Here is a 230,686-nt window from a genome sequence, read left to right as displayed (position 1 = left end):
GTGGTTTTTACCGATACTGGTCGCGGTGTGGGTGGCAATCCATCCGGCCGCAGAGCAGGGCAGTTTTACCTTGTTCGCGCCACTGACGTTGCAAAACTTCATCAACGCCTGGCACGCAGCCCCGTTTGGGCGCTACTTTGTTAATACCACGTTGTTGGTGCTGATGATTGTGGTGTGCCAGCTAGTGTTGGCGACAATGGCAGCTTATGCGCTGGTACGCTTCCGCATGAAGTATTCCGGCCTGTTGTTTGCTCTGATTTTGTTGCAGCTGATGATTAGCCCTGACGTGCTAATCCTCAATAATTACAAAACGATTGGTGCGCTGGGCTTACGCGATAGCCTGACCGGCATTGCGCTGCCATATTTTGCCTCGGCATTTGCGATTTTCCTGTTGCGTCAGGCATTCAAAAGTATTCCGCTGGTGCTGGAAGAGGCGGCGATTATTGAAGGTGCCAGCCGTTTTTATATTCTGCGCAAAATCTATATTCCGCTGGCAAAGCCCATTTATGTCGCCTTTGCTCTGGTGTCGATCAGTTTTCACTGGAATGATTTTCTCTGGCCGCTGGTCATTACCGATTCAGTGCAGGTGCGGCCATTAACAGTGGGGCTGCAACTGTTTTCCGCCCCGGAGCAGGGGGTGCAGTGGGCATTAATCGGTGCCGCCACCCTGATGACTACGCTGCCGCTGTTGCTGCTCTTCTTCCTGTTCCAGCGTCAGTTTATTCAGTCTTTTATGCGCGCGGGTATACGTTAAGGAGCACGATCCATGTCATTTGTTCATCCGCTTACTGAACAACAGCGTCATTTATTAGGTGATGTCAGCCAGTTTTTTCAGCTGCCTGCTTTACGCCCTGAGTTACTGAATACGACCTTACGCTTTGGCTTGATGGCGGACCCGCAGTATGCCGATGTCGAGGCGGATCAGGAGAAAAATCGTTACTATCGCCATGCGCTGCGCAAGCTGCCGCCGATTATTGCGCAGTTGAATCAGCAGCCGCTGGATTTTGTCGTCACGCTCGGGGATATGGTCGATCGTCACTGGGAAGATTACCGCGCGCTGTTGCCGTTGTATCAGCAGCTGCAACACCCGCACGCGGTGGTGCAAGGCAACCACGATGCACTGAGCCTGAACGATCGGCTGGCGGATGTCGCACTGCCGAAAAGTTATTACAGCTTCCGGCTGCCAGGCTGGCGTTTTGTGGTCTATGACGGTAACGATCTGAGCCTGTATTGCAGCGGGGAAGAGCGTCAGCAGGCTGAAGCGCTGCTGGCCGATTTAGTCGCGAACCAACAGCCACAGGCGCAACCGTGGAACGGTGCGGTAGGCGAACAACAGTGGCAATGGATCGAACGCCAGTTACAACAGGCGCAGATGAACGATGAGCAAGTGATCGTGTTTGGTCACTATCCACTGGCACCCCACACCACGCATGTTTTGTGGAATGGCACCGAACTGGCGGCACTGCTTTGTCGTTACCGGGTGCGGGCTTGTTTTGCGGGACATGATCATCGTGGCGGTTATGCGCGAATTGACGATACTGATTTTTTTACCCTAAAAGGGTTACTGGATGGTGCTGAAGCCGCCCCCTTTGCCGTGGTGGAAATTAGCGAGGATAGCCTGAAAGTTACGGGCTACGGGGGTGAAGTCAGCCGTTAAAGCCGTACCGGCATCACCGCCAGAACGCCAAGCAGGGTGAGATGCCCGGCGTAAGCATGATAGAAAAAGCGCCTTGGCCAGAGCCGTGTCGCGGAGATATGCGGCAGCGCAGCGACTGCCGTGATGATCAGCAGCGGCAGCACCAGTCCCGGCAGCAGATCATAAACCAGGGTATCGTCATAACCGTTACCGGGCAGGCTCAGCCACGCCATCGCGACAAACACCAGCATCAGAAACAACCGACTTTCCGCCACGGCACTGATGCAGCGGGCGGCCATGCACAGCAGGCAAAACACAATACCGGGAATGCCGTAGCTGGCGGGCGTTAACGGCCATGCCAGCAACAAAAGTACCGCCAGCCCTGCCATCGCGCCATTGACGCCCCAGCGTGCAGACCAACTCAGCAATTGCGTGCAACCGGCATAGGCGAACAGAATGTTCAGCGCCAGCCAGGATTGTCCTTTCATCATAAAAGCCAGCCAGAATAGCGGCTGGGTGGCAAGTGCCCAGAGCCAGAGCCGTTTGGCGCGCTGACGTAACCGTGCGCTATCTTCAGGCAGGTTGATGGCCCAGATAAGGGTAAATAAAGGAAACGCAGAATGACCAACGGCGGAAAGCAAGGCATTGTGGCCATTTAATAGAATGGTGTTAATGTGATCCGCTAACATCGCCAGCAGGGCAATGGTTTTAATGATATCGGCCTGAAAAGGGCTTAATGATTTAATCTGATGAAAAGGTGAAGACAAACGTAGCGAAGTTAGCAGCGCGTGCATAGGAAGTCACCGACCTGAAGATGCCTGTGTTTTTCTCTAACCGAAACATTACATTGAGCGTGACGGGCAGTAAAGCCGGAAATAATCCTAATTCGGTACATTAAACGACCAGGCATAAAAATGTGGGCATGCCAGCCCACATATAATCATTAGCAAAATAATCGAATTGCGGTTGCCGCCAATTAGATCAAGAAATCGTTCAGCGATTTACTGCTGGCGATCGCCGCTTTAATCACCGCCGGGGTGCGACCCTGACCGGTCCAGTTTTTTTCCTGACCATCTTCATCGGCATATTTATACTTCGCCGGCCGCAGAGCACGTTTTACACGTTGTTTCGCGGCTGCCTGTAAGGCACCCAGTAATTCCGTGGGATCGATACCATCGCCCAGCAACAATTCGCGGTATTTAGCCAGTTTTTCTGCCTTCTCACGCTCGGCAACCACCATGCTGAACTTCTCCAGCATTTCTTCCAGTTCTGCCAGCGGAAGGTCACGTGCTTGTGCGTGCAGGGTGCGAATGTTATTTAACGCCTTAAGTGAGTCACTCATGGACTTCTCCCAAAAATTCTGTGTCATTGAACGAATAAAATTAAAAACTGTTATTTTTTTACTGCGCAATTATAGATAGAACGTCTGACCTGACATTTCTGTGCTGAGAAGTACAACACAACTCAGGCTTATAATAAAGCAGATTGCGCGCGACTTTTAACATTATCTGCGCGTTAAATGGTAAGAGAGGAAGCGATTTTAATGCTAACCGCACCGGAATGACAACATTTACCCGAGATACAGCAAAACGATTTATTTATCTTTTGTGACAGACATAAAATATGTGCGCAATCACGAATGGCTGTTGTACTGCCCGATCAAATGTCTAATCAACCTATTTACCGTAGATGCAACGGTATCCGGCTCAATGCTCAAGATCTTGCTGTTAACACCGGTGCTAAGGTTAAATTATGGCGTGGCAGATGCATCGCATATTTATAATGGGTTATTGCATCGTCGTGCTGCACCGGCCCGGCGTGCACCGGTGCACTTTCCACCACCGTGTAACCTGTTACGCCCGCCGCCAGTTGCGCGTCAGTGGGCCAGCACGCCCGGCAACCGGATCGCTTTCCGGGAAGGGGAGCTGGCTGATGCGTTGCAACATTTCGGCAGTCGGCGCAGCGCGGCAGATATCCCACTGCTGTTGGGGCGGGTAGGCTCCCACCACCTGAAAGTCATCGCTGTTGCCCTGATTACAATGCCCGGTACCCGCGGGGAGTAACGCGACATCGCCTGCCGTCATCGTCACCAGCTCCCCACCTGGACCGCCCAGCATCACCTGCGCCGTCCCGCTGATGCAGCCCAGCACCTCATGGGCGGTGCTGTGATAATGATGAAAGCTGAAAATGGACGCCACCCACTGCGGCGGCCAGTCGTTTTGCTCGAACAAACTTTCGGTGGGGTGGGTCATCTCCGAGGCGTGCGGCAACACGTCCGAATAAAGTATTACCGGTAGGTGCGGATTATTCGGCACCCAACTGTTAGGTTCTAAACGCAGCAGTTTAACAGGGTCCGACGCAGGACTGGCGCTGGCATAACGGCTGAACAGTAGCGGTGCACTGAACGCCAGACCGGATAACACCCCCATAAAGTGGCGTCGTGATACATCATTCATCTCTTCCTCCCGAGCTTAAATGAGATATTGATCACATTTCAAGCCTAATGCAAAAGCGGTGTTATCGCGCGGTGTTTTGATCAGAGGGGAATATTCAACCGGTAAAATAACACCGGAGAAAGTCACTAATGGTGAAAGTTTCGTCTATGGATTGATATGCGGAGTCGATATCAGCTCAGACAATAAGATGAGAAATCAAAGGGAATCGATAGGAAAGTCAACACTGAAACAGCCGTCACGCATTTTTTCAATACGACGAAACCACAGAGTAAATATAAGGCAACGCAACTCATACATGACATAAAAGCCAGCCCTACGACGCTGCACAGTAACAATTGGGTAAAGCGAAATGACTATAGGGAATGTGCGGGTGAAATGGCCAATAACGCCCAGCAGACACTTACAGAGATTTTTCCCGCGCGTTGGGATAAAGCGCAGCGTGCAATGACACAGGAAAAATCTGAGCCGGACAAAATTAGCCCGTATTACCCCGGTCGCAGATGGCCGGTTACGTAGTGAAGACTTCTCCCGTTAGCTCTAATCAGGCATGGAGGAATAGGGTGTCCCCCCGGTTAGGGCAACGGGGAGACGGCCAAAACTCAGCTAAAGCGCTCCGGTCGGAATGTGGCCAGCATCGGGTGTTTGTCGCCGCTCATGATCTCATCCGCCAGCAGCTCACCAACGATTAACGCCAGCGTGGCCCCGGAATGGGTAAAGGCGACAAAACAGCCCGGCACCTGTTGCAGTTCGCCCAATACCGGCTCCCCGTCACCGGGAATCGGTTTGTAACCGATCTTCCAACTTTGCGCCTGCAACGCAACGTCTCCGGGCAGCAGTTTTTCCGCTTCGTGTACCAGTTGACGCACCACCTGTTCATCGATGGTAAATTCACCGCGGGCAAGGGGCTGTATGGCGTTTTCATACCAGTCATGATCCAGTGCCAGGCGACCGCCAGGGTTGGGACGTACCGCCACCCGTGGTGTGTTGAGCACCGTTTTGATGCCGGGCGCGACGGGTTGGGTGATCACCAGCATCGACAGCGGAGAACCGTTGGGGATGCGCACGCCAAGTGGTGCCACGACAGCGGGGGTGGCGGGACCGCAGGCCACCAGCACCGCGTCGGCCAATAACTCACCCGTTTCCCAGCGCACACCGCAGGCGCGCCCGTCGCGAGTGACGACCTGAGCCGGTCCGACATCCTCGATAATTTCGCCACCCAGTGCACGTAACTGCTGTGCCAGATAAGCGATCAGATCGGGCAGGCTGACCCAACCTTCGCCCGGATTAAAAACCGCCTCCCCGTTTAACGCGCCGGCATCGATTTGCGGCAGTTCATCGCGGGTGACAAGATGTGAGTCATAACCGTGGGCTTTCTCATATCGATGCCGTGCCCGAACAGCGCTGCCATCACCGGTGGTCCAGAACACCCCGCCGTCAAAACGCAGCCAGTCGCGTGTCGGATCTTCCGAAAAAAGCGTGCGATAACGATCGATGCCCGCCATGCGTAGCAGGTGGTAGGGCGTTGAACGTTCACCTGCCGAATTCAACCACGATAGCGAACGCCCCGATGCGCCAGAGCACAATGCGGCCTCTGTCACCAGGGTGACCGCAGCGCCACGCTTTGCCAGCTGTAATGCACTGGAGACGCCCAGCACGCCGCCACCGATGATCACCACTTGTTTTGTCGCCATGTCAGATTCCTTGTTCACAGCACTTCAGAAAGAAAACGTTGCAGACGAGGCGATTGCGGGTTATCAAACAGCGCTGTCGGGCTGCCAACCTCGATAATCTCGCCTTCGTCCATAAATACCACTTGGTCGGCGACCTTGCGCGCAAACCCCATCTCGTGCGTCACCACCACCATGGTCATCCCGCGGCGACACAAATCGGCCATCAGGGTCAGTACGCCTTTCACCAGCTCGGGATCCAGCGCCGAGGTGGCTTCATCAAACAGCATCACCTCCGGATCCATCGCCAGTGCTCTGGCGATCGCCACCCGCTGCTGCTGACCACCAGACAGATCGCGCGGATGATGATCGGCACGCTGGCCCAGTCCCACTTCCTCCAGCCGCTGACGGGCAATCGCCATCGCCTGGGATTTGGCTAAGCCCTTCACTTTCCACGGTGCCAGCGCCACGTTCTCCAGCGCACTGTGATCGGGAAACAGGTTGAAATGCTGAAACACCATGCCGATGCGCAGACGCAGGGCATCGGGTTTGTCACGCAGCACCGAACGCCCGGCCAGCAACACATCGCCGGATTGCGGCTCGTGCAGGCGGTTGATGCCGCGCAGCAGGGTGGATTTACCGGAACCGGATGGCCCGATGATGCAGGTCGTGGCACCCGGTGCGACATGGAGCGATGCCCGGCGCAGCACCTCGATCGGTCCGTAGGACAGTGACAGGTTACGCAGTTCGAGACTGGCACCTTTCCAGCTTGCCTCAGTCATGTGGACCTCCGAGGCTGCCGAACAGCGCGGTATTTGACGGTTTCTGCACTTCTTCCACCTCTTTCAGGCCGCTCTGTGGTGCCGTGCGGCGACGGCGGCCGGTGCGGTAGCGCACGTCAACGTAGTTGACCATATGCGTCAGTGGCACGGTGATGATCAGATAGAACAATCCGGCCAGCATCAGTGGTGACAGGTTGCCAGTCAGCACCGCAGCATCCTGACCGACGCGGAACAGTTCGCGCTGATTGGTCATCAGCCCCAGCAGATACACCAGCGAGGAATCTTTGATGATGGCGATAAACTGGTTAACGATGGCGGGTAACACGCGGCGGATCCCCTGCGGGATCACCACCAGTCGCATGGCCCGGCTGTAGCTCATACCCAGTGCCCGACAAGCCTCCATCTGACCACGCTCAACGCTTTGGATCCCCGCGCGAAAGATCTCACCCATGTAGGCGCTGGCGATCAGGCTGAGGGCAAAAATGCCGAGTGGGTAGGGCGAGGGGCCAAACAGCTGATAACTGAAACGCGCTAATCCCTGACCGATCAACAAAATGGTGAGAATCGACGGCAGACCGCGAAACAGGTCGGTATACATGCGGGCGGGCAGGCGCACCCAGCGTGACGGGGAGATCCCCAGCAGTGCCAGCAGCAGCCCCAGTAGCGTCCCGAGGACAGTGGCCGCCAGTGAGATGATCAGCGTGTTGACCAGACCGGTGGCCAGCAGCTGCGGCAGCACTTCCATCATCGATGGAAGATCAAAGAAGGTACGAGAAAGAATTGTGAGTACGTCCATCGGCGTCTCCCTTCAGTACGGGTGATGAGCAGGCTCATCACCGGTGAAAAACCCCTGATTACTGGCCGTCAGGCAGATACTGTTTTGGCATCGGGGAGCCGGGAAACCACTTCTGATACAGTTGTTTCCAGGTGCCATCCTGCATCGCGGCTTTGATCGCTTTATCCAGCGCGGCTTTGAATGCCGGTTTGTCTTTGGCGATGGCGACCCCGGCGGGGGCGTTGAAGGAAGGGATATCGGCGGCAGACACCAGTTTGAAACGGCCGGCATAGCTTTTCGCCGCTTCATAATCGAGGAAAACCGCATCCAGCGTGCTATTATTCAGTGCCGAGACGGCGGTGTTGTTATCCGGAAAACGCACGATGTCTGTCTGGGTAAAGTGTTGTACCGCATAGCTTTCTTGCAACGTGCCTTGAATCACGCCAAGGCGATGCTTTGCCAGCGTCTCTACGTTTGTCACTCCGCTGTCGCTACGTGTCAGCACGGTCAGATATCCGGCGAGATAGCCGGTGGAGAAATCGACGGTTTTTTCACGCGCCGGAGTAATGCCAATCGCGGCAACACCGGCATCAAACTGACCATTCGCCACGGCGGGCAGGATGGCAGAGAAATCCTGCCCGACAAAGTCCACCTGATCGATGCCCATGCGGTGAGCCACATTTTTGAAAAACTCCACATCAAAACCGGTGAACTGGCCGCTGGCGTCGGTGAAGGTATAGGGCTTGGAGTCTCCAACGCTGGCGACCCGCAGGTGGCCGGGAGAGAGCAGGCCCCAGGGATTATCTTGACTTGCAGCAAGCGTGGTAAAGGAAAGCGAACACAATGCGATGGCTGCGCCGAACAGCGCGTGCAGGGGTTTATGCGATTTCATAGCTCGTCCGTTTTTGCAGGTTAAACATCAGAGTCAGTTGAGCCGGTAAGCTGTAATGTTTTTGAGACCGGTCTCAACACGGGTGACTCCACAAGACGCAGTGATTGTGAGACCGGTCTCAAGGAGGTAGAATGAGTTTAAGCACACCCGTTTTTCAGCGTCAATGTTCCTGACCTCAACCTGTGATTCGAATTAATTATGACCAAGCAAAAAGCGCGTACCAAAGCGCCGACGGTGGCCGATGTGGCACGAGCGGCAAACGTTTCGAAAGCGCAGGCGGCACGCGCGCTGGGGGGATATGGCGCGGTCAGTGAAGAGGTACAGACCCGCGTGAGTAACGCGGCGACGGCACTGGGGTATCGTCCTAACGAACTGGCGCGCAGCATGAACACCGGGCGATCCAACACCATCGGGGTGATTGTTGGTGATATTGAAAACCCGCACTTTGGCCTGGCATTACGTGGTATGGCGGATGTCACCCGGCAGGCGGGTTATCAGTTGCTACTGAGCAACAGCGACGAAAAGTGGCAGGCAGAGCAGGACGCGGTGCGGGTGATGTTGGAAAAACAGGTGGATGGCATCATCGTTACCCCCTGCTGTTCGGAACGGGAGAAAAACCACCATCTGCGGCAGGTACAGGCGGAAGGGCGGGCATTGAAGTTATTTGATCGTGCGGTCATTGCTCTGGATGTGGAAGCAATTTGCTGCGATTTTACCGCAGTTGCGCAACAGGCTACTCACCAGTTGATAGTCGCGGGACACCGTGATGTGGTGTATATCACCAGCATGACGCTGGACAGTGAATTCCGCCAGCTGAGTGACTTCGGCTTGACGCCTGTTGCGCAGCGTGTCGATGGCATGATGCGTGCTTTTGCTGCTGCCGGACATCCTTTCGATCCCGGCATGGTGCAGGTGAATGCTGCCAGTGACGAACAAATCCAGCAGATCGTGACGCGATTATGGCAGCGTCCCCAGCCACCGACAGCCCTGATTGCCTCCGACAGCGTGGTGGCGATGTCGCTATTGCGCGTGCTCATGCAGCGCGGTCTGCGCATTCCGGAGCATCTCTCGTTTGTGATGTATGACAATTTTCCATGGAGCGAAATTGTTCACCCGCCGCTGACGGTGGTGGCACAACCGGTCTACGAAATGGGCCGCGAAGCAGCGCGCCGCTTGATCGCCGAAATTCGTGGTGAAGCGCTGGGAGCTTTACCGGTATTTAGCGCAGAATTGATTGAACGCCAGTCCATTGGGGTCCCACGTACACTGACATACCAGAGCTCATCGGCAGGGGGGTGTTAAATCAGTCGCAGTTGTAATGATAACCATTCGCAGATAGTATCATTACACTTTTCACCCTTTGACATACTTTGACATCATGCTGCCTGCTGCTGAATCGCCCGCTGCACCTTCTCTCGCCCTGTTTTACGCCAATAACCACCGCTGGTTGAAGCATTGGCTGACGGGTAAGCTGCGTTCGGCGTTTGATGCGGATGATGTCGCGCAGGATACGTTTTTACGCGTGATGTCTGGCCATCATTTGCATGATATCCGTGATGCCAAATCGTTTCTCTGCACCCTCGCCAAACGTGTGATGGTGGATCGTTTCCGCCGCAACGCGCTGGAAAATGCGTATCTGGAATTGCTCAGCCAATTGCCCACCGCCGTTGCCCCTTCACCCGAGGTGCAGCAAAGCCAGCTGGAAACCCTGCAACTTATTGACCGGATGTTGGATGGGTTAGGGCATAAGGCGCGTCAGGCTTTTTTGCTGTCACAGCTGGATAATCTCACCTATGCGGATATCGCTACGCAGCTCTCAGTTTCCGTCAGTTCGGTAAAAAAATACATGGCAAAAGCCACCGAGCACTGCCTGTTGTTTCGTCTTGAACAGGGGTTGTGACGTGACTGCGCCACTTTCCAGCTCACAACGCGAAGCATTGCGCAGCGCTTCCCACTGGTACGCGGTACTGAGCGGCGAACGGGTTAGTCCGCAGCAGGAAATAAAATGGCAGCGTTGGGTGGACGCCAACCAGGAAAACCAGTGGGCATGGCAGCAGGTGGAGAATTTGCGCCAGCAAATGCAGGGCATGCCGGGAGAGGTTGCCAGCAAAGCATTACGTGATACGCCGATGACCCGCCGCCATGTGTTGAAAGGCCTGTTGCTGGCGGTCGGCGTGGGTACCGGATGGCAGCTGTGGCAGACAGATTATGCCAGCGGGCTGCGCGCGGATTATCGCACTGCGAAAGGTGAAATCCGCCACTACCCGCTGGATGATGGTAGCCTGCTGACGCTCGACACTGCCTCGGCGGTGAATGTCACCTTCAGCGCCAGCGAGCGGCGTATCGATCTGATTGCCGGCATGCTGGCGATTACCACGGGCAAAGATGCGGCGCAGCGTCCGTTGCGGGTGTATACGCGCCAGGGACAAATGACGGCGCTCGGTACTGCCTTTAGCGTGCAACAAAAGCGCGACAGCACGCTGCTGCGGGTGTCACAGCATGCAGTGGCGGTGCGCCTTGCTCAGGATGCAACACAAACCCTTACCGTGCAGCAGGGGCAGAGCCTGCATTTCACCGCCGATCGTTTTGGCGCGCTGAGCCGCGATGCCGATAGCACGCCCGCGTGGCTCAACGGCTGGCTCAGCGTAAGCGATCGTCCGCTGGGCGAGGTGATCGACCACCTGGCGCGCTACCGTCAGGGGATGCTGCTGTGCGATGCCGATGCTGCCAGCCTGCGCGTCAGCGGCACTTTCCCGCTGTTGCACAGCGACCAGGTGTTGCACGCCCTTGAACAAACCCTGCCGATTACACTCCAGCGCATCACCCGCTATTGGGTGCGGGTGCAGCGGCGCTAATTTTTTGTGTCGCCATTGTCCCTTTTGCCTGCGTCATACGACTTATCTCTGAATACCACAAAAAATCATAAATTTTGGAGACGTTATGACTGCTTCACGTCCACATGTATTGCGGGTGTTACCGCTGGTGACAGCGATCCGCTTCTGCCTGCTTCCTTCATTACTTTTCACCTCGGGAATGGCGATGGCGGCTACGCCAGCGACCAGCCAGTACAACATCGCAGCCGGTCCACTGGACAACGCGTTAAACCAGTTTGCTTCCGCTGCGGGCATTACTCTGTCGCTGGATGCCAGCCTGACGCGGGGTAAACACAGCGACGGTTTACGCGGCGATTACTCAGTTGAGGATGGCCTGACCAACCTGTTAGCCGGTTCACAACTGGAAGCCAGCCAACTGGGCGGCACGCTGTGGACGGTAAAACCGCGCAGCAATGAACCAAGCCTGACGGTAGTGGGTGACTGGTTGGGGGAAGCACGTGAGAGCGATGTGTTTGAGCACCCGGGGGCGCGTGACGTCATTCGCCGGGCAGATTTCGCTAAAAACGGCGCTACCACCATGCGCGAGGTCCTGAACCGGATCCCCGGCGTCAACGCCCCGGAAAACAACGGCACCGGCAGCCACGATCTGGCGATGAATTTTGGCATTCGCGGTCTGAACCCGCGCCTTGCCAGCCGCTCAACGGTGCTGATGGATGGCATCCCGGTGCCGTTTGCGCCTTATGGTCAGCCGCAGTTGTCGCTGGCACCGGTTTCGCTTGGCAATATGGACGCGGTGGATGTGGTGCGCGGTGGCGGTGCGGTACGCTACGGGCCACAAAGCGTAGGCGGCGTGGTCAACTTTGTCACGCGCGCCATCCCCAAGGATTTTGGTATCGAAGCCGGGATTGAGGGACAGCTCAGTTCGACGTCTTCGCAAAACAACCCGAAAGAGACGCATAACCTGCTGGTCGGCGGCACTGCGGATAACGGCTTTGGTAGCGCGATTCTGTACTCCGGGACGCGCGGCAGCGACTGGCGCGAACACAGCGCGACCCGTATCGATGACGTGATGCTTAAAAGCCAGTACAAGCCGAACGATGTGCATACCTTCACCAGCCTGCTGCAATACTATGATGGAGAGGCGGATATGCCGGGCGGCCTGAGCCGTGCCGACTATGACGCTGACCGCTGGCAATCAACCCGCCCGGTCGATCGTTTCTGGGGCCGTCGTCAGCTCGCCAGTCTGGGCTACCAGTTCCAGCCGGATGCGCAGCATAAATTCAATATCCTCGGTTTTTATACGCATACGTTGCGCAGCGGTTATCTGGAGCAGGGCACTCGCGTGACGTTGTCACCGCGTGAGTATTGGGTGCGCGGTATCGAACCGCGCTACAGCCAGAGTTTTAACCTTGGTCCGACGGCGCATGAAGTGGGCGTGGGTTATCGTTATGTCAGCGAATCGGGCCATGAGATGCGTTACTACGTACCGACCGCCAGCGGCGATCTGCCTTCCACCTTCAGCCCTTACGATCGCGATACCCGTTCCGGCACCGAGGCACATGCGTGGTATCTGGATGACCGCATTGATGTTGGTAACTGGACCATCACACCGGGCATGCGTTTTGAACATATTGAATCTTTCCAGCGCAACGCGATTCGCGGCACACGCCAGGACGTTAGCTATAATGCGCCGCTGCCAGCCCTCAACGTGCTTTATCACCTCACCGACAGCTGGAATCTGTATGCCAACACCGAAGGCTCCTTTGGCACCGTGCAGTACAGCCAGATTGGCAAAGCAGTGGAAAGTGGCAATGTCGAGCCGGAAAAAGCCCGTACCTGGGAAGTGGGCACCCGTTACGACGATGGCGCGCTGACGGCAGAACTCGGCCTGTTCCTGATTAACTTCAACAACCAGTACGACTCCAACCAGACCAATGACACGGTCACCGCGCGCGGTAAGACGCGGCATACCGGGTTGGAGAGCCAGGTGCGTTACAACCTTGGTGAGCTGACCCCGGCGCTGGAAGAGGTCTCGGTCTACGCCAGCTATGCCTGGGTCAATGCGGAGATCCGCGAAAAAGGCGACACCTATGGTAATCAGGTACCGTTCTCGCCGCGTCAGAAAGGCACCTTTGGCGTGGATTACCAGCCGGGCAACTGGACCTTTAACCTCAACAGCGAGTTCCAGTCGAGCCAGTTTGCCGATAACGCCAACACCGTGCAGGAAAGCGCCGATGGCAGCACCGGACGTATCCCCGGCTTTATGTTGTGGGGCGCGCGCGCCAATTATGCTTTCGGTCCCAGCCTCGCCAATCTCAACCTCGCGCTGGGGGTGAAGAACCTGTTTGATCAGGACTATTTCACCCGTTCTTATGACGACAACAACAAAGGCATTTATGCCGGGCAGCCGCGAACTTTCTATCTGCAAGGTTCACTCAAATTCTGACGGAGAGTTCACCATGCGCGTTTTTTTGTTGTTGCTGGCGTTGATGGGACCGGCCAGTGCGGTGACGGTGCAGGATCAGCACGGCACCTTTATCCTAGATCAGGTGCCACAACGGATTGTGGTGCTGGAATTGTCATTTGCGGATGCGCTGGCGGCGGTGGATATCAGCCCGGTGGGGATTGCGGACGATAACGATCCACAACGCTTGCTGCCGGAAGTGCGTGAGCACCTCCGGCCCTGGCAATCCGTCGGGCTGCGTGGGCAGCCCAGTCTGGAAGCCATCAGCGCCTTGCATCCGGATCTGATCATCGCCGACAGCAGTCGTCACAGCGGTGTCTACAGTGCATTGCAGCGTATCGCCCCGGTGTTGTTGTTGCCGTCACGCAATGAAACCTATGCAGAAAATCTCCAGTCGGCGGCCATCATCGGTGAAGTGGTAGGGAAAAAGGCTGAGATGGATCAGCGCCTGGCGTTGCATCGACAACGCATCGCGGCAGCGGCCAAACAGCTGCCGCAGGGTGCGCGGGTGCTGTTTGGCACTTCGCGAGAAAATCAGTTCACGCTGCATTCGCGCGACAGCTACACCGGCGGAGTGTTGACCGCGCTGGGGCTACAGGTGCCAGAACCGATTCAGGGGGCGGCGATGACACCGATCGGCCTCGAAAGCCTGCTGGCGCAGAACCCGGACTGGTTGCTGGTCGCGCACTATCGCCAGGAAAGCATCGTCAAGCGCTGGGAAACCGATCCGCTGTGGGGGATGTTGCATGCGGCGCAGCAACACCATGTCCGCGCTGTCGACAGCAACAGCTGGGCGCGCATGCGTGGCTTGTTTGCGGCAGAAAAAATTTCACGTGACGCCGTCATGTTATTTACACCATGACCCGCTGGATCATCAGTCTGGCGCTGTTGCTCATCGCCTTCTGGTTTAGCCTGATCAGCTTCTCACCGGTGCCGATTGCGCCGCAGTCGGCACTGCATGCGTTGTGCCCGGGACAACCGAGCAACATCGGTGAGGCGTTGATGTTTAATCTGCGGTTGCCGCGCGCCCTGGTGGCGGTGTTGCTCGGAGCGGCACTGGCGCTGGCGGGAGGATTGTTGCAGGCGCTGACCCATAATCCGCTGGCGTCGCCTGGGGTACTGGGGATTAACAGTGGCGCGGCGTTGGCGATTGCGTTGGTGTCAGCTTTTGCTCCACTAAAGCTGGCAGGCTACCCGCTGGCGCTGATTGCTGCCGGCGGTGGGGCGCTCAGTTGGTTGTGCGTCACGTTGGCCGCCGGGACGCGCGAGCGGCAGCGGTTGATCCTCGCCGGTATCGCGCTTTCTGCTTTCTGCATGGCGATGACACGGATTGTGCTGTTGCTGGCGGAAGACCACGCTTACGGCATCCTCACCTGGCTGGCCGGGGGCATCGCCCATGCGCGCTGGCAGGAGGTATGGCAGCTGTTACCGGTGGTGCTGGTGATTGCCCCGCTGGTCTTAACACAAACTCGTGCGCTCAATTTGCTGAGCATGGGCGATGATGCGGCGCACAGCCTCGGCGTCAATATTTTCGCCGTGCGCATCGGGCTGAGTAGCGCGTTGCTGTTATTGGTGGGAGCTTGCGTCAGCGTAGCGGGGCCGTTGGGGTTTATTGGCCTGTTGGTGCCGCATCTGGCGCGAGCCTGGATCGGACACGATCTGCGTTTCATGCTGCCGATGGCGATGCTGATGGGGGCGACGTTATTACTGACGGCAGATATTGCGGCACGCGGGCTGGCATGGCCCGGTGAGTTGCCCGCTGGCGTAGTGTTGGCGCTGGTCGGTGCGCCCGGTTTTCTCTGGCTGGCAAGGAGGCAACCATGATGGCGATGCGTTATCTGCTGCCGCTGGTGCTGTTAATGCTGGCGTTGTGTGCGCTGATCAGCCTGAAACTCGGGGTACAGGAATTGACTTGGTCAACCCTGTGGACGGCCTGGCAACCCAGCAGCGAGGCGCATTTTGTGGTGATGGAATACCGTCTGCCCCGCGTGGTGCTGGCATTATTAGTGGGTGCCGCGCTGGCAGTGTCTGGCGTGTTGGTGCAGGGCATCATCCGTAATCCACTGGCCTCACCCGATATCCTTGGAGTGAACCATGCCGCCAGCCTCGCCTCTTTGCTGGCACTGCTATTGTTGCCTTCCTTCCCGCTGGGATGGTTGCCACTGGTCGCCTTTGGCGGCGGCTGCTTTGCACTGCTGCTGTTGCGCGGGTTGGCAGGGACGTCATCACCGCTGCGGCTGGCGGTGATGGGTGTGGCACTGGCAGCCTGCTTTGCCAGCGTCACCGATTATCTGCTGTTATCACGCCCGCAAGATGTTAACACCGCGCTGCTGTGGCTGACCGGCAGCCTGTGGGGACGTGACTGGCAGATGGTGCTGCTGGCGTTACCGTTACCCGTGTTGCTGCTGATCAGCCTGGCTTGCTGTCGCGATCTTGATCTGCTGGCGTTGGGCGACGATCGTGCGGCCACCCTTGGCGTGTCGCTGCGTCATTTCCAGCGCGGCGTGTTGCTGCTGGGCGTGGCGCTGGCGGCGTTGGCGGTCGCGGTATGTGGGCCGATCAGTTTTATCAGCCTGGTGGTGCCGCATCTGGTGCGACGTCTGGTGGGCGGACGTCATGCCCGCCTGTTGCCGTTTTCCGCATTACTGGGGGCGCTGGTGTTGTTGCTGGCCGATGTGCTGGCGCGGACGCTGTCTCCACCGATGGAGTTGCCTGCCGGTGTGATCACCGCGTTGATCGGCGCTCCCTGGTTTTTCTGGCTACTCATCAGGACACGATAGATGCAACTGAAGGTTGAGAATCTGACGGCGGGTTATGCGGGGAAACGCGTGCTGCAGGATGTCAGTATCCATTTTGCGCCAGGAGAGATCACCGCGCTGCTCGGACCGAATGGCTGTGGTAAGTCGACATTACTTAAAGCGCTGGCACGTTTGCTGGTACCCAGCCAGGGAGAGGTGTGGCTGGCGCAACAACCGCTGGCGCGTTTCTCTTCACGGCAGCTGGCGCAGCACCTGGCGCTGTTGCCGCAGCAACATCTGACGCCGGAAGGGGTCAGCGTGGCGGAGTTGGTGGCTTATGGTCGCCATCCGTGGTTACCGCTGTGGGGGCGCTTATCGGCACAGGATCGGGAACAGGTGCAGTCCGCGATGGTCCGTATGGGCGTGGCGCATCTGGCGCAGCAACGCGTCAGTGATCTCTCCGGTGGCCAGCGGCAGCGCGTGTTTCTGGCGATGCTTGTGGCGCAGGATACGCCGCTTATTCTGCTGGATGAACCCACCACCTGGCTGGATATCAATCACCAGATTGAACTGATGAAACTGATGGGCGAGTTTAAGGCGCAGGGGAAAACGGTGGTAACGGTGCTGCACGACCTTAATCAGGCCAGTCGCTACTGCGACCAACTGGTGCTGCTGGCACAAGGCGCAGTGATCACCCAGGGAACCCCGGCCCAGGTGCTGCAACCGGACGTCCTAAAGCGGGTATTTCAGGTTGATGTGGCGGTGGTGCGCGAGCCGCTGAGTGGCGCATTGATGTGCGTGCATCATGATGGTTAGCATGATCACGATAACTTCACTAATCATCAATCATGAAATGATAACTATGGTTATTATTACTTCCATCGGAGGCACACAGCCTTTCACTCAAACACATGAAGGAATAAGACCATGAAAACCATCAAAGCAATGTCAATCGCCGCTGTCGCCGCTTTTTCACTGATGTCATTTGCCAGCTTTGCGCAGAGCATTTCTGTCACCGCTGATACCCTTGACGGTGCTGAAGCACAAATCGCCGCTCAGGCTGCACAGCATGGTGATCAGTACAAAATCACTGAAGCCAACACCAATAACCGCGTGCATATGACCGCCGAACTGTATAAATAATAAAACGTAGTGTGAATAAAGCCGCCGATTAAGGCGGCTTTTTTTATGGCGCTATCCGCACATCAGAACTGATAAACCAGGCCGACTGCAACGACATCGTCGGTGCTGATACCGGCTGATTCGGTGAACTCGCTGCTGTCGATCAGGTTGATTTTGTAATCAACATAGGCGTTCATATTTTTGTTGAAATTATAGGTCGCACCGATATCGATAAACTTAACCAGATCCTGGCTACCATAGGTGTTGCCATCGCCGGATGCACCAAGGTCTTTAGCACGGGTTTGGTTGTAGCCAACAAACGGCACCAGACCGAAGTCAAAGGTGTATCCCGCATAGGCTTCGAACAGGTCTGATTGGTTGGCATAACCGTAAGCGCCGCCTGAGCTGGAGCCGAAGCGTGAGGCGTTGTAGGCTTTGGTATACATAAACGCCAGATAAATGTTGTTCACATCATATTTCAGCGCTGTGGTGTAGGCTTCCGCACGGGTGCCGTGGCCCATAATGCCGCTGGTCAGGCTGTTTTGTTCATTGGTACGGTCGGCGCTCATGAAGGCACCCGCCAGGCTAAAGCCTGCACCAATATCATAGGATGCTGACATGCCGTAACCGTCGCCATTCTGACGCAGCACATCACGCACGCCCGGCTCACCGCCGCCGCCGTCGTTTTTACCCTGATATTGCAGCGCGAATTTCAGGCCATCCACCAGACCGAAGAAATTGGTGTTGCGATAGGTCGCCATACCATTACCGCGGTTGAACAGGAAGGTGTCTGAGTTGTAGGTCATGCCGTCAAACTCAGGCTGCATATCGGTATAACTCAGGGCATCGTACATGACGCCAGAGTTACGACCGTAATCGAAGGAACCGTAGTCACCATATTTAACCCCGGCGAAACCTTTACGGGTAAACATGGAGTCGGTTTCATTTTCAGACTGGTTAAGATTCCACTGCGCCTGCCAGAATCCGTAACCGGACAGCTAGTCGGTAATTTGCGTTTCACCACGGAAACCAAAACGCATATAAGATTGGTCACCATTCTGGCTGTCATCATTGCTGATATAATTTTCACCAACAACCATGCCATTAATATCTAATTTGTTACCATCTTTGTTATAAACTTCCGCTGCATGTGATGCGTTGGCCATGATGAGACCTGCTATCGCTAAGGATAGCTTTTTAATATGTTTGCTCATTTTATCCCTCGAAAAACACTGCTTATAATATTTAATAATGCGGGAACTTATTTCCGCAGCTGTGGTATGTAACATTCATTTCAAGTTCAGTAAATCTATGTAATTAAAATCCGCACAATAAGGTAAATTAGTTCTATTGGTGTGCAGTCGATCACGGTTTAGCACAGTTTGGTAAATTAAAAGCCGTTACACCTGTGTTATTAGTCTACTCAACTCACATGAATGAGACAGGTTGTGATGGCACTCTGACAGATGAATAAGATGAAATGGATCGTAGCAGGCGCGGAGTCCGGGATGGGTAAGGAAATTGTTGTGCACTTGTTGCAGAGTGGATGCTATATCGCTGCTATTGTTGAAGATTATATTAAGATTGCCGACCTGACCTCCCGCTTTCCGCACCAGTTTGTTGGTGTGGAAATAGCACGTAACGAGAGCCGGGGAATAGCCTCCCATCTTCAAGCCATTATTGACGATTTCGCCAGTGTCGATGGGGTAATATTGTGCGACAGCACCTTGTCAACAAAACCCGTGGAAGAGATGATGGCTGATGAAATCATTTCATCTGTCACGTTCGGGCTCACGAATCCATTACTGCTGATACGTGAGATTATTCCATATTTCAGATATAAAAACCGCGGGAGGCTGATCCTGGTATCCTCGGGTCATGATAAGCAATCATCGCCGGACATTTCGGTGAATTATGCTATCAGCAGGGGAGTGGAGAGTCTTTTTTCATCATTGACGGATGATCTTTCCGCGTTTGGCATCGAAACATCGGTTATTAATTTTAATGCCGAAGATTATGTTGCTTCATTGGCAGATAAAAATAACGGGGCGACGTCTTCGATGGCCGAATGTATTTCGAGTGAAATCACGCCTGCCCGTTTGTTGATTTGTTAATTAATCTGCGTGCGTTATTATTCTGTCATGCGGATGAGACATACTAAATTGCCAGTCGCTGTGCCAGCGATTTCTTAACCAATAACTTTGCGGGATTTCGGCCTCCAGAATAAATCCGGCTTTTTCCAGCAAGCGACGGGAAGGGAGGTTGCCAGCGGTGACGGTCGCAATCAGGCGGTTAATCCCGCCCGTGGTAAACGCATAGTCGCACAACGCCAGCAGTGATTCTGCGGCGTAGCCTTTGCCCTGAGCTTCAGGGGCGAACAGAAAACCCACCTCAGCACAATGGTGATCATGATGGATATAGCCCGTTACGCCAAAGGGTTCGCCGCTCAACCTGTCGCGCACCATCAGACATAACCAGTGCTGACTCTGCGGCGACCAGAGTGGTAGGCGCGTCTCAAACGAGGCGCGAATTTCCTCCTCGGTTTTGGCATCAGAGACGTAGTACAGCACGTGCGGAGAGGTCAGCAGGCGGTGATAAAAATCCCAGTCTGCGGCTGTTATTTGTGCGCAGGTGAGGCGGGGAGTGGTAAACATTAACCCAGTGCTCTGATGTTGGCGTTGATCTTATCCGCTGTCGCTTGAATCACGTTGGCGGGGATGGCACCGCCCAACGCCTGTGCCGTTGGCACAAACATCGCGGCGACGTCGCTGACTTCTTCAATAATGCGTTGCAGGGTCTTGTCCGCAATATCGGCGGATGCTGCGGCTTTTAATAAGGCTTTCCGGCTGATATCCCGACCATAACCCGCCACCGAGGTCTGATGTTGACCACCTGGCCCCATTTGCAGGGTCAGATCGTAGGCGGGGGAGACCTGCCATTCTTCCTGCTGGTTCAGGACAAAGGCAAAGTTTTTGGCGTGATCATCCTGGTTATTCATGATGACATTGAACACCATACGGCGCGCCTGAATTTCACGCTCCACCATCGAGCGGGTGATCATGCCGGTCGCCTGCAATATATCGCTGTAGTCGAGACAGGGCAGGCGGAAATCCGCCTGCAGCGCACCTGCCATGCTCAGTACCGGCACACGTAGACCGGCGTGACGATCAAAGCGTTTCACGCCGAAAGCAGATAAACCGTTGCCCAAATCAAACCAGCGGCTGTCAGGGAAATCGATGCCCGCTTGCCGCGCCAGCCGGGCATACACTTCTTCCAAGGCACACACCCATACCCCCTCCTGGGCCGCAGGGAATTTGATCAACCAGGGATGGCTACCCGCGAAGGCTTGGGCGGCAATATGACCCGTAACCGGGTCGAACTCCACCAGCACTTTGGGGCGTGCACCGTGTGGCGAACCGCCCAGCCTGACCAGCTCCGGTAGCACCTCAGAATCCTGGCCAGCAACTTCAATCTTGATTTGTTCGGCGAGGACAATCAGATCATCAATATGCTGGTGCTGCTGCTCCGGCATGTCGAGCAACGGGCGATAGGTGAGTGCGCCCATGGTGTTATCACCTAACATTGCCAGTCGATCCAGCACCGACAAGGCGGCAGGTTCGATATTATTGCGTCGTAACAGGCGATCCATCAGCAACCGGCCCCAGCCATCGGGCAACGAGTCGGCTATAAAACCGGGGATGCCTTCCTGATGACGTTCAAAGTCGGCATAGGTGGTGCTGACCGGCGGATGCAGCAGCGGCGACAATTCAATGCCACGGTCAATGCTTTCGGCTGAATATTCAAACAGCCATTGCCCGCGATCTCTGCCAGCCGCCAGGATACCCAGCGGAAAGTGATCGCCCCAGCCCTGATAGATAATTTCCAGCCGCTGCAGAGGTTGATAGCTTTTTGTCATGGTTCTTTCCTCTTGCGTTGAGTCGCACGTTGCCGGGTCGGCTGCTTCAGCGCTTCAACCTGCGCGATACTCAACGCCGGTGCGACAAACAGCCCGCTCATCTCTTTTTCGAGTCGCAAGGCAAAAACCACTTTCATAAAATTTTCCAGCGTGGCTTTACCGTCATTCTCCAGCTTCTTCAGGGCGGAAACCGAGATCCCGGCTTTTGCTGCCAGATCCTTTTGCAGCATATTGCGGCGTAGGCGGTGATCTTTCAGCCGTTGACCCAACTCAGAGAGCAGTCTGGCTTCAGAATAAAGATTAAGGGCCATAAATAAAGCTCCTGATGCTAATTTTTATGCATAAAGGATGATTTTGAATCTCTTATCCTATCACGTAAATGAGCAACGGAGGGAAATATGGTAGAACCAGACGGATAAGGATAAGGGCTTCATATGAAGTCCATGGTTGTTTTTTTACCTTGTAAGGGACTCAATTGAACTCTTAAATACCATTGGTTCCGCTACCACACAACACCACGGCGACTTTCTCGTCTGCGTTGAGGGTAAACAGCTGACGCGTCACCGCCGCCACGGCCGTTGCCGCGCCCAGTTCAATCGCCAGCCCGGTGGCTGCCCAGACTTCACGGGCCGATGCTTCGACCTGATCTTCCGGCACCAGTACGGTCTCATCAACGTACTGTTCCACCAACGCAAAGTTAATCGCTTCAGTAGAACGGGCCGCCAGGATCGGCACAATGGTTTTCACCTGCTCCAGTTTGACGATCTGTTGCTGTTGCCGGCTGGTCCACATCATCGGGCAACCTGCTGCCTCCACACCGATAATACGAATGCCCGGTTTCAGCAATTTTGCCGCCTGTGCCACCCCGGCAATCAGGCCGCCGCCGCCGATCGACACCACCAGCGTTTCCACCTCTGGCCACTGTTCGAGGATCTCCAGCGCCATCGTGCCCTGGCCGATAATCACATCGCGATCCGCGTAGGGATGCAGCAGAGTACCACCGGTTTCCTTAATACGTGCACCCGCCGCATCCCAGCTCTGATCCCAGAAATCGCCTTCCACCGTCAGTGTTGCCCCATAGCTTTCGATACGCTGGCGTGTCAGCTCGGTACTGGTGTTCATGACAAACACGTCAGCGGGCAGAGCCAGTTGCTGGCCGACATAAGCGACCGCAGCACCAAAATTTCCGCCTGACGCGGTGGCCAGCCCTTGCTGGCGAACGTTTTGTGGCAGGTTAAGCACCCGGTTAAAAGCACCGCGCGACTTAAACGAGCCGGTCACCTGTGAACATTCCGCTTTCAGACGCAGTTCAATGCCGGGCACCGGTTGCCATGGGGCGGCTTCCACCAGCGGCGTTTTACGCACCCACGGACGCACACGCTCCAGCGCGGCAAGATAATCATTGACGTTAATATCCTCGATCATCACTTTACATCCTGTACCAGCACCGCGAGGCTGTTGCCCTGCGCGGTGGCACCAAAAGTGCGTTGTGAATAAATCTGTCCGCCGGTGGTGAAATGTACCGCCTGCGGCTGTGCAGTGGGTTCGGTAAGACGGTGCAGCCAGCCCGCCAGTTCACCGGCGCTGACCTGATCACCAATGTTATGCAAGGGCTCAAACCAACCATCTCCCGGCGACAGCAGATTGCCACCCGCCGGGATAAACACCTGCTGCGATGCTTCAGCGGGTGGCGTCTCCGATGTGATCAGACCGAGATGATTGAGGACGCGAGCCACGGCGGCGCGGGTGCGTGTCACCCCGCGGGGTGACACGCTGCCGTTCCAGCCCATCTCTGCCGCAATCGCCGGTAAGCCGAGGTTAGCCGCTGCACCACAGCTGGTACGCGGATCGCCCATATTGTTGGTGACCACCGTCAATGTGGCAGCAAAGGCGCGTGCCATCGCTTCGCTTTGTTCACGCACCTGCGGGCTGAGTTCATCAGTCACCACCACCTGCGCGCTCTCTTCAATAAACAGTGAGCTGCCGCCGCTGTGCAGATCGAGGTAGAAATCACACAGCGGGAAGATGGCATCGTGAATCCAGGCGGCGATCTGTTCGGTGGGTGTGCCCCAGGGGTTACCGGGGAACACGCGTGCCAGATTTTTATTATCAAGTGGGCTGACGCGCATTGAGGCCCGTACCGCAGGCGTGTTGGCGCAGGGCAGCAGGATCAGACGCCCCTGAAGCTGATCCGCCGTCAGATCGCGGATCAATTCATTGATAATAATCGGCCCTTCATACTCATCGCCGTGGATCCCTCCGGTGATCAACATCGTTGGCCCACTGCCATTCGCGATCACCGCCAACGGCATGGCAATGGTACCCCAGGCGTCGTTATGCGCTGACAGTGGCAGATGTGCAAATCCCACCTGTTTACCCTGCCGGTTAAAATCGATCTCACTGAACACTATCGACATGATTACTGCTCCGTTTTCAGATCGTTTTGCGCATCGTTAAACCATTTCTGGCGCAGCGCAGGCAGCTCGCCGTCCTGGGTGCTTTTGTCGATAAACTGGTTAATGGCGGCCATCAGCTCGGGCTGGCCGGGACGGATGGCAATATAAGCCGGGCTTTTACGCAGCAGATATTTCAGTTCGATATGTTTCGCTGGGTTTTCCTGCGCGACTTTCTGCGCAATCAGATTGTTTTCGGCGAACATCGGTGCCTGACCGGATAAAAAGGCGCTGACTGCCGAGGCGGTATCTTCGAGGCGCAGATAGTTGCCCTGGGGGTTCTGGTCGCTGAGCGTCAGATCCGGAGTGGAGCCTTTTGGCACAGCGATGGTGGCATTGCTCAGATCGCTCAGTTTGGTGACTTTTTTCACGTCACTGCCGCCATACACGCCGAGATACACCGCCGCGTAAGGTTCAGAGAAGTTCACCAGTTTGGCGCGTTCCGGGCTGGAGCCGAGTGCGGCGATCAGTACGTCTACTTTGCGTGACATCAGATAAGGGATGCGGTTGGCCCCGGTGACCTGCTGCAATTGCAGTTTGACCCCCATGTTATCGGCCAGTTTCTGCGCCAAATCCACATCCAGCCCGGTGGGTTTACCGGCGGCATCAGTGAAGCCCCAGGGAGCGGCATCAACGGTGGTGGCTACTCGCAGTACGCCACGAGATTTAATGTCATCGAGTGAGTTGGCCTGCGCCAAAAACGGCAGGGCACACAGCGCCACCAGCGCCAGGGTTTTACCAATTGTTTTCATGCCTATTCTCCGGTGTCGTTAAACGGGGGTTTGTACAAAGCGTTGTAATTCCGGGGTGCGTGGCGCACCAAAAATCTCGGCAGGCGGGCCGCTTTCCCAGACCTCGCCCTGATGCATAAAAATCACCTTGCTGGATACCTTGCGGGCAAACGCCATCTCATGCGTCACCGCAATCATTGTCATGCCTTCCTTTGCCAGGTCTTCCATTACCCGTAGCACTTCACCCACCAGTTCCGGGTCGAGTGCCGACGTGGCTTCATCGAATAACATCACTTCCGGCGACATTGCCAGTGCGCGGGCAATAGCCACACGCTGCTGCTGGCCGCCAGACAGAGAGGAGGGAAACGCATCGCGCTTTTGTCCCAACCCGACCTGTTCCAGCAGGCGTTTTGCCAGCGCGGGCGCTTCGGCTTTGGTGATACGACGCGTCAACAACGGTGCCAGGGTAACGTTTTCGGCCGCCGTTAAATGAGGAAACAGGTTAAAGCTCTGAAACACCATGCCGACGTTCTGGCGCAGCTTCTGCAACTCCGCTGGCGAACCACCGACGGGCAGACCGCCGACGTGAATGGTGCCGCTGTCCGGTTTTTCCAGACCATTAATGCAGCGCAGCAATGTGCTTTTGCCCGAGCCACTTTTGCCGATAATGGTGACGATATCGCCGCGATCGACATGGGTGGTGATGCCGCGCAGCACCTCGTTGGGTCCAAAACTTTTTCTGATTGCATCAATGACGACCAGCGACATGGAAACGTGCCTCCAGGTGAAGGGAGAGACGCGCTAGCGGAAAGCACAGCGCGAAATAACAGAGCGCAACCAACAGATAAATCAGCAGCGGTTGCAGCGTGGATCCGCTGACAATCTGCCCGGATCGGGTCAGCTCTACGAAGCCCACCAGCGCCGCCAGTGAGGTGTTTTTAATCAACTGTACGGAAAACCCGACGGTCGGTGGCAGCGACAGGCGCAACGCCTGCGGCAGGATCACGGTACGCAGCATTTGCAGCCGTGAGATTCCCAGTGACAACGAGGCTTCCCATTGTCCTTTGGGCACGGCCATGATGCTGCCACGCCAAATCTCACCGAGAAATGCCCCGGCGGAGAGCGAAAAAGCGACCAGCGCTGCGGTAAAGGAGCTGACGTCAATGCCGAGGAACACCGGCATACCGAAGAACAGCAGGAACAACATGCCAAGCAGGGGGATGCCCTGAACCAATTCGACGTAAAACCACGCCACGGCCTGCAACCCACGCTGATGAGAAGTCCGTGCGACTGCCACCAGTAACCCGATTACCGCACCGCAGGCAAAGGTGCAGAGCGCCAGCAACAGGGTCCAGCGCAACGCACTGATGATCATCCAGATGTCGTGTATAGAGATGCCGCGCATGGTTACCTCCGCGCCTGAAAGCGATACCACACCATGCGCAACAGCACCTTCATCAGGCTGACGGCGAAGAAATACAGGCCGCAAATCAGCAGATAAATTTCAAAGCTGCGAAAGGTGCGCGAGTCAACAAAGCTGCCGCTGTGGAAGATCTCTTCTACGCCGATTTGTGAAATCAGACTGGTGCCAATCAGCGTCAGTACCATCTGGCTGGCGAGCGCCGGGAAGACGTTCTGCATGGCCGGGAGAGTCAGCACATAACGGATAATCTGGCGCTTGGACAGACCAAGCGCTTCACCGGCCTCGCTTAAACCGCGTGGTAGCGAGACCAATCCAGCGCGCAGGATCTCCGTCATATAAGCACCGCAATACAACGACAGCGCGATGATCCCGGCCACCGGTGGTGAGAGATGCAATCCGAGGCTGGGTAACCCGAAATAGATCAGAAACAATTGCACCAGCGACGGCGTGTTGCGAAAAAACTCCACATAGCAGCGCACCAGTCGCCGCCAGCCCGGGCGGGCATAAACCAGCGTCAATGCGCCGATCGCACCGATACTCAACCCAAACAGAATCGACAACAGGGCATAGAGAGCGGTTTCCATCAGTCCCTTTGCCAACACAGCGCTGTAAGGCAGCAGAGAAGCAAAATCAAAGACGTAATCCATCGGCGACCGCCTCCTGAAGTTCGAGAATGGCTTCGATCTCTACCGTCTGGTTTTGCGGCAGCGATCCGGCACCGATCGCGGAACGTGCTCCACGTCCAATCTGTTCGCCAAAAACCTGCACAAACAGATCGGAACAACCGTTGATCACCTGAGGATGCTGCCGGAAGGTATCCTGTGCGTTGACCCAGCCCAGCAACTTGACCACGCTTTTGACGGCACCGAGATCGCCGGTGGCCTGGCGGGCGACGGCGAGCAAGTTAAGACCGGTCAACCGTGCGTGGTGATAGGCATCCTCCACGCTGACCTCATCGCCGACTTTGCCGGTGTGCAGATAACCATTGGCCTCCAGCGGTCCCTGGCCGGAGAGATAAAGAAAGTTGCCGAACACTCGCCAGGTGACAAAATTAGCCACGGGCATTGGCACGGGGGGCAGCTCAATCCCCAACGCGTGCAAATGGTCGCTTAGGCGGCAATCAGTGGGGGATAATGGCGTTGCAACGAAGGTGTTCATTTTTTGCCCTACAGGGAGTTTTTCGGCATTATGACCACGCTGGTTTTTATTGGTCAACCATAATGGTCGACCAATAAGCAAGTTGTATGACCGGGTTGTGAGAGGGCTCACGTTAAAACGCAAAATCAGCGGAAGAAGGGGATAAGCAAAGGATCTGACAAGGAAATTAGCGTGTTAAACGGATTAATCGCCACTCGCCGTGACCGCGAACTCAGGCTATAATCGCCGCCAGTTGACCAAATTGGTTAGCCATTTGCAGATATTTTCCAGGAGTCGCGGATGAACAGCACTGATGACATCTCCCAACGTATTGTCGGGCATGATAAAACCGCCGCAGTGAGCGTCTATCGCTCGATTATGGAGGCCATCCGTGAGGGTGACTTAAAAGCGGGAGATAAATTGCCTAACGAGCGTGAACTGGCACGTCGCTTTGCAACGTCGCGTAGCACCATCCGTAATGTGCTGGCGATGATGTCGACGCAGGGATTAGTCACGCGCAAGGTGGGAAGCGGTTCGTATCTGTCGGAGAATCTGAATCAGCAGTTGAGTGACACCGACCGACCCGTGGCGGCGTGGCACAAAGAGGTGCCGACCTACAGCGAAATCCTTGAAGGTCGCCTGTTGTTCGAACCGATGATGATGACGCTGGTGACGGTACGAGCCACCGAAGACGACTTCGCCAAAATGCGCCACCATTTGCAGGGTATTCGTGAAGCACAGGAATGGTTGCAGTACAAAGAGCATATCTATGCGGTGCATCAGGCGATGTTTGCCGCCACCCGCAATCGCTTCCTGATTCAGATCTTCGATAACGTCATCGCTGACCGCCGCGCGGTACAGTATGACGGGCAGCATTCGTTGCACTCTGCGGTGAGTGACATCGTGCGCGAACAGACATTGCGTGAATTGACCCCCCTGGTCGAGGCTCTGGAAGCACGGGATGGCAAGCTGGCCCAGAAGCGGGCGGATGATTACTTTACCCGTATCCTCGCATCATTAAGTGTTTATGGGTAAATGCTGTCAGGTCAGTTGCATACCATAGCTAGGCGATGAATTGAGCAGCCGTGTGTGCGAAATGCGACATTAAGAGAAGGAGGTCTGAGTGCCTGACTGACCACAGGGAAACGGGGGGTAAATCCCGTCGAGGTGACATCGGGTTTCAAAGCGCTAAACACCATTCAACAAGCGACCTCCACTACTCCGGTTCGAAATCGAACCTTATAGAGATTTTTCGGCATGACCAGAATGACCCGGGCCACAATGATGAAGACTTTCTTCGTCATTTTTTCCCTGAACCTCCTTGCCTTGCGGCATGCGGGAAGCTACCTTTTATCTTGTCTAGACATAAGTGCAGCCTCAGGTCGATGGATGATCTCCTGAGGCTCTTTCGTTTCCGCCGTCAGCAACAGCATACTTAAGACAGAAAGTCTTAAGCGCCCACCGCGAGAACATGTTTTTTGTCTCCTGAACATTATTTCTGCGAAAAAGTAATGGGTAAGCGTAGAAACACAAAATAAAGTCAATTTTTTATTTTAAAATCAGTTCGTTGATTTTTTTATAAAACTGACTTTTTAGATTTCTTCTGAGATTTTTGATTTATCCCCTATCTACACTGCAATACAAAAATTCCCCCCACGTATGACGGAATTACGGCGCTATCACTAGCATTGCTATCGAATCCATTTGTTCTGACTGAAAACTGTGCAATGCTCTTCGCTGGTGCGCAACTTTCGTGCAACATCTCGCAATGGTCCTGCTGTAGCGGGCTGTAATCCTGGCACTTAATTTGCTTGCAGTTGTATATACATGCTCTGACAACAATCACTCTTAACTTTTACCAGAAGGAAATCAGCATGCTATCTCTGCGTACGTTGAAAACGACCCTTGCGGCGGCCTGTTGTTTTGGTTTGATCGCGTCTGCCAGCAGCCTGGCAGCACCAGCACCAGCACCAGCGCCGGAAGCGGGCACGTTAAAGATGGGGGTTGAACCTTGGTTGGGATACGGTCAGTGGCATGTTGCCACAGCACACAACCTGTATAAGCAGCAGGGACTCGACAACGTTGAAGTTATCAACTTCGCGGAAGATAAGGATATTAATGCCGCGCTGGCGAGTGGTCAGATTGATGCCGCCAACATTGCTACCCACACCGCCATGGGCATGATCTCCGCCGGACTGCCGGTCAAAGTGGTCCTGTTGCTGGATCGCAGCCAGACCGCCGATGCCATGCTGGTTTCCAAAGATGTGACCTCGTTAAAAGACCTGAAAGGCAAGCAGGTAGCCTATGAAGAAGGAACCACCAGCGACATTCTGTTGCGTAGCGCACTGGCTAAGGCGGGCCTGAAATACAGCGATATCAAACCGGTGCCGATGCCCGCTTCATCTGCCGGTAGCGCGTTGATCGCCAAACGTGTACCGGTGGCAGTGACCTATGAACCTTATCTTTCGGTGGCGATGAAGGGTGATCCCAGCCTGAAGATGCTCTACAGCGGTGCATCCGATCCGGGCTTGATCAGTGACGTACTGGTGGTACGTGACGATGTGATCAAAAACAAACCGGGTCAGATTGCTGCCCTGATTAAAACCTGGGATGCTGCAGTTGCGCATTATCAGGCCAACACGCCTGCCGATCGCGCCATCATCGCCAAAGCGGTGGGGGCCAGCGTTGAAGATCTCAACACCGCGTTTGATGGCGTGAAATATTACACCCTGGCGGAGAATAAAGCGGCACTGGGCGGCGAATACAGCACCACCACCTTCCCGCATGTCCTGAAAGCCGCCACCGAAGCCGGGATTATTACCCAACCGGTAACACCTGCGCAGGTGATTGACGCCAGCTTCGTTAACGCACAGTAATCCTCCCCGGAGGCGTAATGAGTTCTTTAAAACTGGATGCCGTCAACCGGCCATCTCGTCCGCGTCGACGTCGCTGGTCGCTACTCACCATTGGCCGTGCCCCCTCGCGGGGGCAGTTTCTCAGCATTGCCATCATGGTGTTTGCGGTGTTGCTGCTCAGCTGGTGGCTTGCGACCCGGAACGGATCGATCCCGGCGATTTTCCTACCAGGTCTCGATCAGGTCTGGCTACGTATGGTGCGCCTGGCCGCTGACGGCACGCTGTGGAGCGATGTGCAAAGCAGCCTGTACCGTATCGCGATTGCTTTTGTTATCTCCTCGCTGATGTCGATTGTGATCGGGGTGATGGCCGGGTGTTATGGCCTGTTCAAAGCGATTTTTGAACCTCTTGTCGATTTTATCCGCTATATGCCGGTGGTGGCGTTTGTGCCGCTGACCATTCTGTGGACCGGCACCGACGATGTGCAGAAATTTTTAGTGATCTGGATCGGCACCTTTTTCCAGCAGGTGTTGATGATGATGGATGCCGTGAAACGCGTGCCGGTGGATTTTATCGGTCTGGGACGCACCCTCGGCATGCCCGATCGCAAAATCCTGCTGCGTATCGTGTTACCCGCCGCGCTGCCTGCCATATGGGATGCATTACGTATCAGCCTCGGCTGGGCGTGGACCTGGCTGGTGCTGGCCGAGCTGGTGGCCTCCACCTCCGGCCTCGGCTATCGCATCGTGGTGTCCCAGCGCTATTTCCAGACTGACACCATTATCGGCTACATCCTGTTGCTGGGATTGTTAGGGCTAATTACCGACCAACTGATGCGCGCGGCTGAACGCGTGTTGTTCCGCTATAACCGGAGGCGCTCCTGATGGCCACGCTGACTTTGTCAAAACTGGAAAAAAGCTTCCCACTGGGCAAAACCCAACGCCGGGTGCTGCACGGTATTGATTTAACCCTGCATGAAAACGAGTTTGTGTCGATTGTCGGGGCATCCGGCTGCGGCAAAAGCACCTTGCTGTCAATTGCCGCCGGGTTAGAGGAATTTGAAGGCGGTGACGTGCTGGTGGATGGGCGATCCATCACCGGACCGGGGCTGGATCGCGGCGTGGTGTTTCAATCCTACACTTTGCTGCCGTGGTTAACCGCGCGGCAAAACATTGAATTCGCGCTGAAAGCGGCGGGCACCCCCGCGAAGCAGTGCCGCGACATCGCGCAACAACATCTCGAACTGGTCAGGCTGGACAATGCCGGGGACCGTTGGCCGGGTGAACTTTCCGGTGGTATGAAGCAGCGCGTAGCGATTGCGCGTGCACTGTCGTATCGGCCGAAAATTCTGCTGATGGACGAACCCTTTGGGGCGCTGGATGCCATGACCCGACATCAGATGCAGCAGTTGCTGATTGAAATCTGGGAAAAACATCGTCTGACGGTGATGTTTGTCACCCACGACATTGAAGAAGCGGTGTGGCTTTCTGACCGCATCGTGGTGATGGGACAGGGCGTCATTGACAGCACCTTCCCGGTGAATCTTCCCCGACCACGACACGAAGAAATGAGCCGCGATTCCGAGTTCATTGACCTGCAGCACCGGGTGTTGTCACGCATTCGCCAGCCCCTCGCGACCCACTGATTAAAGGAAACCACGATGTCCGTAACCTTTCATGATTTAACCCAGGCCGACACGCTGCCGGAAGCCCTGTTTCAACGTACCGAGTCCGATCTCTCTTTCTTTGCTGCGCGCGTCACGCCGATTATTGAGGCGGTTAAAAGCGGAGGGGACGCGGCACTGATCCGCTTCGCCCGCGAATTCGATGGTGTGCAACCGGAACATTTTTCGATTCGCGCTGAACCCGAGGAGTTTGATGCCGCCTTTGCCCGCATGGACCCGGAAGTCATCGAGTCGATTCGTTTTTCGGTGGAGAACGTGCGTAAGTTTCACGAAGCGCAAAAACCGGAAGAGATGTGGCTGAAGGAGATGCAGCCTGGCGTGTTCGCTGGCGATCGTCACGTTCCCATCGATGCGGTCGCGTGCTACGTGCCACGGGGGAAAGGTTCATTCCCCAGCGTGCTGATCATGACCACCATTCCGGCGGTGGTGGCGGGCGTCCCCCGTCCGATCGTCATCACGCCGCCGGGACCGGATGGCAAGGTGGATGATGCCACGCTGGTCGCCGCTAAGTTAGTCGGTATCACCGAGATCTATAAATGTGGCGGCGCACAGGGTGTGGCGGCGGTGGCATACGGCACCGCCAGCGTCCCGAAATGCCTGAAAATTGTCGGTCCCGGCAGCCCGTGGGTGGTGGCAGCAAAACGTCAGTTGACACACCTGATTGATCCGGGTGTGCCTGCGGGTCCGAGTGAAAGCATCATTCTGGCGGATGACAGCGTTGACGGCGCACTGGCAGCATTGGATCTATTGATTGAATCCGAACATGGCCCGGATTCTTCGGCATATCTGGTGACCTCCAGCCGTCGCGTAGCGGAGCAGGCGATTGCCGCGCTGCCGGGCTACTGGGTGCAGCAGACTGAGAAGCGCGCGGAATTTTCCCAGGCGGTGCTATGCGGCACCCACGGCGGGGTGGTGCTGACCAAAGACTTTGCCACGGCGGTTGAGTTTGTGAATCAGTACGCGCCAGAGCATCTGGAAATTCTGGCACGTGAACCGATGGCGGTGATGACGCAGATTCGTAACGCCGGGGAAATCCTGCTCGGGCAGCATACCCCGATTACCCTCGGTAACTTTGTGCTCGGCCCGAACGCGGTGTTACCTACCAACGGCGCGGCTAAAACCGCCGGACCGCTGTCGGTGTTTGACTATATGAAACGCGTCTCGGTAGGATATGTTACCTCGGCGGGCTACGATGCGCTGGCAACCAAAGCCCATCGCTTCGCGCTGTATGAAGGTTTCCCCGGCCACGCGCTGGCGGTGTCCGATCTGCGTAAAACGCTGATGGGAGAAAAGGATGACGGCTGAATCACGGCAACCGCTGGCGGCGCAGGCGCGTACTCTGGCGCGCGCGGGTGACTGGCAGGGCGCGCAAGGCAAACTCACCCAGTTGATCAGTGAAGTGACCGGTGCAGTCGCCAGTGATGTGGCGATCAATCGTGATCAATACAGCCTGAACTCGCTGAACGGTCTGGTCACGCTCGACGGCAGCCGCCGTCTGTTTTTCAAATATCACCACGAAGAGAGCGAAGAACACACCATTGAAGAGTACTACCGTGCCGAGCTGTTGCGCGAGCATGGTTTCGCGGTAGATGTGCCTTGCTATGCCTGTGGCGAGCCGGGACGGCAGATTTTGCTTTACACCCGGCGCGACGATCGGCGACTGGCGGATGTTTGCCGCACGATTGAAGCGGGGGAAGAACCCGCGTTGCAAGCTGCGGTGATTGATGCCCAGCAGCGTGCTGACCGCGATATTCTGCTCAAAACCTTGCCCACGCTGCAACGTGGCAGCGTTGATGAGGTGGTAGCGGAACCGATCCACCAATTGTTCTGGCACCGTCTGATTTCACCGGATGCCCCGGCCGGGCTGGGCGGGCGCGTTCAGCGATTTTATGTCGATAAAGAATTTACCCTGGCGGGTGAAACTCTGTCATGGCAAACCCTAAGTCAGTTGCAGTGGGAGGTCAACGGTGTGCGCTACGGTCACAGCCTGCGCCAGCTGTTTCTCGAAGCCGGGCAATTGCTGGCTCCGGCAGCCCTGGCGCAGCATGGCGTGGTAGTGGCGCATGGCGATGCGCACAACGCCAACGTGTGGTACGACACGCAGGGGACGCAACCGGAACTGGTCAGCTTCGACCCTGCTTTTGCGGGCAGCAGCATACCGGCGCTGTTGGCTGAAGTGAAAGCCACCTTCCATAACATCTTCGCCCATCCGCTGTGGTTATATGAACCGGCGCAGGCTGACAGTCGTTACCACGCAACGGTGGAGCGACGTGGCGATACCTTTCATGTCACCCACGACTGGCAACTGACACCGTTGCGGGCCGCGTTTCTCGCCAGCAAAGGGGAGAATTACTGGCGACCGCTGCTGGCGGCATTACGCGAAAAAGGCTGGCTACCGGGCAACTGGCAGCGGGTAGTGCGCCTGGCGATGTTCTGTTGCCCAACGCTGGTGCTGGATCTGCGCGCGGGCGGCGGTAGCGGTCATACACCGTTAACCTCCTCGCTGGGACTGGCGCTGGCGGTGATGCTGGGGAGTGAAGGGGATGATGATTTCAACCGCTGGATCAACCAACTGGTGTAAGGAGGCGGCATGAAAGCAGTGCGGTTATCAGGTATTGAGCAGTTGAGCGTGGCAGACCTTCCCGTGCCGGTGCTGGTACCGGGGCAGGTGCATCTTCGGGTGCTGGCGGCGGGGATTTGTGGCTCCGACCTGCATAACTATCGTACCGGCAAATGGTTTGCCCATCTGCCGGTCACGCCGGGGCACGAGCTGATGGGCGAGGTGATCGCCTGCGCCCCGGACGTCAGCGACTTTCGTCCCGGTGACCGGGTGGTGGCCGATTCGCGCGTCTGGTGTGGCACGTGTCCGGCCTGTGCCCGGCAACATTACAACCTGTGCGAGAAACTGGGTTTTGTCGGCGAGGTGTGTGACGGCGGCTTCGCCGAGCAGACTCTGCTCCCTGCGCGGGGTTTAATGCGGGTGGCGGATGATTTGCCACCACAGATTGCGGTACTCAGCGAACCGCTCGGCGTCGCGTTGCGGGTGGTTAATCAATTGCAGCTTCCGCCAGGGGCGCGGGTGCGAGTGGCCGGTGGTGGCACCATCGGCGGGCTGGTGGCGTTGCTGCTCCACGAGGTGGCGCAATGCGAGGTACAACTGGTTGAGCCGAATGTGGAACGTTACCAGCGGCTGGCGAACCTGATGCCATTGCAGCACGCTGGTCCGTTTGATTTTGCCGTGGAGGCGACCGGTATCAATGCGGTACTGAGTCAGCTGGTGGAAGACATCAGCAGCGGAGGACGGATTGCTCTAGTGGGACTATTCCATCATTCCGCTGATTTTGATATGAACCGCCTGGTGGAGAGAGAAATCATCCTGGTGGGGTGCAGCGTGTTCCGTGATGAACAACGCCAGGCGCTGGCCCTGCTGCCACAGTTGGCGGATAAACTGGCGACGCTGGTCGCGCCTGCCATCTGTCTTGATGACGTGCCGGACATCTATCCACATTTGATTGCCGGACGCAGCCCGTGGTTAAAAACGGTGATCGTACCATGAAAGGATTAGAACGATTTTCGCTGAAGGGGAAACGCGCGCTGGTGACCGGCAGCTCGCGCGGCATTGGCTTTGCGTTGGCGTCAGGTCTGGCAGCGGCGGGGGCGCAGGTTACGCTCTGCGGACGTGATGCCAGCACGCTGGATACGGCGCTGGCGGCACTGCGTCATGTGGATGCGCAAGCCGAAGCCTGGCCGCTGGATGTGTCGCAACCGCAGGCGATCCGGGATTTCTTTGCCCGCTTGCCGCCGTTTGATGTGGTGATCAACAACGCGGGCACTGAGCAGCTATGCCCGTCGCTGGATGTCGATGAGGCATTGTGGCAACGCATCGTCGATACCAACCTGAAAGGGGCATTCTTCGTCGCTCAGGCTGCCGCACGCGGCATGAGCGGACGCGGTGGGGCGATCCTTAATCTGTGTTCGTTGACCAGCGAGGTGGGTGTGCCCGGTGCCGCCGCCTATGGCGCATCGAAATCAGGGCTGGCGGGGTTAACCCGCACGCTGGCAACTGAATGGGCGTCCCAGGGTATTCGGGTGAACGGTTTAGGGCCGGGCTACTTCAGCACCGACTTGACCGCTGAATTCTATCAGGACCGCGACTGGTGCGAAGCCATGTTGCAAAAAATACCTCTTGGTCGCTTTGGAGAGCTGGATGACCTGATCGGCACGGCGGTGTTTCTCTGCTCCGATGCCTCAAGGTATCTCACCGGACAGGTGATCTATGTCGATGGCGGTTATCTCGCGGCGATTTGATTATATCTAACAGAGGATAACCTGGTCCCGAAGTTACGCCGACTGTGGCTATGTTATCCTGGATCGTGGAGGAGTTGGAACACACTCCAGGCATACCTCCTCTTCCAGAGCATCCAGTCAGGAGGTGACTCGGCCGTCAACTGTGCGGCGCCGTTCTATTCCTGTCTTGTGACGTAATCTTACCAGTCCACGCAGGTGAAGAGTTGCACGAAGTGTTTATGGCGTATGTGTGGCGCAACCGGAACAGAATCTGCATCTGCCTGATAATGGCACGCATTGGTTAGTTGAGCGGTACGAGTGACATCAGCATTTTCTGCCACCCGGCTGAAAGAGAGTAAATTGGAAACAGAAGGGGCGGAGGCCGCCCACGGAGATGAACATACAGAAAACTCGGTAGCACCTGAAAATGCCAATGGCAGCACCACGGTATCAGCTGGCATGACTTCCACCTGAGTTAGAGCATAACAAAAAACATGAACGATTACGAAGGCAAGATTAAAGAACAGACTGCTAATCGGCGGTTTGAAACTCAAAATCTAGGAACGCAAAAAGCCTCAGCGCATATCAATTGAACACCATACGGCTGGGCTGATTAATCTGAGCAGCGGTACTCCTGACGCGGGCCAAAGCATCGCTACCGGTGCATCTGGCTGAGAAATAGGCCGTCAGGATGGCACTTAGGCGAGAAGCTGATACCTCGCTGGTAAAGGAGCAATGAAAGATGAAGCCTATGCTGACCGTGCTGCTGGTAAACACCTCATTTATAGAAACGCTGCTGACCAAAGAGTAGGGCGCATTGTATTACCTTAATAAATGAGGCCAATTGCTACTTAAGGCAGCCAGAACTGTTTGTTAGAGTACGTAAAGTAATCAGGGCACAGCCTGCGATACCCAGATGAAAGTATTGCGGGCGCAGATACCTAAAAACGGGGCAGGTAAAATTTGCAGTGACACGGGCACCCCTCACCGTCTGAAACCACACTGACAGAAACCGATACATTACGCATCAAATGATTAATTCTCCGGCCCGTAGCACAGGCATGATGGCCCCCTTTATCTGTCGGAGCATATTATGGCAGGGCGAATTTTTTATGCAAAAATACGGGGGATGATCATTGCTTTTGCCGGATGCATGCTCGTCACAGGTGCACTTTTCACAGACATATTTGTCCTGGCTGATGAGGTGAAGGAAAGTTCGGTGACTGAAATCATGCAGGAGCTGATATTACTAACCATCGCATCATTGTTGATGCGCCGGGCTGTGGAAGATAAAGCCCACCGCCCGGCCCTTATCCTTATGGCTGGTTTTTTTATCGTGCTTCTCATCCGGGAACTGGATTTTGCTTTTGATCTGCTGGCACATGGCAGTTGGCTCTGGTTTGCCCTTGCCGTATCGTTTTACTCATTATACCAGGCATTTCGGCACGGTCAGCAGACGCTGGCCGGCCTGATCGATTTCATGTGTCGTCCGCCATGGGGAATGATGTGCGCGGGTATGCTAACGGTACTGATCTTCTCTCGTTTTTTTGGTATGGATGAACTTTGGAGGCAGATTGCCGGAGAGAGCTACCCCAGGGTGGTAAAAAATCTCGCCGAAGAGGGGACCGAGCTGTTTGGATATATGCTCTGCCTACTGTCCACTCATGATTATCTGCGGGAACTGAAGACAGATGACCTGCCTCAACCCCGCGGTCATCTGTACGGAGGCACGGACCGGTGAGGCCTTTCCGTGGTTCCCGTAACCGGTCGGGAAATGCTGAAATGGTGGTGACGTCAGGTCAGTGATCGTATTCCACTGCCACTACCGCCCTGTGTCGTACTCCCGATTATAGTGCGAGATCTTGAGGGGCCCCGTGAGGTAAAAATCTATGGTCCCTACCATTTTGCAACACTGATTGTTGATTGATGTTGGCTGTTTAAATCTATCTGGCGTCATTTTAGGCATGGATGCCCGCGCCTCGAGGTGTTCCGTACCTGAATAGCTTGAAAAGCTGCACGGTTTCAGAGAGCCATTTTTTATGGTAGGTGTTCAGCAGGTCGATACGCCGTTCATATCACCAATATTCAGTCTTCGCAAAACCAGATTGGGAACTACTTTTATTAACAATTGCCCCGTCAGTTAAACGACTTAACCGTTTCCTTTCGAACACGGTTTGCTGGGTCGTTATTGCCCAGACTATCCGGGCAATTTTATTAGCCAGTGCACAGGCGACAACATTCGAGTGCTTTCGCTCATACTGAGTTTTTACCCAATCAGCCAAACTTCCTGGCTGATGCACGATTTTCAGGATAAACACCCTGGCGCACTGAACCAGTAAACGTCGCAAATCTTTATCTCCGTGTTTACTTATTACCAGAGGCGTATTCCTGCCATTCGTGTACTACTGGTGCATTGCTTACCATCGAGCAGCAGTGATGATAAAACGCTGGCGGTTATTGGCCCCAGCCCTGTATTTTCTTAAGACGCTGCCCCGTGGCATCATGCTCAGTTTCTGTTCCAGCTCTGTTTCCAGTCAGCGATCTGTTCTGTCAGGTAGAGATAGTGCGCGTGTAAACACATCAGCAACTACGCAAGATAGGCCGGAAGTTCCATTCTCAGCCAGCACTATTGAAAGCTTTCTTATGACAGCAATGCCGACTGCCATGCTGATGCCAAATTCCAGTAAAAAAGCATGCATCTGGTTCGTTGTTTAACCCTGTCCCGGACCAGTGATCTTTTGACCCGATGCAGCGGGGGAATAGCCAGTTGCGCCTCGGTTCTGGGGTATCCAAATCGCATGTAGAGACGGGATGCGGGTATCACAGATAGCTTTAGCATCAACACAATCATTCTTGTTGCTTTTTAAAAAAGGGCGAGTCAACTTCGGAGAAATCAACTTAACCTCATGCCCGAAAGCAGCAAATTAGCGAGCCATGAAGAGAACACCGGCGCAGGCTCCCACCACGCAAGTTGCTGATGGTAATTCCGCCAACAACTCCAACAGTTTGGTGTGGAAGAACTTTTTACGCAGCAGGGTTTTACCTGATTTAATTTGGCAGAGGACATGGAAGGAATGCTAGCCAAGATCGATGCCAATAACCGAAACGTTTTGCATAATGGTTTTCTCCATAGCAGATACCCCCACTCAGTGTAGCGCTTACAGGGTGGTAAGGACCATCTCATTAACCATTCTAAGCAGAGTCATCAATTTTAATACGATTCAGCCTCAAGTGACCAAACCCTACATATGGAACCGCCTTTATGGCTCAAATATTGATCCTTATAAGACTAAATATTTCATACAGTTAACTGACTAACGTAGTTTTTCACATGTTTGGCCCTCGTCATTGCGTGTGACGCATTGGGGTTTCCTGATTGGTGATCCCTCCCCAAGCATAAGAAATCGCCAGCTTGTGACACTGATATCCAAGTTTAATAACCACCTTACCTACTAAGCTCCACTGGGATGTCATCCTATCGTGTGGGCCATGCCGTGGAGAGCATCGGCTGTGTCATCTACCATCCTTTATAAACCTTTTCAGATACAAGCCAGTCGGTGGAGTGCATTCGTGGGGAGATTACGGTTTCTGTGGGTGCGATGGCATTGAGTGACTCCGCCGGGAATCTTGATGTGATGCTTCGCCGGGAGGATTATGCTCTCTATGGGCCAAAAGGGCAGTGCATATTTGGTGATTGTCACTGAATATTGGGTATCAGGCGATTCGAACCGTCCGCCTGACAACGTGCATCATCGTATGATTAGCACTGCCTCCGCAGCTTCCAGGATAGCCACATGTCAAGTTCCTCCTCCGGCAGCGGCCGGGAGTAGAAAAAGCCTTGTGCCTGGTCGCAGCCGTATTCCGTAAGCGCCGTGACGGTCTCGGCATTTTCCACACCTTCGGCAAGGACTGTGTAGTCCAGCTCTTTAAGCATGGTAATAATACTCCGCGCGATGATACGTGAGGCAGTATCGGATGATATTTCACTAATGAGCGTCCTGTCGAGCTTGATGACATCCAGAGGCATGCGACGCAGGTAGCTGATGTTGCTGTAGCCGGTACCAAAATCGTCCAGTGAGATGCCAAAGCCGCGTAGCCTGAGCATTTCGAGTCCTTCCATGGCAGCGGGACTCTCAAGAATGCGCTCGGTCTCTAGGCATTCAATGCCAAGTAATGAGGTGGGCAGTTTTGCCTTTATCATCTTGGCTTCCAGCGCGTCGGCAAAACCCTCGCGGGAAAAATCGCGGCAGCTGATATTGATGGTCACTGGCAGCTGGAGGCAGCTACTGCGCAGGCGGGCAAGCCTGCTTATAGCGCGGTCCGTCACCCAGGTCGTCAGCGCGCTGAGTAGTTCGGTCTGTTCAGCCAGCGGTACAAATAGTGTCGGGGAGAGTTCACCTCGCTGCGGATGACGCCAGCGTATAAGTGCCTCCAGGCCGACGGGGCTTCCGCTGTGCAGACAGATTTTGGGCTGGAAAGCGAGCCAAAGGCCCTTATTCTCCCGCAGGGCAGTTGCCAGGTCATTCATCAGGGTGAAATCCCGAGTGTGGCGCGCATCGGCGGCCTGGCTGAAATGCATGGAAGGTATCCCGCGCCCGATGGCCTCGTGCAGGGCGCTCACTGCACGGCGCAACGTCTCCTGCGCCGGAATGTCTCCGGTCATAATGGCCACTTCCCCTGTGTGCGTGGTGAGCGCGACGGCGATACCATCACCCAGATCTGCGCTGATACCTTCCAGCCGGCCTGCGACCCAGTCCGCGTTGAGCCGGCTGTTGTCATGTGTCAGTAACGCAAAGCGGCCGGTGGCGACGGTGTAAAGCATGTCACCGGTCGCCGGGCGCAGGCGCAGCGGAAGCAGAGTGGCCACGTCTTTAAGCAGACTCTCCACAGGACCCATACCCATCGAGCGGGCGAGTTCGTAGGCACGTGGCATGTCGATGCAGTCAATCAGGACCAGCCTGCGCGGCGTGTTGTCTCCCGATGCGGTCAGAAACTGCAGGTCGCGGATGAGACGCTGCCGATTGGGCAAACCTGTTACCGGATCGGTAAAGCCGGCCGAGTGCCATGCCTCCAGAAACGACACCACCAGCGCGGACAGTAGCTTCAGTGTGGTCACTTGGTCGGCGCTAAACGGGTGCGGTTCAGTGTCTGTCACACACAGCGTGCCGAGAACGATACCCTCGCGGTTTTTTAGAGGCACTCCGGCGTAAAAACGAATGTAGGGCGCGCCCGTGATAAGTGGGTGCGTGACAAAACGGGCGTCCTGCCAGGTATCGGGTACCACCACCGAGCAGTCGCTGTCCACAGCAAGTCGGCAGAGAGAGTCTTCGCGCGAGGACTGCGTAAGGGCGAAGTTGTAAGCCGCCTGCACGTGCTGGTGCTCGTCGTCCAGTACGGAGATAAAGCTGCCAGGGATGCCTAGCGCCTGGCTGGCCAGCCGGACAAACTTGCGTAGTACGTCGTCGCGGCTCTCATCTGGGCTGCGCAGCGCCTTCAGCGCCCTCGTGCGGCGTTCATTGTCGCCGGAGAGATTCATTAACATAGGTTCCTCCGCGCCGGCCTGGTTCCGATGCGAAATTAAAAAGAAAAATGTACGGTATTAAACCGTAACGACCCACAATGGCTGCGAAAGGAAAAAGCGATTAAAGCGTTTTTATGCCGCTCATAATAGGCGGAGTCTGGGCTAATGTCATTTTTATTTTCTTCAGTGAATTAATTCATGCACGACGATTATTTTATTTTATCGAAAAAATATTTTATTTTTTACGTTTTGTAGAACTAATTACCCTAAACTTCGCACATAAGTTAATAACGCGCGTCATTAATATAAATGATAATGTGTATTGTTAATAAAGAATAACAATACCGGGGAAAAACTTATGCAGTTACTGAAGCAGTTTACTTTACGCCGCGTCATGCTCTGGATGATGATTGTCTGGGGGCTATAGCGATCTGACGCTGCGATACTTGTACCGCCATCCTGACCGCGATACCGCACTGACGCAGCAGCTGATCTTCCTATCCCGCTCGGTGCGCATGACGCAGGACGGCATCTAGTCGGATAAAAATGTGTCAATCATGGCTGACCGACACTGGCATGAGATCATCCTCATTACAGCATTGCTGGCCTCTTGCGCGCTACTGGCATTCTGCAACTGCTACCTGCTGATGCACTTTGTCCGTCCAGTCGCGAAAATCCGTGCACACCTGAAGAAAATTGCGGACGGCGACCTCGCGCGCGAACTGGAAGAACCGGGACGTAACTGAGTCGGGCAGACGGTGCCGCTGCTCAGGGAGATGCAGCAGATCTGGCATGGCTCAATGCAGACGCTCCGAAATAACGCGGTCATCCTTACTACCGCGAGGCCTTTGAAATTGCAACAGGTAACACAGATCTGTCGGGCTGTACGTCGACACAGGCGGTGCAGGAGCATAGCACGGCCAATATGGAGGAATGTAGTGTTCCGGTTATTTAGGACTACATAAGCGGTTTTTTGCATTTGTCCTACTTTTTCAATGCGCGATAGCTTACTGTTATACTAATACGGTCTCATTCGGTTGTAATGTCCACTCAGAGAACAAGCCATGTCTTTTACAGCATCGCCCAAGGTGGCATAGCCATAAAGGGGCAGCCATTTCGTTTCAGATTACGGACAGGCGTTCCGCTACTGCGTCATTTCAACAGTTCTCCTGCCGGATCATGCGGCATGTTATCCCGTAACGGCTGGCTGTCGATCATCAGGAAAGGCTGTTGTACTGCACACCCTGATTTGAGTGAAACAGGAGTCCAGACGGACGTCCACGTCTGTCCCATGCTAATGTCAGTATGTCCCTGGCGAGCCAGCTCCCGCTATCCGAGAGAAGGCCCGCCAAAGGCTTTATGTACATTAAGATCCCGTGCAACTACAAGTTAGAGTCATCCTTTTGCCGTTCTGATAAAGGTTATGTCTACATCCCACAAGCTGCCGCATGCGGCAAGACATTGTAACGGCTGGAGTGTCTTTGTCCGGTTAAGACGCTGGTGGTGCCGGCAGAGAAAAGAGGCCGAGTGATCCTCAGGCATCAGGAGAGTGAGGCCCGCGGTGGCGGATTATTCTTTAGCCACGCGCGCACGCGCTCAACATCCGGACCCGCCTCTCGCACGGCTCGGGTGAGGCGCTCCTGTGTGGTGTGCAATTCCAGGGTCCAAAACGTTATCTGCCACTGCTCGCGGATATCGACTCGGCTGAGGTCTTCAGGCACGCGGCGTTGAATATAATCACGGTGTTTCATCAGGTTATCCTTTTATTCGGTACAGGGTAAGGCGGATTATTTGCGTTACCGCCTACAGTCCCTTTACATCCTGAAGAATAACTAGGCCAAAAATAGCGGAATAATCTCTCTGTCAGGGTTTTGAAAAAAAAAGAGAGAATTCCTGGATGGAAAGATATCTGGGCCTCCGTTGGGGGACGTTCTGCCATTAGGGGAAATTCGGTTTGAAATTTTTTAATTCCTGCAGTCACGACCGTGCCAGGCACGGGCAGTACTTCAGTGTGGAGTTAAAATAAATGCGCGAATGTCATCTTAACGGAGGCTAGGTGCACGATCGTTTATTCTGTGGATTCCGAGGTCTCATCTGTTCAGGTAGTATCTTCTTGGAAAACAACTATTACAGCGGGCCGTCGTGGTGCTATTCGTGTTTTCCTTTTCCCACGGATTTTGCCTGTTGCATGCGGTAGGGGGGGTTACCTCCAAAAAATCCAGTATTTATGAATAACAGCGATCTCAAGAGAGCTAAGGCAGGGGCTTTCAACGCTAACTGCTGCGGGCAATTTTATTTATCCACTGCTTCTGCCGGAAACTACACTATAATAACAGTGAGCAACGTAGCGGCAGGGAAGCCTCAGCACAGGATTTTCTGCCTGCCCGGGTTCGCCCGGGCCTTTTTTGCTTACTCATCCCCGATTCCGCCTTATCCGGGTGTCAGAAGACTCTTTCCGCCAGAGACGATATTTGGCTTCCTCGCAACCATTGTTCTTTCCTTGCTGACGCAGTTGAACGCTCCGGCCGTGACTGTGGCGAGTGTTTCCGACAGTCGTAAAAGGCGGGTAATTATTTCCGGTCAGTTATTGTGCGGAACAGAGACGGCGTTCTATGCTGTCAGTAACAATAATGAAAAACTCTGGGGTCTTTATGGACGGGCGCACTTCTCCCGGACAATTTCTGGCTTATCTAATGGCAGAGCAGGATATTTCCGTAGAGTTATTCTGCCGGCTTGCCGGGCTTGATAATGCCGCAGTGTGGAGCTTATTGAGCGACCAGTTGCCGGTCACGCAGGAGGTAGCAGACAGGCTGGGGAAAGTGTTCCATTCACCTGGATTCTGGCTTATCCGGCAGGCAATGTGGGAACTGAAGCAGCCTGCCGCAGATGATTTGCGGGACTGAATGGTGTGGTCATTTCTCCCGGGAGTGATAATTCCGGACAATATAGAACTGGCTTTTAACCATCCAGCACTGGGAATTAAATAAACTGTGCGCTCCCGAAGGCTCTCTGCTCTAGCAGCTTTTCGTCACATGCTTGCATTGCCTCGCCATCGAATTATTATTCTCCTGCTATTCACTATGGCATGAACGTCTTAATGCACATACCTTGCCCCTTTAGACACTTCGAAAGCCCCTGGGGGCTTTTTTATAACCGGCGAGAGCAGACTTATATGTTAGACTCCATTGTTTGGTCCCCTCTCAATCGCAATCCAGCCGTGGAACAGATGTAGCGGACTGCTTCCATCCTGCGTCAGGGTTTAATTTGATTTAAATCGATATTATTATTCGCGCAATGCGGTGAATCCCACTGTGCGTAGGGACCAAGTCACGACAAGTAATTGAGCTTGGTCATAGGCGGATAGGGTTGTGACTTCTCCCTTTTCACCGGGGGTACCCGGCACCGTTCATCACTTGTTCTAAAATTGTACTATGCTGGAACGAATCCCACTTAGCGTAGGGGCATAACAACCATGAAAGCACACGTGCGGGTCACTGTTGGTTGTGCAAAGGCTCACCGGGAGGCACCCGGCGTTCCAGCGCCATTAAGGCATCAGGGGCTTTAATTAAGTGTTACTAAAGTATAATCTGGCGCTAATGCGGTGAATCCTGCTTAGTGGCAGGGCAGCAGCAAACGTTCCGGAAGAACTGTCTGAGCATGCGGGTAAATGGGCTGCGCTTTACTCATCGGTTAACGCCCGGCACTGCAGACATAACCATAATTTTCAGCAAACCTAAAGGCTCGCTTCGGTGGGCCTTTCTTCTATTCTAAAAAACCTGCGAACTTGCGGGTTTGCTGCATTCACGGGCAGCCAAGTCCAAGCTTATTTCATTATATTTAAATTGGGGCTGGACGGAGGCGTGCAAAATGTGTTTTGCGCGCCTGCCGTCAGCAGACAAGCCTGGTGTGAAATCGTCTTAGGCGCGTCAGCGAACGATTTTCATCCAGGGAAACATCTCTCCTGCGGTCATTGCTCCAGAATCGCCAAAATGAACATGGATATGGTCATGAGATATGCCATCACATGTAGCAGTGAACGGAGCTTTTACTGTATACAGCTCAATATTCTTACCATGTCGAATTTCCTGTGGTGCGAAATAGCTATCTACTTCGCAATGCAGCGGAAAATCGCCTTGTTTGGCATGGCAGTGCTGACAGTGATTCATCCAGTAGCGACTGTCTGTGGTTTTACTGTAATCCCTGGACAGATAGTGTCTGACTTGTCCAAGCTGAGATAAAACTTCCCGGGGTATGTCGTCAATATAAAAAATGAATGCCGGTTTTTTCTGTACCAGCCAATATGCCTGCAGAGCGTCCGAATTTGGTTTATCTTCATCAGATTCATCCTCATCCGCTTCTAATGTCTCATGCCCCTCAGGCAGAAGTATTGAGGTGAATAACGTATCCTCTTTGCATTTCCAGCATATACCGATTGTTTGTGCAATGAACCAGTATGATGCACGAAAATTTCTGAATGGTATCCACTTTTTAAAGGGAGCCGATGCTATTCCTTCGGGAATAAACCATGTTTTCTTTTCGGGATCCCAGCGACCACTCAGCCGTTTAACATCCTCTCTTTCATCAAATGGAACATTCAGGTCGGTTCTTGACATTTGTACTCCTTGTTCAACCTTCGTAGATTTAAACCGCAGGTGCTTATTTTTATAGTAGATATTGATATCAAAAGGATCTGTTACGACGGCAGAGCACACTAATCATTTCAGATTTCACATGAGTGATTAAAAACTGCCGTTTTCCTGATCGTACTTGATCCTTGCGGAGTCAAGTTCAGGGAAATTAATCTCGGCCCAGCGGTCAAGAGCTTTGAGTGTGCTGACAAGTGACTCAGCCACACCAGTCAGGCTGTATTCCACGCAGGCGGGTTTTTCACCGTAGTCGACTCTTGACACCAGTCCATGTCGTTCGAGTTGTCGCAGCGTCTGGGTAAGAACTTTTTGTGAGATGCCCTCTATTTTTCTCATCAATTCTCCGTTGCGTATCGGGCCTTCTTCCAGGGCAGGGAGTATGAGCATTACCCATTTGCCCGAGATAAGCGCCAGCGCATCCCGGGCTGCACACTTGGCTGAATAAACGTTTCCTGGATATGCCATGGGTGGTTACCTCAAGGTGCGTAATTGAAGGAAAAAATAAAAGAAAACATTATAACGATGAACAGTCGTTACGGAGGATCATTATGAATGTACTGATTATCATTGCTCATCCTGAAGCAGACTCATTTAACTCATATCTTGCATCTAAAGCCGGCAGAAGATTTGAAAAACAGGGCTCACTCGTTCATTCAGTCAATTTATACAGTGAAAACTTCGAACCGCGAGAGGGGCAAATTTTTTACCCTGACAGGCAGGATGTTGAAAGGTTTGATGCCCTGCGGGAGCACAGGTACCACTGGAACGCGCATAGGCTGCCTGAAGATGTTACGAGACATATTGAATTACTGAAAAACTCGGACCTGTTACTGCTGCATTTTCCCTTCTGGTGGTTTGCGATGCCGGCAATCCTGAAAGGCTGGATGGACCGGGTATTTGTTTATGGCGGGATTTATGACAGCAGCCACCGCCATCAAAATGGTGTGATGAAGGGTAAGCGGGCTTTACTGACGGTATCCGCCGGTGCTTCTGCAAATGCCTGCGCGTATAACGGACGTGATGGTGACATGCGTTTAATGTTATGGCCACCTATACATGCCCCCACTATATAGGTTTCACCATGCTCGAACCCTACCTGATCCATGGAGTTCTCGGTGGACTTGATGGATTAGCAAAAGAAAAACAACAGCAGTTTCTCAATGAAAAAGTAAAAGACTTCGAAAGCAGGCTCATGAATATCAATGAAGGGCCCATTATCCCCTTCAACAGAGAAGAGGATTTCAATGATGATAAAACATTAAAACCTCAGGCACCTGAATTCAGCCCGTTTGTACGACACAACCCGTATAAATGGGACGCTGATTCATTTTGAAAGGTTGCCTGCCAGCTCCACATTACCGCCTCACCTTAAGAGAAGGGAGGTGCTCATTTCATTATATTCAACCTTTCGCACGTTCTGTTGAACACTTCCAAAGGTTCCTGCGAAAGCATATTAAAAGGCCCAGGTTATCAGTTTAGCTATAACGTTGGTGTTATTAGAAAAAGAGACGGTAACTGGCCTAGAAATCTCAAAATAATTAAGTAACTGAAATATTTAATCTACAGAGTTTAAGTCATTTCTACAGTGACTTATGAAAAAAACATATAGAGTTGTGAATTGTCATTATTTTGTTGAATTTTTAGGTGATTGAAATGAAGAAATTAACAAGCTTACATTGATTGCATCGGCGAACTGGCCGTGATAGATATTTTTGACTCAGTTGAGCATGTGCCGATTGAGACAATCGATACACCCGAACAACTGACTCAGTAACTTAAATTGTTAATTTAGCAAAGTTGTTTCAGTGATAAAGTGTTGAGCATGGCTTTTGAAATTATGGCAGAAAAATCGGTATCGGGACTGGTTGCTGATATGGCTGTCAATTTTTATGAGGTTTTATCGCTAGGGTGCAGTTATGAGTGCGCATAGAATATCAGGTTAACCGGTAGAGTGTAATAAGAAAATACTCTGGTAATTATATACTAATTATAATATTTTCGCGCTTAAGTCACACTTCTGATAAAAGATGCATTCTTCATTTAGTACCACAACTACACTAATGATTCCCCAGTTACGGTTTTGGAGGTAGATATGACTGATCGTAATGACAAGCATGTTAAAGATGGTAAGGACTCAGAGCATGGGAAGCTACCGGCAGGAAATAAAGGAGCTGGCAGAAACAAAGACACAAGTAAACAGAAAGGGAATAAATAATTTTTACCGCCCGGTCCACCTCGGGCGGTTTTTTATTTATTGAAAACAGGAGTGAAATTTATTTCAAATCGCTTAGACGATCTAATTTGAAAAGAAACATGTCACCAATATATTTTTCATTTTTTGCGCTTAGGTCACGATGTAACAATTTACTTAAAAAAGATATAGTTTCACGCCCAAACTATCTAACACCAACTAAGTCAATTGGAGGTTAACATGTCGCAGCATCCGGATCCAGACGAAGTATTACCTACCCCTGATGACGATTTACCTGGGCGTGATGATGAAGTTCCCGGCGGAGATAAGGACATTCCACCAGATAGGGATCCTGGTCCTATCTGATTTGAGAAACTACTACTTGGTTTCACTCCGACAAGGATAACGGTTAGCCACGCTGTGAAGCGTTGCGAAACCGTTTAAATCTGCAAGAGTGGTCACAGTAGAAGTGATCTATTAGCAAAATACAAATTAGTCGGCTAATCTTACTACTAAGCTATCCACAAATAACATGAGCTGACTTTGAAAACTATCGATATAAACTTTTTTGCAATTGAAATTAAAAAACTAGCTGCCGAACATCAATCTGGGAGACCGCTGAGAGAAGTAAAAACTGATGTGGATGGAGTAATCCAATCGTTCAGAGTAATTGTTGGTCCTGACAAGGTAGTACAGATTGAGTATTGGTCATTCCTTCTTGAGGCATTAGATGGTTATCGCAATAGTAGAGCGGACCCAAAATGGAGCATGGTGGTTGCTCATGCTATTAAGAGAATAAAAAGCCGTAGGAGTAGTGCAAAGTTTAGTAGAAGGCGCTTTGCGGATAAAAATCCATCTGCTTATAAATAAAATTCACTACTTAGAACTTTTATCCATAAATACCACATTTCTTGAAATGTTCACTGGATGCCTACGAGAGGTCTTTTATTGGGGTATATATGGACGATGATGAAATTGAACAGACAATAGCGCAAGCTAAACTTCAATAAGAGTTCCCTCCTCACATCAGCTGATCCCTGCGGCAGAAGTGCTTGAGTGGATAGAGCAACAAATCATTTCCACTGTAAGCCAACTCTATAACCCCGAGCGCGCCCATCTCATTGATGCCGATAGTCGCGTTATATGGCCGCCATCATCGTTTTCTCAAAAGGATCGCATGGTAATTGGTCAGGCTGAAGAGGTGACGTATCATGCCCGCAGTTGGTAAAATTTCCGGATGGAGCAGTTGATGTATGAACAGTTTGGCAAGGTGGCGGAATACATCATCACGCTGGCCACCGATTACTATGCCGGATGCATTGATGTGGGATTTTACGCACTGGTTGAGCATGAGCTCTACCACATCGCGCAGAAGGTGGATGAGTTCGGCGCGCCGGAGTGCATGCATGAATGTCAGCCGAAGCTGACACGATGTTGAATAGTTTATGGGAGTAATTTGCCGCTAGAGTGCCCGGGGAGAAGTACAGCAACTTATTGATGCTGCAATCCAACTGGCTGAAGTGGCAAAAATCGACATAACCAGGGCATGCGGCGACTGGCTTAATTTTTTACTGATTATGATGGGCAGGTGGCCAATGGTGACATTGAGAGGTGAGGTTAAGGCCTTCATCGTCCACTTCCTAGTCTGCTTTGGCATCCCCTTAGCGGTGATTGATTCCGGCAAGAAAGAATTCGGGGTCATCGTGAGCCGCCAGCAGTTCAAATAACACGACCTGAAAAAGATTTACGAGTGAGGGCAGGCGCAAAAATGGGTGGATATGTTCAACGCCATTCGCGAAAGATTCCAGACTGGATTATCTGACATCCCGATGGCCAAAAAAGCGTACCGTCTGCGCGTACTCGACCGCATGTTGCTGCGTACAGATGGCATGAAAAAGTTTGAGCTTACCGGCAGGCTGATTGAACAGGCGGTCAAAGAATGTGGTAAGGCTACCAAGACTATTACCATGTGTAAAATGGATTACAAATCCGCACTGCAGGAGATGATGGAGGATTACGACTGCTGAGCAAAGATGCATTCACGCGCCGGATAGAGTACGAATAGGAGGACATGTATTTTTCGCGCAACTTCTTCAAACAACACATCGGCGGTAAGATGATTGTGTTGATGGCTTACACCGGTCCGGCTTGGAACGGCATCGCCACCACGCTGTGTACGAAGATGGACAAAAGCGGCGGGAGTATCGGGTATTAACTTTACTGGTAGTAGAGTCAATGCCGGTTCACTGATGAGAGTTGGTGACTATAGTAACGCACAAAAATACATGCAAATTGGTAACGGCTCATTGGAAAATTTCAATGCTTCCCCCCTCTTATTGATTTTCAGTATGGAAACAAATTTTTAGACTACGCAGCACAAACCATCAATGATGGAGCTCTGATGCTTAAGGCAAATTTTCACACTACCTCGCCCACAGGGGACGGGTTGTTCAGAGTTTAGAATAGTGGTTATTGCTGCATGGCTGGCACTACCGGGGTATTCTCATCTTATGACTATAACTTGGACTGGATGAATCCGAGTACTTGTTCTCAAATGGTTCTGTATGCCGGTACTATCACACAGGCTATATTTACATTAACTCAACGTCTGACTGACCGCTTAAGAAAGGCATCGCTTACGTTGAATCATCAGAAGTAGACGGTCCCTTGCTGAAATCATCAAGTGGAAAGTCGCCAGCCTCCGCTATAAAGCACCAAGTATCATTGAGGAATCTGTTGAGAAACTTGGATTCATAGTAAATGACCTGGTGGAGGTTCCCCTCAGACGGGATGAGGTAATGGTCTGTCGGATGATATTGAGATTGACCCTAACAGGATTGGGAATTCGTCTTCCTTGGGTCAGGTAGCCTTGATAGCTAAACTCTCGATAACTGTACATGCGTAACAACAGTAGATAAGCATCCGTAACGAAGGCACGTATGCCACGCAAAATTGCATCGCTGCGTGGAAGGGGCCTGATCTCAAAAAAGCCCGCGCTCCGGGTAGGATGGCGCGGGAAAGTTCTACCATGGATATTGTGTAAGGCATGTTGGGGGAACATGCTGCAGAAAGTTTAGCACCCGAAATCAGACGAGTAAAAATTCTGCGGGCCCAAGTCTGCCTAGACTGTGTCTCTTAATCATCTGAGCTATAGTAACTACTTATTCCCACAGCACTTTGAGATATGGCCCGATATGATCTTCCCGATGAAGCATGGAGCATCATCCAACCCTTACTGTCTGCTGAGCCCACATCCCCACGGGCCGGACGCCCGTGGGCTGAGCATATTAAAGTCATCAACGGTATGTTCTGGGTGTTGTGTTCTGGCGCACCATGCCGCGATTTACCTGAACGATATGGTTGTTGGAAAACGGTTTATAATCGTTTTAATCGGTGATCTAAATCTGGTGTCATTAACGTTATTTTCAACATGTTACTTCCATTGCTTGATGCGAATGGTCTTGTTGACTGGTCTGCTACTGCGCTGGATGGGAGTAATATTCGAGCGCTGAAATGTACTGCCGGTGCTCAAAAAAACATCCTGATATCACCGGAGATAATGGGCTTGGCCGCTCTCGCGGTGGTTTTGGCACCAAAATACATCTGGCGACAGATGATGCGCAGGCGGTCTCCCGCTAAACATTGTGCTGAGTCCCGGACAGGCTCACTAAAGCCTACTTAGGGCATGCGCTTCGTGAAGAACTGAAACGAAAAGGGATAAAAGGGGTTATCCCCCGAAAATCTAATGAAAAATGTCTTCTGACTGATACTCACGATTCTCCAGTGATGTTTACCGCGGCCGCAACGTCGTGGAGAGATGTTTTGGCCGGCTAAAAGAGTACCGGCGTATTGCCACACGCTACGACAAAACGGCGAGAAATTATCTATCGATGGTGAAACTGGGCTGTAGCCGGCTCTTTTACAAGAAGTTATGCAATCAAGGGGCCCTGCCTAGGGACCTTGCAAAATAACGCAGATCGCAGAAAACAGAGTGATAATATCATGTTATCTTAACAAATTGGAACTTTGGTTATAGATGCTACAGAATAACTAACTAATACTTATTTTTACAAAGCGCTTTTAATCTTACAGCTTATGAGCTTCTGTTCTTGGATGAGACAGGGCAGCAATTGGGTGCGCAGGATATCGTTGGGGCCGTATCAGTGATGCCGGGTAACAATATCTTTGGTATCCCAGTAAACCACCTACTTCCACAGCGGATAGCTTGCCTGCGTCGCTGTTCTTTTAGAAAACATATCAGTTTCAACTTCAATCGTCGGCCCTTCCTCACACTTACCAAAAAATCTTTTACTCTAGGTGGACTGAGGATTTTTGGGTAAGGGATTTTGAAGCACTCGTCGGCAGGGCGGTGCCAGTGTTTGGTTGGGTAACTCTGGCTTGGGATGTTTTCATAATCTCTTTCCAAACGATGAACTATTATAATTCGATTGTGAACATTGAGGATAAGATACGGTGAGTCAGGTGATTGATGATGAAGTCAGAGAGTTTGTTAAGCAGGAATTACCACTGGTAACAACATTATTTTTGAAAGTCGTAGAAATCAGTGACAATAGTTCATTGCAGGGGGTGTATGAGCCCGAAGATATTGCGGAAATGATGGAAAAATATTTCCAGTGGTTTGATGTGACTCCTGACAGTTTCTCTCTCCATAATTATTTTCCATGGGAAAAAAAATCGATATTCTCCGGTAACCCAGTTAACGCGGGAAAGAAACCATTAACCATCAGTATGTTGATAGAGTCTGCGAAAGCGGGGTGCTGGATTTATTAACAGTTACCAGCCATACACAACATCATCCTTGCGCTGAAATTAGTTTTCTCGAAAAAATCCCGCGCTCCGGGGTGGGATGGTGCGCGGGCAATGAGAATCACGAATACTTAGTCCACGGTATGTCAGTTTGGCATGCCGTAACATCATTATAGCAGAGGATATCACGTTTGCTGATTCCCACGTCTCCTGTAGAACCTATGAAAACCATCTCTTTGTCGCCTTCCTTAGCCTTCGCTCTCAACACTGGCAGGCCGTCATTACTGGTGGTCCTACACCACAACGTATCGATCGGGAAAGTTCCGACTAAGTCACGTTGTCAGTTCCTACGCAACGGTTCCATTTGCCCCTTCGACATACCCATAGAATTCTTTTTGCGATAGTAACTTTCCCCTCACCCAACTCCCCGGCAATAATCAAGACGGGTCTAGACGTAAGTGAGATTACATATGGAAATCAATAAAGAGAGAATGCGCATGATGGTCTCTGCGATAGGTTGTGCAGCCGTTACTCTGAAATTCATGGGACGGCAGGTATCCGAACAAAATATTGCAGAATAGCTTGGCCAGTTCAGGCGTGCAGAGCCGGGATTCGTTGGCAAGAAAGAATATGTAGATGCTACCGACATTATGAGATACTATAATTATAGTGAGAACCCGTGGTCCTGAATAAATGTTTGGATTATCAAGACATAAAAAATCCCGAGATCTAGGCGCGGGGAAGATCTATCATGGATTTCAGGATACGACATGTTGTCGCCATGTTGCCTTTTCAGTTTAACACCTATCGCACACATAACAAAAAAGCCCGCTAGCGGGCAGGCTGTGATAAGGAAATTCACCAATACTATGACTGTATATTGCTGCGATTCAAGGTATGCTGCGAAATAGAGTTAAAGCGGAGGGGCATTTTTTAATCAAGATAATTCTAAAAATTGAATGGGTTTGGTTAACCGGTTTTGGCTAAAACCAAATACGGCAGCCTGACTTCATCATGAATGAAGAGTGGCGTCACAAAATAAGCATTCTGATAGCACTGATTCCGTTTTTTCTGATTGTGTAATAACATCATAAAAAAACCATAGGGCGGCCTAGAAATATTTCAGGAATAAAAATTTCTTCGCAACGAATTGCTGTAGGCAGTGCATCTCTATAATAGCGACAGCAGGGCTTTTGTAAATGAGCGAATCGACGAGTTAATTTTTTCAAACAGATGAGCACATTTTCTGCATTTCGCGCTGGAATGGAGGTGCATGGTATAAGGTGATGCAAACAAAAACCCCGTCACTAAGGCCGGAGGGTATAGTCTGCACCATCAATACGGAACCAGCAAGTTCCAGTACACCGAGAATAGTTTAGGTCCGTTATAATATAAAAGTCATTCATGGCGATATAAATCCGCGCTCTATGAGGGTAATCCTTCTTGCATCACAACGATTCTCATTTGTACACATAGCCTGTAGTAGAGCCACTGGTGATTGCAAGCAGGCTCATCACAACATACAAAAAAACCGCACTGGGCGGGCTGTGATAAACAAGTTCATCAAAGTACGGATACTTTAGCTCATGGCATGTCGGTGTGGCATACCGCGCGTTGAGTGTAGCAACAAGCATCGTTAGTGCAAAAAATCCGGAGCGGTGATTGCCGGTTCGTGGGGAGAGTGATAACGTAGAGTTATTGTTATTTTATTTACCTGGTAAGCCCGGCGTTGTGATCAGGGTTTTCCTATAATTATTTAAATCCTTCTGGGCAACATGAAGTCCAGCTCGTCTTCGCCGCTCAGAAACTTCTGCCCGCTGTCGTTATCCACCGGGCGGGCAATAATCCCGGCCGCCGCAGTGGCGGTCAGCAGGGCGCCAGCCCGCCGGCGAACTGGTCAGGTTTCTTCTATCGTGGAAAATCTCTCTTGGCACCTTACAGATATAACAACGTTGATTTAAAAAAACCTGAGAATTCAGTGACAGACGCCGTCAGATGACCGGTGCTGGCATTTAAACTGCATGGTTGAATCAAAACAGTGATCCCTTTTCTAATCATAAATCGCAGACGAAAATATCAGCCCGTCTTTTTTACCGGAACATCCATGCTTTCAAAGAAACGGAACCCGTTTTTACCTATCATCTTCTGCTGATACATGGCCATATCTGCACATTTCATCAGCTCATCCGGCGTCGCGCCGTGCACCGGGTAAACTGCCGCACCAATGGTCAGACCAAAGTCAGCCTGAGCATTACTAAACCGGACCGTCTTTCTTGCACGGTTCAGAACATGGTTTGCCCAGTCAGACAGATTATCAGCATCAGTTCCAACCATCACCACAGCAAATTCATCGCCTCCGAGCCGGGAAATGAATGCCCGGGGCGGGCTAAGTTTTTTCAGGTCCGCGGTAAACTGCATCAGGGCTCTGTCTCCGGCCGCATGACCCAGCGTATCGTTGATGTTTTTGAAATTATCCAGGTCAATGAACAGAACGCCGACCTTACCGGCCCGCCGGCGGGCTCCGGACAGGGCCATTCTGAGGTGCTTCCTGAGCATTCTGCGGTTGGGCAGCCCGGTAAGCGGGTCGGTTTCGCTGATGGCCTTCAGCTTTTCTTCAGCCTGCACCTGGAGCGTGATATTCCTGGAAACGCACAGGATGCTGGTCGTTTTCCCTGCGCTGTCGAGAACCGGGGTCAGCATATTGTCCCAGTGAGTAACGGCACCATCAGACAGGACGCTCATCCCCCGGAATCCTGAACATTCACCGTTTACGGCCTTTTTCAGCGCCGCCTTTCCCTTCCGGTGGACGGATTCGGGCAGCAGGGCTATCCACTCCATGCCAAACTCTTTTTCATCCACACTGACGCCGAGAGCTTCGCATCCTGAGCGGTTCATGAAAATCAGATTCCCGTCAGTATCGATGACCTTGATGCAGTCGACGCTGACGTTAAGCATGTCCGTCAGCAGGGCTATTTTTTCAGCGCTGCAGACCGGTCGCGTGGTGGGTACGCAGGGTGGTGATGTATTCATGGCAGGCCCTCTGCAACATAAATTCACATCCACTGTACGCCAGTTGTGTGCAAAATATCCACAAAGTTTCAGGGCCAGTTGCTGATTATAATCAAATCGTTTTACCTCTGTTCTCCCCGCGATTCTGATGCGCAGTGGTATTCTGCAGTCTGTGTTTATCTCTGGCCCTGAATGTTGCACCAGTCCTTAACCCCCTTTTGACATAACTAAAGAGTCTGACTTTACTGAGAACATATTCACCATGTTTATCCCCGTATTATGCCACCTCCGACAGGGAACAGACTATTCATGGAAAAACAGCGCATATCTCCAGCACGACCTTCAGGAAAGTTAACGGACATTGTATCCCGGCTCCTCATTCTGACGCATGAGGTTATCGGAACCCGGCTTCAGCTGGCGGTTACTGAACTCGAAGAGGAGAAGGCGCACCTTCTTCAGCTGATACTGCTCACCGGTCTGACTCTGCTGTTCACCGCCTTTGGCATCATGAGTCTGCTGATGTATATCCTCCTGTTTGCCGAACCTGCCGACCAGCAGAAACTGCTGATGTATGTAACCGGTGCACTGATTGCGCTGGCAGTCATACTGGGTATCGTCGTACGGGTCAGGGCCGTGCGTTCCACGCTGCTCAGGGAAACGCGCAGCCAGCTCCGGGAAGATGTTTCAGCCCTGACGGGAACCCGCGATGAGTAGCCGTCATGACAGACAGCTGCACAAAATGCAGCTGCTGCACCAGGTCAGGTCTCAGCGGGCTGAAATCCGCCAGCTCGGCGAGGAGTGGACGCGGAGAATGCAGCCGGTGGATGCGTTGTGGGAAACGCTGTACAGACTCAGGGCACCCGTCATGCTGTGCAGTGGGTTACTGCTGCTGAGGGGGCTGAGAAGAAAACCCGGACGACTGCTGCTGTATATCCGCAGGGTGGCGGGCGTCTGGGGTACCGTGCGGTTTATCCGCAGACAGTTCTCCTCCGGGAAAGGGGTCAGATGACCCTCCGGAATTGTTTATCTGAAAGAAGGAATGTCCACTATGTCAGAAAAAGCAGAAGAGCAGATTAAGGAACTTGCCGGTGCGGCACAGCAAAAATACGGTGAGCTGACTGATGATTACGGCCACCAGGCGAAAGGCGCCGCGCGGAAATTTGCCGCCCAGGGCGGTCAGGCGGTTCAGGATGCGGCTGACGTTGTCCGCGAACAGGTTGGCGAAAATCCGGTCAAAGCGGTTGCGATTGCTGCCGGGTTTGGCCTGCTGATTGGCCTGCTTATCGGGCGGCGATGAGTCCGGATAACATTCACGGGGATACCGGGGGTATTCCCGTGCTGCCGTGTTTTACCTTCCTGTACTGAAACTGCCGTCCTTTTCGTCTGTGTCCGCCGTACTGAACTGAAATTTCGCCCGGACGGATGGACGAATAAATTCAGTTTCCTTCTGTATTTATCGGATTATCATACGCCTGCGTTATATGAGCGCCATTAATGATTAACGAACAGAAGGAACTCATCAATGTTAAGAAAAACCGCTGCCGAATTCTTCGGCACGTTCTGGCTGGTCTTTGGGGGCTGCGGGAGTGCAGTGCTGTCTGCGTCCTTTCCGCAGCTGGGCATCGGATTTGCGGGCGTGGCGCTCGCGTTTGGCCTGACGGTACTGACGATGGCGTATGCCGTAGGTCATATTTCCGGCGGCCATTTCAATCCGGCAGTAACGCTGGGACTGTGGGCCGGTGGCCGCATCTCCTTCAGTGATGTCATCCCTTACATCATTGCTCAGGTCATCGGCGGTATCGCTGCTGCAGGCGTCCTGTACCTGATAGCAAGCGGAAAAGCAGGCTTTGACGTGACGGCCAGTGGCTTTGCCTCCAACGGGTTCGGCGAGCATTCTCCCGGCGGCTATTCACTTCAGGCAGCCGTCATCGCTGAGCTGGTCCTGACAGCGTTCTTCCTGATTGTCATTCATGGCGCAACCGATAAGCGTGCACCGGCCGGGTTTGCGCCGATTGCCATTGGTCTGGCGCTGACACTCATCCACCTTATCAGCATTCCGGTCACCAACACGTCCGTTAACCCGGCAAGAAGCACTGCGGTTGCCGTCTTTCAGGGCACTTGGGCGTTGCAGCAGCTCTGGGTGTTCTGGGTGGTGCCCCTAGCGGGCGGCGTTCTTGGCGGCCTGATTTACCGTTTTCTCCTGCTGAGCAGGGACTGACATAAAAACGGTAAGTGACCTGAAAGAATGCCCTGCCGGAAGGCGGGGCATTTTTATTAAAAAAATACCCGCTCAGTGCGGGTAAATAATGGAAGCAATGTGAGCAATGTCATGAGGTCTGAACACCCAACTGAAACGCCAGGATATTCATCTCGCCGACAAGATAATGATATGTGGCTGTAGTTTCAACCCTGAATTTTATGGTGTTTTCACCCATCAGAGAGTGCGGGACAGTAAGTTTGTACGGTCTGAACTGGCACATATTTTCATTTTGAGTCAATACGGTCTGCCTGAGACGCTTACCCTTCTTCCGTCTGGTCGCGCGAAAGGTTGAGTGTCTGCAGCTTGGGGCGATGAATACGTTAACGGTCCGGTCCCGGTAAGCGGCAAGCAGTCTGATCACGCCTTCGTTTAACAGGCAGTCATGAGACGAGAGGGGCATCCTTCAGATTCCCTGGCATCAGAAAGCCTTAAGGCTGGCATATCCTCCAGCGGCGCAAAAGACCTAGTAAAGCCGGGCCGACATCGCCAGCCAGCGGTGGCAGGCGCCGTTGCGGTGCTCGAATTCAAGGATGCCGAATGTTGGATCGAAGCCGGCGCTTAGGAATACGCCCGTGGTGATGTCATGTCTGTACACGCGGAAGTGTCTTGGACTCTTCTGACTGCCCAGTCCATGCAGAACCCATCAAATACCGGCTGAGAGATCAGTTGTCCCTGAGCCGGCACTGCCAGCCTGTCTATCACTCTCAGTTGGTGGGGAATACCGGCGGGCCGGGGCGTTACTTCTATCTGGGCCAGGACAGAACGGGGGTTATCCTTCACCGTGCGGGCTGTGCAAAGTTCAGTAAAAAGACCGAATGGAAGTCCTTTGGGACCATGTACAGTCCAGAACAGGCGCTCGCTGTTGCCCGGAAATATTCTGCAGAAGCTATCCGCTGTCCCGACTGCTGCACCTGAGACGGCCTCCGGCGTCCCACCGGAAATATGTAACAGGGTTCACAATACCTGTTTATCCTGCAGGCCGTTTTCCGGAATGTCCGCCATACTAAAAAAAGCAGAGCATATACCTTACTGTCCACTGACTTAACAAGGGAGGAATATGCAGACGTTATATAACTCAGAAAATTTTTATCCGGAAGATTTCGATTTCATTGCAGTCAGTCTCGCCCGCATGAATTACCAGGGGCGTAAAGTAAACGTTGACCAGGTAGCGGCCAGTATGAACGAGGCATGCAGGGTCCGGTTCCTGGACAACTACCGAAACTATCTCAGCCACTTCACCGACGGGGATGTGCGCTGATTCACCAGGCCGGATGACACATCCGGCCTTTATATACACGGGGTATACGAACACTCCCTGTTCCTGACTGACGTGGGATCTCCGGATGTTCCGCCACAACAGCTCCATACCGTAGTGATACTTTTGACCGCTGTCGGGGCTTTCCTCTGCATATTACCAGTGGTTTTATCAGGCCCCGTGCAGTTTTGCTCAGCCGGGGGATCAGGGCCAAACCTTATCCAGCCTCAGGTCAGTACCGTCTTTCCTCTGCGTCGGCAAGTCCCTGCCACAGCTTCGTATGCAATAATCCCATCCCGGTGATGTCCCCCGGATACATGCGCGTATTATCCGATAAGAGTTCAGTCGCACCGGGATCCCCATTAGCCGGTGAGACCTGAGAAAAGAAAGACCTTCATCAGGCATCATGTTCTGCCAGCAGACCATAAAAATATGCCAGCACCATACTCTGATTGACAGACACAAACCAACGTCCCTCAGGTAAATACAGACAGCACATAAATAAACAGCGAGGCCCGCAGCCCCCCCGGAGAGACTGAAAGCGTGCTGCCCCCGTCATTTATATTCTTCCAGATCTATGATTCAGCACTTCAGTATGAAAAATGGAGTTATCTCAGGAAAACCTCATTATTAACAGAGAAGAATAAAAACAGTGACACGGAACACAGTAATAATCACCCGTATATTATCTGTGGGAAAACCGAAGCCACTGACACAACTTCTTCGATGTGGTAAATATTTTTATTTTTTGCTTATTTGTGGCAATCGGAAGCAGGGCAGCTCCTTTTTTACAGTATTTTTAGTTGCGTTGCTGTTTTACGAGACGCGGATTGAACTCTTTTAAATGTGTGGTAGCCTGGACAGGAATGCAGGAGTAAATCAAAAGGAGAGAAAATGGGAAATCCCGTTTATTACTACGTCATTCCTGTTGATCCTGAATTCTGGGAACTGCACCACAAAGGATGCCCTGTGTTAAACAATTCTGGGGGCAAAGTTTTTCTGGGCACACTCTACAGCAGGGGGCAGGCAATGACTGTCGCAAGAGTCCGTACCGGCAGCAACAAAGTCCGATTCTGTAAAATATGCCAGTGCGATGATAACGGTCCCAGGCGGATTAATGCATTTCTGACCCCTGTAAAGCATCTTAAAGATAAATGAACCATCAAAATCCAGAGAAAAATTCATCTGTAATCCCATAAAACGTGTGGCCATGACCGGAAATATTGCATGGCCATTAATAATAAACCCACCGGCAGATAACTTTCTTGTTTATTTTCTTTGATGCTATCTGTCACCATCGCTGCTGTATTCATCCTGAACCGACAGTCAATCCTGACAGAGCACTTATTATGTGTTATGACGCGCATAACGGTTTTCATTATTTATATAATTTATCATCGTTAATTTTCTCTCTCCGTTTCGCAGAGAAAAAGAAAGCTAAATTAATTCCCCGAGGAATCATAGTGCACCATCACTGATGTCCGGTTACGGCCCCCCGAAAAAGGATACAGTCTGTTTATTAATGCCGGCACCGCATTACAGGGTTTAAAGTTACGCTGGTATGAGGTGATAAATTTCGCTTAAAATAGCACGGATGCGGTGAATCCCCCTGTGCGGAGGGGCTAAGTCACACGGGGAATGCCCTGGCCAATAAGCGGATCAGGTTGTGACTTTTCCTGACTCACCGGGAGGCACCCGGCACCGCATACACAGCCATTACTTTCAGCATTCAGAATCCGGCTTCTGTGGTAGTACATTTCCGTATGCCCGTACATCAAACGCCATAGCTACCTGTCTGGTGGTAAAAGACACAGGCAGAGGCATGAATCACCCGGCATCCATTCCGTGGCTGTCAGGCGGCCAGGGTCAGTCCGGTCCGGGAAACCACCTTCCGGTACCGGCAAGGAACTGAACTTCCCATAGTTTCTCTACAGGTCGGGCGAATGAGCGAAAAGTCGTGATACTCCGGCGGCTCCGCCCTGAAATTCCTTCAGCAGCATAACGCAGGACATTACAGCCGGAAGGTAAGCGGGGGACGGCATGCCTGACAGAGAAAAGGCTGCACTGATAGTGAGCGCCGTTGGACGGGTAGTGCCCGGGCTCCGCCTGACCGGACAGAAAATTGCCGAATACACCATCAATGAAAAGCCCGAAGAGTTCAGGACGGATGAGACAGACCCGGCAGAAAAGGACGTTTACCGGAAAGTGGCAGAAGTAATCATAACGGGGGAAATGATGTTCTGAAGTGACGGCACAGGTGGCAGACGGGATTCTGTCCCCGGTGTTCCGGTTTCCTCTGAATCTTTTCCTCCTTCCGGAGGGCATCCTTACAGAATATCTGATGCCCCGCCACCGGCAGAGCCGGCACACCTCAGCATGCGTTCAGGTGATGTGTTTTCAGCGCATCACCGGCGGTGAACTCTGTGTTCATAAACGACTGACAGCAGAACAGCGCGAGTATGCAGCAATGCATGTGAGGGCAAATATCACCCTATACCAGGGCGTTTTTTGACCAGAAAGCTAACCGGCAGATTTATTCAGGGACGGACACGCGGATGCAGTCCCGTCCGCTCCGCTCTTCTTGGTCTCATAGAGCGCTGAATCCGCATCCGCTGCCGCCATGAAGTGTTTGAACTATCCACGAAGCTCCGTAAGGGCTGCGGCCCGCAGTACAGGGGTGGACAATGATTTATCTTCCTGAATCCATTGTGCGGTCTTCTCTAGGACAATTTGAGGATGCCGTGGATACCTGATGATGAAGACTGGCTGCGTTTTCTGAAAGTAGCTGTGCAGGCTGATATTGGTACCCGCTTGATGCTGGCGCTGGCTTACGATTGCGCACTGAGCAGGGAAAACTCTCTAAGGTTGCCACAGGTGATATCGATCCGGCCCGGCGTCTGCTCACTCTTCGTGCTGAAAACACTTAAAACCGCAGTGATAGGGTGGTGCCTTATTCACCGGTGACCGGTGAGCTTTACATGGTACGGCTGACTGACCGGCGTCAGCTCAGTACGTCTCGGGGCCCACTTTTTCTGTCACGCTCGCCCCGTAACCGGGCGGAACCTGTCAGCGGATGAACTTGGTTAAAGGTGGTGCTCCGCCTGACCATAGATGCTGGTCAGCCACTCATCAGAACCCACACTTTCCGGAATCTCAGCCTGACGGACCTGGCTCGCGCCGGCTGGGACATCCATGAGATTGCCGCATTCGCCTGTCATCGTCGCATCCAGTCAACCCTGCTGTATATTCATTTCTGCGCCCGTGACCTGAGTAACCGCTTCGGTTGTACGGTATAGTCTCACTTCATGCTGCTCGGCTCATGGTGCTGCAATATCAGGAACCCTCACCATGAAGTGCTCAGAACAGACAACGACCATGACGTCAATGTCGAACATTATGTAACGGTGTTTATCAGCAGTTTACATATCTTTGTCATGCCAGCTTGGCACCGCATCCGCATGATGCTTGCTGATGTTGCCTGACCTTACGGTGTCGGACAGGTTCTCAGGCCCGGCTATGTTGTCCCGGCAGCTTCGAACTGGTGCGTTACCGCTCCTGCATGTGCCGGTAGGATACTCATGACGGAACATCATGTTCCACCCTGATTTCTTAGCTGAACAGTTATTCAGGCGACTTATTGTCGCACGGGCTAGATATAATCCGCGCCCGTGCACCGGTCGGCATAGAAGGGAATGTCCTGCTGAATTCTCTGCTCTGCGAGACAAAGCAGGGTCATCCTCGCCGGCACAGGCAAAATTTCACTCTCAATATGTAGCGCCTGAATGCCACAGGGCGGAGCGGTGTTGCGAGTCTGCGGCATTTTTTTACCTTGGTAACAACTGTATACGCGCGCAGTGTCAAATCGAATGGCAGTCATCGCAAGAGGGCAGGGAAGAGAGCTGCTACATCATGAACCATGTGACTGACACGGCAGGCAATTAAATTTTGCCGCTGCTTCTCCGGAAAACGCACTATAATCACGGTGAGCAACGTAGCGGCAGGGAAGCCTCAGCACAGGACTTTCTGCCTGCCCGGTCTCTTTCCGGGCATTTTTTTATTTTCCCCGCCTGTGTATCCTCCTGATATTTCTTTCTGGGCAATTATTGTCTGGTAGACGCCGGCGCTTTATCCTGCACTCATCACTCCTTTTAATTAAGATAATTTATGGATGGTCACACCTCTCCCGGCCGGTTTCTAGCCTATCTCCTGGCAGAGCATGATCTGTCCGTTGAGAAGCTCTGCCGCCGGACCGGGCTGGATAATGCCGATGCCTGGGCGCTGCTGAGCGGGCGGCTGATGATCACCCTGGCAGTGGCAGAACAGCTGGGTAAGGTTTTCCGTACACCCGGATTCTGGCTCATCCGGCAGGCCATGTGGGAGCTGGAGCTACCGGCTGATGAACAGCCCGACTGAACGGCTTGATAATTCCGACCGGTGCGTGATAATTTCTGGCAGGCCTGTGCGGGCTTTTTAATCCATCCAACACCGGGGGTTAAATAAACTGTGTGCCCGCGCAGGCTCTCTGCCGGAGACACATTTTGTTGCAGGGTTGCAATGTCCTGCCACTGAATTATTCTTCTTCTGCTACTCACTATTGGTAAGCGTCAAATATATACCGTATTATCGCTCAATCAGAGGTGTACCATCTCAGACTTAAACTAACTTCAGCCTTGAGCGAAAAAGGCGATGTTACAGAATAAGAAGCCGCTTGCTACATGAATAAAAATAGGATACTCGGTGAGCTTAACTTGCCAAAGGCACCGATATCAGGTGGATATGATGCTTGGTTAAATGATTTCCCGAAATGCAGAGCTACTTTTGCCACAGAAAACCTTGTGTTGCTGGCTTGAAAAATGGGTTTATAGGCATGAAGAACGGTGCCCGGACAACACTTTTGCAGATCAATTTCCGTGGAAAGAAATGGGGGTTGCGACGGGCCTATTTTTTACAGCGGAAACAGACTTCAAGGCCAGCTCATCTCTATGAACGACTATAACGTCGTAATCTTTGCGGGGCCGAAAAGGGGCGAGGGAAACATAAATGCCTTTCGGGCATTTATGTTTTGCTTGCAACTATCCTGATCAGACAGGTTAAAATGCCATGTGTTTACACAAGCATTAACGGAAAAACAGTGCAATCAGGATAATGATTGGAATTGGTACGCCTAAAAAGAATAGTAATAATGAGCGCATTTTAACACCTCTCGCATAATTAAGAATTATAAATCACGTTGACGACCACCGAAGGTGGCACACAGGCTGGCTACGAAAGCACCTGCCAGCAGAGAAATGAATGTCCAAAGCATCAGATAGCTCGTAGTTTTACGTGCGGTATCAGCAGCTTGCTGCGCTTTCTCCTTCGTTTCTTTTAACTTAGCCTGGGCTTTGTCATAGGTGCTCTGTACCCGCTGTTCAGCCTCTTGCTGACTGATACCCGTTTTTTGAGCAATCAGCCCGGCGACATACTGACGGTCTTCCTGGGGTAAGGCGCCGGTGGTAATGCTGTTGACAAATATACCGGTCACTTCGCCTAACTGTGCAGGAGAAACAGATTGATGAGATGCAGATGGCATTGCAGGAGCAGTTGGCGAAGCGGGATCGGCAGCGTTGTTTGCGGGTGTGGCAGGATTGTTCGCCCTGAACATCGAATTAATGAAATAATTCATCGACGATCCATGTACTGCGGACGTCCCGTCCGCCAAACTCGCGGCACCAGCCGCGGTAGTCGCCGCTGCCCCCCCGGCAACGGTACCCACGATTTTAGTTCCCCCTCCAACGATGGAACTCACCGTGCTCGTTAACAGCGCAGCAGATATCAGCGCCGCCACAGCCCAGGTCAAAAACCCATGTGCAGTATCGCGGAAGTAAATTTCATCGCTGTGTGTATCGACCCATTTCGTGCGCAGTCGTCCGGATAAATAGCCTCCCATACCCGACGCAACAATTTGGGTAAAGGTCAACCAGGCTATGGCAGCGATACCCACCGTATCTGCGTCAAGCCCGTGACGTTCCCATGGCGAAACGGACGTAAGACCTAAACCGGCACCCAGCATAAGCAAAATCAAAGAGAGGGATGCCGCTGCTGCCGCGCCGGCAAAGATGGCACCCCATGATACAGCGCTGCTGCTCGCGGTGGGCAGGGGCAACCGAGTATCGGGAGACGTGTTGTTAACTGTAGAGTGTTCGTGAATGTGAGTCATAGCTGTTTTCCTTTGATTAATCTTTGCATTCGTAACCGGTAACTGATTGAAGAAACAGGAAACATAATCACCTTCAACATTAAGGCTCTTCAGGAGCCGGATGATGCCATTTATTAAAATAAAGGCGGTAAAACTTAGAAAATTAAAAAACCCATATCACAATGGAAATTTATTTCATGTACTAAGGATGATAGATTATTTTTTGCTAAATGGATTTTTTACTTTAAAATTTTATTACCATTTGAGATGGCGGATTTTTAGTGAATCCTGGAACCAGGCGCGGCAGAGTTAATGGCAACAGAATTACGCGATGTCGGTACTGCAGTCTGAGCCCCCGACGTGACCGGAGACATGCAAATACTCTTCCGACGCCAACAGAACATCCAGGGGCACAATCTCCACGGCCTGCTCCGGTCCTACCAGTGCAGAACATAACTAACTTGTTGCACCGCAAGCTTGACTGCTGGTTGACTCTAACGATAGCCGCTGTGTGATGAGCAAAGAGAGGCGATACAGCTTATCCCACGCAACTTATTGATCTGCTCGGATTCGCTCAGGTGGGGGGGAATCCAGTAAAATATAAAACAGTGACTTTCTCTCCGATGTTCAACATGCGTCGACTTATGCGCCACCAATAACGGACTTCCGCTGTTCTCTCAAAGCTGCCCTGAGCGTTTCCTACAGCAGCTGAGTGCCATTAGCAGCCATTCTGACGTGAAAAGCTGGATAACATTGTGGAAAGGATTTGTCTTCCCTATTCATCTAAAGAAATGGCATTCTTATACTGTAAAAATTTCCATAAAGTAAGTGAATCAGTAGCAACTCCAGCTTTGAAGTTGAATTCTAGAATCCGGATTTTATAACGGGCAGGTATTGCGTTTTCATGCTTCACGCCCACTTGATTTTTTTACAAAGTATCGCGGGCGGATTTTTGAAGAATACTACTTAGCGAAAAGGGAAGAAATTATGTGCGTAGTCTGCGCACAATTTGAGGTCGAATTAGCGGAGTTTAAGGGCGAACAAGATCACATCCATATCCTGATAAACTCCCCCCCGAAAGAGGTGATCAGCAAACTGGTTAATAGCTGAAAGGAGTTAGTAGCCGCAAGATGAAATTGCATTTCTCCGAACTACATAACCCAGCGTGGACATCAGACGCGCTTTAGTCGCCGTCATATTTTTCTGGTAGCGTGGGCGGTGCGCCCCTTGAGGTGTTAAAGCGGTTTATTGAGTAACAGAATCGCCCTCATTAGCCCGCTTCCGCGGGACTTGCTCTGTCTCCCTTTTCTAAAAGTAAGGTACTTTGCGCAAAAAGAATGGTTAAGAGGAGGAGAAATATCGGATCATATGCGTTCCGCATATGCAAATGGAAGGCCTCAGGGAGGGTCAGCATAAATAAAAAATGCGGCTGCAAAGCGGCTATCCTATTTTTTAATAGTAATGCACATACCGTTCCGGTCCTGCTGTTGCAACAGCAAAAAGTGCGGTGGCCGCTTAATATTCGCGCGCTTTTCCATTACCGCTCCATAATTCTTTTGACTATAAACGGAGCCCGGCGATGAAAAATCCAACCCTGTTACAGGCATTTCACTGGTATTACCCCGAAGGAGGCCAGCTCTGGCCTAAGCTGGCCGAACGGGCAGCGCATATGAGCGAATCTGGTATCAATATGATCTGGCTGCCACCGGCGTATAAAGGCGCTTCAGGCGGCAGTTCAGTCGGCTATGACACTTACGATCTGTTTGACTTGGGTGAGTTTGATCAGAAAGGCAGCATTGCCACTAAATATGGTGACAAAGCGCAACTGCATACGGCGATTGAAGCGCTCCATCAGCATCAGATTGCGGTACTGATGGATGTGGTAGTTAACCACAAAATGGGCGCGGATGAGAGAGAACGCATTCTGGTAAACCGGGTCGACGAGCAGGACCGCTCACAAATCCACGAAGAGGTGGTGGAGTGTGATGCCTGGACGCGCTACACCTTTCCGGTTCGCGCCGGAAAGTATTCAAAGTTTATCTGGGACTATAAGTGCTTTAGCGGCGTGGATCACATCGAAAATCCCGATGAAGACGGCGTGTTCAAGATTGTGAACGACTATACCGGTGAGGGCTGGAACGACCAGGTTGATAATGAGCTGGGTAATTTTGATTATCTGATGGGGTCCAATATCGATTTCCGCAACCGCTCTGCGACGGAAGAGATCAAGTACTGGGCGCGCTGGATGATGGAAACCACCCAATGCGACGGATTCCGCCTGGACGCGGTTAAACATATTCCGGCTTGGTTCTACAAAGAGTGGATTGACCATGTACAGGAGGTGTCTGAAAAGCAGCTGTTTATCGTGGCGGAGTACTGGTCGTTTGAACTGGATAAACTGCAACAGTATATCAATCAGGTTGAAGGCAAAACGTTGCTCTTCGATGCGCCACTGCATATGAAGTTTCACGAAGCCTCTAAACAGGGCAGCAGCTACGACATGAGCCAGATTTTCTCCGGCACGCTGGTAGAAGCCGATCCGTTCCACGCAGTCACTATCGTTGCCAACCACGATACTCAGCCGCTGCAGGCGCTTGAAGCGCCGGTTGAAGCCTGGTTTAAGCCGCTCGCCTATGCGCTGATTTTACTGCGCGAAAACGGTGTGCCGTGCGTGTTTTATCCGGATCTCTATGGTGCCAGCTATGAGGACATCGGCAGCGATGGTGAAAAGCATAAGGTTGAGATGCCGGTGATTGATAAGCTCGATCGTCTGATGATTGCGCGCCAGCGTTTTGCACACGGGGTGCAGACGTTGTGGTTTGATCATCCCAACTGCATCGCGTTCAGCCGCAGCGGCACTGAAGATGAGACAGGCTGCGTTGTGATCATGTCTAACGGCGATTATGGAGAGAAAACGCTAATGCTGGGAGAAAATTACGCTGGCAAAAACTGGCGCGATTTCCTTGGTAATCGCGACGAGACGATCACCACCAACGAACAGGGTGAAGCAGTATTCACCTGCAGCGGCGGCAGCGTCAGCGTCTGGGTCATTGATTGATATCCATGCGGGCGACGCCTCTGGCAGCCCGCGTGTTGTACTCTGTAGTAACAGTTTTTCTGATGAGAGAGCGCAGATAATAATGAAAGAGACCACGCTGCTGGTATTTGACGTTAACGAAACGCTGCTCGACTTGACTTATCTGGATGATTTATCTATAGGCACGTTCGAAAATACGCAGATGAACTGGCGGTTGCCGTATTGAAATGGTGTCAACCGTCCGCAGTACAGCGATCATTTCAACAAAGATAATGCGCGTCCAGGAGGAGAGGGCGAAGCTACCAGCTCATCTTGATGCGCTACCCTCGCTGGAAAAAAATTCGTGCTGCAAGTGTGGAGGCGCACCGGCGAATGCGGGACTTGTTTGACGTAGTCCGCGGCGTGCGAGCGGAATCCTGCCGCAGAGAGCTCAGCGTCACGCGTGCGCGCGGGGTAAAAATGGGGGGCCAGAGCAGTGTCAGGCGCTGTGTATACTCCGCGGGGTTCATGACCCGGTCCCCTTGGTACGTTAACAGGGTGGCGTGTGAGTGCTTTATGTAAGTCGCGCATGAAAATCCCCCCCACTTAAATGCACTGGTTTGATGTACAGCGTTAATGAGAGGGTTTTATCTGGCAAGCGAAGCCGGGCGGGCAGGTTCGTGTATAAATTTATAAGGCTGAGGCGGCGGCAGAAAAATACCTCAGGTGGTCTTCTTCAGCGGCAACTATGATGACATCGGGTCACTGGCCGCAAGGAGGCGCCTTCTGATTGTACATCTGTTGCCCGGCGTTCCGCTGCGGGTTTTCATTCTGATGCCCTCTTCAGCAACCAAGCAAGCTTGTGGCGGACGATGCCATGCCACAAGTTTGTGTCGGGCACAGCCGAATGTGTAATCCCCCTTCATTTTTGCGCCGGAGTAAGTGTATGAATAAACCCAGGAGGAATATTGAAAAAATTTTTCAGTCAGCTGAGTCTTTCCAAGTAACTGGCAGGCTCTCTCCGGAGACGTGTCCTGAACCCGATCATGCTGAAATCTTCGAGGTTATCGGTCAGGCCATCAGAGCGCTGCTCGTGTCCGAACCTGAAGAGGTAAAATCCATACAGAATCTTACCGGTACACTGTGGTGGATGAGCGTCAGCGTGCGTGAGCTGAGAAAGAAAAAACCCTGTCTGGCCGCCATCAGCCTGATTGCTGCCGCTTGCACTGAGCCTTAAGAGTCCTGCGGGTTCAGTGCCCTTCTGAACAACTGGTGCTGAATTACCCCGCCGTCTGGAGCAGGCCTTATATCAATTGTTGTGGCTGCTTGTAATAACCGGCAGGCCGCAATCAGGTCCTGAAGCGGACTAAACGTCCTCGCCCTCACGCGAATAATCCACAACAATCTCCAGCGCTCCGGGCACAGGACGCTGAGTCTGACCACGCCAGAGGTGTTTTCCAGCTGTGTTATCAGGATGAGTATCAAGTCCTTACGTAATATGTGTCCGCCTGGGTATTGAGCGCTCAAACACCGCGCTTATAACTACTGACTCAGCGGCCAGTTGGTGAAGTGCGCTGACATTTTTCTTCGGTTTTTTTCTGCTGCATAACCCATCATCCGGGACAGACATAGTTAAAAGCGCCGACGACGACAGGGCTATCTGCAGACTCCGTTCTGCCTTCGCGCGAGTCGGGTGCCCGGGCGCAACGCATTTACTTCCTCCAGCGCCAGCCACAGGGCCTCATCCTGTCGGGATGGGTCTCCGCGCGGCCATCTCCACCAGCCTGGCGGCAACCGTCGCGCCGGACACCGACGCACTCTCACAGAGCAGATCGAGGACGGCCTCGCCGATAACGTAGTCCATGAGTTCTTCAGTTTTGTTTCTGTACATACCTCTCCCTGGGTGCCAGTAAAGGGACTTCTCCTGTACCTGCCTCCGCTTACGCGGCCGGCTGAGGTTACATCCAGATATATTCAGGATGAGATATCCACGCCGGAGAAAGCATTGCTGTGAGCTGGTTCCCTGAGTCAGAGAGCATCTTCCCGGCCGAACAGCAGGCCAATCAGCGTGCGGCAGAGCTGCTCTTCTTCTGAACTGTCAGCAAGCTCCAGGCGGCGTATGAGCTTTGCGCAGATGGCCGGCCTGTTAAGGGCGGTGCCGTTGCGAAGGATTTCCATCACAATCTGCCCCAGCATTTCCTGTTGCGAGGGGAGCTGTGAATCGGCAAAATAACGGGCAATGTTTTCCGCCGTATCAGGTTTCATGCTGTTCTGGCGCATAGTATTTTCTCTCAAAAAGAGTAGTTAAAATGTCATCGGGTGATGATGTGCGAAAAGTTATACAAAAACTAAAAACCTGTACAGTAATTTCTTTATTGGGAAATTGATTTATTTTTGCAAAAAAGGCTAATGATTAATAATCATGAGGATATGAGAGAGACGTTGCGGGGGTTGTTGAGAAAGCGTAGCCATCTTCTCTGACTGTTTCTCCGGCTGGCACGCGCACAGCGCGCCCGATGTGAGGCCTGTTTTTCATCGTCGTGATGAGGTACAGCGAATCTTCCTTTTCGGAAAAATGTCAACATCAGGATTGACCGTATATGCACATGGTGTTTACGGCAGCAGATAAATCTACCAAGAAGAGGGAAAATGAAATTTTGATATAATATTGCCGGCTTGATGGTCCTGAATCAGCATATTAGTGTGTAAGAAAAAGATGCGCTCAGTGCCAGCTGTTCAGGCAGTAAATACTCAAAAGCGTTAAAGGTTTGCCGCGGCATTTTGTCAGCCGGCCTGCCACTCGCTTTCAATATCATCCCTGGTTTTAGAAAGAATGACCTTGTTATCATCCACTTCCTTTACCCAGCTGAACGGAATGATGTGGTGCTGACCGCCCGCTTCCGGATCGCTTTTAGCCAGCTTGATTTTGTCATCACCCTCAAAGTGGTCAACAATACCCACGTGCTCACCGTTAACGTCCACTACCTGCGCATGGTCCAGAACTTCTGCTTTATTAACCATAATCAATCCTCCATAACGTATGCCATATGATGGATTTTCCCAGCCATAATGCTGGGTGCACCATTAAAATGTGGGTTATAAATCTTCAGAGTGTCAATAAATTCACACAATGAAACATCTGCCTCATCGCTGCATACGGCGCATACCCGTACCTGCGCTCAAGTAACGCACGCCTGCAATGCGCTCTGCTGGCTGGCGCTCCTGGCTCAGTTTCACCGTAATTTGACAACCGTTCTACAAAAGCCATGATCATGACTCTCAGTGGATAAGATGCAGATTTAGGGGAGACAAACCGTAGAATTATTCCCGTACACGTCCCGATTTTTTTTCCGATCTTCATCTGTGAACGGTGTCTTTACTTATTCCATATATATCCGGCAGCGGAAGCCAGTGCGTAACCCGGTACTGCCTGAATACAGCGTTGCCCGGCATGAGTATATGGGTGAAATTAGCAAAGGCCGCATCGTACTTTCCGCTCCCCACGCCCTCATCCGTACAAATTGCCACAACCTGTCCGTCTGCGGGTTTTTCCGCCGCGTAATCTATCCAGTCCATGTTTTCTCCGTTTGGCTGACTCACACTATGGACCCCGCTTACGTATCCCGCAAACTACCCGTCGCATTTCAGATAAAAGGAACAGGACAGTCTGGTTCGGACTGATTGTACGGAGTGGGCGGACGAATGAGCGTGCAGAGGAAATTTTTAACCATATTAAAATACGAAGCTAATCTGGCTGCTATGCTCTGATCACGGTGAATCCCTCTATGCGACGGGGCGAGGCTACGTAAGTACAGCAGGAATACACGCGCGATTCAGGTGGTAGCCTTTCTGGATCACCGGGAGGCACCCGGCACCGTAACTGTTTATGAAAAATGAATTTGTGTTGTGGAGGAGAGTCATGCTCTGGATGGAACAGGGGCTTTATCTCAGGGTGGAAGAGCTGGCAGGCGGTCCGCGGCCGCTGCCGCTGCTTAGCGGGTTCAGCCTCAATACGGCCTACCGGGCACTGGGCTGCTTTAACCCGTCAGAAACGTCGGATGCCTACTTCATTCTTTCCAACGACCGCGACGAGGTCTGGTTTATCTGTAACCGGCATCTGCGGACCGAGTTTATACGCATGGACTGCACGGCATTCCGGTTGCCGCTCTCTTTTCACGACGAACGCTCCGTGACCAGTAACCTGCCGGTGCTCTCCCTCAGGCTCAGCGATTAAACAGCATCCGGAGCAGCGCCGTCAGGTGTGCCGCCCCGTCCTCATCGACGGTCCCGTCGAGGCGCGCAATCAGCTTCAGGCACACGGCGGTGCGCGTCAGCCGCTGTTCCTGCCGCAGGAGCTCAACGGTAATGCGCCCCAGCAGCTCAATCTGGCAGGGGTGGGTGACCAGGCTGAAGTAGCCGGTCAGCCCGGCGTCTTTTTCCGGCGGTAGTCCGTCCTGTCGCATGAAATACCCGTGCGTGGTGAATGAGGTCGGGCGCAAAATAACCGATGCACAGGCGCGTGTACAGCAGTAATGCGCCGGGGCTCAGAAGTTTAAACAGTACCGCCCTTATTGCAGGCAGTTCAGCGGTAAAAATTAACGCTCCGGTTATCAGGGAGGCACAGTGAACAGAAAAATAACGGCGGACGACAGCATGCCCATTACCCTGCCCGACGCAAGCTTCAGTCAGGTACTGAATCCGAAAGACATCAACCGTGCCGACACCCGCGCATTTCTTGCCCGCGACGTGGAGCATTTTACGTTACACGGGTTTGTGACTCCGTTCGGCTACACCCTCTGGCAGAACAGAACAGAACAGAACAGAACAGAACAGAACAGAACAGAACGCCAGTACTGGCTGGTCACGCAGGAGCCTTAGCCGAAGACCGTGTATGCGGTGAGGCTGGAAGAAACTGAAAACTTCACCTCGCCGGAGCGCGCCGCATACAGGTCATGGTGTGGCGTACCCGCCAGCCGCAGCATGAGGGGGCGGTGCACGGCCTGGCGCAACGGTTCTTCTGTCATTTTCTGCATCGCTGGTCGATCATCATTACCGACAGCGCGCAGACCAATGCAGCAAAGGTGATGTGGGAGGGGATGGTTGCCTGGGCGCTGCGCGATCCGGAGCACTACGTGTACGTGTGGGACGGCACAGGCGAGTCGGGCTGCCTGCACCCTGTGCGCAGCTGGCTGGCGTTCAGCGCACAAAGCCTGCGCATATCGCTGAATGGCAAGCCGGGAGGCTCATCCTGCCCGCATTTCAGATTCAGCCGTCGTGCCACACGTGTCCGCCGTCGTATTTGCGGAAAAAAAATGTTCTGAAGGCGGGCAGTATTGTGTAAACGTGCCACACTTTACCTGTCCTGAAATTCAGGACATCTTTTAACTGAGTTAGACATCATGACAACAGCAACACGCGGTGGCGCCGGAAACTTAGCGGCCTACCCGGCACGCGCTTCTGAAGCGGGAAGCAAAGGCGCCGCCGCCAGCGGCGGCAATTTCAAACACTACCCCGATCGCGCGCGAGGCCGGCCTTAAGGGGGGACTTATCAGCCGCCGGGGCCCTAAACCTGAAGTTTAATTAAGCCAAACAGACGCGCGGCGGCGGTAAAATTTCATCCCGGCACGCTAAACCAGGAAATATATACTACCTGATTATCTTCTTTCTTGGTGTAAAATAATCACCACAATATATCTCATAATTTCCTCTCCCATTACGCACTTTTCAGCCAATGCCTCTCGGGCTGAAATAATCGATATTTAAAAATCGTGTTAAATCCTCGTCTGAGGTTAAACCTAATATCACCCTGACTCTTGAAGATGAAAACTATTTCAGAGTATGCATAACGATTACTCAGTGTTTTCTTAGGGTTACCCATGATGACCTGTCGGACATCAGAATTTTAAGTGTTTTTATCTTTCCGCTGCGGAGGTCATTTCTTCCTGACGAGATAATGCACTGAGAATAACTGTACGGAACCGGGTTTCAGCTCATTAAAACACCACACTGAAATAACGTAATAAGGATGAGGGAGAGCTGAACATGCCTGAAAATTATCATAATGAAAACCGGATGATTATTGGCGAAGCTGCGGTTCATCTGGCGATTAATAATGCGGATATTACCGTTGACCCGCTTATCCGGGAGCTGGCTGATATGGTTGCCGCTGAAGAAGATCCTGCGTGCTGCGTGCAGAGTAAGAGGGGCAAAGCGCTGGCGCAGCGGGTTTAAGTCATTACCGGGCAACCGGGACGAGCTGAGGTGGGTCACCGGAGGGGGCAGGGGATCAACGCACTGAATGACTCTCCGTCTGTCCGGATCACACACCGGGCAGGTTTCTTTCCTGAGCCATCCCCCCGGCTGACCAAAATAATCTGCTTGTTGTACAACCCTTTCATCACCTCACTCATCATTCGCACGCTGATACTCAACTAAGTTACTGTTTAGTAACGCATAGCACTTTTTGCACAAAAAAATAAGCTGTACATCAACTCAACAGCTGTACAAGTTTGATTTGGTTGTATAACTTTACGGTCAGACAGGGCCGACTACATTTTAACCATCAAGAGGTTAACCATGCGTCAGAACGTTACGAAATTCCCGGACACCGCCAGTGACATTGCACATTACTTCAGCAAGGCATCGGCACCGACCCAGCAGGAAACGCTGGGGCAGATTGTGGTGGAAATCCTGCGTGCGGGCAAGAACCTTAACCGTAAGGCCATCTGTACCAAGTTACTGCGCCGGCTTGAAGTGGCATCGAGCCTTGAAGAAGAGCGTCATTACCAGACGTTAATCGGCCTGCTGTTTGAGCGCTGAGTTACCCCGTTGTAAAGAAGCGATGCCCGCAGCATGCATTCAGGACCGCCCGGAATGACCGTCCTGCCACGCTGCGGGGGCATGAACCGGGAGATGCGGATTTGAAGAAAACAGATTTAACACGCCTCGCCGACATTGTACTGGGTGAGGCTGTGGTTGCTCTGCTCAGCAGCGTTGACAGCATCAGTGCAGACAGCGTTGCGCGACAGCTCCGAAGCATGGACGCCAGTGAGAGGGTCCCGGAAAGGCGTGAAGCCATCGCCATGGCACTGGGCGAGGTGCAGACGGAATTTGAACAGTCCCGGGAAAGCCGTAACGCGGCCGGGCTGGCATTTGGTGTTCTGACGGGCACGGGCCGCGGCAGTAAGAAATAATCTGGAGGATAAATTTCCGTATATAGCGGAGAGTGGCAGGATGCCCGCAGGATGCGGCTACCGTAGGGTGGCCGTTTTTATTTCAGGCAGCAGCCAGCCTGGCCACTTTTGCCCGCAGGGCCTGACGGATAACACCATGAAGCTTAACGAACAGCACACCACGATCGAAGCAGACATCATTCAGCACTTTCGCAGCGGCGGCGACGCACTGGCCGCCGAGACCGCCGTGCTGGACGCCGTTATCCGCGACATCGTCATTCACGGCAAAAAAGTGACGAGCAAAGCGATTATTCTTTACCTGATTGCCGAGCTTGAAAGCACCTCTGACGTGGTCGAGCTTGACGTACTGCGCAGCGCGCTGGAAATCGTTGTTGGCAAAACGCCCGACGACGAAGGCTTCTGATGTTACTTCTGCTGCGCCGCGTGCGCGGCGTTCAGCGCAGCCGGGGAGTCAAATCCCCCCTGCGAGGCCCACACGGAGCAGCTGACGGCGGCGGCGAGGGTTACGGCAATCCAGACTTTCACAGGCATCTCCCGGTTTAAAAGATTTCACACTTATCAGTGTGGCACGTCACCGTCATGGTGCGAAGGGGGTACGTCAGAACGGGAGAAATCTGAAGGTCAGTGCATCTGCTGCGCCAGCATCCTGACGGCGCGTTCGCAGCTTTCGCGCATTCCGGCCGAGCCGGCCGCCTCGCCCATACTATGCAGGGCGCTGGTGATTTCGTGAAGAGTGAGGTACTGGTCCGGCTTAAGAAGGCGTGCCACGACCGTTCCGATAACGGCGTAGATATCTTCGGCGGTGGTGTCATCGTTCATATGACCTCCGTCCGTGTCCGTAGTGGATAACTGTACAGTATAACAGAAAGGCACCGCAGCAGATACCTCTGTGCCTCAGGGGCATCAATGGAGCTTCTGCTCTGGCAGTCCGGCGGCGCTGGCCACCCCGGTTTTTTTCCCGGCGCGGATATGCATTTCCCGACGGACCTCTTCGATAGCGCGCAGACCCGCGCGAATGCGATCTTCATCAGTTTCATTTTCAATGGCCGACCGCAGGCGATCCGTAAGGGCCGCCCAGCTGATGGCCACGTCCTCATCCAGCAGCGCCGTCACGGCCTCGCCAATCATGATGTCGGCCATTTTGTCGTCAAAGTTATTTTTCATGGGGTTATCCGGCAGCAGGTTTCGGGGGCAGAGCTTACCACAGCCTCACTGACACGAACACGACCGGAGAAGATACCATGCAGTAAACTTTACCGACGCAGCGTACTGACGCGCACAGTAATGCTGCCCGGGGCATTCTTATTAATTCGCGCGCTCTGAAGGTATTTCACTCCAGCGCCGGCATTTTCTTTCTGCGGCCACGCTGCTCAGGTGCTGATGGCTTGCAGAGTTCGCAACCAGTTCTACGCTGGGCAGACCAGACAAAAGAGTACTGATTTTAAAACAATAAATGGCGAAAAAATGATTTTAAGTGAGTTTATGCTGTAGGTGAACCGCTGGCCTGATATGCATTTCCCAGCAATCAAAAGCGAGCAGCGCGACGCCGGCATCGAGATTTATGCCATCGACTTCTCAAACCAGACCAAACGCCGGCTGCTGATATAGCCGACGCAAAGCACGCGTCGGCAATGATGAGCCACTTCCGCATCTGGCTTTAAAAGTCCAACCGTGGCAGACCCCTGCGGCAGGAAAAGCCTGAAATGCCGGTGGGCGTCTTGAGCGCGCAGCAACCGTCTTACCGGGCCGCGCATCCTGTTAATCATCCGGGGCCCGCGGGCTCTTTTTCTTCCGGCCGCCTCAGATAGCCTCACGGGTCTCCGGCCAGGCCACAGCCGCGCCTTCTGCGGTGAACAACGCTCCCTGGAAGTCAGTGACCCCCGCGGCCTCCAGCCACATCCACTCCTCCGGCTGCTCGATACCTGCCGCGATGACGTTTATCTCCAGCGCTGAACAGCAGCGCAGTACCGCGTGTACCACCGCCTGACGGGGGCCGCTGCGGTGAATATTGCGCACGATCCCGGCACCGATGCGCACGCGGTCCGGCTGAACGTGCGCCAGCAGCGACAATCCGGCGGCGCCGTCACCGAAGTTATCGATGGACAGGCTGATGCCGGCCTGCTTCAGCTGGCGCACCGACTGAGAAAACGCATCCAGCTGAGAGATGACCTCCGTCTCGCTGACGCCCACTATGATCTGCTGCGGCACCAGCGCGGCGCTTTCGATGGCGCTGACGAGCCGGCTGACGGCATCCGGAACAGAAACAAGCGTCATGGGCAGAATGCTGATGTACAGCATGATGTCGTCCGGGCACGATCTTCCGGCCCTGCACAGGGCCCCGGTGACCGTGGCGAGGTTGTTCACGTACAGCGCCTCGCCGGTAAGTCCGTCTGGCGCTTCATCGGGTATGGCCTCGAGGGCCGTCACTTCGCGCCCCAGCGGATCGACCACCGGGCGGAAGGTGACGCCCGCTGCCGGGGCCGGTGAGCCGCTCTCATCCGGCACAAAGTCCCAGTAATCGGCGGGCAGGACCTCGAAATAGTTTTCTTTCTCACGGGCTTCCACGAAGGTTCGCAGGAACTGCAGGCCGCGATCGTCATATGTCAGGCGGTATTTAGACGTGCCGCGGTCAAGTACCGCCTGCAGCACGCTGCCTCTGTCGTGATGGCGCAGGTCGAACAGCTCCATCCCGTGGTTGCCGAAGCGACGCGACGGTGAGTAGTCGCGCATCAGCTCAACCACGTTGTGGTGCCGCCGGTCGGCGCAGATACGACCGTAGATATCCATCACGCCCTCCTCCGGGCCCTCCAGAATCTGAAAGAAGTGGGTGCCGTTAAAAAGCAGGATGCCCGTGACCTGATGGCGGGCATTCAGCAGGCTCGCCTTCTCCACCATGCCCGGCAGGATGCTGACGGGAACCTCTTCGGCGAGGTGACTCCGGTAAATTATTGTTGTAAGCATGTTCAGACTCCGTATTGCCGCAGATTGTCACGGGCACCATAGCAGCTGGCTGTCATTTCTCAAACCTGACCGGAAACCTGCACCTGGACCTGAGGAGTGTACCGACAGGGAAGCCTGCGGTAGTCCGGGACAATTATCTGAGTGATGGATGCTCCGGTAAATGAGCCTGTCAGGCAGAATCGTGGGAATATCTGAGCAGAACATTTCAACGCGCGTGGATTCCTTTAACCACTCGTCCAGACATAAATTATTACGAATCAGGGTGTTTTCAGAATATCCATCGGGCACTTTCTTCGTCTGCGTCTACAGTGTGACGTGAGGTTGTCATTAACGTCAAACGGAGGTAGTTAATTTGTCTATTCAACATGACGGGAAAGGGTACGTCATTATTGGCGAAGCGGCACTGAGCCTGGCGCTGGGCGAAAAGGAAATAAGTGTGCATTCGCTTATTGTCGAGCTCGGAAATATGGCTGAGGCCGGCGGCAGCGATAACCGGCTCACCGAAATATCCGAAGCCAGAAGCTGGCTGAAGAGCTTCCACGAGCCGGAGCAGGCCGTCCGGCGGGTGCCGTACCTGCAGACGCTTGCGGGCCTGAACGACGAGAAGAACTGACGCCAAAGGACGTAGTCCGGCTCTGGCCGGAAGACGACGATGTAGATGACCTCACCGGTCTCGCGAAGGCGTGTACCGGCCGGAGAATCTGTCAGGGACGACACCTCCATTTTTCCTGCACTTAAATTGCGTCAGAAATTAATTCTACCACTATATATTCAGGCATACATTGGCTGCTTTAACAGAAAGGGAGGCCACGTATGTGGGAGTTTTACTATCTGCTCAGGGTGAGTAAGCAGGACTGGCTGCACGTGAAAGGCTGCGCGTGTCTGGAAGACCACCCGGAGCGTCAGTTTCTGGGATCGGCCTTCAGCTACCGGCACGCCTATCAGACTGCTTCACAACGCCTCGGCATACGGGCCTGCATCTGCCGGTTGTGCGTGGACGACAGCATGTCCGAAATGTGGGACATCACGCTTTCACCGCCAGCATGATGAGCCGTTTTTACGCTTAAGTCACAGACCTGATAATTATTCACGCCGGATCCCGTCATGCACCTAAACTTAATGTTACCCGATACCGGGTGACGGAGGTAACCATGGCTGACCGTAATGACAAAAATGTGAAGGATGGCAAAGACGCCGACCACAGCAAACTGCCTGCGGGCAACAAAAAAGACACCAGGGACAGCGATAACACAAAGCAGAAGGGCGGGAAGTGACCCCGCGGGAGCGCAGAATGTCTGAACACCCGATGCCTGATGACGATGCGCCCCTGCCGGATGAGGTGCCTGCGCCCGGTCACGAAGACGAGGTGCCCGGCGGCGACAGAGATATTCCGCCCGACAGGGGAGCCCCACCGCTGATTTAACCGCCTCCGGGCGGTTTTTTTCGTACGTATTTATGCGCACCGCTTACTGCGATACACTGTATATATCCCCAATAAGTGGAGCGCATCTGAAAAACGAACATGAGATACAGCGCCTGGTGCACGAAGCCATCGGGCTGGCCATCAGGCAGATACTGCGCAGTGGCGGATCAGTGAGCCCGCACGAGCTCATCGGTATGCTGTGGCGCCTGAAGGAGTCCAGCGCCGATGTGAACATGCGTGAGGCCTGCCAGCGGGCTATCCGCCTTTTTGTGGGAAAACTTAACTGAAGCACATCCCCCCAGGTCTGAGCTTTGACGTCACGAGGCCTGTCCGCCGGCGTCGTCGGGCGTATGGGTGACGATCAGCTCCAGCACGTTGCGCAGCACCCCCTGCCTTTGCACGTTACGCTCATGCTCAAGCTCACGAATGACGTGAATGATGAGCGTTTTATTGGTCAACTGACCGCCCGAGGCCAGAATCATCTGTATTGCTGCCTCAAGCTCCTGACGCTCTGCCGCCAGTGTATCGCCGCAGCTCTGCAGCCGGGCGCGGATTGCTGTCACCGAGTTAGTGTCTTTCATGCTGTGAAGGTCCCTGCCGAAACAGCCTGAGCGGATAACGGCGATGGAAGTGGTTACGTGAATTGTTATTGTATTGCCTGCAACGTTGCATCTGCAGCGCTTACCTGATGGTAAGTTCATTATAGGCCAGACAGGACAGTAATGCGCTTTGCTAATCAGTCCGTATGCGTGTAATCAATATTTATGAAAGCAGTTGAAGGCGGGCGCTCAACGCCCGCTGTCGCGGAATGTGGTTATCTCATTTCATCATCATCATCCTGAAGGCGGATAGTGGCCTCGCCGCCAGCGCTATGGTTGTCTGCATCAGGGAGCATCCACCCCTTACCTGCACCGTCGCGCGCACCTACAGTCCGGAAGTCACGCAGCCAGCTTATAGCCGCGCTGATGCGGGCAATACGGCTGCTGAGTTTTTCAGCTCTCAGCATTAGATTCAGCTCCTTGAGGAGCGCATCGACGGATATTTCCTGTTCACGCACGGCAAGATTGACTGCTGCTTCACCAATAACTGCGTGACCGGTCATGTCTTCGCTGTACAACACGTTACACCTCTCTTAATTAATGAATGCGAATTCTGTTAACCACGTCCTGATTATAGCAAAGTGGTTGGTGGGATTTAAATGTAATCTATTGGCTGAAGTCTGCGGATTAATAAGGATGAATAAACCGAACCTTTAATTATAAGTGTAATGTACTGATATATAGTAATTATTAGTGTGATGTTGATATTCATTCGCATGAAATGGTTTTCGGATGAATGAATTCTACAGAGCCGTATTTCAGGTTGTATGCGGAAAAATTTGAAGAGGGCGGACACGTGCGGGTGAAAGCCGGCTTCAGCCATACTGAGATGGCATGCCAGGTGTGCAGGGCAACGCAACCTTTGTAAGGCTGCGGGGGACTTTTCACCGTGCCGGGTTCCCTACACATGACAACAGGAAATATGTTTGTGATTTTCCGGTTTCGTTTAAATACCAGTCTGGTTTCCAAAAAAATACCCCATCTTCCTTCCGCTTCGTACAGGAATAAAGAATCCTGGTATGCGCATGGATGCGTTGACGGCCGTATACCTGATACAACAGCATACATGATGTATCAGCCGTCAAGTCTGTGAAATATTACAGTTCTGGCTTCCGGGAGCGGTGACAGAAATTTCATTGCGCGGAGAGGCTGCTGAAATTATCTGACGTAAAAACATGAGTTGCGAAAAATTATTTTCCAACCCGGGATCGCGCGGTATTAACCGTTATTAAAAATAAATGCCCTCCCCGGCCAGGTGTGAAGCCTGTCGGTCTCTTCCACTGATTTTGGCGCCGGCGCTTCATCTGATGTTCAGACGAATGTAACGGATGAGCTGAGCGGGCCAGTCACATACGATTAATTAACCGAGTCTATTGACATCATACACAACTACTCACTTGAACTACGGCCTGCGGGGCTCCCTTTCTTCGTTCATTGCCGGTGCTACTTTGCCCTTCGCCGCGACTGGATCGACCGAAGCATGACTACACACCGTAACAGTAGAAGTGCCATAAACACACAGAGCGTCAACACCGCCACGCTAAAATCGCCCAAAACATGGGGTAAGAGACCGGAGAACAACTACCTTAACCCGGCACTGTCAGAGGGGCTGGATTTTCTTGTGTCACTCAGTGCAATGCAAATCCATGAAGACGACCGCCTAGACTGTTGCACGGGACCATCAGACACATGACCCAGTAGGTATGCAACACCGTCACAGATTGGTCTGAACTGTGCCCACTGCTGTCGGTGTCGTCACTGGCTGCCTGGATCAGAGCCGTCATTTTTCCCTAGAACTGTTTGGTGAAACCGGCGAATCAGCATGGATGGATGTAGCCATCTGAAAATGCTACTCAGAGATGGTTATGCAATGAAAAGGCTGAGATCGCCTAATCGCTTACCCAACCGGATTTAAGAAGCTGTGCCATGCAAAATACCTACTTAGACGTCACCCCTGACGCGACCACCACCCGTGCGCTGATCGAAATAGTGGCCAGCAATAACGCCCAAAACTTCAACGACTCTGGATCTGTATCTACTGCAACAGGGATTGAAAACATCAGCGATAACGTTCGCTTTTTTATACGTCTTCAGATTCGTTATGCATAGGGAAATTACGTGATGGCCACGGAGAGTCAGATCCTTGAAGAAGCCGCACGCGCCATCGATCATCGCTACGCCACCGGGACCTTTTTTGCCTCACCAGAGATGTCCGGAGTGTTTTTCAGAGTAAAACTTGTCGGCCGGTCGCGTGAAATTTTTGCTGTTGCTTTTCTGAATAACCAGCATCAGCTGTTTGCTTATGAAGAGATGTTTCAGGGAATTATTTCAAGCGTCGGGATTCCCCCGGATGTTGTGTACAGAACACTGCAGCTTAACGCGGCGGTGGTCACCGTCACTCACAACGCGGAGAACTCGCACGAGGCGCGAGAGCTGGCCGGTCGCAAGCTGGTACCACGCAGCGGGGAGCCGGGCTGGTGCGGAGAGTGGTTGAAGACATTAACGGCATTGCATTCCAGACTAATATCCTCGCGCTTAACGCCGCCGTAGAGGCCGCTTCAGGTACAGGTTCGCCCCCACAGAAGGGTGATTGGTTAGCGTTTGGGCATCAGTAGCGCGCGGCGGCGGGTTTTCTCCAGCCACTGACGCACGCGATTGGTATCCGGGCCCGCCTCGCGCACGGCCCGGGTCAATCGCTCCTGGGTCGTGCGCAGTTCCAGCGTCCAGAAGGTTATCTGCCACTATTCCCGGATAACCGGCAGGCAGCGTGAGCACGCCTTCGGTAAATAAGCCTGTCAGCGATGTATCCTGCCCAGAGTTTGGTAAATGCTGCAATTGCATCGGCAATTCCTTCAAATGTCCCGAGCCATGAGGCCGGTATACCCAGCACGGCCAGGAAACCAGGCAAAATAACGGTGGCCGTTTCATAACAGAAATCTCCCAGAGCGCTGGTGAACCCGACACCCACGACCGTACGATTGAGCCAGCGGGGCCTGCCTCCACCAGTGACTAAAGTTGCCTTTTGATTTTTAAATTTATCAACCATTTTGCTCATCTCCTGCATGTTCAATGTTCCGAAGGGATGTTGGAGCTGTAAGGCGGCAGGCGATCCCGCATAAATATTGCAACGTGTTATCCAGTATCCGTTGCCGGAGCAACAAAACCTCTCAGTCCTGTCTGTTGCTCAACAGCCGTAAAGTCTCGCTTCACCATCTTTATTAAATAATTTAGCTTCCCGCATAATAAAAGCATCCGGTTTGATATCATTAATTAACGCGTTTTGATCTTTGTCCCTGTCCCTGTCCCTGTCCCTGTCCCTGTTTCGGTTAGTCTCAATGTAACCTGCGAAAACGTATTGTAAGTAAGCACACACAAAACAGTTATCTGTCAACATATAAGTCATGAACATAAAAACACAGTTCTGAGAGCACAGTTCGGACTGGAAATTTTGCTGATAAAACTAAGTATCATTCCACAATGAACTCAGCTTGCGATGCAGATACACTTCCGGACTGAGATGGCGGCATTAAAATTAAGGATGAATAATGCTGTTCCTGTCAGAATGTCGGGCCATGTGGAGTGCCAGTTCAATGTGCAAATGCCAGCAACAATCAGCGCCAGGCTGGCTATCACGTAATTGCGTGATGTGAGATACCCCATTTTTGTTACGGCATTATTATTAATCCGAAAACGTCTCATCAGATATGCGCATGTGACATTGACAGCCAAAGAACCCATCCCTATTAAATTAAAAAGAAATATGTCAGGTGTAACTGGATCATGAAATTTATCCACAGAGACCACCAGAAAAGCGATTCCGGGTAGTAGCAGTAAAAGTGACAGTATACGCCCGGTCATGGTGATGATCCGCGAGGATTCCGTCATGGAAGAAAAAATGAATATCGCGGTTACTGCATCCTCAATAAAATCGCAACTATCAGCATAGATGGACAGTGCCTTGATCTTATATGCAATTGAAAATTCAATAATGAAATAAATTAAGTTTAACAGATAGACTATAATAACTGCCTGTCTGGGCCGGAGAAAACACTGAGGTTTTCTCTCGGTACCACCCAGTCCAGCATAATAATTTTTCATATGAAATCACGCCGAACGATGTTTTCGATAAAAATCAGCAATCCTGACAGTTATCGTCAGATGCTTCGAAGACCTTTTTTGCATATTCCTCAAGTAAAATCTCACATTTATTTAACCGTAAAGTCGCAGTCTCGCTCATTAATGATTTGTAAAAATCCAGTTTCATGATCTTTTCCAGCCACGTCTTTAACTTTTTCAGCTCTGCATCATTCTCTTCCAGTTCAGAAAAAGTAAAGTGTTTTATAGCAGTTTCTTTTGCTATTTCGTTTTCGAAGTCCAGACACTTTCCAAGAAACTCGGTGTACTCTTCATCCCTGTCGGAACAAAACCGGGCAATAACCTTCTCTTCCTGGACACCATCAAGTGCGACTGATTCCAGTAATACACACTCTCCGGCCATATTAGCTATCTCATTTTCGATGATTTTCAACTGTCTGGTGTGTTCTTCATTTTTTGGCAAAAGACAAACCCCGTTCTGTATATACACTGCTCCCAGTGCTTTCAGCTTTCGCCAAAGCGCTATACGTTTACGTGCTGGTTCAGAGGGTACCTTATACGAAATCAGGAGCCAGTTATGTGAGATCATCCGATCAATTCCAATGTAACAACGGTTACAATAAAAGTGTAGCAACAGATGTTATTAGGTTTCCTTCCTTCACACCATACATTTTTCGCATGGGTAAAAACTGCCATAAAAATCATTGCCTGTTTGTAAAAACTGTTAGACACTGAGTCGAAGGTGATGGCGTTCCACCTTATCCAAACCGCTCCCTCGCTGGAGCTGATGACGCCTGGTATGTCTCTTCGTATTCATTAGAGGCATGTCAGGCTCATTCTCGTTTTTCCGATGGCCTGCATGCTTTACACTCAGGGCCGGATAATGATCAACGTATTTGGACACACTAATCCTGACAGTGATGCTGTCTGTAGCGCTGTTGTCGCCGCCTTCTGGCTTTCCAGTCAGGGTCGCCGGGCCCGGGCCTGGCGGCTCGGTGAGGTAAGCCGCGAGACCCGTTATATTTTCCGGGTTGCCGGATTACATTTGCCGGAACGCCTGATCATGCTCAGAGAGGATGAACCCGTCTGGCTGGTTGATTTCACCGAACCCGCACAGGGCCCCGGTTTCCTTTCCCTCTGCAATATTATCGGCATCATTGACCATCATCGCCTTGGTGGCCTGATCACGCATCTTCCACCTGAAGTGTGGATTAAACCGGTTGGTAGTAGCGCAACTCTGCTCTGGACAATCATGGAGCCACCGATCAGGGCAATGCTGCCACCGGCTTATGCCATCCTGTTACTGGGTGCAATTATCAGCGATACCATTGCGCTAAAATCCCCTACGACGACGGATGATGATTACCGTGCCGTTGCTGAAATCAGCAAGCTGGCTGGTGTTAATTTGAGTTCGTTCACTGCCCAGTTACTTGCAGCCAAAACCGACACTGACGGACTTAATGCTGAAGAGCTACTGGAGAAAGATCTCAAGGCATTTGTCATCTCGGGAACCGATGTTCGCATTGCTCAGCTGGAAGTTTCTTCACCTGAACAGGTCCAAAATCAACTGGGCCACCTAAAAGAGGCGATGTCCCATTTGGCTGAGCAGACGGGGGCCGGTCTTGTTGTGCTTATGGTCACGGACATCGTCAAATCCTTCTCCACTCTCTATTTTGCCGGTCCCGCGCTGAAACAGGCTGGTCCCTGTTCCGTACCGGGCATGCTCAGCAGAAAAAAGCAGCTCCTGCCATGGCTTGCCAGTCACCTGAAAATAAACACGGGGGAAGCATTATGACCTGTTATTCCCATGCTCTTGTTCTGATCCATGACAGGGAAGACGGTGCTGTTCTGGTCAAACTTGCCGCCATTCTGGCAGAGCAGCTTGCAATGAAAATTACGCTTGCGCACGTCAGCGACGATTACCGGGAAATGAACTACGTTTCTGACAGCATCATGGACGACGTGGTTTCGGCCGACGTGATTAAGGTCAAAGAGTTTCTCAGCAGTCTTACAGCCGCAATGCCCGTCCCGGCTGATACACGGGTGCTGGTTACAATGAGCAATATTGATGATGTGGAGGAATGCATCGTGGATCTGAACATTGATCTGATTATTGCAGGGCACCGAAATCGTTTTCTTGGTTTATTAACATCAAAGTCAATGGATTACATCAACCATCTTAATGTTGACGTGTTGATCCGACATATTTACTGATAAATAAGGAGAGCAGCATGAACTTTAAACTGGAGAAAGTAACTGCACGTGAAATCCTGGATTCACGCGGAAATCCCACCGTTGAGGTTGAGGCTTACACTGAAGATGGTCAGATGGCTCGCGCGTCTGTTCCATCAGGAGCCAGTACGGGGTCCAGGGAGGCAGTCGAACTTCGCGACGGTGATGCCAGCCGGTTTGGTGGCAAAGGAGTAAAGCAGGCGGTGGCGTCGGTAAATACTGCAATCAGCAAGGTTCTGGCCGGACTTGACGTCAGGGAGCAACGCCACATTGATAATGTTTTGCTGGCTCTTGATGGAACGGAAAATAAAAGCCGGCTCGGTGCGAATGCCATTCTGGGCGTTTCTCTCGCAACAGCCCGGCTGGCAGCAGGGGCTGCACGCCAGCCTCTGTATCGCTGGTTAGGCGGGCTGCGAGCTAACCTTTTGCCGGTTCCCTGCATGAACATCATCAACGGTGGCGTGCATGCGCGCGGTCAGGGCGCTGACTTTCAGGAGTTTATGATTGCTCCACACGGTGCTCCCTGCCTGACAGAGGCCGTTCGTCAGGGCAGTGAAGTTTATCAGGCGTTACGCCAGATTCTGCTGAATAAAAATTTGCCTGTTGCAGTCGGTGATGAAGGTGGCTTTGCCCCTCCGGTATCTTCTAATCGCCAGCCACTCGACTTTATCGTACAGGCAATTGAGAAGGCAGGTTACCGGCCCGGAGAAGATATCAGTATCTGTGTTGATCCCGCATCCAGTGAATTCTACTACGAACAAAAATATACGCTGCGAACTGAAAACAGTGCGCTGACGCCAGAAGAAATGACGGATTATTACGATGAGCTGATTGACCAGTATCCCATTATCTTGCTCGAAGACGGTCTGGCTGAGGATGACTGGACGGGCTGGAAGTATATGTCTCAGCGCCTGAGTGACCGTGTCGAACTGGTAGGCGACGACTTGTTCGTCACCAATGTGAAATATATCCAGCGTGGTATTGAGGAAAATCTGGCAACGGCTGCCCTCATTAAACTCAATCAAATCGGAACGCTGAGCGAGACGTTTGATGCTGTGGCTCTCTGTCAGCAAAATGGCTGGGGAGCATTCATTTCTCATCGCAGCGGTGAAACTGTTGACAGTTTTATTGCGGATATGACCGTCGCGCTCCGCGCTGGTCATCTGAAAACCGGTGCTCCCTGCCGGGGTGAACGCATAGAGAAATACAATCAACTGATGCGGATTGAATATCAGCTGGGTTCTGATGCGCAATATGCCGGACTTAAGGCATTTGTACGTAAAAGATAAAATCTACGTAAGTAGCCCGGTTACCGCAGGACATTTATAAAATGGTTAATAATAACGACATCAGGCCTTATACTGTTGCTATATGGCTAGAGTCACTGGAACCTGGAAAACAGATTCACCGGCTGGGTTGATGTGCCACTGACTTTCAGGGGACAGCTCGAAGCCATCAGAGCCGGCAGGTTCATTAAAAATGCCGATATTATTCCGAATGTTGTCTGCAGCTCAGCACTGAAGCGATGCATACGTTCTACCTGGCAGGTATTAGATCGGTTGGATCGCTCATGGTTGCCAGTCGAAAAAAACTGGCGATAAAATGAAAGACATTATGGTACAGGGTTTGAATAAGGACAAAACAGCACCTGAGCCAGGAGAGGCACAGGTGCGCTATTGGCAGAAAAGTTTTAAGGCAATACCGCCGGCAGATTTCAATGCACCGGGTCTGCTTCATCAGTATGCCTCGTTACAGACACATTGCGCTCGCTGACCTGCCATCAGGAAAAAATCTGAAGATAACCGTCCTCCGGTTCCCACCCTGGTGGGAACATTTAGCAGAACGATACGGGCGGCCCCGTTGCATAAGCACGGCTGCTGATTTCCTGGCAGCCCGCAGCTGTGCCCGGGACGTTTCAGGCCCTGCTGCCAGGTGCAGCCGCCAGAAGATGATGGAGCAGCGGGTCATTACCCGCCGGTTCGCGCCGCCAGCCGGCGCGCTGCAGCAGCCTGTCCAGCGCGGCAATATTTCCGGTGATGCGGGCGGGCAGGGGACGCCGTTGCCCGCCGTGCTCATCAAACCCTGCGTCGAGCGCATTTTTATTCAGGTACAGGCCGGAAACGGACGGATTCAGTTTCAGCGCCCGGCGACCGCTCCACTCGCTTTCACTCAGCACCATGTAAATCCACCCGGCGAGTTTCAGGGTATTCAGCGTGTGCTGCAGCCGGAACAGGTCGTTCTGCGCCAGCAGGTCACTGCTGCCGGCCCGCCACAGGTAATCCAGCTTGGCGGGCAGGTCGGCCCGCACGCCCTTTTCACGCCCCTCCTTCAGCAGCCAGCGGATGTCGTTCGCCAGCTCCTTCCGGAAACGCCGCTGCTTCTCGGCGCTGGCCAGCCAGCGGGTGAGAAAGAGATTTTCCTGAGCAGGGGAAGCCGTCAGACCGTCGAGGCGCGCCAGGTGCAGCGCAACCAGCGCACACCACGCCAGATGTTCAACGGCAGCATTGTTATTTTCCACGTTCAGCCTCCTTCAGCGGCGCAGCGGCCCACTCTCCCCGTGCAGGGAAAAGAAGTGGCCATCAATATGACTGCGGAAAAAGGCATCCGGGTCCTCTGCAGCGCAGAAGCCCTGATAAAGACGTGCCGGCACTGCCAGCCAGCGCCGGCAGGCACCGTTACGGTATTCGAGTTCCAGAATGCCGGAAGTCGGGTCGAAGCCGGCGCTGCGGAAGAGGCCGGAGGTGATGTCATGTCTGTTCACGCGGAGGTGTCCTTTGCTGAATCTGGCCGGGAAGATGTTCTGTTAAAATGAATTTAATAAGAAGAGGAGTCTGATAAAACTTATTATTCTGATTCTCTAGGCAGCAGAATCCGGACTCATTCCTCTATGATAAAGATCACATCATCTTTACCGGGCCTGTTTGCCATGACGGCAGAGCATACATCATCAACAGGCTGGCGGATAACAGCGGCACGGCTGTTTTTTCCATAAATACAGACTTTATATCCCCCTTCGGGACTCTGCATTTCTCCCCGCAGCGTAAACTGTCCGGAACAATCCGCGGCCCGGGAGGAGATCGCTGGCAGAACTGACAGGAGAGAAAAAAACATAACCATACACACTGCATTTACTGTTCTCATTACACCACTCTCGTCAGGAAGTTATTCCTGATGAAATAATGCTGTTACGAAAGATGATTTATTATCCCGACATAATCATCCGGTAAATATACTGACGATATACTCATGACGCGGCAATACCATCAACGACATCTTATGAACTAACCCTGGAGCGCATCACTCTTCTGATGTGCATTTCACCAAGACCGACCGAGGTGTCGTGTGGAGATACCTGCAATCCTCACCTAGCATACCACATCAAAACTCTGTATCTTTTTCACTCAGTGACAGCTCCAGATGAGAAAGCAGGAATATAATGTTCTCTGTCACAGTCATGGCATCATCCCATGAAAAACCGGTCCGACCTGACACAGCCATGCCGGCTTCCCGAATCTGTGCATATCCTTTGCGCAGCACTTCAGAATCTGATACGCCTACATTTTCTTCAGAAACACACATCAACGTATCTCCTCATGGCAATTAACTTAATGAATTTAATAACATAAGCATCAGTTAAGATTGCTTTAACAAAATTAAATGATGATTTATTAATTATTATCAGTATGTTAATCCTTGTTTAGAAAAAAACAGGGTAAGGTTTTTCCTAAAGTGAAATGTCATCAGTATGATAACATAAGATCCGGATAAAATTATAGTACCCTGTCTGCAGAACAGGCGCGATAGTGCTGAACACCAGAATTAACCAGTCTTGAACCCGGCATCGTTTTTACAATATCCGGAGGAGCAAATGAAAAAATATATTACCGCAGGGATCTTACTGACCGCCTTAATTTAACGCGAGTTCTCCTTTTGCAGCAGAGCCGGGAGAGGCAGCGGGTGAAAGTGCGGGGTCGGTTGCCTTGGGGAGCACTACGGCCGTGGGACTCGACGCTGTCGCAGCCATTGCCGGGGTTGCTCTGGCTGCCTCCGGTGGTGGAAATGGTTGCCAGACAGGAACAACCACGACAACCACAACGAGTACCAGTGCCCTTTAACAGGGAAATAGTACTGATAAGGGCGTCACCGGATATATCCGGAATAACGGGAGTGCGGAAGTGGATTTAATTATATGGCGCAGTATGTTTGTAACTCCATGGTCACAGGCCGCAGTGATTCCCGGTATCATGATGGGAGGACATTAAGTTCCGCATCCCGCCTGCAGGAGTGGACTCATTATAACAGCGTTCTGATCTTTAACGTGGAAGTGTAAAGTATTAGTACGACATCAGGACACAGTACCCTATGAGCTATGAGAGCCCGGGGAACATGCCTGTAGTCTGCTCATGCCATGAAAGGGATAATAAGGATTTATCTGATGGATTTAATTCCGCTTTTTCTTCTTTTTACTCAGAAACATATATATATCGTATTATTTACTGTCATTATTTGTGTGACGATTGCTGACCTGACCGAATACAGATACCTTGTCCCTGTTGACAGGGAAAAACTCATTTCCACTCCTTACCGCATACTTAATATATTATCCTGCAGCATTATGTTAATTTTACTCCCTGTTACCGCATATAATCTCATCTGGCAGCGTCCGCCAACGTCCGCCGCTTTCATACTCATTAGTATTTACCAACTTGTTAACAGTACAGGAAACATATGCATAGAACTGTGGGTGCAAAAGCATTACAGACAGGGAACCAGACCGTCATCAGGTTATTTTTTCAGACATTATCACATGGTCCTCCTGGAGCTGAATCAAAAAAGAAAAAACCGGGAATGAACCCTCACCAACATTTATTTTATTGTTCAGATTTACCTGATAAGTTATGTTCACTTTCCCCATCAAGCATTCTGATAATGTATACATGTTTTTTGTGCAACCGGTAATAGAAAACGCATCCCCGGTATGAATACTGCCTGAGACCCTTCATAAGATGACAGCAATCCTTTCCGGTCTCAGGAAAACAACTGATAAGATCAATGCACTCCTCAATTTCTTTCAGGATTTTTCGTGCCTGATCAGGGCAGAACTGAGAGAGAAAACGATTATATAACAGATTGATATCTTTTAACGCCTGTCGGGATATCTTATGCATTTCACCCCCTTTCTGTAAATGATTTCGCTTATTATTATGGCATTTAAATTTACATACCCGCTCCTTGCCCCTTCATTAATATATTCTTTCATTCTGGACATGTTTTCTTCTTTCTTCATAAGATCTGACACAGCTTGGTAAATTATGTCAATATAAGAGTGGTAGACTCCATCACTTATAAGGGAATCCATAATCCCCATGAGTTTTTTGTCTGGAACCAGAATAATTTCTCTGCTCACTGCTCACCCCGGTCATATTTCAGGTCAGGTTTTCCGGTCATCAGAGAAGACAACCTATAGCCATCTTACCCCTGCCACTGGTGCAATGACAAAGATTACGCATGCCGATAAATAAATTTAAGATTATCTTCATGCCGCCGCGCATCCGGAGTTGAATCTGAAAATCGCGCATCAAAATTTCCTGACGCCCAGACACATTCTTCTGCAGCGTATTATCACGTCAGTTAAGAACGAAAATGAAAAAATTTAATTAAACATCATTTCAGTTAGGAAAATCAATTTCTCCAGGTGAGAATTATTGTGTCGTTTATTTCGTCCCTGAGAAGGTTTTATCTTATTGCTTCATATGCACGGATAACCGCCGGACATTCAATGTGGAAGGCTTTCCGGGGGGGGGGGGGCCGTACTGAAAAAATGCTGACAGCATGACTTGAAAATGTGCAGAAGAACCTATAAATGATAACGGACAGGGCACAGACCTGCTCCGGATGAGCTTTTGAATGAATGATTCAGGAGGTTATCATTATGTCTTTACGTAATTTCCTCGTTTTTCCGCAGCTCAGCGACTCTGTCTTTGCTGACCGCTTCAGCCGCATCGACCGCCTTTTCAGCCAGCTGACCGGTGACACGCCGGTAACCATGGCTCCCCCGTACAACCTCAGACAGCTGGACGATGAGCACTACGCCCTCACCGTGAGCGTACCCGGCTGGAAAGAGAGTGAGCTGGAGATAGAAGCGGCAGGGGGCAGCCTCACCGTGTCCGGACGGAAAGAGGAACACTCTGAAAACGCGGTGGCCCCTGAAAACGACAACGGCGGCAGCGGCTGGCTGCACCGCGGCATCAGCCGGCAGGACTTCCGCCTGAGTTACAGTATACCGGAACACATGAAGGTGATGGAGGCAAGGCTGCAGGACGGACTACTAAGCGTTGGCCTGACGCTGGTAATCCCGGAAAGCGAAAAGCCGCGGCGCATAACGATAGACCATCAAACGGCCGGCGTGATTGAGCATCAGACCTGATTAATCGGCGCTGCGGGCACTGTGGATGACGTCGTCGCCTGATGTCCTCCTCTTCACGCTGAAACCGGGAGAGGGGTGATGAAAAGCATTACGGTACCGGCAGACAGACGGCACTACCCGTCTGTCGCCGGTGAGAGCGTGATGGCGGTCAGGATGAAGCTGCGTGATTCGCGGCTGTCGGTGAGCTAGCGGCTGGCCCCGGGCGGCATCATGCCAGTGGCAGCCGCCGATTTTTACAGTGAAAAAGGGAAGCTGCATACCCTGCACTATCACCTGCCGCCGCACGCGCCTGAGCGGACGGACCGCAGGGTATCGCGGCTGATTGCAAAAGAAGCCGGTGCGGACACTGCTGAAATGACCAACTGACTGACACTGCCGCACGGTTCAGATAACGGTGAAATGAGTAAATTAAGGAGGGAAAATATGCTGATTGCGCTGCTGGTGAATACCTCATTTACTGCAACGCTGCTGACCATGACGTCGGTCGCACTGTATCACCTTAATAAATAAGGCGCTGGCTTCCTCAGTCCGGGGCCGAAAAGTTCTGTACGACACGTCAGAAGAAGCAGGGCACCGGGTGGTGCCCTGCTGAGCGTCTTCCGGACGCAGAATCAGCATGCCGGAGACTGTACCGACTGAAGCATCGCAGATTTGCAGAAAATGCATTTTGCACATGACGGGTTCCGACTGCTGATATCGTATGCCGATATTCTGTACTGAGAACAGAAGTAGTGTGGGCAGCGTAAACGGGCACAGTGTGTGGTAATGTTAAAGCCCCGTTATGTTGGCTGCGGCCGGGCCTTTCTGTCCGTTTTCCAAAATAAATTCAACGCGCTGACCTTCATCAAGCGAGCGGTAATCATTGCCCTGAATAGCAGAGAAATGGACAAACACGTCCTTGCTGCCGTTTTCAGGCGTGATGAAACCGAGACCTTTCTCTGCATTAAACCACTTTACCGTTCCGTGAATTTTATCAGACATAATATATAAACCCTTTTCAGTGAGCCTTCCGGCAACAGGGCGGGCTGACAGAGAAGAATCAGTACCTGAAAATTGAAGCGTCGGGTAACATCCTGCAATTGCACATGCTCGCCGGGCGTTAACACCTGAGTTGCCTGCTCCACCACAGAGCGCACCTGCTCTCGCAGCGCCAGCGTCCCGCCTGAACAAAAATGGGGTCGCCAGGGTATCGCATATTCGTCCCAGCGTGCGACTCATAGCCGGGGCGATCAGGTTCATACGCCGTGTCGCAGCGGTAACGCTGCCTTCCTCCAGCAGCACATCCAGCGCCAGCAACAGGTACAATCCGGGTATTTCATGCCGCCCTCGTGTGCAAAAGGTATTCGCTAACCTTTTACCGTGGTTAATGGTCTTTATCAATACGTGTGTTTTGCGCACTTTCGTCATGTCATAAATGTACGCACGCCTTGGCGAGGGCTGCGGTAGGATCGATGGAATGAGATAAATGCACTGATGAGATGCGCTCCAGTGCCGGGGGAACTTCGGTGCAGGCCAGTACCAGTTTGCGCGTCTTATTACCGCCGGTCGCCAGCCCGGTGCAATCGTCGTGCTTAATCCAGATGCGTGGACCACCAAGGTAACGCGAGAGGTTATCCAGCGGCTCGAGTTGCGTCGGAAAATGGCCGAAATGTAAGCGGGGGAAAACGGGATAAATGCATAACTCAGACCTCACTTTCGGAAAATTTTGGCTGGAAGCCTTCGCCTTCCAGTGACCTGAATTGCTGCCAACTGACGTCATCGATTTCAATACCGTGTTCGAAACGCAATTGGCGGTGTTGCTGCTCGGCATCACCGGGCAACAGCAGTTCATCGTCGGTCCGGGATGCCCGCGTCCAGGCCAGCATGTCGTTGATGGCCTTCGTAGCGTGTTCACCCGCGCCCAACAGGGACGGATCGAAGACGATGGAAAGCATATTGTTGATGATGCCGGGGGCGGTGTATTTTCGGTGTCACCACCGGTTAAGGCGGCGCCCAGCAGGCTGCATACCAGAGATAATCCTGACCCTTTATGCACCCCGAACGCCAGCAGCGCCCCCAGCGGTTCCTGCATCAACCAGCGCGGATCGCGGATCGGCTTCTTTGTGTTATCGATGGCACAGTTTGCTGGCAGCTCGGCGCCCTTCATTAAAGGCAATCCGTGCCTTGTCGCCGGCGAGGGTACTGGTGGCGAAATCCAGCACGACAGACCGTTGGCCTTCGATCGGAATACCGACACAGAAAGGATTGGTGCCAAAACGCGGTCGTACACCGTTAAACGGCAAAACGGTAGAACGGGAGCCGACATTGGCAAAGTGCAGGGATATCAAGCCCGCCGTCGTCGCCTGTTCAGCCCAGGCGCCAATGCGCCCGAGATGGTGAGTGTGGAAAGCCCGACGACACATGCGCCGAACCGTCGCGCCCGTAAGATGGCCTGTTCCATCACCAGGCGACCGTTAACCTGACCAAAACCGTTGTTACCGTGGTAAGACAACATGGGCCCTGTATCGCGCGTCAGGCTGATTGTTGCTTGTGCATCCAGCTCACCGGCCCGGATGGCGGCTATGTAACGTGGAATCAGTGAGACGCCGTGTGAGTCATGGCCTTTGAGCGACGATTCGACAAGATTGTCTGCCACTTCACCGGCTGTCGCTGGACGAACCCCGGCAACCTGCAAGTGCTGGCGTAAATACTGACGTAACCATGTATGGCTAAAAACGGGCATAACATTTCTCTTTCATCTGGATAGACGTTGTCCGCGCACTATAGCGCTAGTGCTTTATTTGCATAACGATATAAAATTAATTTCTATATTTATAATCCGCATAGTGATGCAGGCATGTTGTTTATCTGTATCCGCAGGGAACAGAGTGGCTGTTTTTGTGTTTACAGGATGGAATGACGTTGTTTCAGGAATAAAATATTCGAAAAAGTGATTTATTAATTGGGCATGAAGGCCTCAGTATTAATTCTCTTTATCAAAAAACGAAACTCATTTTATTGCAATTGCATAGTCCTCATTACATCGATGTACTTAATGATCTGGTCCATTATTTAAGGGAATTAAGATGAATTTACTTCCAGCTGAATGGTTTGCTTCTCTCTTGCCTCGTATTGGCATCCCTTTATTGCTGTTCGGCAGCGTCTTTGGGTCTGGTGCTGCCAACGCTGAGGGCCAAATCAGTATCGCCCAGCAATATGGTATCGGCTATCTGATCCTGGATGTGGTGCGCGACCAGAAACTTATCGAGAAGCACGGCAAGGAAGACGGGCTGGATATCAAAGCCGACTGGCGGACACTGTCAGGTGCCACCGGATTAAATGAGGGGCTGCTTTCCGGCTCACTGGATGTGGTTGCCGCCGGGGTGCCACCGGCGCTGACGCTCTGGGATCGCACCAAAGGCAAGCAAAACGTTAAGGCGATTGCGGCACTCGGTTCGATGCCCAATTACCTGCTGAGTAACAATCCGGCAGTGAAAAGCGTGAAGGATCTGAGCAGCAAGGACCGCATCGCCGTACCGGCTGCTGGCGTCGGGTTCCAGTCCCGGACATTGCAAATAGAAACGGCACGCCTGTACGGCAACGCCGACTACAAGCGGTTTGATAATATTACGGTCAGCCTGCCACATCCTGATGCCAGCGCGGCGTTGATCGCCGGTGGCTCGGAAATCACCGCGCATTTCTCCAGTCCTCCATTCCAGTATCAGGCGCTGGAACACCCGAATATTCATAAAATATTAAGTTCCTACGACGTATTAGGTGGGCCGGGCACGTTTAATCTGCTTTATACCACCTCGAAATTCCACGATGAGAATCCAAAAACGTATCGTGCATTTTTTGAGGCGTTAGCTGAAGCCGAGAAGATAATTAAAGCGGATAAAGCAGCGGCGGCACAAACCTATATCCGCGCTGAAAACTCAAAATTACCGGTGGCCTTTATCCAGAAAATGATTGAGGACCCGGAGAATAATTTCACCATTACGCCAGAACGCACCTTTGTTTATGCCGACAAGCTTTATCAGTTAGGCATACTGAAAAACAAAGCCGCTTCCTGGAAGGATTATTTCTTCAGTGAAGCCTATACCTTACCGGGGAGCTGATATGTCTGAGTTGTCTGCGACATTACCGCCGCCGCTGTTGCAGGTTGAGGGCGTTAACCTGCAATACCGCACCCATGAACGTCTGATTCAGGCCACACACGATGTCAGTTTTGATGTCTGGCCTGCCGATCGCTTCGTGTTACTGGGGCCATCAGGATGCGGTAAGTCCAGTTTGCTGAAGGCCATTGGGGGATTTTTGACGCCGGTATCCGGCTCCATTCGTCTTGCCGGTGAGACGGTCAGCCAGCCCGGCCCTGATCGCATGATGGTGTTTCAGGAATTTGATCAGTTACCACCGTGGAAAACCGTGCTGGAAAATGTCGCTTTCCCGCTGATCGCCAGCCGTAGGGTAGGGCGGGCTGAAGCAAAAGAGCGTGCGGAGTATTTCCTGCAGAAAGTCGGGCTGGGGGCGTTTCGCAATGCCTATCCGAATACCTTATCCGGCGGCATGAAACAGCGGGTCGCCATTGCGCGCTCGCTGGCCCTGCAACCGCAGGTTTTGCTGATGGATGAGCCGTTTGCGGCGCTGGATGCGCTGACCCGACGCAAAATGCAGGAAGAGCTGTTGAACCTGTGGGAAGACGTGCGGTTTACGCTGTTGTTTGTTACCCATTCTATCGAGGAAGCGTTGATTGTTGGCAGCCGTGTATTGCTGCTGTCGCCGCATCCGGGAAGGGTAAAAGCCGAACTGAACTGTCACCAATATTCACTGGCGGATGCGGGTGGCACGGCGTTTCAGGCCGATGTCACCCGCATTCATGATTTATTGTTTCCGCAACCTGCCGTTCCAGTTATCGCATCACAAGGCCATCCGAGGGGGGATCGTTATGAGCAACCAGCCACCTATCCGGCCTGAGTACCAGCGCGAGTTAACACCGCTGGAAGATTTTACGCTGGCCACGCCGTTACCGTTGCGTGTGCGGCTCGGGAATCAGGCCTGGCTACGTAAATCGTTATTATTGCTGGCGCTTATCATTATATGGGAAGTGGCGGCACGCTGGCAAAACAATGACCTGATGTTTCCCAGTTTCTGGCAGACCTTTACCGCCCTGCGTGAGGATATCGCCAGTGGTGAATTGCCGAATCGTGCGTGGCTGTCGGTAAGCCTGTTGCTGAAGGGCTACATCCTCGGGACCTTGCTGGCGTTGCTATTCAGCGCGCTCGCGATATCTACGCGTATTGGCCGCGATTTGTTGAGCACGTTGACCGCCATGTTTAACCCGCTGCCAGCGATTGCTTTGTTGCCGTTGTCTCTGCTGTGGTTCGGCCTGGGGAATGCCAGCCTGGTGTTCGTGATTGTGCATTCGGTGATCTGGCCGATGGCACTCAACACCTGGTCCGGTTTTATGGGTGTTTCCGACACGCTGAAAATGGCAGGCCGTAACTACGGACTGAAGGGATGGCGTTATGTGGCGTGGATTTTGATTCCTGCTGCGCTACCGGCCCTGCTGTCAGGACTCAAAATTGGTTGGGCATTTGCCTGGAGAACGCTGATTGCGGCGGAGCTGGTATTTGGTGCATCAAGTGGCAGCGGCGGGCTGGGTTGGTACATTTTCCAGAATCGCAATGAGATGTACACCGACCGGGTATTTGCGGGCCTGGTGACAGTCACCGTGATTGGTCTGTTGGTCGAAGGATTGGTGTTTTCGACCCTTGAGAAATTGACGATTAAACGTTGGGGTATGCAGAGTTAACGCTTCGAATATCATGAGTTCTATGGAGGGACACCATCATGGTATCGATCAAAACGCCTGAGAATTATTTGCTGAAAGCCGGTGTGATTAACATGATCGACGATTATGTGTCACCCCTGGCCTCGCGTGTGCTGTTCATTACTGGCCGCAACGCCCTACGGACTGCGGGTGAGGGGTTCCGGCAAATTGCCTTTTCGTGTTCTGTGAAGAAGGTCGATAGCTGCTTCTTCAATGCGTACATCGAGGGCTGACGTAGTTTCATTAAGAATGGTGGCTGGCATATCTATCTTCCTTATTCGTATTATTAGCTCGAGTTTTTGCACCTGTCCTCCAGACAGACGCCCCCCTGCTCACCGACCTCTATATCGAGGTCAATTTCCCGGTCGTCATCATAAAATGAAAGAGTCTTTAAAAGATTGCTCAACTCTCGTCTGTCCAATAAAGCCGGGGGATATAGACCGTTTTCACCTAGTGTACGTTTGAATAATGATACGTGCTGCGGAACATAAAGAGTGTTACGAAATTCTTTTCCATGCGTATCACCGGAAATATCATCTCAAACGTGAATATTACCTTTTTCTGGAACAAGCAAACCTGCAAGCAAGCGGGCCAGAGTTGACTTACCCGACCCGTTAGGCCCAACAATGACAGCAAAAGTGCCCGCCGGAATTCATAGGTCTATCCCCTGTATTGCAGGACGCTCTGCATATGAATAATGCAGGTCATTTATTATCACAGCTGCAGGTGCAGAATTCAGTGCCAGTTCGAACGTATGGCGCTAACCTTTTCTGCAAAAGGCAGTCACCGTCGACCAGCCAGACCTTATTATCCGGATGCGCACGGGCGATAGCGATGTTGACTGCCAGTGTTGATTTACCCACGCCGCCTTTAATATTTACAATAGTCATAATCATATTAAAAAGATCTCAATTTAATATTAAAACGATATTGATCTGGATTTCTCAATCTGAGAGCGCTTGTAGAGGATGAGAATCCATAAAACAATCAAAATGACATCATTGTAATCACTATTTAATATTAAAATGATACTATTTTTGGGTTATCCGGCATCAGGGTGGCTTACCGGCTAACTGAGCGTCAGTCTCGTCGGTCAAGTGAGGGTAGGGGGGCGAAAAATTTGTTCCTCTTTCGTCGGCCGCCGGTGCTCCAGAACGTCTCGATTGGAAGCCTTTTACGCTGGTCACACTCGTCGTCGAGAAGCAGCGCCACTTCTGTCAGCAAGTAGCAGGACATTGCGGTGCTGGTAATGCATCATTGTGTTACATGGTTCAGACAAGGAGAGTTACCCTTACGGTCAAAGTATGAAATGAGATAAAAATAACAGCATTTTGGTATTTAAAGGATATCAAAATAAATCTAAATAATATTAAAATTGTATGCCATCAATCTCTTTCGACTAGTTTTTCAGTCTTCAAGCAACCCGGCAGAATCTTTCTGTGCTTTAAAAATGCCTCATGATACTTAGATAAATGCTGACTACGGATATTTTACCCGCCAAGATCACTTTTTAGCTGCCTTAACATGGATAGGGCTTTCGTTCCCGACATATTAAATTGCACCCGGTGCCGCGCCGCCACGTCCAGCGCAAACACCTGCGTATAAATCTCCGTCGACTTCGCGCTTTTGTGCCCTAGCAGGTTTTGCAGCGCCTTGAGCGGCATGCCGGCGTACAGCATGTGCATGGCGTAGCTGTGCCGGTTGGTGTGCCGGTTGGTGTGCAGGGTGACCTGAACTGAAAACGTCACCCCCTCTGACGCCGCCGCCTCCACCGCCTCGTTCAGCCAAGTGCGCGCCGTGCGGTCGGTGATATCCCTCAGGCGCACCTTTTCCGCTCTGCCCGTTATTTCATTCCGCTTTTCCAGCGGGATGCGCAGGGTGGCGATCATCATTTCCAGCTACGTCACGTACTGCGCGTCGGACAGCGGGACCAGGCGGCGGGCCGTCTGCCGGCGCGGCGCTCTGCCTTTTCCTCACGCTGCTTGAGCGTGGCCAGCTGCACGAAAGGGTACTGCTGAAGCAGATGAAAGTCTCCCCTCGTCAGCGCCAGCGCCTCGCTGATGCGCGCGCCGGTGTTCCACAGCGTGGTGAACAGCATCTTGCGTCGCAGGTCGGGCATAAAATGGAGCAGGGCGCTGACCTCAGGCGCCAGCAGGTACTTAGGCAGGTCGTCGATCAGCGCGGCAGGATAGTCGATAGCCACCGGCAGCTGCGGTGCATGAAACTGGCCGTCGGTTAACGCAGGCATCAGTGTATAAGTCATGAACTTTCTCCGGTACCGGGAGCGTCGTGTGCGGCTTTTCTTCTCATATCGTTCTTTATGTCAAATGCTGCCAGTTCACCGGCGCGTAGTTTTGCTGCGGCAGAACGTTTCTTTCTCTCACCACGCCATGCCAGTCGTAGCAGTTCCCACATTGACCATAGTTTTCCGATTAATGGGGATGCAGGAAAGCCAACGTGCTTACGCAGCTTCATGGCAAGAACTACGGCTTTCAGACCGAGTTGTCAATACCGATATCGCCTTTCACTGAAAGCATCATATTTCTGTAAGGACTCCTCCAGCCCGTAAGCGAGCGCCATTGCACCCTCAGCATCGCCTTGAAGAACGGGTAACTGTCTGATTCCATACATGAGTTCTGTCCGAAGTGTGCGCCAGTCACCTGACACTGTGTCAAAATTGATAATTGGGCGCTCGATGAAGGGAACTCGGCGAAGACCTTCCGTTTTTCCTGTATCCCTAGTAACAAGCTCGCAATTAATAGCAAACTGCTCAAGAAGGAAAACCAGCTCGGAGGCGATAAGGTACCTCTCCCTGTTCATCTTTTCTTCTGACGCCCGTTTCTCACGCTTTGTGATGAAAATATGCGACAGCCACAGACTCCCCAGCGCACCGAGGATACCCGCACCCGCACTGATCACCGGCACCCATACTGAAATACCTGCGGTCATCCGGCCTTCCCGCCTGCATCACCTGCGACTCTGTCCGCCGGAATCCGGTCCGCTAGGTCGCGGGCCAGTTCGGTGAACTCCACGTACTCGCAGCGCAGGTACCGGCAGTAAATGCGGGCGTCGCGGCCGTTGAGCCCGTCCGGATTCCCCGTCAGGTAGCGCTCAAGCACTCCTAGGCAATGTTCGTAGGTGTCCAGATCGTCACGCCACTCGCCGATCGCGCCGGCCACGTCGAGCTCCTGCCGGAACGTGCCGAATTTGGCGCTCAGGATGTTAAGCCCGAGGTGCGTGGCGGCGTGCACGTTGTCGGCGGACGGATCGGCCACGGCGGCGCTGATTTTCTCAAAGGCGTAGCGGAAGTCGTTCCGGTTAAACAGGGACTCAAACATAGCTTACTCCTTGGAATGAAGCATGATGACGGTCGGAATAATCACACACAGCTTCGGATAAAAATAACTTTGGGGAAAAAAACAACTGAAACCTTCATTCCAGTAACTGAAGGTCCGCTAATAAATATTTGACAAAATTACCGCATTACACTTTGCGCCTGACCCGTTTTCTTCTTCATTATTTGTGACTTTTCTGGAAGCGTAGCACGCCCGTTTCAGAGCAGCCAGCGCCGTTTTGTCACGCGTGTTTTCCTGACGTACCCCATTTGTTGTGCCGTTATCAGTACCATAATCACTATATACAGTATTACGCGCAGAAAACCGCCACTGAGGAGGGAAGGATCGCTTCTGCATTTTTCCGAATCTGCGGGATTTAACAGGAGATGCGTGTGCAGGATACAGTGAATCAGGGAGAATAAATGCCGATGAGGATATTTTGGCTTATGCAAGACAATTTAATGCCGACGGGCTGAAAAAGCTGTGACAGGTAAGAACATTATCCGACAGGAACCATCACTGGACATCCAAAGATATTCTCTGATTGACATAAGGCACAACAGCTTACCCATAATACCAGAGCATTTTCCGCAGAGTACGTGTAGTCAAATGGTCCCGTTTCTGACATGCCGCCGCATTCCACAGTAAACTTATTATGCATGATACTGTATACACTGTTTATACGCACTTGGACACCGGTGCGCATAAGCTCAACGACCAAGAGAACAGCGAGCTCGGCTTTTATTTTTCGGCAACGAGTCGTACCGTCACACCGCGCACTACGGACGCTGGAGGAGGCGCAGATCGATGACTGGCTTACCCACAAGCTGTGCTGACAGTGCAGATCGTTACGGGGCAAAAGAAAAAAGCAGGCGTTAACGCCATGCATCGGCATTTTACGATACGGGCACAAATGACTAATTCAACTTTGATTTTATAATTTCATCTCTGCAAATACTGAATTAAAGCAGCTGGCTAAGATGCAACTGGCCCATAAGCAGAGGATTATCACTGTAGTCGACGGGGATCGCTACTACTGCAGGCCCCTGTACATCCATTGCCCGACGCAGCGTCGGCTCAAGCTCCGCGGCACTGTTGACTGAAAAGCCAGCGGCACCAAAGGCTTCGGCATAAGTCCTGAAGTCGACCGGGCCGAAATTTACGCCGGAGACGCGTTGATATTTTTTATCTTCCTGCATCGCCACCATGTTGTAAGCATTATCGACCCAGATGATATGAACTATATTTGCCTTCAGCCTGACCGCAGTCTCAAGCTCCATACTCGACTGCAGAAATCCGCCATCACCCGAGACTGACACCACTTTACGTGACGTGTCCACCAACCAGGCACCAATCGCCCACGGAAGGGCAACGCCCATCGTCTGCTGGCCATTGGAGATCATGATTTGTCGGGCGCGAAAGCTGTAGAGGTAGCGGGCAATCCAGATATGAAAGCTGCCCATATCTACCGTAAGGCTGACATCACTGTTGATGATGTCCTGCATCGCCCGCACGATGCGAAGCGGATGGAGCGCAAACTGGTTGAGGCTTGCACCCTGCATTGCCAGCAGCTGGCGTTGCTGCTGGCGATCTTCCAGAATCGCCGCAGAGGCATCACTGAGCTGCAGTGGAGCTTCGATACGCGCAGCAACTTTGCGAACCGTCTGTGCGATATCGCCGATCAGCTCTGCATCGGGTATATAACGATTATCCGTTTCTGCAGGCAGAACATCGATATGCACAAGAATGGCGTTGCCGGTATTCCACATCGCAGGCTCATATTCTACCGGGCTATAGCCGATGGTAATGATCAGGTCTGCCTGTTGTAAAAGACGGTCACCCGCCTGATTATTAAACAGGCCTATACGCCCGGCGAAACGGGAAAAATGTTCCTGCCTGACGGCTCCAGCTGCCTGATAAGTGCTGGTTACAGGGATCCGGCTTTTGTTCAGTAAATCGTGGATCGCAGCGCTGTTCTCCGGCTGGCTCGCCATGAGGCCCAACAGGATGACCGGATTTTTAGCGCGGACAATTTCACGGCTCACTACGTCTACCAGAGAATCGGGCGCCGCCCCCAGTGTGACTCGCCCTTTATGCACCAACAGGTCAGCGGAAACAGGTTGATTGACGATATCCTGTGGCAGGCTGATAAAAGCGCCGCCACCCCGACCATTTTCCGCATGGCGAAACGCATTAGAAACGCACTCCGCTAACGCCGAGGAATCCGTCACTTCAACGGAAAACTTAGTAACTGGACGAAACATTGACACGGTATCCATGCTCTGATGTACCTGTTTGGCGCTGTCTGAACGTTTCACCGCGCCACCCAGCGCCACCACCGGATCACCCTCACTTGTTGCCGTAGCCATACCGGTCACCAGGTTGGAGCATCCGGGGCCAGAGGTTACAAGTGCCACACCTGCGTTACCGGTAAGCCTGCCCACTGCCGCTGCCATAAACGCAGCATTAGCCTCATGTCGAACAGGGATCAGCTCGATACGGGAGTCCACCAGTGAATCAAATACCCTGTCAATTTTTGCGCCCGGAATGCCAAATACGTGACTCACGCCTTGTGCTTCCAGCTGCGCTACAACCAGGTCAGCACCACTTTTCCAGATTGTAGGGATGTTAAGCTCTTTCATCGTCACCTCTGTTGTTAACTCTCAACGGACCGGATGGCTTCATCCAGATTCTCTGGCTGCAGATCGGCTTGCAGAAAATCACGATCATGCGGCAGATCAATGACCAGCTTGCTAATGGCGCCAAACGTTAAAATGCCCTGTTCCAGTACATAGTCGAGAATATGCCCGCCGCCATGCCGGTCATCTGTAATAAAATGTTCGTGGTAGCCTGCGACATTGATGCCTTGCATGTACTGAGGCGTGCGAAAGCCGATCATCTCGCCTGCGCGTTTGCTGAAATCAAACGTCGGCTGGTTACTCAGAACCTCCGGCATTGAACGATATGGACGGCACTGGCAGGGTACCGTGCGCGTCTGGACTGAAGCGAAGCCGCCGCTGATCCGCAGTGCGCAGAAGTGGTTATCTGATGTAATCACGCTGTCAATAAGGTTGTGTACATCGTCCCTCGACGCTTTCTGGCTGAAGTGATACTCGTGTTCAGGCTTAAAAAAGGTCATGACAGCAAAGGGCGATTTCTGCTCCGGTCGCGCAAAGCGGGCACTGCCATCTGATCTCAGCTGATAGACCTGACGATCCAATGCTACCAGTTCGCCATCCAGCCGATTAAAAGTACCGAGACCAAAATCGCCCTTCGTTAAAAGTTCTTCCACGGTCGTTGAGCCGTCATACACACCATGCAACAGCGCGCTCATCAGAGATGTCTGATATATAACCTTTTCTGCTGATTGACATTCAAGTTTATTGACGATATCTCTGAGCTGATGTTCGCATGAACAATCAGATACATTATTACCCATTCGCGACCTCATATGCTAATAGTTAAGCTGTGTTAATATCATCGTGAACCATACGGCTCACAGAATCCAATAGCGAAACCTTCAAACTTTGAGACGTTTTTGATATGGAACTTCGTCATCTGCGTTATTTTGTTGCCGTAGCTGAGACCCTGCATTTCACCCGAGCTGCGGAGATGCTGGGGATTTCTCAGCCGCCGCTGAGCCAGCAGATACAGCGTCTTGAGCATGAAATTGGTACGCCGCTCCTCAGACGCCTCACTCGTGGTGTCGAACTTACCGAGGCGGGGAGCGCTTTTCTGCCTGACGCGTCAGCGATTGTTCAGATGGCTGACCATGCACTGGAGAAAGCGCGCGGCGTAGCGCGCGGGATGAGCGGGAAAATGTCGCTTGGCTTTGCCAGTTCGGTCGCATTTGCCGCGCCGGTCTTCGAACTGATTTGTCGCTTCAAAGCCCGTTACCCCGCCATGGAGCTGCTGACCCGCGAAGAAAATATGGCACTGCTCATGCAGGATCTTGGTGAGGGTCTGCTTGATGCCGCCTTCATTCGCCTGCCGTGCGAAAGCAGTAAGGCATTTAATCTGAAAGTAATTGCCACAGAAAGAATGATGGTTGCGCTTCCAGCGACTCATACGCTGAGCCATAAGCCCAGCGTTGAATTGTCTGAGCTTGCAGGAGAAACTTTGATTATGTTTCCACGTGAGGTGGCGCCTAGTCTGTATGAACTTATTGTGAGCACCTGTCTTCGCACCGGGTTTTCCGCTAGCTGTTTTCTGCAGGCACCGCAAATCACATCATCACTGAGCATGGTCGGCGCTGGCTGTGGTATTGCACTGGTGCCAGCCTCTTTATGCTGCATCAGTAAACCAGAAATTCGGTTCTGTGATATAAACAACAATACGATTTTTACTGATATCGCATTCGCGTGGCGCCGCGACCTTCCGGCGAAAACGATACTGCATCTGCTTGAGCTGATCCGGGAATTTAATCTGGCGACACTGCACAGGTAGACAGTTCAAAGGCATCATGGTGATGTCTTTTCTAAGGCATCAGGTCTGGCTCCTCCCGCCAGGTAAAAGACGGTCAGACCATACTTACCCTCGGATCAGACAGCTCCATCCTGATCCCATAAATCCCTCTGACACTATCAGACTATTCTTTTGACCCGGAGCTATTCCGGGTTTGTCTTTTTCAGAATCTGCGGGGTTTAACAGACGGGAAGTATGCAGGATACAGTGAATCCTGCAGGAAAACAGCAGATGGTTCGAGTCCATACCCGAATGATACGTACGAAACCGATCGGTTTCGGACACTTCACAGCAGATATGTCCGTAAAATACTTAATGTATTCAGCAATAATATCCCTGTTACTGAGGGTGATGAACCAGTAAGTGTAATCGTAATATTCCACCTGCCAGCTGGGCTGTATATATCGATACACGTAAAAACAAAAGCCTGTACCGGCATCAAAACCTTAGTCTATAAAAATACCGTCTCGCTGCTTCCGATTTTTTTCATATCCAGACCTCTGAACTTCATTCCGACCCCGTGTTCATTATCCAGAGAGGTGGAACACATGAATCCGTATTCATTTACCTCATCCGGGGACAAATATACCTTGACCAGTGTGAGGTCCGTAGCTTTCAGTCCGTACACCCGTATGCAGTATTTCTCTGCTTCCTGCTCAATTTTCACCGCAAAGGCAGTCTGTTTTTCTATAATAAAATCAATGTCATTCTTCATTTTCTCATCAACAGCGGCCGACTCAGTATTGATGCACTGCACAGGATCGGTACTTAATGCCGGCAGAACCAAGTCAGTCGCCATACATTCGTCATCTTCGTAAAACTTCAGGTTTTCTGACTTCATGTGATCATCCTGTCTATTAATAGTTTAAAGATTTTGCGGTCTTTTTCGCTTCCACAGATTCGTACTTAACGCCGTGATGTTGTTCAAACTGTCTGACTGGACCTGAATGTGGGAAAGTCGCTTCATGTGCACTGGTGTCAACCAGCTGCATTGTTGACGTATTTGATACCGGATCATAGTCATTCAGGTGGTGCCAGGTATATGTCAGAAGCCGTTTAAGCAGCGGCCTTTCAGGCGCGAATAAGCTGGATGGTCGCCAGATGAAAGATACGAACCGCGGGCCTTAGTCTTAGGGGGTTGAGGGCAAACCGTGCGAAAAACCACGTTAGTGAATTAACAATATGAAATATCTAGACTTATGAGACTGCGTATTTGGGGAAAAAAGGCGGTTCCAAGTATCGTCTTTTGGTCATTTTGAGACTGGATTGTAACAAAATCGATTTCTGATGACGCTCAGCGTGGTTTTTTTATTACTGGACGTCAAACCCCTATTAAACTTCCACCGGTAACGGTGCTATGGCAGCCTGAGTTCCCGGACTAAAACTCTCCCACAAACCCGGTGCAGTTTAAAATCTTGATCTCTCTACCATCAGTTCTTTCTTCGTAGATAAGAGCTGGATTATCAGATGCCTTGATCAGATTGAAGAAAAAGGAATTTATACTCTAGAAATCAGCAAAGTCAGGGATGCTGTCAGCCTCAACCAACACAGGTAAATCCTGAACAGGTTCATACGCAGGTATAACGAGAAGAGAGTCAAAATATCATTTGGTGCAATGAGCCCTGTGAAGTACCGGGAGCATCTGAGGATCACAACATAACAGACTAGGAAAACAACAGCATCTCCGTAACAGAAATTTCGGCGGTACCGGAGTAGAATCCCTGAATGCATTAAAACTATCTCGGCGTTGACACAGGAGGGCAGAATGCTTTTAAACAGCTAATATTAGAGGGGGATTGTTCAAGATCTTCTCTGTATGGCTGTGTCTGTCTTTTTCCCAGGAGCGGGGATTTCCGTCCACCGGGCGCTGTTCAGCTTCCGCCCGGTGGACGCCTTTTCATGTCGCCCGTAATTTATGGTAATCTGACAGCACGAATCCTGAGGACGGACAGACCAATGAAAAACAGCCATGACGAGAAGATGACAGAAGTAATCATCGGCGAGGCTGTCTCTGAACTCCTGAGCGTGGGGCTGGACATTTCATGGGTTGCTCTGCTGGATAAACTTCGCACGGCGCTGAACGGGGAAACCGATGAGGACCGCATCCGGGCTGTGCTTCGCGCCATTGATGAGGTCAGACGCGAAATGCAGGTAAACTCTGGCGGCCATAAAACAAGTTATGGCCGTTCCTCAGATCCTTTCGCCCCGCGCGGAAAACTCCACTGACCGGCATATGCTCCGGGTAAACAGCACAGACTGCCTCATGAACTGACAGCACTGAGGTCACTTGTTACACTGTATATTAATACACCCCTGACCGGAGTTCATGTGAAAAATGACACCACTGCTGAAGATATCTATGCCGTTATAGGAACGGTGGTGGCGCGCCTTCTTAAGCCGGGACAGCACCTTACCCTTAATGATATCACGGCCGCCCTGCATCAGATGGGCGAGTCAGCCCTGGGACAGGATGTGCGCGAGGCCTGTCGCCATGCTGTTCGCCTGCTCGCCCGCCAGATGCACTGCCCCCTGTAAAAATACTCACGTACTCGTACACACCGCGGGCAGATGTCAGAAGCCTTCGTCGTCCGGCGTACGTCCGACTACAATTTCCAGCGTGCTGCGCAACACGTCAAGCATTACTACGTCAGACGTGCTCTCTATTTCGGCAATCAGATACAGAATGATGGCCTTGCTGGTCACTTTCCGTCCGTGCAACACTATATCGCGAATGACAGCGTCCAGTACGGTGGTTTCAGCCGCCAGCTTATCGCCTCCGCTGCGGAAATGATCAATGAGTTCTGCTTCAGGTGTGCTCTGCTGCATGCTGTTATCCAATGCCCGCGCCAGTGCGGGTAACTGAGCCGAAAAATCCGCGTGGAATAAAAAACGGCCATTCGGAGATGACCGCGTCCTGCGGGTTCCTTCCCGCTTTCCGCCTGTGCCGGAAAGTTGTCCTGTCGCTTAATGCTTTTTGGTATCCGGCCTGAGCGGTATAGCGAATGCATGCACAGATGCGCCTTGCCGATCCTGAGCACCTGCTGGGACAGCCTGCACTTCCGCAACGGCACGCTGCAGAGCTGTCAGCCGGCCGGGATCTGACTCACGCGACATCATATTGCTGAGTTGCCGCGTCAGTGCTTCTGCGCTGATGGCATCATCTTCTGCCAGCATGACCGTGACGGCTTCGCCGATGACGATATCCGTCAGTCTTTCAGATTTATCTCTTTGCATAACCGCTTCTCGGATGCATATGCCTTCTCGGGGCATAAAAAACCATGCCGCCGCTCCGTGGGGCCCTCAGAAACACACTCCCGGAAACCCCTATAATTTAGCGCCCAAACAGCAGACCGATAAGTTCATGATAGTGCCGTTCTTCTTCCGGGCTGGCAGCCACATCAAGGCGGCGGATCAGTTTTGAGCACAAGGCCTTGCGGTTCAGGTTGTTTCCTGCGCGCAGAATTTCGACCACAATCTGCCCAAGCGTTTCCTGCTGTGACGGCTGAGGCAGCTTACTGAAATAGTGGGCAATGTCGCTGGCCGTGTCCGGATATTTCGTAACGTTCTGACGCATGGCGAACCTCTCAGGTGATTAAAATATAGCCTGCTCTGGCTTCAGGTAAACTTATACAAACAAAATAAGCTTGTACAGCTATTTTGTTTAACTCCCGTTTACGATTTTTTGCAAAAAATGCTTGTCTATGCTTAACAGTAATTTACGTGAATATTAGCAGGCGGATAATGCGGGTATATAGGTATGAGTGGCAGTGAAACATATGTATAAGGTGCACAAGGGCGGGTCTTCACCCTGAAGCGGACAGCGGCGTCCTCCCTGACAGAAAGTTGCGGTTGCACCGGCGCGCAAGATATCACGATATGGGGGTTATCACTCATCGTCGTCTTCCGGCCGGAGGCGGATAACGTCCCTGGTGTGCTTCCCGTCGTCCGGCCCCGTTACCGTCAGTCAGTGCAGCCTGATCACGGTGTCCCGGCTGCATATATTTCCTGAGCCAGCGCCGGGCGTCTGCAATCTGTGCAAGTCTGTCCTCGCCGGATTCTCTTTCTGCCATCTGGCTGAGCTCTGCGATGAGGGAACTGACGCTGATTTCTTTCTCACCGAGAGCCAGGTTAACCGCTGCTTCACCAATAATAACGTGGTCTTTCTCATCATTGTGAAATAACACGGTATATCCACCATCGATGAAAAACTTATAATTACATTTTAGTATTTAACGATCATTTTTCAATGATATTCAGCCCCTGCTACTATGGCATAAATTAAATTACTGAAATACCCCTGAGAAATAATAAGTCACGGGCAGGGGATTAAATATGCCGTAAATAATTTCCCGGTGGGATTAAGAAAAATATTAAAATGCATTTAGCCTTTACGGAGACTTCTTTCCGATACATTTCCGCTCATGAAAACCTGCCCCTGTCAGGGCTGTCACTGCCGGGAGAGATTATGTAATCCCGGCCTGCCACGGGGCGATAAGGGTTCCAAAACTGTGTTAATATGAGGCCCAACAGTCAGGCTTTCCGGTTATCGTACTGCCCGGCCCGCGCTATATACTACCCGGTAAACATCACGGCATTCCGGATCCAGCAAGGACATTAGACTGAGTTAATTCAGCCGGTGGGGAAAATTATTTTGGTATTTATCTCCATACAGCATGTATCCCCTGTATGCTTCCTTTTTCCGTATCCGGCCCGGGAGACATATTTTCACCTCTGACAGCCGCAGCCACCTCCCCGATCACTCAGTTCTGTACAGGGCCCCCGCATATCGGTTATTTTACATCCAGACAAATACCACCTTTCAGAATTTTATGCGTCAGGACGGCTTCCCCCGGACAGACAGGCCGGACTTGCTGGCTGCTTCAGTAGGGTGACTCACCCCCGACAAACGGAAATTCTCAGGGCGATTGCCGTGGAAATTCTCCGGCAGGATCGGAAAATCACGCGTATCACCGTCTGCCTGAAACTTATAGGCCGGCTTGATGCCGCCGGGGATGAAGCAGATGCCGGGCACCTGCGCGAACTTATCGGTATGCTGTTCAGGAAATGACCGGGCAGGACACCGCAGTGGCCGGACATTTTTCCTGTAAAAACCTCAACCTGACATGTCATGTATTCCTCCCTGCATACTGTCTTATGGCACAGAATGGTTTAAAACACCCCTATTTTCAGTCTGATCCGCTATTACTCATGCATTTTCTGTTATTTATGCCATTATTAAAGACAACGTTGGTCATGGAGATGTTGACCGGCATACCGCCCATCAGGGCATACGCAGCATCAAGGAGAAATGTTATGAATGAAGATCGCATCGGCGGTAACTGGAAGCAGTTCAAGGGTAAGGTGAAAGAAAAGTGGGGTAATCTCACTGATGATGATCTGACCGTAGTTGAAGGCAAACGCGAGCAGCTGGTTGGCAAAATTCAGGAACGATACGGTTACGAAAAAGATCGGGCCGAAAAAGAAGTTAAAGAGTGGGAAGACTCAGGCAGATATCACTGGTAAATATCAGGTGCGCGTTGCCGGATTTATCTGTTTCCGGCAACGCTGCGGTATTATCCGAGTGCCACAGTACTATATGTCCCTTCATGTTTACTTAGGGGGTTGAGGACAATGGAGCGGAAACATACGCTAAGAAGATAATCTATTGTTTATATTGAAATTTAATCCTCTCAGTTCTCCCTTTAAAATATCCCCGGTAGCGTGAACGTACAATGCCAATGTGTTTATGACCCCGAGGAGCGCTAACCGTTGTAAATTTTTCAACCAAGACAACGAGGCCGTCCCAACTTATATGGCAGCAACATATCGAAAGAATAACAATAAATCAGGAAATCTCCGTTGATTTTATATTTAAGATAATAGGTTCTTTTACAGAACTACCGACACAGATCGAAAATTTCTGGCCAGAGACACTCCCGGACAGGAATTTCAGAAAAGGTAACCTAATCTCAGACTGATATTTGTATCCTGCCGGAATCCCTGCTCTACAGCAATATCACGACCACCTGAGAACTGAACCAGAACGGCAGGTGTAATGAAATGCGAGGCAGAGATACGGACATACGTGCTGTCCAGCCGGTCATCCTGGGAAATTCCGTCAATCCGACTTTTGGCCCCGGTTATCCATCCGCCGCCAAATCCAAGCTGCGTGGCAAGCGTCAGGTTGTAACTCAGATACGCCTGATATTCGTACCGCGGACTCTGGCTGAGTCTGTTGTTATCCGCGTCGTACCGGTTATTTGCTGTCGTCCAGGAGACATCCGCACCCGTAGTGAATGCCCAGCCGTCTGAGAAATGATGAATCCAGACGCCCTGTATCAGATAGCGCCAGCGATTTTCCCCTACATTCACAGCTTTTTCATTGTTGTAGGCTCCGGTGGGAGCATAAATAAAAGGTGCCAGGGAAAGAATGTCACCGCCTTCGTTGTCCATCCTGAACTTAAAAGGCATACCCACAATGATATCGCCCATCCCTGACGCGCTGCCGAGTGGGCTGGCATCTCCCATCGCGTCCGCCCTGACAAACGGAATGATAATCTGTGGCTCAATACTGAAGTTTTCCGCAGGCCGAAATCCATGAATAAAGCGCAGCAGTGTGGCCTCAGAACGTAATCTGTAATCACCGGCTGCTTTATTGCCCTGAGAATAGTATTCATCGCTGTGCGCATACAGAAAATAGGCCAGCGCGAATGTTTTATTAGCCGGCATCATCTCGTAATCTCCGGGAGAAAACTCAAGGGCATCAGCAGGCATGCTTAATGCTGCTGCAAGAGAAATACCGGTACGGCCAAAAAACGTATTCATAATGATTCTCCACTATCCTGTCGTAACAGACCAGTCCCCGGGTGACAGTTAACATATTCAAAATACTGTGATTCTGCAGGTACAACGACAATTTCATGCCACAGGCGGAGCGCGATATTGAAGTTCAGCTCTTTCACGTAGCGCATGAACCCGCCAAATATTGCCACGTGTGTCGGATGGCTTTTTGCCCAGAGTTCAAGGGCGGCCATATCGGCAAAATGTGCCAGACCAAACGTTTTTTCCGTCAGCGCATGTGATGAGGGATCCAACACCTGCATATACCGGCAGCTCAGGCAGCCTATGGCATGGCCCTGGTCTCTCAGGAAATCCATTCCCTGGTGCAGTACCGGCTCCACTTCTGTGAGGTATTTTTGTCTTTCTTCCTGTTGCGTGGCCGACCAGTCCTGCCCGGAGCGAATGAGGCAGAGGTTGTTACTTCCTGACAGCAAAATCCGTTTTCCACTTGCTGTCAGCGAACGGAATTTACCGGTTCCCCGGAGGGGGGGGTCTGGGCTGCAGGCAGGCGATCGCGAGCACTCCCCCAGTAACCATGCTCACGAATTTCACCGCTCATGCCTTCTGCCAGCCAGGCGACGCCTTCCGGGGATGCTTTGTCTGAAAATATGGTCTCAAAGCTTTCAGGCTGCGGGCTGACAATTTCCAGAAAGAAACCATACTCCCCGTTCTCCCTTTCTGGTGAATTCCACCATATGTGGAACAGGCTGCTCTGTTTCCAGCTCTCAAACTGCTCTGCGGATGACCAGTAGGCGATGGCCATCAGGTTATAAAAACCCGCGTGGTCTTTGCATGACGCTATGTCCCAGTGGCCGGGGCCATCCGCTGACGAAAAACGCGCAGTGACTTCATTCAGGGCAGAAATATCCGGACAGTTTCTCCCCTGAATACCGAAGTACGCCATGACTACCCGGCCGGTCAGGGGGGAGAATCGGGCGGTCCAGGCCGGAAAAGGCGGCTTATGTTCTTCTGGCATGGTGGAGGAACATCTGCGCAGGGTACGCAGATGCTCAGGAATGGCAGATTCCATTTCTACTCCTCCTCTTCTTCAGCAGCAGCCTGTTCGGCAATTCGCTCAGGAGGTGAATGCCGTTTAATCACAGTCTTGTTGACTGAAGGATTGAAAAGGAGGCGTGTCACGTCAGGGCGGGAATAGTGGCCTACCGGGTCAGCCGCCAGTTTGGCAAAGGTAATCGCAGAAGAGTCAAGCTCAGCGATAAGCAGTCCTTCCTCATTTTCCCCGAGAGGTGTGACGAGTTCTCTTCCGTCCGGGCCGTAAAGACGGGCATGTCCCCCCCCGGCACTGAGTAACGCTCTCCGGTCGTCGTCAGGACAAAGGAAATCAATCATCTCATCAGAAACCACGGCGCACGGGGCTATCACGAAGCACTGACCCTCTGCGGCATACATGCGTGAAGCCGCCGTGTTGACCTCGGGACCCAGCGCGGCCGTTGCGCTGGTGTAAAGACTGAAGCTGGGCCAGGCGGCAATATGGATCTCCTCATGCTGGGAATACATGGCATAACGGGACAGCGGCTGCAGATGCTCCCAGCAGCAGAGTGCTCCAACGTTCCCCAGAGGTGTCTCCCAGGTAGTCAGAGAGGAACCGTCGCTTTCACCGAACAGCGTACGCTCCACGTGTGTGGCCTTAAGCTTGCGCCGGATGCCAATAGTTTCCCCGTTGCTGCCAATCAGCCACTGTGAGATGTAGAGACTCCCGTGATCGCGCTCGCTGAAGCCCAGAACGACAACGATATTATTTTGCTGTGCTGCATCCGCAATTCGCTTCGCCTGGGCACTGTCCAGCACCAGAGAGTTCTGATGATACTGATAAACCAGGGGCATATTAGTGGCGGGCGAGTTAAGCCATAAAAACCACGGATAACCGGGTATCCAGGTCTCCGGAAAAGCGATGAGCTCCGCACCTTTCTGGGCGGCTTCAGAGATGAGGGCAATTGTTTTGTCTATGGTGCCTTCAAGATCCATAAAAACGGGGGCGGCCTGTACGCAGGCAACGGTAACCGGTTTGTTCATCATGTTCTGTCTCCTGGTAAAATAATTCAGCAGACACAGATATATCCTCTCTTCCGGACGCGGTGTTATGACAGGGAGGAAAGGATTTTTGTCTGAAAAGGAACTGGTCTGAAATTTGCTTTAAATGTACAACTAAGGAGGAGGTTGCTGACATGAATACCTATAACACTGCTGATGTTTTGTATGCTGAACGGAGTGAATATTGGCGTCATGCCATCAGCCGCACGTTTGTTCCGCTGGAGAGTACTTTTTCCGGAGACGATCGGTACGGCGTTATCAGGTCCGGGAACTGGGGTGACCTGCGGCTTTCAGAGGTCAGTTGCAGTGCCCAGAACGTCATAAGATGCCGAAGAGGGGCTGATAATCATCCTGATAATGCCATGCTGCTGAGTTTCATCAGTCAAGGTAAAACGTCCGTGATTCAGGCGGGGAGCCATGCCTGTCTTGGTCAGGGTGAATTCGGGCTTTATGACACGCGCTTTCCTTACGAACTGCACCTTCATGGTGAAACGCGTCAGCATGTGGTGCAGATACCCATAGAGCACCTGAGGAAGGAAATGGGAAAGACAGAACACCTTGTTGCATATTCCTTTGGTAGAAAACATTCCCTGACGCCTTTTCTTTACGTGCTTCTGAATAACCTTATGGCCCAACCAGAAGATATTGCGTACCGCCACACCAGCGTCCTTTACAGACAGTTCCTTGAGCTCCTTACAGTTATTGTCTCAGATGAATGCATAGCAAAAAGATCTTCCCGTTCATCCGCAGGACTGCTGCTTCAGGTTAAAATAATGATAGATCGGCAGCTTTCGGATACAACGCTGTCAGTATCAAGCGTTGCTGAATCATTCCGTATTTCACCGCGTTATCTGAGCATGCTCCTGAAAGGTGATGGTACCACCTTTGGCCGGTATGTCCTGACTCAGAGGCTGAATAAAGCTTCGCTGGCTTTACAGTCCCCCCTGTATTCAAATATACCCATCAGCCAGATTGCATGGGAGTTGGGGTTCAATGATATGGCTTATTTTTCTCGTGCATTCAGGAAGAAATTCAGCTGCTCACCAACAGAATACCGTCATCAGACTGGCGAGGCTTAGCTGGTGATGCTCATATGACAAGTTCCAATTCAGGAAATAAATCTGATGCCTGTCATGATAACTGGCTTTCTGGAAATTCTGTGACGTGATTTTTCACTCCACAGAGCATCAGCCCGGTTTAAAATAATGTATCAAATTTTTCATCGAACCGATGGCATTGATGAAAATATTTAAAAAAACACATAATTGTACTATTAACGTACGTTTTCGTCCCGTTGGACCTCCAACTCCACTCAGAGCGTATGCTTGCCGGCACGCTTTACATTTCGATGAGAAGATTTCGCGAGCGTCTGCCACTTGAATCGCAGATAAAAGATCAAAATGTCATCATTCGTCGGGCTTTGTGCGATTTAGTAAGGATTGGTTATCTGGACTATAACGAGTACAAGAAAGGACGTGAAATTATTAGACTCCTCAGTTCAGTCAGCGCGGTGGCCAGTTTTTGTTGACCAATAAAACGCCTTCAACCTATTTCACCATCACGGCACGCATCACTGAAAACACTGTTGCGGCTGATGAGCTGCTGTCCCGCGCTGGCTGGGAGTGAGCATCAGATATGACGAAAAAGTTTTCACACTATCTCAACGTGACAGGTCAGAAAGGCTCAGATTACTTTTTAACATCTGATTTAAAGTCCATTAATTTCTCAGCGGTGGTCATAGTGATGTGGAATACCCGAATCATCATTCCGGATTTTCAGATAATTACGTCTCCGTGCGGTTAAGCCGCACGGGATTTGATATAGAACGCAGTGTTAACCTCACCTGCTAGGTTGTTGTCGCAGCTTCAGCTGTGCTTTCACCGAAATGTTCACGCATATGCGTTTCGATTTCTTCCAGCGACTTTCCACGTGTTTCAGGCAAAATAACCGCGACAAACACCAGCGATGCCACATTGATTGCGGCAAATATAAAGAATGCATTATTACCAACCAGTGAGAGTAATGGCGGGAAAGCCAGCGCCACGGTGGCGTTGCATATCCACTGAAACGCCACCGCTGAACCGGTTAACACGCCGCGAACTTTCATCGGAAACAGTTCAGACATGAGTAACCAGTACACGGGTGAAATGCACATCTGCATAAAGAAGAGGAAGACAAGTATACAGCCCAGCGCCAACAGACTTTGCGTCAGGCTGTGCGGCATCAGCACCAGTACAGCTCCCAATGCCAGCTGCATGGCAATCACTACCGACAGGCCCGTCAACAACATCGGGCGGCGGCCGAAGTGGCTGACCGATTTGATCCCTGCGAACGTTGCGACCACTGATACCAGACCGTTTCCTATCGTTGCTGCAATCGACGCGCTGGTGCCAAGCCCCGTACTTGTAAGAATGATGGGCGTGTAATACATAAAAGCATTTACGCCAGTGAATTGGGCCACAATCCCCATGCCGCAGCCCAGCAGTAGCAATCGCACTATCCACTTTTCTTTTAACAGTTCACGCGCAGGCAGTCCCTGGCGGGCTTTACGCGCATTCTGGCGCATTTCCGCCATCTCTTTTTTTATTTCGCGCGGGTTCTCACGCAATTTACGCATGATACGCAGCGCTTCATTAAAGCGCCCTTCGGCCACCATCCAGTGTGGTGAGGCCGGCACAAAAAAAGTGCCAATAAACAGCAGCACGCCCGGGATCATTGCCAGCGAAAGCATGTAGCGCCACATGCCCGGATCTTTCAGCAACAGGCTCATGGCCGCACTGACGATGTAAGCCAGTAACTGACCGGAAACGATCATCAGCTCATTCCGGCTGACCAGTGGCGCACGGCGCTTCGGCCCCGCGATTTCGGCGATAAATACCGGAACCGTGGAAGAGCCTCCACCGACCGCAAAACCCAGAATAAATCTCATCACCACCATGATTTCAAGATTAGGCGCAATGGTTGTTCCTAATGCCCCGGCAACAAACAGCACGGCAAGACTGCGAAGCGTAATCCGTCGACCGAAGCGGTCAGAGACATAACCGCTGACAAAGGCCCCGATGGCTGAACCGAAAGTAAGTGCGGAAGTCACCAGTCCCTCGGTGAAGGGTGTGAGATTAAGACCGCCCTGGGAGGCCGGCAATGTCATATACGGCAGAGCTCCGGAAATGATCCCGGTGTCGTAGCCAAACGCCAGCGCGCCCATGGTGGCCACTAACACCACGAAGAACAGACGTTGCTGCACAGATAAGTTGAGAGCGCCGCCATCATCCGATGAGGGCTGAGAAGGGTTATGCATTTTAGCTTCCATGGTTGCCAAAAACACAGCGGAATGCTGTGTAAAGAAAGATATGAGTATAGTCAGGATTTGCAAAATGGGATCTTTCTCACAGAACTACCCTTGCGCCTAACGGACTTGCAGCCTCTTGACATGAGGGAATCGCACGTCAGGATGAGTCTTAAATCCGTAATATCACTTCTTTTATTAATATTTAATTTTAATATCTCACCCATCCTTGGGTGAATATTTAATCATCACAATGCATTGCTCCGCTTAAATGTTCCAATTATTTTTTTGCTTTACGCGTGACAAATATCACATTTTTGCCAGGCTTAATTTACTCACTAAGAAGGAGATACCGATGAACTCATTTACTAATAAGACGCTGATCATGCAGGAATATCCTAAGCCGCCGTTTAAAAAACAACAGCAGCCTGTTCCGGGTCTGACGAGTAAAATGGAACCACGCCCTGACCACGGTGAAACCAGTTACCGGGGCACAGGACGCCTTACCGGGCGTAAGGCTCTGATTACAGGTGGAGATTCAGGCATTGGTCGTGCCGTTGCCATCGCCTATGCGCGTGAAGGTGCTGATGTTGCTATTAATTACCTGCCGGATGAAGAACAGGATGCCGCAGAAGTCGTGAAATTAATCGAGGCCGAAGGGCGGAAAGCCGTCGCCATCCCCGGCGATATTCGGTCGGAAGAATTTTGTCAGAAACTGGTTAAAGAAGCTGCAAGTCAGTTACACGGCCTGGATATTCTGGTAAATAATGCCGGTCGTCAGCAATTTAATGAATCTATTCGCACGCTCTCTACGGAAGATTTTGACGCCACATTTAAGACCAACGTATATGCCATGTTCTGGATAACCAAAGCGGCGCTGCAATATCTGCCTGCCGGTTCATCAATAATAAACACTACGTCAGTGCAGGCTTACGATCCGAGCGCCATTTTACTGGATTACGCCCAGACAAAAGCTTCGATAGCGGCTTTCACCAAAGCCCTTGCAAAGCAGCTGGGTGAACAGCAGATCCGCGTTAATGCTGTCGCACCAGGCCCATACTGGACTCCCCTCCAAATATGCGGGGGTCAGCCGCAGGAAAAAGTTGAGCAGTTTGGTGCCACCGCACCGCTGGGCCGCCCCGGTCAGCCGGCAGAAATTGCGCCTCTTTATGTCACCTTTGCCGAAACCACCAACAGCTTTACCTCTGGCCAGGTATGGTGCTCCGACGGCGGCACCGGCACGGTATGATCGTCAGCAGGATTTATGAAAAATGTGACCACACGCGGTCACGTTGTTGTCTCAGCGTGCAGGGAAGAGCAATGAGTAATCAGGCACTACAATCGCCTATGCAGGAGGATATTAAGTATCACGGCGACTAATCGCTGAACGCCTGGCAAAATCGGGGTTAAATCCGTCAAAAAGGGACCCAAGAAACGGGCTTGTTGTGAGCGGAGGCGCTATTCCTAGACGGTTATGCTTTCTCCGTCGCACAAGCACGGCATGTCGTAGTGACTAGCGGCCATACTCAAGGAGGTCAAAGAGCTCCATACCTACATTACCAAACCGGCGTGAGGGTACGTAGTCCCGTATCACTTCAACGATATTGTGGTGGCGTTTGTCGGCACGGATGCTTCATAAATTGTGAGAACCCCTTCCTCGAGGCCTTCCAGTATATGAAAAAAATGCGTTCCGTTGAACAGCAGGATCCCCGTAACGTGATGAGAAGCATTATGCGCTCTTGCCTTCCCGACCATGTCGGGGAGGTTCCTGAGGGGGACATCATCCGCAATATGGCTACGGTAAATGACAGTTGTAAGCATACTGTCTCCGGTAATGAACAGACTCAATGCCCGCCAGTTTGCTGCACCATTGAAATGTAACTCGTCTTATCTTAATAAACTTACCGGACAAGTTTTAAAAAAAATGTTCCATACTTGACCCATTCTGCCAGTCAAAACGGAGTTCAGCTATGCAAAACCCCACGTTGTTGCAATTTTTTCACTGGTATTATCCACAGGGCGGTAAACTCTGGCCAGAAGCGGCTGTTCGGGCACCCTGGGTGGCAGAAATTGATATTACCATAGTCTGGCTACCTCCGGCTTACAAAGGAGGCGGGGGGGGGGGGAACTTCTGTCGGTTATAACACTTACGATTTGTTTGATTTGGGTGAATTTGATCAAAAGGGCAGTCGTGCTTTCATTGTGGCAGAAGACTGGTCTTACGAAACCGACAAACTGATGCAGTATATTTAACAGGTAGAAGGTAAAACCATGCTGTTTGATGCTCCGCTCCACATGAACTTCTATCAGTCATCAAAAGCAGGCTCAGATTACGATATGAGCCATATTTTTGACAGTACCCTGGTTGAGCGCGATCCGTTCCATGCGGTGACTATCGTTGCCAACCAAGACACTCAGGCATTGCAGTCGCTGGAAGCTCCGGTGGAGCCTTGGTTTAAGCCACTTGCCCACGCTCTCATACTGCTACGTGAAGAAGGGGTTCCAACCGTCTTTTAACCTGACCTGTTTGGTGCCCGCTATGCCGACAGGGGGGAGGACAATCAGGATCATCTGATCGATATGCCCGTCATCCCGGAGCTGGAGACGCTGATCAGTGCCCGCCAGCAATATGCAGATGGTGTGCAGACGAACTACTTTGATCACCCAAACTGCGTCGCATTCAGCCGTAGTGATACGGCCGAAATACCGGGTTGTGTGTCGTGTTATCTAACGGAGAAGCCGGGGGAAAATATATCGCGTTGGGTGTACATCAGTCTGGTACCCGGTGGCGTGACCTTCTGGGGTACCGTGAAGATGAAGTCATTTACGATAGCAGTGGAAACGGTCATTTTTTTTGTAGTGCTGGGAGTGTCAGCGTACGGGTTCAGGATTGGTAATCAGTGCACAGTGTTGTGTGATCATGCCTGTTTTTCTGTGTAGCTTTTCAAAAAGCCACGGCACGTGTTCATTTCAACCAGAACGCAAATCGGCAAATTTATTCGGGACACGATACGCGAATGCAGTTCCGTCCGCTCATCTTGGCGGCAAAGAGCGCAGAATCCGCATCGGTTATCAGCTGCCATCATGAAGTGTTTGACGTATTTTTCGTTGTTCCGGCGATACCAAAGCTGGTCGTAATTTTTATCTGAACGCCATCCTCAGTGCGGAAATCCAGATTATGCAGTTCCTGCCGGATGCACTCAGCGAACCAAAGTGCTGCTGCGCTGCCCTTGCCTAGGATTATCAAAGCAAACTCCTCGCCTCCGATACGGGCTGCCATATCACTCTCTCTTAAATGACCACGGATGAAGTCTGCTGCAGCAATCAGGACCCTGTCGTCTAGCGGGTGCCCGTAACGATTATTAATCATCTTAAAATAATCATAGTCCATGATAACAAGATAAATGTTCACTTCCATGTGGAACCGGGACAACCAGGATTCTCGGGTCACGTCAAAGGCCCGCCGGTTGAACAATCCGGTGAGTGAATCGGTTTCAGCAAGATACTTGGTGCGGCTGGTGAGTTCGGTACGTTCTTCAAGGCGAATTTTCAGGATTTCAATAGAATAAAACAACTGGTCCCGTTCCCCGACCCAAGGAGGGTGTAATGTGATATTTTTATCCTGCGCCATGCTGACAATCATTTTCCGGGCAGTCAGCAGCGGGTGCAATATACGGAACTGCACAACGAAGACCCCGGCGGAGATGAGCCCTGTGATGGCCAGCAGGCTAAAAAGTACAAGTGAAAACAAGTCAGATTCTTTGTCGGCACGCTGATTATATTCTGAAGTAAGCTGCCTCAGATATTCATACTGCGAGCGCTCAAGTAACCTCAGGGTGCTCAGATAGCGCTACGTCAGTCTGACCGCTGAGTAAGAATATTTCCCAGTACCCGAGAGGCCTTCTGAAACGAGCTGACTGATAAGGGGGCGGCCCTCGCTAAAAAACCATTCCCTCGCTTTTGTATGCATGGTGTTAAGCCTGCTTTACTGATGGCCGGAAAATGTTCCTGCCGGAGCAAGGATAGCCCACAGCATACTGACTCGTTAATCTGCACGGTACAGCCCTTCCTGATTTTACTGGGACAGCGGTTTCCCGGTTTGAACAGGTGCTATAAGCCAGGAACCCATGCGTCCGTCGGTATCACGAAGCTCCGTCAGGACAACCACCCACAGCACGGGAGTGGACAGCGACGTATCTTTCTGAAACCATTGTGCGGTTTTCATCAAGACAATGTCATGCAGGATGTCGGAGACGGTGAACATGTCGTCTATCGAGTTCTGCATCTTCATCTGGTCATGTCTGGTGTCAGCGGCTGTCAGGTCGACCTGCAGCCGGGCATCCTGGAGCTTATGCAGTAAAGCGGGGAACTGTGGGCCAGGCAACAGGGATGCCGCCAGTCGTAGTGCGGCATCCTTCCGTTGTCTTGCCCTTTTTATTTTTGGCGAGCCTCTGATTGATGGTCTCCGGTTACTACCATAAGAATATTGGAAGAAGCCCGTTCTACTGGCAGTAAGTGCGCTGCATTCAGCAACTGATATAATTCCTGAATAACCCTCGCGTTCTGTTCTGCCTGTGATGCGGCCTGCCAGGTGCTCCGCAGAATTATCCCGGCCATTACTCCGGACAGGACAATAGCGGCCCCGGCCCACAATCCCAGATGACGGGCAAGACCGCCTCTGCCGGGAGTTTAGACGTCCACGTTCATTCCATCGCCTGCTCTTTTTGTGACTCTGGCATCTTAACTTACTAATTAATATAACGTTGATAGAGTCATACCCTTAAATCATCTACATGGCAAGACAAACACCGGGAGAGGGCTGACTGATTGTGTTCCTATCCTTAAGAGGACGTGATAGCACGAATAGTACCGTGCTTTGCTACAGACGTACTTTCATATGCCAATTAACTCTTCATTTTCAGGGGAAGGTACAGGAAGGTAAGTAACTGGTGATTGCGATCAATATATGAGCGCACGGATGGCAGAATAAGTGACTATTTTTATCGACATGGACAATAAACTCACCGTTTTTTTCGTTAAGAGGAATTGATTAAATCAACCAATTTGATGGCCGGTTGTGGATATGAACGTAAAGGAATTTCTCATCCATCTTGAGCGAAATGCACAATTATCTAACTTGGATAATGATTTACTTCTGATTAACCATCCTGGCTTCCGAAGTGTTAGTTACCCAGTACCAGACTTAAGAGATCGCTCATTCGCTGCGTAATCTTTCCGGCAGATGAACTCATTTGAATTAAAGGCAGAAAGTTCATGCTGCTAAACGTCTCCGACGGATCCTCTCAGGTGAATTAAGCTCAATTCTTACGCATGAATTATGTCACCAGAATACATACAAACTCTGTAAATTGAACACCAGAAGGTAATTTCCATAATCAAGAACCTGTTGCATAAGCTCAGCTGATAACAAACCATATTAGTAAAGCAAGACCGGAAACGATTATTGCAACCGGAAATAAATAGCCGCTTTTGATAGTTCTCCTTCAAATTCGATGATTGGGTCTGCCTCTTTTCCGGTATCATAGCAACTGTCTCCCGGTGCCGCTGAACTTGTGTCATACGGCATGAAAAAACAAGCCGTATCATTCACGTAATTAATCTGTAATATGCTTCTTCTCGGAAGCAGACTTTGTAGAATAGTCTGTGTTATGTTTCTGCAGATAGTCACGAATCAGTTGCCTTACTACCTGTGACGGCGTCAGATCCTGCTGTTGACAGAGTGCTTCAAGAGCTTTTTTCTTTTCGGGATCGATAAGAACAGTCAGCCGGGCGGTCTTATTTTCCATGTTATTACAATCCTGATAGCTCAATATGATAATCTTATGATAATAGCATCTTCTCGGGTCAGGCTCATCATTTTAAAGACGTACTAGCCGTCCGGTCAGATGTTTTAGCTCGCCAAACATGCTGGTGCAAATCTGCGCGGCACTGGTTTGCCAGTGCTTCTCGGGAATATTTCCCCGGAGAAACTCGTGCCTATATGACGACATTGCCGCTGGGTACAGAGCAGAAAAAGACGTCACTGAACACTTGGTGGAGTGCATGATAAAGTGCACTGTCGGATCCGGGCATATCCAGATAGTTCAGTACCAGCCAGCCATCCTCGGAGAGGGCGTTACGACACATCCAAAGAAAGGTTTCACTGCCCTGCAGTGGGTCCATCATGATTGCCGAGTACAGATCCGAAAATATCATTGAGTACCTGATGCCGTTATCCCGCTGCAGGTACTCCAGCGCATTTTCACAGTAATAACAGATATTTCCGGATGAAGGGAGAGAGAAGTAACGTATGGCTATGTCAAGTACGCGTGGACGCAGTTCTACTACGTCCATCGTCATTGAAGGGGCATAGGCATAGAGGGCGAGAAGAAGCCCCCCTCCAATACCAAACAGAAGCACAGGGCCACATTGACGCCTTGTAATGGCCATTAGCATTGCCTGGACATAGTGATTAACCGGAATATATGGATGATGCCGGTTCATTTTGCTCTGTTATAAAGAACATCAAACCGGAGCATGCGGTAATCCTTGTACTCTGAGACGATGATTTCACCATATTCATCTTCTTCATGAAAGATCTCTTTTCCCAACGGCATCAACTTAACTACTCCGTTCAGAACGTCACAGACAAAGCTACTCACACGGCCTTCCTGAAGAAGATATTTCCCCTGCACACGTAAATCTTGCCATACAGATAATGCGATCATTGATGCTTGCTTCACCTGCAAACCAGACCATGTTGCTCCGATAACGCAGCAGACGAATATTCAGGCACAGTTGATCACCGACCTCTACAGCGTCATAAAAGCGCACATGACCAAGAGCAGCAAAATAGAAAAATAATCCACGGTTCATCAGCGGAGGATAATGGGTTACCAGTGTACCTGCAGCCTGAGCCATTGCTTCAAGGATAAGTATCGAAGGAAAAAAACTACCCGGAACCACACCGTTTCGGACGAGTGGGTCACTGTAACAGATGTTTTTTAGAGCTCTGACTTGTCCCTTTTTGAGCTCACTGTCGGGCGAAATCACACGATCAAAAAGCAAAAATGGGAAGCGATGTGGCAGCATCCCGGCCACATTTTCTGGAATTGATAATGGTGCCTGACCTTCCATTCACATAACCCGGCAAGATGAAATAAAGGGTGAATGATAATGCTAATAACATTATAATGTAATTTAAATTATATTAAACTGTTTCGTGGTGAAGACATCATTTACAGATTCCAGTCCGGCCATAACAGTGCCTGCTCTGATGAGACTTCCCACTATGAATTCTGACTTTTCACTGTTTACCGGGATTACTGATATGCAATGTCCAGCCTGCCCTGAATGTCATTTTGAATTCACTTATGTTGACCGTGGCATTCACATCTGCCCGGAGTGTGCCCATGAATGGGACAATGGCAAACCAGAAGAAGACAACGAAGCTAACGTTGTCAGAGATGCCAACGGAAACATACTGACTGATGGTGATACAATTACAATTATCAAAGATCTGAAGGTAAAAGGAAGTTCGTCAAGTCTGAAGATCGGGACACGTGTGAAAGGCATTCGTCTTGTGGAGGGTGATCATAATATTGACTGTCGGATCGAAGGATTTGGTTCAATGAAACTCAAATCGGAATTTGTCAGAAAAAACTGATTTGGCTACTCGGCTGACTATTGATATTGGTTGATACAGGTTGCCTTCTTTTGCTCTTACAGATTCTGTAACGTTCATGGCTTTATACTTGCCGTTACTGGAGATATACATGTGAAATACGATGTCTCAGTTCCGGAGCTAAGGTGTATGTAGGGAGGGTTTTGTTGTCAGTAATGTAAACTCCTCCCCATACAGAAGCACAGCTATTCTCAGAATGTGTACAGGATGCCGAGAGTGAGTGCCGTTTCATTATGCCGGAATACGACCGGACTCCTTTCAGCATCCTTATTCAGCCAGATGTAGTCGGCACTGATCAGCGCTCCCCAGTGCGGAGTGAACTGATGACTCCATGTCAGGTTGCTATCCGCGCCATAAAAACCAGCGGGAGCCTGATATTCCGTATAGCCAGTGCGGCTGCTTTGCGCGGCACTGACACCATATAACGTGTTCATATATCGACTGTCGCCGAATAATGCCGCGGTGCTGAAGGCCACCGTATCCGTGCTGGTCTGGAGTGGGATCAGAGTGGCGGAGGCCTGATAATTCACGCCCTGGCTGTCGCTCAGCGGTAGGATTGCTTTGCCTTCAAGTGTCAGCCAGTGGGTGACCGACCAGCCAACCGTGACAGCCGTGTTAACCGCAGCTTTAATGTTTCCCATGCCTTTCAGCCTGTCGCTGCCATCCCGCCAGTCCGAATTCTGTTCTGAGCGCCCCAGATTGTATCCCAGCGAATGTTCGAGGTAGAGTCCGCTGTCGCTCTGCAGGTCATATCCCACGCCTTTCTGCGAATCAATAAAAAATGCCCCATCCCGAGCCTGCGCCAGCGGTACCAACTGCCAGCGGTGCTTATCTGACCCGCTGTAACGGGGCAGGCTCTGACCTGCCATCCCGATGGAAAAATTCTTCTGTGATGGCAAGGCATCATCTGCCCGTGCGCTACCCGCTGTACCAGTCAGTACTAAACAGGCCGTATACAACGTGAGTTTTCTGGTTATCATTGTGCTTCTCCGTACCTGAATCGTCAGCAGGCGGTTGTCGTGGGCCGCGTATGCTTGGTGAATATACGGAGGCAGTGTCAATAAACTGTCAGGGATTTATGAAGAAACGGTCAAGGTGGCCTGAATGTCCGGAAAACGAATACAGATTATTGAAGACGATGCGGATGCAGCGGATGTGCTGGGTGCGTATCTGCGACGGGAAAACTATGACGTGTCCATGGCACACGACGGTCCGTCAGGACTGGAGATGAGCCAGCGTCTGCGTCCAGACCTTATCCTGCTTGATGTGATGCTGCCGGGCATGAACGGCACTGAAATCCTTGCCGCCGTCCGGCGTAAAGGGAACACGCCGGTTATCATGGTGACCGCGATGGGGGATTTGCCGGATAAAATTGGTGCCCTGCGCTACGGTGCCGATGACTATGTCGTCAAACCCTATAATCCCGGTGAAGTGGTGGCACGCGTCCAGGCGGTTCTGCGACGTGCCTCGCAGGAACCGGAAGTGCAGTCATTACGCTGGCAGGGGCTGGAGGTGGATACCACCATGATGACGGCGGGGGTCAGTCATAGCGATGGCAGGCTTACCAGCCTTGAGCTGACCCCGACTGAATTCAGTCTGCTGACCACACTGATGGGCGCACCAGTACGCCCCTTTTCACGCCAGACCCTGCTGGAACGCTGCCTGCCGGAGAGTGACGCGCTGGAGAGAGCGGTCGATACCCATGTCTATAACCTGCGTAAAAAACTTGAAGCTGCCGGAATTTCTGACGTGCTGGTGAATGTGCGCGCTGTCGGCTACCGGTTCCGTCAGCCATGAAGACGCTACAGCAGCAGACCCTGTGGCGCTGGATTTGCGTGCGGATTCTGGCGCTGGCAGTGGGTTCCGTGGTGGTGATTGCGCTGTGCATGTGGCTGCGTTTTGCCGTTGAGAGCCTGTGGATACAGCACCGGATGCCACTAGTTCTGCGCGAGGAGTTTGCCCTGCTGCGCGCGCATCCGGCATCGGACCCGGCCCGCTTTCATCAGATTGTGGATGCATGGTGGGGTATCAGCTACTCAGATCCCTCCATCGCCTCGGCGGACTGGCTGACGGTCGCTATTCTGGTGGTGGTCATCATCCCCTTTATTGTGGTGCTGGGGTTACGTTCTGCCCGGCCACTGGCGGCGCAGTTCGGCCATCTGACGGCGGCCGCCAGTGCAGTGTCCTCGGGGAATTTCAGTGCTCAGGCCGCGCAGGTGGATGATGCTCCGCTGGAGATGGGCCGCTTTACCCGTGACTTCAATACCATGATGCAGCAACTGGCGCGTTACGATCGTGAACTGCGGGCGTCCCATGTGGCGATGGCGCATGAGTTGCGTTCGCCGCTGACGGCAGCCATTGGCCGTTTGCAGGGGATGATGGACGGCGTGTTTACTCCTGAACCCCGGCAACTGGCGATGGTTATGAAACAACTGCAACTTCTCAGCCGACTGACGGATGAACTGCACCTGCTGTCGCTGGCTGATGCCGGTCAGCTCAGCCTGAATAAATCGGTGACGGACCTGACGGGCTTGCTGAGCGAGCGGGCAGCGTGGCTGGCTCCGCAGGCGCAGGACGCGGGTATGCGCTTTAGCGTCATCTCTGACGCAGCCTGTCTCTGTGAGGCTGACCCGGTCCGTCTGGGGCAGGTGGTGACCATAGTGATGGAAAACGCCCTGCGCTATGCCGCAGAGGGGGGCGTGCTCACCGCCGTAGCGCGGATAGTGCCGACGGGATGTGAAATGGTTTTCTGCGACCGTGGTCCGGGTGTGCCAGCCGATTTTCTCCCGGTCATGTTTGAGCGCTTCACACGGGGAGAATCGTCACGCGCGCGGCATTCCGGTGGCAGCGGACTGGGCCTGTCCATCGCACGCGGCATCTGCGAGGCACACGGTGGCAGCATTCACGCCACCCGAGGTGAGTCGCGCGGGCTGGTTATCACCATCACTCTACCTGCCGGAAATATCCACCCATAAATCTGCCGTCTTGACAGCTTCCTGACAGAACGCAGGGGTAAATCCTGACACTGTTCCGGTTGAATGGCCGGAACTTTGTTCAGGAACACTGCCATGACGGAAAATCTTTCTGACCTGCCCGATTGCGTGCGGCAGGTACTGCGCCACCTATTCACGCTCCACCGGCTGGCCCTGCCGGGATACTGCCTGCTGGCGCTGCCGGTCGCTCTGCTGCTGACTGCCTGCGGCGGAAAGCCGGAAAAACAGGCGACACCGCCACGACCGGTTCGCACCATCACGGCTCCCGCGCCAGCAGGTATCGGTCTGCTGGCACGGACCGGTGAAATCCGCCCGCACGATGAAGTGGCGCTGGGCTTCCGCCTCGATGGCCGCCTGCTGACGCGCACGGTGGATGTGGGTGACAGCGTGACGGCGGGGCAACTGCTGGGCACGCTGGAGAGTGATACGCCACAGAATCAGCTCAACAGCGCACGCGCTGACCTTACCAGCGCTCAGGCCGCTGAGCGTCTGGCGGCACTGAACCTGAAACGCATGACGCAGCTGATGCCCTCCGGGGCCATTGCCCGCGTGCAGCTGGATACCGCCCGTTCAGACTGGCAGACCGCAGCATCACGCCGTCAGAGCAGTGAAGCCGCGCTGAAGACGGCGCAGGACAATCTGAGCTGGACGCGCCTGACTGCACCGGCCGCAGGCGTGGTCACGCAGGTCAGCGCGCAGCCGGGGCAGGTGCTGAGTGCCGGACAACCTGTGGTAACGCTGGCTGTCAGCGGGGGCCGGGATGCCGTGATCGACGTGACAGACCCGCAGCAGTTTTCCCGCCAGGCCGGAACATTCATTATTTCTCTCACCAGTGACCCGGCAGTGAACTGTACCGGGTCGCTGCGTGATATCAGTCCACAGGCGGACCCGCAGACCCGTACCTGGCGTGTGCGTATCCGCCTCACTGACCCGCCATCCGGCATGATGCTGGGAGCTAGCGTGCAGGTCAGACTGACCGCATCCGGGCCGGGGCTGATCTCCCTGCCAGCGTCGGCGCTGACTTGGACCGGCGGAAAACCGGCGGTGTTCGTGGTCAACAAGCTCTCGCACCAGCTGGAATTCAGACCCATTACCCTCGGCGGATACACCGCCAGCGCTATTATGGTGTCTGCCGGTGTGGCGCCTGGCGATGCGGTGGTGATTGCAGGCGTCAGCCAGCTGCGGCAGGGAGAAACCGTCGCCTTTGGAGAGGAGGCAGAATGAACCGCTCATCCTTCAATCTCTCGGCCTGGGCGCTGAATCATCAGCAGCTCATTATCTTTTTTATGTTGCTGGTGATGGCCGCAGGCATCCTGAGCTTTGAAAAGCTGCCGCGTAACGAAGACCCGGCCTTTACGATCAAGACTGCGGTGGTATCAGCTTCTTGGCCGGGAGCCACCGTGCAGGATACGGTCAACCTGGTGACGGACACGCTGGAGAAAAAGCTACAGGAGATCCCGTATCTGGATTATGTAGAAAGCGACACGCACGCCGGTCAGTCGGTGATCTTTGCCAACCTGAGGGATGATACCCCGCCCGCTCAGGTACCGGGCATCTGGTATCAGGTGAGCAAAAAGATGCAGGATATCGCCGCGTCGCTGCCATCCGGCGTACAGGGACCGGCGGTTGATGACGAATTTGATGATACCTTTGGCACCATCTACGGGTTTACCGCTGAGGGATTTAGCCCGCGGGAACTGCGCGATCGGGTGGAGGATATCCGCCGCGACCTGATGTCGTTGCCGGACGTGGGAAAAATCCGCCTGATCGGGGTGCAGGAAGAACAACTCGTCATTGCTTTCTCCCCGCGCCAGCTGGCGGGTATGGGGATTACCCTGCAACAGGTCAGTGACGGGCTGAAGGCGCAGAATGCGGTCGAGCCTGCCGGCACGCTGCGTACGGACCGCGAGCAGGTATCGCTTCGCGTCAGCGGCGCGCTGACGTCGGAAAAGAGCCTGCAGGCGGTCACGCTGCATATCGATGGTTGTTATATTCCCCTGACCGCTATCGCCACTGTCCGTCGCGAAACGGCAGAACCCCCGTCACCGGTGTTCCGCGTCAACGGAAAACCAGCCATCGGTCTGGCGATTTCTATGGCCGCCACCGGGAATATGACCGACTTTGGTCAGGCCCTGAATACCCGCATGGGGCTGATCAGCCAGCAGCTGCCGCACGGAATCGAGATGGTGAAAGTCGCCGACCAGTCGGCCGTGGTGGCAAACGCCATCAGCGGATTTATCCGCGTGCTGGCTGAAGCCGTCGCCATCGTGCTTGCCGTGTCGTTTTTGTCACTGGGCCTGCGCGCTGGCCTGGTAGTGGCAGCGGCGATACCGCTGGTACTGGCTCTGACCTTTACCGGCATGCTGCTTGCCGGCATCGGTCTGCAACGCATCTCGCTCGGTGCGCTGATTATCGCGCTCGGTCTGCTGGTTGATGATGCCATGATAACGGTGGAAACCATGGTATCGCGCCTTGAAGCGGGTGAACCACGCCGCGCGGCGGCTACCTATGCTTTCAGGACAACTGCGTTTCCGATGCTGACCGGTACGCTGGTGATGATTGCCGGGTTTATTCCGGTGGGATTTGCGGCCTCCAGCGCCGGGGAATACTGCTACACGCTGTTTGCCGTGATGCTGATCGCGCTGCTCTGTTCATGGGTGGTCGCCATCCTGTTTTCGCCGCTTATCGGTGTACAGATTTTACCCGTAACACTGAAAATACATGTGGACAGCGGGGCGCCGGGCAGGCTCCGGCGCGGATATTATCGTCTGCTGGCCATAACCCTGCGTCACCGGGCAATGACTGTCGGAGCCGCGCTGGTTCTGCTGGGGTTTGCTGCGTATGGCACGACCTTTATGCAGGGTGAATTCTTCCCCGCCTCTGACAGGCCCGAACTGCTGGTCACCCTGACGCTGGCGGCTGACGCCTCTCAGGGCGAAACCGGGCGTCAGACAGCCCGACTGGAAAAAGCATTAATCCGTGACCCGAATGTTGACCATTTTTCCAGTTATATCGGGTCAGGGGCGATACGCTTTTACCTGCCGATGGATGTCCTGCTGGATAATGAAAACACTGCCCAGCTGGTGGTGGTGGCGAAAGACCTGCCGGCGCGCGACCGGCTGCAAAGCACGTTGGATAACCTGCTTGCCCGCCAGTTCAGCGACATCACCAGCCGCGTTTCCCCACTGGAACTTGGTCCGCCGGTGGGCTGGCCGGTGAAATACCGCATCACCGGACCGGACTACGGGGAGGTAAAGGTGATTGCGCATAAGCTGGCGTCAGTACTCGGTCAGAGTCCCTGTACGCGTGAGGTCAACCTCAGCGCGGGGGAGCCGGAACGGGTCATCACCCTCAACGTTAATCAGACGGCCGCCAGGGCGGCGGGCGTGTCGTCGCAGCGTATCGCTCAGATGCTGAATACCGTCTGGTCAGGGTCGACAGTCACCACGGTGCGTGATGGTCATCGTCTGATTGATGTGGTGCTGCGCGCGGATGACGCGGAGCGTCAGGATTTAACGACGTTGTCCGGCATGCTGCTGACCAATGACCAGGGGCAGAAAATACCGCTCAGCCAGGTTGCCACACCTGAATGGGGCCTGGATGACCCGGTTATCTGGCGGCGTCAGTGGCTGCCTCTCAACAACTGCTGCCATTGGTGAACCGGCTACGTGCCACACTGCCGCCTGGTTATAAGATAGAGGAGGGCGGGACGGTGGCTGAATCAGATAAAGGCAACAACTCCATGTATGCCATGCTGCCGGTGACGCTGACGGTGATGCTGATGTTGTTGATGGTACAACTTAAGCGGTTTTCCCGTATGCTGCTGGCACTGCTGATGGCGCCCTTTGGGCTCATCGGTATTGTGCTGGCGATGTTGCCAACCGGCACACCAATGGGGTTTGTCGCGCTGCTGGGCATTATTGCGCTGGCGGGTGTGATAATCCGCAACGCGGTGATTCTTATCAGTGAAGCTGACAACAATGTACGGGAAGGCATGGTGTATGACGCGGCGATCATCACCGCAGCCGGGCACCGTGCCCGGCCGATACTGCTGACCGCCTGTGCGGCGATACTCGGAATGCTGCCGATTTCAGAACAGGTATTCTGGGGGCCTATGGCGTATGTCATTATCGGGGGATTACTGGTGGCAACACTGGTGACGCTGACGGTTCTTCCGGCCGCAATGAGTCTGGTTATGCAGAAAGAACGGTCATGGTCAGACAAGCGGTGATTGTCGGGGTTATTCCGGAAGGCGTTACGCAGGCGATGGAGTACGTTTATTCAGTAATAATAACTGGCTGAAATAAATGATTAATGACTTTATCGTTATTATGCATGTGAAATTTCAAACAAGGTTTACCGGAAAGTGGAAGTGACGAAACGAGCGCTGATGCCCGTTTACCGAACACTGATAAGTACAGGTATGGCTTTATTATTTATTTCATACAGTACTATATCCTCCATTAATGATGACCCTGAAGCCTGAATATTTATAATTCACTTCAATGTGAGAGAGATTGCTTGTGATTAATAAGGTTGAAATTGTATTAACTATAATGCGGAGCTGTTAATTAAACCTCATCATTATAAGGGAGTCAGAAAAATGCGCATAATGTTTTTTATTTACCGATGAAATATAGCTACCAATTGATTTAAAGATAATTATTATTGGCAGTTAAGATAACCGTAATGAGTTATATCCGGCGACCGCAACGAGACCGCGACACGTCTGGCTCTACTGTGTTCAGCAGGAGAGGAAGAACTATGAGTCTCAGATTTGGCGACTAGCTTGAGAACTAGAGGAAGAAGCAGAGCACCAACTAGACATAAGTGTCTCTGTTTGCCGTTAGTAAGCCATAAATTTCCTTCCGCGGGATGTCCGTTATACACTCATCCTGAATTTTATCTTTAATGCAAATAAATGCACGGCCTGATTTATTTTCCTTGAAAGTTTGGCATGTTGTAAAGTACAGCCATTGTACTGCAGTGTATCACAACTTTAATAAGAGCAAGGTGTTGTGTTTTAATTATTGCGACCCGGCTTCTTCCCGTGTTTTCTTTCTCAGCAACGGACCAGAACCGTCACCGCTATAATCAGCATGCGCTCTTCGCTTTTATTTGCCTAGGGCTTGAGTGAATCTGGAGAACATATTCCACAGGCCAGATGGCATACGCCGTAATGGATACTTGCATTGCGCTGTAGACTATTTCGCCCTAGCTGCTGCTTGACCTGGCTATATACCTCACGTCACGCTGACCCGTTTCGGCTGTGGTGCTGGCGCTGGTATGTGGTATTGTGCTCAGGAGTCTTTTCTACTCAGACATCCTGCCAGTGGAGCGCCTGTTAGTCTGACACAACGTCAGCCCAGGGGACCTGAAGTTTTTTTCAGGTGGTTCCCTGAGTTGCTCAATGGCAAAATGAGTGAGGGATACATTATTTTTTCCATATATGCTCCCGTGAGTGCCCCTAGTTGACGGAAATACTGGGTCAGTTTCCTAGGCGCTGTCAGGCGGAGGCACTTACATTCAGTCATCGCAGGGCTTCTGTACAGGCTTACAGACCATCAAAACGGAGACTCGGATGCTAACAGATGAAAGACTCAGATACATCGCCGGCCAGAGCGGTGGGTTATTTGCTGAAGCTGCTGAGATGGCCCGCGAGCTTCTACATTACCGGCGGGCACTGGACAGCCCCGTTGTCATTATTGAACCACTGGGCTTGCTTTATATCGGCGATGGCAAAGGTGCTATGATCTGGCCTGCACGTTACAGGCAGAGGAATGATATCCCTCTGTATCACTAGCCCGGGATGGAATAATCCGTCAGCGTGTCTAGGAACAGGAGGGCCGAAAAAATCTGTTTCTGGCAGGCCGGACTGCATATAAATAGCTAATATCAGAAAGGATTGTTCAGCATCATCTCTCTGCCTCAGTGTCTGTCATTTTCCCCGGGGGATTTCCGGCAGTCGGGTGTTTTCAGCTTTCACCCGGCTGCCCGTCTTTCGTGTCGCGGTAACTGGGTTATGTTAGTTTGTCAGACCGAACTTCCCGATAGGAAGGCCCGATGAAAAACAGCATTGATGAAAAGATGACAGAAATAATAATCGGCGAGGCCGTTACCGAACTCCTAATCTCGGATATGGATATTTCGAGGCTGGCGCTGTTTGAAAAGCTCCGGTCAACGCGGAATGTCGAAACGGATAAGGCGCGCATCCGTGCCGGACTGCTGATTATCGAAGAGGTGCGGTGGGAAGTTCAGGCAAATGTCAGCGAAAGCAGAAAACTCCCTCACGATACTTCTGTATGCGTGCACGAAGGACAAACCCTGCACTGACACGGTTTTGTTCCGGATAATACAGAACTGACAGACTCATAAACTGACGGCAGAGGGGACTTCTGTTATACTGTATATTAATCCACCTTGGCCCGGAGTTTACGTGAAAGATGATGCCATTACCGAAGAAATTTACGCCGCTATAGGAGCGGTAGTTGCACGGCTTCTCAGGCCGGACGAGCACCTCACCCTCCACGACATCACCGAAGCCCTGCATCAGATGGGTGAACTGGCTGACGGTCATGACCTCCGGGACGCCTATTATCGGGCCGTCCGGCTGCTTGCCCGCCAGATGCATTGACCTGCAGGAAATCTTCCCGAATGGGTATGAAGCGGGCAAGGTGGTGGCTTCCTGTCACACGGGAACTGGATATCCTTTCACTGCCGGGGGACATTCATGAAATACCGGACAATCGTTACACGCAACGCCGTAATCAGCTGTTCCGTATGGGCTGCAGAGGACGGTTACGGCGCACCTGTGGCTTTCTGCCTCCTCGCAGTATGGGGGTGTCCTGTCAGAAGCTCTCGTCATCGGGCGTGCGTCCGACCACGATTTCCAGTGTGCTGCGCAGCGCGTCGAACATCACCACGTCTGACGTACTTTCTTTCTCGGCAATCAGATACAAGATGATGGTCTTGCTGGTCACTTTCCGTCCGTCCACCACAATTTCCCGGATGACGGCATCCAGCAAGGCTGTTTCTGCGGACATCCTGTCGCCCGCGCTGCGGAAATGATGTATGAGTTCTGCTTCGGTTGTGTTCTGCTGCATCCTGTTATCGACTGCCCACGCCACTGTGGGTAACTGAACCGGAAAAATCCGCGTCAAATGAAAACCGCCACCCTGAGATGGACGCGTTCTGTGGGCTACTTCCCGATTTCAGGTTGGCCGGAAAGTCATCCTGTACTTAGTGCTTGTTGTCCTCCGGCCGGAGCCGTGCGGTGGGCCCGTGAACAGACGCACTCTGCCTGTCCGGTGCCGGGCTGCGAACGGCCTGCACCTCTGCAAGGGCGCGCTGCAGGGCCATCAGGCGTTCAGGGTCTGACTCAGTCAGCATCATTGCCCTGAGCTGACGCGCCAGTGCCTCAACGCTGATGGCATCATCTCCGTCCAGCATGGTCGCGACGGCTTCGCCGATAATGATATCCATCATTCTTTCAGCATTATTTCTCTGCATAACCGTTTCTCTGATGCATATGCCGCTCCAGGAAAAAAACAAGCCGCCGCTCCGTGAGGCCTTCAGAATTCTTCTGACCGAGGGCCTGCAGGGCCCCGATGCCTCAGCGGCCAAACAGCAGACCGATAAGCTCGTGGTAGTGCTGTTCTTCATCGGGACTGGCGGCGACTTCCAGGCGGCGGAGCAGTTTTGAACAGACCGCCTTCCGGTTCAGGTTGTTCCCTGCCCTGAGGATTTCGACGACAATCTGTCCGAGCGTCTCCTGCTGTGACGGCTGCGGCAGCTTGCTGAAATAATGGGCAATATCGCTGGCTGTGTCCGGGTATTTCGTTACGTTCTGACGCATGGCGAATCTCTCAGATGGTTAAAATGCAGTCGAGTCTGTCTCAGGGGGAAGTTATACAAACAAAATAAAATTGTACAGTAATTTTGTTTGTATACTGTTTGTGTTTTTTTTGCAAAAAGTGCTTGTTTATGTTTATCAGTGACCTACGTGAGTATTATCAGGAAGGTAATGTGTGTATAAAGGAACGAATGGCTGTAAGCTTGGTGTACAGGTTGAGACCGACTGCGCCTGCTGCGTAACCGAGCAACGGAGTCATCCCTGACAGATGACTCACTTCGGGCGCACCCGTAGTGAGGTTATTGCTCATCGTCATTTTCCGGGCGGATACGGACCCCGACTCTGCGGCTTATCCAGCCATCATCAGGACGTGACACCGCCCGCCAGAGCAGTACCATCTGCTCACAGTGGCCCGGCGTCATAAATCCTTTCAGCCAGCGTCGGGCGTCTGCGATCATTCCAAGCCGGTCTTCACCCGGTTCGCTTTCTGCCATCAGGCTCAGCTCTACAATAAGGGAACTGACGCTGATTTCTTTCTCACCGAGAATGTGCAACACCAGTGTTGTCATTTTCCACTTTCTACCTCCTTAAATGGCACGCTTTCTCCGTGCAGGGAAGAATAACGCCCCTCAATATGATGACGGAAAAAAGTGTCAGGATCAGAAGCACTGCAGAACCCTTGGTAAATCTGAGTAGGTACTGCCAGCCAGCGGCGACAGGTGCCGTTGCTGTACTCCAGTTCCAGAATGCTGCAAGTCGGATCGAAGCCCGCGCTGCGGAAGAGGCCAGAGGTGATGTCATGTCTGTTCACGGGGAGGTGTCCTGTACTGGAAATATGTGGCGGTAATAAACATATGCTCGCGACGCTGAAGTTAGCCCGTATTTTACCATACTGACTAAGTTTTTCAGCCGTTAACGAACTTATACTGGTTAGGCCATCCTCTGCTCCGGTTACTGAACTCTATACGGCTGCCGGGAAATATGTAGCAGAGAACACAATCCTGGCTATTCATCAGGGCGACGTGTGGGGGTGAAGAAAGGAGAGAATATACCTTAAAATCCATATTTGTATCAAGAGAGAAAAAATAATATGCAACGCAACACTGAGACCTTTATCATTCTATCCTCAGGTAAAAAATTACGTTACACAAATAAGATAAAACACAACGACTACCAGCCATGACTGTCGTAAGAGTCCACGCTGGTGTCATAATGCTTTGTTTATTTATGTAGGATTTTCCTGTGTGACGAGAGTAGCCCGAGGAAGATTAATGCATTCCTTACACCTTGGCGTATCTCCAAGAGTAATGTTCTTTAAAATCCAACAGTACTCGTTTAGCATAAGATTTGGGCTTAAGTAGACGTATTGCATAGACTTAAAAATCTTCCAGAAGACAACGGATTTTTATTACTACTGTCAACCATCATCACTACTGTAATTGACATAAGCTAGCCGGGAATATCTGTTATGAGATTTATTAACTATCATGACGCTTGCTACGATTTGTATCATTTAAATTATTCATTATGGTTAATTCTTTCAGGTATTATAGGTCATTGTTATTGATGCTTATCTATAGCGTGCGTAGTGGAAAATATTTTTTCTATTTTTTCTATTTTTTCTATTTATTCATGCAGATGCTGAGGTAATAGCATTTTGGTTTTAATGTCCCGAAAAACTCCATTGCAGCATTATCGAGGCAATTTTCTGCTGGGGTAATGCTTTGCACACTGTGTGTTCTGGGTGGTTCCCCTTGCGAGCGGCATTCTAGGCGGCCAGATTTACCATTTCCTGCTATAAAGCAGGGACTGAGAGAAAAGCGTTAGGTGACCTTAAAGGATGTTCTGCCGGAAGCCGGGACATTTATTGGAAAAAATACGCATACAGGCCGGATAAGAATGACAGCAATGCCATGATTTCTGAATACCTGACTGAAGAACTAAGATATGCATCTCGTCGCAGTATGTTGATAAACAACTGAGCTTTCAACCCTGAACTCAATTGCGTTTCGCCTATCAGAAAATACGGAATAGTAAGTCTGTGCGTAAGCGTCGCATTTAGACCGTATTGACGTTCAAGCAGAAGTAAGGTCTACCTTCCATGGCAGCAGATCGCGGACCCGGTTCACCGGCCAGTCCTGGATATGACCGATGACGTAACGCAGCCACGCCTCGGGTTCAACGCCGTTAAGCCGGCAGGTGCCGATCAGCGAGTACAGAACAGCCGCGCTTTCCCCGCCCGCGTCTGAACCGGCGAACAGCCAGTTTTTCCGGCCCAGGGCTACACCACGCAGCGCGTTCTCCGCGATGTTGTTGTCTATCTCTGCCCAGCCGTTGCTGCAGTACAGGTTCAGCGCGTCCCACTGCTTCAGCAGGTACGCGAACGCCTTCGCCGTATCCGAGTGGCGCGACAGCACTATCATCTGCCCCTATATCCAGTCATACAGCGATAGCATAAGCGGGACGGTCCGCACTTTCCGGACCGCCAGTCGTTTCTCTGCCGGACTGCCGCGTATATCTGCCTCGATGGCATACAGCTCACCGATTCGCTTCAGCGCTTCTGTTGTGATGTCGGTCGGGGTTCGGACGTGGACGTCGTGGATTTTCCGACGGGCGTGCGCCATGCAGGCCGCTTCCGTGATGCGCCCGTCTTCGTACAGGGCATTATAGCCACCGTAAGCATCCGCCTGCAGGATACCGCTGTACCCGGCAAGGTGTTGCTGCGGATGCATTCCCTTACGGTCCGGTGAGTACGCGAACCAGACCGCAGGCGGAAGCTGTGAACCCGCGTTGCGGTCATCCCGCACGTACACCCACAGCCGGGCCGTCCGGGTTTTGCCGCTGCCCGGTTCCTGCACCGGCACCGGGATATCGTCAGTATGCACCTTGCCCGGCATCAGCACGTACTGACGCAGCAGCTCATACAGTGGCTCCAGCAGTTCGCTGACCGCGCCGGACCAGCGCCCCAGCGTGGCACGACTCAGCTCCAAGCCCTGACGACGGTAGATTTCTGACTGCCGGTAGTGTGGTGTGTGCTCTGCGAACTTCGCGGTGACGATTCGGGCCAGCAGACCGGAACCGGCGTAGCTGCGCTCTATGGGATTTGAAGGCGTGGGGGCCTGAACGATGTGGTCACAGCTGCGGCAGGCCAGTTTGGGCCGCTGCGTTTCGATAACCTTAAAGGCGCTGTTGATGAGCTCCAGTTGCTCTGACATGTCGCAGCCCAACGCGCTGAGTTCTCCGCCGCATGCCGGGCAGGTGATTTCTGCCGGCAACAGCGTGCGGGTTTCGCGCGGGAGTGTGATGGGGAGCGGTTTACGGGCGGAAGACTGGCGCAGCGGCTGTGGCAGTACCGGGTCATTCTGCTCGCCCAGCACCTCGGCCATCTCCTCCTGCAGGGCATCGATGCGCTCCTCAGCCTCGCGCACCTGGCGCTGCGTTTTCTCACGCAGCTTTTCGGAGCTTTTGCCGAACTGCATGCGCTGCAGCTTAGCGACCAGCGCCTTCAGCCGGCTGATTTCGCTGGCGTACGCCGCCACCCGCTGCGAGAGCAGACGGTTATACTCCGCCATTTTGCGGATGGTGGTTTGCTGCTCCTGCAGCAGCGCCCTGATCCGGGCATTTTCATCAGGGTGTGAGATGTCCATGACCCCACTTTACAGCAGGTTATATCCGCAGACCAGGGCGTTCCGTCCGCTGCGGGTGCTTCCAGTTAATGCCTTCCAGCAACATGGACAGCTGCGCCGGCGTCAGGTGGACTTTTCCGTCGCGGGTCACCGGCCAGACGAAGCGCCCGCGCTCCAGGCGTTTGGTGAACAGGCACAGGCCGTCCCGATCCGCCCACAGCACCTTTATCATGTCGCCGCGGCGACCACGGAAGATGAACAGGTGCCCGCCGAACGGGTCAGCACGAAGCGTATTCTGCACCTTTGATGCCAGACCGTTGAAGCCGTTTCTCATATCAGTGATGCCGGCAACCAGCCAGATGCGTGAGCCTGCGGGGGGAGATATCATCGGCTCCCTCCTTTCATTTCACGGATGAGCACCTGCAGCATTTCCGGCGTCAGTGTGCCTTTCAGCCTCACGGTACCGGAAGGAAGAACCAGTTCGCAGCACAGTGTTTCACCGGACGTATTTTCCGGCCCGGAGGCCGGAACGGCAACGGTTCTGTCCGGTTCGGCGGACAGCATGACAGGAAGCAGTGCCGGCTCACAGTTGTGTGGAAGCAACAGGCCTTTCCGATAAAGGCAGCGCCAGTTGAACAGCAGGTTATCGTTAATGCCGTTTTCGCGTGCCAGTTGGGCCACATTAGTGCCTGGCTGAAGTGATTTTTCGACCAGTGCGATTTTGAACGCTCGCGGGAAGTTTGGTCTGCGGATGCGCTTTCTGACGATCGGTTTTGCGGTCATAACGGTAACCACAGGTGCTGGCGGTGCGCTGGAGAGAGGGCGGTAAAGACACTCATCCAGTTTTTGTTCCGACATGGCGGAGGGCAAAGGCCATGAAAGCCCGGCTTTCCGGAAGCGAACAAAAAGATCGCAAACGGTCGTTTTTGGAATTCCCAGACGGCGTCCGGCCTCGACCCGGGCTAAATTCTCGTCGAAGTGCAGATGCAGGGCTTCAAGTAGCCAGGTCCGGTGTTTCATACGCTAATGTCCATTATAAATGATGGACATTATTGTCACGGAGCCGGAGGGAAACGGACAGACGGTCTATATGAGACGCTTACGTCTGTGCGGTCTGAACTGCCGCATACTTTCATTACGAGTCAATACGGTATGCGAGTGGCGCATAGGAACGTAAGGCTGGATACCGGCCGGAACAGGACAACTTTACTCACGTTCAGGTGATGCAGTTTTAAGCACACCAGGGGATGGGTGCTTATCAGCGGATTAGCGAGGAAATTCGTTTGAGCGTGATTATTCCGGTGTGTCCATGCTCATTTTTAAAGGAACGCAAATCGGAAGATTTATTCAGGAGCGGATACGCGGATGCAGTCCCGTCCGCTCCTCTTGGCTTCATAGAGCGCTGAATCCGCATCCGCTATCAGTTGCCGCCATGAAGTGTTTGAACTATCCTGTTTTGTTCCGGCAATACCAAAGCTGGCTGTAATATTTATGCGGTCTCCATCCGGAGCCCTGGAATCCCGATTATGCAGTCCTTTCTGGATGCTCTCAGCCAGTCTCAGCGCTGACGTGCTTTCCGTGCCGCTGACGACTATAGCAAACTCTTCGCCGCCGATACGTGCCGCCATATCGCCCTCCGTGATGTGAGTCCGGATGACGTCTGCTGCAGCTGTCAGAACACTGTCACCCACCGGGTGCCCGTAACGGTCGTTAATCAGTTTAAAATAATCAAGGTCCATGATAATCAAGAAAATAATCACACCCGGGCGATGACCGGACAGTAAAGACTCCCCTGTCTGGTCAAAGGCCCGACGGTTAAACAGTCCGGTCAGTTCATCCGTTTCAGCAAGATACTGCAGGCGGCGGGTGAGTTCATCACGCTCTTCAAGGCGAATTTTCAGGATTTCAATGGCATAAAACAGCTGATCCAGTTCCCTGACCCGTGGTGGCGGGTATAATGTGACATTCTTATCCTCTGCCATGCTGACAATCATTTTACGGGCAGACAGCAGCGGGCGCATAATGCGGAACTGCACAACGAAAACCCCGGCGGATATGAGTCCTGTAATGGTCAGCAGGGTAAAAAGCACGAGCGTGAACAGGTCAGATTCTTTGTTGGCCCGCTGATTATATTCTGCAGTAAGCTGCCTGAGATATTCATACTGCCAGCGTTCGAGTAACGTCAGGGTGCTCAGATAGCGTTCCGTCAGTCCGACCGCTGAGTAAGAATACTTCCCCGTACCGGACAGACCTTCTGAAACGAGCTGAGTGATGAGAGGGTGCCCCTCTTCAAAAAAGTGTTCCCTCGCTTCGACACGCATGGCGGCAAGTCTGCTGTTAGTGCCGATCGGAAATGTTCCAGCCGGAGCAAGGAGAGCCCACAGCATACTGACCCGCTCGTCTGCCCGGTACAACCCCTCGAGGTTGTACCGGGACAGAGTCGTCCCGGTCTGAACCGGAGCGATGAGCCAAGAACCTAAGCGTCCAGCGGTATCACGAAGCTCCGTAAGGGCTACGGCCCGCAGTACAGGGGTGGACAATGACGTATCTTCCTGAATCCATTGCGCGGACTTTACTAGGACAATGTCATGCAGGATGTCAGAAACAGTGAACATGCCATTTATTGTGTTCTGCAGTTTTATCCGGTCAGGTCCTTTGTGAGAGGCTGTCAGGTCGACCTGCTGCCGGACATCACGCAGTTTGTGCAGCAGATCGGAAAACTGCGGACTCGGCAATAGGGAGGCAGTCTGTCGCAGCGCGGCGTCCGTCCGCAGTCTTGCCCTGTTTAATCTCTGCCAGGCCTCTGAATGATCGTCTCCTGTCTCCGTCATAATAATATTGGAAGGAGCCCGTTCCGCCGCCAGTAAGTTGGCTGCATTTAACAGCTGATATAATTCCTGAATAATCCTGGCGTTTTGTTCTGCCTGTGACGCAGCATGCCAGGTTCCCCGAAGAATTATCCCGGCCATCACACCGGACAGGACAATAACAACCACGGCCCACCATCCCAGACGACTAGAAAGTCCGCCACTGTCAGTAGACAATACGCCAGCCTTCATTTCACTATGTGCTCTTTTTGTGATTTTGGCATCTTAAATAACTAATTAATATAATGTTGGTAAAGTCATACCTGTAAATCATCTGCATGGCAAGACAAAAAACTGGTAAGACCTGTCCATTCTGTCATCATCCTGAACCTGACAGTAAATAATTTTGTTGTGACCATTATCGCGACGACTCATACTATCTTCTAGGTCGTGTGTTTTCAGGAACGAATGCCATTTATTGACTACTATGACGTGAATGAACAAGCGTCTGTTTTTGATGGCTATACCAACACACACCCATCAAAAGTACATTTAGGACACTCTTTTTAATCATCTGGTTCACATTGTTCAGCCGAAAATTTTTTGGGTGAACAGATCAATAAGTACATCCAGAAAAAATTAGCACTTTGGGGTCGGATTCAAGTTATGTCCGGTTATTCAGCCATTTTTCCTCGATTTACGAAACTAAGGAAAATTGAATCTCGAAAGCTATATTAAATTTTTCGCTCCCATGTGTCCGAGCCATTGCTACGGAAAAGGGAAAGTCCAGGATACATAGCAAATTGATTTGCATGACGAGCCGGTTATGAGCACCTACCCGAAACGCTCCAGCGAGTTGGTGCTTACCTGCCCATTTAGTTTCAATAGCTACAGAATTGTCATGTTCGAACGAATGCGTAACATGATACACGTCTTTATGTTCCAAGAATAAAAAGTAGGAAAATGAAATCACGAAGAATGAGGGAGTGATATTTAAAATGCGGAAAATTATTTTTGTATAACAGATATTATGTGAGAACCCCGGACATATCAATACTAACGTTTATTCTTCTTGCAATTATCAGCCCTTATGTGGCCGTCACATGGTGGTGCGTCGACAAATTGCTTTTTTTCGCACCTTAGTGAAAATGATATGTGAAAGGCAATAACCTTTTTATTTTTTAAATAAACACTCCATAAGTATATTTTCCATTATGGCCACAAGTGATGTGGTCGTATTGGAAATTCTTGCTCTGAAAAATTAGCTGTGATTAGATGAATTATTTCTTCCATTGCTTTATTCATGATGATAATTAAGAAAATCAATGTCGATTGATTTGATCAATATTTCAGAATGTTAATCAACCTCGGCCACGACTGTGTTATTTATTTTCGACAAAAACTATGATGATGGCCGCAGAAAATGTGATGGATAGTAGGACGTCACAAAAAAAGCAAGATGGCTCATAATCCACTCAACCTTTTCTGACTGATCGGCATGGAATGTTACATTCAACTTTGAGTAAGTATGCCCTTGGATCTCGAGAGGAGAAATCTTCCACTCAAGGATTTGTTGAGCGTAAGGAACTGACTTACTGCGTAATTCCCTATCAGGTATAGCATGGCATAGATATGCTATAAACATATCATCGAAACTGCACAAATGGTCCCGCAAGTAGATATTGGACGTAGGTCTCAGAGAGAAGTCTACATACCCGCAAAGCATTTTCTCTACAACACCAATTTCACACCCGAATGTCATGAACAATCCTTCAGGAGCGTTCACTCTGATAAGGAACTCTTTCAACCATGTGTAACCGTAGATCTCATGTATTTCGGCGATGCGCTGGGGTTGGCTCGTTAGATCAATCCCACCGTTGTTAAATTCTCCGTCTATTCGCTCTGCCGGGCGATATGGAAAAACTACAAAGTTATGTCGTTTAAGTCGCTGCATTCCATTATCCTTATGCTTGTACACACAACATAAATCAAAAGCTTCTTTTCGAACACCCTGACAAAAGATCAGTAAACATAAGTAGATATTGCTTTCCAGTCGGCACTATCGTTTTAACCAGTGTTTCAACTGTGGTTACGGGCAGCAGAACAGCATTTAGGGGCGTCTTACAGCCAGCAGGGTTATCATAATATTCCAATTAAGAACAAAACCGCGCTGACATTGCGACAGGCGTATATCGGCCCGACGAAAAGAGAGTTTCCCTACCCGAAAGAATGGGAAAATTAATGTGGATGCGGCTGACTTCTGGGCCGCGCAGAACACCTACAGAATAGGTCTATTCCGTCGAAATGACTTACGGATGAAAGAGAGCACTATCTTGCTGGAGTTTGAAGAAAAAAAAGCGGTACCCGTTGCCGTGGCAAAACATGACACAACAGTGTATCGATGGATGATACACTGAGGCGCACACAGCTCATATCTCTGGCTCCATATGGTGCGCGTCTTCACTCACTTCTCCACGCCGCCGCTGTGGCGCCCATCGTCGCGGGAGGGGGGACAAGAGCTAATTTACGAAGCTCTTTATGAACTTGGGCGTCCGATAACTGTTATGGGTAGAAGTGCTGCTGATTATACAATACTGCTTCGGATTTATGATGTTTACTGCCTTAATAGTGCGTGTTCGTAATTTTCTGTAGAGATAGGCAATGGAAACAGAAATGGAGCTGCCACAACACTTACGGGACCGGCGATTGCTACAGCTGCTGGTGCATTGATTGGTTCCGTTGGCGAACCGCGTGGGTCTGTTGATGGTGTATCTGTGAGTACTGAAAGTAGCACTGGTAGGTTCTGCGATTGCCGGATGCAACGTTTCAGGAAACATTGGCGGAGCAGTAAATGTTATTTATGTACAATTCATGTAAGTGAAGGGGAAAGATGTTCCTTAGCCTTACACTTGGGATGGCTTGGGCGACTCTTCTGCTGCTCCTCCTGATTATCGTCCATAGGATTGATTAACCGGTTGCTAGAAGTGACAAGTGGCTGTTACTCAACATAACAGTTCTGACGACAGATGCATGCTGCTAATTCGCCAAATGCTGACGGATGGTATGGCAACTCTGCGGTGCAGAGAGGACTGGAAGACGCCAGCAACAGGAACATTCACTTGGTTGAAACCACGTAATTTTTGTCCAGTTCTAACATCAAGAAAAACAAGAAAAGTAGGTCAACAAAATTGCCTAGATCATTTGAGAGCTGCTGGGATTCGGCACCTAGCAGGCAAAACTCGAGTATTTCAATCTTTCTATAGCTGAAGTCCATATAAAGCGGCTTGCAACATTTACCGGGAAATAATGATTCCACTCAATAGACCGTAATATCATAGAGCGGATCAAGTCTGTAACGGGATAATCTACATGTCATGCCATTTCTGACCTCAATGTGCGTGGATTTAATCAGAATTCCCATGCGGACCATTAATTCTAACGATCTTCTAGAAGACTCCCGTTTGACAGGGTGTTTATACAATTCAGGTCCATAAAGCAAGTATGAAATGCTATAGATATCAAAGGGTGGAGGTCCAATTTGCTTCATTATGTATTCAAGATTAGAAGGGTAAAAGAAGCTAAGAATTTTCTTCTTGCTTTCTGTCATGTACATAATTTGATATTCCCGTGAAAATATCTTGCCAGTAGATACTCTAATTGATTATCAATTATAGATTAATGAATACTTGAAGAAAATAGCTGATTTACATCATTCTTGTTCCAAGTACAAAGGATTGACCATTTCTAAAGGTAACAGCCTGCAAACTTGCCACTCAATTCGTTATCATGCTTTTTCCTACATCCGTTGCTGTGAGGCGTTCTGTAGGGTATTGATGTTAATAAATTATTAATTAATAAATTCAAATACTGTTAATTCAACATGATAAGAAAATGTTCAGCTATTGTTACAATATCACGTAATAGAAAACCAACGGATTTGGTAAATAAAGAGAACAACAATATGCTGGTGAGCTACGTAAAGGGAATCGTTTCGACGGTCTGCATCTCTATTCGTTTATGTCTTAAACCGCTTGCTCCACGCTCACCGAGCGCTTTATGCCTATTTTACAGCCTGCCGTCCCCACTGAACTTGAGTTTCCCCATAATGTTATGGAACGAGTTATTCCTGAAAGCACAGGTCGATCAGCCGGTCTTACCAATCCTCTTAGATTGACTCGGAGTAGTTATCTGCTGGGAGAGGCAGTTTACTCTGGGCGTCACCTTAGGTGAGGACGCTGAATCAGTAGTCCCTCTTTCAATCTCTAAGCCTGGCGTTGAATCACCAGAAAATCATCACCTTCTTTATGCTGATGGTCATGGTCGCAGGTATTCTGAGACATGAAAGGCTGCCGTGTAAAGAAGTTCCGACATTTACAATTAAGAGTGCGGTAGTGTGAGTATCTTACCCGGGGGCACCGCTCAGAGTTTTTTTTGAACGGACTAAATATCCTTATGCAAATGCACTATAGCACTTGCTAAATTCAGTTAAGTCAGAGGTAGAGCTGTTTGGGGTTATGATATTGTCTAATGGAGTACCTATTTTAACATGTAAATGTGCAGGGCATCAAAAATTGTCATTTACACATCATGAAAAAAGGAAAGGGAATATAAAATATTATACCCACCCTTGGTGATCGTTTTTTAGAACTAGCATGATTAATGTCATATGCACATAGGGTGGTAGTGTGAAATAGTTTTGACTAGCTATTGGTTGTTTTTGATTCACTCTGCCTTTAGGCAGAGGCAAAGTGACAATTTTTTATCTTTTCCTGTATGTTTTTATATAAATTCTTTTCACCGAAAACAATCTGACTAGTTAGATGGAGTTATTGGTTTATTTCTCGCGTGATGCATCCTTCATCAGGTCGTTGAAGTTATTTTCTTCGCAATACCAGAACGGTTTTGGATTGTTGTAATTATTTTTCTAATATTTTACATCGATTGATTCAAGCAATGGTTATCAATTCCTGTTTCTATTGGAATTACGTGGGAAGTGTCTTTGAGAAGGTGTTTTTATTCTTTTTTTATCGTGAGGCCATTATTATTCACACCTATTTAATTTAACTAAAATACGATGTATAAAATGTTATTTTATAATGATGAAAATTACTTCCACCAAAGATCAAGAAGGAATTAACGATCGATATATGGTTTTTGATAGGCACAAACATAGATAATACCGATCGATTTCTCTGTATCAATCGGGTTAATTGATAATAAAATGCGGTGCATCTCTTTTACTTTGACTCAGGATTCTACGTATGTTCAAGCGACAACTATATGATAAAAAACACTTATATCGTTTTATCGCTGAGCCAATTATTAACAGAGAAGGCGGTGTTATAGGCTTTGAGGTCCTTACGAGGTTTTCCAGCGCTGGGACACCTGCTTATCACATGTCAAGAATGTCGATTTTAGCGAAAAAAAATTTTCTGCTTCATCAGCTTCAGTGCATTGATGAAAAGAGAGATTTTTTTAGAAACAAATCATTGCTATGCACTGTTAATGCCGATTTTGATATGGCCTCATTTCTTATTTCTGAATCAGAAATAAAACTGATCATGATGAGAAACCCTTTTATACGCATTGAAATATCTGAAAACTTTCCAGATCTTGATGGTGGGATACAAACCCCCATTTTGAGAGAACTATACCGCTATTATAAGTTATGGATCGATGATTTTGGCTCGGGATTTTCAAATCTTAAGGCTATACAGGATGGTATATACGAGTTTATCAAGATAGACAAGGAGTATTTTTGGAGGAATTATGATAACCCCGCATGGAATATTGTACTGAGAGATATATCAATGATATGTAGATATATTATCGTGGAAGGTGTAGAGAGAGAAGATTATTTAAATGGCCTTCCAGATATTGTATTCGGCATCCAGGGGCATTTTTTTGATAGTGTTTCTCTTGATGAGATCGAAAAAACAGACTTCAGGGAATTTATATACAGAATGAAAATTGCAGAAGGTAAAGCATCTAAAATTATGTGAGTGTTTTTATATTATAACGAATAGGAATATTCTTTCAATTAACTAAGGGCGCAACTTGATTTAATTTTTCCTCAAAGTGGTAAACATACTCATTTTTTCCTGTACATTATTGTGACCTACTCCCCGTTGTTTAATATACCGCGATGTTAGTAATGTTTTCATAATCTCTATGAGGACATCCCCATGAAGGAGTGTTTTTCCGATGAACAGATCATCAGTATCCTCCGTGAAGCTGAAGCCGGGGTTTCTGCTAGGGAACTCTGCCGCAAGTATGCTGTTTCAGACGCACCTTCTGCACCTGGCGCAGTAAGTTCGGCGGCATGTAAGTACCCGAAGTGATGCGGATCAAGTCACTTGAGGAGGAGATTGCCCGACTCAAGACGCTGCTCGCTCAGGCCATGCTGGATGAGGAGGCGTTTCAGGTGGCACTGGACCCAGAGTTCTGACGACAGGCCAGAAGCGGGAAACTAAAGAAGTTATGTGTGAGCAACGTCGTGCTACAGGCTAGCAGGTCTGTCCGTCCCTGTCGACCTGCCGCTATGAGCTTCAGAGTCCTACTGCTGATGCTTAGCTATCTCTACGCATAACAGAGCTGGCACTTGAACGCCGCCGCTTTGATTGCCGGCGTCTTTGGCAGCTTCTTCGGCGTGAAGGTCTTTGTGTTATCACAAGCGGGTCTACCGTATCAATCACCTTAATGGCTTGAGCGTAAAACGCAGACGGCGTCGTAAAGGGCTGGTGATTGAGCGGCTTCTGCTTTGCGCCCGGGTGCACCGAACCTGACCTGGTCGATGGATTTTGTCATAGATGCGCTTGGCAGCGGTCGCAGAATTAAATGCCTTATCTGTGTGGATGAATTCACGAAGGAGTGCCTGACGATCACCACTGCTTTCGGGAATACAGGCGTTCAGGCCACACGAATTCTGAACAGAATTGTAGATTTTCGTGGCTATCCTGCGACGATAAGAACCGATCAGGGCTCGGAATTTACATGCCGCGCGCTCGATCAATGAGCCTTTGAGCATGGTGTTAAGTTACGCTTAATCCAGCCGGGTAAGCTTAGATAGAACGGATTTATTGAGAGCTTTAGTGGCCGCTTTCGGGATGAATGAGCACTGGTTCAGCGATATTCTTAAGGTTGGCTGCAGGACTATAACGAGTGCAGACCTCATTACTAGACACCGTCCAGAATTTTCAGCAGGCTGAAGAAATGGAAAATTAGAAGGTAAACAATGACACTGGAAATGCTGAAAGGCGAGTGTGCAGGCATTTACGTGAACGAGCGTTAAGATCCAAAGTAGAATGTGTAATTGCACAAGAACGTCACGGTAGACTGGATCCTGATCAGTTATCCGCTCGACAAAAATGATTACCAAACGTTCATCAAATCCACCACCTATGAATACCGAAAAGGAGACCGGTAAGCATGGCATTCTCACGAGCAATTACAGTTTATTTTCGCCACTCGGGGGCGTGTTGAGAGTGATCACCACGCATGGCTCATGGACGCTGGGGCATCATTGTGGATTATTATCGCTAGATCGCAAAGGTCATGAGCTGTATGCCTCTGGTGAACCCCTCATGAACAGTGTGTATATTGAACCCGATGTCTGGAGCCATCACAGGACAGAATGTTGTGTGTTGATGGTTACTTCGCTACTGAGCGAGCTGATACTTGAAATGGTGAAAGAGCGAAGACAGAAAAAGTATCTCCTCTCGGAATTGATAGTTCCACTGTTGTTGAGAGGATTACTTGAGGCTCAGGAACTTCAACACGGTTGCCTGCCACTTCCGGAGGACCGGTGTCTGCAGAAAATCTGTAAGGCCTTGATGCTCACACCTTCAAACAACGAATCGTTGGAGATATGGGGTGATCATATCGGCACCAGCGACAGAACCTTGAGTAGGTTGTTTATCAAAGAGACGGGTTATACCATTTGGGCAATGGCGACAATAGTTACGGCTGGTGGAATTGATGACCCGACTTGCCAATGGGATGCCAGTTGCGATGATTGCAGGTGAACTTGGATATCGGAGTTCCAGTTCTTATATCGCTATGTTTAAGAAGGCAATGGGAGAAACACCGTAAGGCTATTTCAAAAAACCTTAATTAATAGTGTCAACACACCGCCCTAATGAATAACAATTCAACGGCTATTATGAATATTTTTCATGCTAGGAAGATAATCAACCTAACTGTTGCGGTGATAATATATTCTTCATCTATAACTAAGTGAATTCCACATTTTTTAATCTAAAGCCGCAAATACATTAATGCTATTTGGCCCTCTGCATAGCCAAATGTCTTAAGGCATAACTTATAACGCATGACGACACACAGTCATTAAAACCAACATATCTCCTCATTGGTAGGGAAATAACCGAAGCCTGTCTTCGGCTGTTCTGAGGAGATAACACCACCATGAGTTCGCCAGAAACGCTGTTAAAAACTCTGTTAACCCGGCTGTTAGGTGTACCCGCCGAGCAGTTGTGTGACGACAGTGATTTGATCTACCACGGTCTGGATTCGATGCGCACCATGCGGGCAGCCAGTGAACTGCGCCGGGCAGGAATCGCCGTTAGGTTTACCGAGTTGATTGGAAAAAGAACGCTGGCGGAGTGGATTGCAATTGTGCAGTCAGCCAGTGGCGTAACCGTGTCCTCAGCCATTCACCACAATGTAGGCGAAACTCCCTTTGAACTGGCAGAAATGCAGCATGCCTTTTGGATCGGTCGACAGGAGCAACAGCAACTTGGTGGTGTCACTGCCCATTTTTATGCTGAGTTGGATGGGGCGGCGTTAGATCTTGAGCGTCTTAATAAGGCGTTTCAGCAGCTTATCTCCCGGCATTCGATGCTACGCCTGCGGATCAATAGCGATGGATTGCAGCACATCGCTGCCACTGAAAATCGCTCGTTGCAGGTGAATGATTTGACCCACCTCTCCGACACGGAAGTGACGGTAGAGCTGGAAAAATACCGTCAGCGCTACACTCACCAGCAGCTGGATATCGAACAGGGCCAGACGATTATGCTGGCGCTGTCGCTGCTGCCCGGACAGCGCAGCCGACTGCATCTGGATCTAGATATGATCGCGGGTGACGCCGCCAGTTTGCGTATCTTGCTGCGCGAACTTGCCTCACTCTATGCCCAACCTTTTGCCTCCCTTCCTGAGCTAAGTTTCAGCTACGCGAACTATCTCCAGCAAAAACGTGAAAACCAGCAATCGCAGTGGCAGCAAGATCGCCTTTGGTGGCAACATCGTTTAGCTGATTTGGCTGGTCCACCCGCTTTGCCGTTACGCACGTCGAGCGATGTCCCCCGTACAGAACGCAAACACGTCTGGCTGAATGAAGCTCAAAGTCGGAAGTTGACACAGCTAAGCCAACAGGCCGGACTGACAGTTCCGGCGGTGTTGGCAACATTGTTTTCTGAGGCTATCGGTTTGTGGAGCGGCGCCGCACCCTTCGTACTCAATCTGCCGGTTTTTTCCCGTCACTCAGATCATCCCCAGGTCGATCTTTTGGTCGGTGATTTCTCGAGCTCGGTGCTGGTGACGGTGGAACCGGCCAGCCAGCCTGACTTTATCGCGCAGGCAAGGGCGTTTCAGGGACAATTGCATCAGGCAATGGCGCACTCGGCGTATAGCGGCGTTGAAGTGCTGCGCGATCTGACCCGGCAGCAAAATGGGGAACAGGTACTGGCTCCGGTGGTTTTCACCAGTGCGCTGGCGCTGGGTGAATTGTATGAACCACAGGTCAGACAAACACTTGGCGACACGGTGTGGTCTATCTCGCAGGGGCCGCAGGTATGGCTGGATGCGCAGGCCACCGAGTATCAGGACGGTATCCTGCTGAACTGGGATTTCCGCGCTGACCTGTTCTTACCGCAGGTTATCGATGCGATGTTTGACTGGTTCAGCCAACGTATGCTTCAGTTGCTGGAGGATCCCGTCAGCTGGCAGAAACCGCTTGCCACGCCTGCTCCACTGGTGCCATTCCCTCAGCCCGAAACATCTGTACCACCGGCTATTCCGCTCCATCAGCGCTTTTTCCACCATGCATTGCAACAGCCTCAGGCGATTGTACTGATGTGGGGAGATGCACAGCAACTCACTTATGGCGAGCTGGCGCATCAGGCGTTATGTGTCGCCGGATACCTGCAGCAGCAGGGCGTGCAAGCGGGTGATTACGTTGCTGTCAGCATGGGGAAAGGCGTTGGGCAAGTCATCGCCGTGCTGGGCGTGCTGGCCGTTGGTGCAACCTATGTCCCCTGCGGCATAGATGTGCCGTTACTACGCCGCCAGCAGGTCTATCAGACGGCTGATGTGCAGTGGGTTTTGAGTGATGACCGCCCTGAGTGCCAACCGTCCTGGCCGGAAGGGGTCACCGTGGTGGCGCTGAGTGAAGCGTTAGCCAGTGCTCCTTTGCCATCATGCCTGCCCATTTCAGCCCAGCAGGCCATGTACGTCATTTTCACGTCCGGTTCCACGGGCACGCCAAAAGGTGTCGCCGTCTCTCATGCCGCGGTTGCCAATACCATTGATGCCGTTGATGGCTTGTTCCGGTTCACACCCACGGATCGCACAATCTCGCTCTCTGAACTGGATTTTGACCTGTCGGCTTACGATGTCTTCGCCAGCCTGAGTCGTGGGGCCGGTTTGGTGGTGGTTGATGAATTCCAGCGCCGTGATGCACATGCCTGGGTGGCGTTGTTACAGCGCTGGCAAGTTACGGTTATCAGTTGTGTTCCGGCGTTACTGGATATGATTCTCACTGCTGCGGCAGATAACCCCCTGCCATCCTTGCGCCTGGTGATGATGGGCGGCGATCGCATCCCGGCGGAGATGGCCTCGCGCTGGTGGTCACTGACCGGGCAGGCTGCCTTTGTCGGGCTGGGGGGCATGACCGAAGCGGCGATTCACTCGACGGTGTTTGTGCTACAACCTGGGGATAGCCGATGGTCAGCGGTGCCTTTCGGACAGCCGCTGGCAAACATGCATTGCCGTATAGTTGATGCCCGTGGCCGTGATTGCCCGGCTTGGGTCGGCGGCGAGCTGTGGGTCAGCGGACCCAGTCTGGCGCTGGGTTATCTGAAGGATCCTGCCCGTAGCGCGGAGAAGTTTGTTTCCTATGCCGGTCGACGCTGGTATCGCAGTGGTGACCGGGTACGTTACTGGCCTGAAGGCACCATTGAGTACATTGGGCGTACCGATCACCAGATTAAAATACGGGGTCACCGTATTGAACTGGGTGAAATTGAAACCGCGTTGCTGAGTCATCCCCAGGTGCTTCAGGCAAGCGTTGGCATCGTATCGCCGGCTGCCAGACAGTTGTGCGCCAGTCTGGTGACGTCGCAAGCCTTGAGTCAGGCAACGCTGCGCGACTGGTTACACGCGCAACTGCCAGCCTATGCCGTGCCTGAACATTATCAGTTCCTCGCGGAAATGCCGCTGACGGCTAACGGTAAACTGGATCGCCGTGTATTACAGCAGCAGGCAGAACAGCAGCTGGAGAACGCTGAGCGGCAATTTCAGCTTCCAGAAAATGAGATCGAAAAACAGGTCGCCGCTCTCTGGCAGCAGTTACTCCAGGTCGCGGCAGTGGGGCGCGAGGACAATTTCTTTGTGCTGGGTGGTGACAGCCTGATCGCCACACGTTTAATCGCCAGAATGCGCGAGCAGAACCTTAGCGCACCTCTGGCGGAACTCTTTGCCACACCAACGCTGTCGGCATTTTGTGCCCATGTGCGATATAAGCATCAGGCACCTGACCAGCCACTCAGCGCAGATGATGCCAATCGCTACCAACCGTTCCCTCTCAGCGATATCCAGCGTGCTTTCTGGATAGGTCGCGCCGGGGAAATGACGCTGGGGGCGGTGGGCTCGCACTTCTACATTGAATTCGACGGCCAGGGTCTGGATGTGGTGCGGCTGGAACAGGCCTGGCGCCAGTTGATGCTACGTCACGACATGTTGCGCGTTCGCGTAACGGAAGCGGGGCAACAACAGGTCGCGGAGCAACTACCCGCGTGGGAAATCCAGCAGCATTGGCTGGGTGAAGATGCACAGGCCGGACTGGCAACCTTGCGCGAAAAACTGTCGCATCAGGTTTACGATCCGTGCCAGTGGCCGTTGTTCGCCATTCATGTTGCTCATTACGCGCAACGCCAGCGTTTGTTCGTCAGTCTGGACAGTATGATGCTGGATGGCCGCAGCATCATGGTGTTGTTTACTGAGTGGGATCAACTGTATCGCGATCCACAGCTCAACCTGCCCGAACTGCATATCCGCTATCGCGACTATGTTTTGCAAAATCGTCCCGCTGCGGAGCGCGAACAACAGGCGCAGGCATGGTGGCAACAGCATCTCGCAACATTGCCGGAACGCCCAGCCCTGCCGCTGGCGGTCGCACCGGAAACGCTGCAACAGCCACGTTTTCGTCGCTGGAGCCACGAGTTATCGGCCACTCGGTGGCAGCAGTTAAAAGCGGTGGCGAAACGTTACGGCATCACGCCGAGCGTGGTGCTGGCTGCGGCCTATGGCGAGGTGCTGGCGCGCTGGAGTAATCAGGCCGCGCTGGCGATTAACCTGACAATGTTTGATCGTCAGCCGCGCCATCCACAGATCAATCATGTGGTCGGTGATTTCGCCTCAATTCTGCTGCTGGGTTATCAAAGCAGTGCCGAAGGTGATTTCCTTGCTGCGGCACAACGCCTGCAACAGCAGGAGGGGGCGGCCCTGGCACAACGTGAAGTGTCCGGCATTTGGGTATTGCGCGAACTTGCGCGCCAGAAAGGTCAGGCCATGGCTTCAATGCCGGTGGTCTTCACCAGTGTTATCGGGCTGGATAAAGACGCATCGCTCGATTTGTCGGATGCCTTCCCGCAACAAATCTATGCCATCACGCAAACGCCGCAGGTGTGGCTGGACGCAAAAATCAGCGAGTCACGCGGACGTCTGCTGTTGGAGTGGGATGCGCTGGAAGCGTTATTCCCGGCAGGCATGATCGAGGCGATGTTCAGCAGCTACTGTCAGTTGGTGGAGCAGTTAACCCAATCCGACTGGCGACAGCCGGTAACGCTGCCCTTGCCGGACAGCCAGCAACAGGTTCGTCAACTTACCAATCAGACCGCGTTATCCTTCCCGGAATCACGACCGCTGTATCTACGTTTCTTTGCCGAGGCCCGTAAACATCCCAGCGCCACTGCGCTGCTCTGGGGCAGCGAATGGCAGATGGATTACGGTACCCTGGCGCAACAGGCGCTGGCGGTTGCGGGCTATCTGCAACAGCAGGGCGTGCAACCCGGTGACCGGGTTGCTATCACCCACGCAAAAGGCCCTCAGCAAATTGTCGCGGTGCTGGGCGTGTTAGCGGCGGGGGGCTGCTATGTACCCTCCGGCATCAGCTTACCGGAAGCACGCCGTGCGGTGGTCTATCGCGATGCCGGGGTCAAGCTGGTGCTGTGCGATGAAAACAGTTTGCAGCAACTCAGTTGGCCACAGGGCGTCGCGGTAACCAGCCTTAGTGAAGCCTTACAGGCAACGCCACTGGCAGCCCCCTGCATACAACCTGCCGAGGCAGCGAAGTACATCATCTTTACCTCCGGATCGACCGGCACCCCGAAGGGGGTGGTGGTGAGCCATGGTGCGGTAGCGAACACCGTTGATGCTGTCGCTGCGCTGTTCAGCATCAGTGACAACGATCGCTCCATCACCCTGTCGGCCCTCGATTTTGACCTTTCTGCCTATGACATCTTCACTTTCCTCGGGCGTGGCGCTTCGCTGGTGGTGGTGGACGAGGCGGAACGGCGTGACGCCGCCGCCTGGGTAGCGCTGATTAACCACTGGCAGGTCAGCGTAATCAGTGCAGTACCCGCCTTGATCGAGATGATTACCGTTGCGGCTCAAACGCATGGACTCACTCAGGTACTGCGCCTGGTGATGGTCGGGGGCGATCGGGTCGTGCGTCAGCTGCCGCAGGATTTATGGCAACTGTCGCCGCAGACGCGTTTTGTCTCCCTCGGTGGGATGACCGAAGCGGCGATCCACTCGACTTGTTATGAGATCCAGCCTGACGATCCTTGGTGGGCGTCGGCACCTTACGGTGTGCCGCTGGCGAATATGCAGTGCCGGGTGGTGGACCAGCAGGGACGTGATTGCCCGGACTGGGTCAAAGGCGAGCTGTGGGTCAGTGGGGCCGGAGTGGCTACAGGCTACTACGGTGATGAAAAGCGCAGCGCAGAGAAGTTTGTGGCGTGGCAGCAACGCCGTTGGTATCGCACCGGCGATGTCGCCAGCTATCGTCCCGATGGTGTGCTGGAGTTCTTTGGCCGTGCCGATAATCAGGTCAAGATCCGTGGGCACCGCATTGAATTGGGCGAGGTGGAAGGCGCGCTCAGCCGTCTGCCGCAGGTGGACAGCGCCGTTGCCGTGGTATTAACCGGCACAACACGACAGCTCGCGGCGGCGCTGGTGGCCTCCCGGCCGCTTGATCTGGTCGCGGTAAAACAGGCAGCGCAGGCCAGCCTGCCGGATTACGAGGTGCCCGAACACCTGATGCAAATCAGCCAGATTCCCCTCACCGCCAATGGCAAGGTTGATCGTGAAGCTATCACCCGACTGATTGCGGAGCAGCTGGAACTGGCAGCACATGCCGGTGAGAAACTGCCAATCAGTGGCGAGGCGGAGACCGTGCTGGCACAGTTGTGGTGTGAACTACTGGCGGTACCACACGTGGCTGCAAGTGATAACTTCTTCAGTCTGGGTGGCGACAGTCTGGTGGCAACTCGTCTGATGAGCCGCCTGCAACAGGCGGGTTTCCGTGGGGCGCTGGCTTCCCTATTCAGCACCCCTGAGCTACGCGCATTTGCTGCCAGCCTGAAACGTGAAGCAACGGCGCAACAACAGCTGTTAGTGCATGATGCAACCTGCCGCTATCAGCCTTTCCCACTGACTGATGTGCAGCAGGCTTACTGGCTGGGGCGGCAGGAAGCGTTCACCCTCGGAGATATCGCGGCGCAGTGCTACAACGAATATGAACTGCCGGGTATGGATGTTGCGCGTATGGAGCAGGCATGGCATCAACTGGTGTTACGCCATGACATGCTGCGTTGTCGCATCACCACCGACGGCCAGCAGCAGATTATGCAGGAGGTGCCTTTCTACCATTTCCGTCAGCATCATCTGGGTGCTGCTGCTTTGGTTGGATTGCGTCAACAGATGGCGCGACAGAAACTCGCCCCCGAGAGCGGGCGTCTCTACGACGTTCAGGTCATCCATTACGGAGATAACCAGGTGCGGCTGGCGGTGCTGCTCGACAACCTGATTGTCGATGGCCTCAGCATGCTGACGCTGTTCACCGAGCTGTTCCATTACTACCAGCACCCTGATGAACCTTTGCCGCCGCTTAGCGTCGGGTTCCGCGATTACCAGTGCCTGCGCCAGCAGCAGGGGCCGTCCTCTGCATCCCTCCAGTACTGGCAGCAGCGACTGTCCTCGTTACCGCCAGCGCCTGCATTGCCCACTCAGGTTGAACCGGGCACGCTGACTCAACCTGTTTTCCGTCGTCTCCAGGCGAAATTGGCAAGCGCACAGTGGCAAAAGATCCTGCAACGGACGCGCCAGGTGCAAATCACGCCGTCAGTGCTGCTGTTGACCTGCTTCTCCGAGGTGTTGAGTCGCTGGAGCGGCCAGCGATCGCTGGTAGTCAATATGACGCTGTTTGACCGTAAGCCACTCCATCCGGATATCAACCGGGTGATCGGCGACTTTACCTCACTGATTTTGGCGGAATACCACGCTAACGCGGATGAGAGTTGGCTCAGTCATGCTCAGCGGATGCAGGCGCAAATCTGGCGCGATTTGGATCATCAGGATGTCTCGGCTGTCAGCGTGATGCGCCAGCTGGCGCAACATCACGGTGGTGAAACGCGCGCCGTGCCGGTGGTGTTCACCAGTATGCTCGGCGTTGCCGATGCGCTGGCGAAATCCGCGCCATGGCCGGATTTCACGCTGTCCCAGACGCCGCAGGTGTGGCTGGACCACCAGGTTATCGACCTCGAAGACGGCCTGCTGTTGAGCTGGGATTATCTGGAGGAACTGTTCCCGGCACAGATGGTGGAGCAGATGTTTGCCAGCTATTGCCAATCCTTGCAGCTGCTGGCCGATGATGACTGGCAGTTGCCACCGTTACGACAGTTGCCACTCGCCCAGCAGCGGGTGCGCGAGCAGATCAATGCGACCGAGGCTCCGCAACAGGGACCGGTACTGCTGCATCAGGGCTTCTTTGACCAGGCGCGCCGTTACCCACAACGGATAGCGGTATGGGACGGGCAGCACGGCGGTATCAGTTATGGCGAGCTGCGGGAACGCGTGCTTGCTGTAGCGGCGGGTCTTCAGCAGCAGGGGATTAAAGAAGGTGACTGCGTGGCGATATCCCTGCCGCGAGGCATCGATCAAATGGTGGCGGTGTTGGGCGTCCTGGCGGCTGGTGCCGCGTATCTGCCCGTCAATGGCAAACATCCACCAGCGAGGCAGGCATTGTTGTGCCGAAAAGCACAGGTGAAGCTGGCGATTGGCCGTGCGGAAGGTGCCACATCGCTCCCCCTGCAACAGTTGCTCAGCTGCACACCGCTGCTTGAGCCTGTGCTGCCGGATGCGGCCAGCCTGGCTTATATCATCTTTACCTCGGGTTCGACCGGCGAACCCAAAGGCGTAGAAGTTGAACACCGCAGCGCCAGTAACACAGTTGATGACATTTGCCAGCGTTATGGCATCCGCAGTCAGGATGTGTTTTTGGGCGTGGCCGCGCTCGATTTTGACCTGTCGGTTTTCGATATCTTCGGCGCATTGAGCCAGGGTGCAAAGCTGGTGCTCAGCGCAGAAGAAGAACATCGCGATGCCGAGGGCTGGCTGGCGTTAATGCAGCAGCACCAGGTCAGCGTCTGGAACAGCGTACCCACGCTGATGGAGATGGTGATCGAAATCGCGCAACTGCGCGGCAATGAATTGCCAGCGCTGCGTCTGGCATTGCTGTCAGGCGATTGGGTCAGCCCGGATATTGCGGCCAGGCTGGAACGTATCGCGCCGCTGTGCCAGACCATTGCGCTGGGCGGGGCAACCGAAGCCGCTATTTGGTCCAACGCCTGGGCAGTTCCGGCCCGGCCACCGCGCGACTGGACATCAGTGCCCTACGGTTTACCACTGCGCAATCAACAGTTCAGGGTGGTTGATGAACTGGGCTGCGATCTACCGGATTGGGTGGCAGGAGAGCTGTGGATTGGCGGCATGGGCGTGGCGCGTGGGTACTGTGGTGATCAGGCGCTGACTCAGGCAAGTTTTCGTGGCGTATACCCGCAACGCTGGTATCGCACAGGGGACATCGGGCGTTACCGTCCCGACGGTATCCTCGAATTCCTCGGACGGCGCGACGGTCAGGTGAAGTTACGCGGTCACCGTATTGAATTGGGCGAAATTGAACAACAGCTACAACGCTGTGCGGGCGTTCGCCGCGCAGTGGTATTGCTGAAGGGGAGTGGTGTCAGCGCCAGTCTGCACGCCTTTTATGAGGGTGAAACGACGTCTGTCGAAGCGGTGCAACGCGAGCTGCGTAGCGTGTTACCTGGCTGGGCGATCCCTGCGGACATCACCGCGCTCAACCACTGGCCGCTCACCGCCAACGGCAAAATCGACCGCAAAGCGCTGGCGCAACTCACCCCCCGGGCCACGCAAACCGCGTTGTCTCTGGACGATCCTCACCAACAGGCGCTGGCAGACATCTGGCAACAGGTGCTGGGAGCACAACCGGGCCACGCCAGCGAAAGTTTCTTCAGCGCTGGCGGTAATTCGCTACTGGGTACCCGCCTGGTGGCGCAAATCTGCAAACACTTCGGTATCCGTCTGACACTGCGAGACTTTTTTGCTGACGCTACCCTCTCGGGCCTTTGCGCATCCGTCGAAAGGCATTTGGCTGACAAAAACAGTATGGAAGAAGGTTTATTGTGAAAATTTCCGACGTTATCGCACGACTGGAAACCCAGGGCATCGAACTGTGGCAGGAAGACAACAATCTGCGCTTCCGCGCCCCTGCCGGGGTAATGACCGACGCTATTGTGCAGGAGTTACGTGACCATAAACCGGCCATCCTCGACTGGCTCAAGGAGCAGGAGATCGGGGCTGTGCTGCAAGCCGATCCCGATGCACGTTTTGCACCTTTCCCCTTAACCGAAGCGCAGCAGGCGTATTTTGTCGGGCGTCATAGCGCGTTCGCGTTCGGCGGTGTCGCCTGTCGCGGATTTCTGGAGATTTGTTTTGATCAGCCTGTCACGTCGGCGCAACTCAACCGTGCACTTAATCAGCTGATTGCTCGCCATGACATGTTGCGGGTGGTGATTGAGGAAGAGGGGGTTCAGCACGTTCTGCCAGAGGTGCCGCTGTTTCAGCCACAACAACACGCATGGCCCGATCTGCCAACCACAGCAATCAGGACGCGTATCGACGAGTTGCGCGAAGAGATGCTGGCTGCTCCGGCGGATTATCAACGCTGGCCGCTTTTTGCCGCAGCCTGTGTCCAGGCGGCAGGACAAACCCGCCTGTTGCTGTCGATTGAGCTGATCCTGGTGGATTCCGCCAGCCTTTACTTGCTGGTGGATGAACTGGAGCAACTGTTGTTTGCGCCCGAGACACTGCTGCCCGCTCCCTCGCTGGGCTTCCGTGACTACGTGATCGCCCGGCGTGCCGCACGCCAGGGTGTACGCTACCGCAAGGCACAACAATACTGGCGGGACCGCATCCCTGCATTACCCAATGCCCCGGCTTTACCGGTAAGCGCAAGCAGCGAAAAGGCCGCATTTGTCCGTCGTCAACTGCGGCTGTCGCATCAACAGCGTCAGCAACTGAATCAACTGGCCGCGAAAGCCCAGGTGACGTTGAACGCGCTGCTGCTGGGCGCATTCTCCCAGGTAATGGGGTTCTACAGCGACAGCCGCCATTTCACGCTTAACCTGCCGATTTTCCGCCGTGAAGGGCAACACAGCGACCTTGAACGGATGGTAGGCGACTTCACTTCCGTGACGCTACTGGAAGTGGATCTGCGTGGCGAAGAGGTTTTTGCGCAGCAACTGCTGACCCTCAATCAGCGCCTGTTTGCCGATCTTGACCATAGTGCCTTTTCAGGCCTTGAGGTGCTGAGTGAACTGTCACGCCATCATGGTGAGGCGGTGCTGATGCCGGTGGTGTTTACCAGCACCCTCGGTCAGGGCGAACGGCAGGAGGCTCCGGCGCGCTATCGTATCGAGCAAGGATTAACCCAAACTCCACAGGTGCTGATTGACTGTCAGGTCACCGCCCAACCCGATGGCATGATGCTGGCATGGGACTCGCGCGAGGGGGTATTCCCCGAACAGTTTATTGAACAGGCTTTTGCTGCTTTCAGCGGTGTAATTCAGCTCCTGCTGACTGAAGGTGAGTCTTGTCTTAACCAGCGTCAGTTGCTGACGCTGCCTGCGGCACAGGCCGCCATTCGTCAGCAAACCAACGCGGATTGCCAGCCAGACTTCGCCCAACTGCTGCATCAGGGGTTCCTGGAGAAGGCAGAACAGCAGCCGGATGCCATCGCGCTGTGGGATGATGCAGGGAGCATGACCTACGGCGAACTGGCCGCTCAGGCCTACGGACTGGCGGCGGATTTGCAGCGGGCAGGGCATGGTCCTGGCGAAGCCGTAGCGGTGATGTGCGACAAAGGGCGTGCCCATGCACTGGCCCCGCTTGCCATTCTGCTGAACGGGGGTTGCTACGTACCGGTCGATACCCAACAGCCTGCGCGCCGTCAGGAGGCGATTTTACGCAATGCCGGGGTGCGTTGGGCAATCTGTGAGCATGCAGAACAATTGCCTGAAGATGTCGATCCGGTTACCTGGCGTACCGACACCTCTGCGGGTGATTTCCAGTCGTTAAGAGTCGGCCTCCATCAGCCTGCCTATATTATTTATACCTCCGGGTCGACCGGTGAACCCAAGGGCGTGGTCATCAACCATCATGCCGCCTGGAATACCATCGCCGATATTAACCGTCGCTTTGCCGTGAGCGCCCAGGATCGGATACTGGCTGTCGCTAACTTGAGTTTCGATCTGTCCGTGTACGATCTGTTTGGTGTGCTGGCTGCGGGTGGCACCCTGGTCTACCCACAGGAAGCGAGAAAGGCGGATCCTTCACACTGGGCTGAACGTATCACCCAATATGGCGTCACGCTATGGAATACTGTGCCAGCCCAGTTGCAGATGCTGGCGGATACGGCACAGCCGGTGCTGACGCTACGCCTGGCGCTGGTATCCGGGGATTGGGTGCCGCTTACTCTGCTGACCCAACTGCGCGCCATCGCAGCCGATGCTCAGCTGATCGCGTTGGGAGGTGCCACCGAAGCGGCAATCTGGTCGGTATTCCATCCGGTCACCCACATCGCTTCCCACTGGCAAAGCATTCCGTACGGCAAACCGTTAGCCAATCAGCAGCTGCATATTGTTGATGAAGGCTGGCACGATCGTCCTGACTGGGTCAGCGGTGAGATCGCCATCAGCGGTGATGGGCTGGCCGATTGTTACTGGCTGGACCGGGAGAAGACCGCCGCGCGCTTTGTCACCCGTGATAACGGTCAGCGCTTGTACCTGACCGGGGATCGGGGACGCTACTGGCCGGATGGCAACATCGAGTTTCTCGGGCGTGTCGATAATCAGGTCAAAATTCGCGGCCACCGTGTTGAGCTGGGTGAAATCGCTGCGGTGATGCGTCAACACCCGGCCGTCACCGATGCGGCGGTCTGCCTGACGGAAGGCAACGGCACCGCCAGTAATCTGCTGGGGTTTGCTGAACTGGCGGCGGGGGAACAGCCCAGCGCCTGGTCAGCGATGGAAAATGCCCAGAGTCGCGCACAGCAGATTGAGCAGCAGATTGACGGTGCGGCTTTCGAGGCCTTAATGACCGGCGCAGATCGCGTGGCGATCCTCGCGATGTCCGATCGCCTGCGTCAGGATGGCCTGTTTGCCACCCCCGCTTCCCGCCACGCGCTGGAGGAGATCTATCAAGCGACAGGGGTGGCGGAGGTGCATCAGCGACTCCTGCGCCGTTGGCTGGACGGATTGGTCAGTGCCGGTGCGCTCACCCAGGATGCGCAGGGTCGCTACGGAGACCTGATCCCCTGCGACACCGCCACGTTGCAGCAGTGCTGGCATGAGGTTGAGCAGCTTGAACAGCGTGCCGGTTATGGCAGCCAGACGCTGCACTATATCCGCGTGTGCAGTGATTGCCTGAGCGGGTTGTTGCGGGGAGAGACCGATGTGCGCGGCATTCTGTTTCCGGAAGGCGAGCTTGCGACCGCCCACGCGGCCTATCGGGATAACCTGGTCAGCCAGAGCATGAACGCAATCGTGATCGCGGCGATCACTGCACTCGCCGCCTCCAGCGCCCGTCCGTTGCGGGTGCTGGAAGTGGGGGCCGGGGTGGCGGGGACCGCCAGCGATCTGGTGCCTGCGCTGGCTCCGTACCAGCCGGAATACTGGTTTACCGATCTGTCCGAGTTCTTCCTCATTGAAGCGCGTAAGCTTTTTGCCCCTTATCCCTGGATGCACTACGGCATTTTTGACATGAACGAAGATGCCGGGCGGCAGGGGATGGCGGCGAATAGCTTTGATGTGATCCTGTGCGCCAACGTGCTGCATAACGCCCGTAATGCTGGTGACGTGCTGGCGCAATTCTCCGCATTGCTGGCACCCGGCGGCACGCTGGTGTTTATCGAACCTTTCCGTCGCCATAACTACCCGCTGCTGGTGTCAATGGAGTTCTTCCCGGAGCTGACGGGCTTTACCGACTTGCGCGCCACCACCGATCAAACCTTCTTTACCCGCGAGCAATGGCTCGGCTTATTGGCGCAGGCGGGGGCGACATTAACCGATTGCGCCCCGCTGGCAGAAAGTGCGCTGTCCAGCTCCGGGCAAGGGGTATTTGTCGCACAGTTCAAAACGGATCGTGCCAGCCTGCACCATGATGAGTTGCGGGATTTTCTGAGCGATCGTCTGCCTGGTTATATGGTGCCTGCGCATTTACATCTGCTGGATCGTCTGCCGCGAACTGCTAACGGTAAAACCGATCGTCAGCGGCTGGTAAGTGCCGTGCCGCAGCATCTGACCACAGTAGAGCAGACAGGCAGCGGTAACGCGCCGCGCGATGCACTGGAACAGCAAATAGCCGCCGTCTGGGCAGATGTCCTGGGAGTGGCAGATGTACAGCGCGATGCGGATTTCTATGCGCTGGGCGGTGATTCCCTGCTGTTATCTCGCATGATCGGGCGTTTGCGCGCCCAGGTCGAAGCTGCGGCCCATTTTGAATGGGAAACCCTGCTGCGCCATCTGCTGCGGGAATCCACGGTGATGGGACTGGCAGACTTGCTACGCAACAGCACGAAGCAGAGTGAGCAACAGCAGCAGGCGCGTGCGGTGCTGGTTCCATTGTGGGGGCAGCAGGATGATCACAGCCACTGCTGCGTACTGCTGCACGCCGGGACGGGCAATCTCCAGCCGTATCAGCATCTGCTGGCGAACCTGGATAAGTCACAATTTGCCCGTGGTGTCGGCCTTGAATTGCCCAGCCAGCAGGCGTTTATGGCACTGGCCCCGCATGAGGCATTGGTGACGCTGGCCGGTCACTATGCCGATGTGTTGTCAGAGCAGGGCGAAAGTTTCACGCTGCTGGGATATTGCCTCGGTGGCTTGCTGGCTGCGGAAATCGCCCGTCAGCTCAGCGAGCGCGGCAAAAATGTGCGCGAACTGGTAGTCATCAGTGCGTATCAACCGCCGCAGGTGGATGACGCACGCCTGGTGGATTACGTCTTTGCCCGTGCGATCGGGGCCGATCTGGAGAAACTGGGTCTGCCGCAGGAGCCAGCCCTGGCGGCGGCCGTCAGCACTATCCTGCAACGCACCCCGCAGCGTATCGCCGAAGACGCATTTGATGGCCTCGACAGCCATCCACAGGTCGCGCAGGCACTGACGCGCTGGATCCAGCAGCCACAAGCCGTTCGCCTGCAAGCCTTGCAGACAGCCGGGATGGCGCAGGGAGCCTATCATCAGGAGGATGAAGCCAGCCCGCTGTTTGCCAGTCGTTACGCCTTGTTTGGGCACAGCATGGCCTCGGTGGGGCAATATCGCCCCGATCCCTGGTTCGGTAAAACCATTTTGTTGCGTAACAGCGAAAGCGATCCGCTCTTGCCCGGCACGCCCGGTGATGTCCACGACTACTGGAGCCAGCTGTGCCTCGGTGAACTGATTGTTGAAGACACGCCTGGCGATCACTTTAGCTGTCTGTCTCGCCACCATGCGCCAACCCTGGCTGCGTTGATTGCACGTCATACCAATCCGGGAGCCGCCTGATGAACAACAACATCATTGCGGTGCTCGGTGCCACCGGTGGCGCAGGACGTGATGTCAGCCGCTGGCTGGCGCAGGCAGGATTTGCATTGCGGCTCGGCGGTCGTCGTCGCGAGCCCTTGCAGCAACTGGCGACACAGCTGGGTGTGGAAGCTAATCCGGTGGACTTATGGCAGGAGAAGGAACTGCGCGAGTTTTGCCGTGGCTGCACCGTGGTGGTGAACTGCGCAGGGCCGTCCTATCAGGTGCTGGATCGGGTAGCACGAGCGGCTGCCTCGATGCAGGTGAATTATGTGGATGTCTCAGGTGATGGTCCGGCATGGCATTTGTTGCAGCAGCAACCCGCTGGCGATCAGCACTGGGTCGCCGTGCTCTCTGCCGGGATGTTGCCCGGCCTGGCGAACCTGGTGCCAGGCTGGATAAGTCAGCGTGCTGGCGGCGATCTGACGGTCTACACCGGCGGTATTGAGCGCGTGAGTGGCGCGGCCGCTGCGGATCTGGTGCTGTCGTTAAATGAACAATGCAACGCCTTGCAGGGCAGCGATTACTGGTACGGGGAAGCCGGTGCCAGCTGGCAACTCGGACGTCGTAGCCGCCACAGCCTGTCAACCCAGCAGACCGACACGCTGCCGCATTTCCCCGGCCATGTCACGCTGCTGCCGTGGTTGAGTGCTGACGCCGAGCGGCTGGCACTGCGCCATAACCTGTCGAGTCTGAGCTGGTACAACGTGTTCAGTGGTCAATGCCTGCGGGAAACCCTGACCGGATTGCGTGGCAAGGTGGATGGCACATCACAGAGTCTGGCGCTCGCCAGTGCAGCGGTGGAGAAGGCCAGTGAAATTGACCTGGCAGGTTATGCCCCGTATTACCAGATGGTGTTTGACTGGCAGCAGGAGGGGGAACCGCGTCGGCGCGTGGTGATCCGCACGGACAGCAGCCTGGCGTTGACCGCTGCTACTGCCGTCAGCACGGTGTTGAGCCTGATGCGCGGCGAAATTAATCCGGGTGTGCATTTTGCCGATCGCGTGCTGATACCGGCGACTGTGCTGGCGGATATCACGCGACTGCATACGGGCACCCACATCAGCCAGTATCAGCCAGACATGCAAGCAGAGCAGGGGGTGATATGAGTTCTGTTTCGACACCCCGTTGCCGCGCGATTGTTTGTGGCACCAGTTTTGGCCGCTTTTATCTGCGCGCGTTGGCAAATAATCCGGCGATTGAACTGGTCGGGATCCTCTCCAGTGGTTCTGCTGCTTCTGCGGGTTACGCGCGTGAGCTGAATATTGCTCACTACACCTCGGTGGCAAGTCTGCCAGCAGACATCGATCTTGCCTGCGTGGTAGTAAGAGCAGCCGTCTCAGGTGGTAAAGGCGCGGAAATTGCCTGCCAGTTGTTAAGTCGGGGCATTCATGTATTGCAGGAGCATCCGCTTCACCCTGACGAGTTAGCCGACTGTCTGCGCATGGCACATCAACATCGCGTCCGTTTTGGTATCAATGCCTTCTACCCCTTTGTTGCCCCCATCCGTCGCTTTCTCGATGCTGCCGAGATTCTGCGTCAGCACCAACCGGTGCAATACATCGAAGGCGTGTGCGGAGCTCAGGTTCTTTACCCGTTGCTGGATGTGATTGCGCGCGCGCTGGGGAAACTGCGCCCGGCGCAACTGGAGCTGATGCAGCCCCGCCAGGTGGGACCTTATACCTGCCTGCACGGCAGTATCGGCGGTGTACCGCTGACGCTGCGTGTCCAGAACCAAATCCATCCGGCAGACGCCGACAACCACGCGCTATTGCTGCACCGACTGACCATCACCGCCGAAAGCGGCGTACTGGCCCTGGCGGATACCCACGGTCCGGCGATCTGGAGTCCCAGATTACACACCCATCGTGATGAAACTCATCGGCTGGTGCTGAAAGGTCCAGGGACAGAACGTTTAGCGGCACTCAGCAGCACTGTTTTGCCGGACAGCGCAGCCGTCAGCTTCAGCGAGATTTTTGAGCAGGTCTGGCCGCAGGCGATTAACTACGCGGTGGCGGACTTTCAGCGATCCATCAACGACACCGCACTGGCGCAGCAACAGGTGCAGTGGGCGCTGGGTGTGACCGGGTTCTGGCATCGGGTGTCATCGGTGCTGGGGCCGCCTGAACTGATTTATCCCGACACGCCAGCCATGCTGCCGCTGCTGGATCGGTTAGCTGCGGAGACTACGCGATGAGCAAACATTTTTTACGCTTTTATCAGCCCGCACCCAATGCCCCGTTGTTGCTGGTTTGCTTACCCCATGCCGGTGGGGCGGCCAGTACGTTTCGCCCGTGGCCTTACTTATTCGATGCCACTGAGGTTGAACTGGCGGTGGTGCAATATCCGGGACGGGAGGATCGCTTCGCTGAACCCTTTATCGACAATATGCCCGAACTGCTGAGCGCCTTGCAGGATGAGTTGCTGCCGCAGCTTGCAGGACGCCGTTTTGCTTTGCTCGGGCACAGTATGGGGGGTGCCATCGCTCATGAACTGGCGCAGATGCTGGCCGCCCAAAGCTTGCAACCGGAACTGCTGATTATCTCCGGTCGCCAGCCGCCAGATTTTCATCCGCTGGATAGCTGCATCCATCTGGGTAGCGATCAGCAAATTCTCGAAGAACTGCTGCGACTCAGCAGCGATAACCAGGCCCTGCGTGAACAGCCGGAACTGGCTGAGTTGTTGTTACCAGTGATCCGCAATGATTACCGGCTGATTGAACATTACCGTCCACAACCAGCGCAGTTGCTCGCCTGCCCGATCGTGGTGTTGAGCGGTGAAGAAGACAGCGAATTGCCACTGTCGCAGGCTGAGGCTTGGGCGGCATGTACCTCAGCTGAAAGCCGCGTGCATCGTTTTCCGGGCGATCACTTCTTTATTGCCAGCCAGCGTGCCGCCGTGGTGGCTTGTGTACGGCAGGCGTTACGTCAGTTCTCCCCCTTGTTCAGTGAAGGATAAGCTATGGAAGACTTCTACTCACCGGTCGCTGAGTTTTACGATCTGGTTGGCCGTGCGCATTCTGCGGGTGAAACCGCGCTGCGTGAGCGGCTGTCAGCTTTCACCGATATTCATGATCCGGTGCTGGATATCGGTGCGGGCACCGGACGAACAGTGCTGGCGATCGCCGAAACCGTCCCGCTGGTGGATATTCTGGCGGTGGAACCATCTCCGGCGATGCGCGCGGTGCTGACGCATTGTGTGGCACAGCAGCCTGAGCTGCGGCGGCGCGTCACGATTATCCCGGACACGGTGGACAAGTTGCAGCTACCCGAGCGACTGGGGGCGGTTGTGGCCTTTGGGGTGCTGGGACACCTGACGACTGAAGAACGCCAGGCGCTGTGGTCGATATTGCTGCCACGACTCGAGCCTGGCGCGCCGGTGTTCGTGGAATTGCTGCCGGTCGAGAAACCGACGGTATTGCCGACCATGACTCTGGCCAGTGAGACTATCGGCCAGCGTCACTATCACGCCACCCTCGAAGGCGAGCCTGGACCCAACGATACCATGTTGCTGACGTCATGCTGGACGGTAAGCGGCGGCCCCAGTGCCACGCAGGTGATCCGTAACCGGAGTGTCTGGCATACCTTTGGGCTGGACGATCTGGCCCGTGAAACCGGGCTGCACGCCGAACGTCTGACTGCACAGGCGGGGGTGTTGTATGTCTGAACCGATTGCGAACCCCGATCATCGCATCCTGCCACAGGAGATGCGCTGGCCGGTTGCACTGGCTGAACGTTATACGCAACGCGGCTACTGGCAGCCGGAAACCCTCGGACAGCTGATTCTGCAATGGCGGCAGTATGGTGAACGTACTGCTCTGATCGAACCGGGCCGCAGCTGGAGTTATCAACAGTTGATCACTCAGGCTCGTCGCTTCGCCAGTGACCTCAGGCAGCGAGGGATGCGCAGCGGAGAAACGGTGGTTATCCAGTTGCCTAACGGTGCCGATTTTGTGGTGGCCTTGTTCGCGGTGATCCTTAACGGAGCGGTGCCCGTGCTGATGTTACCCGCCCATCGCCAGCGTGAAATCCTGCACGTGGTGGAGCTGGCACAGGCGCGCTGGTTCCTGAGTGACGCCGAACAGACGGGCATCGACGCTCAGACTCTGCGTAATAACGCCCCTGATTGTCATCGCCTGTTTTCCATCGCAGGCGAGCGTTTTGCCGCCAGCCAGGCTCCGGCGATTGACGGGTTGCCGCCCGGCGATGCGGCCCAACATATCGCTTTGCTGCTGCTTTCAGGCGGCACTACCGGGTTACCCAAGCTGATCCCACGCACCCACGCCGATTATCACTACAACTTTCGCGCCAGCGCCGCGCTTTGCCATGTGCTGCCGGATGACTGTTATATGGCGGTGCTTTCGATGGCACATAACTTTCCCCTCGCCTGTCCGGGCATCCTCGGCATCTTTTCCCGTGGTGGTTGTGTGGTAGTCCCGGCCACGGCGGCTGCGGAGGATGCGTTTGACGCGATTCGTCAGCACCGCGTGACGCTGACGGCGCTGGTGCCTTCTCTGGCAACGCTATGGCTGGAAGCGGCGGAATGGGAACAACCGGATCTCAGCTCGCTGAGGCTGGTCCAGGTGGGTGGTGCCAGGTTGGGAGCCGATGCTGCTCGCCAGTTGCTGGCCCAGTGGGGATGCCAGTTGCAACAGGTGTTTGGCATGGCGGAAGGGTTACTGAACTACACGCGGCTGGATGATTCGCCCGAACGGATAACCACCACGCAGGGCCGACCATTGTGTGACGACGATGAGATCCGGGTGGTGGACGAGCAGGGCCAAGCCGTGGTCACAGGGCAGGCGGGGGAATTGCTGGTTCGCGGGCCTTACACCATCCGTGGTTACTATCGTGCGCCTGAACACAATCGGCAGGCGTTTGCCTCTGAGGGATTTTACCGCAGCGGCGATCGGGTGCGGCAGTTGCCTGGCGGTGAACTGCTGGTGGAGGGACGCACGCGCGACATGATCAACCGCCACGGGGAATCGGTCGCCGCCGATGAAATCGAGGAATGTCTGCGGGCGCATCCGCTGGTGCGTGACGTGACGGTACTGGCAGATGCAGACGGAGAGCAACAGGAAGCGATCCATGCGGTGGTCATCGCCCATACCCCTTTCACGCTGGCCGAACTGCGGGCATTCCTTGAGCAGCAACAAGTCGCGTCATTTAAATGGCCGGATCGACTGACACTGGTGGATGCTTTCCCGCTCACACCGATTGGCAAAATCAATAAACACGTGCTGGCCACCCGGCTGGCGGTTTAATTTTCAGGAGCCAACATGACGGATACACGCACCGAGCTTCGGCTCAACTTGCCCGCAGATCAGACGCTGGCCGCGATCGTCAGCCTTATCCGGCAGAATCCGACCGAGGATTACTACGTTTATGAACGGCCACCCTGCTGGTATGTCGGTCTGGGTAAACGCGCAAGTTTAGCCCTTTCACCCGATGGCACCCAGGCAACAACCGAAAGCGAAGCGGGCTGCCAGACGGTACCGGTTACCTCGTCTCTGGCGCATTACGCCCGCCAGTTCAGTGCGCAACATGCCAGCGCAGGACAACGTGTTTTTGGCATGGCCGGATTTAACTACGCGGCCAGCATTCGCGGGCTACCTTTCCCGGCCGGTGAGTGGCCACTACTGTCGTTGCTGGTGCCGCGTGATGAACTGGTTTTTGACGCAGGGGAAGTCAGGATCCTGGCGCAGACTGCAGACCAATGCCAGCGGCTCGCCCAGCAATTACAGGACACCTCCCCGGCACCGGTTGGCGCTACGTTGCTGGCCGACCTGACCGCTCAGGGGAAAGATTATCAGCAGCGGGTGACACACGCGCTTGAAGAGATCGCCGCAGGTGAATACACCAAGGTGATTGTGTCCCGTGCTCTGGCGCTGTCACAACGTATCGACATGCCCGCGACTCTCTGGCGCGGAAGAATGGCCAATACCCCGGCACGTAGTTTCTTACTGCAACAGGGGGCGTTTGCCGCCACTGGCTTCAGCCCAGAGATGGTTGTGACGGTTGAGCAGGGCATCGTTACCAGTGAACCGCTGGCGGGTACCCGTGCGCTATCCGGTTCTGCGGGTGAAGATGCTTACAATCGGGCTGAGCTGCAAAGCGATAGCAAAGAGATAGTGGAACACGTTATCTCGGTTAAAGCAGCCATCGAGGAGCTGGAAACGCTGTGCCTAAATGATTCGGTGGCGGTCACCAATCTGATGTCGGTCCGTGAAAGGGGCAGCGTGCAACATCTGGGTTCGCAGGTGCGGGGTGAACTGGCGTCAGGGCGCGATGCCTGGGATGCTTTTGATGTGCTGTTCCCGGCGATCACGGCCTCGGGTATTCCCAAGATCCCGGCATTGGCCGCCATCCTCAAACTGGAAGCGGTGCCGCGTGAACTTTACTCCGGTGCGATATTGATGCTCGAAGGTGATCAATCGTTTGAGGCAGCATTGGTCCTGCGCAGTGCATTTCAGGATGCGCACAGAAGCTGGATCCAGGCCGGAGCCGGGGTGATTGCCCAGTCGAATGCGTTACGTGAACTGACGGAGACCTGTGAGAAGCTTTCCAGTGTGGCTCCTTACTTGGTGGTTGAGCAAGTGAAATGACGGATGTTGCCTGACCAAAGTGGCAGGTGACCCGTTGGAATTTTCAGATTAATGAGTATCTTGCATTTGTGCCCTCTTCATTCGAAGAGGGCATTTATATAATGAGGCTGTCATACCGTCTAACTGGTTTTGTTTTGCACGGTGATATTGTCAGGAAAGCGTCAAGAATTGATAATGATTATTATTTACATTTTAGAAAGCCTCAGTATGATGACTCTCTGAGTTTCGTTTCGGGAACTAAGCACCTGACCACTTCGCCAGCCGGGTACTTACAAAAGAGGGTTTTTATGCAATCCACTCACCAGTTACATTCTCTGCAGCAGTTAACCGATATGGCGCACAAATGGGGCTATGACTACGAGCTGGCAAATGCCAACTGCTCGGTCCGTCAGTCTGGCGAGTTCGACGGGACAATCAAAACGGTCACGCTGCCCTATGGTGTAAACCTCTGCCTCAACGAGCTGACCGCCAACGGTGATGATCATCGCAGCGGCACGCTACAGCATTGCCTGACCATTTTACTCACGCTCGACGGTGACGAACCCAATTATCATCTCGATGACGGCAGTCCTTTGCCGGCAGAGAGGGGCATGGCGAAGGTGATTGCCACTAAAGATCGTATGCGCCTGTGGTGTCGTAATCCACGTGGGCATCATTGCCGTAGCCTGGTGATTCAGGCAGCCCCGGAGCGCATAAGCGATAAAGAGCTGGCGGAGCAGGTCGAACGAATTCTGCAACGTAACCATGTCTTCGGGTTTATCGTCCCGCAGTACACCATTGACCGGGCCAATGAGCTGTTTGGCTTTTGCGATAACTGCGTGATTGGTCGGTTACAGACCCATAGTTGCGTACTGGATTTGATGGCGCAGGTACTGCGTGCAGCAGACCAGGATTTGCCTCAGGTCGGTGTGATGGCTCCTCATCGGGATGTAGCGCGGATGCTGAAAGTGCGGGATAAGCTGGTCACTGAATTGGACAGCAACCATTGCCTGTGCGACCTGGCGCGTGATGTTGGCATCAGTGTCAGTGCACTGAAAAGTAAGTTCCAGGCAGTAATGGGGCAGTCAGTTTTTGCCTTCCTGCGCGACCAGCGTCTGACTCGTGCCCGTCAGGGATTAGAGTCTGAAGGATGGACGGTAAAGCAGGCCGCCTATTATGTTGGTTATCAGCATCCCAGTAACTTCTCTACGGCCTATCGGCGCAAATTTGGTATGCCTCCGCGTGATTCTCTCAGCCTTTGACTGGCTGAAAACATAACTCATTTGGCTTTGCTCATAGCTGAGTTAACTAGGGGGTCGTATGACCGCCCCATACAATTGTGACAGATATAAAAACGTTTTTTTTGTCTCTGTTTCAATACCATGGGGATGGTCATGCGCACCAGTTCACACCAGCTTCGTTTAAAACAACATCTGACTACCACCATCAAACCTCTTTGCCTGCTGTGCGGTCTGGCGATTTCAGCCCCGGCTTTCACTGCGGAACAAACCACTGATAGTAAAAAAGAAGAAACCCTGGTGGTGACCGCCCGTAAAGTAAAAGAAGATCCGCTGAAAGTCCCGGTCAGCATGACGTTGTTTGATCGCCAGACATTGAGTGATCGCCGTATTGATGATGTCGAGCACTTGATCCGTGACGTGCCAAACATCAGCTTCAGCTCGCTGGGGGATATGCGTTCGACCTATATGTCGATTCGTGGTGTTGGGCCGATGGCACAGCCGCTCGGTTTTGATGATACGTCGGTTGTGACCTACATCGATGGCGTGCCGCAACCGGCCTTCGGTTCGGATCTGCGTTTCCTGGATGTCGAACGGATTGAAGTGTTGCGCGGCCCGCAAGGTACGGTTTTTGGCCGCAATGCACAGGCCGGGGCGATAAACATCACCACGCGCCAGCCGGGCGATACCTTCGAAGGCACACTGCGCGCGGAAGCGGGCCTGAACAGTGAATCCGAGAACGTCGGGCAGTTAACGGTGTCCGGGCCGTTGATTGAGGACCGTCTTGGCGGGCGCTTCTCTGCCGCCTATTCCAACCTGGGTGCCGATGTGGATAACCAGGCACCAGGCGGCAAGTTAGGTAAGGTGGAAACCGGGGTGTTCCGTGGTTCGCTGGTCTTCACCCCTGATGACCGCACCCGCTTTGTGCTGACCGGCAACTACGAGCGGGACAACAACACGCCGTCCAACTTCATTCTGAAAAATGGGCCGAATTTTCCCACGGTAGAACTGGACCCTAAAGGTTGGGTCGATCGTGAGATCTCCGGTCTGTCCTTAACCGCCAATCGTCAGTTTGATCAGATGCAGTTCACCTCCGTTTCTGCGGTGAACCATTACGATTTTAAAAACCTGACCAATAACTCCGAGGCGCTGACGTTCAGCAAGGTGTTCGGTATGCCGACGTCAGCATTTATTCCAGCCACTGACTGGAGCACTTACGACGAAAGCCAGAACAGCCTTTATCAGGAGCTGCGCCTGAGTAGCCTCGATGACGCAGATATTGTCTGGGTCGGCGGCATCAACTACCTGCATGACAGCTACAAGCTGACCACCAAATATGATTCAGCGTTCTTCTCTTCCACCAACGGTACGCGTAACGGGGATTACACCACCAACAGCTATGCCGCCTTTGGTGAGATGACTGTACCGTTGTTTGGTTCCGAAAAACTGAAAGGGACGTTAGGTGGCCGCTATACCCATGACCGTAAAACCTATGAATCGCTGTATCGTTCCAACGGTTTCCCCGGCACGGTGGCATCCTTCAATCAGAGTGGGGTGCTGAATTACGACATGGTGACAGGCCGTGCGGCGCTGAGTTATGACCTGACGGATGATTCGACGATCTATGCCAGCGTGGCACGCGGCGCGAAAAGCGGGGGATTCCCCAACTTCACCAACAACGCCCCCAGCGGCTTGAAGGATGAGCCTTATAAAGACTCCTCATCGTGGAGCTACGAAATCGGCAGCAAAAATCGCTTCCTCGACGGGCGCGCTCAACTGAATGCCTCGTTGTTCTACAACACGGTCAAAGATGAAAACCTGTTCGCGCTGGATTCAGCGTCATTCACCTTCGTGCCCAAGCCGATGGATACCCGCAATTATGGTGTGGAACTGGAAGGCTCTCTGCAACTGGCAGAACACTGGAAGGTCAGTGGCGGAGCGGGGTACACCCATACGGAGTTACGCAATGTCTCGGATGATGTTGCGGCTTCATCCGGTGCTCGCGATGGCAACCGGGTACCAGCGGTGCCGAAATTCAACACGAACCTGACGCTGCAATATTACGATTCTGCCGCCTGGCTGGGGCTGCCGGAGGCCAATATCTTCGCCCTGGCACAGCATCAATATGTCGGCAGTCGTGAAGCGGATGTCGGCAGTCACTTCAAACTTGATGCCTACCAGCTCTACAACGCCAAAGTGGGGCTGGAATTCTCTTCCTTCGATGTCTACGTATTTGGTCAAAACCTGACGGATGAACGTCCACAGTACATCGGTTTGTATTACGGACCCGGCAGCGAGGCGGTCACCGTTGGGCACGGTCGTGTGCTGGGTGTTGGTACACAAATCAGATTCTGATTACGCGCTGCGTCCGGTGTTTTATCCGGACGCGTCATTTAGTTAGCCCGGATGTAAAAATGATGAAATTACGCCTGTCAGGGTGGCTGTTCCTGGTTGTGACAATTGCTCTGCCCACCGTGCAGGCTGCAACTGACCGTACTCTCCGGGTAGTGATGTTGGGCAGCCAGAGTGAAACGCTCGATTATGGGCGTGCGCAAACCTATTACCCCTGGGTGGTAACCGGCAATGTTTGTGATGTGTTGGTGGCGGATAGGCAGGGCAAAACAGACTATCAGTTGAGCCGTGCCATCACTCCCAACCCGGATGCTACACGCTGGACTGTGTCACTGCGTTCCGGGGTACGCTTTTCAGATGGGTCGCTACTGACGGCTGATGATGTGCTGGCGAGTCTGCGCTTTCTGGCTGCGTCTCCCGGTTTTGCCGGGTTCTTCAGCGATGTCGATTTAGCCGCCAGCCGCGTTGTTAACGCAGAGGAACTGGAGCTGGTGCTTACCCGCCCACGCGCCGATCTGGTGACCACGGTGCTGACTGCCGCCAGCATGGTATGGAAACAGGGCCGAGGTGATGCGGCGATTCCGGTGTGCAGCGGCCCTTATCAGGTCACGTCCTTTAATGCGCAGAATGGTGCGTTGCTCAATCGCAACCCTTATGCCTGGCATCCTGCGGCGTGGTTTGATCGTATTGAGATCCGTCCGCTGACTGATGCCACGGCACGGGTCAACGCGTTGCTGAGTGGTGCGGCGGACTATGCCTTTGACATTCCGGTCAGCAGCGCTCGCAGCGTGGCGGGACGTCAGGGATGGCAAATCATTCGCAGCGGTGTGGCGAATGCCAGCGGTTATTACTTCGCCATGAACACCCGGGTGAAACCGTTTGATGACGTCGAAGTTCGGCAGGCGATAAAAACGCTGGTGAATCGCCAGCAGCTGCTTGATGTGGTCCTCGGCGGTTATGGCTATCGAGGTAACGATGTGTTCGGCCAGGGGCTAAGTGGTTTTGACAATCAACTCCCACAACGCCAGACCGATGTTGCCGCAGCCCAGGCGCTGTTGCGGAAAAAAGACATCACGCAACTGACTTTGCTGACCGCCGATCTGACCCCAGGGCTGAACGATGCGGCAGAACTGCTACGTCAGCAACTGGCTGATGTGGGCATCATCCTTAGGGTTGCAACCGTAGCCGCCGCCGACTATCTGGGGGATATTCCACGTCTGCATCAGGCGCAGATGTTGTCGATGTTCACGTTAAATCGTCCCTTCCTGGCGGCGATTCCGATGCTGTTTGGTCATGACAACCCCTATAACTATGGCGGGTGGTATCCGGACGATTTTGCCGCTGGCGTTGAGCAGGCGCGCAAAACGCTCGATCCGCAGCGTCAACAGCAGCAACTCAACCAGTTACAACAACAGTTGTGGCAACAAGGTCCGTATCTGCTCTGGGGTTATCGCGATCAGCTCTCGGCGGCGGTAACCCCTTTGCAGGGCGTTGAACTGAACCAGGGCATTCCCTTGTTCCGCAATGCCCGGATGGTGACCGGGCAATGATGGGCCGATTTGTACTCTGGCGTCTGCTCAGCACTCTGTTGTTGCTGTGGCTGGCGAGCATGTTGATCTTCTTCACTCTCGCGCTGGCACCCGGTGATGCGGCGGTGCAGGCCTTGGGTGAACACGCGACGCCCCAGGCGTTGCAGGCACTGCGTCATCAGTACGGCCTTGATCAACCGGTCTTCGCCAGGTACTGGCAGTGGCTTAGCGGTATTTGGCGTGGTGATCCCGGCGTCTCCTTTATCAGCCAGCAACCGGTGGCCGAAATCATTATCCCTTCCGCACAGCGTAGTGGGGTGCTGGCATTGTTGGCTGCCAGCGGGATGTTGTTGCTGGGCGGCACGGGCGGGGTACTGGCGGCGATGCATCGGGATCAATGGCAGGATCGGCTGCTGTCATTCATTGCGATGAGCGGATTAAGCACCCCCGAGTTTATTGTCGCTACGCTGATGATCCTGCTGTTGGCGGTTGGGGCGGGGTGGTTCCCTGCGGTTTCCCTGTTGCCTCCTTCCGGCCACATCAGCGACCAATGGTCGATTCTGGTTCTCCCTGCGTTGACCCTGGCGCTGATCAGCGGTTGTTATTTGCTGCGCATGACGCGCGCTTCGTTGATCAGGTTGACTGCCGCTCCGAATATCCTCAGCGCACATCTTAACGGCGTGCGCGGGTTGACGCTGGTGAGCCGCCATTTGCTGCCTCAAGCAGTCGGTCCGTTGGCGCAATTGTTTGCTGCCAGTTTGCCCTATCTGATTGGCGGTGCCGTGGTGGTGGAACGCGTATTTGGCTTTCCCGGCCTTGGCGAGTTGCTACTGACAGCGCTGAATACTCGCGATGTCATCTTGCTTCAGGGCGTGGCAATGTTGCTGGCCCTGATTACTGCCTTGTGCTGGCTGGCGGCGGATATCCTGGCGATTTGGCTCGATCCCTGGCGGAGGTGCTTGTGAGAACCGCCGCTTTAGTGATGATTGTCCTGATCATCTGCAGCCCGTGGCTGGCACCGTTTAACCCACAACGTAGCCTTGGTCTGGCCTGGCAACTGCCGGGTGAAAATATGTGGTTGGGGAGTGATGGTCTGGGACGCGATGTGTTGAGCCGACTGCTGAGTGGTGGCCGCAATATTCTGTTTTTCCCACTGTTGTGTGCATTTTGCTCCTCATCTTTAGGCTGCTTGTTGGCGCTGCTGCTGGTTGCTTTACCCGATCGCGGGAGAAAGCTGGTGGTGTTACTCGATCCGCTCCTGTACATGCCCCCCCTGCTGGTACTGATTGGTGTGATCTATGCCTTTGGCACTGATCAGATCGCGTTGTTGGTCGGAATTACGCTACTCAATATCCCTTTTACCATGCGCTATGTGCGTTCGCTGGCGGACCCCATCCTCGACACTGGTTATGTCGAGGTCGCGCGTGCGGCGGGCGATGCGCTGCCGTTACTGTTGTGGCGCGAAGTCCTGCCGGTGATAGTTCCCGGCATTCTTGCCGATGGGACAACCCGTTTGGTCGCGGCGATTTACTTGCTCACCTCGGCCAGTTTTCTCGGCATCACCAGTCCTGGAGGGATCGACTGGGCGTCAATGGTCCGTGATGGATTACCCGGACTGATGCTTAATCCCTGGGCAGCGTTATTACCTGCGCTGTGTATCGCGCTGGTGGTGGTGGTGATCAGTTTGCAGACTGACCGCTGGAGCAAAAGCTAATGACCTGGGTCGCGCAGGTGTCTGGCCTGACGATTTGCAACGCGCAGGGTGATGCGGTGTTGCAGAAGATAAACTTCACGCTGGCTGCGGGAGGTACTCTGGCAATCATTGGCAGCAGCGGAGCGGGGAAAAGCACCCTTGGTCGCGCGCTGCTGGGTGACCTGACCACCGGGCAGCGTCACGTCAGCGGGCAAATTGTCTGTTGCGGATGCGAGGTATGGCAGGCATCTCCTCACCAGCTGCAACAGCTCAGATTCAGACATACCGCCTGGCTTGGTCAGGAGCCGGCACAGGAACTGACCCCCACCATGACCGTGCGGCGTCAACTCAATGAATTTTATCACGGTGACGCTAACGCAATTAGCGAGATACTGGCCTCGCTCGGATTGCCGCAGGATAACGCCTTCCTGCAACGTTTCCCCCACCAGCTTTCAGGTGGGCAACGCCGCCAGGTCGCATTGGCTCGGGTGTTATTGAAACGGCCGCAGTTACTTATCCTTGATGAACCCTTTGCCGGGTTAGACCGGCTGCACCGTGAACAGATGATGGCGGAACTGCGCCAGTTACAGCGGCAATATAGGTTCGCCCTGTTATTGATCAGCCACGAACTCAATGCCGTGACGGAGCTGGCGCAGCAGATGCTGGTGCTGCACAACGGGCAGCAACTGGAGTACGGTGAGACCCGGCAGCTTTTCGCCTCCCCTAACAGTCCGTTGTTACGCGAGTGGCTGTCACCTGTGACGTTGTCACTCCCGGTTGCTAATCAGGAAGCGCCATTACTGCGGGTTTCACGTTGGCAGCCGGGGTATTCCCGACCAACGTCATTGCCCGCGCTGGATTTCGAGCTGTCGGCAGGAGAGTGTCTTGCGGTTACCGGGCCATCTGGCATTGGCAAAAGCACGTTGGCACGATCGCTGGCCGGTTTACATCCATCCCACCACGGCGCTATCACCCTTGCCGGTCAACCGTTGGCGGGTGATGTGCGTCATCGCTCCCGCGAACAGCAGCGCGCCATCGCGCTGGTGCCACAGGATCCAGCCCATTCCCTGCACCCGTTGCGCAGTGTCGGACAGCAACTGCAACAGGCGCTTGATCGTTATCTATTACCCCAGCCGCCCAGCGTGGCAGCGCTGCTACATCAGGTCGGATTGCCTGGCGATTACGCCCGCCGCTTGCCTCGGCAGCTCTCTGGCGGTGAACAACAGCGCGTGGCGTTGGCACGTGCGCTGGCAGGTCTGCCGAGGCTGCTTATCTGCGACGAAGTGACGTCGGCGCTGGATGTGCTTAGCTCCCGCACGATTTTGCAACTGCTGAGTCAGTTACTGGCGCAGGGCATGGCCGTACTTTTTATTACTCATGATTTACCGGCAGCCAGACAGCTTTGCACCGCGAGTCTGCATCTCAGTGGTGGTGAGGCTGATTTCGGCGCGGTGTTTGACAAGGAGATTGGTAATGACTTCAACGTGCGAAACTGAACCTCAGCAGGCCGGGTTACTACGCCCGGTACGCGGCTGGATTGCACTGGCGGTGGTACTTCAGCTGGGTTCATCAGTACTGGTGCTGGCCCCGCTGATTGGCCTGACTGAACTGGCGCGGGTGCTGATGAGCGCGCAGGCAGATCGTGCCGCTGCGGCCTGGCATATCGTAAAAATTTCAGCGTTCTGCCTGGGAGGAGGACTGGCATTGCGTGGCTTGGCCGATCTCACCACCCATCTGGCTGACAATGCGTTCTCGTTGTGGCTTCGCCGCCAGTTAGCGCGCCGTATGGCGCACGCGCCGCTCAGTTGGTTCAGCGCCAACAGCAGCGGCAGAATTAAGCAGGGTATGCAGGATGACGTAACCGCGATTCATCATCTGGTGGCGCATGCCTATCCAAACTTGGCTAACGCAGCCGCCACTATCCTGTGCGTTTATGGTTACCTCTTCTCCATCGATTGGCTGATGACGCTGATCACGCTGCTGCCGTTGCCGTTCTTTTTTCTGCTCTATCGCCAGATTATGCGCGCCAGCCAGGCAAAAATGGCGGAATACGGCCAGGAACTGGAGCAGGTCAATCGCTCGGTGGTGGAGTTTGTCCAGGGGATACCGGTGGTAAAAACCTTCGGCCAACACGGTGTTGCCCATCAGGCATATCGCCGGGCGGTGGACAGCTTTCGTGATTTTTTTCTCGACTGGGTGCGCCCGTTAATCAAACCGGAAAGTCTCTCAGGGGTAATCATTGCACCGATCACCCTGTTGCTGTTGGTGCTGGTTGGGGGCGTCACTTTTATTCATCTCGGTTTGATGGATATCTGGCAGTTGCTGCCGTTTGCGGTGTTGGGGCTAGGGATCTCGGTGCCCATTGGCACCTTAAGCAGCAGTGCGCAGTCCTTACAGATGGCGAAGGGGGCTTTTAGTCGCCTGAGCGGGCTACTGGCGATTCCGCAACAACAAGAGCCGGAGCGGGTGATGCTTAATGCGGGCAATCAGGTGCGCTTTGATCGCGTCAGCTTCAGCTACGGACCCGATCGCCAGATTTTGCGTGATGTATCCCTGACGCTGGAACCCGGTACGGTAACGGCGCTGGTTGGAGCATCCGGCGCGGGAAAATCAACGCTGGCGAAACTATTGCTGCGTTTTGCCGAGCCAGATACTGGCCGGATTATGCTGGGGGGTGTCGATCTGGCGCACATAGCGACCGACCATCTCTATCACCAGATTGGCTGTGTGTTTCAGGAGGTACGACTGCTGCGACTGAGTATCAGAGACAACATCGCGCTGGGTCATCCTCAAGCCACCGATCAGCAAGTGATTGCAGCGGCACAGGCGGCCAATATTCATCAACGCATTGTGCAACTGCCGCGTGGTTATCAGTCGGTTTATGGCGAAGATGCACGCCTGTCGGGCGGGGAGGCGCAGCGATTGAGTATCGCCAGAGCGCTACTGAAGGAACCGCCGTTGCTGGTGTTGGATGAAGCGACCGCGCAGGCCGATGCGGAATCAGAAGCAGCCATTCAGGACACGCTCTCTAAACTCATTTCCCAACAGGGTAACCGTTCGTTGCTGGTGGTGGCCCACCGCCTCGCCACGGTGGTGAACGCCGACAATATCGTGGTGCTGGCGCATGGGCGTATCGCGGAACAGGGCACCCATAGCCAGTTGCTGGCTAACAAGGGTGAATACGCGCGTCTGTGGCAGGCCCAGTTCTCATCCTCTCAGGAGGCGATATGCTGCTGACCCGTCTCTCGTCACTACTGGGCAAAGATAACGCGAAGGTTCTGCAACGTTACTTGATCCTGATGGTACTGTTCTGTCTGGTGCAGGGCATCGCTTTTGCGATGGTCGTACCGATCATTCAGGCGTTACTGCAGAATGATATCGTGCGCGCTACATGGTGGTTATTGCCGCTAACACTGTGTACCTTGCTTACCTGGTATCTCAACTACGCAGCCTCGTTGGGAGGCTTCAGGGTTGCGATTGCACTGCTGAATACCTTACGTCACCGCATCGGTGACCATGTAGTGACCTTGCCGCTGGGTTGGTTCAACCCCGCCAATACCAGCCGGCTTGGTGTGCTGCTCAGTCAGGGGGTGATGGAAATTCTGGGGCTACCCGCACATCAATTAAGCCCGTTAATGCGCGCTACCCTGACACCGTTGGTGGTGGTGGTGATCACCTTTTACTTCGACTGGCGTATTGCCCTGATTGCTCTGGTGATTTTTCCCCTGGTGGCACTTGTTTACTGGTGGGCAGGCAAGCTGGGTCGCACCGCAGACGAAGCAGTTCACCATGCCACGGCGGAGGCCAGCGAACGTATGCTGGAGTTTGCGCAGAACCAAATGGTGTTGCGAACTCACGGTTGCGGCGAGCAGGGGCATGCCAACTTTGATGCTGCTTTACTGGCACAAAATCGGGCCAGTAAACGCCAGCTATGGCTGGTGTTGCCGCCGTTACTGGCTAACTCCTGGCTGGCGCAACTCAGTTTCCTCACGTTGATGGCCAGTGTGACCTGGCTGGGGCTGACTGATAACGATCCGCAGCAGTTGGTCACCTTGCTGGCGTTGCTGGTGCTGATTAACCGGGTGATTGATCCCCTGACCGAAGTGGCCGCCTATGGATCGGGCATACGTATGGCTTCTGCGCAGATGGATGCGGTGGAACGGGTACTAGCTGAACAACCTCTGCCGCAGACAGACGATCCGCAACCTTACAGCGGCGAAGCCAGCATTGAGCTGCATAACGTGACCTTTGGCTATCAACCTGAACGTCCCATCCTGAAAAATGTGTCGGTTACTCTCCCCGCCAACACCACCACGGCATTGGTGGGCCTGTCTGGCGCAGGTAAAACCACCCTTACGCGTCTAATCGCGCGTTTCTTTGATCCCGACAGCGGCAGTATCACGCTGGGGGGCACCGATCTGCGGCAGTTAAGCAGCCGTGAACATATGGCACTGATCGCGCCAGTATTTCAGGACAACTATCTGTTCAGTGGCACCCTGCGGGAAAACATATTGATTGGTAAGCCACAGGCCGATGCAGAGGAGATTGCGCAGGTGGTCAGGTTGGCGCGCCTGGAAGAATTGTTGCAACGCCTGCCGGATGGCTGGCAAAGTCAGGTTGGCGAGGGTGGTGGCCTGCTTTCTGGCGGTGAACGCCAGCGCGTCGCCATCGCCCGCGCATTGCTGAAAAACGCACCGATTTTGCTGCTGGATGAAGCCACGGGTGCCCTCGATGCCGAGAACCAGGCCGCGATCACCGCCGGGTTACAGTCGCTGCACCATCGCTGCACGTTGCTAGTCATTGCCCATCAGCTTTCGACCATCCAAAACGCGGACCAGATTCTGGTGCTGGATCAGCAGCACATCATCGAGCAGGGCACTCATCAGCAATTACTGGCCGCAGGTGGTCGCTATGCCGATTTTTGGCAGGCACGCAACCGCGCTGAAGGCTGGCGTCTGCAATAAACCGGGGAGGTAACGATGTCCGAAGCGATTATCAACAGTGAACAGGGTGCGCAGTTTTGGCCGTTGCCAGAGGTGGATCTGACCAATCTGGACCTGTTCAGCCACGGGTTTCCACATCAGGTGTTCACCGAACTGCGTCGCCACAATGGGGCGTTGTTCCATCCGCGGACCGCGCTCACTCCTGATGGTGAAGGATTTTGGGTGTTCACGCGCTATCACGATATTGCTGCCATCGCGAAAGACAACGACACCTTTTCCTCCGCCGGTGGTGGCGATCGGCAAGGCGGCGGAACCATGATTGAGGATTTGCCACGCGAAATGGGGCCGGGTTCGGTAATCAATATGATGGATGATCCACGCCATAAAGCGCTACGCCGATTGATTGGCCCGGCGATCACCAATGCCCGTGTGGCGGCGATGGAGGAGGTTCTCTCTGCCGCCGCCGGTTCTGCCGTACAGGCCGCGCTCCAACAGGAAAGCGTCGATTTCGTCTCTGCCATCGCGGCGGAGCTGCCCCTGTTTGCGATCGCCAATCTGGTCGGCATTCCACACGACGATCGCCATCAGATTTTTGCCTGGATTAACGCCGTGCTGGACTATTCAGACCGTCAGCTGGGTGAAACCAGCGTCAGTAGCCAGCAAGGGATGAAGAACTTTATGGCCTATGGGCATAAGTTCGTCGAAGAAAAACGCCAGAACCCAGGCGGCGATATTGTGTCGCTGGCTGTGACAGGCGAGTTACCTAAAGGGCTGGGGAAACTGACGGCGCTGGAACAGTTGATGGTGTTCAGCGTGGTTATGGTGGCGGGGCTGGAAACCACGCGAAACGCCATTGCGGGCGGCATTCTGGCGTTTATTCAGCATCCAGAGCAGTGGCAGCGCCTGCAACAAGACGGCAGTTTGATGAATTCGGCACTCGACGAGATTCTGCGCTGGACTTCACCCACGCCTTATAACCGTCGTACGGCAACGCGCGATGTGGTTATCGGCGACCGACTGATTCGCCGTGGAGAGAAAGTGACGTTATGGTGGGCATCGGCTAACCGGGATGATGCGTATTATGAGCAGCCTTTTGCGTTTGATATTGGCCGCCAGAAAAATCTGCATCTGGCATTTGGTGGCGGGGGACACAGTTGCCTGGGCGCGCAATTAGCGAGGCTGGAAATGCGTGTTGTTTTGCGTCATCTGTTGCAGCAGGTGAATGGATTTATGCTGGAGGGTGAGGTTAATTGGGTACGTAGTAATAAACACACCGGGATTCGAAAAATGCCGGTGCGATTTGTTAAACGGTAATGGATCCATACCCCATCAGACCTCATTCGTCCTTACTTACAGAACCGCAAACTGGCAGTTCTGTTTTTTTACCTTATCGAAGGGGACTTAAGGTGTTTAAGAAAAACTTTATTAATCTTTAATTTTTCTTGATCAATTTATTCTTTCACTTTACCTGTATGGTAGGTTATTTGATGATAGCCGAATACACATACGTGCTGTATCTGGAAATAGAATACAATCCAGTGACCTACAAGAATGACTATGCTGACTGACTGCATTCCTGGTGCCTTTTCATCTTCTGACGACGGGAAAGAATGAAGGTGGGCATTTTTGCTGATGACCGGCTCAATGATGAAATAGAGCATTTCCAGCTTCTCGGCATAGAGTGCTGAGTAAAGGCGGGGAGCTGTAATCTGATCCGGCAGGCTGCATCTGCCGCTTCCTGTACATACCCGTAGTAACTGACAATGGTCGCTGACGCTGCTGAAATTTTGGCGAGCTTCGTATCCATCGCGATGGTGGCCCCGAAGCTGTAACCGATGGCTGCAACGATGGCCGAACTGAACGCCTGATTCGTGAGGGAAGAGGTGGCGATATTCGCGCCTTTCTTTATCAGAGCTTTCTGGATACGCTGCAGGCGATCAGTCGTGTTGTTACGCAACAGGTGATCCACGTAAATCTCAAACATCCTCCCGATCACGTCATGCCGTTTTACCAGCTGAACCAGAGCTTCCATAAAGCGCTCGTCCTCACTTTTCTGGTTTGCACATACATCCTGGTAGTTGTCGGTAAAGAGGAAGTATAATACACAAGCCGTTTGGCACCCAGCTGTACGCGGTTCGCCTGCTCCAGCACCGCGTCTTTCACACCGCCCAGCGATTTCTCGAGACGCACACCAAGCAACCTGTCGGCCTGCATTTAGGTGATAACGGTGGAACTGGTCATCATAGTTTCAGTCTTCCTTTTTCTGACAAATATGAAGCATCGTCCTCAGTAATACCCGGTCCAAGATTACCTGATAATACCGGCACGGGAAACCGGTCTGCACCCTTTACTGGAAGGTGGCAGCCCGGCGTCCGGAGATAAATCGCGCCACGATGAACACAAGTGACAAGCGCGTATCACCGCAGCACGTCACTGTATTACCGGTGGCTTATCTTCATCAGAAATCCATCTGCGAAATCTTGGCCCCTGGGTACCAGGCTAATCACTCCTTCCTCAAGGAGTTCACACAGTGCATCATATTGCACACCATCGTCCCATTCAGCAGGAAACCATGAGGGAAAACACGGGCGGAGTTTGGGACCGAACTGCAACTCGCGCTTCTCCAGTTCATCCAGGCACAGGGCGACAATGGCGGTTTTCATCAGCTGGATATTCATTTAAACCACTTAGCACAAATGCAGGCTGCCATTGTGGAACCTGTACATTGTGCGGTACGAGGATTATCCGGAAAGTTATCTCTGAAAATCTGCTCTGCTTTTAAAACATTGCCCGCATATTAGGTGTTATTTTTTCGCACCAATCATCTGGCCATGCCGACTACCGCTTTACGGGCCAAGAAGCAGCAGTGCCCTCGCATCTTCCAGCGGCATGGAGAACCGTACGACCAGCTAGCGCGTCACATCGCCTAGCTCACCTAGTTCTGGACGCTGTACTGGACCAGCTGCATCGCAAAACTGTCCAGAAACGTCTTTGTGGGGACAAGACACACCGTGAAGGTGACACCGTCACGCTCCGACACAGAAACAACCTGCCTTATCCAAGTGCGCACCGTGTCCGGACTGTCCACCATCCAGATACTTTCGTCCTTTTTCAGCCCGACGGTCGAGAGCTACTCCCGCAGCCGTTACACATAGACCGGATTGGTCAATGGCCGCCGCGTCCCGCCCAGCAGCTCGTTCCTCCCGTGCCGGCCTGGCACGGGGGGCATGGCTAAGGTATGCCGTTGCTTCAAGGGTATGCAGCACCGCAAATGGCGCATCAAAGGCATGCCCGTCCGGACCTCCAGGCACAAAATCCTATGCCATCACCGGCAGCACAGCACCTATTGAGCCGCCTGCGGATGTTGCAGAATGCCTAGATCAGCAGCCTGCTGCGTTGATCCGGTAAGGCAGCCAGCTGGTAGCGAAGCATCACCGTACCGAAGCTTTACGGCAGCAGCATACTCAAAGTAGCGGGCCACTTCAGGGCTGTTGACGCTGCCAGTTAAATTCTGCGAAAGTTCGCACCACGCATTCCATCAAAATTGGCGTAGATGCGTCAGCGCTGCAAGTAATAAAATTATCTTAATTTTATCAGAATGATAAAGTCAGTATCATTCGAGCTGTGTAACACGGGGAATGTAAGAAGTTCAATAAAGGTCCTGCTGCATCATATGTTTGTGAGCTGTTTGTCCACACTTAATCCCTTTAATATCCGTAATACTGGGACAAACAGCTCAAAATGGTAACTAGTTTGGTTTCATTGACCTGAGCGCTTCAAGGGTAGCCAGAACAGGTGGGTTTTTCACATCAGGAGGAATAAAGGGCAATTCTTTCAAATCTAAAGCTACAAACTCCGGGTCCTTGAGTTCAATCTGCCATGCCCACAGTATTCTTATCTTTTTGATCAGGATGCCGAAATGTTCAGGCACAGCACATTTCAAATCCTCCAGCATCGAATTGCACCCAAAGTAGCATTGACCAGCCCGGGCACACATTTCTGCGAAGCGATCAATGTTAACGGTAGAATCCGGAGTCATCCTGTTAAGTCTGAAGACCATTCCCATTACTTTACGTTGCTCAGGTACGCTGTCTTCGGAAACCATTACGGTATAGTGTGTAGGATGTGATGATGAAATTCCTTTAATAATGCTCACTTTAAGCCTGCCAAGGCCATCAACATCGCCGACTTTTTCAGCTAAACCTCTAAAAACGTCGCCCCCTTCTTTTACATTAGTGAACTGAAGACACAGAACCGGGATACCATGCAGGGGGGGCAAAAACATGACTCCATTCCATTTTCCCAGATCCCAGGCTCTTGATTTGAGGAGATTCTGAATATGGTAGTCACCGTGTTTTAACGCTTCGGAATCTCTCAGTTCTTCTGGGGCAGGGCTTACCTTACTGGTCAGTGAAGAAATAGCGACGTTTTGTGGCAGCCTTGTACAGGCAACGTCCCAAGGTGCTTTTCTGATCAACAGATAAGATTCGGTGCAATTCTTATCTGAGAACGAGGACCTGACCTCATCGTCCGCTAAAAATCCCAGAATGTTTCTTGACGCAAACATGCTTGAAGCCAGGATCGATGATCGTTCCAGCGCGCCATCTGCAAAAATTGATTTCTCTACCGTTTTTAAATCGTAATAATAAAAAACCTTAGATAAAAGTTGCAGTACGAATTTTCTATTCCATTTCTGATACACGTCCTGACATTCAAAGTTAAATGACTCATTGCGAAAATCATTACAAATTATTCTTGCTGTTAGATTCTCATTGACTGTATCAAACTCATGTGTAATAGAGGAATTTTCATCATCGGAAATAACTTCAATATCAAATGACGACTCTTTAGAATAAATCTTATCAATTATGCAGGTGGCAAAAACCCCCTCAAGTGAAGCCAGCAATGATGCAGAAAAATCAAAAAAAGGCGATCTCGCCGGAAACGTAAGCTTGATATTACATCCAGATATATTAGAGGTGAGACTTCCTCTTTTTTCAAAGCCATCATTAATCCCGGTTACTTTAGTTCCAAAGTTAAAGTCTCTGAGCTTTAAAGAGTAATCTATAAAACTTTCATCCACATCAATATCAAACTTATCTTTAATCTGAGTTTCATAACCCAGCACGTACATTAGCTGAATAGATGATGCATAAAACCCGAATTTATCAAGTAAGAAGCACGTTTTATCCAGATATTTCAGTTTTGAAAACTCAGTATTGAGCACCATCTGGATTATAAATGCATCCATGTTCTGGCGAACGTCGTTATCTGAATCCGTCTCTTTAAAATGTTGCTGGAACAGTAGTGACAACTCCAGCCATTTTAAGGCATATCCCAACCTACCTAACTTCAGTTCAAGCCACGAAAGATAATTATAAGTCTTATACTGGTATACCGTTAATTCATCTTTGTCCCAGAGTTTATCTGTCAGCACAGACGCAGCGAAAAGCATACAGGCACGGGCGCTCCAGAGTAGTCCGACGCGCTCATAGGTAGTTGAACAGACATTTAAAGCAAGGATAAACAGGTCTGAGGACTCTTTCTTATACAGGGGGATAAGAGATTTTCCGACAATCCGTATCGCCTCGTAAGGCTTACCAGAGTCCAGGCGCTTGATCCCTCTTTTCAGGAGCATTTCCGCTCCTCGTATTTGACCATCACGCAGCGAATATTGCTCAGTGATAAAATCCAGCAGCTCCTCGTAAGCTTGATATTCATTAAAAATGATATCCATTTCATTGATTAAGTTGAACATTTTTTCAAATGGATAACCTATGAGGCAGGTGCTTTCTTTAATGACGCAGTGAAGTTCATGAAAAATATTATTTATATTTTCTTCGCCTTCAGTTTTCTGCAAACTGTAAATTAACAGCTGTGTCTTTGCCAGCAGCGCATTACTCTGACGTGTTAAGTCTGCGGATATTTCGGACAACTTTTGGAGCATCACGCATTCAATCATATCAATATCAATTGTCGACTTTACCCGATTCAGTCGTATATGTGTTTTATGCACTGTCACCAGGTTAATCAGCGCTTCCCACTGGCTGGCATTGGTGGATGAATCCAAAGCTTTAAAAAGAAGCTCAAGGTTTTCTTCAAAAATACTAAAGTTCTCCAGCCAGAAATGTGATTTCCAGGCAAACTGATAATAACAGTCAAGAATTTGCTGATTTAAAACAAACTTTTTAGCAACTCTGATTGACCTTAAGAAAAGACCTTCCGTTTCAAATGAAGGGTGCTCTAGTTCGGCACTTAACATTGCCAGGTCAAGAAACAACTCCACCTCTTGATAAGAAATATTTTCAGGATTAACTTCATCTTCCAGAGTTTTTTTGTTTCGTTGTATCTTTGCGTCTTTTTATAATCATTCGCGCCGAGATTTATCTCTCTTTTGTAAGACGTCTGCAGTGAAAGAGAGTCTATGGTCAGATGTTGAAGGTTTTGCGAGAAAATCTGATCCAGTATCCAGCTGATATCCATGATCCGGACATCCATCCCTGTTTCTTCTCTCAGGGTATCCTCTATGCTGGTTCGCTGGTCGGCCTTGGCATACTGATTGGTAATAAAGTACACCCTTATTTACATTCCTACTGGTTTACTGCTTATAAACCGACATCATACAAATGTCTTATATCTGTGATCTGCCTCATCATCGGTTAAAAGAACTCACGTTAGCACGGGAAATAAAAGAGACAAAAATGCGCATGAAGCGATTCTCGATGCGGCAAAAGATCTGCTCATTGAAAGGGGGTCGGCAGGGCTTGCAATGGAAGCTGTAGCCAAAAAAGCTGGGGTAAGGAAACCCACCGTATACAGATGGTGGGCAGACAGAACGGAATTGCTGCTCGAACTGTTAGAACGAGAGTATATAAAGGGGCAGGATTTCTCAGGGGCAGCCTCACTGGAGGAGGAACTAACTCACCGTATGACCTACCTATTTCATGTGTGGAGAGATACTCCTGCCGGCAAGGTCTTTACCGGTCTACTCATTGAAATGCAATCAACACCTGAAGCAATCGAGCGGTTCAGAACAGAAGCTCTGATACCACGCCGTATTGAATCGACTAAGATCTTTGAGCGCGCCAAAATACGGGGTGAAATTGATCTTGAAACCAAAATATCTGCATTACTGGATTTACTGTATGGATGGTCCTGGTACAGGTTGTTGACCGGAAATCTCGCCTGTGACGACGATTTCAATTCAACGATTCGACTTATTGCCCGGGCAGGCAGAGGGGATTAGCAACTGGTGAGGGTTAGAAAGTGCTGAGAATAACTCTCAGCACTTCAGGTTAATTCCAGTACAGTTCAGTGTCCCAGGCCCTCAGCAGTTCTGCCGAGTCCATTACTACACCAAGGAAAAGCGATACAATTGTACGGCCTGCCGCTTCGAGGTGTTCATTTGTACCCGCCGTAGCGTCCTTAAGCACAACGACCCTGTAATTTCGATTTGATGCATCAAATGCGCTGTTCAAAATACAGCAATCATTGTTCACTCCAGTAAACACAACCGTCTCCACCTTCATTTGCCTGAGCATGAAATCCAGATCGGTGGGGTAAAAGGCTGAGAGCCGCTTCTTGGTATCAACAATTTCGTCGCGGGGGTCGAAGTGAGTTCGCAACTTGGTCCATTCCGATCCCTCAAGCCCATGGAGAGGGGCTCCGGGGATAGGACCAAAGTATTCTGGCATTGTTAAACGCCACGCGGCAGGAATACCCTTCGAATCATCGATCCCAGAGGGACGAAGTGTTGATACAACATGGATGACGGGAACGCCTAAATTTCGTGCCTGCGCGTGAAAAGCATCAATAGCACTGACAACATTTCGCCCACGGGGGGCGGGGCAAGGACAATCCGCCTTTTCACTCAGATGCCCTTCATGCATATCAATAGAAACGATAGCTGTGGTTTTACGGTCCAGATATGCCATAAATTCAGGCGTATCCGGCATGGTTTTTTCTTCTTCATAGACATAATAGCGGGTCATCGAGTATTTCCTTAGTCAGGCCAGATCGGCCGAGGCTGCTGGAATATTTTTAGGTTTAGTGGCCTGCAATGAGAGATAGACACCGCCCAGAACAAGAACGCCCCCAACCAGGTCAACTGAACTGACACTGCCACCGGACAACAGAGTCATGATTGCTGTAAAAGGCACGACCAGATTGAGTGACTGGCCCGCTACACCGGGTTCAATATATTTTGATCCGTAGTTCCACAGGGCATAAGCCACGGCAGAAGGGAAGATGGCAATGTAGGCCATGGACCATGAGGCAGCGGTGGTTGAAGGAAAAGTCACGCCATGAACAAGCATGTAAGGAGCCATGGCCAGAGTGAAGAATGTCATCTGCAGAGCACAACTAGTCAGTGGCGGTAGTGAAGGGCCCTTGTGCGCGACGATGTTATATCCGGTCCAGCAACAAATAACACCTAGCATCCAGATATCACCCGGGTTGAGCTTTTGTGAGAAAATAACAGCAGGGTTACCTCCGGTTAATACCCAGAGCACTCCACAGAATGCAATGGCGATCCCGGCCACTTTTTTCGTGGTTAATTTTTCCTTCAGGAAAAACACTGATGCAATAATGATCAGGGCTGGATTAAATGCATTAATCAACGATGCGTTGATCGGGGTGGTACTACCTAGGGCCTCGTAAAACATGAAGCTGTAACCTGCAATTCCCAGTGCGCTCAGAAGCAGGATTTTGAACCAGCTTTTAAGTACCACGCGCCAGTCTGGTTTTTCGATGAAATTGGCAAGGATGAGCATTGGGAGCGCGGCAGTGCCCCATTTAATAAACATCAGACTCATTAAGGGCATAGATGCAGCAGCGACACCACCCAGCATAAAATTGCCACTAAAACAGAGAATTGAACCAACCAGAGCGGCACAGGCAAGTAATCTTTTTCCGTTCATATCTAAACCCCAGTATTAAAGTTAGTTCGTTACAACGTTGAATTTACTTTCCGCCAATTAACCAAGATCATAGAAAGCCCTTTGATGTCATTAGCAGAGAGTGAATTGATTATTTTGCAATGCCTGTGCCAAGTTTTGAAAGAAAGTGAGATTTATAATATTTAAATTGCGACAGTTTGATGTTTTTTTAGGACGTTTAAATAGTCGTTACCAATGAAGTCAATGGTGATTTTTCAAGATGAGTGTTTGAGTGCATTAAATTGGTGCAAAAATTTTATGAAAACAATAACTACATGTTTTTTATCTTTATTTTTTGCGATGAAATTGCGCGGTCAAGCACTAAATTAAAGCGTAAAACGCAGTTAAATGAACCTGAATACTTTGTTGAGAAATTTTTACTTGAAGGTGTGTGACGCGAGGGGAATAAAAAAGGCACCCTTGGGTGCCTTAAGAAATCATTTCTGGAAGAGAGGTGCAAATAATTCCGGGCGATTATAATGACCTGCGGTATCAATGATGAGCTTAGGAATGATAACGTCTTCCAGGTTAATATCCGCGAAGAGAAGTTCTTCGTCCATACCTGTACCATCAATAATTAAATTTCCTGAAGGGTCGAGAATTGAGGCACCGGGAAGATATGCGCGTTGCTCTTCCAGGAAAACGCGTTGCTCTTCCGTTTCAGCCACAGCATCAATGTATTCAGGGGTGATTCTTGACACTGCATTCACGACGAAGCATTTCAGTGAGTAAGCAAGCCCCGCAGTAGCGGTTAAAATGGCGTGTTGCATATGGAAGTAAGGATGGAAGTACATTGGCCATGATCCAACATGTACGACCGGGTAATTAACTGCGGCTGCATACATTCCCAGCATGTTGGAGTTTTCTCCACAGATCAGGCCTGACACTACACCGAAATTTGTTCTGAAGGTGTTGTAGTGACCAGTTTTTCCTGGCGTATGGACCTGACGTTCTCCAGTTGTAGGTACGTACTTTTGATGTTTTCCTGCAATGATACCATCACGGGTGATGTGTACCTGCGTGTTATGCATACTGCCGTTTGTCATCGGACTACGTTCATTAATACCGACTACAGCATTGATATTCGCTTTGGCACATGCCTCAGCGATGGCTTTCATATGTTCGCCATCCATCTCCACAGATTCGAGGAAAAGACGCTTGTCTAGTTCACGTGCTTTTGGTGACTCTGCCAGCGTTTCATACCAGTTCGGAAATGTGGGTATAAAAGCTTCAGGAAACGCGATAAGTTCGGCTCCTTTACGCCCAGCTTCGAGAATCAGTTCACAGGCTTTCTCTGTCGTTCCATTCAGATCGAGAAAAACAGGAGCAGCCTGCACGCCGGCAACGCGTATTTTCTTAAATTCCTGACGAGAAGAATTTGTCATCATCTTTCCTCTGTGGAGTCGAAACTCATAAACAACGGTGAAAACAGCATTCAGAAATCATAGTTCTGTATGCAGCAATTTTATTCTAACGTTAACAACCGACAAGAATATAACGACTACATTTTAAATGAGGTCATGTAAATTAATTCTGGCCATCTGCATGATGAATATAATCATAATAATCTTTCGGTGTCACCTCAAAAATATCGAATGTCCAATTTTATTTTTTATCAATTAAATCAGATGGATAGGATGTTATTTGGAAAGGCGAACTCACCATTATGGTGCGTTTTAATATTTTTGCACTATGTTGGCGATCGGTAATGGTGCGATATAAATTTGAATAATTGAAGCTTAAAGAAAATAAAAAATCCACCCGGGCAGGTGGCATAAATACATCACAACAGATTAACGCAACAAAGGATTATGAAAATTTGTGCGCTTTTTTATTATCCTTATCTTCAATGACTTCACTTTGATCTTTATTAGCGGTCGAGAATTTCCTTGTTATCTCAACGTAAATAACACCGCCTAACGCCAGTACACCCCCTGAAATCAGTGACCACGTGAATTTTTCTGATAAAAACACAGCAGCCATGATTGCTGTGAATACGGGTATCAGATTGAAAAATAATGATACACGTGATGGGCCCAGGCGACGCGAACCTGCCATCCATGTAAGCGGTGCCAGAACAGAGGCGCCGATCGCAGAATAAAGCACCATACCGGAGGTCGCCATTGTCAGTGCATGCTTTTCAGAAAGCAGATAGACCGGCAGTAAAACAATACACGCAGCGACAGCCTGAAGATATAAAGACACCGATAACGGAACTTCAATGTGCCAACGTTTAAGCAAGACATTATACACTGCCATAGCAAAGGCACCGAGCAGCATCATCCCGTCACCCAAATTCAGACCGTGGCTTATCAGCTGGCTGATATGGCCACCAGAAATTACGATCAGCACTCCTGCAAGAGAAATGACCGCCCCTGCGACTGTATTCATTCCCGGCATGGTACGGAAAAGCATGCTGGCCAGGATGATCGCCATTAATGGCATTAGAGCCTGAATGATGCCCATGTTCATTGCTGATGTGTAGGCTGCAGCGTAATAGGCGAGGCATTGGAAAATAACACCACCTAAGACACCTAATATAAAGATCTTCCCAAGGTTCTGGCGTAATATTGATGCATGAGTAATTAAAGGTCGAATGACAAAAGGAGTCAGTACAATCGTAGCAAGGAACCAACGAAGAAAACTTATTTCATTGGGGGAAATTAGGCCTGAGGCCATTTTTGTAATAACAATGTTCGCGCCCCATAGAATGGCAGCGAGTAGTGGAAAAATGTAATCCATGGTCTTTCTTGCCTGTATTCAAAATAACGTATACAACATAACAGGCGTCCATAAATGTTGATATACTCATTTATAGACAAAGTGTACACAGGAGAAGACATATGATGATCGAAGGTGAGATACCCCATTTGCAGGAGTTTCCTGGTGACCTCTATTTCAGGCACGATCGCCTGCCAGCAATGGAATGGAAGACGCATGCGCACCCCTGGGGTCAGCTAAACTATGTCTCGCATGGTGTAATGCACCTCGAAATTGACGGTATCCGATTCTTGTCGCCTTCTCAGTATGCTGTATGGATCCCCCCTTTTGCTGACCATTTCTCCTTTGCCTCCAGAGACCTTGTCTATCGAACGGTATACATCTCGTTAAAGCTCTCGAACCGACTCCCCTCAAAACCCACCACGCTAAATGTCAGCCCCGTGCTGCATGCCATCCTTGATGATTTTGCATTGCGTGACGTAAGGGTACCAGAGACAGAGGAGGACTTGAGAATGGCACAGGTGGCACTGGATCAAATCCTGCATATAAAACCCCACGAAACCTATCTCCCTTATGCGGTGTCAGATGAACTTAACAGTGTAATTAAGGAGCTGCAGTTGAATCCGGGAGATCGTCGGTCTGTTGAAGATTTTGCAGAGCAACTACATATGACGTCCCGAACTCTTGAAAGACGCTGCCAGCGAGAGCTGGGTATCTCATTTGGTGAGTGGCGTTCAAGACTTAAGTTTATGCACGCAATTGAATCCCTCGAAGCGGGACTGACTGTTCAGCGGATTGCTCTGGAATTAGGATATACAACACCCTCAGCCTTTATTGTTATGTTTAAAAGATTTACAGGAAAAACCCCTGAACAATATAGACTAAATGGATTAAAACAGCGGTGAACTTAATGAAAAACCCGTAAGGACCTTTTTTAGTTATCCTCAACCTTCGGGTTTATTCTTCCATTTAAAATCCTTTTTTATACAGGACAGTTATCTCCCCTCATGAGAGGGGATGCCAATTAAACTTGTATGTCAGGATATATATGACACATGAGCGCCAATTATTTTCCATCCATCAGGGAATCGAGACCAGCATTGCGTCTGTCTTCCACATTTATCTGAGTCAGGGGTGAAAAATTCAGTATGTGCAATTGCATGATCTTTACCTGTCACTATGACATGGATTGCTGTCACACTTCTGGGTTTAGGTCCTGCTGGACGAGCAGCCCTAAATGCCGCAATGGCTTTTGCACCGTATAAGTTTTCATTAGGTCCGTAGCGAACGATTTCCTCTGAATTCAGGAAAAATGCGTTGATGGCATCCAGATCATTTTCTATAAGAGCTTTATCATAGGCTTTTACGATATCTGTGATCTCTCTAACTGTTTTAGGGTCATTCATAATCATTATGGTTTCCTAATATCACTGGAGTATACCTTATTAAGGACTCTTGGTTGTTTATTTAAGACAATTCATGACAAGTTTCTACTTCATGAGGCTGAATAGGACTTACAAGTACCCTTATTTTATTGAATGTGCAAATGGAATTGTTATCTCTTGAGGGGGTGTGCTTTGATGACATATATTGCACCATTAAGTCGCACCTGATCAATTATGGAACTCCAATGTGGTGCTTAACTATCGATTTATCTTATTCAAAATCACATTTATTTAATTATTCGATGAATTCGAATTGTTAATTTTAGCTTTCGTCCCTTGTCACTTTAATTTGTAGTTGTATTATTTTTGTTACCAGCTACGAGATGGAAAGTATTTAATTTAGAAGGGGCGGATATTTTGAACGAAAATGAAAAGATTTCTCTGCAGGAAAGAGGTTTTGCAAAGAGTATTGGCTTTGGTAAACGTCCGGCTCTGTTAATCGTCGACTTTGTGAATGCTTTTACCGACCCCAGCGCACCTCTAGGAGGCAAAGCAGATCGGCAAATCATTATTACCAACTCCATTATCAGTTTTGCCAGAAAGAATGATGTGCCGGTGTTGTTCTCAACTATACGGTATGACGGGCATGAGCTTGAGGATGCTGGAATTTGGATCAACAAGATTGGTGGTCTCACTACTCTGGCATCCAATCTAAAAGGTAGTGAAGTAGATTATCGTCTTGACCGCCGTCCTGAGGATGCAGTTATCGTGAAAAAATTCGCAAGCTGCTTTTTTGGCACTGATTTAACGTCCCGACTGATCGCGAAACAGATTGATACGTTGATCATTACAGGCTGCACCACAAGCGGATGCGTAAGAGCCACAGCTGTTGATGCCTGTCAATCAGGTTTCAGGCCAGTGGTTGTAAGTGATGCTGTAATGGATCGTGTTGAAGCTTCTCACCATCAGAGTCTGATTGATATAAGCCTTAAATACGGTGATGTTCTGACGTCCCTGGAAACGATGGCCAAGATTGAAAACCGTCATCAATAGGTAAGTTAATCAGTCAAATTTAACAGGAGTCATTATGAAGCGAAGCGCGATCGTAGTGGGCGGGTCTATAGCCGGTTTACTTACTGCGAACATTCTTGTTCGCCATGGTTGGAATGTGAAACTCTTTGAGCGTTCCTCTAAGGGGCTGGAGGCCCGTGGTGCTGGTATTGCCATGCAAAGGACACTCCGTCATGCACTGGAACTCTCAGGAGTCGATGTCAGCAAAGAACTTGGCATCGGTATTAACAACAGGATTGGCTATTATCCGGACGGCTCAGTAGTAGCGCGCTGTGAATATGCTCAGACAACTACCTCCTGGGGGCTACTTTATGAAAGTTTGCTGACCGCACTTCCCGCAGGCATCTTCCACAAAGGCGCTATGGTTGAAAGCGTTATTAGCGAACCTGACTTCACCAAAGTCCGTCTAAGCACCGGTGAGGTGCACCAGGCGAGTTTGGTGATTGGGGCTGATGGCATACACTCAAGCGTTCGTGAAAACGTAGCCCCTGAAATTAAGCCCACCTATGCAGGGTACGTAGCATGGCGCGGTATGCTGGAGGAAAATGAGTTTCCGTCTGAGTTATCCATTGATGACTTCAGCAGTTTTAGTTTTGGTTTTTTAAACAACGAGGAAGCTGTTGCTTATCCTGTAGCGGGTCCAGGGGGATCGATTGAAGTTGGCACGCGACGCTTCAATATGATGTGGTACCGCCCGGCACCAAAAAATGAGCTGTATGACATCTTAACCGGTTCAGACGGGGTTCATTATCCCACTGGTATCCCGCCTCATTTGATACGTACTGACGTTATTAACAACATACGCAAAACGGCTCTTTTATTACCTCCTCTGTTTGCGCGCACTATTCCTGCAATGAAGTCGCTCTTTGTACAGCCCATTTTCGATCTTGAAAATGAAAATCTCAACTTTGGAAGAGTTACGTTAGTTGGTGATGCCGCATTTGTTGCCAGGCCTCATTGCGGTGCAGGTGTTAGTAAGGCAGCTGCTGATGCCGTTGCTTTATTTGAAGCATTGGAGGCGCATGAAGACATTCCTGAAGCACTGGAAAAATATTCATCAGACCGTGTCATGGCCGGTAAAAATGCCGTCAACTGGGCTAGAAAACTTGGAACATACTTGCAATGTGAAGGAGATAGACAGTCTGACAATGGCAAACCTGTTTCGGCGGAAGAAGTCGTCAGGTACACCGGTATTGAGTTGAGTGAGATAAGTAACGTTCTTTTCAGTTAATGGTATAGATAGGAGATGAATATGCAATATTCTGATCACATTACTGAACTGCAGGTCAAGGTGGTTGACTCTGCTACAGACTGTCCGGAGCTTCACATTGTGGATGGTCAGGGAACAGTCAAGGTACTGTTCTGGCCGGGGAATGGTTCACTGAAACGCAGCATGCACTATCACCAGCTGCAAGATGGAGCCAGTCTTTTTCCCCTGCAGCATCCTTTTGATTGTGTTTACTACGTCCTTAAGGGGACTGGAAACATCAAAGACGGTTTGACCGGGGAACAACAAAGTCTGGTTGAAGGCAGCATAATCCATATTGATAAACACGAAAGTTACACAATTACTGCCGGAAATGATGGGGTAGATTTTGTAGGGGGGCCTTGTCCTCCCGATAATAAGTTGTATGAAAAGATAAAATCTCAAGGGGAACATTAATATGCCGATTCGTCTCTTCCACCGTGATAAACCCACCTTGAAGGTCCCGCTGATTTCGAAAGATGCACGCTTTATTGCATGGCCGGGAACGAATATCTGGAAAGCGACGATGGGATACGTTGTTCTCGAGAACGGTGAAGCGAACGCTCCTCATACGCATGCATTCTCTGACGACACTATCTTTGTGCTTGAGGGAACAGGCATCGCTAGAGATTACACCAATAATCTTGATATACCTGTCTACGCGGGCTGTGCTGTCAATGTTCCTCAAGGGATTGAGCATGCAATTCTGGCTAATCATGACGGACGAATGGTCAACATTGGCGGCCCATCACCGGCTGATTTGGGAATGCTTAAGCATATAGGCGTTATCTCTATGGAAGCTGAAATTCCGGAAGACTAATGCAATGACCTTATTGGGCTGGAATTAAAAAATGACAACTTATCTGTGTAATGCATGTGGAACGGCGTACCCTGACTCGGATAATCCGCCAGAAGCATGTAAAATTTGTGATGATGAACGCCAATACGTTCCTTCAAGTGGCCAGAGTTGGACTGAACAAAATTCGCTAAATAAAAGACATCGTAATGCCTGGCGTCTGATGGAGCCCGGGTTATTCTGTCTCCAAACTGTTCCGGCTTTTGCTATTAATCAGCGAGCATTTTTAATTACAACACCTGCAGGCAATATTCTTTGGGATTGTATAGCGCTTCTCGATAACAGCACGCGTGAAATTATTCATTCACTCGGAGGCCTGAAAGCGATAGCAATCTCTCATCCTCATTACTACACCACGATGCAGGACTGGGCTAAGGAATTTGATTGCCCTGTTTACCTTCATGAAAGTGATAAGGAGTGGATTGTAAGACCCGATAGTAAGCTTCATTTATGGCAGGGTCGTGAAATGGAGTTGTTCCCAGGTTGTAAACTCATCTGCCTTGGTGGACACTTCGCCGGTGGAACAGTCATGTTATGGTCAGACGACGGAGACAAAAAAGGTGTCATACTGGCTGGAGACATTGTACAGATAACACCGGGTGCTCATCATGTGTCTTTCATGTGGAGTTATCCTAATATGCTTCCACTGCCGATAAGGCAGGTGAAAGATCTTAATGAACGGATTCAGCCATACTGTTTTGAAAAAATATATGGTGCATTCGAAGGTCAAGATGTTCTCAATAATGGTAAAAAAATTATTTCAGAAAGTGCTGGGCGATATATGCAGCTTTTGAATGGGGGTGATTAATTTTAAATCTGGTTGGTTTTTGATTTAGAAATACATCTGTTTATAAATCTCATCTGATTTGTCCTTCTGAGTTAATAAACACAGAGGGTTGATTTTTTTGACCATACACAACTGGAGTATTTCGCATGTTAAAAGTAAAGCTGAAACCTGCCTTACGTTTTTCCTTCGCCGCAATTTTACTGTCATTTTATTCAAATGTGACGACGGCTGCCGAAAAAGTCCGGGTGGGGGTAATTACTAAGACTTATTGGCCTACCGTGATTGTTAATTATGGTATAGATAATAAAATTTTTTCTGATGCTGGAATCGATCCTGAAGTTACTGTTTATCGCAGCGGTGGCGATGCATTTCAGGCAATGGCTGCAGGTGCCGCAGATATCATTATGGGTGGACCTGCAAGCACCGCTACGGGGCGTGATAAAGGGATAGACAGTAAGATGGTAGGTGGAGGGGGTTCCGGTATTGCCGGTTGGTTCCTTGTTGTACCTAAAGATTCCACGATTAAAAGTGTGTCTGATTTACAGGGTAAAAAAGTAGGTATTACATCAGCTGGATCAAGTTCAGATATTCTGAGCAGATGGGTGGGAGAGAATAACCATATTAAATTTACTCGAGTTCCCTTAGGTGGGGCTGGACTTGTTCCAAATTTGGAAAGTGGCAATGTTGACGCTGCTTTATTTTATGCACCGATTAGCTATCAAATGATTTCTTCGGGTAAAGTGCGACCGATTATCGATTTCAGTAAAATGCTACCACCTGTACTTGGAGATTTGTGGGTAAGTCCAGATAGTTACATAAGTAATAACTCAAAGGAGTTACAAAGCACCATCAACGCAATCTATAAATCAGTTAAAGAGTTTCAGTCAGACAAAAATGCCGTGAGCATCATTGCAAGTAATGATGGCGTTTCCCAAGAGGTCGCCAAGCAGGAGTTTGATGAAATTTATAAACCTTTGATCACTGATGGCTCTATCGATATTGAAAAGATGACGCGTTGGTTAGATATGGCGAAAAAAGGGGGAATGAATAGCGTTGCGCCAGTTGAAAGTATCTATACATCATCATTTCAGATTAAGTAAAAAATTAAATTAAAGGTATGGAAAATCTGGTATGGCTTACAGAAATGGCATTGTGCGGATTTTGTGCCTAGTTGTTCTGGCATTAATCTGGGAACTCGTGAGTCAGAGCGGCTGGGTTTCTTCCCAGCTACTTCCTCCGCTGAGTGAAGTTACGTTAACTGCTTATCAATTGATCCAAACAGAAGAGGTTCAGATTAATTTAGCTTCGACTATGATAGTGGTGTTTTCTTCGTTTATAACAGCAGTCGTCATAGGCATTCCTGTGGGAATAATGATAGTCTCAAACTGTTACTGGAAGAAGGTACTAATGCCATTTGTCATGTTTCCTTTGGGAATTCCTAAATCAATATTTTTGCCTGTTTTTTTACTGGTTTTTGGTATTGGTTTCGGACAGAGATTTGCGTTCGGCGTATTTTCTGCCATTTTCCTTGTTATTATGAATTGTGGTACGGCTATTTCTTCCGTTCAACCGAGTCATCTTTTTACTGCTAGAGCATATGGGGCAAGTATGGGACAGATAAGCCGATACATTTATCTTCCGGCCATGCTTCCAACAATATTAGAAGGGTTACGCCTTACGATGATTTTCACACAAACTGGAGTGATACTTGCAGAGATGTACGCATCCAGAACTGGTGTCGGAACACTGCTTAACAACTGGGGTGAGGCTTATCAAATTTCTAACCTCCTTGCTGGTATTTTATTAATTTCATTATTTTCAATTTGCATTAATGAAGCGTTCATATGGTTTGAACGCCGGTTAATGGGAGCATATGAATGAATCAGGTTATTGCAAAAAAAGCTTTCGAAATTGACCGTTTAAATCTCTCTTATCAGAAAGGGACTGAAAAAGTTAACGTGCTTTCGGACACCTCTTTTTCGATAGAACAAGGTAAATTTATCGTCCTGGTAGGTCCCTCTGGATGTGGGAAATCCTCATTGCTCATGACGATGGCTGGATTACAGGAGCCCAGTAGTGGAAGCATCATTTGCAATAATCGGGAGTTGAATGGGGCTGACCCGGACAGAGTAGGGGTTGTTTTCCAGGATTCTAACCTATTTCCTTGGATGACAGCGATTGACAACGTAGCGTTTCCATTAATGTTAAAAAAAGAGGCGAAACATATGCGCCTTGAAAAAGCACGTAATGCGCTTGAACTGGTGGGTCTCTCTGGTAGCGAAAAACGCTATCCCAGAGAACTCTCGGGTGGTATGCGACAGCGCGTTTCCATTGCACGTGGATTGGTTCAAGATCCTCCTGTTCTCATGATGGATGAACCTTTTGCGGCTCTGGATGAACAGACCCGTTTAGAAATGGGTGATGAATTACTTCGTATCTGGAGCAGAACAAAGAAAACAATCGTGTTTGTCACTCACGGTCTCAGCGAGGCGGTTTATCTTGCAGATGAGATTTATGTGATGGCTGCTAGACCTGGAAGAATTGTAGAAAAAATTAAGGTTGACCTGCCTCGCCCCCGTACGTTTGAAACCATGTCGATGCCATTATTTAATGAAATACGTGATCATATTTGGTCTAAAATCAGGAAATCATGATGGTGCTTAAAGTTCCGGCACGTTTCGTGCAAATATTATTGGTAATTATTTTAGCCAGCATTTGGGAGTTGTTACCTCGTGCTGGACTTGTACCTCCTATTTTTCTGCCTAGTTTATCCGCTACGCTTATTGCAGGATATACGGATTTTGCTGAGTTAAGTGGCCACCTTACAACAACACTCGGTGAAGTTGCGCTTGCACTTTCCATATCATGTTTGACTGGTGTAGTTGCCGGACTACTGGTTGGTATCAGTGTAACTGCACGTCCGATTATCTTACCTATGGCTTCAAGTGCCTATGCAATTCCAATCGTCATTCTCTATCCCATAATAACAGCATGGCTGGGGGTTGGTGCTGAGTCAAAAATTATATTTGGCGGATTTTATGGTTTCTTTCCTGCATTTCTGTCAGTCGCTGCGGGAGTACATTCGATACCTTCTGCCTATGTATTGACAGGTAGGAGCTTGGGAGCATCTCGGCTTTCTCTTGCATGGTATGTTTTAGTCCCTGCAGCTCTGCCTACGATTCTTGGAGGCATAAGACTTGGAGGTGCTCTGGCCATTGTCGGGGTGATTGTAGGCGAAATGCTTACTTCATCATCTGGTCTGGGTTACTACATATCGTACAATCGAACCATGATGGATACCCCAAAGGTTTATTCTGGGATTATTCTCGTTATTCTTTTAACTTTAGTATTTGACTCATTTATCGGTTTTTTACAATGGTTAACTGAGAGGAGAAGATAACTACTTCTTTAACGCATAGCAATTCACTATATGACATATAGTTATCCGATATTTGTATTAAGGTGTTGTGAGCTGTATATTCTAATGGCCAGGAAGTGAATTTTTTATCATGTATGATAGCCATGGCATTGGGATTCTCAAGGTAATTCCAGTTTCTAATTTAGAGAAAGGTGTTATGCCTTTTATGGGGTCTGATAAATGCTTATTTATTTTATAATCAGTTCATGTTTTAGAACGCTAAACGCTTTGGCGTGCTTTAACAAATTCGATAATCATCATTTATCCAACTTCAGTAAAGTAAATGTAAATGTAAATGTAAATGAAGGTGAATATCTATGGTTCATGCTTTGAATTAGTGGTTTGTTGTTTTTTCTAGAGCCAATAATTACTTATAAATTTTATTTTCATGTTAAATGTGATTCTGGAGGTCAATATGAGTTTAGGGCGCAACATCAAAGAAAATGATAATGTTTTTCGTATACCTGATACGGTTCTGTATTCTCCATCAGCAATTCCTGATGTTAATGCATTACGAAAATGTTGGCATCCGGTTGCCTATTCAGAAGAAATTCAGGATCAGCCTTATTCCTCAAGACTGCTTAATGAACAAATAGTATTGTGGCGCAATAAAGAGAACAGCATCCAAGCAGTTGCTGATCTTTGCATACACCGTGGTACTGCTTTGTCTATTGGAAAAGTTGTAGATGGTGAAATTATGTGCCCATATCACGGTTGGCGTTTTCGTGGAGATGGAGCATGTACCATGATCCCACAACGAGAAAATCCCCGTCACATTCCTGATAAAGCCCGGGTAACTGCATACCAAGCACAGGAACGATATGGCATCGTATGGGTTGCTCTTGATACACCGCTATGGAATATACCTGATATCCCAGAATTCGATGAGCCAGAATTTCATGTTATTTCAACTGGACCCTATGACTGGCAATCTGACGCGTCTCGTCAACTAGAGAACTTTACAGATTTTGGACATTTCCCATGGGTTCATACGGGCTTACTTGGTGATCCCGAGCGGGTAATTGTACCCAAGTACCAAGTCGAAACTGATGAACATGTAATGCGCTATCATTTTATGCGTCCTGAAGCACCCCAAGCGGGTAAAGCATCAGTGTGGGGGCGTGAAAAGAAAGATGTTCTTCCTGTGAGGCACTCATATTACGAGCTTCACTTACCTTACACTATTGTACTTCGGCAGGACTGGGGGGGAGCAGATAAAATGGTCCACTTATTCGTATCCCAACCTATTGGAAAGGATAAAAGCAGAGCATTTTTAAGAACCGCACGAAACTATGCTCATGATCAGGATCCAAGAGTTCTTCAAGAATTTACAGATATAGTGTTGGATCAAGACCAAACGATTGTTGAAAGTCAAAGGCCCGAATTTGTTCCTTTTGACTTGGCCGATGAACTTCATCTGGATTTTGATTTAGTGGCAATTAATTATCGTAAATTAATGAGGGCGACTGGGCTTGCGTTAAAGGTTGGCACCCCACCTAGAATGTAATAAACAAATATACGATTTACCTATGGTAATTTATTCATGGTTTTTGTTTTATTTTAAAGTATGGTGTTTTTTTCATTATTTTTTAGGTGGTTGAGTAACCATAATTAAAATAAATTCCAGGTATAGTTGCAGGCTATCGACGGCATAGTTATCAGGTATTTGTTTGCGTTAAGGCTTGCAATTATATTTTATCTAGCATTGATTCATTTAATTGTGTTATTCATTTGAGCAATTTGTGGAGGTAGGTGTGAAGCCGGGTAACTTAATTTTCAAAGAAGATTCTTCAATTGATGGTGCTATTTTAAATGACTGGCATGTTGTCGGTTTTTCGCATGAACTTGAGGCTGGAAAATTAATTCCAGTTCGTTTGCTTGGCCGCGATTTGGTAATGTGGCGCCAGGCGAGCGGTGAAGCCCATATCTGGGAAGATCTATGTATGCACCGCGGGGCTCGCTTATCAAAAGGGTATATCAAAGATGACCAGGTTGTCTGCCCTTATCATGGGTGGCGCTATGATGGTACAAGTAAATGTACATTGATCCCCTCTACTCCGGATCAGCCAGTCCCTCCCCGTGTTAAAGCGTTTGAACATAAGCTCCAAGAAAAATATGGGTTTATTTGGGCGTCAATCGGTGAGCCTCAGCAGGAGCTGCCTTCATTCCCTGAGTGGGGTGCTGAAGGCTACCGTAATATTCTGACCGGGCCACATGACTTTAATGCAAATGGCTACCGTGCATTGGAGAATTTTTGTGATGTTACCCACTTCCCATTTGTACATGGAGGTCTGAATGGTGTCGAATCCGAACCGGACCCGATTGGTGATTATCAGGTCTTTGAAGAAAACGGGAGCCTTTATACCACTCCTGTGACTGTATTCCAGCCCCAAGGGGATCCGCGTCGCGTTCCTGTGCAGTCAAGTTACTCGTTTTCTTGTCTGCGTCCACTGGTTGCAACATTACGTAAGCAGATACGTGTCGTGGATCCTGAAGGTAATGTCTCAGAGCATGAAGACGATTACTGGCTCTTCTTCACAGCACAACCTGTTGATGAAACACACTGTATTGCGCGAGTTGGAATGGCCATGAACTTTGGTAATGAGCTTTCGGATGAGCAGATCAGAGCTCGTCAGGAACTTATATTCGAGCAAGATATTGAAATTGTAGAAACTCAGAGGCCAGAACGTATACCAGTTGACCTACGTGCTGAAATGCATCATCGGGTAGACAAGTTGAGTGTTCAGTACCGTAAGTGGCTTAAGGACATGGGCGTCACCTATGGCACCATTGATAACGACTGGATTTAACGACACATTATTCCAGGAGAACGTTGATGGATAATGCATTTGAAGGAATTGAAATCACTACCGTCCCAATGCGAGTCGTTTCATTTGTGTGGGAGAATGAAAAGATTCGTTCTTTCCGTCTTTCTACGGTAGATGGTTCGGCCGTAGGAGATTTTACGCCTGGTTCTCACATTGAACTGCACTTAGCGCAAGGCTTGCGCCGTGCATATTCAATAATTCGGTTGTCTGAAGATTGTACAGGTTATGAATTAGGAGTTCTGCATGTTGATGGAGGGAGAGGCGGTTCTCGATACATACACGAGCGTTTGCGTGTTGGAGACATAATTGAGATAACACCTCCTCGAAATTTCTTTCCACTGACTGAAGGTGCCACACATACAGTTTTCCTGGCCGGAGGAATAGGCATAACACCTTTCTTCTCAATGATAGAAAGATTGATGCAGACTCAGGACAGTTGGGAAATTTATTACTGCATACGTTCCTTAAGTACAGGAGCATTTCTTAATCGATTTGATCTTGATGATGACCGAATTCATCTGCATATTGATGAATTGGAGGGAATAATAGATATTAAATCTATGGTTCATAAATCTACTCCAGGCACTCATTTTTACTGTTGTGGGCCGGGAGGAATGCTTGATGCTTTTATCAAAGCAACACAGCACCTTGATCAGGAATGCGTCCATTTAGAATCCTTCCTGCCGGCAGTCGTAGAAGAACACGATGGCTTTGAAGTTGAGTTGGCTCGCTCGGGTAAAAGGATCCCGGTACGACATGACGAAACAATTCTTGATGCGCTACTCAACGCTGGTTTTGACCCTCCCTATTCATGCCAGCAGGGCATATGCGGCGCATGCGAGTTGACTGTCCTCGAGGGAGTGCCAGATCATAAAGATGAGGTCTTATCTGGAAAAGAAAGGGCTTTGAATAACAAAATCATGATTTGTTGCTCGTCTTCAAAATCGCCCCTTATTAAGCTCGATTTTTGACTACCAGTCACTACTTAAGGGATTAAGTAGTGACTAATTATTTTTCAGATATTCTTTCATTGAATCAATAAAATGTGATGCCAATGGAGTTATTATATCTCTATGTGGAGTAAGTGCATAAACATTATTCTTGTCAGGCTGATGATCACTTAAAATTTCTGTCATAACACCATTTTCGAGTTCTCGGATGACATGAAAGCGGTAGAAATTACCTATCCCCAAACCACCTTGGCAAGATGCCTTGAGCACATCCCCATTATCCGAACTCAGAGGTCCATGTAACTGAATCTCTCTCCTTTCTCCTCTCTCCTCTACTATCCACGGCTCAGTTATTCCTCCAACTACGTTAAGCAGACACCTATGACTATATAACTCGTCAATATTCTTAGGTATACCATGTTTCTGCAGATATTCATTTGATGCGCAAAAGACACGTGGTGCTCTGCCAATATTAACATTGGAATAACTTGTGTTATGTTTTTCGTTGACCATGAATGCTATATCTATTCTTTCATTTACCAAATTAGGGGGGGTGGAACTAGCATGTACTTCTATTTTTACTTCAGAGTTTTCATTCACAAATCTGGTAATAACAGTTGCGAGAATCGACGCTGAAAATGATGGGGTAGCTGATATTCTAAGTCTGCCTGTGAAAAAATCTTTAGGCATTAAAAATGAGACAGATTGATCAACCTCTCCCAAAATAATTTTACATCTCTCATAGAAATAGGATCCTATTTCTGTTATAGACACTTGTCTTGTGGTTCTGTTAAATAGTGCACTGCCAATATTTTTTTCAAGATTGGATATGTGACTTGTCACAGTAGATGCTGAAAGGTTAAGTTTTCGGGCAGCTATAGAGAAATTTTGGACATCAGCAACCATAACAAATACCTTCAATGTGAGAATTGATGAAGAATCAAGGCTGGGAGTTTTCATTATGATTTACTCACTGAAATGGGATTTTTCGGAAGACTTTTCACGATAATAATTTTCCATCATTTTAAGCAAGATCTATGATCTGCTACCTTTTATCAATACTCATTATTGGACATTTAATACTTAATACTAGACATTCATTATCATCTTGCAGATTAAGTAATGATGATTCCATTATCGCTTTTTTAAGCAGAGTTCTTTGTCAGTAACTTAATTTAACAATTATCTACTGTAGGCATAAAAATTGCAGGGTTATAGGTAATTGCTGGGAATGTTGACAAGAAAGGTATTGAAAATGAATTTATCGCAGTTGACTTATTTTATCCGCATTGCAGAGTTAGGAAATATCTCAAAGGCAGCTTTAGAATTACACATCTCTCAACCCTCGTTATCGGCATCAATTGCAAAACTCGAGGATGAGCTTGGTGTCCCCCTTCTGAGTCGCCAATCTCGCGGGGTTTTGCTTACAGGGGCAGGGCATGAATTTTTAGTTCATGCGCGTCGCATCTTAGCTGATGTTGATCGTGCTATTGATTCTGTTCAACTTAATAACAGGAAATCTTGCAGGCGGATTCGCGTTGCATGTTCTACTTCCATAACTAAGGCTATTTCAGAGTACATTTATGAGCAATTGCCCAGAGGTGAAGGATCTTACTCTGTAAACATTGTTGAGGCTATGCCTGGTCACATCCCCAAACTTTTGAGAGACAACCTGGTTGATATAGCTGTTGTGTACGAACCTACAGATATGCTTGAGGAAATGTCCTTCACGCAGTATGAGCCGACACTGAGTTTAATCGTATCAAGTGATCATTCGCTGAGTAACAAAGATAAAGTGAGCTTTGAAGAGTTAGAATCCTCAAAATTTGTTCTTCCAAGTGGTTCGCATCCAATCAGGACAGTGGTTAATCGTGAGTTACTGAAGCGTCAGCTTTCTCTCGATATAATTGATTGTGACAGTCTGCCAGCCATGGAAAAGTTAATGAGGAAAAGTGGATATGTGACCATCATGCCTTCGTTTGGTTTTAATGAGGGTATTGAGTGTGGGGACTTACGCTCAATAGCCATAAGGGAGAGTGATCTTCGTTGGGGTATGGCGATAGTTGTTGATCCAATGCAACATGCAGATGAATCAGTAATTTCAGTTTGTGATATTTTGCATAATGGCGTTCTCAGAGCACTGTCTGGTAAGTAAGGCTTCTCAAAATAAGCGTGATGAACTCTTAATCAGTTTATTGCACTAAAAAATTGCTTGCGCACTTAAATGGTGGTCCTTTTCAGTGCATGTAAAGGCGGTGATCCGCATAGGTCTAAACTTGGTGTAAAAAAATGCAGTCAGACATGGTCTACCTGAGCTTCTTATATCGAAGCGTTATCTGCCATTGATATCGCATTGTGGGATATTGCCGGACAAGCCGCTGGATTACCCGTCTGGAAATTAATGGGCGGACGTTTCCGCGACAAAATAACCGCGTATGCCACGGGGTGTTATTACCCGGAGGATTTCCGCAATCTCCCTTCGCTGTTAACAGCACTGCACGCCGAAGCCGTGAGTTACGCTGATGTGGGATTTGGGTTGCTGAAAGTCAAAATCGGTATGCTCTCGTTAGAAGATGACATTGCCCGTTTGCGCACCATCCGTGACGCGGTTGGCCCGAAAATCGGCTTACTTGTTGATGCGAACCATGCCTACAACGCGACGACCGCTGTAGGTATGGGCCGCATGATGGAGGAGTTAGGCGTGTTGTTCTTTGAAGAACCCGTGGTGCCAGAAGATCGTGAAGGTTATCGCAAAGTGCGTGCGGAAAATCCGGTGGCGGTTGCCGGAGGAGAGTGTGAATTCACCTGTTACGGATTTAGGGATTTCATCGCCAGCGGTTGCGTTGACATTGTGCAACCCGATTTGGCCGTCTGTGGCGGTTTCACCACCTTCATCCATATTCTCGCGCTGGCGAACAGTTGGGGGGTAGCGTCGGAGCCGCATGTCTGGGGCCCGGGCATTGCCGCTGCGCTGCATGCTGTCGCCAGCATTCCGGCTTTTTTTTCACCGCCAATGGTGTGCCGCTGCTCAATCAGCCGGTCATTGAATTTGACCGCAAACATAATCCACTGCGTGACGACATACTTACCCAGTATTCTTATTGAGGAAAATCATCATGCGATATCAGGGAAAAAACTTGTTAATTACCGGTACTGCAGCAGGGCTGGGGCAGACGGGGGGGCGGACGATTTCCTGGACCTTCAGGAGATAATTCATGCACTCATATGAGGACCGGATCCGGGCTGTTGAGCTTTATTATCGATATGGTAAAAGGCTGACAGTTGTTGTCCGAAAGTTGGGCTATCCATCCGTTAAACAGCTTTCCCGGTGGGTTCGGATTTATGAAGAGGCCGGTGACTTACCCAGGGAATTAAAGCCAAGAAAACGCTATTCACACGCACAGAAAGTCGCCGCGGTTGAGCATTATCTTACGCATGGTGGTTGCCTGGCCTTCACGCGTCGCGCCATTGGCTATCCCAGTAGCGAAGTGCTGAAGAGCTGGATCGAAGAGATTTATCCGGGACGACGCCCGCTGATTATTCGTTCGAATACAAACAAATGCTTCAGCCCGGAGGAAAGAACGCAAGCCGTCCGCGAGCTTTGCACCCGACGTGGAACCGCCCTTAAAGTGGCACAAAAGATAGGTATCAGCGTCCCGGTCCTGTACAAATGGAAGAAAGACCTGATCGACGATGAGGCTTATCAATCCATGCGTAAACGTAAACCAGCTTCTCAGGATAAGCAGCAGGATGCACTGCGCGATGAAATAAAGCAGCTTAAACAGCAGGTTCATCAGCTACAGCTTGAGCGTGACATCCTGACAAAAGCGAATGAACTGATAAAAAAAGACATGGGCATCAGCGTCCTGACCCTGAAGAACAGGGAGAAGACCCGACTCGTTGATGCCCTTAAGGAAATCTATCCCGTTGCTGAACTGCTCAGTGCTCTGCATCTTGCCCGTAGTTGCTATTTTTATCACAAAGCAAGCCTGCGTCTGCATGACAAGTACGCGAAAATACGTGTAACCATGGCAAAGATCTTTGAGGGAAATTATCGCTGCTATGGCTACCGGCGTCTCCACGCGATGCTCCGTGAAAACAACACGTATATCTCAGAAAAGGTCGTCCGCAGACTGATGGCTGAAGAACAGCTGATTGTCAAGCGTGCCGGGCGGCGGCGATACAGCGCTTACTGCGGAGAAATCGGTCAGGCACCCGAAAATCTCCTCGCCAGAAATTTTCGCTCCGGCAGGCCAAATGAGAAGTGGCTGACTGATATTACCGAGTTCCACCTTCCGGCAGGCAAGGTCTACCTGTCGCCAGTCATCGACTGTTTTGATGGCAAAGTGGTGAGCTGGGCCATAGGGACACGTCCGGATGCAAAACTGGTAAATGCCATGCTGGATGATGCGATCGATACGCTCAGCGAAAATGAAAGACCGGTGATACACAGCGACCGGGGCAGCCATTACCGGTGGCCGGGCTGGCTGGATCGTATCAACGGATCGGGTCTTATAAGGTCCATGTCGCGCAAGGGTGGCTCGTCGGATAATGCGGCGTGCGAAGGCTTCATCGGACGGGTCAAAAATGAAATGTACTATGGCAGAAACTGGGCGAGCACAACGCTGGAAGATTTTATGTGCTTCCTGGACAGGTACATACGCTGGTATAACGAGAGTCGAATCAAAATATCATTAGGTGCAATGAGTCCGGTGAAGTACCGGGAGCATCTGGGGATCACAACATAGCAGTCCAGGAAAACATCCGCATCTCCGCGTACGACATTAGCGCTTTGGAGTAACACACAATGTCTATCCACATTGATAATGTCACCCTGATTTCCCGTTTTAAAATGTCACTTTCTGCTGCTTTCTGATGAAGAGAAAAGGGCCGCGGGGGGTTATTTCTTCAGGCCGGGTCTGAAGAGCAACGATTCATCCAGAACCGGATTAACTGCCCTGAGTTGTGCCTGAACCTGCGCACGCCTTTTGGGCATACTCTGGCTGCGCTTTCTTTTTCCTGCGGCTTCAAGTTCATCCTGTTTTTCCTGCGCCAGCTTCAGCACTGCGCCCAGCCTTTTGTTGTCCACGATACGGCCCTGGCTGATACAGTCCAGCTTGTCGAAAATCTGATACTCCAGGGTTCTGCTTCCGTGGCGGAATGCGAGCGTGCCGTCCGGGTAATCAAAGGCCATGATTTTCTCCCCGGCAATGCGTGAGTTTCCTTCACTGGATTCAACCAGATAAAGAATCTTATCGTACTGAAATGTCAGTGATTTTGAGAGCGTGCGCAGCGTCTGCCAGGCAAAGATATCGTCCAGCTCTGGGTTGCTTTCTGAGACGGCGCGGTGCAGGTTTTTCGGGTATTTTGCCGGCCTTGCAAAACGGCGATTGAAGTCGCTGATAAAAGTCTCAAGCCAGGCGTTGGCGGCATCAATGCCGGTGATGTTCTCAAGCCGCATCTCCTTAACCAGCCGATCCTGCAGCGTCAGGTTGGCGCGTTCAACGCGCCCCTTGGCCTGTGAGCTGTTGGCACAGATAAGGTCGATGTTCAGATCGTGCAGTGCGCGTCCGAACTGCGTCATGCCGGTACGTCGCGTTTCGGCCTGGCTGACGTGAAACACCGCGTGCTTATCACTGTAAAACGCCACCGGCTTGCCGTGTTTATCAATGTAATCGCGCGTGGCCATCATGTAATCGAAGGCCGACTCACTCTGGCAGAAACGCAGGTGCATCAGACGACCGGTCGCGTCATCAACGTAAACCAGCAGGCAGCATTTTGGTGCGCGGCCTTCGAACCAGTCATGGTGTGAACCGTCAATCTGGATCAGCTCGCCCAGGCAATCCCGCCGCTGGCGTGGCTGATAAATCCGGGGCTGACGGCGGGCGTGTGGGATCCAGAGTCCGTCAGCAGTCATCCAGCATCGCAGTGTCTCAACGGAGATCTTAATCCCGTGGCGCTCCTGGAGCTTTTCTGCGGCGAGCGTGGGTCCGAAGCCGACATAATTTTCACGCAGCAGAGTCAGGATGCGGTGTCGCAGTGTGTCATCAATACGGCGCGTGCCGGGCTTGCCACGTCGTGCGTTGATAAGGCCGGCGGCACCAGACTCGCGGTAGCGGTTCATCAGCCGCTGAACCTGACGTTCGGTAAGATTAAGCTGAGAGGCCGCATCACGGCGACGCAGACGTTTTTCGATTACAGCCTGAATGACGGGAAGGCGGTGAAGTTCTTTGTTCGACATGGTCACCAGCATCAGCAGAGATCTCCCAGAAAAAGTGGCAAACGCGCCTTATCTGGGTGACATTATGAATCAGCTAAAAAGTGACATTATCAAATGTGACTCTCAATCGATGTTAAAGCTAAGCAGAGATGACCGGGTCCAGGCTAAGCTGAGTTGTCCGTCTGTTGTGTTAAACGCAGGGTCTAACGGCCAAATATTTCTTCACTGCGCGTCTGCAAATCATTCACGGCTTCCAGCAAATCGTCTTCGTTGATGGCCCGCTGCCGCTTTTTTGCCGGGTCCTTTTTAGCGCTTCTGCGGCTTGGTCCGTTACCAGCCGGAAGTCCCTGAGAGCGCGTGTTATCACGCTTGTCCTGCATCAGCTTAGCCACCGCCAGCGCGTGGCCCAGCCGCTTATTATCAATGATGGCACCCTGGTCAACCTCAGACAGCCGGTCATAGGCAGAGTAGGGAAGTACCGTGCCGTGACTCCTGAGCTCAATCCGTCCATCCGGGTACTGCCACGCATCCAGATACTTACCCATCGCGCGGCGGCTGTCATCGTTATCTTCCAGCAGCAACAGCATTTTATCGTAGCGGACCGTCAGCGATTTTGAGACCTTGCGCGGCTCACGCCAGGTAAATATCAGGTTGAGGTCGTCGTCCGCATCGAGCGGCCGGTGAACGTCAAAATCGTGCCTCGGTGCCTTCGCAAAACGGCGGTTGTAGTCCGCCATAAACTCAGCGGCAAAGGCGTTGGCCGCGTCAGGCGTACTGATGCCATGCAGCCTGAGCTCCTTGACCAGCCGGTCCTGCAACGTGAGATGCGCACGCTCCACGCGGCCCTTGGCAGAGCTGGTATTGGCGCAGATGCCGGTGATGTTCAGCTCGTTCATTGCTCGTCCGAACTGCGTCTGACCGTCGCCGCCGGTCGCATTTTTATTGTTGATGCGGAACACACTGGCTTTGTCGCTGTAAAACGCCAGCGGCTTGCCGTGCTGCTCCAGATAGCCGCGTGTGGCTTCAAAATAGGTGAACGTGGACTCTGATTTTACAAAATGCAGCTGCATCAGGCGGCTGGTCGCATCATCGACGTAAACCAGCAGCGTGCAGGCCGGACCGCGGTCTTCAAACCACCGGTGGTCGCAGCCGTCGATTTGTATCAGTTCGCCGACGCAGGCACGGCGGCAGCGTGGCTGCTGGATCTTCGGAGCGCGCTGCCTGCGCGGGATCCAGAGCCCGGCGCGCGTCATCAGCTTACGTACCGTCTCCTTGGATAACACCACGCCGTGAAGTTCGGCCAGCTTCTCGCAGGCCAGCGTCGGGCCGAAGTCAGCATAACGTTCGCGGATGATCTGAATGGCGTGTTCAGCAAGGCCTTCGGGCAGTTGATAGTTACTGGGCTTGCCGCGCCGCCGGTCGGCCATGCCGAGCGGGCCATCAGTACGGTAGCGCTGGAGCAGGCGGCGGCACTGTCTGTCAGAAATACCGAGACGCTCCGCAGCGAGATGTGTTGTCAGCCGCCGGTCGACAACATCCTGAATCACTTTAAGCCGGTTAACTTCGTTCATCGTGAAAAACTCCGCACCAGAAGCCGTCATCTCAGGGTCCTCAGCAGGTTGCCCGAAGCGGCCAGGTAAGCTTAGCTTAAAACGGTAATCTCAGCTTTGCTTCTATACACAAAGTGCAGATAACGTGAATTATGTTAAATAAGCTATCCGTTTCTTCCTGCCAAACCAAACCCGTAGTACCCTTCTTACTATTCGAATCTTAAAAACCTAAAAGACTCAACTATGGCTGTATCGTCCAGCTATTTTTCGGGATGTATGAAGGACACGGAGGATGCTCACTCTGGTCTCGTCAGCCACATACACAACTATGAAGGGAAAATGTGGTATTACGAGCTTTCTGTGTTTGACGGTGCGCCCGGCCTGAACTCCAGCCATAGGATTTTCCTTGAGTATACTCACCATCGCTACGAGCCTGTCATCGGCAGCAATGGCGACCAAAGCACCTGCTTCTTTGTTCAGGTAGAGAAAAATGTTTTCTCTGTCAGCCAGCGCGCGTCTTTCCCAGACTATATTCGTGGTCACAATTTCCCCTGAGCAGCCCGCTGTCGCAGATCATCCATGTGTTTTGTCACTTCATCATTGTTAAGGTACTCGCCTTCACCAGAGTTATGGCGATTGAACGCGTGGGCTATCTGTTGCTCCAGCCAGTGCTCATGATCACTGTTTTGAAATTGGAGTTCTTCTGCTGCCAGCTCTTCTGCGCGCTGTCGCATGAGTTCAGTAAGGCTCATCTGCTGGCGCTCAGCAGCAAGCATGGCCAAACGTTTCGTTTCATCATCTATCCGAAAATGAATAGTGCTGCTCATAATGTTGTCTCTTGTGGTGTCGTTTGTGTTGTCATTATGAGGGTAAACCATCTTAGTGTCATCCTCGGACACAAAACTAATCGAAACCGAAATGATAGTCAGACCCGGAACGGGACAGCAGATCAGTGCTGATCGTTCACTGAAATATGTATAAATAATCAGCATAAAGAAATGGCATGACAACAAAAGTTCGTTTCAGGGGGTTGTATTCTGCATCAGCGGTATGGAGGCGGCCGAAACTTATGATGCCATCGGGCGCAAGGCCGGTTACAGGGTTAAGGGTGACGCAAGCCACCCATCTCTGGCAAACGTTGTTTAAGCAGCAGCTTTTCAGCGCTTATTGGTTTGATGGTCACAGACGCAAGAAAGATACCGCGGCCTTGGGTCTGAAAGCGCCCCTATTCCTTGTAGTTACAGCATTCATTAATCAGCTACTGCAATTCCGGCCCTCTGGGCCGGGCGACGGATGCTGTTCAGCGGTGCTCATAGGGCATTAGCTCCGAGGTAGGTCTTGTTGGATGGGCAGAGAGTTACAGAAAGGGTTGATTACGGTAATTAATGTGTGTTGTAACTAAAAGTACTCCCCCTTTTGCCCGTGTGAACGGGCGCTGCTTTTATATTCTGAGCGAAGCGGACGCCTTATTTATCCACGCAGAATGTCTGCATGAAAAAACATTTATCTTTATGGAGATTTCTTCTGACGTAAGTCAGGAATATCCTGCAAGTAGTGCTGACTCTCCTTACGGGTAAAAGAGGCATATTAATTGCGGATAAATGTGTATAAAAAAACAGCACGCCTCCGGCGTGACCACTCTTCCCGGGGGAAGATAGCAACATCGCCCTTACGCTCAATTTTAAGGCCTACTGTTGTTATTAGCTGCACGTGCGACAGCAGTAAGCTGTCGCATATTGACCGTGTTGACACTCGCATGGAAGTGCATCAACTCAGACTTTAGCTGTTAGTGTTTTATAAAGCTCAACAGGTAACTCCCGCTCTTGCTTGATGAGTGCAGATATAACAGTTATGGTTTTGTTGTCCCTGATTTTGGCCAGCATAACAAAGCGGGAATGGCGTTCAACGAGGGTAACGATATAGGAGTTTTTCGAGCCTTGGATCAGATCACCTTCCCAGTGACCAGGTATGGCTTTGCCTGCGGCTTCCGGTGGCCTTTCGCTGAGAGGTATCGCATTCGGGATTGTCCCTAATCCTTTCCCTTTGAGTGATGACGTTCGGGGTCTACGCACCGCTCTTCCGCTTCTGAGGTATTGCTGCAGTTCTTTTTTTAATGCGCCCCAGGTTTGTATAAAAAGCGTTTTATAAATCGTTTCGTGTGACACATGCATTTCCTGATTATCCGGATAACAGCGTTTCAGCCAACCGGCGATTTGTTCCGCCGACCAGTCCTGATGCATCTTTTCTGCAATGATTTTACACAACGTGGGGCTTTCAATTAGCTGACAAGGTTTTGGTCTCAGAGCACTTTCCCACGCAGCAGTATCAGCTTTTGCTGCCCGGTATTGTTTTGCACCTCCGTGCCTCTTGATCTCGCGGCTAATCGTTGAGGGGGATCTTGATAATTTGTCAGCGATGTCCCTGATGCTTCGTTTTGCTACCAGCCCTCTGGATATCTCCTCTCTTTCATCAAGCGAAAGCGCTAACCGATGCCGCTTTCGGACAGGGGGACGGTATCCACCAGGCTGATGGATTGTGGGCATAATAGAAGAATGGTATCTGTCGAACATTCTGGCGATGTCATGCAGGGAATCACCTTGCTTGTCGAATGCCTCAGGGCGTGAAGCGGACGTTCGAAGCTTTTCTACAACACATACAGGCTTGTAACGCAGTCGCCTGTTTATCAACGGAGAGCTGGTTGCTTGGACAGCTCTAGCGTCGGATGAATCGTAAATGTATTATTCAAATCGCACTTAATTGTACTTTGTCAAGGACAAATCTCATCGCACTCATCGTATAGAAAAAAGCAGGGACTCCATATTGTAGGCTGCTAAATTTCAAAACCCAGAAGGTAATCGCATGATATTAAGTGCTAATCACGTCGGCTTTTCAGTTCAAAACATTGAAGACTCATTGTTTTTTTGGATAAATATTCTTGGCGGAGAATTATTACGCGAAGGAAAAATGTCTGGACCTATAATTGATGAGGTAACAGGCGCAAGGGGAGCTGATGTCCAAATGGCTTTGCTTGAACTCGCTGGTATTAAAATTGAATTACTGCAATACAATAACATTGAGCAGCCAGAAGAGCCTTCAGCACCTTATATCCCGGGCTACGCTCACCTTGCTTTTATAGTCGAGGAGCTTGATACGCTCTTGAGCAAAGTATCGGACTATGGCTGGAAGACGCCAGGGAAACCTCAGACAGTTTCCTTAGGACCTATGCAGGGAACAAGAGTAATATATTTACAAAGTCCTGATGGTCAGACGCTTGAGTTGATGGAGCACAGTCAATAAAGTCCACATTTTATTGTAAGTATCCCAGCTTTAGTTCCACGCACTTTTTGAGAGTTCCGATTTATCAGCCATCAGCGGGTTTCTACGGTCAGAGGGGCTCTTCCCGCCCATACCGCATCTGGTAATGTGTCAAACAGCGTTTCGATTCGTTCGTCATAGGTTTTGATGATTTCACTCACGACTTTAATTTGTGTCGCCAGTGCTGTTGCCATCAGAGTATTAGCCTCTATAACACTTTGATCTGTAGTCAATGGAATAGCGTTATCAATACTCGCAACGCGTTGCCCGGTAAGGACCATTGCGCGGCCACCTTTGGCATTCAGAAAGTTGCGGACCGTGTCGCGCCTGGCGCACTTCAGTTGCTGCAGACTGGGCCACCGTATAATCAGTTCACACAGCAGCAAGCTGCCCCGGTGTGAGAACCACTCCAGCGGCTGAGGATAATATTGCTTAAGCGTGTTGATGAGCCTGTCCACAAAGCGGCGTTTATCTTCGACCAGCAGTCGACGCTGCTCAACTAACTGCTGAAGTAACCGAATATCCGCATTGTCGGGTTCTATGGCTTTTATCTTTTGGGGATAACGTAGCATTAGTTCTAAAGCTAACTCAGCATCCTGCGGATCGTCCTTCGCACCACTTGGCCAGAAGGTCTGCCGATAGCGGGCCAAGGATAACGAGTGTACAGGAAAGACAGTAACAAATGGGTACTTCTGGAGAGCATACACGACCGGGCCTTTCTTCAGTTCAGGGGCAGCAGCCCCCTCGATGGCAGGCTGCAGTAATCAGCGTTCTTTCTGGATATGCCGGACGCTCTCGCGTGTCAGCTCTTCACGTTCCGGCTCCCGGCCCCGTGTGTCTGACGGCAGCTCCGGCCGCCGTTCAAGCTCACGGGCCACGCCGGCAAGTGTACTTTCTGACAGCGCCTGCTGTTGGGGTGCCCCCGGCTGTACCCGATCGCGTGCAAGCGCCTCCTGTACTTGCTTCAGTACCCCTGCCGGTATGCTGTCACTCTGGCCAGCAGTGGCAGAAATTCCCGGCTCCTGCGGCAGCGTGACCCCGGACAGTGTGTCCAGCACGGCGCGGACAGCTACACTGTCCGGGCCGCCGGCTTCGGCCGCCAGTGCAGCTGAAGCCTGTCTGACCAGGGCGGCATAGTCAGGTACGGGTTCGCCGGGCAGGAACGGCAGTTGCTGCCTCATGGCCTCCACCACCCGCATGGCCAGCAACGCAGACAGCTGTGCCCTGTCCCGTTCCGTCACCACCGGGACGGTGGTCAGGCTGGCTATCGCGCCCTCTGTCAGCAGCTGTCCAATGGCACGCAAGTCACGGCTGTTCTCCTGAGCACTGTCCCGTCCTGGCGCGGACGGAACGTTCTGACCGACTTCCTGGCCTTTTTCCAGTGCGTCCAGGGCTGCACGCAGTGCGGCACGCTCATCGGGCACTGGTGCATCCGGCGGCAGGTCGCGCAGCCCCTCCTGAAGCTCAGCCTGTACCAGACGCAGCAGTGTGGCATCAGGACGCCAGCCCCGTCCGGGCTGGCCACCGGCCACTTTCAGTAACTGGGCCGACGGCGGATGACGCCCGGTCAGCAGCAGCACGCCCGCCTGCGGCTTATCCCGTGCGGCTGCCAGCGCCTGCTGCAGGTCACTGACGATGACCGTCTCTCCGTTCCGGCTTTTCTGCACAATGGCAGCCTGTGCCCCACCGGTGATAAGCTGACGCACCTCACCCGGCTGTGGCTGACCGGCCTCCGCCGTCAGCGGAACCAGCGTCAGCCCCGCCGTCTTGCCGTTGCCGTCATACACCGGCAGCGCCAGGTGCGCGTCCGGGTATTTCTTCGTCGGCGGGATAATCCGGGCGGTGAGCGGTGCCCCCTTCAGCCCCTGCCCGCGCAGGAAGGCGCGCCCGATCGCCGTTTTCGACAGCGGCTGCCCCATCGCCCAGATGGACCGGGCCTGTGCCCGCTCCGGCTCCGGTGACAGGGCATCGTGCGCGGTTGCCGGACCGCTCTCCCTGCCCTGCAGGGTGCCCATCCAGTCTTTCAGACCGTCGGTGTAAATCTGCACATGCGCCTTCGCACGTGAGGCGCTGATGTAAAAGGCCCGCATCCCGCTCATGTTCGCGCGGGCCCCCTCCGTCCCTTCCAGCGCAATCACGTAGTCCGTACTCGCCCCCTGGGCACCGTAGCCGGTAACCGCCCAGGCATAGTCCACATGCCGGTCCGCCGTGACGGCCTTCGGGTCGATGACCTTTTCACCCTCCCGGTTCTGCAGCACAATCTCACCGTTATCCCGCAGCGCCGCCACACGGTACTGCTCGTGCGCGGCGTGACCGGCCTGCTTCTGCGTCTTGTTCAGGCGCACGCTGTCGCCCTCCCTCAGCTCGATTTCACGCCGCTCAAACACCTCGATTTCGGTGGCGTTAAGCTCCGCCGGCGAGTAATACTGCATCCGCCCGCTTTCATCGCGCAGCAGCACATGGTCCGTTCCCTCATCCACCCCGGTCACGGTCAGGTAGCGTTCATTCGCCAGCACCACCTGACCGGCCTTCCAGTCCCTGATGCGGTTAAAGTCGTGGCGACCGCCGGTGATGCGGTCCAGTACCGGCACCGTGACGGCATTCCCGCCCAGTTCTTTTCGCTGTACCATCCTGATGTGGATAGCCTCATTGATGGCGCGACGGTCCTCATGAAGCTGCACCACGATCATCGTCTGCTCCCGGGCTTCTTTCGTGCGGCCGATGTAATCCGCCACGATGTTTCTGACCGGTGAGCCCGTCTCCGTCACCGAGCGCGACGGGACCACCTCACCGGCTTCCCGCGGCACCGTCCCCGGTGACACCCGGTTGATTTTCTCCAGGGCCGCGGCCGCCTTGTTTTCAATCACGCTGTAGACGGCAGATTTCAGGTTTGCGTCGCGCTGGCGCACAATCTCTTTCATCACGGCGACATCAATCGGGCTGCGCTCCTGCATCAGCCGGAACGGGGCGCCACTCTCCGGGGACTCCAGCTGCGCCACATCCCCGACCTGCACGGCGCGCCCGTCACCGGCCGCAATCGCACGGTACGCCGCGGCCGTGTCCTGGTTACCCAGCATCGAGGACTCATCGATGAGAAACAGGGTATTGCCGTAGCGGACCTCTTCACCGGCGGCGGTGCGCTGCTGCCAGTCCAGCACGAACGATTTCAGCGTCTGCGCCTCAATGCCGGTATCGCGCATCTCTTTAACCGCACGGTGTGTGGGGGCCAGCCCGATAATCAGCGGTCGCGCGCCCTCCGGCAGGGTCTCAATGGCCGCCCTGACGGCCTTAAACTGCGTGGTTTTACCGGTACCGGCATACCCCTGTACTGCCGTAAAGCGGTCGGGACTCTGCAGAATGAGCGTGGTGGCGGCCTGCTGTCCGGCGGTGAGGCCGGTGAGAAGGGACGGGGCAAGGGTGGCCATCAACGGCTCGACCGCATTCTTGCCGGCCGCAATCTCCCCGACTATCGCCTTTTCCATTTCCCACGTTGCGCGGGAGACAAAGCGCGATTCACCGCCAACCATCACCGGCATGAGCCCGCCGGCTTTCACCTGACGGGCAATTTCGGTCCTGAGCGCCGGCACGTTCTCCAGAAAATCCTCCGCTTCCTCCAGAAGTTTTACCTCGGAAAAGGACACATGCCGCATCTGCGCCACGGCGCGGGATACGGCCTTCTCCGCATCCGTCAGCAGGTTCGCATTCAGCGTCTCCAGCGCGTCGTTGACGTCCTCCCGGCCGCTGGCCTGTCTGACCAGCGCCACCGGGGAACGGCCGGTGCGCAGCCGCATCAGCTTCTCCTCCGCCCGGTTCAGCGCCTCGCCGGTAAAGATTTCGGCCTCTGAACCGGACTGCGCCAGGGCGTTCATCATGTTGGCTGACAGCTCCCGGCTGCTCAGGCTTGCCAGCACCGTGCCCCGTTCGTTATCCCGTGCGCCCGGTGCGCTGACGTAACCGTGGGTGACGTACAGGGGACGGTCCGTGGCGATGCGCAGCGCCTTCTGCTGCCCCTCCCGCATCACCGTCAGCGCCCCGTCCTCCAGCGCCGTGACGGTCAGGCGGTCGCGCGCCTTCAGCCCGGCAGACCGGTCTGCGGCGAGCGCGAACAGCTGCTCCCCCTGTGCGATACTCAGCTGTTCCCGTGTGAACAGACGCCAGTCGGCGGTGAGGGCGCTGAGTTTTACCCGGCTCAGCACCCCGTCGCCGTCGATGAGCGACAGCATGCGGGTGTCGTCATGCACCCGGTCAATCACAAAGTGGCGGGTGGCCTGCCGGTCGCTGCGATCTTCCAGCACCATACCGGGCCGGTATGATACCGGCAGCTTCCGCTCTTTCGCCGTGATAAAGACCGGCGTGCGGGCCTCCACCTCCACAGTGTCCCGGCCGAGCTTCCCGGCATTCTGCAGCGCATCGCGGATGTACCCCGTCAGCTGCTGCTGTTCACGCGCGCCGGTCACGGCCGCCGTGACCGGACTGTCCGGGACGCTCAGGTCGGTAAAGCGTTCTGCCAGGGCACGGTAGCGGTCACGCTTGTCCTGAATGCTGAAAACGCGCGCCTCCAGCCCCGGTGCGGGTGCCGTCAGGCTCAGGCGTTCAACGCCGGCAGAGGCCAGCACCGACAGGGCATTCGTGTTCGACTGACGGCCGGCGCTGTCGAGAAACAGCAGCTGGGCGTTCTTCTCCCGCGCCTCGCCGGTCAGGACCAGCATCTCCTTCAGCCCCAGCTTCTCTGCCCCCTCAATAATCAGCGTGCTCTGGGGTGCCAGACTGAAGGTTTTCTCAGTGACGCGGCTGCGCTGCAGCAGGGTATCTTTCAGCAGTGCCGATTTGCTGAGGGTGAGTGCGCGTTCGGCGCCGGAGGCCAGGACGCTGACTTCCCGGCCGTTTTCCCGTGACATTGTCACCAGTTCCTCCACCGTATCGCGCAGGCGCTGCACCGACGCCGGGGCGTTCAGGATGGCCACCGGCGCACGCGCCGCCTGTTTCAGGTGTTCCGGCGTCATGCCGGGGGAGCCACGGAAGCTCACCACCCGGTTCTCCTTTATGATATCGGCCGCCAGCGACTGCACGGACAGTTCATCCAGCAGGTGAATGTGGGAGGTGAACACGCCTTTATCCCCGTCCAGCGGGGCCAGCAGGTTGTCACTGATGGCCCGGTCCAGCGCGCGACGCAGGTCCGGGATACTGTGCTGCTGTTCACCGGCCTGGTGGGCCGTCAGCAGCAGGTCGCCGTAAGTAAAGCGCGTCCGGCTGTCGCTCAGTACCGAAATGGCGGTGCGCACCGCTTCCGGCACGTCACCCGGCAGCGGCGTCTCCGCTCCGGGCTCCTCGCGCGTCGCCACACGCTCGCGCGCTTCACGCATCACCCCCTCAATGTCAAAATCCACGCTGTCCATCTGACGCTGCCAGCGCGCTTTCAGGCGGGCACGACCGTCCGGCGTCTCCGGTTTCTCAATGGGCGATTCCTGGTCAGGCCCGGCCTGTTCATTCATGCTGTCGCGGCCGGGCGGATGTTCTCCCGGCTGAGGGGCTTCCGGTTCGGTGCCTGGCGCCTCTGACAGCGTGTTCTCCGGCTCAGCAGTGCGGGCAACCTCGCGACCGTCAGCCGCGTCTGGCTTGCCCTGCTCAGGTGCATCGGAACGGCTGAGCGTCTGCGGCGGAACAGCCCGTCCGGGCGGCACGGTATCCGGGGACCGGTTATCTCCTGCCGGTGAAGTCACGGGCTGCTCACCCTGTGGGACCGGCTGGCCGTCATCCAGCCGGCTGATATCCTGTTTGGGGCGGCGGGTGTCAAGTGCCGCCACGTCCCGGCTTTTCAGCGAGGCCTCCTCCCCCACGCGTGCGCTGATTTCACGGTGCCGGGAGGAAAATTCCTCCAGGACGTCACCGGTGAAACCTTTCACTTCCCACAGCTCATGCTTTCCGCCGGTGAGTTCGGTTTCATACCCCAGCGCCTCGGTTTTACCTTTCAGCGCGGTGCGGTACAGCTTTCCGAATGACACCTGATAGCGGTAAAGGGTTTCGATAAACCCGGCACCGTGAATGGTGTCCGTGGCCAGCGCCTTCCACTTCCCGTCCAGCTCTGTCACGTTGGCCAGCACCGCATGGGTGTGGATTTGTGGGTCAAGATTACGTGAGGTGTCGTGCGTGAACAGGGCGGCCACCATTTTTCCGGTCGCCGTGATGCGGGTCACCCCGTCCCGTGTGTCACGGGCGCTGACCATCTGCTCAACCAGCGCCAGCGTTTCCTTTACCGCCTCATGATGTGCGGCCAGCAGGCGTTTATCCCCCCCGGCCAGAATGAGCATGGAGATGCTTTTCGGGGCCGAAAACGTCAGGTCATGCCCGGGACGGTGAACGTGACTGCCCTGAACGTCTTTACCCAGCTCCACACCGTTTGGCAGCTTTCCGTGCAGTACGGCGGTTAAGGTATCCAGGTCCACCGGTCCTTCCAGGCCCAGCTCGCGGGCCCCCTCGCCCAGCCACTGGCTCTGCAGATCGTCAAGGAAATAGTAGTTATCCTGGCTGCTGTAGTACCCGGCCGCGTCCGCCGCGGACGCCACCGGTGCAATGGTCATCATCGCTCATGCCCTCCGGGTTCATGGTGCTGGCTCATGGCCTGATACGCTTCGTCATCTTCGCGATGGCGCAGGATGTTCAGCTCCTCATCCGCCATCTGCTGATTTGCCCTGCCGTACTGCGCGGCATACGCTTCTTCCCGGCTCTCAGGGTCGGTCTTACGGTGCCCGGCGCTGCGCACGGTCAGCCTTCCGGCCTCATCCTTTTCCGCCTGCATGTTCAGTTCCGGGGCCTCCCCCTGCGCGTCACCGGAGGACGCGTCAGCGTCACTCTCTGCGGCCGCCGGCTTTTTTGTCCGGCGGGCCAGCATGTCCAGCGCGCTCAGGGCTGCCGGTGCCGGGCGTGACTGCGGGGAAACGGGAGGTGCCGGTGCTGCAGGACTCGGTGCCGGCCGCACCTCCGGGAGAGGGGCCGGCGTGTGTGACGGGACAGTCGCGTCATGCCCGGAGCGGCTTTCCGCGGACCGCGCCTGTGAGAGCAGTGCCTCAGTCACATCTGGGGCAGTGACCGGAATGCCCTGACGGGCCGGGAACGGTCTGACGTTTGTCGGAAGATCTCCCCTGCCCGCTGACGTTTCCCGTACCGAAGGCGGCAGTGACGCCTCCGGTAAAAAAGGCATAATGACAGGCCGGGTGTCCCGCGCGATGTCTGTCCCGCCCGGCACCGGCGTGGTATCCGTCACCTTCCTGACCGTCACGGGGCTGGCGGGGACTGCCACCGGTTCAGGGACTTTCTGTACTGACTGCACGTTGCCGGCTTCCAGAATTTCCTCCCCGGTCGGGAAGCGGATATCCGCAGCGACGGCGGCCCGCTCGTTGCCGGAAATGATGGCTTCGAGCTCCGGACTCAGGCGATCACGGAAGTCGCGCTCAATCAGCGCCGGGTGATGCTTCTTCTGCGGGCGGTACTTCAGGCTCAGTTTCACCACCGGGTACTCACCCGGCAGGCGTATGTAAAAACGCAGGTTGGGCATTTTCATGATCAGGTCGTAGTCCACGATGGGTTCGTTGACCCTGTCCTTGCTGATCGCGATACCGTCACGGACCTGATCCAGGCCGTAGCTGTTCTGCTCGCGCGCCTCACGCCGCCGCTGGTGACCCAGTTCCTCCTCCACCATTTTCGCCACCTCGGCGCTCGGAGAACGGCCGTAGGCGCGGGTGTTCAGCAGGTCAAAGATGGCCTTGGCCATCTCCCGGCCGTAGATATGCACCAGCTGCGGGATGTTCTGGATACCCAGCACAAAGCAGCCGCCGAACTTGCGCGCCTCGGCCAGCGTTTCGTTGAGCTCCGGTATCTTCTGCAGACTCGCTATCTCATCGCCGATGAACCACACGCGGCGATCGCTGTTCTCGCCCATGCTCTGCAGCAGCAGCGTGGCCAGCGACAGCCACATGGAAATCAGCGGCCGGACCGCCTTGCGGTGGCGGGCCGTGGTGGCGATAAACAGCCAGCTGCTGTCGTACTGCGCGTCTGTCATCCACTCGCGGATGCTGAACTCCGGCTTGCCCTCCTTATCCAGCCCCTGCAGATACCGCAGCGACTTGGCGTAGTTGGTGAGCACCGAGCGAATGGAGATGGCCGTCTTCTCAATTTTCTCCTCAACCAGGTTGGCCGACGGGGTGTTCTTCAGAAACTCACGCAGACTTTTCAGATCGATGGAGAGGCAGGTCTTCAGGAACGTCTCGATACTGCGGTCCGGGCGGGACGCAAACTGCATGGCCGTGTCGCTGAAGATGGTGCGCGAGGAGGACACCCAGAACGGGTCAGAGTCGCCCTCCACCGGCATCAGCGCCGCCGTCATGTTCTCGTAATCGACCACGTCACGCGCCTCGCGCCACAGCACCCAGTTCTCACAGCGGCGGTCGTGCGCGTTCAGGATCTTGTCGCGGCTTGGGTCATAGTGCGTCTCAATGAAGGTGCCGCCTGAGTCGTAAACGATCGCGCGGTCACCGCGCCGGCGGATGTAGTCCAGCAGCCAGCGGATGGGCGTCGATTTGCCCACGCCGATGGTGCCGTGAATGAGATAGTTCATGACCTCGGCGTTCTTCACCATATGCAGGCCACCAATCTGCAGGTCGGATTTTTCTCCCGCCTTCTTCAGCTGGCGGTTCACCTCCTGCAGGTTGTCCGTCAGCGTCATGCCGGAAATAAACTCGTCCTCGCTCTCCTTCTTCCCGATGCGCCCCACGTACCAGGCAATCAGGCACCACAGGACAAAGGCGGTAATGCCGCAGACCGTTGCCAGAAACTTCAGGCCGGCCAGAAACGCGTCGCCCATCGACCGCATCCAGGGATCTGCCAGCAGCTGTGCCGGCGTCATCTTCGTGGTGCACAGCTGCGCCCCGTCGCCGCAGTGCCACAGGATGTCCCAGGTGGCCGTGGTGGTGCCGGGTGCGAGATTCAGCAGGGAATGAGACGGCCACGCCGCCCAGTACCAGAAGCCGTTACGCAGCACGTCGTCGGGCGTGGTCAGCCAGAACAGCACCGCCACGGCAGCGATGAACAGCAGCAGTATCCAGTGAAATATCCAGTTGCTGACCTGCCCAAACATGCGCAGGCGGTAGGCCGTCATCTGGCCGCCCTGCGTGAGGTTTTTCGGGGTGAAACTCATAAAAACTCCGGATAACGCGCAGGCGCAGCCCGCCCGGTTCAGGGCAGACTGTCGTTACGGATAA

At 52.2% G+C, this 230,686-nt stretch carries 208 protein-coding genes, 22 pseudogenes and 1 riboswitch (1 of these 231 cut by a window edge); of the genes and pseudogenes, 126 read left to right on the top strand and 104 right to left on the bottom strand.

Annotation, left to right across the window (positions count from 1 at the left end; translation table 11 throughout):
• A protein-coding gene (locus PAT9B_RS25015; RefSeq protein WP_013512088.1) for a carbohydrate ABC transporter permease crosses the window boundary here: on the top strand, positions 1-754 show its 3' portion. 41 nt of this gene lie to the left of the window's left edge; 754 of the gene's 795 nt are visible here — the last part of the coding sequence; its start codon lies off the left edge, out of view; it ends in the stop codon at positions 752-754.
• A gap of 12 nt (positions 755-766) precedes the next feature.
• Positions 767-1,657 carry a metallophosphoesterase gene (locus tag PAT9B_RS25010; RefSeq protein ID WP_013512087.1) on the top strand — a complete coding sequence of 297 codons (891 nt, stop codon included), beginning with the start codon at positions 767-769 and terminating at the stop codon, positions 1,655-1,657.
• Here PAT9B_RS25010 and PAT9B_RS25005 read toward each other — a convergent pair.
• The 7 genes from PAT9B_RS25005 to PAT9B_RS24975 form a co-directional block, all read right to left on the bottom strand.
• Positions 1,654-2,430 (bottom strand): TraX family protein, encoded by a 777-nt coding sequence (locus PAT9B_RS25005; protein WP_013512086.1) that lies wholly within the window; start codon positions 2,428-2,430, stop codon positions 1,654-1,656. The two genes, PAT9B_RS25010 and PAT9B_RS25005, sit on opposite strands and share 4 nt — an antisense overlap.
• Positions 2,431-2,612: 182 nt before the next feature.
• Positions 2,613-2,978, bottom strand: coding sequence for an H-NS family nucleoid-associated regulatory protein (locus PAT9B_RS25000; RefSeq protein WP_013512085.1), 366 nt, complete (start codon positions 2,976-2,978; stop codon positions 2,613-2,615).
• A gap of 511 nt (positions 2,979-3,489) precedes the next feature.
• Positions 3,490-4,092 (bottom strand): cupin domain-containing protein, encoded by a 603-nt coding sequence (locus tag PAT9B_RS24995; protein WP_013512084.1) that lies wholly within the window; start codon positions 4,090-4,092, stop codon positions 3,490-3,492.
• A 599-nt stretch (positions 4,093-4,691) separates the two neighbouring features.
• Positions 4,692-5,783, bottom strand: coding sequence for an FAD-binding oxidoreductase (locus tag PAT9B_RS24990; RefSeq protein WP_013512083.1), 1,092 nt, complete (start codon positions 5,781-5,783; stop codon positions 4,692-4,694).
• Between the two features lie 14 nt (positions 5,784-5,797).
• Positions 5,798-6,541 carry an amino acid ABC transporter ATP-binding protein gene (locus PAT9B_RS24985; RefSeq protein ID WP_013512082.1) on the bottom strand — a complete coding sequence of 248 codons (744 nt, stop codon included), beginning with the start codon at positions 6,539-6,541 and terminating at the stop codon, positions 5,798-5,800.
• On the bottom strand, positions 6,534-7,337 hold the full coding sequence (locus tag PAT9B_RS24980; RefSeq protein ID WP_013512081.1) for an amino acid ABC transporter permease: 804 nt from the start codon (positions 7,335-7,337) through the stop codon (positions 6,534-6,536). Before PAT9B_RS24980 ends, PAT9B_RS24985 begins: the two co-directional genes overlap by 8 nt.
• A 58-nt stretch (positions 7,338-7,395) precedes the next feature.
• Positions 7,396-8,208: an ABC transporter substrate-binding protein gene (locus tag PAT9B_RS24975; RefSeq protein ID WP_013512080.1), complete on the bottom strand. Its 813-nt coding sequence runs from the start codon at positions 8,206-8,208 to the stop codon at positions 7,396-7,398.
• Between the two features lie 198 nt (positions 8,209-8,406).
• Between PAT9B_RS24975 and PAT9B_RS24970 the strand changes: the two genes are divergently transcribed.
• The 9 genes and pseudogenes from PAT9B_RS24970 (at position 8,407) to PAT9B_RS24930 (ending at position 17,387) form a co-directional block, all read left to right on the top strand.
• On the top strand, positions 8,407-9,510 hold the full coding sequence (locus tag PAT9B_RS24970) for a LacI family DNA-binding transcriptional regulator (protein ID WP_013512079.1): 1,104 nt from the start codon (positions 8,407-8,409) through the stop codon (positions 9,508-9,510).
• A gap of 76 nt (positions 9,511-9,586) precedes the next feature.
• Positions 9,587-10,108, top strand: coding sequence for a ferric citrate uptake sigma factor FecI (gene fecI, locus PAT9B_RS24965; RefSeq protein ID WP_013512078.1), 522 nt, complete (start codon positions 9,587-9,589; stop codon positions 10,106-10,108).
• Position 10,109: 1 nt separating this feature from the next.
• Complete coding sequence (gene fecR / locus PAT9B_RS24960) at positions 10,110-11,063, top strand: ferric citrate uptake sigma factor regulator FecR (RefSeq protein ID WP_013512077.1); 954 nt, start codon at positions 10,110-10,112, stop codon at positions 11,061-11,063.
• An 85-nt stretch (positions 11,064-11,148) separates the two neighbouring features.
• A complete protein-coding gene (fecA, locus tag PAT9B_RS24955) occupies positions 11,149-13,488 on the top strand; it encodes a TonB-dependent Fe(3+) dicitrate receptor FecA (RefSeq protein WP_013512076.1) in 2,340 nt (779 codons plus the stop codon).
• 13 nt (positions 13,489-13,501) lie between these two features.
• Positions 13,502-14,417 (top strand): annotated as a pseudogene (locus tag PAT9B_RS24950) (Fe(3+) dicitrate ABC transporter substrate-binding protein).
• On the top strand, positions 14,365-15,330 hold the full coding sequence (gene fecC, locus PAT9B_RS24945) for an iron-dicitrate ABC transporter permease FecC (protein ID WP_013512074.1): 966 nt from the start codon (positions 14,365-14,367) through the stop codon (positions 15,328-15,330). Before PAT9B_RS24950 ends, fecC begins: the two are co-directional and overlap by 53 nt.
• Positions 15,327-16,286 (top strand): Fe(3+) dicitrate ABC transporter permease subunit FecD, encoded by a 960-nt coding sequence (gene fecD, locus PAT9B_RS24940; RefSeq protein WP_013512073.1) that lies wholly within the window; start codon positions 15,327-15,329, stop codon positions 16,284-16,286. The genes fecC and fecD overlap by 4 nt, the downstream gene beginning before the upstream one ends.
• Positions 16,287-17,060, top strand: a complete 774-nt coding sequence (gene fecE, locus PAT9B_RS24935; protein WP_013512072.1) for a Fe(3+) dicitrate ABC transporter ATP-binding protein FecE — start codon at positions 16,287-16,289, stop codon at positions 17,058-17,060.
• A 111-nt stretch (positions 17,061-17,171) separates the two neighbouring features.
• On the top strand, positions 17,172-17,387 hold the full coding sequence (locus tag PAT9B_RS24930; protein WP_013512071.1) for a YdgH/BhsA/McbA-like domain containing protein: 216 nt from the start codon (positions 17,172-17,174) through the stop codon (positions 17,385-17,387).
• Positions 17,388-17,449: 62 nt separating this feature from the next.
• Here PAT9B_RS24930 and ompC read toward each other — a convergent pair.
• Positions 17,450-18,580, bottom strand: a pseudogene (ompC, locus tag PAT9B_RS24925) (porin OmpC).
• 261 nt (positions 18,581-18,841) lie between these two features.
• Between ompC and PAT9B_RS24920 the strand changes: the two are divergent.
• Positions 18,842-19,480 (top strand): SDR family NAD(P)-dependent oxidoreductase, encoded by a 639-nt coding sequence (locus PAT9B_RS24920; RefSeq protein ID WP_190274690.1) that lies wholly within the window; start codon positions 18,842-18,844, stop codon positions 19,478-19,480.
• Here PAT9B_RS24920 and PAT9B_RS24915 read toward each other — a convergent pair whose 3' ends face one another.
• From PAT9B_RS24915 to PAT9B_RS24870, 10 genes are all read right to left on the bottom strand, one after another.
• Positions 19,481-20,020, bottom strand: coding sequence for a GNAT family N-acetyltransferase (locus PAT9B_RS24915; RefSeq protein ID WP_013512069.1), 540 nt, complete (start codon positions 20,018-20,020; stop codon positions 19,481-19,483).
• On the bottom strand, positions 20,020-21,282 hold the full coding sequence (locus PAT9B_RS24910) for a type II toxin-antitoxin system HipA family toxin (protein WP_013512068.1): 1,263 nt from the start codon (positions 21,280-21,282) through the stop codon (positions 20,020-20,022). The genes PAT9B_RS24915 and PAT9B_RS24910 overlap by 1 nt, the downstream gene beginning before the upstream one ends.
• Positions 21,279-21,593, bottom strand: coding sequence for a helix-turn-helix domain-containing protein (locus PAT9B_RS24905; RefSeq protein ID WP_013512067.1), 315 nt, complete (start codon positions 21,591-21,593; stop codon positions 21,279-21,281). The genes PAT9B_RS24910 and PAT9B_RS24905 overlap by 4 nt, the downstream gene beginning before the upstream one ends.
• Before the next feature lie 172 nt (positions 21,594-21,765).
• Positions 21,766-22,707, bottom strand: coding sequence for a threonine/serine dehydratase (locus PAT9B_RS24900; protein ID WP_013512066.1), 942 nt, complete (start codon positions 22,705-22,707; stop codon positions 21,766-21,768).
• A complete protein-coding gene (locus PAT9B_RS24895) occupies positions 22,707-23,699 on the bottom strand; it encodes a succinylglutamate desuccinylase/aspartoacylase family protein (RefSeq protein ID WP_013512065.1) in 993 nt (330 codons plus the stop codon). The genes PAT9B_RS24900 and PAT9B_RS24895 overlap by 1 nt, the downstream gene beginning before the upstream one ends.
• 2 nt (positions 23,700-23,701) lie before the next feature.
• Positions 23,702-24,487 carry a transporter substrate-binding domain-containing protein gene (locus tag PAT9B_RS24890; protein WP_013512064.1) on the bottom strand — a complete coding sequence of 262 codons (786 nt, stop codon included), beginning with the start codon at positions 24,485-24,487 and terminating at the stop codon, positions 23,702-23,704.
• Positions 24,488-24,505: 18 nt separating this feature from the next.
• Positions 24,506-25,234 carry an amino acid ABC transporter ATP-binding protein gene (locus tag PAT9B_RS24885; protein WP_013512063.1) on the bottom strand — a complete coding sequence of 243 codons (729 nt, stop codon included), beginning with the start codon at positions 25,232-25,234 and terminating at the stop codon, positions 24,506-24,508.
• A complete protein-coding gene (locus PAT9B_RS24880; protein WP_013512062.1) occupies positions 25,215-25,871 on the bottom strand; it encodes an amino acid ABC transporter permease in 657 nt (218 codons plus the stop codon). Before PAT9B_RS24880 ends, PAT9B_RS24885 begins: the two co-directional genes overlap by 20 nt.
• A 2-nt stretch (positions 25,872-25,873) precedes the next feature.
• Entirely contained in the window at positions 25,874-26,536 is a 663-nt protein-coding gene (locus tag PAT9B_RS24875) for an amino acid ABC transporter permease (protein ID WP_013512061.1), read from the bottom strand.
• The gene (locus PAT9B_RS24870) at positions 26,520-27,047 is read right to left on the bottom strand and encodes a RidA family protein (protein ID WP_013512060.1); all 528 of its coding nucleotides are present in this window, start codon (positions 27,045-27,047) and stop codon (positions 26,520-26,522) included. The genes PAT9B_RS24875 and PAT9B_RS24870 overlap by 17 nt, the downstream gene beginning before the upstream one ends.
• Positions 27,048-27,326: 279 nt before the next feature.
• Here PAT9B_RS24870 and PAT9B_RS24865 point away from each other — a divergent pair, with 279 nt between their 5' ends.
• From PAT9B_RS24865 to PAT9B_RS24830, 8 genes are all read left to right on the top strand, one after another.
• Positions 27,327-28,061: a FadR/GntR family transcriptional regulator gene (locus PAT9B_RS24865; protein ID WP_013512059.1), complete on the top strand. Its 735-nt coding sequence runs from the start codon at positions 27,327-27,329 to the stop codon at positions 28,059-28,061.
• Between the two features lie 839 nt (positions 28,062-28,900).
• Entirely contained in the window at positions 28,901-29,902 is a 1,002-nt protein-coding gene (locus PAT9B_RS24860) for an ABC transporter substrate-binding protein (RefSeq protein ID WP_013512058.1), read from the top strand.
• 17 nt (positions 29,903-29,919) lie between these two features.
• A complete protein-coding gene (locus PAT9B_RS24855; protein ID WP_013512057.1) occupies positions 29,920-30,765 on the top strand; it encodes an ABC transporter permease in 846 nt (281 codons plus the stop codon).
• Entirely contained in the window at positions 30,765-31,526 is a 762-nt protein-coding gene (locus PAT9B_RS24850) for an ABC transporter ATP-binding protein (RefSeq protein ID WP_013512056.1), read from the top strand. Before PAT9B_RS24855 ends, PAT9B_RS24850 begins: the two co-directional genes overlap by 1 nt.
• Positions 31,527-31,541: 15 nt before the next feature.
• Positions 31,542-32,870 carry a histidinol dehydrogenase gene (gene hisD / locus PAT9B_RS24845; RefSeq protein ID WP_013512055.1) on the top strand — a complete coding sequence of 443 codons (1,329 nt, stop codon included), beginning with the start codon at positions 31,542-31,544 and terminating at the stop codon, positions 32,868-32,870.
• A complete protein-coding gene (locus PAT9B_RS24840; protein ID WP_013512054.1) occupies positions 32,860-34,146 on the top strand; it encodes a hypothetical protein in 1,287 nt (428 codons plus the stop codon). Before hisD ends, PAT9B_RS24840 begins: the two co-directional genes overlap by 11 nt.
• 9 nt (positions 34,147-34,155) lie before the next feature.
• Positions 34,156-35,121 (top strand): zinc-binding dehydrogenase, encoded by a 966-nt coding sequence (locus PAT9B_RS24835; protein ID WP_013512053.1) that lies wholly within the window; start codon positions 34,156-34,158, stop codon positions 35,119-35,121.
• The gene (locus tag PAT9B_RS24830; RefSeq protein WP_041526159.1) at positions 35,118-35,873 is read left to right on the top strand and encodes an SDR family NAD(P)-dependent oxidoreductase; all 756 of its coding nucleotides are present in this window, start codon (positions 35,118-35,120) and stop codon (positions 35,871-35,873) included. The genes PAT9B_RS24835 and PAT9B_RS24830 overlap by 4 nt, the downstream gene beginning before the upstream one ends.
• Before the next feature lie 179 nt (positions 35,874-36,052).
• Here the strand turns inward: PAT9B_RS24830 and PAT9B_RS30730 are convergent, their stop codons facing one another.
• Positions 36,053-36,313, bottom strand: a complete 261-nt coding sequence (locus PAT9B_RS30730) for a hypothetical protein (RefSeq protein ID WP_150105867.1) — start codon at positions 36,311-36,313, stop codon at positions 36,053-36,055.
• A gap of 632 nt (positions 36,314-36,945) precedes the next feature.
• Between PAT9B_RS30730 and PAT9B_RS24825 the strand changes: the two genes are divergently transcribed.
• Positions 36,946-37,593, top strand: coding sequence for a hypothetical protein (locus tag PAT9B_RS24825; protein WP_013512051.1), 648 nt, complete (start codon positions 36,946-36,948; stop codon positions 37,591-37,593).
• A 424-nt stretch (positions 37,594-38,017) separates the two neighbouring features.
• Here PAT9B_RS24825 and PAT9B_RS30400 read toward each other — a convergent pair.
• Together PAT9B_RS30400 and PAT9B_RS24820 are read right to left on the bottom strand one after the other, a co-directional pair.
• Positions 38,018-38,968, bottom strand: a pseudogene (locus PAT9B_RS30400) (IS110 family transposase); the annotation flags it as partial.
• Positions 38,969-39,612: 644 nt separating this feature from the next.
• Positions 39,613-41,394, bottom strand: a complete 1,782-nt coding sequence (locus PAT9B_RS24820; RefSeq protein ID WP_013512050.1) for a sensor domain-containing phosphodiesterase — start codon at positions 41,392-41,394, stop codon at positions 39,613-39,615.
• A gap of 389 nt (positions 41,395-41,783) precedes the next feature.
• Here PAT9B_RS24820 and PAT9B_RS31420 point away from each other — a divergent pair, with 389 nt between their 5' ends.
• Both PAT9B_RS31420 and PAT9B_RS29475 read left to right on the top strand, forming a co-directional pair.
• Complete coding sequence (locus PAT9B_RS31420) at positions 41,784-41,909, top strand: hypothetical protein (protein WP_255360079.1); 126 nt, start codon at positions 41,784-41,786, stop codon at positions 41,907-41,909.
• 21 nt (positions 41,910-41,930) lie between these two features.
• Positions 41,931-42,119: a HAMP domain-containing protein gene (locus tag PAT9B_RS29475; RefSeq protein ID WP_049792235.1), complete on the top strand. Its 189-nt coding sequence runs from the start codon at positions 41,931-41,933 to the stop codon at positions 42,117-42,119.
• A gap of 795 nt (positions 42,120-42,914) precedes the next feature.
• Here PAT9B_RS29475 and PAT9B_RS24810 read toward each other — a convergent pair.
• Positions 42,915-43,124, bottom strand: a complete 210-nt coding sequence (locus PAT9B_RS24810; RefSeq protein WP_013512049.1) for a DUF3606 domain-containing protein — start codon at positions 43,122-43,124, stop codon at positions 42,915-42,917.
• Positions 43,125-43,985: 861 nt separating this feature from the next.
• On the opposite strand from PAT9B_RS24810, the gene PAT9B_RS24805 reads away from it, so the two are divergent.
• Positions 43,986-44,276: an XRE family transcriptional regulator gene (locus PAT9B_RS24805; RefSeq protein WP_013512048.1), complete on the top strand. Its 291-nt coding sequence runs from the start codon at positions 43,986-43,988 to the stop codon at positions 44,274-44,276.
• Positions 44,277-45,299: 1,023 nt separating this feature from the next.
• Here PAT9B_RS24805 and PAT9B_RS24800 read toward each other — a convergent pair.
• A complete protein-coding gene (locus tag PAT9B_RS24800) occupies positions 45,300-45,986 on the bottom strand; it encodes a DUF5710 domain-containing protein (protein ID WP_013512047.1) in 687 nt (228 codons plus the stop codon).
• Between the two features lie 126 nt (positions 45,987-46,112).
• Positions 46,113-46,484 (bottom strand): helix-turn-helix domain-containing protein, encoded by a 372-nt coding sequence (locus tag PAT9B_RS24795; protein WP_013512046.1) that lies wholly within the window; start codon positions 46,482-46,484, stop codon positions 46,113-46,115.
• 83 nt (positions 46,485-46,567) lie between these two features.
• Between PAT9B_RS24795 and PAT9B_RS24790 the strand changes: the two genes are divergently transcribed.
• The 10 genes and pseudogenes from PAT9B_RS24790 to PAT9B_RS24770 all read left to right on the top strand — a co-directional run bounded on the left by PAT9B_RS24790 (position 46,568) and on the right by PAT9B_RS24770 (position 53,001).
• A complete protein-coding gene (locus PAT9B_RS24790) occupies positions 46,568-47,092 on the top strand; it encodes an NAD(P)H-dependent oxidoreductase (protein ID WP_013512045.1) in 525 nt (174 codons plus the stop codon).
• Positions 47,093-47,100: 8 nt separating this feature from the next.
• Positions 47,101-47,352, top strand: coding sequence for a hypothetical protein (locus tag PAT9B_RS31230; protein WP_013512044.1), 252 nt, complete (start codon positions 47,101-47,103; stop codon positions 47,350-47,352).
• A gap of 759 nt (positions 47,353-48,111) precedes the next feature.
• Positions 48,112-48,234 (top strand): hypothetical protein, encoded by a 123-nt coding sequence (locus PAT9B_RS31415; RefSeq protein WP_255360078.1) that lies wholly within the window; start codon positions 48,112-48,114, stop codon positions 48,232-48,234.
• Positions 48,235-48,753: 519 nt separating this feature from the next.
• A complete protein-coding gene (locus PAT9B_RS24785) occupies positions 48,754-49,080 on the top strand; it encodes a hypothetical protein (RefSeq protein ID WP_041526158.1) in 327 nt (108 codons plus the stop codon).
• Between the two features lie 379 nt (positions 49,081-49,459).
• Positions 49,460-49,648 (top strand): putative metallopeptidase, encoded by a 189-nt coding sequence (locus PAT9B_RS31520; RefSeq protein WP_071883942.1) that lies wholly within the window; start codon positions 49,460-49,462, stop codon positions 49,646-49,648.
• 139 nt (positions 49,649-49,787) lie between these two features.
• Positions 49,788-50,237: pseudogene (locus tag PAT9B_RS24775) on the top strand (DUF2280 domain-containing protein).
• Positions 50,238-50,281: 44 nt separating this feature from the next.
• Positions 50,282-50,425 (top strand): hypothetical protein, encoded by a 144-nt coding sequence (locus PAT9B_RS31015; protein WP_013512043.1) that lies wholly within the window; start codon positions 50,282-50,284, stop codon positions 50,423-50,425.
• A 969-nt stretch (positions 50,426-51,394) separates the two neighbouring features.
• Positions 51,395-52,181, top strand: a pseudogene (locus tag PAT9B_RS30390) (IS5 family transposase).
• Positions 52,182-52,260: 79 nt separating this feature from the next.
• A pseudogene (locus tag PAT9B_RS31515) lies at positions 52,261-52,687 on the top strand (STM2901 family protein); the annotation flags it as partial.
• Entirely contained in the window at positions 52,684-53,001 is a 318-nt protein-coding gene (locus PAT9B_RS24770; RefSeq protein WP_013512042.1) for a DUF1493 family protein, read from the top strand. The pseudogene PAT9B_RS31515 and the gene PAT9B_RS24770, both read left to right, overlap by 4 nt.
• A 2,052-nt stretch (positions 53,002-55,053) precedes the next feature.
• Here the strand turns inward: PAT9B_RS24770 and PAT9B_RS24765 are convergent.
• Positions 55,054-56,007 carry a GGDEF domain-containing protein gene (locus PAT9B_RS24765; RefSeq protein ID WP_013512041.1) on the bottom strand — a complete coding sequence of 318 codons (954 nt, stop codon included), beginning with the start codon at positions 56,005-56,007 and terminating at the stop codon, positions 55,054-55,056.
• 288 nt (positions 56,008-56,295) lie between these two features.
• Here PAT9B_RS24765 and PAT9B_RS24760 point away from each other — a divergent pair, with 288 nt between their 5' ends.
• The 8 genes from PAT9B_RS24760 (at position 56,296) to PAT9B_RS24715 (ending at position 63,914) form a co-directional block, all read left to right on the top strand.
• The gene (locus PAT9B_RS24760; RefSeq protein ID WP_013512040.1) at positions 56,296-56,700 is read left to right on the top strand and encodes a phage holin family protein; all 405 of its coding nucleotides are present in this window, start codon (positions 56,296-56,298) and stop codon (positions 56,698-56,700) included.
• On the top strand, positions 56,693-56,995 hold the full coding sequence (locus PAT9B_RS24755; protein WP_013512039.1) for a YqjK family protein: 303 nt from the start codon (positions 56,693-56,695) through the stop codon (positions 56,993-56,995). Before PAT9B_RS24760 ends, PAT9B_RS24755 begins: the two co-directional genes overlap by 8 nt.
• 39 nt (positions 56,996-57,034) lie before the next feature.
• On the top strand, positions 57,035-57,283 hold the full coding sequence (locus PAT9B_RS24750) for a YqjD family protein (protein ID WP_013512038.1): 249 nt from the start codon (positions 57,035-57,037) through the stop codon (positions 57,281-57,283).
• Between the two features lie 225 nt (positions 57,284-57,508).
• The gene (gene aqpZ, locus PAT9B_RS24745; RefSeq protein WP_013512037.1) at positions 57,509-58,204 is read left to right on the top strand and encodes an aquaporin Z; all 696 of its coding nucleotides are present in this window, start codon (positions 57,509-57,511) and stop codon (positions 58,202-58,204) included.
• Positions 58,205-59,303: 1,099 nt separating this feature from the next.
• Positions 59,304-59,504: a glycogen synthesis protein GlgS gene (locus PAT9B_RS29985; RefSeq protein ID WP_013512035.1), complete on the top strand. Its 201-nt coding sequence runs from the start codon at positions 59,304-59,306 to the stop codon at positions 59,502-59,504.
• A 2,037-nt stretch (positions 59,505-61,541) separates the two neighbouring features.
• Positions 61,542-61,745: a hypothetical protein gene (locus PAT9B_RS24725; protein ID WP_041526156.1), complete on the top strand. Its 204-nt coding sequence runs from the start codon at positions 61,542-61,544 to the stop codon at positions 61,743-61,745.
• 845 nt (positions 61,746-62,590) lie between these two features.
• Positions 62,591-62,797, top strand: a complete 207-nt coding sequence (locus PAT9B_RS31225; protein ID WP_369700794.1) for a tyrosine-type recombinase/integrase — start codon at positions 62,591-62,593, stop codon at positions 62,795-62,797.
• 868 nt (positions 62,798-63,665) lie between these two features.
• The gene (locus PAT9B_RS24715; RefSeq protein WP_013512031.1) at positions 63,666-63,914 is read left to right on the top strand and encodes a transcriptional regulator; all 249 of its coding nucleotides are present in this window, start codon (positions 63,666-63,668) and stop codon (positions 63,912-63,914) included.
• An 805-nt stretch (positions 63,915-64,719) separates the two neighbouring features.
• Here the strand turns inward: PAT9B_RS24715 and PAT9B_RS24710 are convergent.
• Positions 64,720-65,700: a hypothetical protein gene (locus PAT9B_RS24710; RefSeq protein WP_013512030.1), complete on the bottom strand. Its 981-nt coding sequence runs from the start codon at positions 65,698-65,700 to the stop codon at positions 64,720-64,722.
• An 883-nt stretch (positions 65,701-66,583) separates the two neighbouring features.
• On the opposite strand from PAT9B_RS24710, the pseudogene tnpA (PAT9B_RS24700) reads away from it, so the two are divergent.
• From tnpA (PAT9B_RS24700) to PAT9B_RS24690, 4 genes and pseudogenes are all read left to right on the top strand, one after another.
• Positions 66,584-66,935, top strand: a pseudogene (tnpA, locus tag PAT9B_RS24700) (IS200/IS605 family transposase).
• A 323-nt stretch (positions 66,936-67,258) separates the two neighbouring features.
• A complete protein-coding gene (amyA, locus tag PAT9B_RS24695) occupies positions 67,259-68,737 on the top strand; it encodes an alpha-amylase (RefSeq protein WP_013512027.1) in 1,479 nt (492 codons plus the stop codon).
• 82 nt (positions 68,738-68,819) lie between these two features.
• Entirely contained in the window at positions 68,820-68,942 is a 123-nt protein-coding gene (locus PAT9B_RS31410; RefSeq protein WP_013512026.1) for a hypothetical protein, read from the top strand.
• Between the two features lie 699 nt (positions 68,943-69,641).
• Complete coding sequence (locus PAT9B_RS24690) at positions 69,642-69,932, top strand: hypothetical protein (RefSeq protein WP_013512025.1); 291 nt, start codon at positions 69,642-69,644, stop codon at positions 69,930-69,932.
• A gap of 504 nt (positions 69,933-70,436) precedes the next feature.
• Here the strand turns inward: PAT9B_RS24690 and PAT9B_RS31010 are convergent.
• The 4 genes from PAT9B_RS31010 to PAT9B_RS24675 form a co-directional block, all read right to left on the bottom strand.
• Complete coding sequence (locus PAT9B_RS31010; protein ID WP_013512024.1) at positions 70,437-70,586, bottom strand: hypothetical protein; 150 nt, start codon at positions 70,584-70,586, stop codon at positions 70,437-70,439.
• A 137-nt stretch (positions 70,587-70,723) separates the two neighbouring features.
• A complete protein-coding gene (gene ycgZ / locus PAT9B_RS24685) occupies positions 70,724-70,975 on the bottom strand; it encodes a regulatory protein YcgZ (protein ID WP_013512023.1) in 252 nt (83 codons plus the stop codon).
• Between the two features lie 504 nt (positions 70,976-71,479).
• A complete protein-coding gene (locus PAT9B_RS24680) occupies positions 71,480-71,716 on the bottom strand; it encodes a DUF2171 domain-containing protein (protein ID WP_013512022.1) in 237 nt (78 codons plus the stop codon).
• Between the two features lie 336 nt (positions 71,717-72,052).
• Positions 72,053-72,271 carry a phage protein gene (locus PAT9B_RS24675; protein WP_013512021.1) on the bottom strand — a complete coding sequence of 73 codons (219 nt, stop codon included), beginning with the start codon at positions 72,269-72,271 and terminating at the stop codon, positions 72,053-72,055.
• A gap of 343 nt (positions 72,272-72,614) precedes the next feature.
• On the opposite strand from PAT9B_RS24675, the gene PAT9B_RS24670 reads away from it, so the two are divergent.
• A complete protein-coding gene (locus PAT9B_RS24670; RefSeq protein ID WP_013512020.1) occupies positions 72,615-72,929 on the top strand; it encodes a hypothetical protein in 315 nt (104 codons plus the stop codon).
• Here PAT9B_RS24670 and PAT9B_RS24665 read toward each other — a convergent pair.
• The gene (locus tag PAT9B_RS24665) at positions 72,919-73,158 is read right to left on the bottom strand and encodes a hypothetical protein (RefSeq protein ID WP_013512019.1); all 240 of its coding nucleotides are present in this window, start codon (positions 73,156-73,158) and stop codon (positions 72,919-72,921) included. The two genes, PAT9B_RS24670 and PAT9B_RS24665, sit on opposite strands and share 11 nt — an antisense overlap.
• A gap of 160 nt (positions 73,159-73,318) precedes the next feature.
• Here PAT9B_RS24665 and PAT9B_RS29470 point away from each other — a divergent pair, with 160 nt between their 5' ends.
• From PAT9B_RS29470 to PAT9B_RS24640, 6 genes are all read left to right on the top strand, one after another.
• Positions 73,319-73,573 carry a hypothetical protein gene (locus PAT9B_RS29470; protein ID WP_049792234.1) on the top strand — a complete coding sequence of 85 codons (255 nt, stop codon included), beginning with the start codon at positions 73,319-73,321 and terminating at the stop codon, positions 73,571-73,573.
• Positions 73,574-73,647: 74 nt separating this feature from the next.
• The gene (locus tag PAT9B_RS29465) at positions 73,648-74,016 is read left to right on the top strand and encodes a hypothetical protein (protein ID WP_049792233.1); all 369 of its coding nucleotides are present in this window, start codon (positions 73,648-73,650) and stop codon (positions 74,014-74,016) included.
• Between the two features lie 721 nt (positions 74,017-74,737).
• On the top strand, positions 74,738-74,926 hold the full coding sequence (locus PAT9B_RS24655) for a hypothetical protein (RefSeq protein WP_013512017.1): 189 nt from the start codon (positions 74,738-74,740) through the stop codon (positions 74,924-74,926).
• A 345-nt stretch (positions 74,927-75,271) separates the two neighbouring features.
• Positions 75,272-75,514 (top strand): regulatory protein YcgZ, encoded by a 243-nt coding sequence (ycgZ, locus tag PAT9B_RS24650; protein ID WP_013512016.1) that lies wholly within the window; start codon positions 75,272-75,274, stop codon positions 75,512-75,514.
• Positions 75,515-75,615: 101 nt separating this feature from the next.
• Positions 75,616-75,888, top strand: coding sequence for a hypothetical protein (locus PAT9B_RS24645; protein ID WP_013512015.1), 273 nt, complete (start codon positions 75,616-75,618; stop codon positions 75,886-75,888).
• Positions 75,889-76,024: 136 nt separating this feature from the next.
• Positions 76,025-76,291: a biofilm development regulator YmgB/AriR family protein gene (locus tag PAT9B_RS24640; protein WP_041526208.1), complete on the top strand. Its 267-nt coding sequence runs from the start codon at positions 76,025-76,027 to the stop codon at positions 76,289-76,291.
• Between the two features lie 2 nt (positions 76,292-76,293).
• On the opposite strand, the gene PAT9B_RS31405 is transcribed toward PAT9B_RS24640, so the two are convergent.
• From PAT9B_RS31405 to PAT9B_RS24625, 4 genes are all read right to left on the bottom strand, one after another.
• Positions 76,294-76,419: a hypothetical protein gene (locus tag PAT9B_RS31405; RefSeq protein ID WP_255360077.1), complete on the bottom strand. Its 126-nt coding sequence runs from the start codon at positions 76,417-76,419 to the stop codon at positions 76,294-76,296.
• 90 nt (positions 76,420-76,509) lie between these two features.
• The gene (locus tag PAT9B_RS24635) at positions 76,510-76,707 is read right to left on the bottom strand and encodes a hypothetical protein (protein ID WP_013512013.1); all 198 of its coding nucleotides are present in this window, start codon (positions 76,705-76,707) and stop codon (positions 76,510-76,512) included.
• An 84-nt stretch (positions 76,708-76,791) separates the two neighbouring features.
• Positions 76,792-77,052: a hypothetical protein gene (locus PAT9B_RS24630; protein WP_013512012.1), complete on the bottom strand. Its 261-nt coding sequence runs from the start codon at positions 77,050-77,052 to the stop codon at positions 76,792-76,794.
• Between the two features lie 636 nt (positions 77,053-77,688).
• A complete protein-coding gene (locus tag PAT9B_RS24625; RefSeq protein ID WP_013512011.1) occupies positions 77,689-78,849 on the bottom strand; it encodes a diguanylate phosphodiesterase in 1,161 nt (386 codons plus the stop codon).
• 352 nt (positions 78,850-79,201) lie between these two features.
• Between PAT9B_RS24625 and PAT9B_RS24620 the strand changes: the two genes are divergently transcribed.
• The 4 genes from PAT9B_RS24620 to PAT9B_RS31395 all read left to right on the top strand — a co-directional run bounded on the left by PAT9B_RS24620 (position 79,202) and on the right by PAT9B_RS31395 (position 80,272).
• Positions 79,202-79,462, top strand: coding sequence for a hypothetical protein (locus tag PAT9B_RS24620; RefSeq protein ID WP_013512010.1), 261 nt, complete (start codon positions 79,202-79,204; stop codon positions 79,460-79,462).
• A 200-nt stretch (positions 79,463-79,662) separates the two neighbouring features.
• The gene (locus tag PAT9B_RS24615; protein ID WP_013512009.1) at positions 79,663-79,896 is read left to right on the top strand and encodes a hypothetical protein; all 234 of its coding nucleotides are present in this window, start codon (positions 79,663-79,665) and stop codon (positions 79,894-79,896) included.
• 104 nt (positions 79,897-80,000) lie between these two features.
• Complete coding sequence (locus PAT9B_RS31400; protein ID WP_013512008.1) at positions 80,001-80,123, top strand: hypothetical protein; 123 nt, start codon at positions 80,001-80,003, stop codon at positions 80,121-80,123.
• A 17-nt stretch (positions 80,124-80,140) separates the two neighbouring features.
• The gene (locus PAT9B_RS31395; RefSeq protein WP_013512007.1) at positions 80,141-80,272 is read left to right on the top strand and encodes a hypothetical protein; all 132 of its coding nucleotides are present in this window, start codon (positions 80,141-80,143) and stop codon (positions 80,270-80,272) included.
• Positions 80,273-80,589: 317 nt separating this feature from the next.
• Here the strand turns inward: PAT9B_RS31395 and PAT9B_RS24610 are convergent, their stop codons facing one another.
• Both PAT9B_RS24610 and PAT9B_RS24605 read right to left on the bottom strand, forming a co-directional pair.
• The gene (locus tag PAT9B_RS24610; protein ID WP_013512005.1) at positions 80,590-80,853 is read right to left on the bottom strand and encodes a biofilm development regulator YmgB/AriR family protein; all 264 of its coding nucleotides are present in this window, start codon (positions 80,851-80,853) and stop codon (positions 80,590-80,592) included.
• 233 nt (positions 80,854-81,086) lie between these two features.
• The gene (locus tag PAT9B_RS24605; RefSeq protein ID WP_013512004.1) at positions 81,087-81,392 is read right to left on the bottom strand and encodes a hypothetical protein; all 306 of its coding nucleotides are present in this window, start codon (positions 81,390-81,392) and stop codon (positions 81,087-81,089) included.
• 1,405 nt (positions 81,393-82,797) lie between these two features.
• Here PAT9B_RS24605 and PAT9B_RS29460 point away from each other — a divergent pair.
• The 3 genes from PAT9B_RS29460 to PAT9B_RS31505 are packed head-to-tail and all read left to right on the top strand — an operon-like array spanning position 82,798 to position 83,486.
• Positions 82,798-82,980, top strand: coding sequence for a hypothetical protein (locus tag PAT9B_RS29460; protein ID WP_013512002.1), 183 nt, complete (start codon positions 82,798-82,800; stop codon positions 82,978-82,980).
• 12 nt (positions 82,981-82,992) lie between these two features.
• A complete protein-coding gene (locus tag PAT9B_RS31510) occupies positions 82,993-83,421 on the top strand; it encodes a JAB domain-containing protein (RefSeq protein WP_049792232.1) in 429 nt (142 codons plus the stop codon).
• Positions 83,370-83,486: a methyl-accepting chemotaxis protein gene (locus tag PAT9B_RS31505; protein ID WP_369700795.1), complete on the top strand. Its 117-nt coding sequence runs from the start codon at positions 83,370-83,372 to the stop codon at positions 83,484-83,486. Before PAT9B_RS31510 ends, PAT9B_RS31505 begins: the two co-directional genes overlap by 52 nt.
• On the opposite strand, the gene PAT9B_RS31210 is transcribed toward PAT9B_RS31505, so the two are convergent.
• The 4 genes and pseudogenes from PAT9B_RS31210 to PAT9B_RS24580 form a co-directional block, all read right to left on the bottom strand.
• Positions 83,466-83,564: a hypothetical protein gene (locus tag PAT9B_RS31210; RefSeq protein WP_223300517.1), complete on the bottom strand. Its 99-nt coding sequence runs from the start codon at positions 83,562-83,564 to the stop codon at positions 83,466-83,468. The genes PAT9B_RS31505 and PAT9B_RS31210 overlap by 21 nt on opposite strands.
• An 83-nt stretch (positions 83,565-83,647) precedes the next feature.
• Positions 83,648-83,917: pseudogene (locus PAT9B_RS24595) on the bottom strand (hypothetical protein); the annotation flags it as partial.
• A gap of 437 nt (positions 83,918-84,354) precedes the next feature.
• Positions 84,355-84,969, bottom strand: coding sequence for a cation diffusion facilitator family transporter (locus PAT9B_RS24585; RefSeq protein WP_013512000.1), 615 nt, complete (start codon positions 84,967-84,969; stop codon positions 84,355-84,357).
• A gap of 34 nt (positions 84,970-85,003) precedes the next feature.
• Complete coding sequence (locus PAT9B_RS24580) at positions 85,004-85,555, bottom strand: Chromate resistance protein ChrB (protein WP_013511999.1); 552 nt, start codon at positions 85,553-85,555, stop codon at positions 85,004-85,006.
• A gap of 143 nt (positions 85,556-85,698) precedes the next feature.
• A riboswitch (Fluoride riboswitch) is annotated at positions 85,699-85,770 on the top strand.
• A gap of 79 nt (positions 85,771-85,849) precedes the next feature.
• Here PAT9B_RS24580 and PAT9B_RS24575 point away from each other — a divergent pair.
• The 4 genes from PAT9B_RS24575 to PAT9B_RS31500 all read left to right on the top strand — a co-directional run bounded on the left by PAT9B_RS24575 (position 85,850) and on the right by PAT9B_RS31500 (position 88,799).
• Positions 85,850-86,761, top strand: coding sequence for a DHHA2 domain-containing protein (locus tag PAT9B_RS24575; RefSeq protein ID WP_013511998.1), 912 nt, complete (start codon positions 85,850-85,852; stop codon positions 86,759-86,761).
• Positions 86,758-87,180, top strand: a complete 423-nt coding sequence (locus PAT9B_RS24570; RefSeq protein ID WP_013511997.1) for a universal stress protein — start codon at positions 86,758-86,760, stop codon at positions 87,178-87,180. Before PAT9B_RS24575 ends, PAT9B_RS24570 begins: the two co-directional genes overlap by 4 nt.
• 17 nt (positions 87,181-87,197) lie before the next feature.
• Complete coding sequence (gene eno / locus PAT9B_RS24565) at positions 87,198-88,487, top strand: phosphopyruvate hydratase (protein WP_013511996.1); 1,290 nt, start codon at positions 87,198-87,200, stop codon at positions 88,485-88,487.
• A gap of 102 nt (positions 88,488-88,589) precedes the next feature.
• Positions 88,590-88,799: a histidine phosphatase family protein gene (locus tag PAT9B_RS31500; RefSeq protein ID WP_083810362.1), complete on the top strand. Its 210-nt coding sequence runs from the start codon at positions 88,590-88,592 to the stop codon at positions 88,797-88,799.
• A 314-nt stretch (positions 88,800-89,113) separates the two neighbouring features.
• Here the strand turns inward: PAT9B_RS31500 and PAT9B_RS24560 are convergent, their stop codons facing one another.
• The 3 genes from PAT9B_RS24560 to PAT9B_RS24545 form a co-directional block, all read right to left on the bottom strand.
• Entirely contained in the window at positions 89,114-89,716 is a 603-nt protein-coding gene (locus PAT9B_RS24560; protein WP_013511995.1) for a DUF2913 family protein, read from the bottom strand.
• Positions 89,717-89,728: 12 nt separating this feature from the next.
• Positions 89,729-89,959: a KTSC domain-containing protein gene (locus PAT9B_RS24555; protein ID WP_013511994.1), complete on the bottom strand. Its 231-nt coding sequence runs from the start codon at positions 89,957-89,959 to the stop codon at positions 89,729-89,731.
• Between the two features lie 617 nt (positions 89,960-90,576).
• Entirely contained in the window at positions 90,577-90,777 is a 201-nt protein-coding gene (locus PAT9B_RS24545) for a hypothetical protein (RefSeq protein WP_013511992.1), read from the bottom strand.
• 338 nt (positions 90,778-91,115) lie between these two features.
• On the opposite strand from PAT9B_RS24545, the pseudogene yjbE reads away from it, so the two are divergent.
• Positions 91,116-91,313 (top strand): annotated as a pseudogene (yjbE, locus tag PAT9B_RS29960) (exopolysaccharide production protein YjbE); the annotation flags it as partial.
• Between the two features lie 756 nt (positions 91,314-92,069).
• On the opposite strand, the gene PAT9B_RS31495 reads toward yjbE, so the two are convergent.
• Complete coding sequence (locus PAT9B_RS31495; RefSeq protein ID WP_013511990.1) at positions 92,070-92,366, bottom strand: type II toxin-antitoxin system RelE/ParE family toxin; 297 nt, start codon at positions 92,364-92,366, stop codon at positions 92,070-92,072.
• The gene (locus PAT9B_RS24535; protein WP_041526152.1) at positions 92,339-92,605 is read right to left on the bottom strand and encodes a type II toxin-antitoxin system ParD family antitoxin; all 267 of its coding nucleotides are present in this window, start codon (positions 92,603-92,605) and stop codon (positions 92,339-92,341) included. Before PAT9B_RS24535 ends, PAT9B_RS31495 begins: the two co-directional genes overlap by 28 nt.
• Before the next feature lie 525 nt (positions 92,606-93,130).
• On the opposite strand from PAT9B_RS24535, the gene PAT9B_RS24530 reads away from it, so the two are divergent.
• Together PAT9B_RS24530 and PAT9B_RS31205 are read left to right on the top strand one after the other, a co-directional pair.
• Positions 93,131-93,625: an Hsp20 family protein gene (locus tag PAT9B_RS24530; protein WP_013511989.1), complete on the top strand. Its 495-nt coding sequence runs from the start codon at positions 93,131-93,133 to the stop codon at positions 93,623-93,625.
• 210 nt (positions 93,626-93,835) lie between these two features.
• A complete protein-coding gene (locus tag PAT9B_RS31205; protein ID WP_223300516.1) occupies positions 93,836-93,991 on the top strand; it encodes a hypothetical protein in 156 nt (51 codons plus the stop codon).
• A gap of 402 nt (positions 93,992-94,393) precedes the next feature.
• Here the strand turns inward: PAT9B_RS31205 and PAT9B_RS24520 are convergent, their stop codons facing one another.
• The 5 genes and pseudogenes from PAT9B_RS24520 to PAT9B_RS31480 form a co-directional block, all read right to left on the bottom strand.
• Positions 94,394-94,606: a cold shock domain-containing protein gene (locus PAT9B_RS24520; RefSeq protein WP_013511986.1), complete on the bottom strand. Its 213-nt coding sequence runs from the start codon at positions 94,604-94,606 to the stop codon at positions 94,394-94,396.
• 538 nt (positions 94,607-95,144) lie between these two features.
• Positions 95,145-95,304 (bottom strand): annotated as a pseudogene (locus PAT9B_RS31200) (1-aminocyclopropane-1-carboxylate deaminase); the annotation flags it as partial.
• Positions 95,305-95,307: 3 nt separating this feature from the next.
• Complete coding sequence (locus tag PAT9B_RS31490) at positions 95,308-95,559, bottom strand: hypothetical protein (protein ID WP_369700793.1); 252 nt, start codon at positions 95,557-95,559, stop codon at positions 95,308-95,310.
• Between the two features lie 86 nt (positions 95,560-95,645).
• Positions 95,646-95,771: pseudogene (locus PAT9B_RS31485) on the bottom strand (malate/lactate/ureidoglycolate dehydrogenase); the annotation flags it as partial.
• Positions 95,731-96,347, bottom strand: a pseudogene (locus PAT9B_RS31480) (Ldh family oxidoreductase). The pseudogenes PAT9B_RS31480 and PAT9B_RS31485, both read right to left, overlap by 41 nt.
• 343 nt (positions 96,348-96,690) lie before the next feature.
• Between PAT9B_RS31480 and PAT9B_RS24510 the strand changes: the two are divergent.
• Genes PAT9B_RS24510 through PAT9B_RS24495 form a run of 4 tightly spaced genes read left to right on the top strand, consistent with a single transcriptional unit; the run spans position 96,691 to position 99,667 of the window.
• Complete coding sequence (locus PAT9B_RS24510; RefSeq protein WP_013511984.1) at positions 96,691-97,722, top strand: ABC transporter substrate-binding protein; 1,032 nt, start codon at positions 96,691-96,693, stop codon at positions 97,720-97,722.
• A 1-nt stretch (position 97,723) separates the two neighbouring features.
• Positions 97,724-98,578 carry an ABC transporter ATP-binding protein gene (locus tag PAT9B_RS24505; RefSeq protein ID WP_013511983.1) on the top strand — a complete coding sequence of 285 codons (855 nt, stop codon included), beginning with the start codon at positions 97,724-97,726 and terminating at the stop codon, positions 98,576-98,578.
• A complete protein-coding gene (locus PAT9B_RS24500) occupies positions 98,550-99,416 on the top strand; it encodes an ABC transporter permease (RefSeq protein WP_013511982.1) in 867 nt (288 codons plus the stop codon). The genes PAT9B_RS24505 and PAT9B_RS24500 overlap by 29 nt, the downstream gene beginning before the upstream one ends.
• 38 nt (positions 99,417-99,454) lie before the next feature.
• Positions 99,455-99,667 carry a hypothetical protein gene (locus PAT9B_RS24495; protein WP_013511981.1) on the top strand — a complete coding sequence of 71 codons (213 nt, stop codon included), beginning with the start codon at positions 99,455-99,457 and terminating at the stop codon, positions 99,665-99,667.
• A 305-nt stretch (positions 99,668-99,972) separates the two neighbouring features.
• On the opposite strand, the gene PAT9B_RS29945 is transcribed toward PAT9B_RS24495, so the two are convergent.
• From PAT9B_RS29945 to budA, 7 genes and pseudogenes are all read right to left on the bottom strand, one after another.
• Complete coding sequence (locus PAT9B_RS29945; protein WP_071883946.1) at positions 99,973-100,086, bottom strand: ATP-binding cassette domain-containing protein; 114 nt, start codon at positions 100,084-100,086, stop codon at positions 99,973-99,975.
• A gap of 52 nt (positions 100,087-100,138) precedes the next feature.
• Positions 100,139-100,330 carry a ParA family protein gene (locus PAT9B_RS31390; protein ID WP_041526150.1) on the bottom strand — a complete coding sequence of 64 codons (192 nt, stop codon included), beginning with the start codon at positions 100,328-100,330 and terminating at the stop codon, positions 100,139-100,141.
• 594 nt (positions 100,331-100,924) lie between these two features.
• Positions 100,925-101,697 (bottom strand): annotated as a pseudogene (locus tag PAT9B_RS24485) (tyrosine-type recombinase/integrase).
• A 242-nt stretch (positions 101,698-101,939) separates the two neighbouring features.
• On the bottom strand, positions 101,940-102,383 hold the full coding sequence (locus PAT9B_RS30365; protein ID WP_013511980.1) for a hypothetical protein: 444 nt from the start codon (positions 102,381-102,383) through the stop codon (positions 101,940-101,942).
• The gene (locus PAT9B_RS24475; RefSeq protein WP_013511979.1) at positions 102,380-102,772 is read right to left on the bottom strand and encodes a hypothetical protein; all 393 of its coding nucleotides are present in this window, start codon (positions 102,770-102,772) and stop codon (positions 102,380-102,382) included. The genes PAT9B_RS30365 and PAT9B_RS24475 overlap by 4 nt, the downstream gene beginning before the upstream one ends.
• A gap of 959 nt (positions 102,773-103,731) precedes the next feature.
• Positions 103,732-105,411, bottom strand: coding sequence for an acetolactate synthase AlsS (alsS, locus tag PAT9B_RS24470; protein ID WP_013511978.1), 1,680 nt, complete (start codon positions 105,409-105,411; stop codon positions 103,732-103,734).
• Positions 105,412-105,425: 14 nt separating this feature from the next.
• Complete coding sequence (gene budA / locus PAT9B_RS24465) at positions 105,426-106,208, bottom strand: acetolactate decarboxylase (protein WP_013511977.1); 783 nt, start codon at positions 106,206-106,208, stop codon at positions 105,426-105,428.
• A 104-nt stretch (positions 106,209-106,312) separates the two neighbouring features.
• On the opposite strand from budA, the gene PAT9B_RS24460 reads away from it, so the two are divergent.
• Entirely contained in the window at positions 106,313-107,215 is a 903-nt protein-coding gene (locus PAT9B_RS24460; RefSeq protein ID WP_013511976.1) for a LysR family transcriptional regulator, read from the top strand.
• Positions 107,216-107,684: 469 nt separating this feature from the next.
• Here the strand turns inward: PAT9B_RS24460 and PAT9B_RS24455 are convergent, their stop codons facing one another.
• The gene (locus tag PAT9B_RS24455; RefSeq protein ID WP_013511975.1) at positions 107,685-108,074 is read right to left on the bottom strand and encodes a hypothetical protein; all 390 of its coding nucleotides are present in this window, start codon (positions 108,072-108,074) and stop codon (positions 107,685-107,687) included.
• A 16-nt stretch (positions 108,075-108,090) separates the two neighbouring features.
• Positions 108,091-108,276, bottom strand: a pseudogene (locus PAT9B_RS29930) (HNH endonuclease); the annotation flags it as partial.
• Between the two features lie 515 nt (positions 108,277-108,791).
• Here PAT9B_RS29930 and PAT9B_RS31475 point away from each other — a divergent pair.
• The 3 genes and pseudogenes from PAT9B_RS31475 to PAT9B_RS24445 all read left to right on the top strand — a co-directional run.
• Positions 108,792-108,893: pseudogene (locus PAT9B_RS31475) on the top strand (IS3 family transposase); the annotation flags it as partial.
• Positions 108,894-109,189: 296 nt separating this feature from the next.
• Positions 109,190-109,459, top strand: a complete 270-nt coding sequence (locus tag PAT9B_RS24450) for a hypothetical protein (protein WP_013511974.1) — start codon at positions 109,190-109,192, stop codon at positions 109,457-109,459.
• Positions 109,460-109,561: 102 nt separating this feature from the next.
• On the top strand, positions 109,562-109,768 hold the full coding sequence (locus PAT9B_RS24445; protein WP_013511973.1) for a hypothetical protein: 207 nt from the start codon (positions 109,562-109,564) through the stop codon (positions 109,766-109,768).
• A 36-nt stretch (positions 109,769-109,804) separates the two neighbouring features.
• Here the strand turns inward: PAT9B_RS24445 and PAT9B_RS24440 are convergent, their stop codons facing one another.
• The 4 genes from PAT9B_RS24440 to PAT9B_RS24425 all read right to left on the bottom strand — a co-directional run bounded on the left by PAT9B_RS24440 (position 109,805) and on the right by PAT9B_RS24425 (position 111,417).
• Positions 109,805-110,059 (bottom strand): biofilm development regulator YmgB/AriR family protein, encoded by a 255-nt coding sequence (locus PAT9B_RS24440; protein ID WP_013511972.1) that lies wholly within the window; start codon positions 110,057-110,059, stop codon positions 109,805-109,807.
• Between the two features lie 138 nt (positions 110,060-110,197).
• Positions 110,198-110,467, bottom strand: coding sequence for a hypothetical protein (locus PAT9B_RS24435; RefSeq protein ID WP_013511971.1), 270 nt, complete (start codon positions 110,465-110,467; stop codon positions 110,198-110,200).
• 97 nt (positions 110,468-110,564) lie between these two features.
• Positions 110,565-110,807 carry a regulatory protein YcgZ gene (ycgZ, locus tag PAT9B_RS24430; RefSeq protein WP_013511970.1) on the bottom strand — a complete coding sequence of 81 codons (243 nt, stop codon included), beginning with the start codon at positions 110,805-110,807 and terminating at the stop codon, positions 110,565-110,567.
• A 316-nt stretch (positions 110,808-111,123) separates the two neighbouring features.
• Positions 111,124-111,417: a hypothetical protein gene (locus PAT9B_RS24425; RefSeq protein WP_013511969.1), complete on the bottom strand. Its 294-nt coding sequence runs from the start codon at positions 111,415-111,417 to the stop codon at positions 111,124-111,126.
• A gap of 1,129 nt (positions 111,418-112,546) precedes the next feature.
• On the opposite strand from PAT9B_RS24425, the gene PAT9B_RS24415 reads away from it, so the two are divergent.
• A complete protein-coding gene (locus PAT9B_RS24415) occupies positions 112,547-112,756 on the top strand; it encodes a CsbD family protein (protein WP_013511968.1) in 210 nt (69 codons plus the stop codon).
• Between the two features lie 426 nt (positions 112,757-113,182).
• Here PAT9B_RS24415 and PAT9B_RS24410 read toward each other — a convergent pair whose 3' ends face one another.
• From PAT9B_RS24410 to PAT9B_RS24400, 4 genes are read right to left on the bottom strand one after another with little or no spacing between them, the layout of a single operon-like run.
• The gene (locus tag PAT9B_RS24410) at positions 113,183-114,058 is read right to left on the bottom strand and encodes a transporter (protein WP_013511967.1); all 876 of its coding nucleotides are present in this window, start codon (positions 114,056-114,058) and stop codon (positions 113,183-113,185) included.
• Entirely contained in the window at positions 114,055-114,507 is a 453-nt protein-coding gene (locus PAT9B_RS31385; protein WP_255360076.1) for a phenylacetaldoxime dehydratase family protein, read from the bottom strand. Before PAT9B_RS31385 ends, PAT9B_RS24410 begins: the two co-directional genes overlap by 4 nt.
• Positions 114,508-114,527: 20 nt before the next feature.
• Positions 114,528-115,103, bottom strand: coding sequence for a phenylacetaldoxime dehydratase family protein (locus PAT9B_RS31380; protein ID WP_255360075.1), 576 nt, complete (start codon positions 115,101-115,103; stop codon positions 114,528-114,530).
• A gap of 2 nt (positions 115,104-115,105) precedes the next feature.
• A complete protein-coding gene (locus tag PAT9B_RS24400) occupies positions 115,106-116,107 on the bottom strand; it encodes a carbon-nitrogen hydrolase family protein (RefSeq protein ID WP_049792250.1) in 1,002 nt (333 codons plus the stop codon).
• 152 nt (positions 116,108-116,259) lie between these two features.
• Here PAT9B_RS24400 and PAT9B_RS24395 point away from each other — a divergent pair, with 152 nt between their 5' ends.
• Positions 116,260-117,204: an AraC family transcriptional regulator gene (locus tag PAT9B_RS24395; RefSeq protein ID WP_013511965.1), complete on the top strand. Its 945-nt coding sequence runs from the start codon at positions 116,260-116,262 to the stop codon at positions 117,202-117,204.
• A 767-nt stretch (positions 117,205-117,971) separates the two neighbouring features.
• Here the strand turns inward: PAT9B_RS24395 and PAT9B_RS24390 are convergent.
• Positions 117,972-119,423 (bottom strand): sugar porter family MFS transporter, encoded by a 1,452-nt coding sequence (locus PAT9B_RS24390; protein ID WP_013511964.1) that lies wholly within the window; start codon positions 119,421-119,423, stop codon positions 117,972-117,974.
• A 343-nt stretch (positions 119,424-119,766) separates the two neighbouring features.
• On the opposite strand from PAT9B_RS24390, the gene PAT9B_RS24385 reads away from it, so the two are divergent.
• A complete protein-coding gene (locus PAT9B_RS24385; RefSeq protein WP_013511963.1) occupies positions 119,767-120,660 on the top strand; it encodes an SDR family oxidoreductase in 894 nt (297 codons plus the stop codon).
• A 267-nt stretch (positions 120,661-120,927) separates the two neighbouring features.
• On the opposite strand, the pseudogene PAT9B_RS24380 reads toward PAT9B_RS24385, so the two are convergent.
• Positions 120,928-121,232, bottom strand: a pseudogene (locus PAT9B_RS24380) (BLUF domain-containing protein); the annotation flags it as partial.
• Between the two features lie 149 nt (positions 121,233-121,381).
• On the opposite strand from PAT9B_RS24380, the pseudogene PAT9B_RS29920 reads away from it, so the two are divergent.
• Positions 121,382-122,308, top strand: a pseudogene (locus PAT9B_RS29920) (hypothetical protein).
• Positions 122,309-122,493: 185 nt separating this feature from the next.
• On the opposite strand, the gene PAT9B_RS24370 reads toward PAT9B_RS29920, so the two are convergent.
• The 7 genes from PAT9B_RS24370 to PAT9B_RS29915 all read right to left on the bottom strand — a co-directional run bounded on the left by PAT9B_RS24370 (position 122,494) and on the right by PAT9B_RS29915 (position 126,548).
• Positions 122,494-123,162, bottom strand: a complete 669-nt coding sequence (locus PAT9B_RS24370) for a GGDEF domain-containing protein (protein WP_041526148.1) — start codon at positions 123,160-123,162, stop codon at positions 122,494-122,496.
• A gap of 324 nt (positions 123,163-123,486) precedes the next feature.
• The gene (locus PAT9B_RS24365; RefSeq protein ID WP_150105866.1) at positions 123,487-123,702 is read right to left on the bottom strand and encodes a hypothetical protein; all 216 of its coding nucleotides are present in this window, start codon (positions 123,700-123,702) and stop codon (positions 123,487-123,489) included.
• A 1,126-nt stretch (positions 123,703-124,828) separates the two neighbouring features.
• Positions 124,829-124,873: a hypothetical protein gene (locus tag PAT9B_RS31375; RefSeq protein ID WP_255360080.1), complete on the bottom strand. Its 45-nt coding sequence runs from the start codon at positions 124,871-124,873 to the stop codon at positions 124,829-124,831.
• 153 nt (positions 124,874-125,026) lie between these two features.
• A complete protein-coding gene (locus PAT9B_RS24355; protein WP_013511961.1) occupies positions 125,027-125,218 on the bottom strand; it encodes a ribbon-helix-helix protein, CopG family in 192 nt (63 codons plus the stop codon).
• A gap of 190 nt (positions 125,219-125,408) precedes the next feature.
• Positions 125,409-125,861: a spermidine synthase gene (locus PAT9B_RS31185; RefSeq protein WP_223300515.1), complete on the bottom strand. Its 453-nt coding sequence runs from the start codon at positions 125,859-125,861 to the stop codon at positions 125,409-125,411.
• A gap of 50 nt (positions 125,862-125,911) precedes the next feature.
• Entirely contained in the window at positions 125,912-126,073 is a 162-nt protein-coding gene (locus PAT9B_RS31180; RefSeq protein WP_223300514.1) for a hypothetical protein, read from the bottom strand.
• Positions 126,066-126,548, bottom strand: coding sequence for a 3-hydroxyacyl-ACP dehydratase FabZ family protein (locus PAT9B_RS29915; protein WP_013511960.1), 483 nt, complete (start codon positions 126,546-126,548; stop codon positions 126,066-126,068). Before PAT9B_RS29915 ends, PAT9B_RS31180 begins: the two co-directional genes overlap by 8 nt.
• Before the next feature lie 193 nt (positions 126,549-126,741).
• On the opposite strand from PAT9B_RS29915, the gene PAT9B_RS24345 reads away from it, so the two are divergent.
• Positions 126,742-127,077 carry a zinc ribbon domain-containing protein YjdM gene (locus PAT9B_RS24345; RefSeq protein ID WP_041526201.1) on the top strand — a complete coding sequence of 112 codons (336 nt, stop codon included), beginning with the start codon at positions 126,742-126,744 and terminating at the stop codon, positions 127,075-127,077.
• A gap of 209 nt (positions 127,078-127,286) precedes the next feature.
• Here the strand turns inward: PAT9B_RS24345 and PAT9B_RS24340 are convergent, their stop codons facing one another.
• Positions 127,287-128,075 (bottom strand): MipA/OmpV family protein, encoded by a 789-nt coding sequence (locus PAT9B_RS24340; RefSeq protein WP_013511958.1) that lies wholly within the window; start codon positions 128,073-128,075, stop codon positions 127,287-127,289.
• Between the two features lie 124 nt (positions 128,076-128,199).
• Between PAT9B_RS24340 and PAT9B_RS24335 the strand changes: the two genes are divergently transcribed.
• From PAT9B_RS24335 to PAT9B_RS30690, 7 genes and pseudogenes are all read left to right on the top strand, one after another.
• Positions 128,200-128,892, top strand: a complete 693-nt coding sequence (locus tag PAT9B_RS24335) for a response regulator (RefSeq protein WP_013511957.1) — start codon at positions 128,200-128,202, stop codon at positions 128,890-128,892.
• On the top strand, positions 128,889-130,070 hold the full coding sequence (locus PAT9B_RS24330) for a cell wall metabolism sensor histidine kinase WalK (protein WP_013511956.1): 1,182 nt from the start codon (positions 128,889-128,891) through the stop codon (positions 130,068-130,070). The genes PAT9B_RS24335 and PAT9B_RS24330 overlap by 4 nt, the downstream gene beginning before the upstream one ends.
• A gap of 93 nt (positions 130,071-130,163) precedes the next feature.
• Positions 130,164-131,312 carry an efflux RND transporter periplasmic adaptor subunit gene (locus tag PAT9B_RS24325; protein ID WP_013511955.1) on the top strand — a complete coding sequence of 383 codons (1,149 nt, stop codon included), beginning with the start codon at positions 130,164-130,166 and terminating at the stop codon, positions 131,310-131,312.
• A pseudogene (locus PAT9B_RS24320) lies at positions 131,309-134,319 on the top strand (efflux RND transporter permease subunit). Before PAT9B_RS24325 ends, PAT9B_RS24320 begins: the two are co-directional and overlap by 4 nt.
• Positions 134,320-135,669: 1,350 nt before the next feature.
• Complete coding sequence (locus PAT9B_RS24315; protein ID WP_013511954.1) at positions 135,670-135,891, top strand: hypothetical protein; 222 nt, start codon at positions 135,670-135,672, stop codon at positions 135,889-135,891.
• A gap of 260 nt (positions 135,892-136,151) precedes the next feature.
• Positions 136,152-136,421: a hypothetical protein gene (locus PAT9B_RS24310; RefSeq protein ID WP_013511953.1), complete on the top strand. Its 270-nt coding sequence runs from the start codon at positions 136,152-136,154 to the stop codon at positions 136,419-136,421.
• 103 nt (positions 136,422-136,524) lie between these two features.
• The gene (locus tag PAT9B_RS30690; RefSeq protein WP_041526145.1) at positions 136,525-136,722 is read left to right on the top strand and encodes a hypothetical protein; all 198 of its coding nucleotides are present in this window, start codon (positions 136,525-136,527) and stop codon (positions 136,720-136,722) included.
• 214 nt (positions 136,723-136,936) lie between these two features.
• Here the strand turns inward: PAT9B_RS30690 and PAT9B_RS24300 are convergent, their stop codons facing one another.
• The 9 genes and pseudogenes from PAT9B_RS24300 to PAT9B_RS24260 all read right to left on the bottom strand — a co-directional run bounded on the left by PAT9B_RS24300 (position 136,937) and on the right by PAT9B_RS24260 (position 144,625).
• Positions 136,937-137,191, bottom strand: coding sequence for a biofilm development regulator YmgB/AriR family protein (locus tag PAT9B_RS24300; RefSeq protein ID WP_013511951.1), 255 nt, complete (start codon positions 137,189-137,191; stop codon positions 136,937-136,939).
• Positions 137,192-137,327: 136 nt separating this feature from the next.
• Positions 137,328-137,597 carry a hypothetical protein gene (locus PAT9B_RS24295; protein WP_013511950.1) on the bottom strand — a complete coding sequence of 90 codons (270 nt, stop codon included), beginning with the start codon at positions 137,595-137,597 and terminating at the stop codon, positions 137,328-137,330.
• 103 nt (positions 137,598-137,700) lie between these two features.
• Positions 137,701-137,943 carry a regulatory protein YcgZ gene (ycgZ, locus tag PAT9B_RS24290; RefSeq protein ID WP_013511949.1) on the bottom strand — a complete coding sequence of 81 codons (243 nt, stop codon included), beginning with the start codon at positions 137,941-137,943 and terminating at the stop codon, positions 137,701-137,703.
• A 296-nt stretch (positions 137,944-138,239) separates the two neighbouring features.
• Positions 138,240-138,509 (bottom strand): hypothetical protein, encoded by a 270-nt coding sequence (locus tag PAT9B_RS24285; protein ID WP_013511947.1) that lies wholly within the window; start codon positions 138,507-138,509, stop codon positions 138,240-138,242.
• Positions 138,506-138,751, bottom strand: coding sequence for a KTSC domain-containing protein (locus PAT9B_RS24280; RefSeq protein WP_013511946.1), 246 nt, complete (start codon positions 138,749-138,751; stop codon positions 138,506-138,508). Before PAT9B_RS24280 ends, PAT9B_RS24285 begins: the two co-directional genes overlap by 4 nt.
• A 1,264-nt stretch (positions 138,752-140,015) precedes the next feature.
• Positions 140,016-141,587: pseudogene (locus PAT9B_RS24275) on the bottom strand (IS66 family transposase).
• Positions 141,588-141,606: 19 nt separating this feature from the next.
• A complete protein-coding gene (tnpB, locus tag PAT9B_RS24270) occupies positions 141,607-141,954 on the bottom strand; it encodes an IS66 family insertion sequence element accessory protein TnpB (RefSeq protein WP_013511945.1) in 348 nt (115 codons plus the stop codon).
• The gene (gene tnpA, locus PAT9B_RS24265) at positions 141,951-142,586 is read right to left on the bottom strand and encodes an IS66-like element accessory protein TnpA (RefSeq protein WP_013511944.1); all 636 of its coding nucleotides are present in this window, start codon (positions 142,584-142,586) and stop codon (positions 141,951-141,953) included. The genes tnpB and tnpA (PAT9B_RS24265) overlap by 4 nt, the downstream gene beginning before the upstream one ends.
• Positions 142,587-142,909: 323 nt before the next feature.
• Positions 142,910-144,625 carry a GGDEF domain-containing protein gene (locus tag PAT9B_RS24260; RefSeq protein WP_013511943.1) on the bottom strand — a complete coding sequence of 572 codons (1,716 nt, stop codon included), beginning with the start codon at positions 144,623-144,625 and terminating at the stop codon, positions 142,910-142,912.
• 5,009 nt (positions 144,626-149,634) lie between these two features.
• On the opposite strand from PAT9B_RS24260, the gene PAT9B_RS24250 reads away from it, so the two are divergent.
• The 21 genes and pseudogenes from PAT9B_RS24250 (at position 149,635) to PAT9B_RS24155 (ending at position 187,463) form a co-directional block, all read left to right on the top strand.
• Entirely contained in the window at positions 149,635-150,375 is a 741-nt protein-coding gene (locus tag PAT9B_RS24250; protein WP_013511938.1) for an EAL domain-containing protein, read from the top strand.
• Positions 150,376-150,558: 183 nt separating this feature from the next.
• Positions 150,559-151,547, top strand: a pseudogene (locus PAT9B_RS30340) (IS3 family transposase); the annotation flags it as partial.
• 193 nt (positions 151,548-151,740) lie between these two features.
• Entirely contained in the window at positions 151,741-152,397 is a 657-nt protein-coding gene (locus tag PAT9B_RS31005) for an AraC family transcriptional regulator (protein ID WP_190274696.1), read from the top strand.
• On the top strand, positions 152,351-152,464 hold the full coding sequence (locus tag PAT9B_RS31470) for an AraC family transcriptional regulator (protein ID WP_071883940.1): 114 nt from the start codon (positions 152,351-152,353) through the stop codon (positions 152,462-152,464). The genes PAT9B_RS31005 and PAT9B_RS31470 overlap by 47 nt, the downstream gene beginning before the upstream one ends.
• A gap of 333 nt (positions 152,465-152,797) precedes the next feature.
• The gene (locus PAT9B_RS29445) at positions 152,798-162,379 is read left to right on the top strand and encodes a non-ribosomal peptide synthetase (RefSeq protein ID WP_013511936.1); all 9,582 of its coding nucleotides are present in this window, start codon (positions 152,798-152,800) and stop codon (positions 162,377-162,379) included.
• Positions 162,376-167,793, top strand: a complete 5,418-nt coding sequence (locus PAT9B_RS24230; RefSeq protein WP_013511935.1) for a non-ribosomal peptide synthetase — start codon at positions 162,376-162,378, stop codon at positions 167,791-167,793. The genes PAT9B_RS29445 and PAT9B_RS24230 overlap by 4 nt, the downstream gene beginning before the upstream one ends.
• Positions 167,793-168,920 carry a saccharopine dehydrogenase NADP-binding domain-containing protein gene (locus PAT9B_RS24225; RefSeq protein WP_013511934.1) on the top strand — a complete coding sequence of 376 codons (1,128 nt, stop codon included), beginning with the start codon at positions 167,793-167,795 and terminating at the stop codon, positions 168,918-168,920. The genes PAT9B_RS24230 and PAT9B_RS24225 overlap by 1 nt, the downstream gene beginning before the upstream one ends.
• Positions 168,917-170,008 (top strand): Gfo/Idh/MocA family oxidoreductase, encoded by a 1,092-nt coding sequence (locus PAT9B_RS24220; RefSeq protein ID WP_013511933.1) that lies wholly within the window; start codon positions 168,917-168,919, stop codon positions 170,006-170,008. Before PAT9B_RS24225 ends, PAT9B_RS24220 begins: the two co-directional genes overlap by 4 nt.
• On the top strand, positions 170,005-170,769 hold the full coding sequence (locus tag PAT9B_RS24215) for a thioesterase II family protein (RefSeq protein ID WP_013511932.1): 765 nt from the start codon (positions 170,005-170,007) through the stop codon (positions 170,767-170,769). The genes PAT9B_RS24220 and PAT9B_RS24215 overlap by 4 nt, the downstream gene beginning before the upstream one ends.
• A 3-nt stretch (positions 170,770-170,772) precedes the next feature.
• Positions 170,773-171,477, top strand: coding sequence for a trans-aconitate 2-methyltransferase (locus PAT9B_RS24210; RefSeq protein ID WP_013511931.1), 705 nt, complete (start codon positions 170,773-170,775; stop codon positions 171,475-171,477).
• Entirely contained in the window at positions 171,470-173,074 is a 1,605-nt protein-coding gene (locus PAT9B_RS24205) for a (2,3-dihydroxybenzoyl)adenylate synthase (protein ID WP_013511930.1), read from the top strand. Before PAT9B_RS24210 ends, PAT9B_RS24205 begins: the two co-directional genes overlap by 8 nt.
• 15 nt (positions 173,075-173,089) lie before the next feature.
• Positions 173,090-174,415 (top strand): salicylate synthase, encoded by a 1,326-nt coding sequence (locus PAT9B_RS24200; RefSeq protein ID WP_013511929.1) that lies wholly within the window; start codon positions 173,090-173,092, stop codon positions 174,413-174,415.
• A gap of 287 nt (positions 174,416-174,702) precedes the next feature.
• The gene (locus PAT9B_RS24195; RefSeq protein WP_013511928.1) at positions 174,703-175,656 is read left to right on the top strand and encodes an AraC family transcriptional regulator; all 954 of its coding nucleotides are present in this window, start codon (positions 174,703-174,705) and stop codon (positions 175,654-175,656) included.
• Positions 175,657-175,788: 132 nt separating this feature from the next.
• Positions 175,789-177,987 (top strand): TonB-dependent receptor, encoded by a 2,199-nt coding sequence (locus PAT9B_RS24190; RefSeq protein WP_013511927.1) that lies wholly within the window; start codon positions 175,789-175,791, stop codon positions 177,985-177,987.
• 59 nt (positions 177,988-178,046) lie between these two features.
• Positions 178,047-179,534: an ABC transporter substrate-binding protein gene (locus tag PAT9B_RS24185; RefSeq protein WP_013511926.1), complete on the top strand. Its 1,488-nt coding sequence runs from the start codon at positions 178,047-178,049 to the stop codon at positions 179,532-179,534.
• Entirely contained in the window at positions 179,531-180,478 is a 948-nt protein-coding gene (locus PAT9B_RS24180) for an ABC transporter permease (protein WP_013511925.1), read from the top strand. Before PAT9B_RS24185 ends, PAT9B_RS24180 begins: the two co-directional genes overlap by 4 nt.
• On the top strand, positions 180,475-181,227 hold the full coding sequence (locus PAT9B_RS24175) for an ABC transporter permease (RefSeq protein ID WP_013511924.1): 753 nt from the start codon (positions 180,475-180,477) through the stop codon (positions 181,225-181,227). The genes PAT9B_RS24180 and PAT9B_RS24175 overlap by 4 nt, the downstream gene beginning before the upstream one ends.
• Positions 181,227-182,702 (top strand): ABC transporter ATP-binding protein, encoded by a 1,476-nt coding sequence (locus PAT9B_RS24170; protein ID WP_013511923.1) that lies wholly within the window; start codon positions 181,227-181,229, stop codon positions 182,700-182,702. Before PAT9B_RS24175 ends, PAT9B_RS24170 begins: the two co-directional genes overlap by 1 nt.
• The gene (locus PAT9B_RS24165; protein ID WP_013511922.1) at positions 182,680-184,443 is read left to right on the top strand and encodes an ABC transporter ATP-binding protein; all 1,764 of its coding nucleotides are present in this window, start codon (positions 182,680-182,682) and stop codon (positions 184,441-184,443) included. The genes PAT9B_RS24170 and PAT9B_RS24165 overlap by 23 nt, the downstream gene beginning before the upstream one ends.
• The gene (locus tag PAT9B_RS24160) at positions 184,434-186,170 is read left to right on the top strand and encodes an ABC transporter ATP-binding protein (protein ID WP_013511921.1); all 1,737 of its coding nucleotides are present in this window, start codon (positions 184,434-184,436) and stop codon (positions 186,168-186,170) included. The genes PAT9B_RS24165 and PAT9B_RS24160 overlap by 10 nt, the downstream gene beginning before the upstream one ends.
• A 15-nt stretch (positions 186,171-186,185) precedes the next feature.
• Complete coding sequence (locus PAT9B_RS24155) at positions 186,186-187,463, top strand: cytochrome P450 (protein WP_013511920.1); 1,278 nt, start codon at positions 186,186-186,188, stop codon at positions 187,461-187,463.
• A 241-nt stretch (positions 187,464-187,704) separates the two neighbouring features.
• On the opposite strand, the gene PAT9B_RS24150 is transcribed toward PAT9B_RS24155, so the two are convergent.
• The 3 genes from PAT9B_RS24150 to PAT9B_RS24135 form a co-directional block, all read right to left on the bottom strand.
• The gene (locus PAT9B_RS24150) at positions 187,705-188,181 is read right to left on the bottom strand and encodes a hypothetical protein (RefSeq protein WP_223300513.1); all 477 of its coding nucleotides are present in this window, start codon (positions 188,179-188,181) and stop codon (positions 187,705-187,707) included.
• 406 nt (positions 188,182-188,587) lie between these two features.
• Positions 188,588-188,827 (bottom strand): hypothetical protein, encoded by a 240-nt coding sequence (locus PAT9B_RS24145; RefSeq protein ID WP_013511919.1) that lies wholly within the window; start codon positions 188,825-188,827, stop codon positions 188,588-188,590.
• 1,070 nt (positions 188,828-189,897) lie between these two features.
• Complete coding sequence (locus PAT9B_RS24135; protein ID WP_049792227.1) at positions 189,898-192,411, bottom strand: hypothetical protein; 2,514 nt, start codon at positions 192,409-192,411, stop codon at positions 189,898-189,900.
• Positions 192,412-192,864: 453 nt separating this feature from the next.
• Here PAT9B_RS24135 and PAT9B_RS24130 point away from each other — a divergent pair, with 453 nt between their 5' ends.
• Positions 192,865-193,395 (top strand): TetR/AcrR family transcriptional regulator, encoded by a 531-nt coding sequence (locus PAT9B_RS24130; protein ID WP_223300520.1) that lies wholly within the window; start codon positions 192,865-192,867, stop codon positions 193,393-193,395.
• Between the two features lie 49 nt (positions 193,396-193,444).
• On the opposite strand, the gene PAT9B_RS24125 is transcribed toward PAT9B_RS24130, so the two are convergent.
• From PAT9B_RS24125 to PAT9B_RS24110, 4 genes are all read right to left on the bottom strand, one after another.
• On the bottom strand, positions 193,445-194,140 hold the full coding sequence (locus tag PAT9B_RS24125; protein WP_013511916.1) for a cysteine hydrolase family protein: 696 nt from the start codon (positions 194,138-194,140) through the stop codon (positions 193,445-193,447).
• 15 nt (positions 194,141-194,155) lie between these two features.
• Positions 194,156-195,067: a DMT family transporter gene (locus tag PAT9B_RS24120; RefSeq protein WP_013511915.1), complete on the bottom strand. Its 912-nt coding sequence runs from the start codon at positions 195,065-195,067 to the stop codon at positions 194,156-194,158.
• Positions 195,068-195,522: 455 nt separating this feature from the next.
• Positions 195,523-196,473, bottom strand: a complete 951-nt coding sequence (locus PAT9B_RS24115; protein ID WP_150105863.1) for a nitrilase-related carbon-nitrogen hydrolase — start codon at positions 196,471-196,473, stop codon at positions 195,523-195,525.
• A 421-nt stretch (positions 196,474-196,894) separates the two neighbouring features.
• Entirely contained in the window at positions 196,895-197,827 is a 933-nt protein-coding gene (locus tag PAT9B_RS24110; protein WP_013511913.1) for a DMT family transporter, read from the bottom strand.
• Between the two features lie 101 nt (positions 197,828-197,928).
• Here PAT9B_RS24110 and PAT9B_RS24105 point away from each other — a divergent pair, with 101 nt between their 5' ends.
• Entirely contained in the window at positions 197,929-198,711 is a 783-nt protein-coding gene (locus PAT9B_RS24105) for a helix-turn-helix transcriptional regulator (protein ID WP_013511912.1), read from the top strand.
• A 132-nt stretch (positions 198,712-198,843) separates the two neighbouring features.
• Here the strand turns inward: PAT9B_RS24105 and PAT9B_RS24100 are convergent, their stop codons facing one another.
• The gene (locus PAT9B_RS24100) at positions 198,844-199,218 is read right to left on the bottom strand and encodes an AtzH-like domain-containing protein (protein WP_013511911.1); all 375 of its coding nucleotides are present in this window, start codon (positions 199,216-199,218) and stop codon (positions 198,844-198,846) included.
• A gap of 390 nt (positions 199,219-199,608) precedes the next feature.
• On the opposite strand from PAT9B_RS24100, the gene PAT9B_RS24095 reads away from it, so the two are divergent.
• From PAT9B_RS24095 to PAT9B_RS24040, 12 genes are all read left to right on the top strand, one after another.
• On the top strand, positions 199,609-200,244 hold the full coding sequence (locus PAT9B_RS24095) for an isochorismatase family protein (protein WP_013511910.1): 636 nt from the start codon (positions 199,609-199,611) through the stop codon (positions 200,242-200,244).
• Between the two features lie 34 nt (positions 200,245-200,278).
• Entirely contained in the window at positions 200,279-201,493 is a 1,215-nt protein-coding gene (locus PAT9B_RS24090) for an FAD-dependent monooxygenase (RefSeq protein WP_013511909.1), read from the top strand.
• Between the two features lie 21 nt (positions 201,494-201,514).
• Positions 201,515-201,925: a hypothetical protein gene (locus tag PAT9B_RS24085; protein WP_013511908.1), complete on the top strand. Its 411-nt coding sequence runs from the start codon at positions 201,515-201,517 to the stop codon at positions 201,923-201,925.
• Position 201,926: 1 nt separating this feature from the next.
• Positions 201,927-202,328 (top strand): cupin domain-containing protein, encoded by a 402-nt coding sequence (locus PAT9B_RS24080; protein WP_013511907.1) that lies wholly within the window; start codon positions 201,927-201,929, stop codon positions 202,326-202,328.
• Between the two features lie 31 nt (positions 202,329-202,359).
• Positions 202,360-203,172: an MBL fold metallo-hydrolase gene (locus PAT9B_RS24075; RefSeq protein WP_013511906.1), complete on the top strand. Its 813-nt coding sequence runs from the start codon at positions 202,360-202,362 to the stop codon at positions 203,170-203,172.
• 125 nt (positions 203,173-203,297) lie between these two features.
• Entirely contained in the window at positions 203,298-204,251 is a 954-nt protein-coding gene (locus PAT9B_RS24070; RefSeq protein ID WP_013511905.1) for an ABC transporter substrate-binding protein, read from the top strand.
• Positions 204,252-204,282: 31 nt separating this feature from the next.
• Complete coding sequence (locus PAT9B_RS24065; RefSeq protein WP_013511904.1) at positions 204,283-205,032, top strand: ABC transporter permease; 750 nt, start codon at positions 204,283-204,285, stop codon at positions 205,030-205,032.
• A complete protein-coding gene (locus PAT9B_RS24060) occupies positions 205,029-205,805 on the top strand; it encodes an ABC transporter ATP-binding protein (RefSeq protein ID WP_013511903.1) in 777 nt (258 codons plus the stop codon). Before PAT9B_RS24065 ends, PAT9B_RS24060 begins: the two co-directional genes overlap by 4 nt.
• The gene (locus tag PAT9B_RS24055) at positions 205,802-206,551 is read left to right on the top strand and encodes an ABC transporter permease (protein WP_150105862.1); all 750 of its coding nucleotides are present in this window, start codon (positions 205,802-205,804) and stop codon (positions 206,549-206,551) included. Before PAT9B_RS24060 ends, PAT9B_RS24055 begins: the two co-directional genes overlap by 4 nt.
• A 433-nt stretch (positions 206,552-206,984) precedes the next feature.
• Complete coding sequence (locus tag PAT9B_RS24050) at positions 206,985-208,076, top strand: aromatic ring-hydroxylating dioxygenase subunit alpha (protein ID WP_013511901.1); 1,092 nt, start codon at positions 206,985-206,987, stop codon at positions 208,074-208,076.
• Between the two features lie 247 nt (positions 208,077-208,323).
• Complete coding sequence (locus tag PAT9B_RS24045; protein WP_013511900.1) at positions 208,324-209,379, top strand: aromatic ring-hydroxylating dioxygenase subunit alpha; 1,056 nt, start codon at positions 208,324-208,326, stop codon at positions 209,377-209,379.
• A gap of 26 nt (positions 209,380-209,405) precedes the next feature.
• Entirely contained in the window at positions 209,406-210,368 is a 963-nt protein-coding gene (locus PAT9B_RS24040; RefSeq protein WP_013511899.1) for a PDR/VanB family oxidoreductase, read from the top strand.
• A gap of 33 nt (positions 210,369-210,401) precedes the next feature.
• Here PAT9B_RS24040 and PAT9B_RS29900 read toward each other — a convergent pair whose 3' ends face one another.
• Positions 210,402-211,307: a LysR family transcriptional regulator gene (locus PAT9B_RS29900; RefSeq protein ID WP_013511898.1), complete on the bottom strand. Its 906-nt coding sequence runs from the start codon at positions 211,305-211,307 to the stop codon at positions 210,402-210,404.
• Between the two features lie 295 nt (positions 211,308-211,602).
• Here PAT9B_RS29900 and PAT9B_RS24035 point away from each other — a divergent pair, with 295 nt between their 5' ends.
• The 3 genes from PAT9B_RS24035 to PAT9B_RS24025 all read left to right on the top strand — a co-directional run bounded on the left by PAT9B_RS24035 (position 211,603) and on the right by PAT9B_RS24025 (position 215,095).
• The gene (locus tag PAT9B_RS24035; protein WP_013511897.1) at positions 211,603-212,502 is read left to right on the top strand and encodes a LysR family transcriptional regulator; all 900 of its coding nucleotides are present in this window, start codon (positions 211,603-211,605) and stop codon (positions 212,500-212,502) included.
• 168 nt (positions 212,503-212,670) lie between these two features.
• Positions 212,671-213,576, top strand: a complete 906-nt coding sequence (locus PAT9B_RS24030) for a mandelate racemase/muconate lactonizing enzyme family protein (RefSeq protein WP_223300519.1) — start codon at positions 212,671-212,673, stop codon at positions 213,574-213,576.
• Positions 213,563-215,095, top strand: coding sequence for an IS3 family transposase (locus tag PAT9B_RS24025; RefSeq protein ID WP_013511896.1), 1,533 nt, complete (start codon positions 213,563-213,565; stop codon positions 215,093-215,095). The genes PAT9B_RS24030 and PAT9B_RS24025 overlap by 14 nt, the downstream gene beginning before the upstream one ends.
• A gap of 152 nt (positions 215,096-215,247) precedes the next feature.
• On the opposite strand, the gene PAT9B_RS24020 is transcribed toward PAT9B_RS24025, so the two are convergent.
• From PAT9B_RS24020 to PAT9B_RS29435, 5 genes and pseudogenes are all read right to left on the bottom strand, one after another.
• A complete protein-coding gene (locus PAT9B_RS24020; RefSeq protein WP_083810368.1) occupies positions 215,248-216,588 on the bottom strand; it encodes an ISNCY family transposase in 1,341 nt (446 codons plus the stop codon).
• Between the two features lie 182 nt (positions 216,589-216,770).
• Positions 216,771-218,168, bottom strand: a complete 1,398-nt coding sequence (locus tag PAT9B_RS24015; RefSeq protein ID WP_013511894.1) for an ISNCY family transposase — start codon at positions 218,166-218,168, stop codon at positions 216,771-216,773.
• Between the two features lie 186 nt (positions 218,169-218,354).
• Positions 218,355-218,660: a type II toxin-antitoxin system RelE/ParE family toxin gene (locus PAT9B_RS24010; protein WP_041526141.1), complete on the bottom strand. Its 306-nt coding sequence runs from the start codon at positions 218,658-218,660 to the stop codon at positions 218,355-218,357.
• Positions 218,657-218,944: a damage-inducible protein J gene (locus tag PAT9B_RS24005; protein WP_041526186.1), complete on the bottom strand. Its 288-nt coding sequence runs from the start codon at positions 218,942-218,944 to the stop codon at positions 218,657-218,659. The genes PAT9B_RS24010 and PAT9B_RS24005 overlap by 4 nt, the downstream gene beginning before the upstream one ends.
• A gap of 957 nt (positions 218,945-219,901) precedes the next feature.
• Positions 219,902-220,720 (bottom strand): annotated as a pseudogene (locus PAT9B_RS29435) (IS30 family transposase); the annotation flags it as partial.
• A 256-nt stretch (positions 220,721-220,976) separates the two neighbouring features.
• Here PAT9B_RS29435 and PAT9B_RS23990 point away from each other — a divergent pair.
• Positions 220,977-221,414, top strand: coding sequence for a VOC family protein (locus PAT9B_RS23990; RefSeq protein WP_013511889.1), 438 nt, complete (start codon positions 220,977-220,979; stop codon positions 221,412-221,414).
• A 113-nt stretch (positions 221,415-221,527) separates the two neighbouring features.
• Here the strand turns inward: PAT9B_RS23990 and PAT9B_RS23985 are convergent.
• From PAT9B_RS23985 to traD, 3 genes and pseudogenes are all read right to left on the bottom strand, one after another.
• Positions 221,528-222,172 (bottom strand): annotated as a pseudogene (locus tag PAT9B_RS23985) (transposase); the annotation flags it as partial.
• A gap of 24 nt (positions 222,173-222,196) precedes the next feature.
• Entirely contained in the window at positions 222,197-228,013 is a 5,817-nt protein-coding gene (gene traI, locus PAT9B_RS23980; RefSeq protein WP_013511888.1) for a conjugative transfer relaxase/helicase TraI, read from the bottom strand.
• A complete protein-coding gene (gene traD / locus PAT9B_RS23975; protein ID WP_013511887.1) occupies positions 228,010-230,622 on the bottom strand; it encodes a type IV conjugative transfer system coupling protein TraD in 2,613 nt (870 codons plus the stop codon). The genes traI and traD overlap by 4 nt, the downstream gene beginning before the upstream one ends.
• Positions 230,623-230,686 lie beyond the last annotated feature (64 nt).

The organism is Pantoea sp. At-9b, from assembly GCF_000175935.2.
Classification (GTDB): domain Bacteria; phylum Pseudomonadota; class Gammaproteobacteria; order Enterobacterales; family Enterobacteriaceae; genus Pantoea.
The sequence above is the reverse complement of the archived record's forward strand: the minus strand, read 5'-3'. Positions and strand labels throughout refer to the sequence as shown.

Excerpts from the sequence above, each read along its gene's own strand:
- PAT9B_RS25010 (WP_013512087.1), top strand. The coding sequence starts at position 767 with ATGTCATTTGTTCATCCGCTTACTGAACAACAGCGTCATTTATTAGGT.
- PAT9B_RS25005 (WP_013512086.1), bottom strand. The coding sequence starts at position 2,430 with ATGCACGCGCTGCTAACTTCGCTACGTTTGTCTTCACCTTTTCATCAG.
- PAT9B_RS25000 (WP_013512085.1), bottom strand. The coding sequence starts at position 2,978 with ATGAGTGACTCACTTAAGGCGTTAAATAACATTCGCACCCTGCACGCA.
- PAT9B_RS24995 (WP_013512084.1), bottom strand. The coding sequence starts at position 4,092 with ATGAATGATGTATCACGACGCCACTTTATGGGGGTGTTATCCGGTCTG.
- PAT9B_RS24990 (WP_013512083.1), bottom strand. The coding sequence starts at position 5,783 with ATGGCGACAAAACAAGTGGTGATCATCGGTGGCGGCGTGCTGGGCGTC.
- PAT9B_RS24985 (WP_013512082.1), bottom strand. The coding sequence starts at position 6,541 with ATGACTGAGGCAAGCTGGAAAGGTGCCAGTCTCGAACTGCGTAACCTG.
- PAT9B_RS24980 (WP_013512081.1), bottom strand. The coding sequence starts at position 7,337 with ATGGACGTACTCACAATTCTTTCTCGTACCTTCTTTGATCTTCCATCG.
- PAT9B_RS24975 (WP_013512080.1), bottom strand. The coding sequence starts at position 8,208 with ATGAAATCGCATAAACCCCTGCACGCGCTGTTCGGCGCAGCCATCGCA.
- PAT9B_RS24970 (WP_013512079.1), top strand. The coding sequence starts at position 8,407 with ATGACCAAGCAAAAAGCGCGTACCAAAGCGCCGACGGTGGCCGATGTG.
- fecI (WP_013512078.1), top strand. The coding sequence starts at position 9,587 with ATGCTGCCTGCTGCTGAATCGCCCGCTGCACCTTCTCTCGCCCTGTTT.
- fecA (WP_013512076.1), top strand. The coding sequence starts at position 11,149 with ATGACTGCTTCACGTCCACATGTATTGCGGGTGTTACCGCTGGTGACA.
- fecC (WP_013512074.1), top strand. The coding sequence starts at position 14,365 with ATGACCCGCTGGATCATCAGTCTGGCGCTGTTGCTCATCGCCTTCTGG.
- fecD (WP_013512073.1), top strand. The coding sequence starts at position 15,327 with ATGATGGCGATGCGTTATCTGCTGCCGCTGGTGCTGTTAATGCTGGCG.
- fecE (WP_013512072.1), top strand. The coding sequence starts at position 16,287 with ATGCAACTGAAGGTTGAGAATCTGACGGCGGGTTATGCGGGGAAACGC.
- PAT9B_RS24930 (WP_013512071.1), top strand. The coding sequence starts at position 17,172 with ATGAAAACCATCAAAGCAATGTCAATCGCCGCTGTCGCCGCTTTTTCA.
- PAT9B_RS24920 (WP_190274690.1), top strand. The coding sequence starts at position 18,842 with ATGAAATGGATCGTAGCAGGCGCGGAGTCCGGGATGGGTAAGGAAATT.
- PAT9B_RS24915 (WP_013512069.1), bottom strand. The coding sequence starts at position 20,020 with ATGTTTACCACTCCCCGCCTCACCTGCGCACAAATAACAGCCGCAGAC.
- PAT9B_RS24910 (WP_013512068.1), bottom strand. The coding sequence starts at position 21,282 with ATGACAAAAAGCTATCAACCTCTGCAGCGGCTGGAAATTATCTATCAG.
- PAT9B_RS24905 (WP_013512067.1), bottom strand. The coding sequence starts at position 21,593 with ATGGCCCTTAATCTTTATTCTGAAGCCAGACTGCTCTCTGAGTTGGGT.
- PAT9B_RS24900 (WP_013512066.1), bottom strand. The coding sequence starts at position 22,707 with ATGATCGAGGATATTAACGTCAATGATTATCTTGCCGCGCTGGAGCGT.
- PAT9B_RS24895 (WP_013512065.1), bottom strand. The coding sequence starts at position 23,699 with ATGTCGATAGTGTTCAGTGAGATCGATTTTAACCGGCAGGGTAAACAG.
- PAT9B_RS24890 (WP_013512064.1), bottom strand. The coding sequence starts at position 24,487 with ATGAAAACAATTGGTAAAACCCTGGCGCTGGTGGCGCTGTGTGCCCTG.
- PAT9B_RS24885 (WP_013512063.1), bottom strand. The coding sequence starts at position 25,234 with ATGTCGCTGGTCGTCATTGATGCAATCAGAAAAAGTTTTGGACCCAAC.
- PAT9B_RS24880 (WP_013512062.1), bottom strand. The coding sequence starts at position 25,871 with ATGCGCGGCATCTCTATACACGACATCTGGATGATCATCAGTGCGTTG.
- PAT9B_RS24875 (WP_013512061.1), bottom strand. The coding sequence starts at position 26,536 with ATGGATTACGTCTTTGATTTTGCTTCTCTGCTGCCTTACAGCGCTGTG.
- PAT9B_RS24870 (WP_013512060.1), bottom strand. The coding sequence starts at position 27,047 with ATGAACACCTTCGTTGCAACGCCATTATCCCCCACTGATTGCCGCCTA.
- PAT9B_RS24865 (WP_013512059.1), top strand. The coding sequence starts at position 27,327 with ATGAACAGCACTGATGACATCTCCCAACGTATTGTCGGGCATGATAAA.
- PAT9B_RS24860 (WP_013512058.1), top strand. The coding sequence starts at position 28,901 with ATGCTATCTCTGCGTACGTTGAAAACGACCCTTGCGGCGGCCTGTTGT.
- PAT9B_RS24855 (WP_013512057.1), top strand. The coding sequence starts at position 29,920 with ATGAGTTCTTTAAAACTGGATGCCGTCAACCGGCCATCTCGTCCGCGT.
- PAT9B_RS24850 (WP_013512056.1), top strand. The coding sequence starts at position 30,765 with ATGGCCACGCTGACTTTGTCAAAACTGGAAAAAAGCTTCCCACTGGGC.
- hisD (WP_013512055.1), top strand. The coding sequence starts at position 31,542 with ATGTCCGTAACCTTTCATGATTTAACCCAGGCCGACACGCTGCCGGAA.
- PAT9B_RS24840 (WP_013512054.1), top strand. The coding sequence starts at position 32,860 with ATGACGGCTGAATCACGGCAACCGCTGGCGGCGCAGGCGCGTACTCTG.
- PAT9B_RS24835 (WP_013512053.1), top strand. The coding sequence starts at position 34,156 with ATGAAAGCAGTGCGGTTATCAGGTATTGAGCAGTTGAGCGTGGCAGAC.
- PAT9B_RS24830 (WP_041526159.1), top strand. The coding sequence starts at position 35,118 with ATGAAAGGATTAGAACGATTTTCGCTGAAGGGGAAACGCGCGCTGGTG.
- PAT9B_RS30730 (WP_150105867.1), bottom strand. The coding sequence starts at position 36,313 with ATGCCAGCTGATACCGTGGTGCTGCCATTGGCATTTTCAGGTGCTACC.
- PAT9B_RS24825 (WP_013512051.1), top strand. The coding sequence starts at position 36,946 with ATGGCAGGGCGAATTTTTTATGCAAAAATACGGGGGATGATCATTGCT.
- PAT9B_RS24820 (WP_013512050.1), bottom strand. The coding sequence starts at position 41,394 with ATGTTAATGAATCTCTCCGGCGACAATGAACGCCGCACGAGGGCGCTG.
- PAT9B_RS29475 (WP_049792235.1), top strand. The coding sequence starts at position 41,931 with ATGGCTGACCGACACTGGCATGAGATCATCCTCATTACAGCATTGCTG.
- PAT9B_RS24810 (WP_013512049.1), bottom strand. The coding sequence starts at position 43,124 with ATGAAACACCGTGATTATATTCAACGCCGCGTGCCTGAAGACCTCAGC.
- PAT9B_RS24805 (WP_013512048.1), top strand. The coding sequence starts at position 43,986 with ATGCTGTCAGTAACAATAATGAAAAACTCTGGGGTCTTTATGGACGGG.
- PAT9B_RS24800 (WP_013512047.1), bottom strand. The coding sequence starts at position 45,986 with ATGTCAAGAACCGACCTGAATGTTCCATTTGATGAAAGAGAGGATGTT.
- PAT9B_RS24795 (WP_013512046.1), bottom strand. The coding sequence starts at position 46,484 with ATGGCATATCCAGGAAACGTTTATTCAGCCAAGTGTGCAGCCCGGGAT.
- PAT9B_RS24790 (WP_013512045.1), top strand. The coding sequence starts at position 46,568 with ATGAATGTACTGATTATCATTGCTCATCCTGAAGCAGACTCATTTAAC.
- PAT9B_RS31230 (WP_013512044.1), top strand. The coding sequence starts at position 47,101 with ATGCTCGAACCCTACCTGATCCATGGAGTTCTCGGTGGACTTGATGGA.
- PAT9B_RS31415 (WP_255360078.1), top strand. The coding sequence starts at position 48,112 with ATGACTGATCGTAATGACAAGCATGTTAAAGATGGTAAGGACTCAGAG.
- PAT9B_RS31520 (WP_071883942.1), top strand. The coding sequence starts at position 49,460 with ATGTATGAACAGTTTGGCAAGGTGGCGGAATACATCATCACGCTGGCC.
- PAT9B_RS31015 (WP_013512043.1), top strand. The coding sequence starts at position 50,282 with ATGTATTTTTCGCGCAACTTCTTCAAACAACACATCGGCGGTAAGATG.
- PAT9B_RS24765 (WP_013512041.1), bottom strand. The coding sequence starts at position 56,007 with ATGAATACATCACCACCCTGCGTACCCACCACGCGACCGGTCTGCAGC.
- PAT9B_RS24760 (WP_013512040.1), top strand. The coding sequence starts at position 56,296 with ATGGAAAAACAGCGCATATCTCCAGCACGACCTTCAGGAAAGTTAACG.
- PAT9B_RS24755 (WP_013512039.1), top strand. The coding sequence starts at position 56,693 with ATGAGTAGCCGTCATGACAGACAGCTGCACAAAATGCAGCTGCTGCAC.
- PAT9B_RS24750 (WP_013512038.1), top strand. The coding sequence starts at position 57,035 with ATGTCAGAAAAAGCAGAAGAGCAGATTAAGGAACTTGCCGGTGCGGCA.
- aqpZ (WP_013512037.1), top strand. The coding sequence starts at position 57,509 with ATGTTAAGAAAAACCGCTGCCGAATTCTTCGGCACGTTCTGGCTGGTC.
- PAT9B_RS29985 (WP_013512035.1), top strand. The coding sequence starts at position 59,304 with ATGCAGACGTTATATAACTCAGAAAATTTTTATCCGGAAGATTTCGAT.
- PAT9B_RS24725 (WP_041526156.1), top strand. The coding sequence starts at position 61,542 with ATGCCTGACAGAGAAAAGGCTGCACTGATAGTGAGCGCCGTTGGACGG.
- PAT9B_RS24715 (WP_013512031.1), top strand. The coding sequence starts at position 63,666 with ATGGATGGTCACACCTCTCCCGGCCGGTTTCTAGCCTATCTCCTGGCA.
- PAT9B_RS24710 (WP_013512030.1), bottom strand. The coding sequence starts at position 65,700 with ATGACTCACATTCACGAACACTCTACAGTTAACAACACGTCTCCCGAT.
- amyA (WP_013512027.1), top strand. The coding sequence starts at position 67,259 with ATGAAAAATCCAACCCTGTTACAGGCATTTCACTGGTATTACCCCGAA.
- PAT9B_RS31410 (WP_013512026.1), top strand. The coding sequence starts at position 68,820 with ATGAAAGAGACCACGCTGCTGGTATTTGACGTTAACGAAACGCTGCTC.
- PAT9B_RS24690 (WP_013512025.1), top strand. The coding sequence starts at position 69,642 with ATGAATAAACCCAGGAGGAATATTGAAAAAATTTTTCAGTCAGCTGAG.
- PAT9B_RS31010 (WP_013512024.1), bottom strand. The coding sequence starts at position 70,586 with ATGTACAGAAACAAAACTGAAGAACTCATGGACTACGTTATCGGCGAG.
- ycgZ (WP_013512023.1), bottom strand. The coding sequence starts at position 70,975 with ATGCGCCAGAACAGCATGAAACCTGATACGGCGGAAAACATTGCCCGT.
- PAT9B_RS24680 (WP_013512022.1), bottom strand. The coding sequence starts at position 71,716 with ATGGTTAATAAAGCAGAAGTTCTGGACCATGCGCAGGTAGTGGACGTT.
- PAT9B_RS24675 (WP_013512021.1), bottom strand. The coding sequence starts at position 72,271 with ATGGACTGGATAGATTACGCGGCGGAAAAACCCGCAGACGGACAGGTT.
- PAT9B_RS24670 (WP_013512020.1), top strand. The coding sequence starts at position 72,615 with ATGCTCTGGATGGAACAGGGGCTTTATCTCAGGGTGGAAGAGCTGGCA.
- PAT9B_RS24665 (WP_013512019.1), bottom strand. The coding sequence starts at position 73,158 with ATGCGACAGGACGGACTACCGCCGGAAAAAGACGCCGGGCTGACCGGC.
- PAT9B_RS29465 (WP_049792233.1), top strand. The coding sequence starts at position 73,648 with ATGGTGTGGCGTACCCGCCAGCCGCAGCATGAGGGGGCGGTGCACGGC.
- PAT9B_RS24655 (WP_013512017.1), top strand. The coding sequence starts at position 74,738 with ATGCCTGAAAATTATCATAATGAAAACCGGATGATTATTGGCGAAGCT.
- ycgZ (WP_013512016.1), top strand. The coding sequence starts at position 75,272 with ATGCGTCAGAACGTTACGAAATTCCCGGACACCGCCAGTGACATTGCA.
- PAT9B_RS24640 (WP_041526208.1), top strand. The coding sequence starts at position 76,025 with ATGAAGCTTAACGAACAGCACACCACGATCGAAGCAGACATCATTCAG.
- PAT9B_RS31405 (WP_255360077.1), bottom strand. The coding sequence starts at position 76,419 with ATGCCTGTGAAAGTCTGGATTGCCGTAACCCTCGCCGCCGCCGTCAGC.
- PAT9B_RS24635 (WP_013512013.1), bottom strand. The coding sequence starts at position 76,707 with ATGAACGATGACACCACCGCCGAAGATATCTACGCCGTTATCGGAACG.
- PAT9B_RS24630 (WP_013512012.1), bottom strand. The coding sequence starts at position 77,052 with ATGAAAAATAACTTTGACGACAAAATGGCCGACATCATGATTGGCGAG.
- PAT9B_RS24625 (WP_013512011.1), bottom strand. The coding sequence starts at position 78,849 with ATGCTTACAACAATAATTTACCGGAGTCACCTCGCCGAAGAGGTTCCC.
- PAT9B_RS24615 (WP_013512009.1), top strand. The coding sequence starts at position 79,663 with ATGTGGGAGTTTTACTATCTGCTCAGGGTGAGTAAGCAGGACTGGCTG.
- PAT9B_RS31400 (WP_013512008.1), top strand. The coding sequence starts at position 80,001 with ATGGCTGACCGTAATGACAAAAATGTGAAGGATGGCAAAGACGCCGAC.
- PAT9B_RS31395 (WP_013512007.1), top strand. The coding sequence starts at position 80,141 with ATGTCTGAACACCCGATGCCTGATGACGATGCGCCCCTGCCGGATGAG.
- PAT9B_RS24610 (WP_013512005.1), bottom strand. The coding sequence starts at position 80,853 with ATGAAAGACACTAACTCGGTGACAGCAATCCGCGCCCGGCTGCAGAGC.
- PAT9B_RS29460 (WP_013512002.1), top strand. The coding sequence starts at position 82,798 with ATGCAAAATACCTACTTAGACGTCACCCCTGACGCGACCACCACCCGT.
- PAT9B_RS31510 (WP_049792232.1), top strand. The coding sequence starts at position 82,993 with ATGGCCACGGAGAGTCAGATCCTTGAAGAAGCCGCACGCGCCATCGAT.
- PAT9B_RS24585 (WP_013512000.1), bottom strand. The coding sequence starts at position 84,969 with ATGAAAAATTATTATGCTGGACTGGGTGGTACCGAGAGAAAACCTCAG.
- PAT9B_RS24580 (WP_013511999.1), bottom strand. The coding sequence starts at position 85,555 with ATGATCTCACATAACTGGCTCCTGATTTCGTATAAGGTACCCTCTGAA.
- PAT9B_RS24575 (WP_013511998.1), top strand. The coding sequence starts at position 85,850 with ATGATCAACGTATTTGGACACACTAATCCTGACAGTGATGCTGTCTGT.
- PAT9B_RS24570 (WP_013511997.1), top strand. The coding sequence starts at position 86,758 with ATGACCTGTTATTCCCATGCTCTTGTTCTGATCCATGACAGGGAAGAC.
- eno (WP_013511996.1), top strand. The coding sequence starts at position 87,198 with ATGAACTTTAAACTGGAGAAAGTAACTGCACGTGAAATCCTGGATTCA.
- PAT9B_RS24545 (WP_013511992.1), bottom strand. The coding sequence starts at position 90,777 with ATGTGTGTTTCTGAAGAAAATGTAGGCGTATCAGATTCTGAAGTGCTG.
- PAT9B_RS31495 (WP_013511990.1), bottom strand. The coding sequence starts at position 92,366 with ATGCATAAGATATCCCGACAGGCGTTAAAAGATATCAATCTGTTATAT.
- PAT9B_RS24530 (WP_013511989.1), top strand. The coding sequence starts at position 93,131 with ATGTCTTTACGTAATTTCCTCGTTTTTCCGCAGCTCAGCGACTCTGTC.
- PAT9B_RS31205 (WP_223300516.1), top strand. The coding sequence starts at position 93,836 with ATGCCAGTGGCAGCCGCCGATTTTTACAGTGAAAAAGGGAAGCTGCAT.
- PAT9B_RS24520 (WP_013511986.1), bottom strand. The coding sequence starts at position 94,606 with ATGTCTGATAAAATTCACGGAACGGTAAAGTGGTTTAATGCAGAGAAA.
- PAT9B_RS31490 (WP_369700793.1), bottom strand. The coding sequence starts at position 95,559 with ATGCTTTCCATCGTCTTCGATCCGTCCCTGTTGGGCGCGGGTGAACAC.
- PAT9B_RS24510 (WP_013511984.1), top strand. The coding sequence starts at position 96,691 with ATGAATTTACTTCCAGCTGAATGGTTTGCTTCTCTCTTGCCTCGTATT.
- PAT9B_RS24505 (WP_013511983.1), top strand. The coding sequence starts at position 97,724 with ATGTCTGAGTTGTCTGCGACATTACCGCCGCCGCTGTTGCAGGTTGAG.
- PAT9B_RS24500 (WP_013511982.1), top strand. The coding sequence starts at position 98,550 with ATGAGCAACCAGCCACCTATCCGGCCTGAGTACCAGCGCGAGTTAACA.
- PAT9B_RS24495 (WP_013511981.1), top strand. The coding sequence starts at position 99,455 with ATGGTATCGATCAAAACGCCTGAGAATTATTTGCTGAAAGCCGGTGTG.
- PAT9B_RS31390 (WP_041526150.1), bottom strand. The coding sequence starts at position 100,330 with ATGATTATGACTATTGTAAATATTAAAGGCGGCGTGGGTAAATCAACA.
- PAT9B_RS30365 (WP_013511980.1), bottom strand. The coding sequence starts at position 102,383 with ATGACCGCAGGTATTTCAGTATGGGTGCCGGTGATCAGTGCGGGTGCG.
- PAT9B_RS24475 (WP_013511979.1), bottom strand. The coding sequence starts at position 102,772 with ATGTTTGAGTCCCTGTTTAACCGGAACGACTTCCGCTACGCCTTTGAG.
- alsS (WP_013511978.1), bottom strand. The coding sequence starts at position 105,411 with ATGAAAGAGCTTAACATCCCTACAATCTGGAAAAGTGGTGCTGACCTG.
- budA (WP_013511977.1), bottom strand. The coding sequence starts at position 106,208 with ATGGGTAATAATGTATCTGATTGTTCATGCGAACATCAGCTCAGAGAT.
- PAT9B_RS24460 (WP_013511976.1), top strand. The coding sequence starts at position 106,313 with ATGGAACTTCGTCATCTGCGTTATTTTGTTGCCGTAGCTGAGACCCTG.
- PAT9B_RS24455 (WP_013511975.1), bottom strand. The coding sequence starts at position 108,074 with ATGAAGTCAGAAAACCTGAAGTTTTACGAAGATGACGAATGTATGGCG.
- PAT9B_RS24450 (WP_013511974.1), top strand. The coding sequence starts at position 109,190 with ATGAAAAACAGCCATGACGAGAAGATGACAGAAGTAATCATCGGCGAG.
- PAT9B_RS24440 (WP_013511972.1), bottom strand. The coding sequence starts at position 110,059 with ATGCAGCAGAGCACACCTGAAGCAGAACTCATTGATCATTTCCGCAGC.
- PAT9B_RS24435 (WP_013511971.1), bottom strand. The coding sequence starts at position 110,467 with ATGCAAAGAGATAAATCTGAAAGACTGACGGATATCGTCATCGGCGAA.
- ycgZ (WP_013511970.1), bottom strand. The coding sequence starts at position 110,807 with ATGCGTCAGAACGTTACGAAATATCCGGACACGGCCAGCGACATTGCC.
- PAT9B_RS24415 (WP_013511968.1), top strand. The coding sequence starts at position 112,547 with ATGAATGAAGATCGCATCGGCGGTAACTGGAAGCAGTTCAAGGGTAAG.
- PAT9B_RS24410 (WP_013511967.1), bottom strand. The coding sequence starts at position 114,058 with ATGAATACGTTTTTTGGCCGTACCGGTATTTCTCTTGCAGCAGCATTA.
- PAT9B_RS31380 (WP_255360075.1), bottom strand. The coding sequence starts at position 115,103 with ATGGAATCTGCCATTCCTGAGCATCTGCGTACCCTGCGCAGATGTTCC.
- PAT9B_RS24400 (WP_049792250.1), bottom strand. The coding sequence starts at position 116,107 with ATGAACAAACCGGTTACCGTTGCCTGCGTACAGGCCGCCCCCGTTTTT.
- PAT9B_RS24395 (WP_013511965.1), top strand. The coding sequence starts at position 116,260 with ATGAATACCTATAACACTGCTGATGTTTTGTATGCTGAACGGAGTGAA.
- PAT9B_RS24390 (WP_013511964.1), bottom strand. The coding sequence starts at position 119,423 with ATGCATAACCCTTCTCAGCCCTCATCGGATGATGGCGGCGCTCTCAAC.
- PAT9B_RS24385 (WP_013511963.1), top strand. The coding sequence starts at position 119,767 with ATGAACTCATTTACTAATAAGACGCTGATCATGCAGGAATATCCTAAG.
- PAT9B_RS24365 (WP_150105866.1), bottom strand. The coding sequence starts at position 123,702 with ATGAAGATGCAGAACTCGATAGACGACATGTTCACCGTCTCCGACATC.
- PAT9B_RS24355 (WP_013511961.1), bottom strand. The coding sequence starts at position 125,218 with ATGGAAAATAAGACCGCCCGGCTGACTGTTCTTATCGATCCCGAAAAG.
- PAT9B_RS31185 (WP_223300515.1), bottom strand. The coding sequence starts at position 125,861 with ATGGCCATTACAAGGCGTCAATGTGGCCCTGTGCTTCTGTTTGGTATT.
- PAT9B_RS29915 (WP_013511960.1), bottom strand. The coding sequence starts at position 126,548 with ATGGAAGGTCAGGCACCATTATCAATTCCAGAAAATGTGGCCGGGATG.
- PAT9B_RS24345 (WP_041526201.1), top strand. The coding sequence starts at position 126,742 with ATGCAATGTCCAGCCTGCCCTGAATGTCATTTTGAATTCACTTATGTT.
- PAT9B_RS24340 (WP_013511958.1), bottom strand. The coding sequence starts at position 128,075 with ATGATAACCAGAAAACTCACGTTGTATACGGCCTGTTTAGTACTGACT.
- PAT9B_RS24335 (WP_013511957.1), top strand. The coding sequence starts at position 128,200 with ATGTCCGGAAAACGAATACAGATTATTGAAGACGATGCGGATGCAGCG.
- PAT9B_RS24330 (WP_013511956.1), top strand. The coding sequence starts at position 128,889 with ATGAAGACGCTACAGCAGCAGACCCTGTGGCGCTGGATTTGCGTGCGG.
- PAT9B_RS24325 (WP_013511955.1), top strand. The coding sequence starts at position 130,164 with ATGACGGAAAATCTTTCTGACCTGCCCGATTGCGTGCGGCAGGTACTG.
- PAT9B_RS24315 (WP_013511954.1), top strand. The coding sequence starts at position 135,670 with ATGCTAACAGATGAAAGACTCAGATACATCGCCGGCCAGAGCGGTGGG.
- PAT9B_RS24310 (WP_013511953.1), top strand. The coding sequence starts at position 136,152 with ATGAAAAACAGCATTGATGAAAAGATGACAGAAATAATAATCGGCGAG.
- PAT9B_RS24300 (WP_013511951.1), bottom strand. The coding sequence starts at position 137,191 with ATGCAGCAGAACACAACCGAAGCAGAACTCATACATCATTTCCGCAGC.
- PAT9B_RS24295 (WP_013511950.1), bottom strand. The coding sequence starts at position 137,597 with ATGCAGAGAAATAATGCTGAAAGAATGATGGATATCATTATCGGCGAA.
- ycgZ (WP_013511949.1), bottom strand. The coding sequence starts at position 137,943 with ATGCGTCAGAACGTAACGAAATACCCGGACACAGCCAGCGATATTGCC.
- PAT9B_RS24285 (WP_013511947.1), bottom strand. The coding sequence starts at position 138,509 with ATGACAACACTGGTGTTGCACATTCTCGGTGAGAAAGAAATCAGCGTC.
- tnpB (WP_013511945.1), bottom strand. The coding sequence starts at position 141,954 with ATGATATCTCCCCCCGCAGGCTCACGCATCTGGCTGGTTGCCGGCATC.
- tnpA (WP_013511944.1), bottom strand. The coding sequence starts at position 142,586 with ATGAAACACCGGACCTGGCTACTTGAAGCCCTGCATCTGCACTTCGAC.
- PAT9B_RS24260 (WP_013511943.1), bottom strand. The coding sequence starts at position 144,625 with ATGAAGGCTGGCGTATTGTCTACTGACAGTGGCGGACTTTCTAGTCGT.
- PAT9B_RS24250 (WP_013511938.1), top strand. The coding sequence starts at position 149,635 with ATGTTCAAGCGACAACTATATGATAAAAAACACTTATATCGTTTTATC.
- PAT9B_RS31005 (WP_190274696.1), top strand. The coding sequence starts at position 151,741 with ATGATTACCAAACGTTCATCAAATCCACCACCTATGAATACCGAAAAG.
- PAT9B_RS31470 (WP_071883940.1), top strand. The coding sequence starts at position 152,351 with ATGACCCGACTTGCCAATGGGATGCCAGTTGCGATGATTGCAGGTGAA.
- PAT9B_RS29445 (WP_013511936.1), top strand. The coding sequence starts at position 152,798 with ATGAGTTCGCCAGAAACGCTGTTAAAAACTCTGTTAACCCGGCTGTTA.
- PAT9B_RS24225 (WP_013511934.1), top strand. The coding sequence starts at position 167,793 with ATGAACAACAACATCATTGCGGTGCTCGGTGCCACCGGTGGCGCAGGA.
- PAT9B_RS24220 (WP_013511933.1), top strand. The coding sequence starts at position 168,917 with ATGAGTTCTGTTTCGACACCCCGTTGCCGCGCGATTGTTTGTGGCACC.
- PAT9B_RS24215 (WP_013511932.1), top strand. The coding sequence starts at position 170,005 with ATGAGCAAACATTTTTTACGCTTTTATCAGCCCGCACCCAATGCCCCG.
- PAT9B_RS24210 (WP_013511931.1), top strand. The coding sequence starts at position 170,773 with ATGGAAGACTTCTACTCACCGGTCGCTGAGTTTTACGATCTGGTTGGC.
- PAT9B_RS24205 (WP_013511930.1), top strand. The coding sequence starts at position 171,470 with ATGTCTGAACCGATTGCGAACCCCGATCATCGCATCCTGCCACAGGAG.
- PAT9B_RS24200 (WP_013511929.1), top strand. The coding sequence starts at position 173,090 with ATGACGGATACACGCACCGAGCTTCGGCTCAACTTGCCCGCAGATCAG.
- PAT9B_RS24195 (WP_013511928.1), top strand. The coding sequence starts at position 174,703 with ATGCAATCCACTCACCAGTTACATTCTCTGCAGCAGTTAACCGATATG.
- PAT9B_RS24190 (WP_013511927.1), top strand. The coding sequence starts at position 175,789 with ATGCGCACCAGTTCACACCAGCTTCGTTTAAAACAACATCTGACTACC.
- PAT9B_RS24185 (WP_013511926.1), top strand. The coding sequence starts at position 178,047 with ATGATGAAATTACGCCTGTCAGGGTGGCTGTTCCTGGTTGTGACAATT.
- PAT9B_RS24180 (WP_013511925.1), top strand. The coding sequence starts at position 179,531 with ATGATGGGCCGATTTGTACTCTGGCGTCTGCTCAGCACTCTGTTGTTG.
- PAT9B_RS24170 (WP_013511923.1), top strand. The coding sequence starts at position 181,227 with ATGACCTGGGTCGCGCAGGTGTCTGGCCTGACGATTTGCAACGCGCAG.
- PAT9B_RS24165 (WP_013511922.1), top strand. The coding sequence starts at position 182,680 with ATGACTTCAACGTGCGAAACTGAACCTCAGCAGGCCGGGTTACTACGC.
- PAT9B_RS24160 (WP_013511921.1), top strand. The coding sequence starts at position 184,434 with ATGCTGCTGACCCGTCTCTCGTCACTACTGGGCAAAGATAACGCGAAG.
- PAT9B_RS24155 (WP_013511920.1), top strand. The coding sequence starts at position 186,186 with ATGTCCGAAGCGATTATCAACAGTGAACAGGGTGCGCAGTTTTGGCCG.
- PAT9B_RS24150 (WP_223300513.1), bottom strand. The coding sequence starts at position 188,181 with ATGGAAGCTCTGGTTCAGCTGGTAAAACGGCATGACGTGATCGGGAGG.
- PAT9B_RS24145 (WP_013511919.1), bottom strand. The coding sequence starts at position 188,827 with ATGAATATCCAGCTGATGAAAACCGCCATTGTCGCCCTGTGCCTGGAT.
- PAT9B_RS24135 (WP_049792227.1), bottom strand. The coding sequence starts at position 192,411 with ATGTTAAGTGCCGAACTAGAGCACCCTTCATTTGAAACGGAAGGTCTT.
- PAT9B_RS24125 (WP_013511916.1), bottom strand. The coding sequence starts at position 194,140 with ATGACCCGCTATTATGTCTATGAAGAAGAAAAAACCATGCCGGATACG.
- PAT9B_RS24120 (WP_013511915.1), bottom strand. The coding sequence starts at position 195,067 with ATGAACGGAAAAAGATTACTTGCCTGTGCCGCTCTGGTTGGTTCAATT.
- PAT9B_RS24115 (WP_150105863.1), bottom strand. The coding sequence starts at position 196,473 with ATGATGACAAATTCTTCTCGTCAGGAATTTAAGAAAATACGCGTTGCC.
- PAT9B_RS24110 (WP_013511913.1), bottom strand. The coding sequence starts at position 197,827 with ATGGATTACATTTTTCCACTACTCGCTGCCATTCTATGGGGCGCGAAC.
- PAT9B_RS24105 (WP_013511912.1), top strand. The coding sequence starts at position 197,929 with ATGATGATCGAAGGTGAGATACCCCATTTGCAGGAGTTTCCTGGTGAC.
- PAT9B_RS24100 (WP_013511911.1), bottom strand. The coding sequence starts at position 199,218 with ATGATTATGAATGACCCTAAAACAGTTAGAGAGATCACAGATATCGTA.
- PAT9B_RS24090 (WP_013511909.1), top strand. The coding sequence starts at position 200,279 with ATGAAGCGAAGCGCGATCGTAGTGGGCGGGTCTATAGCCGGTTTACTT.
- PAT9B_RS24085 (WP_013511908.1), top strand. The coding sequence starts at position 201,515 with ATGCAATATTCTGATCACATTACTGAACTGCAGGTCAAGGTGGTTGAC.
- PAT9B_RS24080 (WP_013511907.1), top strand. The coding sequence starts at position 201,927 with ATGCCGATTCGTCTCTTCCACCGTGATAAACCCACCTTGAAGGTCCCG.
- PAT9B_RS24075 (WP_013511906.1), top strand. The coding sequence starts at position 202,360 with ATGACAACTTATCTGTGTAATGCATGTGGAACGGCGTACCCTGACTCG.
- PAT9B_RS24070 (WP_013511905.1), top strand. The coding sequence starts at position 203,298 with ATGTTAAAAGTAAAGCTGAAACCTGCCTTACGTTTTTCCTTCGCCGCA.
- PAT9B_RS24065 (WP_013511904.1), top strand. The coding sequence starts at position 204,283 with ATGGCTTACAGAAATGGCATTGTGCGGATTTTGTGCCTAGTTGTTCTG.
- PAT9B_RS24060 (WP_013511903.1), top strand. The coding sequence starts at position 205,029 with ATGAATCAGGTTATTGCAAAAAAAGCTTTCGAAATTGACCGTTTAAAT.
- PAT9B_RS24055 (WP_150105862.1), top strand. The coding sequence starts at position 205,802 with ATGATGGTGCTTAAAGTTCCGGCACGTTTCGTGCAAATATTATTGGTA.
- PAT9B_RS24050 (WP_013511901.1), top strand. The coding sequence starts at position 206,985 with ATGAGTTTAGGGCGCAACATCAAAGAAAATGATAATGTTTTTCGTATA.
- PAT9B_RS24040 (WP_013511899.1), top strand. The coding sequence starts at position 209,406 with ATGGATAATGCATTTGAAGGAATTGAAATCACTACCGTCCCAATGCGA.
- PAT9B_RS29900 (WP_013511898.1), bottom strand. The coding sequence starts at position 211,307 with ATGAAAACTCCCAGCCTTGATTCTTCATCAATTCTCACATTGAAGGTA.
- PAT9B_RS24035 (WP_013511897.1), top strand. The coding sequence starts at position 211,603 with ATGAATTTATCGCAGTTGACTTATTTTATCCGCATTGCAGAGTTAGGA.
- PAT9B_RS24025 (WP_013511896.1), top strand. The coding sequence starts at position 213,563 with ATGCACTCATATGAGGACCGGATCCGGGCTGTTGAGCTTTATTATCGA.
- PAT9B_RS24020 (WP_083810368.1), bottom strand. The coding sequence starts at position 216,588 with ATGTCGAACAAAGAACTTCACCGCCTTCCCGTCATTCAGGCTGTAATC.
- PAT9B_RS24015 (WP_013511894.1), bottom strand. The coding sequence starts at position 218,168 with ATGACGGCTTCTGGTGCGGAGTTTTTCACGATGAACGAAGTTAACCGG.
- PAT9B_RS24005 (WP_041526186.1), bottom strand. The coding sequence starts at position 218,944 with ATGAGCAGCACTATTCATTTTCGGATAGATGATGAAACGAAACGTTTG.
- PAT9B_RS23990 (WP_013511889.1), top strand. The coding sequence starts at position 220,977 with ATGATATTAAGTGCTAATCACGTCGGCTTTTCAGTTCAAAACATTGAA.
- traI (WP_013511888.1), bottom strand. The coding sequence starts at position 228,013 with ATGATGACCATTGCACCGGTGGCGTCCGCGGCGGACGCGGCCGGGTAC.
- traD (WP_013511887.1), bottom strand. The coding sequence starts at position 230,622 with ATGAGTTTCACCCCGAAAAACCTCACGCAGGGCGGCCAGATGACGGCC.